The 228,910-nt window shown below is 68.8% G+C and carries 202 protein-coding genes, 5 tRNA genes and 3 pseudogenes (2 of these 210 only partly in view); 138 read left to right on the plus strand and 72 right to left on the minus strand.

All coding sequences use genetic code 11. The annotated features are described in order from the left end of the window. The 10 genes from HNR09_RS07845 to HNR09_RS07890 all read left to right on the plus strand — a co-directional run. Positions 1-1,682, plus strand: partial view of a dihydroxyacetone kinase family protein gene (locus HNR09_RS07845; protein ID WP_179541528.1) — the 3' portion only. 40 nt of this gene lie to the left of the window's left edge; 1,682 of the gene's 1,722 nt are visible here — the last part of the coding sequence; its start codon lies off the left edge, out of view; its stop codon occupies positions 1,680-1,682. A gap of 47 nt (positions 1,683-1,729) precedes the next feature. Beyond that, positions 1,730-2,506 carry a triose-phosphate isomerase gene (locus HNR09_RS07850; protein ID WP_378937883.1) on the plus strand — a complete coding sequence of 259 codons (777 nt, stop codon included), beginning with the start codon at positions 1,730-1,732 and terminating at the stop codon, positions 2,504-2,506. Continuing rightward, entirely contained in the window at positions 2,503-3,444 is a 942-nt protein-coding gene (locus HNR09_RS07855; RefSeq protein ID WP_179541530.1) for an SMP-30/gluconolactonase/LRE family protein, read from the plus strand. The genes HNR09_RS07850 and HNR09_RS07855 overlap by 4 nt, the downstream gene beginning before the upstream one ends. A gap of 4 nt (positions 3,445-3,448) precedes the next feature. Beyond that, positions 3,449-3,751 carry a hypothetical protein gene (locus HNR09_RS07860; protein ID WP_179541531.1) on the plus strand — a complete coding sequence of 101 codons (303 nt, stop codon included), beginning with the start codon at positions 3,449-3,451 and terminating at the stop codon, positions 3,749-3,751. Then, entirely contained in the window at positions 3,748-4,449 is a 702-nt protein-coding gene (locus HNR09_RS07865; protein ID WP_179541532.1) for a DUF6226 family protein, read from the plus strand. Before HNR09_RS07860 ends, HNR09_RS07865 begins: the two co-directional genes overlap by 4 nt. Positions 4,450-4,803: 354 nt before the next feature. Continuing rightward, complete coding sequence (locus HNR09_RS07870; protein ID WP_179541533.1) at positions 4,804-6,099, plus strand: extracellular solute-binding protein; 1,296 nt, start codon at positions 4,804-4,806, stop codon at positions 6,097-6,099. Positions 6,100-6,112: 13 nt separating this feature from the next. After that, positions 6,113-7,030 carry a carbohydrate ABC transporter permease gene (locus HNR09_RS07875; protein WP_179541534.1) on the plus strand — a complete coding sequence of 306 codons (918 nt, stop codon included), beginning with the start codon at positions 6,113-6,115 and terminating at the stop codon, positions 7,028-7,030. After that, positions 7,030-7,959: a carbohydrate ABC transporter permease gene (locus HNR09_RS07880; RefSeq protein ID WP_179541535.1), complete on the plus strand. Its 930-nt coding sequence runs from the start codon at positions 7,030-7,032 to the stop codon at positions 7,957-7,959. Before HNR09_RS07875 ends, HNR09_RS07880 begins: the two co-directional genes overlap by 1 nt. Positions 7,960-8,013: 54 nt before the next feature. Then, positions 8,014-10,407, plus strand: a complete 2,394-nt coding sequence (locus tag HNR09_RS07885) for a beta-glucosidase family protein (RefSeq protein ID WP_179541536.1) — start codon at positions 8,014-8,016, stop codon at positions 10,405-10,407. Positions 10,408-10,513: 106 nt separating this feature from the next. After that, positions 10,514-11,014: a Dps family protein gene (locus tag HNR09_RS07890; protein ID WP_179541537.1), complete on the plus strand. Its 501-nt coding sequence runs from the start codon at positions 10,514-10,516 to the stop codon at positions 11,012-11,014. Between the two features lie 10 nt (positions 11,015-11,024). On the opposite strand, the gene xylB is transcribed toward HNR09_RS07890, so the two are convergent. Beyond that, on the minus strand, positions 11,025-12,485 hold the full coding sequence (gene xylB, locus HNR09_RS07895; protein WP_179541538.1) for a xylulokinase: 1,461 nt from the start codon (positions 12,483-12,485) through the stop codon (positions 11,025-11,027). Between the two features lie 37 nt (positions 12,486-12,522). Then, positions 12,523-13,698: a xylose isomerase gene (gene xylA / locus HNR09_RS07900; RefSeq protein ID WP_179541539.1), complete on the minus strand. Its 1,176-nt coding sequence runs from the start codon at positions 13,696-13,698 to the stop codon at positions 12,523-12,525. Positions 13,699-13,810: 112 nt separating this feature from the next. Between xylA and HNR09_RS16475 the strand changes: the two genes are divergently transcribed. Continuing rightward, positions 13,811-15,277, plus strand: coding sequence for an ROK family protein (locus tag HNR09_RS16475; protein WP_179541540.1), 1,467 nt, complete (start codon positions 13,811-13,813; stop codon positions 15,275-15,277). Positions 15,278-15,305: 28 nt separating this feature from the next. On the opposite strand, the gene HNR09_RS07910 is transcribed toward HNR09_RS16475, so the two are convergent. Continuing rightward, positions 15,306-16,235: an aldose epimerase family protein gene (locus HNR09_RS07910; protein ID WP_179541541.1), complete on the minus strand. Its 930-nt coding sequence runs from the start codon at positions 16,233-16,235 to the stop codon at positions 15,306-15,308. Positions 16,236-16,424: 189 nt separating this feature from the next. Between HNR09_RS07910 and HNR09_RS07915 the strand changes: the two genes are divergently transcribed. Further along, complete coding sequence (locus tag HNR09_RS07915) at positions 16,425-17,303, plus strand: HAD-IIB family hydrolase (RefSeq protein ID WP_179541542.1); 879 nt, start codon at positions 16,425-16,427, stop codon at positions 17,301-17,303. Between the two features lie 16 nt (positions 17,304-17,319). On the opposite strand, the gene HNR09_RS07920 is transcribed toward HNR09_RS07915, so the two are convergent. The 3 genes from HNR09_RS07920 to HNR09_RS07930 are packed head-to-tail and all read right to left on the minus strand — an operon-like array spanning position 17,320 to position 20,381. Next, complete coding sequence (locus HNR09_RS07920) at positions 17,320-18,327, minus strand: ArsA family ATPase (protein WP_179541543.1); 1,008 nt, start codon at positions 18,325-18,327, stop codon at positions 17,320-17,322. Between the two features lie 46 nt (positions 18,328-18,373). After that, positions 18,374-18,652, minus strand: a complete 279-nt coding sequence (locus tag HNR09_RS07925) for a cory-CC-star protein (RefSeq protein WP_343047486.1) — start codon at positions 18,650-18,652, stop codon at positions 18,374-18,376. Between the two features lie 10 nt (positions 18,653-18,662). Next, positions 18,663-20,381: a carbon starvation CstA family protein gene (locus HNR09_RS07930; protein WP_179541544.1), complete on the minus strand. Its 1,719-nt coding sequence runs from the start codon at positions 20,379-20,381 to the stop codon at positions 18,663-18,665. A 309-nt stretch (positions 20,382-20,690) separates the two neighbouring features. Between HNR09_RS07930 and HNR09_RS07935 the strand changes: the two genes are divergently transcribed. From HNR09_RS07935 to HNR09_RS07945, 3 genes are all read left to right on the plus strand, one after another. Next, positions 20,691-22,184: a cytochrome P450 gene (locus HNR09_RS07935; RefSeq protein WP_218881903.1), complete on the plus strand. Its 1,494-nt coding sequence runs from the start codon at positions 20,691-20,693 to the stop codon at positions 22,182-22,184. A 114-nt stretch (positions 22,185-22,298) separates the two neighbouring features. After that, positions 22,299-23,075, plus strand: coding sequence for a GNAT family N-acetyltransferase (locus HNR09_RS07940; protein ID WP_179541545.1), 777 nt, complete (start codon positions 22,299-22,301; stop codon positions 23,073-23,075). Between the two features lie 93 nt (positions 23,076-23,168). Continuing rightward, positions 23,169-24,458, plus strand: a complete 1,290-nt coding sequence (locus HNR09_RS07945) for a DNA glycosylase AlkZ-like family protein (RefSeq protein WP_179541546.1) — start codon at positions 23,169-23,171, stop codon at positions 24,456-24,458. 30 nt (positions 24,459-24,488) lie between these two features. Here the strand turns inward: HNR09_RS07945 and HNR09_RS07950 are convergent, their stop codons facing one another. Next, positions 24,489-25,052 carry a GNAT family N-acetyltransferase gene (locus HNR09_RS07950; protein WP_218881904.1) on the minus strand — a complete coding sequence of 188 codons (564 nt, stop codon included), beginning with the start codon at positions 25,050-25,052 and terminating at the stop codon, positions 24,489-24,491. 78 nt (positions 25,053-25,130) lie between these two features. Between HNR09_RS07950 and HNR09_RS07955 the strand changes: the two genes are divergently transcribed. The 10 genes from HNR09_RS07955 to HNR09_RS08000 all read left to right on the plus strand — a co-directional run bounded on the left by HNR09_RS07955 (position 25,131) and on the right by HNR09_RS08000 (position 35,485). Next, positions 25,131-26,105, plus strand: coding sequence for a F510_1955 family glycosylhydrolase (locus HNR09_RS07955; RefSeq protein ID WP_179541547.1), 975 nt, complete (start codon positions 25,131-25,133; stop codon positions 26,103-26,105). 112 nt (positions 26,106-26,217) lie between these two features. After that, complete coding sequence (locus HNR09_RS07960; RefSeq protein WP_179543095.1) at positions 26,218-26,697, plus strand: inorganic diphosphatase; 480 nt, start codon at positions 26,218-26,220, stop codon at positions 26,695-26,697. Positions 26,698-26,789: 92 nt separating this feature from the next. Beyond that, on the plus strand, positions 26,790-28,097 hold the full coding sequence (locus HNR09_RS07965) for a zinc-dependent metalloprotease (protein ID WP_179541548.1): 1,308 nt from the start codon (positions 26,790-26,792) through the stop codon (positions 28,095-28,097). Between the two features lies 1 nt (position 28,098). Continuing rightward, positions 28,099-29,118, plus strand: coding sequence for a tRNA lysidine(34) synthetase TilS (gene tilS / locus HNR09_RS07970; protein WP_179541549.1), 1,020 nt, complete (start codon positions 28,099-28,101; stop codon positions 29,116-29,118). A 90-nt stretch (positions 29,119-29,208) separates the two neighbouring features. Then, positions 29,209-29,760 (plus strand): hypoxanthine phosphoribosyltransferase, encoded by a 552-nt coding sequence (gene hpt, locus HNR09_RS07975; protein WP_179541550.1) that lies wholly within the window; start codon positions 29,209-29,211, stop codon positions 29,758-29,760. A 126-nt stretch (positions 29,761-29,886) separates the two neighbouring features. Then, complete coding sequence (locus HNR09_RS07980) at positions 29,887-30,561, plus strand: FCD domain-containing protein (protein WP_179541551.1); 675 nt, start codon at positions 29,887-29,889, stop codon at positions 30,559-30,561. A 446-nt stretch (positions 30,562-31,007) separates the two neighbouring features. Beyond that, a complete protein-coding gene (locus HNR09_RS07985) occupies positions 31,008-32,285 on the plus strand; it encodes a 2-hydroxycarboxylate transporter family protein (RefSeq protein WP_179541552.1) in 1,278 nt (425 codons plus the stop codon). A 55-nt stretch (positions 32,286-32,340) separates the two neighbouring features. After that, entirely contained in the window at positions 32,341-33,600 is a 1,260-nt protein-coding gene (locus HNR09_RS07990) for a FecCD family ABC transporter permease (protein ID WP_343047487.1), read from the plus strand. Continuing rightward, positions 33,597-34,406 carry an ABC transporter ATP-binding protein gene (locus tag HNR09_RS07995; RefSeq protein WP_179541553.1) on the plus strand — a complete coding sequence of 270 codons (810 nt, stop codon included), beginning with the start codon at positions 33,597-33,599 and terminating at the stop codon, positions 34,404-34,406. Before HNR09_RS07990 ends, HNR09_RS07995 begins: the two co-directional genes overlap by 4 nt. Before the next feature lie 62 nt (positions 34,407-34,468). Further along, a complete protein-coding gene (locus HNR09_RS08000; protein ID WP_179541554.1) occupies positions 34,469-35,485 on the plus strand; it encodes an ABC transporter substrate-binding protein in 1,017 nt (338 codons plus the stop codon). A gap of 42 nt (positions 35,486-35,527) precedes the next feature. Here the strand turns inward: HNR09_RS08000 and HNR09_RS08005 are convergent, their stop codons facing one another. Continuing rightward, the gene (locus tag HNR09_RS08005) at positions 35,528-37,225 is read right to left on the minus strand and encodes an ATP-binding cassette domain-containing protein (protein WP_179541555.1); all 1,698 of its coding nucleotides are present in this window, start codon (positions 37,223-37,225) and stop codon (positions 35,528-35,530) included. Further along, positions 37,222-38,973, minus strand: a complete 1,752-nt coding sequence (locus HNR09_RS08010; RefSeq protein WP_179541556.1) for an ATP-binding cassette domain-containing protein — start codon at positions 38,971-38,973, stop codon at positions 37,222-37,224. Before HNR09_RS08010 ends, HNR09_RS08005 begins: the two co-directional genes overlap by 4 nt. Positions 38,974-39,269: 296 nt before the next feature. Here HNR09_RS08010 and ftsH point away from each other — a divergent pair, with 296 nt between their 5' ends. From ftsH to HNR09_RS08080, 14 genes are all read left to right on the plus strand, one after another. After that, positions 39,270-41,261, plus strand: coding sequence for an ATP-dependent zinc metalloprotease FtsH (ftsH, locus tag HNR09_RS08015; protein ID WP_179541557.1), 1,992 nt, complete (start codon positions 39,270-39,272; stop codon positions 41,259-41,261). Continuing rightward, positions 41,258-41,860: a GTP cyclohydrolase I FolE gene (gene folE, locus HNR09_RS08020; protein WP_179541558.1), complete on the plus strand. Its 603-nt coding sequence runs from the start codon at positions 41,258-41,260 to the stop codon at positions 41,858-41,860. Before ftsH ends, folE begins: the two co-directional genes overlap by 4 nt. A 96-nt stretch (positions 41,861-41,956) precedes the next feature. Further along, the gene (gene folP, locus HNR09_RS08025; protein ID WP_179541559.1) at positions 41,957-42,898 is read left to right on the plus strand and encodes a dihydropteroate synthase; all 942 of its coding nucleotides are present in this window, start codon (positions 41,957-41,959) and stop codon (positions 42,896-42,898) included. Positions 42,899-43,341: 443 nt separating this feature from the next. Continuing rightward, positions 43,342-44,928, plus strand: coding sequence for a hypothetical protein (locus tag HNR09_RS08030; protein WP_179541560.1), 1,587 nt, complete (start codon positions 43,342-43,344; stop codon positions 44,926-44,928). 158 nt (positions 44,929-45,086) lie between these two features. Further along, positions 45,087-46,154: a 2-amino-4-hydroxy-6-hydroxymethyldihydropteridine diphosphokinase gene (gene folK, locus HNR09_RS08035; protein WP_179541561.1), complete on the plus strand. Its 1,068-nt coding sequence runs from the start codon at positions 45,087-45,089 to the stop codon at positions 46,152-46,154. Next, positions 46,151-46,855 carry a DUF3180 family protein gene (locus tag HNR09_RS08040; protein WP_179541562.1) on the plus strand — a complete coding sequence of 235 codons (705 nt, stop codon included), beginning with the start codon at positions 46,151-46,153 and terminating at the stop codon, positions 46,853-46,855. Before folK ends, HNR09_RS08040 begins: the two co-directional genes overlap by 4 nt. Next, positions 46,845-47,354, plus strand: a complete 510-nt coding sequence (locus HNR09_RS08045) for a PH domain-containing protein (protein WP_179541563.1) — start codon at positions 46,845-46,847, stop codon at positions 47,352-47,354. Before HNR09_RS08040 ends, HNR09_RS08045 begins: the two co-directional genes overlap by 11 nt. A 10-nt stretch (positions 47,355-47,364) precedes the next feature. Beyond that, positions 47,365-49,107 (plus strand): PH domain-containing protein, encoded by a 1,743-nt coding sequence (locus tag HNR09_RS08050; RefSeq protein WP_179541564.1) that lies wholly within the window; start codon positions 47,365-47,367, stop codon positions 49,105-49,107. Continuing rightward, positions 49,091-50,011 carry a Rossmann-like and DUF2520 domain-containing protein gene (locus HNR09_RS08055; protein ID WP_179541565.1) on the plus strand — a complete coding sequence of 307 codons (921 nt, stop codon included), beginning with the start codon at positions 49,091-49,093 and terminating at the stop codon, positions 50,009-50,011. The genes HNR09_RS08050 and HNR09_RS08055 overlap by 17 nt, the downstream gene beginning before the upstream one ends. A 66-nt stretch (positions 50,012-50,077) precedes the next feature. Further along, positions 50,078-51,010 carry a pantoate--beta-alanine ligase gene (gene panC, locus HNR09_RS08060; RefSeq protein WP_179541566.1) on the plus strand — a complete coding sequence of 311 codons (933 nt, stop codon included), beginning with the start codon at positions 50,078-50,080 and terminating at the stop codon, positions 51,008-51,010. 98 nt (positions 51,011-51,108) lie between these two features. Further along, the gene (locus tag HNR09_RS08065; protein ID WP_378938672.1) at positions 51,109-53,109 is read left to right on the plus strand and encodes a M13 family metallopeptidase; all 2,001 of its coding nucleotides are present in this window, start codon (positions 51,109-51,111) and stop codon (positions 53,107-53,109) included. Between the two features lie 91 nt (positions 53,110-53,200). Then, positions 53,201-54,781: a lysine--tRNA ligase gene (lysS, locus tag HNR09_RS08070; RefSeq protein WP_179541567.1), complete on the plus strand. Its 1,581-nt coding sequence runs from the start codon at positions 53,201-53,203 to the stop codon at positions 54,779-54,781. Between the two features lie 65 nt (positions 54,782-54,846). Further along, complete coding sequence (locus HNR09_RS08075; RefSeq protein ID WP_179541568.1) at positions 54,847-55,071, plus strand: hypothetical protein; 225 nt, start codon at positions 54,847-54,849, stop codon at positions 55,069-55,071. 353 nt (positions 55,072-55,424) lie between these two features. Next, positions 55,425-55,727, plus strand: a complete 303-nt coding sequence (locus tag HNR09_RS08080) for a histone-like nucleoid-structuring protein Lsr2 (protein WP_179541569.1) — start codon at positions 55,425-55,427, stop codon at positions 55,725-55,727. A gap of 231 nt (positions 55,728-55,958) precedes the next feature. On the opposite strand, the gene HNR09_RS08085 is transcribed toward HNR09_RS08080, so the two are convergent. Next, complete coding sequence (locus HNR09_RS08085; protein WP_179541570.1) at positions 55,959-57,293, minus strand: aminotransferase class I/II-fold pyridoxal phosphate-dependent enzyme; 1,335 nt, start codon at positions 57,291-57,293, stop codon at positions 55,959-55,961. Positions 57,294-57,396: 103 nt separating this feature from the next. Between HNR09_RS08085 and argH the strand changes: the two genes are divergently transcribed. From argH to HNR09_RS08110, 5 genes are all read left to right on the plus strand, one after another. After that, positions 57,397-58,866: an argininosuccinate lyase gene (gene argH / locus HNR09_RS08090; RefSeq protein ID WP_218881905.1), complete on the plus strand. Its 1,470-nt coding sequence runs from the start codon at positions 57,397-57,399 to the stop codon at positions 58,864-58,866. Between the two features lie 140 nt (positions 58,867-59,006). Beyond that, positions 59,007-60,080, plus strand: a complete 1,074-nt coding sequence (locus HNR09_RS08095; protein ID WP_179541571.1) for an ABC transporter substrate-binding protein — start codon at positions 59,007-59,009, stop codon at positions 60,078-60,080. Between the two features lie 54 nt (positions 60,081-60,134). Next, complete coding sequence (locus HNR09_RS08100) at positions 60,135-60,956, plus strand: ABC transporter permease (protein ID WP_179541572.1); 822 nt, start codon at positions 60,135-60,137, stop codon at positions 60,954-60,956. A gap of 4 nt (positions 60,957-60,960) precedes the next feature. Further along, positions 60,961-61,770 (plus strand): ABC transporter permease, encoded by an 810-nt coding sequence (locus tag HNR09_RS08105; protein ID WP_179541573.1) that lies wholly within the window; start codon positions 60,961-60,963, stop codon positions 61,768-61,770. Further along, positions 61,767-62,879, plus strand: a complete 1,113-nt coding sequence (locus HNR09_RS08110) for an ABC transporter ATP-binding protein (RefSeq protein WP_179541574.1) — start codon at positions 61,767-61,769, stop codon at positions 62,877-62,879. The genes HNR09_RS08105 and HNR09_RS08110 overlap by 4 nt, the downstream gene beginning before the upstream one ends. 288 nt (positions 62,880-63,167) lie before the next feature. On the opposite strand, the gene HNR09_RS08115 is transcribed toward HNR09_RS08110, so the two are convergent. Continuing rightward, positions 63,168-66,761, minus strand: a complete 3,594-nt coding sequence (locus HNR09_RS08115) for a bifunctional proline dehydrogenase/L-glutamate gamma-semialdehyde dehydrogenase (RefSeq protein WP_179541575.1) — start codon at positions 66,759-66,761, stop codon at positions 63,168-63,170. 272 nt (positions 66,762-67,033) lie between these two features. Between HNR09_RS08115 and HNR09_RS08120 the strand changes: the two genes are divergently transcribed. The 8 genes from HNR09_RS08120 (at position 67,034) to HNR09_RS08155 (ending at position 77,554) form a co-directional block, all read left to right on the plus strand. Then, positions 67,034-68,473, plus strand: coding sequence for a GntR family transcriptional regulator (locus HNR09_RS08120; protein WP_179541576.1), 1,440 nt, complete (start codon positions 67,034-67,036; stop codon positions 68,471-68,473). 121 nt (positions 68,474-68,594) lie between these two features. Further along, positions 68,595-69,602, plus strand: a complete 1,008-nt coding sequence (locus HNR09_RS16480) for a LacI family DNA-binding transcriptional regulator (RefSeq protein WP_179541577.1) — start codon at positions 68,595-68,597, stop codon at positions 69,600-69,602. 115 nt (positions 69,603-69,717) lie between these two features. Beyond that, entirely contained in the window at positions 69,718-71,004 is a 1,287-nt protein-coding gene (locus HNR09_RS08130) for a sugar ABC transporter substrate-binding protein (protein ID WP_179541578.1), read from the plus strand. Continuing rightward, positions 71,001-71,999, plus strand: coding sequence for a carbohydrate ABC transporter permease (locus tag HNR09_RS08135; protein ID WP_179541579.1), 999 nt, complete (start codon positions 71,001-71,003; stop codon positions 71,997-71,999). The genes HNR09_RS08130 and HNR09_RS08135 overlap by 4 nt, the downstream gene beginning before the upstream one ends. Positions 72,000-72,006: 7 nt before the next feature. Further along, positions 72,007-72,819, plus strand: a complete 813-nt coding sequence (locus tag HNR09_RS08140; RefSeq protein WP_179541580.1) for a carbohydrate ABC transporter permease — start codon at positions 72,007-72,009, stop codon at positions 72,817-72,819. A 53-nt stretch (positions 72,820-72,872) separates the two neighbouring features. Beyond that, positions 72,873-73,730, plus strand: a complete 858-nt coding sequence (locus HNR09_RS08145) for a ThuA domain-containing protein (protein ID WP_179541581.1) — start codon at positions 72,873-72,875, stop codon at positions 73,728-73,730. Then, positions 73,727-74,893 (plus strand): Gfo/Idh/MocA family protein, encoded by a 1,167-nt coding sequence (locus tag HNR09_RS08150; protein ID WP_179541582.1) that lies wholly within the window; start codon positions 73,727-73,729, stop codon positions 74,891-74,893. Before HNR09_RS08145 ends, HNR09_RS08150 begins: the two co-directional genes overlap by 4 nt. A gap of 147 nt (positions 74,894-75,040) precedes the next feature. Further along, the gene (locus tag HNR09_RS08155; protein ID WP_179541583.1) at positions 75,041-77,554 is read left to right on the plus strand and encodes an ATP-dependent Clp protease ATP-binding subunit; all 2,514 of its coding nucleotides are present in this window, start codon (positions 75,041-75,043) and stop codon (positions 77,552-77,554) included. A 140-nt stretch (positions 77,555-77,694) separates the two neighbouring features. Here the strand turns inward: HNR09_RS08155 and HNR09_RS08160 are convergent, their stop codons facing one another. Then, positions 77,695-78,159, minus strand: a complete 465-nt coding sequence (locus HNR09_RS08160; RefSeq protein ID WP_179541584.1) for a DUF3817 domain-containing protein — start codon at positions 78,157-78,159, stop codon at positions 77,695-77,697. Positions 78,160-78,342: 183 nt separating this feature from the next. Here HNR09_RS08160 and radA point away from each other — a divergent pair, with 183 nt between their 5' ends. Further along, complete coding sequence (radA, locus tag HNR09_RS08165; protein WP_179541585.1) at positions 78,343-79,758, plus strand: DNA repair protein RadA; 1,416 nt, start codon at positions 78,343-78,345, stop codon at positions 79,756-79,758. 115 nt (positions 79,759-79,873) lie between these two features. Next, positions 79,874-80,059: a hypothetical protein gene (locus tag HNR09_RS08170; RefSeq protein WP_179541586.1), complete on the plus strand. Its 186-nt coding sequence runs from the start codon at positions 79,874-79,876 to the stop codon at positions 80,057-80,059. Positions 80,060-80,098: 39 nt separating this feature from the next. On the opposite strand, the gene HNR09_RS08175 is transcribed toward HNR09_RS08170, so the two are convergent. From HNR09_RS08175 to arsB, 3 genes are all read right to left on the minus strand, one after another. Continuing rightward, positions 80,099-81,046 carry an HhH-GPD family protein gene (locus HNR09_RS08175; RefSeq protein ID WP_179541587.1) on the minus strand — a complete coding sequence of 316 codons (948 nt, stop codon included), beginning with the start codon at positions 81,044-81,046 and terminating at the stop codon, positions 80,099-80,101. A gap of 80 nt (positions 81,047-81,126) precedes the next feature. Beyond that, positions 81,127-81,549 (minus strand): arsenate reductase ArsC, encoded by a 423-nt coding sequence (locus HNR09_RS08180; RefSeq protein WP_246348761.1) that lies wholly within the window; start codon positions 81,547-81,549, stop codon positions 81,127-81,129. Continuing rightward, on the minus strand, positions 81,546-82,664 hold the full coding sequence (gene arsB / locus HNR09_RS08185; RefSeq protein ID WP_246349195.1) for an ACR3 family arsenite efflux transporter: 1,119 nt from the start codon (positions 82,662-82,664) through the stop codon (positions 81,546-81,548). The genes HNR09_RS08180 and arsB overlap by 4 nt, the downstream gene beginning before the upstream one ends. A gap of 265 nt (positions 82,665-82,929) precedes the next feature. On the opposite strand from arsB, the gene HNR09_RS08190 reads away from it, so the two are divergent. From HNR09_RS08190 to HNR09_RS08215, 6 genes are all read left to right on the plus strand, one after another. Then, complete coding sequence (locus HNR09_RS08190) at positions 82,930-83,376, plus strand: ArsR/SmtB family transcription factor (RefSeq protein WP_179541589.1); 447 nt, start codon at positions 82,930-82,932, stop codon at positions 83,374-83,376. After that, positions 83,373-83,807, plus strand: coding sequence for an arsenate reductase/protein-tyrosine-phosphatase family protein (locus HNR09_RS08195; protein ID WP_179541590.1), 435 nt, complete (start codon positions 83,373-83,375; stop codon positions 83,805-83,807). The genes HNR09_RS08190 and HNR09_RS08195 overlap by 4 nt, the downstream gene beginning before the upstream one ends. A 102-nt stretch (positions 83,808-83,909) precedes the next feature. Then, positions 83,910-84,599 carry a DUF4232 domain-containing protein gene (locus tag HNR09_RS08200; RefSeq protein ID WP_179541591.1) on the plus strand — a complete coding sequence of 230 codons (690 nt, stop codon included), beginning with the start codon at positions 83,910-83,912 and terminating at the stop codon, positions 84,597-84,599. A gap of 586 nt (positions 84,600-85,185) precedes the next feature. Further along, positions 85,186-85,953: a hypothetical protein gene (locus tag HNR09_RS08205; RefSeq protein ID WP_179541592.1), complete on the plus strand. Its 768-nt coding sequence runs from the start codon at positions 85,186-85,188 to the stop codon at positions 85,951-85,953. A gap of 131 nt (positions 85,954-86,084) precedes the next feature. After that, positions 86,085-87,080, plus strand: coding sequence for a YdcF family protein (locus HNR09_RS08210; protein ID WP_179543100.1), 996 nt, complete (start codon positions 86,085-86,087; stop codon positions 87,078-87,080). 99 nt (positions 87,081-87,179) lie between these two features. After that, the gene (locus HNR09_RS08215; RefSeq protein WP_343047489.1) at positions 87,180-88,577 is read left to right on the plus strand and encodes an FUSC family protein; all 1,398 of its coding nucleotides are present in this window, start codon (positions 87,180-87,182) and stop codon (positions 88,575-88,577) included. A gap of 54 nt (positions 88,578-88,631) precedes the next feature. Here the strand turns inward: HNR09_RS08215 and HNR09_RS08220 are convergent, their stop codons facing one another. After that, positions 88,632-89,147 (minus strand): amino-acid N-acetyltransferase, encoded by a 516-nt coding sequence (locus HNR09_RS08220; protein ID WP_179541593.1) that lies wholly within the window; start codon positions 89,145-89,147, stop codon positions 88,632-88,634. 306 nt (positions 89,148-89,453) lie between these two features. Here HNR09_RS08220 and pstS point away from each other — a divergent pair, with 306 nt between their 5' ends. From pstS to pstB, 4 genes are all read left to right on the plus strand, one after another. Next, positions 89,454-90,584 carry a phosphate ABC transporter substrate-binding protein PstS gene (gene pstS, locus HNR09_RS08225; RefSeq protein WP_179541594.1) on the plus strand — a complete coding sequence of 377 codons (1,131 nt, stop codon included), beginning with the start codon at positions 89,454-89,456 and terminating at the stop codon, positions 90,582-90,584. A gap of 105 nt (positions 90,585-90,689) precedes the next feature. Next, complete coding sequence (pstC, locus tag HNR09_RS08230) at positions 90,690-91,649, plus strand: phosphate ABC transporter permease subunit PstC (protein ID WP_378938753.1); 960 nt, start codon at positions 90,690-90,692, stop codon at positions 91,647-91,649. 92 nt (positions 91,650-91,741) lie between these two features. Further along, positions 91,742-92,893: a phosphate ABC transporter permease PstA gene (gene pstA / locus HNR09_RS08235; RefSeq protein WP_179543102.1), complete on the plus strand. Its 1,152-nt coding sequence runs from the start codon at positions 91,742-91,744 to the stop codon at positions 92,891-92,893. 87 nt (positions 92,894-92,980) lie between these two features. Then, positions 92,981-93,760: a phosphate ABC transporter ATP-binding protein PstB gene (gene pstB / locus HNR09_RS08240; protein WP_179541596.1), complete on the plus strand. Its 780-nt coding sequence runs from the start codon at positions 92,981-92,983 to the stop codon at positions 93,758-93,760. 46 nt (positions 93,761-93,806) lie between these two features. Here the strand turns inward: pstB and HNR09_RS08245 are convergent, their stop codons facing one another. From HNR09_RS08245 to HNR09_RS08255, 3 genes are all read right to left on the minus strand, one after another. Continuing rightward, positions 93,807-94,826 (minus strand): inorganic phosphate transporter, encoded by a 1,020-nt coding sequence (locus tag HNR09_RS08245; RefSeq protein WP_179541597.1) that lies wholly within the window; start codon positions 94,824-94,826, stop codon positions 93,807-93,809. Positions 94,827-94,836: 10 nt separating this feature from the next. Further along, positions 94,837-95,454 carry a DUF47 domain-containing protein gene (locus HNR09_RS08250; RefSeq protein ID WP_179541598.1) on the minus strand — a complete coding sequence of 206 codons (618 nt, stop codon included), beginning with the start codon at positions 95,452-95,454 and terminating at the stop codon, positions 94,837-94,839. A 388-nt stretch (positions 95,455-95,842) separates the two neighbouring features. Next, on the minus strand, positions 95,843-96,409 hold the full coding sequence (locus tag HNR09_RS08255; protein WP_179541599.1) for a TetR/AcrR family transcriptional regulator: 567 nt from the start codon (positions 96,407-96,409) through the stop codon (positions 95,843-95,845). Between the two features lie 93 nt (positions 96,410-96,502). Here HNR09_RS08255 and HNR09_RS08260 point away from each other — a divergent pair, with 93 nt between their 5' ends. The 3 genes from HNR09_RS08260 to HNR09_RS08270 are packed head-to-tail and all read left to right on the plus strand — an operon-like array spanning position 96,503 to position 100,582. Next, on the plus strand, positions 96,503-96,706 hold the full coding sequence (locus HNR09_RS08260; protein ID WP_179541600.1) for a hypothetical protein: 204 nt from the start codon (positions 96,503-96,505) through the stop codon (positions 96,704-96,706). Continuing rightward, positions 96,703-98,046: an MFS transporter gene (locus tag HNR09_RS08265; RefSeq protein WP_179541601.1), complete on the plus strand. Its 1,344-nt coding sequence runs from the start codon at positions 96,703-96,705 to the stop codon at positions 98,044-98,046. The genes HNR09_RS08260 and HNR09_RS08265 overlap by 4 nt, the downstream gene beginning before the upstream one ends. Then, the gene (locus HNR09_RS08270; protein WP_179541602.1) at positions 98,030-100,582 is read left to right on the plus strand and encodes an FAD-dependent oxidoreductase; all 2,553 of its coding nucleotides are present in this window, start codon (positions 98,030-98,032) and stop codon (positions 100,580-100,582) included. The genes HNR09_RS08265 and HNR09_RS08270 overlap by 17 nt, the downstream gene beginning before the upstream one ends. A 129-nt stretch (positions 100,583-100,711) precedes the next feature. Here HNR09_RS08270 and HNR09_RS08275 read toward each other — a convergent pair whose 3' ends face one another. Continuing rightward, on the minus strand, positions 100,712-101,524 hold the full coding sequence (locus HNR09_RS08275; protein ID WP_179541603.1) for an IclR family transcriptional regulator: 813 nt from the start codon (positions 101,522-101,524) through the stop codon (positions 100,712-100,714). A 132-nt stretch (positions 101,525-101,656) separates the two neighbouring features. Between HNR09_RS08275 and HNR09_RS08280 the strand changes: the two genes are divergently transcribed. From HNR09_RS08280 to HNR09_RS08290, 3 genes are read left to right on the plus strand one after another with little or no spacing between them, the layout of a single operon-like run. Continuing rightward, positions 101,657-102,907 (plus strand): glycine cleavage T C-terminal barrel domain-containing protein, encoded by a 1,251-nt coding sequence (locus HNR09_RS08280; protein ID WP_179541604.1) that lies wholly within the window; start codon positions 101,657-101,659, stop codon positions 102,905-102,907. Positions 102,908-102,919: 12 nt separating this feature from the next. Further along, positions 102,920-103,831, plus strand: a complete 912-nt coding sequence (locus HNR09_RS08285) for a methylenetetrahydrofolate reductase (RefSeq protein ID WP_179541605.1) — start codon at positions 102,920-102,922, stop codon at positions 103,829-103,831. Then, the gene (locus HNR09_RS08290) at positions 103,828-105,600 is read left to right on the plus strand and encodes a formate--tetrahydrofolate ligase (protein ID WP_179541606.1); all 1,773 of its coding nucleotides are present in this window, start codon (positions 103,828-103,830) and stop codon (positions 105,598-105,600) included. The genes HNR09_RS08285 and HNR09_RS08290 overlap by 4 nt, the downstream gene beginning before the upstream one ends. Before the next feature lie 33 nt (positions 105,601-105,633). Here HNR09_RS08290 and HNR09_RS08295 read toward each other — a convergent pair whose 3' ends face one another. Further along, positions 105,634-106,101 (minus strand): MmcQ/YjbR family DNA-binding protein, encoded by a 468-nt coding sequence (locus tag HNR09_RS08295; RefSeq protein ID WP_343047490.1) that lies wholly within the window; start codon positions 106,099-106,101, stop codon positions 105,634-105,636. 145 nt (positions 106,102-106,246) lie between these two features. Between HNR09_RS08295 and HNR09_RS08300 the strand changes: the two genes are divergently transcribed. From HNR09_RS08300 to HNR09_RS08320, 5 genes and pseudogenes are all read left to right on the plus strand, one after another. Then, positions 106,247-106,633: a VOC family protein gene (locus HNR09_RS08300; protein WP_179541607.1), complete on the plus strand. Its 387-nt coding sequence runs from the start codon at positions 106,247-106,249 to the stop codon at positions 106,631-106,633. Positions 106,634-106,659: 26 nt separating this feature from the next. Beyond that, a complete protein-coding gene (locus tag HNR09_RS08305) occupies positions 106,660-107,112 on the plus strand; it encodes a helix-turn-helix transcriptional regulator (RefSeq protein ID WP_179543104.1) in 453 nt (150 codons plus the stop codon). Continuing rightward, positions 107,043-107,291: pseudogene (locus HNR09_RS08310) on the plus strand (VOC family protein); the annotation flags it as partial. The gene HNR09_RS08305 and the pseudogene HNR09_RS08310, both read left to right, overlap by 70 nt. A 60-nt stretch (positions 107,292-107,351) precedes the next feature. Beyond that, positions 107,352-107,747 (plus strand): VOC family protein, encoded by a 396-nt coding sequence (locus HNR09_RS08315; protein ID WP_179541608.1) that lies wholly within the window; start codon positions 107,352-107,354, stop codon positions 107,745-107,747. Positions 107,748-107,849: 102 nt separating this feature from the next. After that, complete coding sequence (locus HNR09_RS08320; protein ID WP_179541609.1) at positions 107,850-108,752, plus strand: ATP-grasp domain-containing protein; 903 nt, start codon at positions 107,850-107,852, stop codon at positions 108,750-108,752. A gap of 90 nt (positions 108,753-108,842) precedes the next feature. Here HNR09_RS08320 and HNR09_RS08325 read toward each other — a convergent pair whose 3' ends face one another. Genes HNR09_RS08325 through HNR09_RS08335 form a run of 3 tightly spaced genes read right to left on the minus strand, consistent with a single transcriptional unit; the run spans position 108,843 to position 112,435 of the window. Next, positions 108,843-110,126: an ABC transporter substrate-binding protein gene (locus tag HNR09_RS08325; RefSeq protein WP_179541610.1), complete on the minus strand. Its 1,284-nt coding sequence runs from the start codon at positions 110,124-110,126 to the stop codon at positions 108,843-108,845. A gap of 60 nt (positions 110,127-110,186) precedes the next feature. Next, complete coding sequence (locus tag HNR09_RS08330) at positions 110,187-111,281, minus strand: Gfo/Idh/MocA family protein (RefSeq protein ID WP_179541611.1); 1,095 nt, start codon at positions 111,279-111,281, stop codon at positions 110,187-110,189. Continuing rightward, complete coding sequence (locus tag HNR09_RS08335; RefSeq protein ID WP_179541612.1) at positions 111,278-112,435, minus strand: Gfo/Idh/MocA family oxidoreductase; 1,158 nt, start codon at positions 112,433-112,435, stop codon at positions 111,278-111,280. The genes HNR09_RS08330 and HNR09_RS08335 overlap by 4 nt, the downstream gene beginning before the upstream one ends. A gap of 466 nt (positions 112,436-112,901) precedes the next feature. On the opposite strand from HNR09_RS08335, the gene HNR09_RS08340 reads away from it, so the two are divergent. Continuing rightward, on the plus strand, positions 112,902-113,960 hold the full coding sequence (locus tag HNR09_RS08340) for a LacI family DNA-binding transcriptional regulator (protein ID WP_179541613.1): 1,059 nt from the start codon (positions 112,902-112,904) through the stop codon (positions 113,958-113,960). 49 nt (positions 113,961-114,009) lie between these two features. Here HNR09_RS08340 and HNR09_RS08345 read toward each other — a convergent pair whose 3' ends face one another. Continuing rightward, positions 114,010-116,673 (minus strand): aminotransferase class I/II-fold pyridoxal phosphate-dependent enzyme, encoded by a 2,664-nt coding sequence (locus tag HNR09_RS08345; RefSeq protein WP_246348763.1) that lies wholly within the window; start codon positions 116,671-116,673, stop codon positions 114,010-114,012. Positions 116,674-118,064: 1,391 nt separating this feature from the next. Next, positions 118,065-118,220, minus strand: a pseudogene (locus HNR09_RS16580) (DapH/DapD/GlmU-related protein); the annotation flags it as partial. Positions 118,221-119,203: 983 nt separating this feature from the next. On the opposite strand from HNR09_RS16580, the gene HNR09_RS08355 reads away from it, so the two are divergent. Both HNR09_RS08355 and HNR09_RS08360 read left to right on the plus strand, forming a co-directional pair. Then, positions 119,204-119,398: a hypothetical protein gene (locus HNR09_RS08355; protein ID WP_179541615.1), complete on the plus strand. Its 195-nt coding sequence runs from the start codon at positions 119,204-119,206 to the stop codon at positions 119,396-119,398. Then, positions 119,382-120,113, plus strand: a complete 732-nt coding sequence (locus HNR09_RS08360) for a hypothetical protein (protein ID WP_179541616.1) — start codon at positions 119,382-119,384, stop codon at positions 120,111-120,113. The genes HNR09_RS08355 and HNR09_RS08360 overlap by 17 nt, the downstream gene beginning before the upstream one ends. Positions 120,114-120,488: 375 nt before the next feature. Here HNR09_RS08360 and HNR09_RS08365 read toward each other — a convergent pair whose 3' ends face one another. The 9 genes from HNR09_RS08365 to HNR09_RS16135 form a co-directional block, all read right to left on the minus strand. Continuing rightward, positions 120,489-121,715, minus strand: a complete 1,227-nt coding sequence (locus HNR09_RS08365) for a phage major capsid protein (protein WP_179541617.1) — start codon at positions 121,713-121,715, stop codon at positions 120,489-120,491. A gap of 197 nt (positions 121,716-121,912) precedes the next feature. Continuing rightward, positions 121,913-122,173, minus strand: coding sequence for a hypothetical protein (locus HNR09_RS08370; RefSeq protein ID WP_179541618.1), 261 nt, complete (start codon positions 122,171-122,173; stop codon positions 121,913-121,915). A 16-nt stretch (positions 122,174-122,189) separates the two neighbouring features. Continuing rightward, positions 122,190-122,645: a BRO-N domain-containing protein gene (locus HNR09_RS08375; protein ID WP_179541619.1), complete on the minus strand. Its 456-nt coding sequence runs from the start codon at positions 122,643-122,645 to the stop codon at positions 122,190-122,192. Continuing rightward, positions 122,645-122,920: a hypothetical protein gene (locus tag HNR09_RS08380; RefSeq protein WP_179541620.1), complete on the minus strand. Its 276-nt coding sequence runs from the start codon at positions 122,918-122,920 to the stop codon at positions 122,645-122,647. The genes HNR09_RS08375 and HNR09_RS08380 overlap by 1 nt, the downstream gene beginning before the upstream one ends. Positions 122,921-123,075: 155 nt before the next feature. Continuing rightward, positions 123,076-124,176: an AAA family ATPase gene (locus tag HNR09_RS08385; protein ID WP_179541621.1), complete on the minus strand. Its 1,101-nt coding sequence runs from the start codon at positions 124,174-124,176 to the stop codon at positions 123,076-123,078. After that, positions 124,173-124,427: a hypothetical protein gene (locus HNR09_RS08390; protein ID WP_179541622.1), complete on the minus strand. Its 255-nt coding sequence runs from the start codon at positions 124,425-124,427 to the stop codon at positions 124,173-124,175. The genes HNR09_RS08385 and HNR09_RS08390 overlap by 4 nt, the downstream gene beginning before the upstream one ends. After that, the gene (locus HNR09_RS08395; protein ID WP_179541623.1) at positions 124,427-124,645 is read right to left on the minus strand and encodes a hypothetical protein; all 219 of its coding nucleotides are present in this window, start codon (positions 124,643-124,645) and stop codon (positions 124,427-124,429) included. The genes HNR09_RS08390 and HNR09_RS08395 overlap by 1 nt, the downstream gene beginning before the upstream one ends. Beyond that, positions 124,642-125,415 (minus strand): hypothetical protein, encoded by a 774-nt coding sequence (locus HNR09_RS08400; protein WP_179541624.1) that lies wholly within the window; start codon positions 125,413-125,415, stop codon positions 124,642-124,644. Before HNR09_RS08400 ends, HNR09_RS08395 begins: the two co-directional genes overlap by 4 nt. After that, complete coding sequence (locus HNR09_RS16135) at positions 125,412-125,666, minus strand: helix-turn-helix transcriptional regulator (protein WP_246348765.1); 255 nt, start codon at positions 125,664-125,666, stop codon at positions 125,412-125,414. The genes HNR09_RS08400 and HNR09_RS16135 overlap by 4 nt, the downstream gene beginning before the upstream one ends. A gap of 91 nt (positions 125,667-125,757) precedes the next feature. Here HNR09_RS16135 and HNR09_RS08410 point away from each other — a divergent pair, with 91 nt between their 5' ends. Together HNR09_RS08410 and HNR09_RS08415 are read left to right on the plus strand one after the other, a co-directional pair. Next, a complete protein-coding gene (locus HNR09_RS08410) occupies positions 125,758-126,420 on the plus strand; it encodes a helix-turn-helix transcriptional regulator (RefSeq protein WP_179541625.1) in 663 nt (220 codons plus the stop codon). Continuing rightward, complete coding sequence (locus tag HNR09_RS08415) at positions 126,420-127,604, plus strand: tyrosine-type recombinase/integrase (RefSeq protein ID WP_179541626.1); 1,185 nt, start codon at positions 126,420-126,422, stop codon at positions 127,602-127,604. Before HNR09_RS08410 ends, HNR09_RS08415 begins: the two co-directional genes overlap by 1 nt. A 13-nt stretch (positions 127,605-127,617) precedes the next feature. Here the strand turns inward: HNR09_RS08415 and HNR09_RS08420 are convergent. Beyond that, positions 127,618-127,693, minus strand: a tRNA-Lys gene (locus HNR09_RS08420). 234 nt (positions 127,694-127,927) lie between these two features. On the opposite strand from HNR09_RS08420, the gene HNR09_RS08425 reads away from it, so the two are divergent. The 3 genes from HNR09_RS08425 to HNR09_RS08435 all read left to right on the plus strand — a co-directional run bounded on the left by HNR09_RS08425 (position 127,928) and on the right by HNR09_RS08435 (position 131,632). Continuing rightward, positions 127,928-128,557: a hypothetical protein gene (locus HNR09_RS08425; protein WP_179541627.1), complete on the plus strand. Its 630-nt coding sequence runs from the start codon at positions 127,928-127,930 to the stop codon at positions 128,555-128,557. A gap of 242 nt (positions 128,558-128,799) precedes the next feature. After that, positions 128,800-130,122: a hypothetical protein gene (locus HNR09_RS08430; protein ID WP_179541628.1), complete on the plus strand. Its 1,323-nt coding sequence runs from the start codon at positions 128,800-128,802 to the stop codon at positions 130,120-130,122. A 139-nt stretch (positions 130,123-130,261) separates the two neighbouring features. Beyond that, on the plus strand, positions 130,262-131,632 hold the full coding sequence (locus HNR09_RS08435) for an MFS transporter (protein WP_343047493.1): 1,371 nt from the start codon (positions 130,262-130,264) through the stop codon (positions 131,630-131,632). 178 nt (positions 131,633-131,810) lie between these two features. Here HNR09_RS08435 and HNR09_RS08440 read toward each other — a convergent pair whose 3' ends face one another. Then, positions 131,811-133,487: a sodium:solute symporter family protein gene (locus HNR09_RS08440; RefSeq protein ID WP_179541629.1), complete on the minus strand. Its 1,677-nt coding sequence runs from the start codon at positions 133,485-133,487 to the stop codon at positions 131,811-131,813. Then, a complete protein-coding gene (locus HNR09_RS08445; protein WP_179541630.1) occupies positions 133,484-133,810 on the minus strand; it encodes a DUF4212 domain-containing protein in 327 nt (108 codons plus the stop codon). The genes HNR09_RS08440 and HNR09_RS08445 overlap by 4 nt, the downstream gene beginning before the upstream one ends. A gap of 311 nt (positions 133,811-134,121) precedes the next feature. Between HNR09_RS08445 and HNR09_RS08450 the strand changes: the two genes are divergently transcribed. The 4 genes from HNR09_RS08450 to HNR09_RS08465 are packed head-to-tail and all read left to right on the plus strand — an operon-like array spanning position 134,122 to position 138,319. Then, positions 134,122-134,625 carry a hypothetical protein gene (locus HNR09_RS08450; protein WP_179541631.1) on the plus strand — a complete coding sequence of 168 codons (504 nt, stop codon included), beginning with the start codon at positions 134,122-134,124 and terminating at the stop codon, positions 134,623-134,625. A gap of 46 nt (positions 134,626-134,671) precedes the next feature. Beyond that, positions 134,672-135,223, plus strand: coding sequence for a hypothetical protein (locus HNR09_RS08455; protein WP_179541632.1), 552 nt, complete (start codon positions 134,672-134,674; stop codon positions 135,221-135,223). Further along, positions 135,220-136,965: a sodium/solute symporter gene (locus HNR09_RS08460; RefSeq protein ID WP_179541633.1), complete on the plus strand. Its 1,746-nt coding sequence runs from the start codon at positions 135,220-135,222 to the stop codon at positions 136,963-136,965. Before HNR09_RS08455 ends, HNR09_RS08460 begins: the two co-directional genes overlap by 4 nt. Next, positions 136,955-138,319, plus strand: coding sequence for a sensor histidine kinase (locus HNR09_RS08465; RefSeq protein ID WP_179541634.1), 1,365 nt, complete (start codon positions 136,955-136,957; stop codon positions 138,317-138,319). Before HNR09_RS08460 ends, HNR09_RS08465 begins: the two co-directional genes overlap by 11 nt. Positions 138,320-138,341: 22 nt before the next feature. Here the strand turns inward: HNR09_RS08465 and HNR09_RS08470 are convergent, their stop codons facing one another. After that, positions 138,342-139,022 carry a TetR family transcriptional regulator gene (locus HNR09_RS08470; RefSeq protein ID WP_179541635.1) on the minus strand — a complete coding sequence of 227 codons (681 nt, stop codon included), beginning with the start codon at positions 139,020-139,022 and terminating at the stop codon, positions 138,342-138,344. A gap of 24 nt (positions 139,023-139,046) precedes the next feature. Here HNR09_RS08470 and HNR09_RS08475 point away from each other — a divergent pair, with 24 nt between their 5' ends. Both HNR09_RS08475 and HNR09_RS08480 read left to right on the plus strand, forming a co-directional pair. Further along, on the plus strand, positions 139,047-139,946 hold the full coding sequence (locus tag HNR09_RS08475) for a CPBP family intramembrane glutamic endopeptidase (RefSeq protein ID WP_179541636.1): 900 nt from the start codon (positions 139,047-139,049) through the stop codon (positions 139,944-139,946). Positions 139,947-140,018: 72 nt separating this feature from the next. Beyond that, positions 140,019-140,822: a LytR/AlgR family response regulator transcription factor gene (locus HNR09_RS08480; RefSeq protein WP_179541637.1), complete on the plus strand. Its 804-nt coding sequence runs from the start codon at positions 140,019-140,021 to the stop codon at positions 140,820-140,822. Positions 140,823-140,844: 22 nt separating this feature from the next. On the opposite strand, the gene HNR09_RS08485 is transcribed toward HNR09_RS08480, so the two are convergent. After that, positions 140,845-141,513 carry a winged helix-turn-helix domain-containing protein gene (locus HNR09_RS08485; RefSeq protein WP_179541638.1) on the minus strand — a complete coding sequence of 223 codons (669 nt, stop codon included), beginning with the start codon at positions 141,511-141,513 and terminating at the stop codon, positions 140,845-140,847. A 74-nt stretch (positions 141,514-141,587) separates the two neighbouring features. On the opposite strand from HNR09_RS08485, the gene HNR09_RS08490 reads away from it, so the two are divergent. Next, positions 141,588-143,270 (plus strand): MFS transporter, encoded by a 1,683-nt coding sequence (locus HNR09_RS08490; protein WP_179541639.1) that lies wholly within the window; start codon positions 141,588-141,590, stop codon positions 143,268-143,270. A gap of 133 nt (positions 143,271-143,403) precedes the next feature. Here the strand turns inward: HNR09_RS08490 and HNR09_RS08495 are convergent, their stop codons facing one another. The 6 genes from HNR09_RS08495 to HNR09_RS08520 form a co-directional block, all read right to left on the minus strand. Next, a complete protein-coding gene (locus HNR09_RS08495) occupies positions 143,404-144,030 on the minus strand; it encodes a methylated-DNA--[protein]-cysteine S-methyltransferase (RefSeq protein ID WP_179541640.1) in 627 nt (208 codons plus the stop codon). After that, complete coding sequence (locus HNR09_RS08500; protein WP_281366343.1) at positions 144,027-145,601, minus strand: AlkA N-terminal domain-containing protein; 1,575 nt, start codon at positions 145,599-145,601, stop codon at positions 144,027-144,029. Before HNR09_RS08500 ends, HNR09_RS08495 begins: the two co-directional genes overlap by 4 nt. 96 nt (positions 145,602-145,697) lie before the next feature. Further along, positions 145,698-146,366, minus strand: a complete 669-nt coding sequence (locus HNR09_RS08505) for a hypothetical protein (protein ID WP_179541641.1) — start codon at positions 146,364-146,366, stop codon at positions 145,698-145,700. Positions 146,367-146,502: 136 nt separating this feature from the next. Further along, positions 146,503-146,952 (minus strand): PTS sugar transporter subunit IIA, encoded by a 450-nt coding sequence (locus HNR09_RS08510; RefSeq protein ID WP_179541642.1) that lies wholly within the window; start codon positions 146,950-146,952, stop codon positions 146,503-146,505. Further along, positions 146,949-147,182: a PTS sugar transporter subunit IIB gene (locus HNR09_RS08515; protein ID WP_179541643.1), complete on the minus strand. Its 234-nt coding sequence runs from the start codon at positions 147,180-147,182 to the stop codon at positions 146,949-146,951. The genes HNR09_RS08510 and HNR09_RS08515 overlap by 4 nt, the downstream gene beginning before the upstream one ends. Before the next feature lie 66 nt (positions 147,183-147,248). Beyond that, positions 147,249-148,316, minus strand: a complete 1,068-nt coding sequence (locus HNR09_RS08520; protein WP_179541644.1) for an SIS domain-containing protein — start codon at positions 148,314-148,316, stop codon at positions 147,249-147,251. 134 nt (positions 148,317-148,450) lie between these two features. Between HNR09_RS08520 and HNR09_RS08525 the strand changes: the two genes are divergently transcribed. The 4 genes from HNR09_RS08525 (at position 148,451) to HNR09_RS08540 (ending at position 152,728) form a co-directional block, all read left to right on the plus strand. Then, complete coding sequence (locus tag HNR09_RS08525) at positions 148,451-149,230, plus strand: GntR family transcriptional regulator (protein WP_343047494.1); 780 nt, start codon at positions 148,451-148,453, stop codon at positions 149,228-149,230. 134 nt (positions 149,231-149,364) lie between these two features. Further along, positions 149,365-150,582, plus strand: a complete 1,218-nt coding sequence (locus HNR09_RS08530) for a PTS transporter subunit EIIC (RefSeq protein ID WP_179543109.1) — start codon at positions 149,365-149,367, stop codon at positions 150,580-150,582. Then, on the plus strand, positions 150,579-151,727 hold the full coding sequence (gene nagA / locus HNR09_RS08535) for an N-acetylglucosamine-6-phosphate deacetylase (protein WP_179541646.1): 1,149 nt from the start codon (positions 150,579-150,581) through the stop codon (positions 151,725-151,727). The genes HNR09_RS08530 and nagA overlap by 4 nt, the downstream gene beginning before the upstream one ends. Before the next feature lie 167 nt (positions 151,728-151,894). Next, positions 151,895-152,728 (plus strand): aldo/keto reductase, encoded by an 834-nt coding sequence (locus HNR09_RS08540; protein WP_179541647.1) that lies wholly within the window; start codon positions 151,895-151,897, stop codon positions 152,726-152,728. Positions 152,729-152,821: 93 nt separating this feature from the next. Here HNR09_RS08540 and HNR09_RS08545 read toward each other — a convergent pair whose 3' ends face one another. Continuing rightward, positions 152,822-154,924: a BCCT family transporter gene (locus HNR09_RS08545; RefSeq protein WP_179541648.1), complete on the minus strand. Its 2,103-nt coding sequence runs from the start codon at positions 154,922-154,924 to the stop codon at positions 152,822-152,824. A 341-nt stretch (positions 154,925-155,265) separates the two neighbouring features. Here HNR09_RS08545 and HNR09_RS08550 point away from each other — a divergent pair, with 341 nt between their 5' ends. The 7 genes from HNR09_RS08550 to HNR09_RS08580 all read left to right on the plus strand — a co-directional run bounded on the left by HNR09_RS08550 (position 155,266) and on the right by HNR09_RS08580 (position 162,277). Continuing rightward, positions 155,266-156,915, plus strand: coding sequence for a sodium-dependent transporter (locus HNR09_RS08550; protein ID WP_179541649.1), 1,650 nt, complete (start codon positions 155,266-155,268; stop codon positions 156,913-156,915). Then, positions 156,915-157,019: a methionine/alanine import family NSS transporter small subunit gene (locus HNR09_RS08555; protein ID WP_179541650.1), complete on the plus strand. Its 105-nt coding sequence runs from the start codon at positions 156,915-156,917 to the stop codon at positions 157,017-157,019. The genes HNR09_RS08550 and HNR09_RS08555 overlap by 1 nt, the downstream gene beginning before the upstream one ends. A 275-nt stretch (positions 157,020-157,294) precedes the next feature. After that, the gene (locus tag HNR09_RS08560; protein ID WP_179541651.1) at positions 157,295-158,635 is read left to right on the plus strand and encodes an endonuclease/exonuclease/phosphatase family protein; all 1,341 of its coding nucleotides are present in this window, start codon (positions 157,295-157,297) and stop codon (positions 158,633-158,635) included. Positions 158,636-158,749: 114 nt separating this feature from the next. After that, positions 158,750-159,859 (plus strand): hypothetical protein, encoded by a 1,110-nt coding sequence (locus HNR09_RS08565; RefSeq protein WP_179541652.1) that lies wholly within the window; start codon positions 158,750-158,752, stop codon positions 159,857-159,859. 104 nt (positions 159,860-159,963) lie between these two features. Further along, positions 159,964-161,082, plus strand: a complete 1,119-nt coding sequence (locus HNR09_RS08570) for a glycerophosphodiester phosphodiesterase (RefSeq protein WP_343047495.1) — start codon at positions 159,964-159,966, stop codon at positions 161,080-161,082. Further along, the gene (locus HNR09_RS08575) at positions 161,079-161,411 is read left to right on the plus strand and encodes a thiamine-binding protein (protein ID WP_179541653.1); all 333 of its coding nucleotides are present in this window, start codon (positions 161,079-161,081) and stop codon (positions 161,409-161,411) included. The genes HNR09_RS08570 and HNR09_RS08575 overlap by 4 nt, the downstream gene beginning before the upstream one ends. A 128-nt stretch (positions 161,412-161,539) precedes the next feature. Further along, positions 161,540-162,277 carry a metallophosphoesterase family protein gene (locus HNR09_RS08580; protein WP_179541654.1) on the plus strand — a complete coding sequence of 246 codons (738 nt, stop codon included), beginning with the start codon at positions 161,540-161,542 and terminating at the stop codon, positions 162,275-162,277. Positions 162,278-162,338: 61 nt separating this feature from the next. Here the strand turns inward: HNR09_RS08580 and HNR09_RS08585 are convergent, their stop codons facing one another. From HNR09_RS08585 to HNR09_RS08600, 4 genes are all read right to left on the minus strand, one after another. Then, positions 162,339-163,409, minus strand: coding sequence for a universal stress protein (locus tag HNR09_RS08585; protein ID WP_179541655.1), 1,071 nt, complete (start codon positions 163,407-163,409; stop codon positions 162,339-162,341). 184 nt (positions 163,410-163,593) lie between these two features. After that, positions 163,594-165,036, minus strand: a complete 1,443-nt coding sequence (locus HNR09_RS08590; RefSeq protein ID WP_343047496.1) for a NupC/NupG family nucleoside CNT transporter — start codon at positions 165,034-165,036, stop codon at positions 163,594-163,596. 297 nt (positions 165,037-165,333) lie between these two features. After that, positions 165,334-168,087 carry an NlpC/P60 family protein gene (locus tag HNR09_RS16485; protein WP_179541656.1) on the minus strand — a complete coding sequence of 918 codons (2,754 nt, stop codon included), beginning with the start codon at positions 168,085-168,087 and terminating at the stop codon, positions 165,334-165,336. 527 nt (positions 168,088-168,614) lie between these two features. Further along, complete coding sequence (locus tag HNR09_RS08600) at positions 168,615-168,980, minus strand: metallopeptidase family protein (protein ID WP_179541657.1); 366 nt, start codon at positions 168,978-168,980, stop codon at positions 168,615-168,617. 239 nt (positions 168,981-169,219) lie between these two features. On the opposite strand from HNR09_RS08600, the gene HNR09_RS08605 reads away from it, so the two are divergent. From HNR09_RS08605 to HNR09_RS08635, 7 genes are all read left to right on the plus strand, one after another. Continuing rightward, a complete protein-coding gene (locus HNR09_RS08605) occupies positions 169,220-170,242 on the plus strand; it encodes an ABC transporter permease (RefSeq protein WP_425488282.1) in 1,023 nt (340 codons plus the stop codon). Positions 170,243-170,358: 116 nt separating this feature from the next. Next, entirely contained in the window at positions 170,359-171,228 is an 870-nt protein-coding gene (locus HNR09_RS08610) for an ABC transporter permease subunit (protein WP_179542957.1), read from the plus strand. Positions 171,229-171,309: 81 nt separating this feature from the next. Next, the gene (locus tag HNR09_RS08615; protein ID WP_179541658.1) at positions 171,310-172,992 is read left to right on the plus strand and encodes an ABC transporter substrate-binding protein; all 1,683 of its coding nucleotides are present in this window, start codon (positions 171,310-171,312) and stop codon (positions 172,990-172,992) included. A gap of 88 nt (positions 172,993-173,080) precedes the next feature. After that, a complete protein-coding gene (locus tag HNR09_RS08620) occupies positions 173,081-173,746 on the plus strand; it encodes a hypothetical protein (RefSeq protein ID WP_179541659.1) in 666 nt (221 codons plus the stop codon). Positions 173,747-173,874: 128 nt separating this feature from the next. Then, positions 173,875-173,947, plus strand: a tRNA-Glu gene (locus HNR09_RS08625). An 84-nt stretch (positions 173,948-174,031) separates the two neighbouring features. Then, positions 174,032-174,105 (plus strand) — tRNA-Asp (locus HNR09_RS08630). 46 nt (positions 174,106-174,151) lie between these two features. Continuing rightward, positions 174,152-174,227: transfer RNA gene (locus tag HNR09_RS08635), tRNA-Phe, on the plus strand. A gap of 113 nt (positions 174,228-174,340) precedes the next feature. On the opposite strand, the gene HNR09_RS08640 is transcribed toward HNR09_RS08635, so the two are convergent. Continuing rightward, positions 174,341-175,042, minus strand: a complete 702-nt coding sequence (locus HNR09_RS08640; RefSeq protein WP_179541660.1) for a hypothetical protein — start codon at positions 175,040-175,042, stop codon at positions 174,341-174,343. Positions 175,043-175,302: 260 nt separating this feature from the next. Between HNR09_RS08640 and HNR09_RS08645 the strand changes: the two genes are divergently transcribed. Beyond that, positions 175,303-176,292 (plus strand): DUF4282 domain-containing protein, encoded by a 990-nt coding sequence (locus tag HNR09_RS08645; RefSeq protein WP_179541661.1) that lies wholly within the window; start codon positions 175,303-175,305, stop codon positions 176,290-176,292. 137 nt (positions 176,293-176,429) lie between these two features. On the opposite strand, the gene HNR09_RS08650 is transcribed toward HNR09_RS08645, so the two are convergent. Continuing rightward, positions 176,430-177,233: an exodeoxyribonuclease III gene (locus HNR09_RS08650; protein WP_179541662.1), complete on the minus strand. Its 804-nt coding sequence runs from the start codon at positions 177,231-177,233 to the stop codon at positions 176,430-176,432. A gap of 52 nt (positions 177,234-177,285) precedes the next feature. After that, positions 177,286-178,110 (minus strand): ammonia-dependent NAD(+) synthetase, encoded by an 825-nt coding sequence (gene nadE, locus HNR09_RS08655; RefSeq protein ID WP_179541663.1) that lies wholly within the window; start codon positions 178,108-178,110, stop codon positions 177,286-177,288. Between the two features lie 144 nt (positions 178,111-178,254). On the opposite strand from nadE, the gene HNR09_RS08660 reads away from it, so the two are divergent. Continuing rightward, entirely contained in the window at positions 178,255-179,208 is a 954-nt protein-coding gene (locus HNR09_RS08660; RefSeq protein ID WP_179541664.1) for an arsenic resistance protein, read from the plus strand. 3 nt (positions 179,209-179,211) lie between these two features. On the opposite strand, the gene HNR09_RS08665 is transcribed toward HNR09_RS08660, so the two are convergent. Next, positions 179,212-180,696, minus strand: coding sequence for a potassium/proton antiporter (locus HNR09_RS08665; RefSeq protein ID WP_179541665.1), 1,485 nt, complete (start codon positions 180,694-180,696; stop codon positions 179,212-179,214). 62 nt (positions 180,697-180,758) lie between these two features. Here HNR09_RS08665 and pyrE point away from each other — a divergent pair, with 62 nt between their 5' ends. Continuing rightward, positions 180,759-181,355 (plus strand): orotate phosphoribosyltransferase, encoded by a 597-nt coding sequence (gene pyrE, locus HNR09_RS08670; RefSeq protein ID WP_179541666.1) that lies wholly within the window; start codon positions 180,759-180,761, stop codon positions 181,353-181,355. Positions 181,356-181,460: 105 nt separating this feature from the next. Further along, complete coding sequence (locus HNR09_RS08675; protein WP_218881906.1) at positions 181,461-183,149, plus strand: dihydroxyacetone kinase subunit DhaK; 1,689 nt, start codon at positions 181,461-181,463, stop codon at positions 183,147-183,149. 98 nt (positions 183,150-183,247) lie between these two features. Here the strand turns inward: HNR09_RS08675 and HNR09_RS08680 are convergent, their stop codons facing one another. Next, positions 183,248-183,601 carry an ArsR/SmtB family transcription factor gene (locus tag HNR09_RS08680; protein WP_179541667.1) on the minus strand — a complete coding sequence of 118 codons (354 nt, stop codon included), beginning with the start codon at positions 183,599-183,601 and terminating at the stop codon, positions 183,248-183,250. A gap of 144 nt (positions 183,602-183,745) precedes the next feature. Here HNR09_RS08680 and HNR09_RS08685 point away from each other — a divergent pair, with 144 nt between their 5' ends. Continuing rightward, the gene (locus HNR09_RS08685; RefSeq protein WP_179541668.1) at positions 183,746-185,125 is read left to right on the plus strand and encodes an FAD-dependent oxidoreductase; all 1,380 of its coding nucleotides are present in this window, start codon (positions 183,746-183,748) and stop codon (positions 185,123-185,125) included. A 64-nt stretch (positions 185,126-185,189) separates the two neighbouring features. Here HNR09_RS08685 and HNR09_RS08690 read toward each other — a convergent pair whose 3' ends face one another. Then, on the minus strand, positions 185,190-185,948 hold the full coding sequence (locus tag HNR09_RS08690) for a response regulator (protein ID WP_179541669.1): 759 nt from the start codon (positions 185,946-185,948) through the stop codon (positions 185,190-185,192). Continuing rightward, positions 185,932-187,329 carry a sensor histidine kinase gene (locus HNR09_RS08695; protein ID WP_179541670.1) on the minus strand — a complete coding sequence of 466 codons (1,398 nt, stop codon included), beginning with the start codon at positions 187,327-187,329 and terminating at the stop codon, positions 185,932-185,934. The genes HNR09_RS08690 and HNR09_RS08695 overlap by 17 nt, the downstream gene beginning before the upstream one ends. 129 nt (positions 187,330-187,458) lie before the next feature. Here HNR09_RS08695 and HNR09_RS08700 point away from each other — a divergent pair, with 129 nt between their 5' ends. Continuing rightward, positions 187,459-188,394 (plus strand): GAP family protein, encoded by a 936-nt coding sequence (locus HNR09_RS08700; protein ID WP_246348768.1) that lies wholly within the window; start codon positions 187,459-187,461, stop codon positions 188,392-188,394. A 130-nt stretch (positions 188,395-188,524) separates the two neighbouring features. Here the strand turns inward: HNR09_RS08700 and HNR09_RS08705 are convergent, their stop codons facing one another. Beyond that, positions 188,525-188,875: a MerR family transcriptional regulator gene (locus HNR09_RS08705; protein WP_179541671.1), complete on the minus strand. Its 351-nt coding sequence runs from the start codon at positions 188,873-188,875 to the stop codon at positions 188,525-188,527. A 259-nt stretch (positions 188,876-189,134) separates the two neighbouring features. On the opposite strand from HNR09_RS08705, the gene HNR09_RS08710 reads away from it, so the two are divergent. Continuing rightward, a complete protein-coding gene (locus tag HNR09_RS08710) occupies positions 189,135-190,646 on the plus strand; it encodes a SulP family inorganic anion transporter (protein WP_179541672.1) in 1,512 nt (503 codons plus the stop codon). 135 nt (positions 190,647-190,781) lie between these two features. After that, positions 190,782-191,717 (plus strand): DUF559 domain-containing protein, encoded by a 936-nt coding sequence (locus HNR09_RS16490; protein ID WP_179541673.1) that lies wholly within the window; start codon positions 190,782-190,784, stop codon positions 191,715-191,717. A gap of 115 nt (positions 191,718-191,832) precedes the next feature. Here HNR09_RS16490 and HNR09_RS08720 read toward each other — a convergent pair whose 3' ends face one another. Beyond that, on the minus strand, positions 191,833-193,107 hold the full coding sequence (locus HNR09_RS08720; RefSeq protein ID WP_179541674.1) for a MalY/PatB family protein: 1,275 nt from the start codon (positions 193,105-193,107) through the stop codon (positions 191,833-191,835). Between the two features lie 59 nt (positions 193,108-193,166). On the opposite strand from HNR09_RS08720, the gene HNR09_RS08725 reads away from it, so the two are divergent. The 4 genes from HNR09_RS08725 (at position 193,167) to HNR09_RS08740 (ending at position 197,592) form a co-directional block, all read left to right on the plus strand. Continuing rightward, on the plus strand, positions 193,167-193,820 hold the full coding sequence (locus HNR09_RS08725) for a TrmH family RNA methyltransferase (RefSeq protein ID WP_179541675.1): 654 nt from the start codon (positions 193,167-193,169) through the stop codon (positions 193,818-193,820). Positions 193,821-193,948: 128 nt separating this feature from the next. Beyond that, positions 193,949-195,055, plus strand: coding sequence for a serine hydrolase domain-containing protein (locus HNR09_RS08730; protein ID WP_343047499.1), 1,107 nt, complete (start codon positions 193,949-193,951; stop codon positions 195,053-195,055). 133 nt (positions 195,056-195,188) lie between these two features. Then, entirely contained in the window at positions 195,189-195,881 is a 693-nt protein-coding gene (locus tag HNR09_RS08735) for a hypothetical protein (protein ID WP_179541676.1), read from the plus strand. A gap of 226 nt (positions 195,882-196,107) precedes the next feature. Beyond that, positions 196,108-197,592, plus strand: coding sequence for a PepSY-associated TM helix domain-containing protein (locus tag HNR09_RS08740; protein WP_179541677.1), 1,485 nt, complete (start codon positions 196,108-196,110; stop codon positions 197,590-197,592). A gap of 369 nt (positions 197,593-197,961) precedes the next feature. Here the strand turns inward: HNR09_RS08740 and HNR09_RS08745 are convergent, their stop codons facing one another. Continuing rightward, entirely contained in the window at positions 197,962-198,816 is an 855-nt protein-coding gene (locus tag HNR09_RS08745) for a Cof-type HAD-IIB family hydrolase (protein ID WP_179541678.1), read from the minus strand. A 244-nt stretch (positions 198,817-199,060) separates the two neighbouring features. Here HNR09_RS08745 and HNR09_RS08750 point away from each other — a divergent pair. Together HNR09_RS08750 and HNR09_RS08755 are read left to right on the plus strand one after the other, a co-directional pair. Continuing rightward, a tRNA-Ala gene (locus HNR09_RS08750) sits at positions 199,061-199,133 on the plus strand. Positions 199,134-199,937: 804 nt separating this feature from the next. After that, positions 199,938-200,312, plus strand: a complete 375-nt coding sequence (locus HNR09_RS08755) for a Rossmann-fold NAD(P)-binding domain-containing protein (RefSeq protein WP_179541679.1) — start codon at positions 199,938-199,940, stop codon at positions 200,310-200,312. Positions 200,313-200,372: 60 nt separating this feature from the next. Here HNR09_RS08755 and HNR09_RS08760 read toward each other — a convergent pair whose 3' ends face one another. The 3 genes and pseudogenes from HNR09_RS08760 to HNR09_RS08770 form a co-directional block, all read right to left on the minus strand. Next, positions 200,373-202,604: a heavy metal translocating P-type ATPase gene (locus HNR09_RS08760; protein ID WP_179541680.1), complete on the minus strand. Its 2,232-nt coding sequence runs from the start codon at positions 202,602-202,604 to the stop codon at positions 200,373-200,375. A gap of 65 nt (positions 202,605-202,669) precedes the next feature. Next, on the minus strand, positions 202,670-203,296 hold the full coding sequence (locus HNR09_RS08765; protein ID WP_179541681.1) for a YdhK family protein: 627 nt from the start codon (positions 203,294-203,296) through the stop codon (positions 202,670-202,672). 226 nt (positions 203,297-203,522) lie between these two features. After that, positions 203,523-203,849: pseudogene (locus HNR09_RS08770) on the minus strand (heavy metal translocating P-type ATPase); the annotation flags it as partial. Positions 203,850-204,169: 320 nt separating this feature from the next. Here HNR09_RS08770 and HNR09_RS08775 point away from each other — a divergent pair. Then, the gene (locus HNR09_RS08775) at positions 204,170-205,243 is read left to right on the plus strand and encodes a sugar-transfer associated ATP-grasp domain-containing protein (protein ID WP_179541682.1); all 1,074 of its coding nucleotides are present in this window, start codon (positions 204,170-204,172) and stop codon (positions 205,241-205,243) included. A gap of 42 nt (positions 205,244-205,285) precedes the next feature. On the opposite strand, the gene HNR09_RS08780 is transcribed toward HNR09_RS08775, so the two are convergent. Beyond that, positions 205,286-205,597: a hypothetical protein gene (locus HNR09_RS08780; RefSeq protein WP_179541683.1), complete on the minus strand. Its 312-nt coding sequence runs from the start codon at positions 205,595-205,597 to the stop codon at positions 205,286-205,288. Positions 205,598-205,976: 379 nt separating this feature from the next. Here HNR09_RS08780 and HNR09_RS08785 point away from each other — a divergent pair, with 379 nt between their 5' ends. Further along, positions 205,977-206,354, plus strand: coding sequence for a VOC family protein (locus HNR09_RS08785; RefSeq protein ID WP_179541684.1), 378 nt, complete (start codon positions 205,977-205,979; stop codon positions 206,352-206,354). 281 nt (positions 206,355-206,635) lie between these two features. Here the strand turns inward: HNR09_RS08785 and HNR09_RS08790 are convergent, their stop codons facing one another. After that, positions 206,636-207,562, minus strand: a complete 927-nt coding sequence (locus tag HNR09_RS08790) for a LysR family transcriptional regulator (RefSeq protein WP_179541685.1) — start codon at positions 207,560-207,562, stop codon at positions 206,636-206,638. A 265-nt stretch (positions 207,563-207,827) separates the two neighbouring features. Here HNR09_RS08790 and HNR09_RS08795 point away from each other — a divergent pair, with 265 nt between their 5' ends. From HNR09_RS08795 to HNR09_RS08805, 3 genes are all read left to right on the plus strand, one after another. Then, complete coding sequence (locus HNR09_RS08795) at positions 207,828-208,949, plus strand: PrpF domain-containing protein (RefSeq protein WP_246348769.1); 1,122 nt, start codon at positions 207,828-207,830, stop codon at positions 208,947-208,949. Further along, positions 208,946-210,046 carry a type 2 periplasmic-binding domain-containing protein gene (locus HNR09_RS08800; protein ID WP_179541686.1) on the plus strand — a complete coding sequence of 367 codons (1,101 nt, stop codon included), beginning with the start codon at positions 208,946-208,948 and terminating at the stop codon, positions 210,044-210,046. The genes HNR09_RS08795 and HNR09_RS08800 overlap by 4 nt, the downstream gene beginning before the upstream one ends. A gap of 63 nt (positions 210,047-210,109) precedes the next feature. Beyond that, positions 210,110-212,029 carry a tripartite tricarboxylate transporter permease gene (locus HNR09_RS08805; RefSeq protein ID WP_246349210.1) on the plus strand — a complete coding sequence of 640 codons (1,920 nt, stop codon included), beginning with the start codon at positions 210,110-210,112 and terminating at the stop codon, positions 212,027-212,029. A 137-nt stretch (positions 212,030-212,166) separates the two neighbouring features. Here HNR09_RS08805 and HNR09_RS08810 read toward each other — a convergent pair whose 3' ends face one another. The 5 genes from HNR09_RS08810 to HNR09_RS08830 all read right to left on the minus strand — a co-directional run bounded on the left by HNR09_RS08810 (position 212,167) and on the right by HNR09_RS08830 (position 214,870). Next, positions 212,167-212,919, minus strand: a complete 753-nt coding sequence (locus HNR09_RS08810) for a Pr6Pr family membrane protein (RefSeq protein ID WP_343047500.1) — start codon at positions 212,917-212,919, stop codon at positions 212,167-212,169. 181 nt (positions 212,920-213,100) lie between these two features. Next, complete coding sequence (locus tag HNR09_RS08815; RefSeq protein ID WP_179541688.1) at positions 213,101-213,676, minus strand: dihydrofolate reductase family protein; 576 nt, start codon at positions 213,674-213,676, stop codon at positions 213,101-213,103. Continuing rightward, positions 213,676-214,170 (minus strand): SRPBCC family protein, encoded by a 495-nt coding sequence (locus HNR09_RS08820; protein WP_179541689.1) that lies wholly within the window; start codon positions 214,168-214,170, stop codon positions 213,676-213,678. Before HNR09_RS08820 ends, HNR09_RS08815 begins: the two co-directional genes overlap by 1 nt. Continuing rightward, entirely contained in the window at positions 214,163-214,498 is a 336-nt protein-coding gene (locus HNR09_RS08825) for an ArsR/SmtB family transcription factor (RefSeq protein ID WP_179541690.1), read from the minus strand. The genes HNR09_RS08820 and HNR09_RS08825 overlap by 8 nt, the downstream gene beginning before the upstream one ends. 105 nt (positions 214,499-214,603) lie before the next feature. Next, on the minus strand, positions 214,604-214,870 hold the full coding sequence (locus HNR09_RS08830) for a glutaredoxin domain-containing protein (RefSeq protein ID WP_179541691.1): 267 nt from the start codon (positions 214,868-214,870) through the stop codon (positions 214,604-214,606). A gap of 210 nt (positions 214,871-215,080) precedes the next feature. Here HNR09_RS08830 and HNR09_RS08835 point away from each other — a divergent pair, with 210 nt between their 5' ends. The 6 genes from HNR09_RS08835 to HNR09_RS08860 all read left to right on the plus strand — a co-directional run bounded on the left by HNR09_RS08835 (position 215,081) and on the right by HNR09_RS08860 (position 221,147). Then, positions 215,081-215,428 (plus strand): YciI family protein, encoded by a 348-nt coding sequence (locus HNR09_RS08835; protein WP_179541692.1) that lies wholly within the window; start codon positions 215,081-215,083, stop codon positions 215,426-215,428. A gap of 15 nt (positions 215,429-215,443) precedes the next feature. Continuing rightward, complete coding sequence (locus HNR09_RS08840) at positions 215,444-216,754, plus strand: RNA polymerase sigma factor (protein WP_343047501.1); 1,311 nt, start codon at positions 215,444-215,446, stop codon at positions 216,752-216,754. A gap of 115 nt (positions 216,755-216,869) precedes the next feature. Next, a complete protein-coding gene (locus HNR09_RS08845) occupies positions 216,870-218,048 on the plus strand; it encodes a FecCD family ABC transporter permease (protein WP_179541693.1) in 1,179 nt (392 codons plus the stop codon). Then, entirely contained in the window at positions 218,048-218,842 is a 795-nt protein-coding gene (locus HNR09_RS08850; RefSeq protein WP_179541694.1) for an ABC transporter ATP-binding protein, read from the plus strand. The genes HNR09_RS08845 and HNR09_RS08850 overlap by 1 nt, the downstream gene beginning before the upstream one ends. 1 nt (position 218,843) lies before the next feature. Continuing rightward, entirely contained in the window at positions 218,844-219,872 is a 1,029-nt protein-coding gene (locus HNR09_RS08855) for an ABC transporter substrate-binding protein (protein ID WP_179541695.1), read from the plus strand. 6 nt (positions 219,873-219,878) lie between these two features. Next, positions 219,879-221,147: an MFS transporter gene (locus tag HNR09_RS08860; RefSeq protein ID WP_179541696.1), complete on the plus strand. Its 1,269-nt coding sequence runs from the start codon at positions 219,879-219,881 to the stop codon at positions 221,145-221,147. Between the two features lie 158 nt (positions 221,148-221,305). On the opposite strand, the gene HNR09_RS08865 is transcribed toward HNR09_RS08860, so the two are convergent. After that, positions 221,306-221,662, minus strand: a complete 357-nt coding sequence (locus tag HNR09_RS08865; protein WP_179541697.1) for an ArsR/SmtB family transcription factor — start codon at positions 221,660-221,662, stop codon at positions 221,306-221,308. A 16-nt stretch (positions 221,663-221,678) separates the two neighbouring features. Between HNR09_RS08865 and HNR09_RS08870 the strand changes: the two genes are divergently transcribed. From HNR09_RS08870 to HNR09_RS08890, 5 genes are all read left to right on the plus strand, one after another. Then, positions 221,679-222,155: an SRPBCC domain-containing protein gene (locus tag HNR09_RS08870; RefSeq protein WP_179541698.1), complete on the plus strand. Its 477-nt coding sequence runs from the start codon at positions 221,679-221,681 to the stop codon at positions 222,153-222,155. Positions 222,156-222,333: 178 nt separating this feature from the next. Further along, positions 222,334-223,908, plus strand: a complete 1,575-nt coding sequence (locus HNR09_RS08875; RefSeq protein ID WP_218881908.1) for an MFS transporter — start codon at positions 222,334-222,336, stop codon at positions 223,906-223,908. Between the two features lie 222 nt (positions 223,909-224,130). Beyond that, positions 224,131-225,945: a hypothetical protein gene (locus HNR09_RS08880; RefSeq protein WP_179541700.1), complete on the plus strand. Its 1,815-nt coding sequence runs from the start codon at positions 224,131-224,133 to the stop codon at positions 225,943-225,945. 83 nt (positions 225,946-226,028) lie between these two features. Further along, entirely contained in the window at positions 226,029-226,760 is a 732-nt protein-coding gene (locus tag HNR09_RS08885) for a midas domain-containing protein (protein WP_179541701.1), read from the plus strand. Between the two features lie 1,917 nt (positions 226,761-228,677). Beyond that, on the plus strand, positions 228,678-228,910 hold the 5' portion of the coding sequence (locus HNR09_RS08890; RefSeq protein ID WP_179541702.1) for a hypothetical protein. Its footprint extends 136 nt past the window's final position; only the first 233 of its 369 coding nucleotides appear in the window; the start codon lies at positions 228,678-228,680; the stop codon falls past the right edge of the window.

Raw genomic sequence — 228,910 nt, forward strand, 5'->3', positions numbered from 1 at the left:
AGGCCCTGGCGGGTTTCGTCGCCGCCCACCCCGACCATGTGATGCCGGTCCATGGAGGGGCGGTCCGTGCCCGGCAGACCCCGCAGGGCCAGCCCGCCCTGGTGATCGGGGGCGGATCCGGCCACTACCCGGCCTTCGCCGGATGGGTGGGCCCGGGCATGGGTCACGGGGCTCCCTGTGGGAACATCTTCGCCTCCCCCTCGGCCTCGCAGGTGCACGCGGTGGCCCGCAACGCGGACAACGGGGGAGGTGTGATCCTGGGCTTCGGGAACTACGCCGGGGACGTGCTCCACTTCGGCGCCGCGGCGGAGAAGCTCCGCGCCGAGGGCGTCGACGTGCGCATCGTCGCAGTCACCGACGACGTCGCCTCCGGGCCTGTCGACCAGCGGCTCACCCGGCGCGGCATCGCCGGGGACCTGCCGGTCTTCAAGATCACCGGCGCGGCCATCGAGGCCGGGGCTGATCTGGACGAGGCCGAGCGCATCGCCCGCAAGGCCAACGACGCCACCCGCTCCCTGGGCGTGGCCTTCGACGGCTGCACCCTCCCCGGGGCCGAGGAGGCGCTGTTCCACGTGGAGCCCGGAACCATGGGCGTGGGGCTGGGCATCCACGGCGAACCCGGGGTGGAGGACCGCCCGCTGGGCACCGCCGACGAGGTCGCCGACCTGCTGGTCGACGGGCTGCTCGCCGAGCTGCCCGAGCAGCACACCGGCCGCGTGGCGATGCTCCTCAACGGGCTGGGCACGGTGAAGTACGAAGAGCTTTTCGTGGTGCACGGCCGGGTCGCCGAGCGCCTGGACGACGCCGGACTCACCGTGGTCCGCCCCGAGGTGGGCGAGTTCGTCACCAGCTTGGACATGTCCGGGCTCTCGCTGACCCTGGTGCTGCTGGACGAGGAGCTCGAACGCCACTGGCTCGCCCCGGTGGACACCCCCGCGTACCGCCGCGGTGGCGCCGTCGTCGGCCCCAGTGCCGAGGCCCCCGCCCGCACGGACCTCTATGCACCCGGGGCGGAGGAGATCCCGGCCGCCGCCGCCGAGTCCCAGGCCTGTGCCGGGGAGGCGCTGCGGCTGCTGGAGAGCTTCGAGGCCACCTGCGCCGCCCATGAGGAGGAGCTGGGCCGCATGGACGCCGTCGCCGGTGACGGTGACCACGGGCAGGGCATGCGGCTGGGCACCGGCGGTGCAGTGACCGCCGCCCGCCGGGCGCACGAGGGCGGCGCCGGGGTGCGCACCCTGCTGGTGCATGCTGGATCCGCTTGGGCCGAGTCCGCCGGCGGCACCTCGGGGGCCCTGTGGGGTGCCGCGCTGACCGCCGCCGGAGGGGCGCTGCGTGACGACGCCGCCCCGAGCGACGCCGAGATCGTGGAGGCCCTCGGCGCCGCGGTCGCCGCCGTGGCCCGGTTGGGCGGAGCACAGCCCGGCGACAAGACCATGATGGACGCCGCCGCCCCCTACGCGCAGGCCCTCGCCGAGACGTTCGCGCGCGACGCCGACCTCGGGTCCGCCGCGCAGCAGGCCGCCTCGACCGCACACCAGGCCGCCGCCGCCACCGCCGATCTCACCGCGCGCCTGGGTCGTTCCCGAGTGTTGGGAGAGAAGTCCCGGGGCACTCCGGACCCGGGGGCGGTCTCCTTCGGGATGCTCGCTGCCGACGTCGCCGCCCGTCTGGGTGCGCGCTGATGGGGATCGGGACGACGTCGTCATGCTGGATCGGCACCAGCTGGAAGATGACCAAGACCCTCGCCGAGGCCCGCGACTACGCCGGAGGGCTGGCCGAGGCGATCCTCGACCGGCCGGAGCTGGCCGGGTCCGTGCAGGCCTTCATCATCCCACCGCACACTGCCCTCGCCGTCGTCGCCGAGGAGCTGCGCGGGGTGGGGGAGCGACGCGGTGTCGAGACGCAGGTGATCCTGGGCGCGCAGAACGCCCACTGGGAGGAGTCCGGCGCCTGGACCGGTGAGATCTCCGTGCCGCAGGCCGCCGACGCCGGAGCCCGGCTGGTCGAGATCGGTCACTCCGAGCGGCGCGAGCACTTCGGCGAAACTGTGGAGACCACCCGGCTGAAGGTCCGGACCGTGCTGGACCACGGGCTGCGGCCGCTGCTGTGCGTCGGCGAGCCCCGCGAGGTCCGTGAGGCCGGGGAGGCCGAGGAGTTCATCCTCGCCCAGGCCCGCGGTGCGCTCGCCGGCCTGGACTCCGCCCAGCTGGCTCGGGTGCTGCTGGCCTATGAGCCGATCTGGGCCATCGGCGAGCAGGGTCGGCCCGCCACAGTGGAGGAGCTCGCCGAACCCTTCGCCGCGCTGGAGCGGGTCTACGGCGCCCAGGTGGAGGCGGTGCTCTACGGCGGCTCGGTGAACCAGGACAATGCGGCTGAGCTGCTGGAGATCCCCGGGGTGGACGGACTGTTCGTCGGCCGCGCGGCCTGGGGGCTGGACGGGTATCTGGAGCTGCTGGAGACGGGGGCCTCCCATGTTCGCGGCGCCCATGGCAGGCTGAGGCAATGACCTCGACGCTGAGACTTGATGACCTGCTCGAGCCCGACTCCACGCTGCGCCAGGTCGGCGACGGCGCCACCTGGTCCGAAGGGCCCTGCTGGGTGCCCGACGCCGGCGTCGTGCGCTGGTCCGACATCCCTGGTGACCGCATCCTGCAGTATGACCCGGGCACCGGAGAGACCACCGTCCATCGCGACGGCGTGGAGTTCACCAACGGCCGCACCCTGCGGCCCGACGGCGCAGTGGTGCAGTGCTCCCACGGCCTCCGGCGGGTGGAGGTCGAAGTCGCCGGGGAGGAGGGTGCCGTGGTCACCCCGGTCGTGGAGCGCTGGGCGGAGGGCCGCTTCAACTCGCCCAACGACGTCGTCGTCGCCTCCGACGGGGCCGTCTGGTTCACGGACCCGCCGTACGGGATCGTCAACCCGGAGGAGGGCCACCCCGGCGAGATGGAGTACGGCGGCTGCCATGTGTTCCGGGTGGACCCGGACACCGGGGAGGCCGAGCCGATGATCACCGACATGGGTGACCCCAACGGGCTGGCGTTCTCCCCGGACGAGTCCGTGCTCTACGTCAGCGACACCCTGGCCGCCCGGAAGCCGGGGGAGGGGAACCCGCATCACGTGCGCGCCTACCCGGTGATCCGCGACGGCGGCGCGGCCCGGACCGGCCGCGCGGTGCGGTGCGGGCAGGGGCGGACGCTCTTCGAGATCGCCGACGGCGTCCCAGACGGGATCCGCGTGGACGAGGCCGGCCGGATCTGGAGCTCCGCCGGGGACGGAGTGCACCTGTACTCGCCCGACGGCGAGCATCTGGGGCATCTGCCGGTCCCCGAGGTGGTGGCGAACCTGTGCTTCGGCGGTCCTGACGGGATGGACCTGTACATCGCGGCCACGAGTGGGCTCTATCACCAGCGAGTGAGAGTCCGCGACGCCGCCTGGCGCGGCTGAACGCATGCTGTTCGGAATCCTGGCCGCGCTCTGCGGCGGCGCCCTGGTGATCCACCAGACCCTGCGCCTGGCGCGCGCCAATCCTGCCGAGCGACTGCCCTGGATCGGCTATCCCACACACAAGCCCACAGGCGTCGTCGTGCTGACCGGGGCAGGCGGGGCACTCATAGGAGGCGGAGCGACCCACGCCAGTTTCTCCTTCCATCCGATCATCATCCCGGCGCTGTTCCTGCTCCTGGCCGGACCAGCCTTTCTGATCTCCTGGCAGCACAACCGGCAGGTCGGCGTCGGAGGGGCGTCCGAGTGAGCGGTGAGGACATCATGCGCGACGACGTCCTCGCCACCGTCGAGGCCGAATACCGAGCCGACCCGCTGAGTGAGATCGCCTGGGACGACCCGTATCCGCAGCGGATGCTGCCCGGATCGGAAGCGCCCGAGGACGCCTATTCGAGGGTCAGCGAGCCCGCACGGTACCGCATCCTGGGGGCGAGGGCCCGTGCCTGGGAACGTGCCCTGGAGCGTCTCGGCCTAGGTCATACAGAGTCGGCCACCCTGCCGACGTCGTGGACCTTCCAGCCGGAGCATCCGCGGGCGCGCGCCGTCGTGCCTCGGCGGGCGGATGCCCAGCCGCTGGTCCTGGTGGACGGCGCCCTGGAGGGCGTGGCGGGGACCGTCGTCGCCGTCGGGATGGGTGATCCTCGCGGCGGCTCCGAGCCGGTGCTGCTGGACTGGGTGCCGGACTGCGGCTGCGACGCCTGCGACTCCGGTTCTGTGGATCTGCTCGAAGCGCTTGATCAGGAGATCCTCACCGTGGTCGGCGGGGCGCTGCACGTCAGCGGCGGGCGGGGTAGGCGCCGCTGGGTCGCCTGGACCACGCCCGAGGGGCACCGCGCCAGCGGGCTCGGGATTCCGCGAGACCTCAGCCGGGTCCTCGACGACGCCCGGGCCGGGCGCGCTCGGCGAGGGTGCGAGGTGCTGCGCGGCGAGCCCTGGTGGGGCGGCTGAATGACCCTCTCCTCTGAAGATCGTCTCTCTATTGCGGATCGTCGCTGAATCCAGAGACGATCCGCAATAGAGAGACGATCTGCGGTGGGTGCCGGTTCTGCCTCCGAGAGCATCGGATTCCGTGCCCCATTGTGAGAGCGCGATCCTTCGCGCCGACGGTCGCCGCCTGCTCCATCTCCTGCCCCGTCTCCTGCTGTGACCTGTGGCGCTTGACACCCTCTTGTGCGCTATTTAGTCTTGCGGAAAGACGAAATAGGGATCACTCCCGGGAGGCGCCCTCTGCGGCGTCCGTCGAGGCACCAGCGACACTCTCCCGGCCCTGCACCACCTCGCACCGTTGAGAAAGGACCACCCATGACCCACAGACCTCCGATCCGCATCGCCACCGCCGGCGTCGCGGTCACCTCCCTGCTGGCCCTGTCCGCCTGCGGAGGCGGCGACGACGCCGCCGATGCCGACGCCTGGATCCTCACCGGCGGCGGCTGGCCCACCATCGACGAGGACCTCGAGCGCTGGAACGAACAGGCCGAGGACGGCCAGCAGATCTCCGTCGAGGAGTTCGAGAACGACGCCTACAAGGAGCGCATCCGCACCGTGGTCGGCTCCGGTGAGGCACCCACCCTGATCATGTCGTGGACGGGCGGCGCGCTGAACGAGTACGTCGCCCAGGACCGCGTGGTGGACCTCACCGACGAGGTCGGCGAGCTCGAGTCCCGGATCCACGAGTCTGTCTGGCAGAACGGGGAGGTCGAGGGCGCCCAGTACGCGGTGCCGATGAACGATGTCCAGCCTGTGGTCATGTACTACAACCAGGAGCTCTTCGACCAGGTCGACCTCGAGGTACCGCAGGACTGGTCCGACGTCGAAGAGGCCATCGAGGTCTTCAACGAGAATGACATCACCCCGTTCTCCGTGGCAGGCGGCTCTGTCTGGCCGGCGCTGATGTGGCTGCAGTACCTCACCGACCGCCACGGCGGTGAGGAGGTCTTCCAGACCGTCGTCGACGGCGAGGCCGGAGCCTGGAGCGACGAGTCCATCCTGTTCGCCCTGGAGACCATCCAGGAGCTGGCCACTGAGGGCGGCTTCGATGCCGACACCTTCACCGGTGTGGACGCCGGCCAGAACGAGGACGCCCGCCTGCTCGCCGACGGCGAGGCCGCCATGCTGCTGCAGGGCTCCTGGGTCTACGCCACCGTGCACTCGGACTTCCCCGACTTCGCGGAGTCCGGCGACTTCGGCTTCGCCGAGTTCCCCGTCCTGGAGGACGGCGCCGGGGATCCCAGCAACATCGTGGGCAACCCGGCCAACTTCTGGTCGGTCTCCGCCGACTCCTCCGAGGAGGAGCAGCAGGTCGCCCTCGACTACATCACCGAGCACCTCTACAACGAGGAGACTGTGCAGACCATGGTCGAAGGCGGCGGCCTGCCCCCGCTGAACGACATCGACGACGTCATCGCCGAGACCGAGGACGCCGACTTCCTGCAGTTCGCCGATGAGCTCGTCGCCGGGGCGAACCACTTCCAGCTCTCCTGGGACCAGGCGGTGGCCCCTGAGGTCGCCCAGCCGCTGATGGAGAACCTGGAGAACATCCTCCTGGGGACCATCACCCCCGAGGAGTTCGCCGAGAACATGAACGCCTACCAGGACTGAGCCCGAGAGCACCATGACTCAGACCGTTTCCCCTGTCCGCCGAGGCGGGACAGCCGGGCGGCGCCAGAAGGGACCTTCGTTCCTGATGGCGCTGCCCGCGGTCCTGTTCTTCGGCATCTTCGCCCTCGTCCCGCTCGCCGGCGTGGTGATCCTGTCCTTCATGAGCTGGGACGGCCTCGGCGCCCCCAGCTTCGCCGGATTGGACAACTGGTTCCGGATCCTCGAGCGCGACCACACGCAGAACGCTCTGTGGCTGACCTTCGTCTTCGTGGTCGTCTCGTTCGTCTTCCAGGCGCCGGTCGCCCTGCTGCTCGGCGTCTTCATGGCCGGCGCGCAGAAGTACCGGGCCCTGCTGTCGGTGCTGTTCTTCCTGCCGCTGCTCTTCTCCTCGGTGGCGGTCGGCCTGACCTTCCAGGCGCTGTTCAGCCCGAACTATGGGATCAGCACGGCCCTCCCCTTCGACTGGCTGCCCGCCCAGTGGCTCGGCAACCCGGACATCGCGCTCTACGTGGTGATCTTCGTGGTCGGATGGTGCTTCGTGCCGTTCCACTCGCTGCTCTACCAGGCCGGTGTGCGGCAGATCCCAGCCTCCCTCTACGAGGCGGCCACCATCGACGGCGCCGGCCGGGTGCGGCAGTTCCTCTCCATCACGCTGCCGCAGCTGCGCTACACCGCCATCACTTCATCCACGCTGATGCTGGTCGGCTCGCTGACCTACTTCGACCTGGTCTTCGTGCTGACTCAGGGCGGACCCGGCAGCGCCACCCGCATCCTGCCGCTGGACATGTACATCACCGGATTCCGCAACTTCGACATGGGCGGCGCCTCGGTGATCGCTGTGATCCTGGTCGCCGTCGGACTGACCCTCTCCCTGGGGCTGAACAAGATCTCTGGATCCAGTCGCATGGAGAGCGACAAGGCAGGTATGTGATGAGCACCGACACTGTGAAGACAGACCCGGGGAAGACCCCCGAACGCTCCGCCGAGAAGGCCGTGACCCCGCGCGGGGAGAGCGCCCCGCGCCGTCGGAAGGCGCGCAAGCCCACCGAGCGGCCCAACGTCCTGGCAGGCATCTCCGGTTGGCTCTGGCTGGCCGTGATCATCCTGCCGATCTACTTCATCGTCATCACCGCGTTCCGTGACCGGACCGACCTGGCGCAGTCGAACCCGCTGGTGCCCTCGGCGGAGCCCACCCTGGGCAATTTCGTCCGGGTCATCGAGAACGACTTCTTCCACTTCTTCCTCAACTCGGTGATCGTCACCCTGTCCACCGTGGCCGTGGTGCTGGCGGTCTCGCTGATGGCCTCGTACTACATCGTGCGGTCGATCAGCGCCGGCGGGCAGCGGCTGTTCAGCGTGATCCTGCTGGGCATCGCCATCCCGGTGCAGGCCACGATCATCCCCGTCTACTACCTGATCCGGCAGCTGGGTCTCTATGACACCCTGTGGGCGCTGATCCTGCCGCAGATCGCCTTCGCGATCCCGTTGAGCGTGCTGATCATCGTCAACTTCGTCCGGGACATTCCCCAGGAGCTGTTCGAGTCGATGCGCGTGGACGGCGCCGGGGAGTGGAAGATCCTCTGGAACCTCGTGGTGCCGATGTCCATCCCCGCGCTGATGACGGTGGGGATCTATCAGGCCCTGCAGGTGTGGAACGGGTTCCTGTTCCCGCTGATCCTCACTCAGAGCCGGGACGTGCGCGTGCTGCCGCTGTCCCTGTGGGAGTACCAGGGCCAGTTCGCCATCGACGTGCCCGCCACACTGGCCGCCGTCGTGCTCTCCGCAGTGCCGCTGCTGGTGGCCTACATCCTGGGCCGCCGGTACATCGTGGCCGGTCTGACCGCCGGCTTCGGCAAGTGACCTGATCCTCCCGTCCCCCTCGATCTCGACGACGACCTTCGTGAAGGAGCTCCCATGAGCGACGTGACCACTCAGAACGCCCCCGCCGTGGACCGGGTCACCGGCCCCTGGAACGATGTCTCGCTGCCGGTCGCCGAGCGGGTCGAGGCGCTGCTGGCGCAGATGACCCTCGAGGAGAAGGTCTCCCAGCTGGGATCGCACTGGGAGATGCGCGAGGACACGGAAGCTCAGGGGGAGGTGGCGCCCATGGAGGACGCGATGTCCGCAGGGAAGCTGCCCTTCGCCCAGGAGATCGTCGACGGCGAGGGGCAGCTGACTCGCACCTATGGCACGGTGGCGGTCTCGGTGGCCGACGGTGCGAAGGATCTGCGGGAGCGGCAGGCCGCGATCATCTCCGCGAATCGGTTCGGCATCCCTGCGCTCGCCCACGAGGAGTGCCTGACCGGCTTCACCGCCTACCAGGCCACCGTCTACCCGACGTCTCTGGCCTGGGGTGCGACCTTCGACCCGGAGCTGATCGAGGAGATGGCCGCCGCCATCGGCCGGGACATGGCCGCCGTCGGCGTCCAGCAGGGGCTCTCCCCAGTGCTCGACGTCGTCCGCGACGCCCGCTGGGGACGTGTCGAGGAGACCATCGGTGAGGACCCCTATGTGGTCGGGACCCTGGGCACCGCCTACGTGAAGGGGCTGCAGTCCGGCGGGGTCATCGCCACGCTGAAGCACTTCGCCGGCTATGCCGCATCCCGGGCGGCACGCAACCATGCCCCGGTGCACATCGGGCGCCGCGAGCTCGAGGACCTGATCCTCGCCCCCTTCGAGATGGCTGTCCGCGAGGGCCGTGTCGGCTCCGTGATGAACTCCTACGCCGACATCGACGGGGAGGCGCCCGCCGCCTCCCCGTGGCTGCTCACCGAGGTGCTCCGCGATCGGTGGGGCTTCACCGGCACCGTGGTCGCCGACTACTGGTCGGTCGCCTTCTTGGAGCGGATGCACCGCGTGGCCGAGGACCAGGCCGAGGCCGCCCGGCTGGCCGTCACCGCCGGGCTGGACGTCGAGCTGCCGCACACCGGCGGCTACCGCACCCTGGCCCAGCAGGTCCGCGACGGGCACCTCGAGGAGGCCGTCATCGACCGCTCCGTGCGCCGGGTGCTGCGGCAGAAGGTGCAGCTCGGGATGCTCGACGCCGGCGAAGGGGAGAGCTGGGAGCCGCAGATCGACGAGGCCGTGGACCTGGACTCCGCGGCCAACCGCGCCCTGGCACGCAGGGTTGCCGCGCGCTCGCTGGTGCTGCTGAAGAACGACGGCGTGCTGCCCGCACCCGCCGAGGCGCTCGCCGGGAGGCGGGTCGCCGTCATCGGTGCCTCCGCCGACGAGCCGCGCACCATGATGGGCTGCTACTCCTTCCCCAACCATGTGCTGGCCAAGTACCCTGCCGGGACCTTTCCCCACCAGGGGATCGGCGTGCCGATGCCTAGCATCCTGACGGCCCTGCGCGAGACCTACGACGGCGCCGAGATCACCTACAGTCCGGGCGCCCCCATCGTGGAGCATGACATCAGCGGCATCGCCGATGCTGCGGAGCAGGCGGCCGCCGCGGACCTGGCCGTGGTCACCGTGGGCGACCTGGCCGGCATGTTCGGCGCCGGCACCTCGGGCGAGGGATGCGACGTCGAGGACCTGCGCCTGCCCGGAGCTCAGCAGGAGCTCGTGGAGGCCGTGCTGGAGGCTGGTGAGCGCTCCGGCACGCCGGTGGTGCTCGTGGTGGTCTCCGGCCGGCCCTACGCGCTGGGTGGGCTGGCCGAGCGCTGTGCCGCCGTCGTCCAGGCCTTCTTCCCCGGAGAGGAGGGCGGCCCTGCGCTGGCCTCGCTGATGAGCGGGGAGATCGAGCCGGTCGGCCGTCTGCCGATCGGGGTGCCGGTGCACCCGGGCGGCCAGCCGGCCGGCTACCTCGCGGCACCGCTCGGCCAGAACAGCCAGGGCGTCTCCAACCTGGACCCGACCCCGCTGTATCCCTTCGGCCACGGGCTGAGCTACAGCCGGGTGGAGTACCGGGGGCTGCGTCTCTCGGCCGAGGAGATCGCCGTGGACGGGACCGTGGAGGCCACCGTCACCGTGGCCAACACCGGTGACCGTCCGGTGGACGAGGTCGTCCAGCTCTACTTCGGCGACCCGGTGGCCCAGGTGGCCCGCCCGGTGCGGCAGCTGCTGGGCTACGCCCGAGCGGTCCTGCAGCCGGGGGAGACACGAGAGGTCAGCTTCCAGGTCCACGCGGACCGGTTCTCCTTCACCGGGGTGGAGCTGCGACGGATCGTCGAGCCCGGGCGCATCGATCTCTGGTCCGGCCCCTCCGCCGGGGACCTGCCCCTGGAGGCCACGGTGAGGCTCAGCGGTGAGACCAGGGACATCACCGGAGCCCGGGTGCTGACCACCCCCGCCCGTGTGAGCTGAGCCGGGGACGGATGTCTGAGCTTGTCCGACCTCGGGGCCCCGGGCATAGGATGCGGGTACGAGCAGTCGATGAGCGGGCCGCCGGCCCGCCGTGAAAGGAGCTCCCATGTCTGACGAGCAGTACTCCGACTACACCGTGCCGGGCCTGGCCCAGGAGAACGGGCATGAGATCGCTGGGCTCCTCCAGACCCGGCTCCACGCGTTGAACGACCTGCAGCTGGCTCTGAAGCACGTCCACTGGAACGTGACCGGGCCGCACTTCATCGCCGTCCACGAGATGCTCGATCCCCAGGTGGAGGTGGTGCGCGGGTTCGTGGACGAGGCCGCCGAACGTATCGCCACCCTCGGCGGATCTCCCAGCGGCCGCACCGGCGAGCTGGTCGCGCGGCGGCACTGGGAGGACTACCCGCTCGGCAAGGCGGACTCCCTGGTGCACCTGGCCGAGCTGGACAAGGTCTACACCGGTGTCATCGAGGACCACCGCGAAGTCCTGGCCAAGGCCGGACAGGTGGACCCCATCACCGAGGACATGCTGATCGGGCAGGTCAAGGAGCTCGAGCTGTTCCAGTGGTTCATCCGCTCCCACCTGGAGCGCACCGGGTCCTGACCCTGCGGCGTCAGCCGCGTTCGGCGATGAGACCGCGCCGGGCCGCGTAGGCCTCGCGCACCTGCGGGGTCGGCTCCGCGGTGAAGGTGCGGACCTCGGAGGTGGTCCACGACGGCGGATGCTCGCTTCCGGAGAGCACCCACGCCGCCTGCCGCGCGGCGCCGTCGGCCACATACTCGCCCGGTTCCGGGACCTGCACTTCGCGGCCCAGCACCGCAGGAGCGATCTGCTGTACGGCCGCCGAGCGCGCGGCCCCGCCGATCAGCTTGATCGATTCCACCGGAACGCCGCGGGCGGTCATCGCCTCCAGGCCGTCCGCGAGTCCGCACAGCAGGCCTTCGACGGCGGCGCGGGCGACGTCCTGCGGGTTCATGGAGGCCAGGGAGAGCCCGATGAACGAGCCGGTGGCCCGGGGCAGGTTCGGGGTGCGCTCGCCCTCCAGGTAGGGCACCAGGGTCAGCCCATCGGCGCCCGGGCCCGCGGCCAGCGCGAGGTCGGCCAGGCCGTCGTGGTCGACGCCGAGCATCTGCGCGGCCCCGTCCAGCACCCGCGAGCCGTTGAGCGTGACCGCCAGCGGCAGGAACTGGCCGGTGGCGTCGGCGAAGCCAGTCACCATACCGGTGGGATCCTGGATCGGCTGCCGGGAGACCGCCGAGACCACCCCGGATGTGCCGATGCTGATGGCCACGTCTCCGCGGCCCATGCCCAGACCGAGTGCGGCGGCGGCGTTGTCCCCGGCGCCGGGGCCGAGGACCAGCTGGCCCCATCCGCGGGAGGCGTCCCCGGTGCCGGCCTGCGCGTGGGGCGCCACCACTCGGGGAAGCACGATCCGTCGGGCCTGCTGCTCGGTGATCCGCAGCGCCCGGGCGAGCAGGTCGTATCTGTACTCGCCGGCGGACGGGTCGTAGTAGCCGGTGCCGGAGGCGTCGGAGCGGTCGGTGGTCAGCTCACTCAGCTCCGTGGATCCGGAGAGCCGCCAGGTCAGCCAGTCATGGGGCAGGGCGACGGCGGCCACCCGCCGGGCGTTCTCCGGCTCGGCGTCGGCGAGCCAGCGCAGCTTGGTCACTGTCAGTGACGCCACCGGCACCGAGCCGGTCAGCGAGGTCCAGGCGGCGGCGCCCTCGACGCCGCCGCCCAGCTCCTCGATCAGCGCCGCCGCGGCGTCGGCGCTGCGGGTGTCGTTCCACAGGAGGGCCTCACGGATGACCTCCCCGTCGGCGTCGAGGACCACCATGCCGTGCTGCTGGCCGCCCACCGCGGCGGCGGCGACGTCGTCGAGCCCGCCGGCCTGCTCCAGTGCCGTGAGCAGGGCGTCCCACCAGGCGGAGGGCGCCACCTCGGAGCCCTCAGGGTGCTTGGCCGAGCCGCTGCGCACCTGGGCGCCGGTCTCGGCGTCGCGGATGATGACCTTGCAGGACTGGGTCGAGGAATCGATTCCGGCCACGAGGGTGGGCACCGAGGTCTCCTTCATCAGGGGTGACGTGTCACGGCCAGTGTAGAGCGCAGCGTCAGCCGATCAGGTGCTTCAGCGCCAACTGGTTGAGTCGCACGAAGCCGAAGTTCCGCTCGGCGGCGGCCTCAGGGTCGAAGTCCTCGTAGGCGGACCGGTCGGCGAGCAGGTCGCTGATCGACTCTCCCTCGGCCAGGGTCGACTCGCCCAGCTCGAAGATGCCTGAGGTCCTGAAGGCCTCCTGCACCTCGGGGTCCTGGCGGTAGGCCGTGGCCTTCTCGGAGAGCATGGTGACCATCTCGATGTTGGCCCGCGCGGAGTCCCAGATGCCGTCCACGTGGTCGGTGCGCGAGGGCTTGTAGTCGAAGTGCAGCCAGCCGTCGTAGCGCGGGCCGCCGTTCGGGAAGCCGTTGGTCAGCAGATCGATCGTGAAGAAGGCGCTGATCAGATCCCCGTGGCCGAACACCAGGTCCTGGTCGTACTTGATGGAGCGCTGGCCGTTGAGGTCGATGTGGAACAGCTTCCCGGCCCACAGCGCCTGCGCGATGCCGTGGGTGAAGTTCAGCCCGGCCATCTGCTCGTGACCCGTCTCCGGGTTGAGGCCGACGATGTCGCCGTGCTCGAGCTCTGCGATGAATCCCAGCGCGTGGCCGATGGTGGGCAGGAAGATGTCGCCGCGGGGCTCGTTGGGCTTGGGCTCCAGGGCGATACGCAGGTCGTAGCCCTTCTCCTTGATGTAGGCGGCCACCGTGTCGACGCCCTCCGCATAGCGCTGGTGGGCGGCGTGGAGGTCCTTGGCGTTGTCGTACTCCGAGCCCTCGCGTCCGCCCCACATCACGAAGGTTTCGGCGCCGAACTCGGCGGCGCGGTCCACGTTGCGCAGCAGCTTGCGCAAGCCGAATCGGCGGATCGAGCGGTCGTTGGAGGTGAGGCCGCCGTCCTTGAACACCGGGTGGCCGAAGGTGTTGGTGGTGAGCATCTCCACCGTCAGGCCCACCTCGTCGGCGACCTCTTTGAAGCGGGTGAACCACTTCTCGCGCACGGCCTCGTCAGTGCCGAAGGGGGCGACGTCGTCGTCGTGGAACGTCACACCGTCGGCACCTGCCTCCTTGAGCTTGGGCAGGTACTCCCACGGTTCGAAGGCCGGGCGGGAGGCCGAGCCGAACTGGTCCTGGGCGGTCCATCCGACGGTCCAGAGGCCGAAGGAGAATCTGGTGTCGTGGGGCGTGGCCATAAGGTCCTCCTGAGGAAAAGGGGCGTGCGCGTAGGGTGGGTGGGACGATCCGCCCCGTGTCGATTTTGTATCTAGATGAAACATAAATGCTTTGGAGGCTAAGATCAAGTCCGTGACGGATCCGACTCGCAGCCCAGCACAGCCGGAAGGCACTGCCTACGGCCCCGGCATCGCGCTCGGCGGCCGACTCGGAGGCATCGGCCCCGGGCCCATCGCGCGGCTGGGGCGGCGCGGCATCAGCCGCGGCCTCAACGGCGGCCCCCAGCGGGGAACCTCCGACGGCGGCGGCCGCCGCGAACGCCCGCCCCACCACCAGGCTCAGCGTCCCGGCGCCCGCCAGGAGACCCTGCGCGAGTCCAATCTGCTGCTCATCACCGAGGAGATCTTCTCCGCAGCGGAGTCGCTCTCCCGTGCCGACCTCTCCATCCGCACCGGGATGACCCGCTCCACCGTCTCCCGCCTGGTGGACGACCTGCTCGCCGCCGGCATCGTGCGGGAGGGCTCACCGATCGTGGGCGGCACCCGCGGGCGCCCCGCCGTGCCGCTGCACCCCGCCCGCTGCACCCTGGCTGGCCTCGGGGTGGAGATCAATGTGGACTTCATGGCCGCCCGGGTCATCGACCTCACCGGCAGCGTGCTCGCCGAGGAGATCATCGAAGGAGACTTCAGCGCCTCCGACCCGGCGGAGGTGCTCCCGCAGATCGGCCTGCTGGCCCTGCGCGTGGCCCGCCAGGCCGCCGAGGCCGGCGCCCGCGTGGTCGGCACCGTCATGGCCCTGCCCGGCCTGGTCACCGCCGAGGAGGACCGCCTCATGCTGGCCCCCAACCTGGGCTGGCGTGACGTCGACGTCCCGCAGATGGTGTGCCGATCGCTCGGCGGTCCGGAGCAGCTGGCGGACCTGCCCGAGGGGAGCCCGAGGCTGGGCGAGTTCGGCGACTTCTTCGTGGTGGCCAATGAGGCCAAGCTCTCCGCACTGGCGGCTGCCCAGGAGTTCAGTGCCCACGAGGAAGGGGAGCAGACCTTCTTCTACGTCTCCGCACAGATGGGCATCGGTGCCGCCGTGGTGATCGACGGAATCGTCGACGCCGGCCCGCGCGGCTGGGCCGGAGAGATCGGCCATGTCGCGGTGGAGCCCGGCGGCCCGCAGTGCCGCTGCGGCGCCTCCGGCTGCTTGGAGGTCTTCGCCGGCAAGGGCGCCCTTCTCGAGGCGGCAGGCCTGGAGCCGGCCGCCTCCGCCGAGGAGCTCGTCTCGCTCACCGAATGGGAGGACGAGCCCGGTGAGCGGGCGCGTCAGGCCATCGACCGTGCCGGGTGGGCGCTCGGCGTCGCGCTTTCCAGCGCGGTGAACCTGCTCGACGTCGACGACATCGTCCTCGGTGGAGAGTTCGGACCGCTGGCGGACCTGCTGCGACCCCGCATCGAGCAGGAGCTGCGTCAACGCGTGCTGGCCGCCCGATGGAGCCGCTTCCGCGTGCGGGAGACCACCACCGGGGTGGCCCCGGCCACCACAGGTGGGGCGCTGCGCGCGCTGCGCGCAGTGGTGGACGACCCGCTGCGCTGGGTGCCCGAGGCCGGTTGAGCCTGGGGCCAGCCGAGGGTGTGGCGGCTCAGTCGCGGTGTCGGACCTCGATGCTGTACCCCACCCGGTGCCACCGGCCCGGGATGAGGTAGATGACGTCCTCTCCGGAGTTGAACGCGTCCGGAGGGCAGGTCATCGGTTCCACGGCGACCCCGGCGCGATCCAGCTGCTCGCCGGTGTAGACCTGGACCCAGGGGGTGTCGGCGATCATCCGCACCACGAAGCCCGAGGGTCCGTGGACCAGCTCCGCGGTCCACCCCTCCTCGGGGAGGTCCGTGTAGGCGTGGTCGATCGTGCGGCCCACCAGCAGCGGGCCGTTGCTGAGGTCCAGATCCCCGGAGACGTTCTTCCGTCCGGTGACCTTCCCGGTGGCCTCTGTGGTCGCCACAGTGCGTGCGGGCAGTCTCAGTCGGCACTCGTCCAGCGGGGCCGATCCGGCCCGCAGATACGGGTGGAAGCCCACGCCGTAGAGCGCCGGAGCGGCATTGGCCGCCTGGAAGGCGTCCACGCCCTCTTCCGTAGGGGTCTCCTCGGGCTGGCGCGTCATCAGGGTGGCGGCCAGGCCGATGTCGGCGGACACCCGGTAGAAGAGCACGAACTCGAGGGCGAACGGGTAGCCCTCGGAGGCCTCCAGGAGGGTGGTCAGCTCGACTCCGGACTCCTCCTGCCTGACGACCTCGAAGTCCGCATGGCGCAGGAGGCCGTGCAGCGCCGCGCCGGTCCCCTCCTCGGGGTCCGGAAGCTCGTAGAGGGTCTCGTCGTGGACATAGGTGGCCCCCGCGATGCGGTTGGGCCACGGGGCGAGCACCGCCCCGGCGTAGGAGCCCTCAGCCTGCGCAGCCGGCACCACCAGCTCGTCCTGCTCATGGCGCAGGCTCAGCAGCTGCCCGCCCCGCAGGCCGATCTCCGCGACATAGCCGCCGCCGGTGATCGTCACGCTGCTTCGTGACTCGTCCATATGTCCTCCCGTGGTCCTCGGCCGGTGCTGGACCGACCTTCCGCGGCGAGACGTCACCCGACGTCCCTCATGCGTTCATCCCTCATTCTGCCTGCACTGTCACGATCCGGCATAATGGACCATTCCCCCGTGAGCGGAAAGATGCCACATCAGGAGATGGACCACACTCGAGACATTACAGGCAGCGATATGAACTCAAGCATCCGGACTGACGACACCACCGACTTCTCCCTCCCGGCCGCGGGCCGGGGAGGAGCCTTCGCCCATCAGCAGGGCAAGGCGATGGTCTGCCTCGACGTCGACGGCACATTGGTCAACCATGATGGTCACATGTCCGAAGCCGTTCGTGTGGCCGGACGCGCCGTGGTCGCCGATGGTCACACCGTCGTGGTCTCCACCGGACGTTCCCTGCCGGCGACGCTGCCGATCATCGAGATGCTCGGCGTCACCCACGGTTACGCGGTGTGCAGCAACGGCGGGGTCACGGTCCGGATCGACCTCGAACTGGAGGAAGGGTACGAGGTCATCGATCGGCGCGTCTTCGACCCGGCCCCCGCCCTGGACGCGCTGCAGCGCCGGCTGCCCAACGCGAAGTACGCGATCGAGACCTCTGCCGGCACCTTCCTCTCCACCGAACGGTTCCAGGACATGTCCTTCGGCCTGTGGGCCGAGGGCACCAGTCTGCACAAGATGCGGCACGCTGAGGCGGTGCGCCTGGTGGTCAACTCCGACGACGCCACCTCCGAGGAGTTCACCGCCGCGGTGGCCAGCATCGGCCTGCAGGGCGTCACCTACTCCGTGGGCTGGTCCGCCTGGCTGGACATCGCCGCCGCCGGGGTCACCAAGGCCTCCTCCTTGGAGACGCTGCGCGAGAAGATCGCCGCGCCGATCGACGTGACCGTGGCCTGCGGAGACGGGCGCAACGACATCGAGATGCTCGCATGGGCCGGCCGCGGCGTGGCGATGGGCCAGGCGCCCGAGGAGGTCAAGGCCGTGGCCGACGAGGTCACCGGCCATGTGGACGAGGACGGTCTGGTGGACGTGCTCACCAGCATCCTCGCCGACTGAGTCACGCGCGGCGGCGTCAGCGCAGCTGGGCGCCGAGGCGCTGCAGCGCCTCGGCGCCCACCAGGTCCCCTCCCAGCATCGGCAGCGTGTCCAGGAGTGCGCCCGGCACCAGTCGTGACAGCTCCGCCAGATGCCCCTCCTCCTGGTCGCGACGCTGAGCCAGGAAGTCCCCGGCGTCGCGCGGCGAGAGCCGGTTGACCACGAACCCGCCGACGTCGACCCCGGTGTCGGCCAGCTGGGCGTGCAGCTCCACAGATTCCAGCACCGGCAGCCGCTCGGCGGTCAGCACGATCACGAAGCTGCACCGCTCGGCGTCGGTGAGCACCTCACGCATGGCCTCGAATCGCGCCTGACGGCGAGCGAGCACCTGCCGGATGCGCCGGTCGCGGGCCGCCTGCGAGGAGCCGTCGGGGGCGTCATCGGCATCCAGGGCGCGCACCGCCGCGCCGAACCGCTCCGCGCGGGTGCGCCGGTCCAGAAGCGCTGAGGTCCAGGCCGTCATGATCTCCGGCAGGGCCATCAGCCGGGCCGTGTGCCCGGACGGGGCGGTGTCGAAGACGATCAGGTCGAAGGCGTCGTCGTCTTCCCCGCCGTGCTCCTGCAGCAGGGTGGCGATCCGTTCCAGGACGGCCGCCTCGTGGGTGCCGGGGGAGCGGGCCGCGAGCTGCAGGTGTTTGTCCACCTCGCCCTGCAGATGGTCCGGCATCATGCTGCGCAGCGTCGCGCCCACCTCTTCCAGGTGGGCGGAGGTGGTGGCGTCGGGGTCGATCTCGACCCCGGACAGGCATGCTCGTCGGGGCGCAGCCGGGCCGGAGCCGTCCTGCCACAGCGTGAGGATCCGGTCGCCCACCGGGCGCGCCCACAGATGGCCTAGATTGTGCGCGGGGTCGGTGGAAACCACCAGGACCCGGGCGCCCCGCTGAGCCTGGTGCAGCCCGACCGCGGAGGCGACGGCGGTCTTGCCCACTCCGCCCTTGCCGCCGACGAAGAGCACACGGCGGTCCCGGGCGAGATCGAGCAGCATCGGGCGGTCCCTTCCTCGCAGTGTGAACGGCGCTGAGCGGCGCCGCTCAGCAGCAGCGCATGTGTTCCTCGAACGGGGACCGGTCCATCCCCATCCGCACATGCCACTCGTGCATGCGGTCCAGCATCTCAGGCAGCAGCTCCAGAGTGGCCCCGGCGGCGGGGTTCGGCACGCCGAGGGCCTCGGAGAGGACCAGCATCATGAACAGGTCCTCCTCGTCCCGCCGGGCGCGTGCGAACGTGCGCCGATAGGGGGCCACGTAGAACTCACGCAGGCCGGCGTCAACCTGCCGGATCCGCGCTCGCAGCTGTGCCAGGAGGCTCACCGGTCTGCGCTCAGCGGTCCAGGGGCAGCTTCTCGTCGTCGCTGAGGGCGACGTCGTCCTCCGGCTCCTTCGCCCCGCGATGAGCCTGACCCATGGCGATGACGGCCTCCACCAGCACCCAGACGGCGGCGACGATGATCACCACGTCGATGCTGAGCAGCAGCCATTCCGCGTCGCGGAAGAAGCTGACCAGCTGCACCAGTGCGGCGTAGATGCTCATGACCAGCACGAACACCATGGGGATCAGCACCGGCAGGAACGGCCGGCCCTTGCGGATGAGCATCACCACGATGATGGACATGGTCAGCGCGGCCAGCAGCTGGTTGGTGGTGCCGAACAGCGGCCAGATCAGCATGCCCCCGGATCCGTCCGCGCCCTGCGAGAAGGTCAGCGCGACACCGATGACCAGCACGACCGCCGTGGCGGCGATGATGTTGATCCGGACCTTCGCCAGCTCGCCGATCTCCTGGACCACGAAGCGCATCAGGCGCACCCCGGTGTCCATGGTGGTCGCGGCGAAGAGCACCGCCATGGTGGCCAGGATGGTGGCCGAGAGCCCTGCCGGGATGCCCAGGCCGGTGTTGACGATGTTCGCGCCGCCCTCGACGAAGGCCGGCACCCCGCCGGAGCCGAAGGACTCGTAGACCTCTTCCCACTGGGCCAGCGTCTGGAAGCCCGCGGTGGTCGCGATGATCGCGCCCAGGGCCAGCAGGCCCTCGCCGACGGCTCCGAAGTAGCCGACGAAGCGGGCGTCGGTCTCTCGGTCGAGCTGCTTGGAGGTGGTGCCGGTGGCCACGGTTCCGTGGAAGCCGGAGATCGCGCCGCAGGCGATGGTCACGAACAGCAGGGGGACCAGGGACGGTGTGCCCTCCGGGACGTTCTGGTTGAAGGCGGGGGCGACGACGGTCGGCGTCGCGATCAGCACCGCGCCGTAGACGATGATCAGGCCGATGAACAGCTGGATCCCGTTGATGAAGTCCCGCGGCTGCAGCAGCACCCACACCGGCAGCAGGGAGGCGATGCCCGCGTAGACGAACAGCGCCACGATCCAGAAGCCCTCCGGGGTCATGCCCAGCACCTGCTCCGGCAGCTCCACCGGGAACCTGTCGCCCAGGATGATCAGGGCGTAGAGCGCCGCCACCCCGGTCAGCGTCACCGCCAGCAGGTTCCAGCGGAGCCGATAGATCGCCTGGCCCACCAGCACCGCGACGATGAGCGCGCCCCAGGTGGGAATCACCGCGCCCGGCTGAGCCACCAGCAGCCCGGAGATGACGACGGCGAAGGCCGCCACCACCATCAGCAGCAGCAGGAAGACGACCACCAGGAAGAGGTTGCGCCCGCGTGGGCCGATGTAGCGGCCGGAGAGCGTGCCGATCGACTGGCCCTTGTTGCGGGTGGAGGACCACAGGGCGCCGAAGTCATGCATGCCGGCGATGAACACCGTGCCGATGGTCACCCACAGCACGGCCGGCAGCCAGCCCCAGATGACGGCGATCGCGGGTCCCACGATCGGGGCGGCCCCGGCCACCGAGGTGAAGTGGTGGCCCCAGAGGATGTACCGGTTCGTCGGGACGAAGTCCACGCCGTCGTCGAACTGGTGCGCCGGGGTCTTGAACTCGGCGTTGACCTTGTAGACCTTCTTGGCGAGGAACTTCGAGTACAGGAAGTACCCGGCCAGCATCAGTGTCACTCCGATGACGGCTAGGAGCAGTGAGTTGGGTCCGTCCATGATCTCCCTCTCTCTCGGGCGGACTCCACGTTGAGCCCCCGGGACGTGATGCCAGTGATGCCTGTCATGGTACTCGGGTGAGACGCGCATCACCCAGCCTCATCGGTCCTGATCAGCGGCGGGTCGTGAGCGGCGCCGCAGGGCCGGTCGCCGGGTGGCGGGCTGGTGGCCGCAGGAGCCCAGCAGCAGGAGGTTCTCGGGCCCGGGGCCTGGAGCGACGGCGTCCTCCTCTCTAGGCTGGACGGCGAGGAGGACGCCGGTTTTCGGAGACCGACCTGTGACACCGACCCCGCGAGAGAGGTGCCCGAGATGACCCAGCAGACCCCCGCACCCGGCCATCAGACCCGCGCCCGCACTCACCCAGCTCCGAGCATGCCCAACTCTGTGCAGAATCCGCTGCCGAGGGCGACGCGCGCCGAGACCGCACTGATCCTGCGTGACGTGCTCGCCCCGATGGCGGCCAAGGGCCCGATCGTCCGGCGGCCAGGCGTCGTGGCCGCCGTCGAACGCCTGGATCTGGAGGCCCGTGCCGTCCGTCGGGTGCAGGCGCTCTCTGAGAAGTACGGACGGGGACCGCTGCTGGTGCCGCTGCCCGGACGGCCGCTGGCGCTGGTGCTGGATCCGGACCATGTCCACCGGATCCTGGACCAGACGCCTGAGCCCTTTGCCGCTGCGGAGACGCTGAAACGGCGTGCTCTGCAGCACTTCCAGCCCGGTGTCTCACTGATCTCCCACGGTGGGGACCGTGCGGTGCGCCGTCATCTCAATGAGATGGTGCTGGATCCGGACCACCCCGTGCACCGGATGGCGGAGGTGTTCCTGCCGGTGGTCCACGAGGAGACCGATCAGATGCTCGCCGAGATCGACGGCGACGGGGGCGCCCTGGACTGGGAGCGGTTCAGCAGGACCTGGTTCCGGATCGTGCGCCGACTGGTGATGGGTGACTCCGCCCGTGAGGATGAGGACTTCACCGCGCTGCTGGACGACCTGCGGCAGCGCGGGAACCTGGCCTTCTTGCGGCCGGTGGACGAGGAGGCCCGCGAGGAGTTCCTCTCCCGCATCCAGGACGCCCTGGACCGCGCGGAGCCCGGGAGCCTGGCCGCCGTCATGTCCGAGGTCCACGCGCAGGGTGCGCCGGGAGAGTTCGACGCCGACGGCGGCAAGCCCGCTCATCAGGTGCCGCAGTGGCTCTTCGCCTTCGACCCCGCCGGCATGGCCACCTTCCGGGCCTTGGCGCTGCTGGCCTCCCATCCGGCCCGGCTGCGCACTGCGCGGATCCAGCTGGAGGATGAGTCCGGCGAGGACGCCCCGACGCTGGAGCTGCTGCGCGCCACCGTCCTGGAGGCGCTCCGACTGTGGCCCACCACCCCGCTGATTCTGCGTGAGACCACCATGGAGGTGGAGTTCGAGCACGGGATCATGCCCGCCGGAGTCTCGGTGCTGATCTTCGCCCCGTTCTTCCACCGCGATGAGCGCAGGCTGGACTTCGCACACCGCTTCGCCCCGGAGATCTGGGAGGAGCGGATGTCCCAGAGCGGTCAGCACGAGCCGCAGCATGAGGTGCGGCGCGACGGGCAGCGCGAGGACTCGCCCGCCCAGGGGGAGTGGCCGCTGATGCCGTTCAGCTTGGGCACGGGCATCTGCCCCGGACGGCAGCTGGTGCTGCTGATCACCAGCAGCATGCTGGCCCGGGTGCTGGAGGGCCATGAGGTGGATCTGCTCTCGCACAGCCTGGGGCGGGAGAAGGAGCTGCCCTCGCTGCTGGACCCGTATGCGCTGGAGTTCCGGCTCACTGAGCGCTGAGGCGTCCCGGTTCGGGCCCAGAGATCGTCTCTCTGTTGCAGATCGTCGCCGAATCCAGAGACGATCTGCAACAGAGAGACGATTTCTGCAGTGCGGGTGCGGCAGGATGGGGTGATGGCACGCTTCAGCATCCGCACCGACGACCCTGCGCAGTCGCTCGAGGAGATCTGGCCGCCCTTCGGGCTGCGCGTCGAGACTCCTCGGCTGGCCCTGCGCGTGCTCCGCGAGGACGACTTCCCCGCCTACGTGGCCGCGGCGACCTCCGGAGTGACTCACACCGAGCGGAATCCCTTCGCCCACGCCTGGAATGACAAGCCCCCTGAGGAGCTGCTTCGTGCCTCCCTGCCGTGGGTGTGGTCCCACCGGGCGAAGGTCGGTCCGGAAACCTGGTCGCTCATGCTCGGAGTGTTCCTCAAGCCCGACGACGACGGCGGGCTGGACAGTGCTGGGCGAGGCTGGTCCGGACGGGACGGGGCTGGGTCTGCGGGAGCCGGCGTCGTGCGCTCCGGAGAGCGGCTGATCGGCATGCAGGACTGTGGGGCCCAGCACTGGACGGTGCTGCGGACTGTGGCCTCCGGCAGCTGGCTGCGCGCCGATCAGCAGGGACACGGCTATGGCCGTGAGATGCGCGCCGGCATGCTGCTCTGGGCCGTGGACCACTTTGGCGCCGCGTATGCCACCTCAGGAGCCTACGAGTGGAACGAGCGCTCGCGGCGGGTCTCGCTCGGGCTGGGTTACCAGGTGGTCGGACGGAGGTTGGTGCCGGACGCGCACGGGGAACAGGCGGAATGGCAGGAGGAGTACCGGCTGGCCGCCGAGGATCTGGTGCGCCCTGACTGGTCCGTGCAGGTGGAAGGTTCGGAACGGCTGCGGGAGTTCCTCGCCGGCTGATCCCGCCCCGCGGACCCATCCCTTCCGGGGCGTCGGGTGCGACAGGATGGAGGTGTGCAGACCTCCTCGCGAACCTCTACCGGAACCCGTCCCGTGACAGTGCACCGCGACTGGGTGCGGCGCGCCGTGGTAGCGGCGCAGCGCATCCCGCCCGCCGCGGGTGCCCCCGACGGCGGTTCGAGGGCCGGCGGCGAACGCCTCGACAGCGCCTTCGCCTCCGACGCCGCCGACGTCCTGCGCGACATCGGCCTGATCCAACTGGATCCGCTCATGCGCGTCTCGACTGCTCAGCGGCTCACCAGCCTGACCCGACTGCCGCGCACGTCCCGCGCCGACGACGTCGACTCTTCCCTCTGGCCGGACGGGAAGGTGGCCTCCTTCGAGTCCTTCACGAAGGTCGCCTGCGTGTTCCCCCTCGAGGACTGGCCGCTGCTGCGGCTGCGGCGGGAACGCCACGCCAGCGGCCACCGGCCCCAGTTGCCGGCCGGGGTGGTCGAACAGATTCGCCAGGTGGTGGCCGCCGCACCCGGCGGGGTGCAGATCGGCACCATCGAGTCCCAGGTGGGCTCCGGGGAACGGACGACGGGATGGAACTGGACGCAGGTGAAGCAGACCGCCGAACTGATGGTGCGCACCGGGGACCTGGTGATCACCGCCCGCGACGGCACCACGCGGCTGTTCGACCTGCCCGAGCGGGCGTTGCCGGAGGCGGTGCGTCAGGCGCAGGACCTTCCGGACGAGCAGCTGCTCGCCGCGCTGGCCCGTCGGGCCGCCGCGAACCTGGCGGTGATGACCCGCGCCGACTTCGCCCACCACTACCACCTCTCCGCGGAGGATGCGGCCGTCGGGATCGAGCAGGCGGGGCTGGCGCCGGTGCAGGTGCCGGGCTGGCCGGACACCGCCGGGCGGGACCAGGCCTTCTGCCTTCCGGAGCTGCTCGACGGCGTGCTGCCGGACCCCTCCGCCCAGGGGGTGGTGACCGCGCCGTCCGCCCACCCCGCCGTCGACGTCTCCTCCTCCGGGTCAGCGTCGGACGTGGGGGCGCGCGAGACCTGGGGCGAGCCGCGGGAGGCCCGCCTGATCGGTCCCTTCGACCCGCTGCTGCGCGACCGGCGTCGGGCGCGCCGGGTCTTCGACTTCGACTATCTCTTCGAGGCCTATGTTCCGCGGGCGAAGCGCGTCTACGGGCACTACGTGATGGGGGTGCTCTCCGGCGGGCGGATGATCGGCCGGGTGGACATCCAACGGGTGGGTGATCAGCTGCGCATCAACGGGATCTTCCCGGAGGCCGGGGTGCCCCGGCGAGTGCTGGCGCCCCGTGTCCGTGGAGCGGGCAGGACCCTGGCGCGGCAGCTCGGCGTCACGCTGGAGATGCCGGGGTGACCTTCCACGCGGTCTGCCGGGTCCGTACGCTCACAGCTCGATGGTGAACAGCTCACACGTGGTGTCGTAGTACCGATCAGTGGTGCCGCGGTGGGTCATGCCGATCCGCGTGGCCACCCGCTGCGAGGCCAGGTTCTCCCGGTGTGTGACCGCCACCAGATGGTCGAGGCGGTGGCGCCGAGCATGGGCGAGCAGCGCGCGGGCGGACTCCGTGGCATAGCCCTGGCCCCAGGTGTCCGGGTGCAGGTGCCACCCGATCTCCAGATCCTGAGGCGGCTCGGGAGCCGTGCCGTCGTCCGGTGCCGTGAGGTGCCTCGACCAGGGGATGGGCTTGAGCAGCGCGAACCCGGCCGGCTGGTGCTCCTCCAGCGTCTCGATCAGCCAGATGCCGGTGGCCGTGCCGGCCGCGGCACGATACCGGGCGATGCGGCTCAGGGCCTGCTCGCGGGTGGTCTCCACCCAGTCGGCGGTGCCGATGAACTCGGTGACCTCGGGCCGGGAGTACAGGTCCCGCACGTGGGCGACGTCGTCCTCGGCCACAGTGCGCAGCCGGAGTCGGGAGGTGAGCAGGGTGGGCAGTTCCTGTGTGGTCACGGCCCCAGTGTAGGACTCCCTTCTACTACACTGCGTAGAAATCTGCTGTGCTGTCCAGAGATCAGAGTGAGGAAGTCCATGCCACGCAGCCCCCTGCAGGAGCGATCCGGCGAGGGTCGGAGCCGTCGGGTTCCGGGGAAGTCGGCTTGGCGGTGGGTCGCAGTGGCCGTGCTGCTGGGACTGATCCTCGCCGTCATCCTGCTCTCCGTGCTCGGCGACGGCGACGAGGGCACCCATGACGACGTTCACCAGCCCCCGGCCCAGGGCGACGAGTCCGCCGGTGAGGCCCATGCGGGGGCCCATATGGAGCACATCCATGGCCTCGGGGTGGATCCCTCCGACGGAGCGCTGCTGATCGCCAGCCATTACGGGCTCTTCCGGCTCGACGACGGCGCACCGGAGCGCCTCTCCGAGGTGCAGGATTTCATGGGGTTCACCGTGGTGGATGAGGGGCGGCTGCTCGCCAGCGGGCACCCGGGCCAGGCGCAGGACGCGCCGTCGAACCTCGGGCTCATCGAGTCCTCTGACGGCGGTGCCACCTGGCAGGAGGTCTCCCTGGGCGGGGAGGCGGACTTCCATGCGCTGGATGCTGCCGGGCAGCGGGTCTACGGCGTGGACGCCACCGGCGGGGACCAGCTGATGGTCAGTGACGACGGCGGCGAGACCTGGCAGTCTCCTGAGGCTCCGGCGATGGCCGGGGTCGCCGTCGACCTCCGCGACCCGGACTCGGTGCTCGGCACCACCCCGGACGGGCCCGTCCTCAGCACAGACGGCGGGCAGAGTTTCGCTGCCCTGCAGGACGCCCCGTTGCTGCTGGCGGTTGACTGGGCGGCCGACGGCACGCTCTACGGCCTGGACCCGGTCGGTGGTCTGCATCGCAGCGACGATGACGGCGCCACCTGGGAGGTGACACAGGGCTCCGCGACGCTGCCGGAGGGCTACCCTGAGGCGGTGCACGCTGTGAACGGGGATGAGCTGTGGGTGGCCGTCGAAGGGGCCGTGCTGCACAGCACCGACGCCGGGGAGACCTTCGAGACCGTCCACGAGGAGTGAGCAGGGCTCACGAGCTCCACCGACGGCGCGGCTGTGTGCACACGTCGCCGTCAGGTTCTGTGTACGCTGGCTTCGAGAATTCCACGCTCTTCCCAAGGAGGCCCCTGTGGCGCTGACCCGCGATGTGACCATCGAGATCCCCGCCGGATCCCGGGTGAAGTACGAGATCGATCACGAGACCCACCGTCTGCGTCTGGACCGTGTGCTGTTCACCTCCATGCAGTACCCGACCCATTACGGTTACTTCGACGACACCCTCGGCGAGGACGGCGACCCGCTGGACGCGCTGGTCTACATCCCGGAGATCGACCTGATCCCCGGCGTGGTCGTCGAGGCACGCCCGATCGGCGTGCTGAACATGACCGACGACGGCGGCGGTGACGCCAAGCTGGTCTGCGTCCCGGATGACAAGCGCTTCGACCACATCCAGGAGCTGGAGGACCTCGGCGAGTTCCTCAAGGGGGAGATCGAGCACTTCTTCACCCGGTACAAGGACCTCGAGCCAGGCAAGTGGGTCAAGATCGAGGGCTGGGAGGGCCGCGAGGCCGCCGAGGCCGAGCTGCAGCGCAGCATCGAGCGGTACGGCAGCTGACCCGGGCTCAGCTGAGCTGGAGCGGGGGGAGGGGCCGCACGCTCGGCTGTTCCGCCCTGCCCCGTGCCGCCCACCTGTGGTGTGATGGATCCATGGAGCACACCGTCGCAGAGCCGTCGACCGAAAACCCCGCCGACGGAACCCCCGCAGAGTCCCCCGCTGACCTGCTCATCGCCTGGGACGTCGCCGAGCAGTCCGCCGCCCGGCTCGTCCCTCCCGGGCCGCGGCTGTCCGCCCGCGAGGCGGCCGCGGAGGTCTCCGCGCTGCGCGACGCCGCCCACGCCAGCGTGGACCACGTCCACCGCATCACCGGCCTGGAGGCCGCCGCCGGGCTCGGCGCCGGCTCGGAGGCCGGGAACTCGGACACCTTCATCGTCGACCGTGCCACCTGGGCGAAGGCGAACGCCGCATCCTTCCGCCGTCTGCTCACCCCTGCGTTGGAGGAGGCTGTCGCCGCCAAGCCGGAGATGGTCAGGCCCGGCAGCAGCACCCAGGTGTTCGGCTCGGCCGTCGCCGGCACGGAGCTCGGCGCGGTCCTGGGCTTCCTCTCGGCGAACGTGCTCGGCCAGTTCGACCCCTTCGCCCCCGAGGGGGGCCGGCTCATGCTGGTGGCCCCCAATGTGGTGATGCTGCGCCAGGAGCTCAACCTCGAGCCCGCTGACTTCCGGCTCTGGGTGTGTCTCCACGAGCAGACCCACCGGGTCCAGTTCGCCGCGGCCCCCTGGCTGCCCGAGCATCTGCTGGGGCTGATCGGCACGCTCTCCAGCTCCACCCTCGGAGCGGCCGACTCGCTCGGGGATCGGCTCGCCGAGGCTCTGCGCCACCTGAAGGAGGAGCTGCAGCAGCGCGGCGAGGACCAGGACGGCGTGTCAGGAGCGGACGACGACGGCGAATCCTCTGACGGCGAATCCTCTGACGGCGAATCCTCTGACGGCGGCTCCCGTGACGCGCAGGCCCACGGCGGCGCGAGCGGGCCTCCGCGCAACCGCCTCATCGAGCTGATCGGCAGCGAGGAGGCTCGCGAGGCCTACTCGCAGATCACCGCAGTGATGAGCCTGCTGGAGGGCCACGCCAACCACGTGATGGACGCCGTCGACTCCTCGATCGTGCCCTCCGTGAAGACCATCCGCCGACGTTTCCAGGACCGGGGCAAGCACCGCAGCATCCTGGAGCGCTGGGTCAGGAGGCTGCTCCAGCTCGACGTCAAGGCCCGCCAGTACACCGACGGCCAGCGATTCGTCAGCCGTGTGGTCGAGACCGTCGGCATGGAGCGGTTCAACCAGGTCTGGGAGAGTGCAGAGCACCTGCCCACCGAGGAGGAGCTGCACGATCCTGACCGGTGGGTCGCCCGGATGGGCTTCGCCGAGATCTCCGCCGCCGAGACCCCCGCCGAGGACTGAGATGGCGGCCCTGCCCCCGGTGGTGGGCGCTGCCCGCCGGGCCGTGGCCGAGATGCTCGATCCGGACCGGCCGAACCTGGTGGCCTGCTCCGGCGGCGCTGATTCCCTGGCGCTCGCCGTTGCGGCCTCCCACCTTCACCGCCGGGGCGAGGCGGTGGTGGGCGCCGTCGTGGTGGACCACCGGCTGCACGCGAGGAGCGCGGAGGTCACAGCCGTCGCCCGGGAGCAGCTTGACGTCTTGGGCCTGGATCCGCTGCGCATCCTCACCGTCGAGGTCGATCAGGACTCCGCGGAAGGGCCGGAGGCCGCCGCCCGACGCGCCCGCTACGGGGCCTTCCACCGTGCCATGGCCGAGACGGGGGCATCCCGGGTGCTGCTCGCCCACACCCGGGATGACCAGGCCGAACAGGTGCTGCTGGGCCTGGCGCGCGGATCTGGGACCCGCTCGCTCGCGGGCATGCCGGCGGTGCGCGGCCCGTTCCGCCGTCCGCTGCTGGGGCTCAGCCGCCGGGACACCGACGCGATCTGCCTGTGGGCAGGGCTCACCCCCTGGCAGGATCCGGCCAACCAGGACCCGCGGCTGCTGCGTTCCCGGGTGCGGACCGAGGTGCTGCCCCACCTGGAGGAGCACCTCTCCTCATCAGTGCGCGAGGCGCTGGCCCGCACCGCCCAGATCGCCGCGGAGGACGCCGATCTCCTCGACGCTCAGGCCAAGGAGATCTTCGCTGTGCTGCTGGAGGACCCCGACGACGCCGGCCGCCTCCGGCTTCCGCTGGATCGGCTGAAGAGCGAGCCGGCGGCGCTGCGGCGTCGGATCATCGCCCTGGCGGTGGTGGCCGTGGGCGGGTCTGCGCCCTCCTTCGAGCGGCTGCGGGCGGTGGAGTCGCTGCTGGCACGGCAGGGTTCGGCGGGGCCGATCCAGCTGGAGGGTCACGTCACGGCACATCGGGGCACGCACGATTCGCCCGACTATGGAAAACTTGTGCTCGTTCCTCGGGGCGCCGCCGCGCCGGGGCCCTGAGGATCCGGCCCAGGAGGCCGGTCCACCGATCATCTGCCGCACGGGGCGCACCGCCCGACACCGCCCACACTGAGGAGCGCATCAGCACTCATGGACGCCCAGGACGTCACTGCAGACCTGACCGAGGTCCTCTGCACCAAGGAAGAGATCGACGCACGCATCAAGGAGCTCGCCGCGGAGATCGACCGTGACTATGCCGACAAGGATGTGCTCCTGGTGGGGGTGCTCAAGGGCGCGGTGATGGTCATGGCTGACCTCTCCCGTGCGTTGAGCAGTCACGTGACCATGGACTGGATGGCGGTGTCCTCCTACGGCTCCGGCACGAAGTCCTCCGGAGTGGTCCGCATCCTGAAGGACCTCGACGCCGATCTGATGAATCGTCACGTGCTCATCGTGGAGGACATCATCGATTCCGGCCTGACGTTGTCCTGGTTGAAGTCCAACCTGGAGTCTCGAGGCCCCGCCTCGGTGGAGATCTGCACCCTGTTGCGGAAGCCGGATGCGGTCAAGGTGGACATCGACGTCAAGTACGTCGGCATGGACATCCCGAACAAGTTCGTGGTCGGCTACGGCCTGGACTTCGCGGAGAAGTACCGAAACCTCGACTGCGTGGGGATCCTCGCCCCGCACGTCTACGAGTGACCCCCGGGTGGGCGGCTCGGACCGCCGACCCGTGATGTTATAAACTGTCATCTGCGTCACACCGCTCAGAGCTCGCCTCTGCTGCGCTGCGGCCTGCGTCGTGCTGTCGATCGGATGAGGTGAGCTGTGGCATCGTCGGGAGCACGGTCGGCCCTGGGGGGTTCCCTGCGGCCGGTCTCCAAGGCTGCGGCCGCCTATGCCACGCTTCGGAAGAGCATCCGCGTCGGTGATCTCGAGCCGGGGGAGCGGGTCACCCTCAAACGGCTCTCCGAGCACCTGGGCATGAGCCTGACCCCGGTGCGTGAGGCGTTGAACCGCCTGGAGTCCGAGGGCTTCGTGGTGCATGACCCCCATCGGGGCACCTTCATCGCCGAACTGACCGTCGAGCGCATCGAGCAGGTCTACCGTCTGCGCTGCGTGTTGGAGCCGATGGCTGTCCGGCTCGCCGGTGAGCGTGCCACTTCGAACGACCTGGCTCGCCTCCACGAGCTGGTGGTGGCCTGCGACGAGGCGGGGACTCCGCTGGAGACCGTGGAGAGCAACGAGGAGCTCCATCTGGCGATCTATCGGCTCAGCGGCGACGCCCTGCTGGCGGGCTTCATCGACCAGCTCTGGGCCGGCATGCCGTATCCCTCTCTGGGTCTCTATGGATCAGTCTCGCGGGTGGGACAGTCCTCCGAGGAGCACCACCGCATCGTCGATGCGATGGCCGAGGGGCGGCTCGACGACGCCGCCGAGGCCATGCGGGTGCACATCGAGCACGGTCGTGAGGCGGCACTGCGGAACCTTCGCGAGGACTGAGCGCCGAGGGTCGAGCCCTCAGGGCTGGACACCGTCGTCGTCGCAGCTGTCTGCCCAGCGTGTCGCGCTGACCGGCACCTCCTCGGAGCTGGAGCGCGTCAGTCCGGCATGGTGCGTCCCCATCGAGTTCCGGATTGCGGCAGCAGCCGGTGATCATGGCCTCCAGGTGCTTCACATCACCAGGGTTGATATTTTATAAACTCCCCGCTAATGTCATCCCCGTCACAATGATGTGACCCACATGACACCCGCCAAGCAGCGAGCGGACCATCCGAGGAGTTCGGCCGGTCGGCCCGCACGGACCGGAAGACGATGGGGAGACACTGATGGAACGGACATCGCGTACGACAACAGAAGGGCAGCATGTGCCCGAACACCAGGGAGGGGACCGGCCTGCCGTCGACGCCACGGCGGAGATATCGCGTCCGGAGAGCTGGACTCGCATCATGGGGCTGCCCATCGGCTGGTTCGCACTGCTATTCGCCATCGTGGCCGTCTGTGCCGCCCTCGGCGTGCTGCCCACATCGATGTTGGCAGGCTTCGCCGTGGTGATCCTGATCGGCGGGCTGCTGAACTGGATCGGCGGACGTGTCCCGGGGTTGCGCAACTACGGCCTCCCGACGGTGCTGTGCATCCTCACTCCAGCGGTCCTGCTGCACTTCGGCCTGTTCCCGACGTCGCTGGCGGAGACCATGGACGTCTTCACCGACGGCGGCCAGATCGGGTTCATCGACCTCTACATCGCCAGCCTGATCGCCGGCTCCATCCTGGGTATGCCGCGCGCCCTGCTGCTCAAGGCCGGCGCGCGCATCGCCGTGCCGCTGCTGGGCACCATCGTCTCCGTCTTCCTCGTGATCGGCCTGATCGGCACCGCCCTGGGCTTCGGGCTGCGCGAGTCGGTCCTCTTCATCGCGGCGCCGATCATCGGTGGTGGCGTGGGTGCAGGCATCGTGCCGATGTCCGGGATCTATGCGGACCAGATGGGCGGTGACGCCGGCGCCTACGTGGCCCAGCTGATCCCCGCGGTGATCATCGCCAACGTGCTGACCATCTTCTGCGCCGGCATCTTCAACGGCATCACCTATAAGGGCCAGCAGTTCTTCCTGGGCTTCAACGGCAACGGGCAGATCGTCCGGGTGGAGGGGGGCGCCGATCAGTTCAAGTCCAAGCCGAAGCCGACCTCCGGAGCGTTCTCCGTGCTGCTGGTCGGTCTGACCATGGCCTGCACGCTGTTCCTGCTGGGCACCCTCGTGGCCGAGTTCGTCCCGGGCATCCACGCCTACGCCTGGACGATCCTGCTGGCGGCGCTGATCAAGATCTTCGGTCTGGTGCCGGAGGCGTTCGAGGACGCCGTCTCGACGTGGTTCGCCTTCGTCTCGAGCACGCTGACGCCGGCCCTGCTGGTCGGCATCTCCATCACCTATTTCGAGTTCGACGAGCTCGGTGCCCTGCTCTCCGACTGGCGCTACCCCGTGCTGGTGGTGCTGGCCGTCATCGTCGCCATCCTGGTGTCCGGTGCGCTGGGCTGGCTGGTGAAGATGTACTTCGCCGAGACCTCTGTGGCCATCGGCATGGGCATGACGGACATGGGCGGCACGGGTGACGTCGCCGTGGTCTCCGCGGCGAACCGGCTCGAGCTGATGCCCTTCCTCCAGGTCAGCTCGCGCATCGGTGGGGCGTTGGTGCTGTTGAGCGTCTCCCTGCTGATCCCGATCCTGGGCTGAGCAGGGCGCGCCAGCGATCTATTGCGAGATGTTCGCAATAACGTAGTATGACAGGGTGCCCCAGTCTCCACCCGCCCTGTCCTCCACCACGCGGGCCCCGTCGTCTCGCCCGACTGCGGAGCAGGCGGCCGACGACGCGGGGCCCGTGGGAGACGGGATCCCCCCGTCAGGCCCTGCGTCTGCCCTGGGTGACACCGGCGTCGCCCGTCAGGTAGCCCTGACCCGACGGTGGGTGCTGCGCTTCCAGCGTGCCGTCGTGCTCCTCCTGGCGCTGGGGATCATCGGCATCGTGCTCCTCTCGGTCTCCACCGGGCCGATCAGTCTGACCATGATCGACGCGGGGCGGCTCATCCTCGGGCATCTGATCCCGGGGATGCCGTGGATGTCCGACGGCAGCTACACCGGCCTGGAGGACCAGGCGGTCTGGCAGTTCCGTCTGCCACGAGTGCTCCTGGCCCTGATCGGGGGCGCCGGGCTGGCATTGGCCGGAGGACTGATGCAGGCGGTGGTGCGGAACCCGCTGGCCGAGCCCTACCTGCTCGGGGTCTCCTCCGGGGCCGGGCTCGGCGCCGTCGCGGTGATCTCCTTCGGCTCGGCGGCCCTGGGCGGGGTCACGATCTCCGTGGCCGCCTTCGTCGGCGCGCTGGCCGCCACCGGGGCCGTGTTCCTCTGTGCTCAGCAGGACGGCGTCGTCGCCCCGACCCGGCTGATCCTCGCAGGTGTCGCGCTGGGCTCGCTGCTGAGCGCGGTCACCAGCTTCCTCACCCTCACCGGGGACGCCCACCAGGTGTTCTCGGTGATGTTCTTCCTGCTCGGCAGCCTTTCGGCGGCCACGTTCGGCCAGCTGGTGCTTCCTGCGGTCGTGCTGGGGCTGGTGCTCGTCTTCGCAGGAGTCAACGCCCGTGGGCTCAATGCCCTGATGGCCGGGGACGAGACCGCCACTGCACTGGGCGTGAACGTCAACGTCCTGCGCATCGGCTCCCTGGTGCTGGCCGCTCTGCTGACCGCCTCTGTGGTCGCGGTCTGCGGCGGCATCGGTTTCGTGGGGCTGATCATCCCGCACACGGCACGGCTGCTGGTGGGGTCGGACCACCGGCTGATGCTCCCGGTCGCCGTGCTGGGAGGCGCGCTGTTCCTCGCCGCCGCGGACCTCGCGGCACGGACCGCCGCCGCTCCGACCGAAGTGCCCATCGGGATCTTCACCGCCGCCGTCGGCGCGCCGTTCTTCCTGTGGCTGCTGCGCCCCCGGCGTGCGCGGAGCTTCTGGGGCGGACGTCTCCGGAGCCTGCGCGGCCGGATGGAGGCGGGCGCATGAGCGAGGCGGAGGAGCCCTCGGCCGGGCTGCGCTTCTGCGGAGTGACCGTGGAGCACGCCGGCCGGCGGCTGGTCGAGGAGGTCAGCTTCACCGCGCCGGCGGGTCAGGTCACCGCACTGGTGGGTCCCAACGGATCCGGCAAGTCCACGCTGCTGAAGACGGCCTATCGGCTCGTGAGGCCCGACGCCGGGACGGTGAGTCTGGCCGGGGAGGACCTGTGGCAGCTGCCGCGCCGTCAGGTGGCCCGCCGGATCGCCGTGATGGCCCAGGAGGCGCAGACGGTGGTGGACAGCGCCGGTATGGGCCAGTCAGTGCTGGACATCGTGCTGATGGCCCGCTCCATCCACCATCGCGGCTTCAGCCCCGACACCGACGCCGACCTCGCCGAGGTGGTCCGCAGCCTCGAGACGGCACGCGCCGGGCACCTGGCGGCCCGCTCCTTCTCCGAACTCTCCGGAGGGGAGAAGCAGCGGGTGCTGCTGGCTCGGGCGCTCGCGCAGGGCACCGGCACGCTGCTGCTGGACGAGCCCACGAATCACCTCGACATCGCCTTCCAGATGGAGCTGCTGCACATCGTGCGGGACCTCGGCCGCACCGCAGTGGTCGCCGTCCATGACCTCAACCTGGCGCTCACCTACTGCGACCACGCCGCGGTCCTGTCCGAGGGCCGACTGCTGGACCATGGGCCCGTGGCAGGGGTGCTCACCGAGACGCAGGTGCGGGGGGCCTTCGGGGTCCGCGCCACCACCCTGACCCTCCCCGGAGGGCAGCAGACCCGCCTGGCCTTCGACCGCCTCGAGGTCTGAGGCACATCCGCCGGGCAGACCGGCACCACCCACCTGTACACCGACACCACGAGGACCCACCCATGCTGAAGACCACTCGTCCGACCATCGCGGCCCTTGCGGGCGCGGGCCTGCTGCTGACCGCCTGCGGGTCCGGGGTCGAGGACCCTGCCGATGCCGACGCCGCGGAGGGCCGGACGGACGGCGCGGAGAGCGCCGACGTCTCCCTGGAGAACTGTGGCCAGGAGCTGCAGTTCGACGCCGCTCCCCAGCGCATCGTGGGGATGAGTCCGGCACAGACTGAGCTGCTGGTGCGGCTCGGCCTGGCGGACCGGATGGTCGGCCTCGCCCAGACCGCCTCGTCAGAGCTTCCCGAGGACGTCGGCGCACAGCTGGACGGCGTGGAGGAGCTCAGTGAGGACATGCCGCCCGCACGGGAGATACTGATGCAGGTGGAGCCCGACTTCGTGTACGCGCCGACCAGTTACGAGTTCAGCGCCGACCAGGGCTTCGCCAGCATCGAGCAGCTCGCCGAGGCGGGAGCGGCCCCCTACATCGCCACCGGCGGCTGCTTCGAGCGGCGCGCAGAGGGGACCGTCGAGGACCTGTTCGTCGATATCGAGAACCTGGGGGAGATCTTCGCCGCCGAGGAGTCCGCCGCCGAGCTGATCGCCGACGGCCGGGAGCGTCTCGACCAGGCAGCCCAGCTCAGTGAGGACGCCGAGCCGCTGACGGTCGCCCAGGTGTACGTGGAGGGCGACTCGATCTCGGTGGTCGGAGGTGGCGTGGAGTACGACATCATCGCCCAGGCCGGTGGGGACAACGTCTTCTCCCCGGATGAGGAGCAGTTCTCCTCCTTCGTGTTCGCGCAGATCAGTGCCGAGGAGCTGGCCGCCCGGGATCCCGAGGCGATCACCTTCGGCGTCGAGGACGCCGCCCACGAGGAGGCCACTCGGGAGTACTTCGAGCAGAACCACGCGGAGATCCAGGCGGTGCAGGAGGATCGGCTGATCCCGGTGCCGAACCATCACCTGTTCCCCGGCTCGCTGCAGAACGTGGATGCCGTCGAGCTGGTGGCCGAGGGTCTGTACGGGGACTGAGCCACGCCGACCCGTCAGCAGCGGCGACGGCGGATGGGGCTCTCACAGTGCGATGACCCGGTCCGCCGTCGCGGCGGTGCTGGCCCGGTGCGAGACCGTCAGCACGGTGCATTCCAGGGAGCGGATCAGGCCGGTGATGCCGGCCTCCGTCTCCGCGTCCAGACTGGCGGTGACCTCGTCGAGGATCAGCAGCGCAGGGCGCTGGACCAGCGCCCGCGCCAGGCAGAGTCGGGCGCGCTGACCTCCGGAGAGCCGCAGCCCGGTCTCGCCGAGCTCGTCCTCCAAGGAGATCCACCCATCGGCGCCCACGGCGCGGAGAGCGATCTCGAGCTCCTCGTCAGGAAGCAGTCCGTCCGGTGCTCTCATCCGCAGATTCTGCGCCACCGTGCCGCGGAACAGGCGTGACTCCTGGTCCACCACCGCCACCCGGGCGCGGAGTTCCGCCTCCGGTATCGCCTGCGGGCTCCGGCCCGGCAGAGCACTGTCAGGGACGATCAGCTCCACCTCGCCCGCGCTGGGCCGCCACAGCCCCGACACCAGGTTCACCAGCGTGGTCTTTCCGACGCCGGAGGGCCCGGTGATGGCCACATGCTCACCGGGGTGCACGGTGATCTCCGGGTAGCGCAGCTCCCCCCGGCCCGGGTGGCGGTGTCGCAGCCCCCGGAGCCGTATGCCCCAGGCGGCCGCCGGGGGACGACTGGGCTCGGCTCGGCCGGGCGCATCCGCGGGACCGTCGTCGGTGCGTTCTCGTGACGCCGGGGAGAGGGCGCCGTCCTCGAGCTGTGCGGCGACCCGCGCGGCGGAGGCCTGCAGGGGGTGCAGGCGCCCGAGGGTGTCGGCGGCCCCGATCAGCGGAGCCAGGCTCATCATCGCCAGGGTCACCGCCGCGGCCATCAGCTCCGGCGCCACCGCACCGCGGAGGCCCAGCAGTAGGACCGCGAGCAGCGCCCCCACCGTGAGAAGGTCACGGGCGCCCTCCGCGAGGTTCTGGAGAAGAGCCGCCCGGCGCTCGTGACGGCTGATGCGCCCGGTGCGCAGCTCCGCCTCGGCGACGATCCGGTCGGTGAGCGAGAAGCTCAGGATGTCGCGGGCGTTGCCGAAGACATCGGTCAGGAACGTGGAGAGGCGGCTCGTCTCCTCCTGCTGATCCTGTCCGGCTTGGGTCAGGCGTCCTCGCAGGAACAGGCCGCTGGCCATCAGCAGGGCCCCCAGCATCACCACGGCCGCCCCCATCGCCGGGTCCAGCAGGCTCAGCGCGACAGCGCCCACCGCGAACGTCAGCAGCGCCGAGGCGATCTGCGCGATCGTATGGGCATAGAAGAACTCGAGCTTCTCCAGGTCGGTCAGTGCGGTGGCGGCGGCCTCCCCGGAATGGGCCTGCCGCCCCTCGACTACCTGGGCCGCGTAGGAGTCGAACAGACGCATCCGCAGCAGATCGAGGACCCGGTACGCCAGGGCGTGGGAGATATCCATCTCGTGCCAGGTCAGCAGCACTCGTCCAGTCACAGCGAGGCCCAGAGCCCACCAGAATGCCGCTGGCGGCAGGGTGTTCAGCACCACGGCGTGCCCCACGCCCCAGGCTCCCATCACCGTGATCGCCATCAGTGAGGACCAGCCGGCCCAGGAGGCGAACCCCGTCCAGAGCATGGGGCCGGCCATGGGACGCAGCAGCCGCAGCAGCACGAGCATCGGGCGGGGGCCCGCACTGTCTGCCTGGACGTGTCCTCCGAGGGCGGTCACGCGTCCTCCTCCAGGTGGGTGGACGGCGGGCCCGCTGTGACGGACGAGGCGGCGTCGAGCGGCCGGAGCAGGCCGCTCTCGAGATGCCATCGCTGGTCGGCGACGGCGGTGACGTCGTCGCGGTGGCTGATGACGAGCACGATGCGGCCCTCGGCCCGCTCACGGAGCCGCGACAGCACATGCCTGGCGCTGTCCGTGTCCAGGGCGCTGGTCGGTTCGTCCATCAGTAGGACCGGCCGGTCGGCCAAATAGGCGCGCGCGATGGCCACGCGTTGGGCCTGCCCGCGGGAGAGTGAGGCTCCGCCCTCGGTGATCAGAGTGTCCAGGCCTTCGGGGAGCTCGGCCAGCAGCCCGTCGAGGCCGGCATCGGCGCAGGCGTCCAGGGTCATGGGGGTGTCGACGTCGTCGGGCGCCGCGAGGCAGAGGTTCTCGCGCAGGGTTCCGGAGAGCAGCGACGGCGTCTGAGAGGCCACGGCGATCTCCTGGGGATGAGGGCGGCGGTCGGCCAGGGTGACCTGCCCGGACTCAGGCTCCAGCAGCCCCAGGACGATGTCGAAGAGGGTGGACTTCCCTGCTCCCGAGGGCCCGGAGATCACCGAGATCCGGTCAGGGAGGAACTCGGCCTCGACGCCGCGCAGAACAGGTGAGACGGTGCGCGGATACTGATGGTGCACACCCTCGAGACGCAGCGAACCGGATGCTCGCCGCCGGCGCCTGTCGTCAGGGCCGGGGTTCTCCGGTGGCGCCGGGGAGGGCGGGTCGGCGTCGAAGGCTCCATGCTCGCGCAGCGTGCCCACCGCGGAGAGGCCGAGGAACCCGGCGTGCCACTGCTGCGAGACGTCCCGGATGGGGCGGAACGTCTCGGAGGTCAGCACAAGCACCGCGAAGATCCGAAAGGGGTCCTCTGCGACGGCGGCGAAGGGGGTGGCCAGCAGCCCGCCGTCGCTGACCCCGGCTGCGGTGAGGATCGCCAGTGCGGACGCCACCGCGGTGCCGGCCTGGATCATCAGATCCAGGATCCCGCTCTCCCACAGAGACGTCCGCATGGTCCGCACGGTCTCTCGGTGGAGCCGCGCCGAGCGCCGCCGCAGCGCCCGGCGCCGCGCCGGGACCGCGCCGAGCAGCTGCAGAGTCCGCATCCCCTGCAGGCTCTCCTGGACGTCGGCGCTGAGATCGTCATAGGACTCCCAGCGCTCTCGGGAGCGCGTGGTCATCCACCGGTTGAAGGCTCGCGGTGCGACCACGGCGAGGAGCACGAAGATCGCCAGGACTCCGGCCGCCGCAGGGGAGAATGCCGCCATGGCCAGCACCAGCAGAGGGCAGAGCGCGGCCACCTGCGCCACATGGGGCAGGTAGCGGGTGAGGTAGGCGTCGACGCCGTCGACCGCGTCCACCGCGGTCAGCCGGGCGGACCCGGCGCGACTGGCGACATCATGCAGACGTTCTGGCACCAGGAGGCGACGCAGCACCCGTACCCGCATCTGACGGCGGATCGCCGTGCCCAGGTCCGAGGCGAGACGCTGCTGATGCTGCCGCAGCAGCAGCCGCGTGACGGCGGCCATCGCCAGCACGCCGAGCCACAGGGCGCCGAGGCCCGGGCGCGCCTGCACCACTGCGGTCAGGGCTCCGGCGACGGCCAGCGCCTGGACGAGATGGGTGAGCGAGACGCCGACCAGCGCGCCCGTCACTCGTCGGAACCGGTGGCGGTGATCCCGGGAGAGGTGGACGAGCTCAGGGACGATCATCATGAGGATCACCTGCCGAGGCGGGGAGGACTGAGGTGGGAAGGGCCGGGACGGGGAGAGTCGGTCCGATGTGGCGCCGGTCGCGTCGACCCGGGCGGTCGGTGCTCACCGTATATCAAATGGGAATCGTTTTCATGAGGACGCCGTGGTTCGTCCGGGCTGCGCGGCCGCCTCCCGCAGAAGGCCGGGGCGGTTCCTCATTCCACCTGCCGCGAACGTGACACGGTGGCAGGTGCCGTTGTCAGGCACTGCCAGTACTCTGGTGCGCTAGGTGTGTCCCCTGTGTCTGACGGAGCTGCATGAACTTGAAGAAGATCTTCACCGGTCCGCTGTTCTGGATCCTGCTGGCGGTGGCGGCGCTGCTCATCGTGGTGCCCATGCTGTTCTCCTCGGGCCAGACCGGCTCGCGGGTGGACACCAACATCGGCATGGAGCTGATCCAGGACGGGCAGGTCTCCGAGGCGCGGATCGACGACGGCGACCACCGGGTGGACCTGCACCTCACCGAGCCTTATGAGCAGGACGGCGAGGACCTCGGCGACGTCGTGAACTTCCATTACTCGCAGGCTCGCGCGGAGACGGTGGTCGAGGCGATCGCCGACGCGGATCTGGACGGGTACACCGATGAGCCGGAGCAGTCGAACTGGCTGCTCTCGCTGCTCAGCTTCATGATCCCCTTCCTGCTGATCGCGCTGCTGTTCATCTGGCTGATCACCCGCATGTCCGGCGGGAACTCGCGAGTCATGCAGTTCGGCAAGTCCAAGGCGAAGATGTTCGACAAGGACATGCCGCAGGTGACGTTCCACGACGTCGCCGGCGCGGAGGAGGCTGTGGAGGAGCTCCACGAGATCAAGGAGTTCCTCTCCGAGCCGGAGAAGTTCCAGCGGCTGGGTGCGAAGATCCCCAAGGGTGTGCTGCTCTACGGACCGCCGGGCACAGGCAAGACGCTGCTGGCCAAGGCGGTCGCCGGTGAGGCCGGCGGCGCCTTCTACTCCATCTCAGGCTCCGACTTCGTGGAGATGTTCGTGGGCGTCGGCGCCTCCCGTGTGCGTGACCTGTTCAAGCAGGCCAAGGAGAACTCCCCGGCCATCATCTTCGTGGACGAGATCGACGCCGTCGGCCGCCAGCGCGGTGCCGGCGTCGGCGGCGGCAACGACGAGCGCGAGCAGACCCTGAACCAGCTTCTGGTGGAGATGGACGGCTTCGAGGCCAACGCGAACATCATCGTCATCGCCGCCACCAACCGCCCCGACGTGCTGGACCCCGCCCTGCTGCGTCCCGGCCGCTTCGACCGGCAGATCCCGGTGGAGGCCCCGGACTTCGCCGGCCGCCGCGCCATCCTGGAGGTCCACTCGAAGGGCAAGCCCCTGGTGGAGGACCTGGACCTGGGCTCCATCGCGCGCAAGACCCCCGGCTACACCGGTGCTGACCTGGCCAACGTGCTCAACGAGGCTGCGCTGCTGACCGCCCGCTCCAACGCCGATCTCATCGATGATCGTGCCGTGGACGAGGCGATCGACCGTGTCATGGCCGGCCCACAGAAGCGCACCCGGCTGATGAAGGACCACGAGCGGCGGGTCACCGCCTACCACGAGGGCGGCCACGCGCTGGTCGCCGCGGCGCTGAACTACTCCGCCCCGGTCACCAAGATCACCATCCTGCCGCGCGGCCGCGCCCTGGGGTACACCATGGTCGTCCCGGAGGATGACAAGTACTCGACCACACGCAACGAGCTGCTGGATCAGATCGCCTACGCCATGGGTGGCCGGGTCGCCGAGGAGATCGTCTTCCACGATCCCTCCACCGGCGCGGCCAACGACATCCAGAAGGCCACCGACATCGCCCGGAAGATGGTCACCGACTACGGCATGAGCGCCAAGGTCGGCTCCGTGAAGCTCGGCTCCGGGGACACCAGCCCCTTCCTGGGCAAGGAGATGACCACCGGCAAGGAGTATTCGGAGGAGCTCGCCGCGGTCGTCGACGCCGAGGTGCGCGTCATCATCGATGAGGCCCATGACGAGGCCTACTGGGCCCTCCATGAGAACCGCCATGTGCTGGACCGTCTGGCCGAGGAGCTGCTGCGCGTGGAGACGCTGAACGCCAAGGAGGTCGCAGACATCTTCCACGACGTCACCAAGCGGCCGCGCCGCGAGGTCTGGGAGTCCTCCCCGGAGCGTCCGATCATCGTCACCACCCGCACCGCCCCGGACTCCCCGGACTCGGCTGAGGGCGAGTTCATCGGCACCGAGCCCGGTGAAGCCGCCGGAGACTCCCGGGGGGAGAGTCGATGAGCAGCCCTACGAGCCCTGAGCACCCGCAGGACGGCCCGGTGGACCTGCCGCGCATCGAAGCCGCAGTCCGGGAGATCCTGGTGGCCGTGGGGGAGGACCCCGAGCGCGACGGGCTCAAGGACACCCCTGCCCGCGTGGCGCGTGCCTACCAGGAGGCGTTCCGAGGGCTCCATGAGGACCCCTCCGAGCTGCTGGAGACCACCTTCGACATCGGGCACGAGGAGCTCGTGCTGGTGCGTGACATCCCTTTCTACTCGATGTGCGAGCACCACCTGGTGCCGTTCTTCGGGCACGCGCACATCGGCTATATCCCGTCGGCGGATGGGAAGGTCACCGGGCTCAGCAAGCTGGCCCGCCTGGTGGACATCTTCGCCAAGCGCCCTCAGGTCCAGGAGAACCTCACCACGGAGGTGGTGGAGGCGCTCATGGCGAATCTGGAGCCGCAGGGCGCAATCGTCGTCATCGAATGCGAACATCTCTGCATGTCCATGCGGGGCGTCTCCAAGCCCGGTGCAAGAACCATCACCTCGGCAGTGCGCGGACAGCTCCGTGACGCCGCAACCCGTTCGGAGGCCATGAGTCTCATCCTGCATCGCTGAGCCGCGCCTGACGCCGTCGGCCAGAGCCGGCCTGACGGCGGTGCGGAGGGCCCTCGCCCGGGCCGCCCGGCGGTACGACCCTGAAGGAGGACCCTGATGGACACCATGGGCGCAGCGCCGGGCACAGGCCCCAACACCGGACCGATGAGCGTGGTCCGACGCATCCCTCGCAAGAAGACGGTGGGCGATCTGCCCACCGACCGCACCCTGGTCATGGGCGTCCTCAACGTCACCCCGGACTCCTTCTCCGACGGAGGTCGATTCCTGGCGCGTGCGGGCACCGCAGTGGACCACGAGTCGGCGGTCCATGCCGGGCTGTCCCTGCACTATGCGGGAGCTGACATCATCGACGTCGGTGGGGAGTCCACCCGACCCGGAGCTCAGCCGGTGGATGAGCAGGAGGAGCAGCGCCGCATCCTGCCGGTGCTGGAGGCGCTGTTCACCGGCGGGGCAGTGGTCTCCGTGGACACCCGTCACCCGGGCACCGCGGCGGCCGCGATCGAACGGGCCCCGGGGCCGGAGCACCTGCTCATCAACGACGTCTCCGGGCTGATGACTGCCGAACACATGCCGCAGGTCGTGGCCGAAGGCGGTGTCAGGGTGATCGTCACCCACAACCGCGGGGACGCGCAGACCATGCAGTCCCGCACCGACTACGTCGACGTCGTCGCCGAGGTCATCGGTGAGCTGGAGCAGATCCGCGACCGCTACCGGCAGGCCGGGGTGCCGGCGGAGCGGATCATCCTCGATCCCGGCATCGGCTTCGCCAAGACCGCCGAGCAGAACTGGGAGCTGCTGCGTCACCTGGACCGGGTCGTCTCCCTGGGGCATCCGGTGCTGCTGGGGGTCTCCCGCAAGGGATTCCTCGGGGAGCTGCTCGCCGCCTCTGAGGGGCCACGTGAGCCGGAGGGCCGCGACGCCGCCACGCTGGCGCTCAGCACCCTGGCGGCACAGGCCGGAGCGTGGGCCGTGCGGGTGCACGACGTCGGTCCGACCCTGGACGCCATGAAAGCGGTTGCAGAGATTCAGTCCCGCTGAGGCGGCGTCCGGCATCACGCGACGACGCGCCGCGGGCCTGTCGAGGGCAGGCCGTCCCATGTGATTGACGCTGTGAGCGCTGGGATCACCTGACGTTGTCGATCGCTGCCATGGAGTGCTCCGTCGATCCTCCGAGCATCTGCCTGTCAGGAGTGAACCCCGCCCACGTGTGGGCTGTGCAGGCGCTTCCATCGTCGGAGGCCCGCCGCCTGCTGAGCTTCGTCGTCAGCCCGTGACCTTACTGGTAGGTCATCTTCAAACCCCTTGACTGATCTGTCGATGGTTGCATACTGTCACTATTTGGAGGTCCCTGCTCGCAGGGGTTCTCTGCGGCTCATGCATCACGTGCTTTCGAGGAAGAGGCCTCCAGTGGTGTGTGCATGAGGGGTGACATGCCGAGAACGACTTGTCGTTCATTGAAAAGCAGAAGAAAGGGTCATGACATGACTAGCAGGTTCGCGGGGGAATCCCGCAGGTGGCTGAAGGCTGTCACGACGACAGCAGCCGCCTCAGCACTAGTCCTCGGGGGAGGGATCGCGACGGCGACCGTCGGCCACGCCTCCGGCGAGCACGACGGCCACGGCGGCGGTGACGCCTCCGGCCAGCACGACGGCGGCCACGATGGCGGCCACGGGGGAGGTCACGACGGGCACGAGGGTGGCGACGCCTGCGAGTTCTTCCTGGAGCACATGTGGGCCAACGAGGACGGCATCCCGCTGCTCGGAAGCTTCGCCCACGTGAACGAGTACCACACGGATCCGGACTACGAGAACCTCGTCCTCTCGCTGGCCAGCGGCGCCATCGGAAACTCCGAGATGCCGATCATCGACATCTACGGCGGCCCCCTGGGATGGATTCCGGTCTTCAACCCCTCACACGTGAAGGGCCACAACACGGACTACGTCACGCTGCTCACCTCCTGCGGAGGCATCGGCATTCCGCTGGACAGCAACGACCTGACGACCCTGGACGTCCCCTCGGCCGATGAGCTGGCGGACCTCTCGGACCTGATCGTGCCGGGTCTGCCGTCGCCGGAGATGATCACGGATCCTGACTACCTGTGGGAGACGACTGACGCCTCCGCCATCCTGGACCGCGTCACGCCTGAGACGCTGCTCAACCTGGAGGAGTACGTCGGCTTCGCCGGGGACCACTTCGACACCTGGCGCCTGCTCTGGGAGACCGCGCTCGATGACGTGACCAGCGGCAACCCCACCGGAACTCTTGAGCTCCTGCAGATCACCGAGAACATCAACACCCTGGAGTCGCTGGCCGACGTCGTCGGTGAGGATGCTCTGGGCGACCTGCTGGGTGAGGACGACCTGGGCGGCCTGCTCGACGCGGGCGACCTGGAGAGCGTCTTGGAGCTGGACGGCCTTCTGGACGAGAGCGGCCTGGGCGGCGTCCTCGACCAGGGCGGCCTGGACGGTCTCCTGGAGCTGGAGGGCGTCCTCGATGAGGGCGGCCTGGACGGCATCCTCGACGGCGGCGGCCTGGACGGCGTCCTGGACGAGGGTGGCCTGGACGGCATCCTCGACGAGGGCGGCCTGGACGGCCTGCTCGAGCTCGAGGGTCTCCTCGACGAGGGTGGCCTCGACGGCATCCTCGACGGTCTCCTCGGCGGAGGCGACTCTGGCGGCCTGCTCGGCGGAGGCGGCCTCGGCGGCCTCCTCGGCGGCGGCGGCGACAGCGGCGATGTGTCCACCGAGACCAAGTACACGGTGCTGCTCTCCGGAACCGAGTCCTCGGGCCTGGGCCAGTGCCAGGGCACGCTGACCGACAACACGCTGACGGTCAACTGCCTGTACGCCGACACCACCTCCGAGGTGACCTCGGTGACTCTGCAGACCGCGGGCAGCGACCTTGAGCTGACCGCCACCGGAGGCACCAGCGGTGCGGCCGGAGGCAGCTTCGAGCTGACCTCGGAGCAGGTCGCCGCGCTGCAGGCCGGCGAGTCCACGCTGACGGTGAGCACCACCGGCTACGCCGAGGGTGAGATCAGCGGCAGCGTCGAGCTGTGCTGCGACTGACCGCAGCGGCACCTCTGTCAGTGTCGAGCTGACCTGACAGTCGCAAGGGGGTGGAACCCGGGGGAATCCCGGATTCCACCCCCTTCTTCTGTGGGCGCGGAGAGTCTGGAGACGCGATGTGGGTTCAGGATCGGCGCGGAATGGGAGAAGGTAGAGGCATGCGCAGTGACACGATCCGCCTGACAGGCATCTCCGCCGTGGGCCACCATGGGGTCTTCGAGTTCGAGAGGCGGCAGGGCCAGCCGTTCCGGGTGGACGCCGAGCTCGACGTCGACCTGCGCGTCCCCGGCCGATCTGATGCTGTGGAGGACACGGTCTCCTACGTGGAGATCGCCGAGCGGATCGAGGCCGCGATCACCGGTGAGCCGTATGACCTCATCGAGGCGCTGGCCCAGCGGATCGCCGCCGACATCCTCGCCGCCGACGTCCGCGTCACCGCTGCCGCCGTCACGGTCCACAAGCCCCAGGCGCCGCTCGAGCAGAGCTTCGCCGACGTCTCCGTGACGGTGCACCGCACGCGCGCGGAGACCGTGGGGGAGCTGGAGCAGGAATCGAGGGAGCCCCGCGGCCGGGAGCAGGAGAGCCCCGCACACGAACACGACTCCGGCCGCATCCTTACTCCCACGGCCGCGATCGGCGGCTACGACACCGTGCCCTTGGGCGCAGAGCCCACCGACGGGTCCACAGGCAGGCCCCGCGCCGATCAGCTGCGCGATCCGGACCTCCCCGCAACGTTCCCGGTCCGTGCGGTGCTCGCCCTGGGCTCCAACCTGGGAGACTCTGCGCAGATCCTCGACGCCGCCGTCGTCGCTCTGGAGGAGGACGAGCAGGTGGCCGTCGTACGGACCTCCCCACGAGCGCTCACCGCTCCTGTGGGCGGCCCGCCAGACCAGCCGGACTTCCTCAACCAGGTGGTGGAGGTCGAGACCTCGCTCTCGCCGCATGGGCTGTTGGACCTGGTCCAGCGCATCGAGGCCGAGCACCACCGCACCCGCGAGATCCGCTGGGGTCCGCGCACCCTGGACGTGGACGTCATCACCTACGCCGGATCGCACATCGACTCCCCGCGGCTGACCGTTCCGCATCCACGTGCTGCGCAGCGCGCCTTCGTGCTGCTGCCCTGGTCCTGGATGGACCCCATCGCGCTGCTCGACGGCGTCCCTGTCCGCGAGCTCGCCGCCGGTGCCGCCGACGTCGACGGCGTCCGCCCCGAGGTGGCCCCATGACGCGCCTGCAGCCCATGTGGCTGCTGATCATCGCCGCCGGCTCTGCCCTCGTCGGATTCCTGGCCACGGTGCTGATGGTCTCGAACGGCTACGGCTCGCCGGTGCTGACCCCGGTCTCGCTGATCACTCTCGGAGGTGTGGGGCTGGTGGTCCTCGGCCTGGGCATCGTGGTGTGGGTGGACCAGCGACGCCTCGAGAGCGACGCCGACCAGGCCCGACGCGACGCCGACACCACGGAGCGCCCCGCGGCGGACAGGCAGCCCCGGCGTCGCGGACCGCGCCCAGGGCGACGCCTGCATCCGCTGGAGGCGGCCCGGGTGGTGGTCGCCGCTCAGGCCTGCGGCTACGCCGGGGCGGTGATCGCCGGCTGGCACGGCGGAGCGCTGATCGATCTTGCCCCCGCGGCCGGGCTGGCGGCCCCGAACGCGTCCGCCGCGCTGCTGATGATCATCGGCGGCCTGGCGTGGGTGATCATCGGCTTCGTGGTGGAGCATCTCTGCCGCCTCCCCCCGAACAGGGGCGGCGACGGCGGCAGGGAGACCCGGGGAGGAACCTATCGGGACTTCGGTCCGGAGCCCGGTGCCGCCAGCGGCACTGCCGCGCGTCAGGTCGTCCAGGCGCCGGGCGACGGCATCCACACACATCCACTGCGCGGCACGGTCCGCGCTCACAGACGAGAAGAGGAGGGACATGCCGGCTGAACCCATTGACCCGGCGGGAGTCACCTGGACCCGGGTCGACGAGCGCTACATCACCGTCAGGATGATCACCGGTGTGATCGGCTGGGTGGTGACGCTGACGATCATCGCCGTGCCGATCGTGCTGGACATCATCGGAATCATCAGCCTGCCGCTCTGGCTCGAGCTGGTGGTCGCCATCGGTGCGCTCCTCTGGGCCGCCGTCGACATCTTCCTCATTCCCCGCCGGATTCGAGCCATCGGCTACCACGAGCGCCCGGACGACCTGCTGATCCGTCGGGGCCTGCTCTTCCAGAAGGTCGTGGCCGTGCCCTACGGGCGCCTGCAGTACGTGGACATCGAGGCCGGTCCGCTGATGCGCCGCTTCCAGCTGTGCACGGTCCAGCTGAAGACTGCCTCCGCGGCGACCGACGCCGTCATCCCCGGTGCTCATCGGGATGAGGGCGCGCGGCTGCGTGAGGAGCTCTCTGCACGTGGCCAGGCCCGCCTGGCCGGACTGTGAGGGGGCGGCGATGACGCAGGCCGAGACGGACGAGCCCGGTCAGAAGTGGTTCGACGAGACCTGGACCAAAGTGCACCCGCTGAGCCCGTTCGTGCGCGGCTGGCTCACGGTGATCGCTGTGCCCGGCATCATCTTCGGCTACAACTGGGAGATCTGGGCGGACCTGTGGCACATGTACCGCTCCGGGGAGCTGTGGGACCAGGTGGACCGCCACCCGCTGATCTTCCTGGCCGGAGGCGGGGGGATGTTGCTGCTGCTGATCGTGGTCTTCGGCGGATTCGTGCTCTCCTGGTGGTTCACCCGGTACAAGATCACCGATGAGCACGTGATGGTGAAGTCCGGGATCTTCGTGCGCCAGCACCGGCAGGCCCGGATCGATCGGGTCCAGGCGGTGGACCTGCGGCAGCCGCTGCTGGCCCGGTTCACCGGGCTGGCAGAGCTGAAGTTCGAGGTGGCCGAGGGCGACGGCACCGCGGCGACCCTCGCGTTCCTGAAGAAGCCCCAGGCCGAGCAGCTGCGCGCCGACATCATGGACCGCGCGTCCGGCAAGGCGCAGTGGCGTCAGCAGCAGGCGGAGGCCGCAGGAACGCACGCCGCCGGGTCGGCGCACGACGGCGACCCGCGGCCCGTGCCTCCGCCCGGCGTCGAGGACGCTGGCGGGCGCGTCCCGGGCGCTGGCTACAGCGTCGATCCGGGAGGAGCCGCCCCCGAGCAGGGCCCTCACGCCCCGCTGTTCCAGGAGGTCCCCGACCGGGAGGTCACCCGCGTCCCCACCGGTCGGCTGGTCGGGTCGGTGCTGATGGGTTGGGGCACGATCCTGCTGGCGATCATCGCCGGCTTCGGCCTGATCGGGGCGGTCGTCGGCGGCATCGTCTCGCTGGTCATCGGTGTGGAGGATCCGCTCGGGCAGGTCGGCTCGGCAGTCAGCCTGATCGGTGCGGGGATCCTGCCCAGCCTCATCCCGGTGGGCCTGGTGGTCATCACCATGTACTACCAGCAGTTCAGCGGGGGCTTCCGGTTCACCGCCACCATGACCGGCGCCGGGCTGAAGATGCGCTACGGCCTGCTGGAGACCACCACCCAGACCGTCCCGCCGGGCAGGGTCCAGGCGCTGCAGATCCACCAGCCGCTGCTCTGGCGTCCCTTCGGCTGGTTCCGCGTGCTCGTCGTCGTCGCCGGCTACGGGGTCGGGGAGAAGCGATCCGTGCTGCTGCCGGTGGGTCGGATGCAGGAGGTCATGGCGGTGACTGCGGAGATGTTCCCCGACCTGAAGGTCCCCCATCCGGAGCAGGTCGTCACCGAGGGCCTGCTCGGTTCGGGGACGGAGTTCGGCTTCACCGAGGTGCCGCGCCGGGCGCGGATCTTCGACCCGATCGTGCGCCGTCGGCGCGGATTCTTCATCACGCCCAGCGCGCTGATGTTCCGTGACGGGCGGCTCTCCCGGAGGCTGACCCTGATGGCCCATGAGCGTATCCAGTCGCTGGCGCTGCAGCAGGGGCCCTGGCAGCGGGCCAAGCGGCTGGCCGACATCCAACTCCACACTCCGGCCGGCCCGTTCCAGATGCAGCTGTCCAACCAGGACCTGGACGCCGCCCAGTGGCTGTTCGAGCATGAGTCCCGGCACGCGGCCTTCGCCCGCCGGATGAGTGATCGCAACCACTGGATGCTGCCTGAGGAGCTCCATGAGTTCGAACGCATGGTCAGTCAGGTGGGAAGTGGCCCTGGAGGGGAGCCGGATGAACGTCGTGGCTGATCCGTACCCGAGCGGGAGCGACCCGTCCCAGCGGGACGGGAGGCTGGGCGTCGGAATCATCTCCGCCGGCAAGGTGGGAGTTGTGCTGGGCGCCGCCCTGCGTGGAGCGGGGCACCAGGTCGTGGGTGTCCACGCGGTGTCGGAGGACTCCCGCAGCCGGGCCGAGTCGCTGCTCGACGGTGTTCCGGTGCTGCAGATCCCGGAGATCCTGCGCCGCTCGGAGCTGGTGCTGCTGGCGGTGCCGGACGACGTGCTGGGCGAGGTCGTCGCCGGCGCCGCCGAGGCCGGGCACTTCCAGCCCGGGCAGCTGGTCATCCACACCTCGGGCCGGTACGGCACCGAGGTGCTCGCCGCTGCCCAGCGGGCCGGTGCGATCACTCTGGCGATCCATCCGGCCATGACGTTCACCGGGCTGAGCATGGACCTGCAGCGGCTCAGCACCTGCGCCTTCGCGGTCACCGCGCCGGCCCCGGTGCTGCCCATCGCCCAGGCGCTGGTGGTCGAGATGGGTGGGGAGCCGGTGACCGTCGCTGAGCGCGATCGGGGCATCTATCACGCCGCTCTCGCCCACGCCTCGAACCATCTGAACACCATCACCGGGCAGTCCTCGGAGATGCTGCGCCGCATCGGTGTGGAGGCTCCGGATCGGGTGCTGGGCCCGCTCATGCAGGCGTCCCTGGACAATGCGCTCTCCTCCGGGGAGGGGGCGCTCACCGGGCCCATCGCCCGCGGTGACGTCGGCACCGTGGCTCACCACGTGCAGCTGCTCAGCGAGTCGCAGCTGCCCGCCGACGTCCGCACCGCCTACGTGCACATGGCGCGGGCCACCGCCCAGCGCGCCCTGGACCGCGGGATCATCACCGAGGCCCAGGCCGCGGAGATCCTGGACGCGCTCGCCGAATGAGTCGGCCCCACCGGCTCGGCGTCACGCACCCCGGCGGGGCATCGAGGCCCGGACTACGATGGACCGGTGACAGAACCGCAGGTCCTCACCACCGTCCCGGGCTTCCGCGCCGCCCTGGCCGAGCTGCTCGCCGTGCGCCGGGATGCCGGGGTCGTCGCCGCCACCGTGGGCCTGGTGCCCACCATGGGTGCTCTGCATCCGGGTCACGCGGCGCTGGCCGACGCCGCCCGCGAGCACTCGGACATCGTGGTCGCCTCGGTCTTCGTGAACCCTCTGCAGTTCGACGACGCCGAGGACTACCGGCACTATCCGCGGGACCTCGACGCCGACATCGATATCCTCGCCTCCCATGGGGTGGACCTGATCTTCGCCCCCGCTCTGGAGGAGATGTACCCAGGCCATCCGGACGGGCCTCTGGTGCGGGTCAGCGCCGGGGAGCTCGGTCGCCGCTGGGAGGGAGCCTCCCGGCCGGGACACTTCGACGGGGTGGTCACGGTGGTCACCAAGCTCTTCCACATCATGGCCCCGCCGATCTGTGCAGATGTCAGCGCGAGCTTCGAGGCCTGGTTCGGGGAGAAGGACGCTGAACAGCTGGCGATCATCCGCCGGATGGTCACGGATCTGGACCACGAGGTCACCATCCGCTCGGTGCCGATCGTCCGCGACGACGACGGCCTCGCCCTCTCCAGCCGCAACCGGCGGCTCAGCGCGCAGGACCGCGAGCACGCCCTGCAGCTCTCGGTCGCGCTGACCGCCCTGGCCCGCCGGGCCGAGGCGGGGGAGAGGCTGGACCTCGAAGGCGTCGTCGCCGGACTGCAGGCGGCCGAGGGGGTGGGTCTGGACTATCTGGTCGTCGTCGAGCCGGCCACGCTGCGCCCGGTCGAGCTGCCCGCCGACGGCGTGCTCGTCGATGAGGCGCTGGCGCTGGTCGCCGCGCGGGTGGGCCCGGTCCGGCTTATCGATACCATGACGCTGCGCCCTCATGGCGACGCAATGTGACACTAGTCGCAGCAGATGTGAAACAGTTGCTTCATGCATGTAGATCGGGGTGAGTGTCATCCATCTCATCCCCACCCGAGACGAAGGAGCCGGCTGACGTGACCGACACTGCCCGTGAGACCGCCCCCGCCACCACGGCGACCCCGACCTTCCCCTACCTGGACGCCTCCGAGCGCCCCCAGGACGACCTCCAGAAGCATGTCAACGGCGAATGGCTCAAGACCGCGGAGATCCCCGCGGATCTCGATGCCTACGGCTCCTTCATCGAGCTGCGCGACAAGTCCGAGGCCGACGTCCGCGCGATCCTGGAGGACGCCGCCGCCGGTTCCCAGGACCTGGGGGACGCCACCGTGGCCGCGCGCATCGGCGGCTTCTACGCGGCCTTCATGGACGCCGAGCGTGCCGAAGAGCTCACGCTCGCCCCGATCGAGCCGATGCTCGCCGAGCTTGACGCCGTCTCCACTCCCGCAGAGCTGGTCCGGCTCTCCGCCTCCTGGCAGCGCTACGGCGTGGACGGGATACTCGCCGCCGGCGCCGGCCGCGACGCGGGGAACCCTGAGCGGGTCCTGTGGCACATCGTGCAGGACGGACTCGGGCTGCCGGATGAGTCCTACTACCGCGAGGAGAAGCTGGCCGAGACCCTCGGCCAGTACCAGGAGCACCTCGGCCGCTTCCTGGCCCTGGGCGGAGTCGAGGACGCCGAGCAGGCGGCCGCCGACGTCGTCGCCCTGGAGACCGTCATCGCTTCCCACCACTGGGACCGCGTCGCCACCCGCGACGCCCAGAGGCGCTACAACCTGCGCACCCGGGAACAGGTGGTCGCCGAGATGCCGCTGATCGCCGAAGCCATCGACGGATGGGCGCTGACCGATGACCAGGCCGCAGAGATCGTCCTCACCCAGCCCGATGTGCTGCCCGCCATGCAGGCGGCGCTCACCGAGCAGCCGCTTCAGCATTGGAAGCACTGGCTGCGTGCCCAGCTGCTCCGCTGGGCCGCGCCGCTGCTGCACTCGGCGCTGGTCGAGGAGCACTTCTCCTTCTACTCCCAGGTGCTCTCCGGCGCCCAGCAGATCAAGGACCGCTGGAAGCGCGGCGTCGCGCTGACCAACTCCTGCCTCGGTGAGGACGTGGCCCGCATCTACGTGCAGCGTCACTATCCGCCGCAGGCCAAGGCGACGATGGACGAGCTCATCGAGGCGCTGATCGAGGCGTATCGGCGTTCCATCTCCACGCTCGAGTGGATGGGTGAGGAGACGCGCGCCAAAGCCCTGGAGAAGCTCGAGGCCTTCCGTCCGATGGTCGGATACCCGGCGCGCTGGCTGGACTACAGCGACGTCGAGGTCGATCGCGGCGACGTCGTGGCCAACGTCATCAGCGCCGCCGTCGCCGAATGGAACCGGGATCTCAGGGAGATCGACGAGGGGCCGGATCCTGAGAAGTGGCACATGACTCCGCAGACGGTCAACGCCTACTACCACCCGCTGGAGAACGTGATCTGCTTCCCCGCCGCGATCCTGCAGCCCCCGTTCTTCTCCGCCGAGCGGGACATGGCCACCAACTTCGGTGCGATCGGTGCGGTGATCGGCCACGAGATCGGCCACGGCTTCGACGACCAAGGTTCCCGCTACGGCGCCGACGGCTCGCTGACCGACTGGTGGACCGAGGCGGACCGGACCGCCTTCGAGGAGCGCACCGCCGCGCTGGTGGAGCAGTACTCCGCGCTGGCACCATCGGTGGCACCGGAGCACCATGTCAACGGTGAGCTGACCCTGGGGGAGAACATCGGCGACCTCGGCGGGCTGGGCATCGCGCACCAGGCCTACCGGATCTGGCTGGACCAGCAGGGCATCACGGAGTCCGACGACGTCGTCGAGGGCCTCACCGGTGACCAGCGGTACTTCTACTCCTGGGCTCAGGCCTGGCGGCAGATCGTGCGCCCGGAGCGGGCGATCACGCTGATCAGCATCGACCCGCACTCCCCGGCGGAGATCCGCGCCAACCAGGTGGTGAAGAATCTGGACGCCTTCCACACAGCGTTCGGCACCACGGAGGGTGACGGGATGCACCTGCCTGCGGAGCAGCGCGTCACCATCTGGTGAGCGGGCCCCGGGCGGCACGCCTGTCCGCACCGGAGGCCCTCCTCCGCTGCGGACAGGCGTGCCGCTGCGGCGACGCGTAGAATGGCACACCGTGAGTGCTCAGAACCCCGCCGCATCCGGTACGAAGGACATCGACACCAACGATCAGCGCGCCGTGCGCATGGACAAGCGCGCCCGGCTGCTTGCCGACGGCGGTCAGCCCTACCCGGTGGCGGTGGAGCGGACCGCGTCCCTGGCGGAGGTCCGTGAGCGCTTCCCGGACCTGGAGCCCGGCGCCTCCACCGGGGAGACCGTCTCGGTCACCGGCCGCGTGATGTTCGTCCGCAACACCGGCAAGCTGTGCTTCGCCACCCTGCAGGAGGGCGGCCCAGAGGGGCGCGGCACCCGGCTGCAGGCCATGCTCTCCCTGGCCGAGGTCGGCGAGGACGCCCTGGCCCGCTGGAAGTCATTGGTGGACTTGGGGGATCACGTGCAGGTCACCGGGGAGGTGATCGCCTCCCGCCGCGGCGAACTCTCCGTGATGGCCAGCAGCTTCGAGGTGGCCTCCAAGGCCATCCGGCCGCTGCCGGTGCTGCACGCCGAGCTGAACGAGGAGACCCGGGTCCGTCAGCGCTACGCGGATCTGATCGTGCGTGACGAGGCGCGTGAGATGGTCTATCAGCGTGCGGCGATCACCCGGTCCATCCGTGAGACCCTGCACGGTCACGGGTACGTCGAGGCTGAGACCCCGATGCTGCAGCTCATCCACGGCGGGGCCCAGGCGCGGCCCTTCGCCACCCATCTGAACGCCTTCGACCAGGGCATGACCCTGCGGATCGCCACGGAGCTGTACCTCAAGCGCGCGGTGGTCGGCGGGATCGACCGGATCTTCGAGATCGGCCGGGTCTTCCGCAACGAGGGCGTGGACTCCACGCACTCCCCGGAGTTCACCACCTTGGAGTCCTACGAGGCCTGGGCGGACATGTACACCATGGCCGACCGGATGCAGGAGATGATCCTCAACGCCGCAGACGCCGTGGGGGCGGGACGCCAGATCGAGACGGAGCAAGGCGTCATCGACCTCGACGGTGAGTGGAGGTGGGTCGGAGTGTATCCGGGCCTTTCCGAGGCCGTGGGGGTCCAGGTCACCCCTGAGACCGACGTCGAGACTCTGCGGAGCATCGCGGAGCGTCACGAGGTGAAGGTCGACGCCGCCTGGGACGCGCAGAAGCTCGTCATCGAGCTCTTCGGCGAGATCGTCGAGCCGACGCTGATCCAGCCGACCTTCGTCTGCGACTACCCGCCCGCCGCCCAGCCGCTGGCCCGCGCACACCGGGAGAAGCCCGGCGTCATCGAGGCCTGGGACCTGATCATCGGAGGGATGGAGCGCGGCACCGCGTTCTCAGAGCTGATCGACCCGGTGATCCAGCGCGAGCGACTCATGGAGCAGTCCCGCATGGCCGCCGGAGGCGATGACGAGGCGATGCAGTTCGACGAGGACTTCCTGCGTGCGCTGGAATACGGGGCCCCGCCCATGGGCGGCATCGGCCTGGGTATCGATCGTCTGGTGATGCTGTTCACCGGGGCTGGAATTCGCGAGACGATCCTGTTCCCGCTGCTGAAGCCGGAGGCTTCCGAGGCTGGTTCTGACGCCGTGGAACCGGCCGCGGAGAACGTCGGCGCGGAGCGGTGATGAATTCTGGGATGACCCACAGTGTCATAATCGTGGACCGAACCTGAGCATAGGCAGGGAATGACATGGAGACTTTCTGGACCTACTTCGAGGTGCTGACCCCGTCCATCGGGGTCGGTCTCATCTTCTGGCTGGCGATCCGTGCCATCTTCCGGGCCGACCGGAAGGAGCGCGCGATGGAGGCCGACGTGCGTGAGGAGATCCTCGGCGACGCCGAGGAGCCGCGTCATGACGGGGATCGGGCCGGTTCGGCTGTCTCGCCCGGCACTGCTGGCTCACCACGCACCTGAACGTCTCGCGCACAGGGCCCGACAGTCGCCTCTGACTGTCGGGCCCTGTGCTGTCTCCAGCGGCGGGTTGGGCGATGCATTCTTTTCTCTGCTTTCCTGGGAGAACCCTGAATGATCCTCGGTTGACGATAATTGCTTTTTCTTGAAACACTTGAAGCGACATGGGTGTATGTCAGGGGAAGGATTCAGGGGAAAGTGCTTCACTCACACTGAGGCGTCCCTGAGAAGCACGCGCTTCATGAACTCTGAGCGTCGCGTGAAACCTGGACGTACGCCGAGAATCCCAGCAGTCGGTTCGCGAGGCCTTGCAGTGTGATCTCGCGTTCGACGGCGAGTTGATCAGTGAGGTGCTTATGGCTCAGAAAGTGGAAGTCGTCTTGGTGGATGACCTCGATGGCAGCGAGGCGAAAGAGACCGTGACTTTCGGTCTGGATTCGCGCTTCTATGAGATCGACTTGAGCGACGAACATGCCAAGGAACTGCGCGAGCTGCTGAAGAAGTACATCCGCAAGGGTCGGGCGATCGCGCCCCCGTCACCGCAGAACGAGGCACGGAAGATCCGTGAGTGGGCCGTGAAGAACGGCTACCAGGTCTCGAGCCGCGGACGTCTGCACCGTGACATCGTCGAGGCCTACCGCAACGCGAAGAAGCGCTGAGGCTCTCAACTGTTGCGAGCAGAGAAGGCGGGTGCGTGACGTGATCGTCACCACCCGCCTTTTCTCATCGCCCCAACGGGCGAGGACACCACCTTTCTGGCGAAGCACGGGACTTCTTGCTGGTGGCTTCCCATGATTCCGGTGTCTCACCATGCCGGTCCCTTTCGGTGCCGGTCCCTATCCGTGCAGGTGAAGCATCCCGGGTGAAGCTTGCCCGCTGGGGCTGGAGTCTCAGTTCCCGCCCTCCAGGGCAGCCTCGGCGCAGGCCTCGGCGATCCAGCGCGGATCCGCCCCGGCCAGGCCCAGCGAGAGGTAGATGTGGCTGACCGGCGACCCGCCGTGGGAATACTCGCGTCCGGCCGAGACCGAGATGCCCTTCTCCGCCAGCCGCGCCAGGACGGCCTCCTCGCTGCGCACCGGAAGCCACATGTTGACCCCCGCGTTGGACTCCACCTCCAACCCTCGACGGGCGAAGGCCTCGGTGAAGATCGTCCTTCGCCGCGCGTACTCCTTCCGGGCCCGGTCGATCGTGGCGTCGGCCTCAGGGTCGGTGAGCGCGGCCTCGAGGAGATTGCGGTTCAGCGCGCTCACCCAGGAACCCATCCGCGTGGTGCTGATCCGGTAGAGCAGGTCCTCGGGCCCCAGCAGCGGGGCCACTCGGATGTCCGGGTGCAGGACCTTGCCGTAGGAGATCATCAGCAGGGTGTTACTCGGCGCCAGCGCGGCCAGGCGCACGGATGCCTCCGGGGCCAGACCCAGGTGGTGGTCCACCTCCAGGGCCAGGCCATCGTGGCGCAGGAGCAGGTCCGCGATCCCCTGGACGTTCTCATTCGGGATCATCAGCCCGGTGGGGTTCTGCACCCGAGTCTGCAGCAGCATGGTGCTGGCCCCGGCCTGCAGCCCTTCCTCGAGTCGGGCAAGGTCGTAGCCGTGCGGGCCCAGCGGCACGGGTAACAGTTTCAGCCCCAGCTGCCTCAGGATCAGCGCGTAGAGCGGGAAGTCTGGCTCGCCCACGATGATGGGCCGTCCTTTGGGCACCAGGACCCGCAGGATGTCGTACATCGCCGCCATGACGTCGGTGTAGATCAGCGCGGACTCCGGCCTGTGGTCGGCGGTGTCCATGATCCGGTCGAACAGGGTGCTGCTGATCCTGTCCTTGGCCGCGTATCCGTCGTAATCGGTGCGATGGGCCACCTTCTGCAGCAGCGGGGGAAGTTCCACCAACAGCTCCGGGTCCGGGTAGCCCGCGGAGAGGTAGTGGGTGATGTTGGTCTGCTCCTGCCCCCGGTGCCGATATGCGGTGGGAGGGGAGGGGCGGACGACGACGGTCCCTCCCCGGCGCCTGGTGCGCACCACCCCCAGCTGCCCCAGACTCGACCAGGCCCGGCTCACCGTCGCCGTCGAGAGTGCCGTCTCCTCGGCGACCTCGACGATGGTCGGCATCCGCGATCCCTCGGGGATGTCACCGGTCCGCACGGCGCTCAGCACGGCGTCGGCCAGGGCCTGCCCGTCGTGGAGCGGACCCCGGGCGTTCAGGGCGGCGATGATCTGGTATTTATCATTCATGAGATAACTCCATCGTTTTGAAACATTACCCCCTCTAAGCTCGTCCTAAACATGATCGAGGCCGTGCATCCCACGGCCAAGGACGACGAGGGGGGACAGGTCCGTGGCATCAGTGGGCGGTAGGCCGGCGGCGGAGAATTCCACAGCCCGGGCGGCTGAGGAGCAGAAGACCCGTGAGGGCACACTGTGGGGAGGCCGGTTCAAGACTCCGCCGGCCCCCGCGCTGACCGCCATCTCCGCCGCTCCGGACCACTACTTCCGGCTGGTTCCCCAGGACCTGGCCGGGTCCCGCGCCCACTGCCGCGAGCTCGCCAGGGTGGGCCTGATCAGCGCGGCCGAGGAGAGCGAGATCCTCGCCGCACTGGATGGCATCGAGGAGGACTGGCGGGCCGGACGCCTCCAGCGGGACCCCTCCAGCGAGGACGTCCACGGTTTTCTGGAGAACGAGCTCATCGCCCGCTGCGGGCCCGCCGGGGGCAAGCTGCGCGCCGGCCGCTCCCGGAACGACCAGACGGCCAACGACCTCAAGCTCTTCCTGCGCGAGGAGGCCCGGCGCATCCACGCCGGGTGCCGCGGCCTCGTCGAGGCGCTGCTGGAGCAGTCCGAGCAGACCGCCCACGCCGTCTGCCCCGGGATGACCCACCTGCAGATCGCCCAGCCGATCGTCTTCGGTCACCAGCTGATGTCCCATGCTCAAGTGCTGGCCCGGGACCTGCACCGGCTGACCGACTGGGACGCCCGCCACGCCGTCTCCCCCCTGGGAGCGGCAGCTTTGGCCGGCTCCGGGGTGACCTCCCACCCCGAACTCATGGCCGAAGACCTTGGCTACTCCTCCAGCTACGAGAACTCCATCGACGCTGTGGCCAACCGCGACCACGTGGGGGAGTTCCTCTCCGTGCTCGCCCAGATGATGATCTCGGTCTCCCGCCTTGCCGAGGAACAGATCATGTGGGCCTCTGCCCAGTTCCGCTGGATCACCCTGCACGACAGCTACGCCACGGGCAGCTCGATCATGCCGCAGAAGAAGAACCCCGACATCGCCGAGCTCGCCCGCGGCAAGGCCGGCACGATGCTGGGAATCGCCACCGGGTTCACGGCCGTCCAGAAGAGCCTGCCCACCGCCTACAACCGGGACATGGCGGAGGACAAGGCCGCTGTGCTGCAGGCGGTGGACCTGGTCAACCTGGTGCTGCCGGCCATGGCCGGGGCGGTGCGCTCGATGATCGTCCACCCCGAGACCATGCGCGCCCAGGCCGCGGCCGGGTTCTCGCTGGCCACCGAGGTCGCCGACGCCCTGGCCGCCCGCGACGTGCCCTTCCGGGAGGCCCACGAGATCGTCGGGGACCTCGTCCAGCTCTGCGAGGAAACCGGCAGAGACCTCGGTGGGCTCAGCGCGGAGGAGCTGGCCGGCGTCGATCCCCGGCTGGACGATGAGATCCTCGCCGCGGCCGACCTGGACCGGGCGCTGGCCGCCCGGGACTCCCGGGGATCCACCAAGCCCGAACGGGTTCTGGAGCAGATCGCCCGACTGCGCGCCCGGCTGGCCGGGGACGGGGCGCTGCAGCTGGCCTGACCGCACAGCCCCGCACACGTGCGCAGCTGCACCGTGGGCTCCCGCCCGCCGCATGGCGCGGCCCGCGGCAGCTTCCGCACTGCGTAGGGCGTGACGCACCCCGCACCACTGAGATCACTCAACCGAGGAGAGGGAGAACGATGAACACCCGCACCGTGAACAGGAAGATCTACTCCATCCCGGCGCTCTCCGCCCTCCTGCTGCTGGCAGGCTGCGGCGGCGACGGCTCCGCCGAAGGCGGCGGGGACGGCCAGCTGGTCGTCGCCTCCTGGGGCGGCTCCGGCACCGAGGCCCAGCGCGAGCACTGGTACGAGCCCTTCACTGAGGAGACCGGGATCGAGATTGTCGAGGTCACCCCGCCGGCCTCCGCCCAGCTGAAGGCCCAGGTGGACAGCGGCAACGTCGAATGGGACCTCGCCCTGCTGGAGGGCGCGGCGATCGACGCGCTCAACGCCGACGGCGACTACCTCGACCCGCTCCCCTACGAGGACTTCGACCAGGAGCTGCTCGAGGGCATCCCCGAGGAGGCCCAGCGCGAGGAAGGCGTGGCCGCCTACTACTGGGGCTGGACCCAGGTCTACCGCACCGATGTCTTCGACGACGCTCCCCAGAACTGGGAGGACTTCTGGGACACCGAGAACTTCCCCGGCTCCCGGACCATGCCGGACTACCTGCGCGCCAGCTCCGAGGCCGCGCTGATGGCCCACGGCACCGCGCCCGAAGACCTCTACCCGATCGACATCGACTCCGCGCTGGACCACATCGGCGAGCTCGACGGCGAGATCGCGACCTACTGGGACTCCGGGGCCGAGGGCGTCCAGCTGCTGGCCGACAACGAGGCCGTCATCGGGCAGGTCTTCGCCACCCAGGCCGCCCCGCTGATCGCCGAGGGCGTGCCCCTGGACATCGCCTGGAACGGCGGCCTCTACGCCATGGACTACTTCACCGTGCCCTCCGGGCAGATGAGCGATGAGGTCGTCCAGTTCCTCGAGTTCATCTCCGCCCCGGAGCGTCAGGCGGCCTACGCCAACGTCACCGGGGCCGGCCCGGTGCACGAGGACTCCTTCGAGCACGTCGACGGCGAGATGGAGCAGTACATGATCACCTACCCGGAGAATTTCGAGCAGATGGTCCAGTACAACCACGGTGACTGGTGGGGCGAGCACCGCGACGAGATGGAAGAGGTCTGGGCCGAGTGGAAGCTCGAGCAGTAGACCGGTGACCTGTGATGACGACCAGTCGGGAAGGAGGTGATCAGGATGAGGCTGATGCGGAGATCCCCTGAGCTGTGGCTCATTCTCCCGGTGTTCCTCTTCATGATCGTCTTCTACTTCTACCCTCTCATCAGCCTGCTTTCGCTGAGCTTCGAGGGGCCGGAGGGCTTCACGCTGAGCCACTACGCCACGCTCTTCCAGACCGACCTGTACCTGCGGGTCTTCCTCCGGAGCATCGAAGTGTCCCTATGGGTGACGCTGTTTAGCCTGCTGATCGGCTACCCCTTCGCCTACTACGCGGTCTATTCGAAGGTGAAGCTGCTGCTCTTCGGCGTCGTGCTCATCTCGATGTGGCTGGGGATCATCATCCGCAGCTACGGCTGGATGGGCGTGCTCGGCGACGGCGGGCTGGTCAACTACATCTTGGGGCTGCTCGGGAGGCAGGAGACCTCCACCTGGCTGTACAACGAGCAGGCGGTGGTGATCGGCATGGTGCACATCCTCATGCCGTACATGATCCTGCCGGTGTATGCGGTGATGCGCTCCATCCCGGACAACGTCCTGAAGGCCTCTAGGAGCCTCGGCGCGAGCAACAGGTACACCTTCTTCAAGGTCTACGCGCCGCTGACGCTGCCGGGGGTACTGGCCGGCTCCCTGCTGGTCTTCATCCAGTCCATCGGTTTCTACATCACCCCGGCGCTGATCGGAGGCCGGAACGAGGTGATGATCGCCCAGCTCATGGAGGTCCAGGTCAACGACCTGCTGAACTGGCCCTTCGCCTCGGCGCTGGCCACCGCGCTGCTCATCGTGACGGTGGTGGCCCTGCTGGTGACCTCCCGGGTGGTCCCGCTGAAGCTGCTGTGGGGAGGACGGTGACGCCATGCTGATCGAGAACCGCCTGCTGAAGCTGCTGTTCCGGCTGTTTATCGCCGGGGTGCTGCTGTTCATCAGCGCCCCGATGCTGGTCATCATGGTGATGTCCTTCAACGAGGCGCGCTCGCTGACCCTGCCGGTGCAGGGGGTCACCACGGACTGGTACGCGAACTACTTCCAGTCCAGCCAGTGGATGACGGCGACGGTCACGAGCCTGCAGATCGGCTCGCTGACCGCGCTGCTCACCACCGCGCTGGCCACCCTGGCCGCCTACGCGCTGACCAGGGGGACCTTCAAGGGCAAGGACATCGCCTATGTACTGCTCATCACCCCGCTGGTGGTACCGACCATGGTGTTGGCGATCGCGTTCTACTTCTACTTCTCCGATCTGGGGGTGACCGGGAACCTGTTCACCGTGGTCCTCGGACACACGGTGATCACCTTCCCCATCGTGCTGGTGACCATCTCCAGCAGCCTGCAGGGGGTCAGCGCCAACCTGGAGCGGGCCTCGATGAGCCTGGGAGCCTCCCGGCTGACCACCTTCTTCCGCGTGGTCTTCCCGCTGATGGTGCCGGGCATGGTCAGCGGGGCGCTGTTCAGCTTCCTGCTCTCCTTCGACGAGCTGCTCGTCCCGCTCTTCCTGGGCGGGGTGGGCATCGTGACCCTGCCCACGCAGATCTGGGGAATGCTCAATTTCAACTTCGACCAGACCATCTCAGCGGTCTCGACCATCATCATCGTGGTCATGGCCTTCCTGCTGGTGCTCGTGCAGAGCCTGACCAGCCGGACTGAGAAGAAGAGAGGACAGCAGTCATGACGGTTCTCCAGCTCAAGGGCCTCACTAAGAAATACGGCGACTTCACCGCCGTGGAGGACGTGGACCTCTCCATCGAGGCCGGTGAGTTCATCACTCTGCTGGGTCCCAGCGGCTCGGGGAAGACGACGATCCTGCAAATGATCGCCGGTTTCCACCTGCCCACCGCGGGAAGCATCGAGCTGAACGGCCGGGACATCTCCTCGGTGCCACCGAGCAAGCGCAACATGGGTTTCGTCTTCCAGGACTATGCCCTGTTCCCGCATATGACGGTGTTCCAGAACATCGCCTATCCGCTGAAGATCCGTAAGCGGTCCCGGAAGGAGATCCGCAAGGCCGTGGAGGAGACCATGGCCCTGGTCCAGCTGCAGGACTTCGCCCAGCGCAAGCCCAGCGAGCTCAGCGGCGGGCAGCAGCAGCGGGTGGCCCTGGCCCGCGCGCTGGTCTTCCAGCCCGAGCTGATCCTGATGGACGAGCCGCTGGGCGCCCTTGACAAGAACTTGCGGGCCCACGTGCAGCTGGAGATCAAGCGCATCCAGGAGGTCACCGGGGTGACGATCATCTTCGTCACCCACGACCAGGAAGAGGCGCTGGTGATGTCGGACCGGATCGCGGTGCTCAACAACTCCCGCCTGGTCCAGTTCGACACCCCGGAGCGGCTCTATGAGTCGCCTAACAGTCACTTCGTGGCTAACTTCATCGGGGAGAACAACTTCATCCCGGCCACGGTCGCCGGCAGCACGGTCGAGGGCGTCGTCGTGCGTTCGGTCCAGGGCCGAACGATCACGGTGCTGGCCGCAGCGGACAGGCAGGCACCGGAGCTGGTGCCGGCGGAGGGGGACTCCGTACGGCTCTCCGTGCGGCCCGAGGCGCTGTTCATGGACCCCGGGCCCGCCGTGGATGGGCAGCTGCAGGGCACGGTGGCCACCAAGATCTACCTGGGTGATTCCCTGAAATACATCGTGCGGCTCTCTGGTCCCGCGGAGGCCGGCGAGGACGGGGAGCAGGTCGAGCTGAACGTGGTGGCCCCCAACGACACCGCGGTGGAGGAGGGCCAGGAGGTTGCCGTCTACTGGAAGGATGCAACGGCGCTGCGACTGATCACCTCGTGAGCCGGGGCCCGGGCCCGCGGAGGGGCCTGCCGCTCTCGCGGAGCGTCACCAGGGTTCCAGCCGAGCGATGTCTGACGGCCACCCGTGTCGGCTCTCCTCTGAAGGGTGGTCACTGCCCGTTGCTCCCAGGCCCCAGAGGACGCATAGAGCGACATCTCCTGCCCACCTGTGCGCGCCTCCCCCAACGGGTGGTCGCTCCCTGTCGCCCAGAACCGGCGCCGGGCGCCTCTCTATGATGGGGAGCGACCACCTAGCAGGGGAGGCGGCGCCGCGGCGCACGGCCCGGCCTCAGCCCTTCAGTTCGTCGGCCAGCTGGTGGAAGGCCGGGCTCGGGTTGCCGAAGCGGTGCAGCGTCATCGAGATCGCCTGCTCCTTGACCCAGCTGCGCAGCTCCACCCGTCCGGAGCCGGTGACGGCGTCGTCGAGCAGCGCCACCTCCGGCCGCGGCGCCAGGGCCTCCCGCACGGTCTGGTCCAAGGTGCCGAGCACACGGACCCGCACGCCGACCCCGGTGTCATGGGAGCCGTCGGCCAGGGCGGCGGTGAAGGCGTCCACGTCCTCCCTGTGGGTGGAGAGGCCCAGCTCGGAGGCCAGCGCCTTGACGGTCTTCTTCACGTCCTTGGCGACCTTCGGGTCATAGGAGACCGCCACCTCGGAGCCGGCGGCCGCGGCCGCGGCCAGAGTGCGGGCCACCTCGCGGGCCCGGGCGTCGGCGCCCACGCGCAGCAGCACCGCCTCGGGCACATAGCGGAAGACATTGGCCTCCGCCTCCAGGCCCGTGCGGTCCACACCGACTCCGAACTCACGCGCCCACCAGCGGGCGTCGTCGGCCACGGCGGTGCGAAGCCAGCCCAGATCGCCGTCATCGAGCAGCGTCTTGTCCTCCACCGCGCCCAGCACGGAGGCCACCCCACTGTTGGCGGCCGTCGGCGTCGCCGTCGTGGCGTCGGCCGCGTCGGCCCACTGTCCGAAGAGCATCACGTAGTTGGGGCCGCCGGCCTTCGAGCCCAGGCCCACGGAGGACTGCTTCCATCCGCCGAAGGACTGGCGCTGGACGATGGCGCCGGTGATGCCCCTGTTGACGTAGGCGTTCCCGGCCTCGACCCGCTCCAGCCAGGTGCGGACCTCCTTGGGCTCCAGAGAGTGGATGCCTCCGGTGAGTCCGAAGTCGACCGCGTTCTGCAGCTCGATGGCCTCGTCCAGGTCCTTGGCCTTCATCAGGCCCAGCACCGGTCCGAAGACCTCAGTCATGTGGAAGAACGAGCCGGGTTTCACACCCTCCTTGATGCCGGGGCACCACAGCTTGCCCGTGTCGTCCAGCGGCTGGGGCTCCACCAGCCAGGACTCGCCCTCCTCCAGCGTGGTCAGCGCCCGCTGCAGCTTGTCGCTGGGCAGCTCGGTCAGCGGACCCACCGTGGCGGAGAGGTTCGTGGGCCAGTCGATCACCAGGGAGGAGGCGGCGTCCACCAGCTGCCGGCGGAACCGCTCGGAGTCGTAGACGCTGCCGACCAGGATGCCCAGCGAGGCGGCCGAGCACTTCTGCCCGGCGTGCCCGAACGCGGAGTTCACGAGGTCCTCCACGGCCAGGTCGCGGTCGGCGGACGGGGTGATGACCAGCGCATTCTTCCCCGAGGTCTCGGCGTTGATCTGCATCTCCGGCCGCCACGAGCGGAACATCGCGGCCGTCTCGGAGGCGCCGGTGAGGATGACCCGGTCGACGTCGGGGTGGCTGACCAGCTTCTTCCCGGCCTGGCGCTCGTCGGGGTACACCCCGTGCAGCACCTCTCGGGGCACACCGGCCTCCCACAGGGCCTCCAGGATCGCCATGGAGCAGTGCGGGGTCGGCTTCGAGGGCTTGTGGACCACCGCGGCCCCGGCGGCCAGAGCCGCGAACGTGGAGCCGGCTGGGATCGCCAACGGGAAGTTCCACGGCGGGGTCACCAGCACCAGACGATCCGGGGTGAACTCGGCGTGCTCGACCTGCTCCAGCTCTAGGGCCCGGTGGGCGTAGTAACGGGCGAAGTCGATGGCTTCCGAGACCTCAGGGTCGGACTGGGCCACCGATTTGCCCACCTCTGCGGCGGCGATGGAGACCAGATGCCCACGGCGGGAGGCCAGGATGTCGGCGGTGCGGTACAGGACGGCAGCCCGCTCGGCGGCCGGCCGGGCGGCCCACTCGGCGGCCGCGGCGCGGGCACCGGCGATGAGCCCGTCCACGTCGTCGGCGGAGATCTGCTCCGGCACCGGCTGGGCCTCCAGCCACCCCGGCTGGGCGGCGCGCTCCATGGCCTCACGGGCCCAGGCCTGGTTGGCCGGCAGCGAGGGGTCGGTGTCCGGCTCGTTGGTGAACTCCGGGATGCCGTCCGCGTAGTCCGGGGCCGCCGCAGCGGCCTCAGCGATGTCCAGGTCCTCCTCGCGGCGGTCCTGGGTGTGCTGCGGCGCCGGCGGCAGGTGGCCGTGGGCCTCCAGGATGCTCCCGAGGGTTCCCAGCGAGGCGCGGAAGCGCTCCTCCTCGCGGCGGAAGATCTCACTGCCCGGCGCCAGGTCGAAGATCCCGGACATGAAGTTCTCGGAGGAGGCGTTCTCCTCCAGTCGGCGCACCAGGTAGGAGATGGCGACGTCGAACTCGGCCGGGCGGACGGCGGGCACATAGAGCAGCAGCTGACCGACGTCGGTGCTGACCGCCTCCGCCTGCTCGGCGGCCATGCCCTGCAGCATCTCGAACTCCAGACGCTCGCTGACGCCGCGCGTGACGCCCAGCAGGTGGGCGAAGGCGATGTCGAAGAGGTTGTGCCCGGCCACGCCGAGGCGCACCCCGGCCATGTTCTCCTGGGTGAGCAGCCAGTGCAGCACCAGCTTGTAGTTGGCGTCCGAGGCCTCCTTGGACTCGCAGACGACGCGCGGCCAGCCGGCGACCTCGGCGTGGACGGTCTCCAGGGCGAGGTTCGCCCCCTTGACCAGCCGCACCTTGATGCCGGCGCCGCCGTCGGCGACACGCTCGGCGGCGAAGCCGGCCAGATCCTGCATGGCGGCCAGTGCATCGGGCAGATAGGCCTGCAGCACGATGCCGGCCTCGAGGTTCTTGGTCTCCGGAAGGGAGAGGAGCCGCTTGAACACCGCGATGGTCAGGTGCAGATCGCGGTACTCCTCCATGTCCAGGTTGATGAACGTGGAGCCTGCCGGGGCCTTCGCGGCCTCCTGGTACATGGGCACCAGGCGATCGACGACGTAGTCCACCGTCTCGTCGAAGCCCCACATGGACAGCTGGGAGGCGATGGAGGAGACCTTGATGGAGACGTAGTCGACGTCGTCGCGACGCAGCAGTCGCAGGGTGTCGTCGAGGTGCTTGTCCGCCTCGGCCTCGCCGAGCACAGCCTCGCCCAGAAGGTTGATGTTCAGCCGGTGGCCGTCCTTGGTGATGGTGTGCACGGCCTTGCCGAACGGCTTGTCCCGCGCGTCGACCACCATGTGGCCCACCATCGAGCGCATCCGGGCGCGGGCGGCGGGGACGACGACGTCGGGCAGCAGACGGCCCAGCGCGGAGCCGGCCCTGATCTGGGCGCGGTCCAGGGCGGAGAGGGTGTCCGGGGCGATCTCGCCGAGCTCGGCCAGCGCCTGGGCGGCGGCTTTGGTGTCCTCGGTGCGGATCACGCGGTCCACGAAGCCGACGGTGAAGTCCAGGCCGCGAGGGTGCGAGAGCACCGCAGAGAGCCTCTCCGCGGAGGCGTGTGGCTTGGCGCCGGAGGTCTGGGTGGTCTCCAGCCACCGGGTGACCTTCTCGACAGCGGCGTCGGCGACGGCGGAGAGCTCCGCCGACGCCTCGGGGATCGGCTCGAAGCCGTCGGCGGCCGGGGTGGGGGTGTCCTGCAGGTCTGCCGTCATGATGCCTCGCTCTGGTCGTGGTGGGGGTGTCGAACGCCGGCGGCCGAGCCCGCGGCCTCCCGGTGGTCCGGAGATCCTCCGGAGGCCGACCATGGCCGGGCGGAAGTCCGCTGGAGGCCTGTCCTCAGGGGTGAGGTCACGCCCGGGTCGGGCCCGCAGGAGGTGCCGTCCGACAGGTGCTCGAAGGTCTCTCCCTGCCAGTGTGGGACGGAGGGTCCTGGGAGGGAAGAGTGATCGACCCCTCACGGCCCGGGATGAGTCAGAATAGTGTCATGGCTTCATCACGGGGCAGGCCCCGCATCCAGGAGACCGCCGATGAGATCGTGGCCAGCGTGCTGGCCACCGCCGGTCCGCGGGTCAGGACCTCGGAGTTCTCCACCCGGCGTGTGGCCGAGCTGACCGGGCTGAGCCAGGCGGTGGTCTCCCGGGCGTTCCGCAGGATCCGGGCGGGCGGCGTGGACGGCGGCTGGGACGGTGTTGCCGGGGGAGCGTCGGCGACGCCGCTCCAGGTGCAGCGGGTGCAGGTCAGCTTTCCCATGATCCGGGTGGAGTTCAGGCCCGTGGCGGAGGAGCTGCGCGGCGCCGTGCCTCGGCCCACGGCCTTCAGCCGCCGGGCCGCGGCGCTGATGGCGGCGCTGCAGGTCTCCGGGGCGCGGGACTGGCCGATCGCGGGGGATGGGTCTCTCGCGCAGAGGGAGGATGAGGCAGGTGCGCCGAAGGATGCTGGCTCGGCGGCCGACGTCGTGGGTGAGCATGTGGGTGGCCCTGCGGGGCTGGACGCGGTGTGGAGGCCGGGGCGCGGTACCTGGGAGGACTTCACCGGGCAGGTGGCATCTCTGCTGGACCAGTGTCTGTCTGGCGACGATGCCGTGCCCGGGGACCTGCTGCAGCAGCTGGCCGCCCGGGCCGGCCGTGGTCTGCACGGGGTGGATTGGCGGCGAGGAGGTCCCTCAGCAAGTCGCCACCATTCTGACTCAGAATCACTGGCCGTGCCGGAATACCCGGCCCCGGGGCGAGCGAGCCGGTGGCTGCCCCATGCCCAGCTCTCGGTGACCGAGCAGATCGCGATCGCGCTGCGCAAGGAGATCATGAACGCCGGATATCGTCCGGGAGACCGGATCACCGCCGCGCCGCTGGCCTCGCGCCTGGGGCTCGGCGCCGGCACCGTCCGTGCCGCGATGCGCCGGCTGGCGGATGACGGACTGCTCGCCTCCGGGGCGGGGGGCTTCAGCGTCCCGCAGGTCACCGGGGCCGATGTTATCGACCTGTACGCGGCCCGCCTGCACGTGGGGATGGTCCTGCTGCGCGGATGCGCGGTGCAGCCCCGGCATCGGCTGCTGTCGGCCCGCTTGGCGCTGGGCGCGGTGGAGGCCGCTGCGCGGGAGGGAATCGGCGCGGACGTCGACCAGGCTGACCTGCAGTTTCAGCAGGAGCTGGCCGACGCGGCAGGATTGGACCAGTCCGCGCGCAGCTTCCACGCGCTCACCCTTCGGGTGCGGATGTTCATCTCGGTGCTGCAGCTGGACTACACGCCCGCGGTGGACAGGATCGTCCACGACGACCGACGACTCATGGCCGAGCTCCTCGCCGGCCGGGCGGAAGATGCAGTGCGGATCTGGCGCGGCAAGCTCGACAATGCGGTGCGCCACATGTCGGCTCTCGCACCCGAGGCCTTCGACGCCGAGCTGTGGGCCCGGTTGAGCCGGGTGTGACGGCCCGGGCATGCCTTCCGGGGTTGCCAGCGTCGAATCATGTGACTAGAGTCACTGCTGTCGTCACGGGAGTCGATACGCATCGACCCTCCGTCAGCCGCCAGGAAGGGAGAGTGGAGCCGTGGGCCGTGGTCCGACCAGCAAGGACGTCGCGCGGCTCGCGGGCGTCTCGCAGAGCACGGTCTCCTATGTGATGTCGGGGAAGCGGTCCATCTCCGCCGAGACGCTGCGGCGTGTCGAGGAGGCGATGGCCACGCTGAACTACCAGCCTCACGCCGGCGCCCGGGCACTGGCCGGCAGCCGGACGAACACCATCGCGATCGTGATGCCCTTCGCTTCGGCCTACGACGCGGGCCAGCTCATGGCCTTCGTCGAGGAGTTCGTGCTCGCGGCGCGCCGCCACGACTGCGACGTCCTCCTGGTCACGGCCGAGGAAGGCATCGAAGGTCTTCGGCGGATCACCGGTCGGTCCCTGTGCGATGCGGCGGTCGTGATGCAGGTGACGGCCCATGATGAACGGGCAGAGGCCGCACGCCACCTGGACTTCCCGGTCATGTTCATCGGCGTCCCGGAGGATCCCAGCGGCCTGGCGTGCGCAGACTTCGACTTCGAGTCCGCCGGCTCGCTGCTCGTGGAGGAGCTGGCCGGGCTGGGCAGCGCGCGGGTCAGCGTGCTCGGCTGGAGCGCCGAATCCGTCGCGCGCGACTACAACTACATCGTCCGGTTTTCCCGAGGCGTGCGGAACGCCGCGCAGGCCCGCGGCCTCCCGGTCGAGTGGCATCCCACTCCCGCGGAGGGCAGCTTCGCCTCCTCGATCGACGCCGGGCTGCACGCCGATGGTGGCCGCACCGGCGTGATCATGACCAGCGGTCTGCCGGCAGGCATGCGCGCGTTGGCGGCCCGCGGGCTGGTCCCGGGCCGGGACGTGGACGTCGTCGCGCTCTGCACCGAGGCCGAGGCGGAAGAGCAGTCCGTGCCGCTGACCGCGGTCTCCACGCAGCCGCGTGATGTGTCCCGAAGGGTGGCGGGTCGCCTCTTCTCGCTGATCGAGCAGGGGCGGCGAGCGGAGGAGGGGGTCGACGTCGTCCCCGCGGAACTGGTCCGCCGCGCGTCCACCAGAGCGGGCTGAGAGCCGCTGGGGCGTCCAGCCGCCCCACACCAGAACATCTCGTCGCAGAAGGAGCCGAATGATCCGTCAGATCGCCGTCCGCCCATTGTCGATACGTATCGATAGGTGATGTCCCATGCCACGACACCTTCCCGCCGCACCGCGCGGCATCCACCGCGGAGCGCCCTCGCCGGGGAACTCTCGCACGAGCGGCCTGAGCCGGCGGAGTGTGCTCGCCGCCGGGCTGCTGGCCCCTGCGGCCGCCCTGCTGACCTCCTGCGGCGACTCCGGCCGTGTCCCGGCGAACACTCTCCGCGTCATGGACTCCTACTCCAACGACCCGGACTACGGCATCATCGGAGGGGCTCTGGAGGACGCGGCGGACCGGGTGGGGGTCAAGCTCCAGCGGGTCGCCGTCTCGGGCCAGTCGCTGATCCAGCGGGTTCTGCAGCAGGGGTCCTCGGGCACGCTTCCGGACATTCTGATGCTGGACAACCCTGACCTCCAGCAGATCGCGGCGACCACCGCGCTGCGCTCCTTCGACGAGCTGGGCATCCCCACCGAGGGATACCACGACGGCGTCCTCCAGGCCGGGACGTATGAGGGAGACGTCTACGGCGTCGTCCCCACCGTCAACACCATCGCCCTGTTCTGCAACACCGCGATGTTCCAAGAGGTCGGGCTGGACTACCCCCGCACCTGGGACGAGCTTCGGGGCTGCGCGGCCGAGCTCACAGCGGACGGCAGGTTCGGCATCGCCTTCTGCGGCAACGCCACCTATGAGGGCACCTGGCAGTTCCTGCCCTTCTTCTGGTCCAACGGGGCCGACGAGCGGAGTATCGCCACGGAAGAGGCCGCCGAGGCGCTGGGGCTGGTGTCCGGCTTCGTCCAGGACGGATCGGCGTCGTCCTCGGTGCTGAACTGGGGCCAGGCCGATGTCAAGGACCAATTCGTCGCCGAACGCGCCGCCATGATGGTCAACGGCCCCTGGCAGCTTCCTGAACTCTCCGGCATCGAGGATCTCGAGTACGAGATCGTCATGCTCCCCGTCCGTGACTCCGCGCAGGCGCCGGTCGCACCCCTGGGTGGCGAGGCCTGGACCGTGCCTGCCACCGGCGACAGCGCCAAGGAGGAGCTCGCGGCCGCCGTGCTCACCGAGTTCCTCTCGGACGAGAGCATCCTCTCCATGGCCGAGCAGCGATTCACAGTCCCCGGCCGACCAGCTCTCACGGAGGCCTACCTCCAGCGCCGTCCGGACATGGACACCTTCGTCGACCTCATCCCCGAGGCGCGGGCGCGCACCGCGCAGCTGGGCGAGAACTGGCCCACCACGGCCACCGCCCTGTACACCGCGCTTCAGCTGGCCCTCTCCGGCCAGGCCGATCCGGCCGAGGCCCTCGACCAGGCGGAGGAGTACGTATGAGCACCACAGACGTCCACGCGCACAGGACGACGACGCCGCCGGCAGACCGTGCCACGGGTGGCGGAGCGCAGGTCACGGCGGTCCGCCCGCCAAGGATCTCCGCACGGGGCAGGGCATGGCGGCAGCGTCTGGTCGCCACGCTGTTCCTCGGTCCGGCGGTGATCTACATGGTCCTGTTCTTCGGCTACCCAGTCATCCAGAACCTCATCATGGGGTTCCAGCACTACACCATCACCACCTTCTTCACGGATGAGGCGCCGTGGGCCGGATGGGCCAACTACACCGAGGTGCTCGGCAGCCCGCTGTTCCGCACGGCGCTGGCGAACACCGTGATCTTCACCGTCGGCTCGATCCTGGGACAGTTCGTCTTGGGCCTCGGCCTGGCGCTGTTCTTCCGCCGCCGGTTCCCGCTCTCCGGGGCGCTGAGGTCGTTGATCCTGCTGCCCTGGCTCATTCCGCTCATCGTGGCCAGTGCCGTGTGGAAGTGGTTGCTCGACACGGACTCCGGTGCGCTGAACCGGGTGCTGATGGGATCCGGGCTGATCGACTCAGGGATCCCCTGGCTCTCCAGCACCGATCTGGCCCTGTTCACCGTGATCGTGGTGAACATCTGGATCGGCATCCCGTTCAACGCTGTCATCCTGCACGGCGGCCTCCAGACCATCCCGCAGGAGCTCTATGAGGCGGGGTCCATCGACGGCACCAGCAGGTGGCAGGCCTTCCGCCACATCACCTGGCCCATGCTGCGCCCGGTCGTCTCGGTGGTGCTGGTCCTGGGGGTCGTCTACACGCTGAAGGTCCTCGACATCATCCTCGGGCTGACCGGGGGAGGCCCCGCCAACGCCACCCAGACCCTGGCCACCCAGGCGTATCAGCTGTCCTTCGCCACGTTCGACTTCGGGCAGGGGGCTGCGGTCAGCAACATCCTGATCCTCATCTCCCTGCTGTTCGCGGTCATCTACCTGCGCCTGAACCGGCGTCCCGTCGACGAGTGAGGTGCTCATGAACACGGTCAGACACCCCAAGCTCAATACCGCCATGGGACTGGTGATCATCATCGTCCTGCTGTTCCCCATCTACTGGATGGTCAATGCCTCCCTGCAGCCGGGAGGGGCCACCGTGGACACCGCCTGGCTGCCGTTGAACCCCGACCTCTCCGGCTACCGGACCGCCCTGGACGAACAGGGCGGCAACTTGATGACGAGCCTCATGGTCGCGCTGGGGAGCGTGGTGCTCTCCCTGGTCATCGCGGTGCCGGCGGCCTATGCCCTGGTCCAGTTCCGCCTGCGCTGGGCCGACTACCTGCTCTTCGCCGTGCTGATCAGTCAGATGATCCCCGGGATCGTGATCGCCAACGCCCTGTACAACGTGTATGCGGAGATCGGCCTGCTCAACTCCATCCCAGGACTCATCCTGGCCGACTCCACCTCAGGGATCCCCTTCGCGATCCTCATCTGTCGGGCGCTGATGGGCTCCTTGCCGCCGGCGCTGGTGGAGGCCGCCCATGTGGACGGTGCCGGGCCGGTGCGCGCCTTTCTCTCCGTGGTGGTTCCGGTGAGCCGCAACGCGATCATCACCTCCGGACTCTTCACCTTCCTGTTCACCTGGAGCGACTTCCTCTTCGCCCTGACACTGACCACCACGGAGGAGGTCCGGCCCGTCACCCTCGGTATCTACAACTACCTGGGCGCCTATGTGAACGACTGGAGCTCCGTGATGGCGACGGCGGTGCTGGCCTCGCTCCCCGCGCTGGTCCTGCTGGTCGTGGCGCAGAAGTACGTCGCCGCCGGGGCCACGGGAGGAGCCGTGAAGTGAGTCGTCTGGCCACGAGACCTGAGAAGAATCCCCACATCATGAAGGATAGACCCATGACATCTGTTGATCAGCCCGCCCCCGCCCTGACCTTCGCCCGGCCCGTCCAGGTGACGGTCTGGGGCGAGAACCGTCACGAACAGGCCGAGCCGGAGGTCGCGGCCCGGTACCCGGAGGGCATGCACGGTGCGATCGCCGAGGGCATCCGGAACAACCTCGGCGAGGCCTCCGCGGTCCGCACCGTCACTCTCGACGATCCCGAGCACGGCCTCACAGAGGAGGTGCTGGCCTCCACGGACGTGCTGGTCTGGTGGGGCCACGCCGCCCACGGGGAGGTGGCCGACGACGTCGTCGAGCGGGTCCACCGGCACGTGCTGGAGGGCATGGGGCTGATCGTGCTGCACTCCGGGCACTGGTCGAAGATCTTCATGAAGCTCATGGGCACCACCTGCACGCTGCGCTGGCGCACCGAGCACGACCGTGAGCTGATCTGGACGGTGGACCCCACCCACCCGATCGCCCAGGGCATCCCGCACCCGATGATCATCGACGAGGACGAGATGTACGGCGAGCACTTCGACGTCCCCGCCCCCGACGAGCTGATCTTCCTCTCCACCTTCTCCGGCGGGGAGGTGTTCCGCTCCGGGATGACCTACCGCCGCGGCTACGGGAAGATCTTCTACTTCCGCCCCGGCGACCAGGACTTCCCCACCTACTTCCACGAAGGGGTGCGCCGGGTGATCTCCAACGGGGTGCAGTGGGCCGTCACCCACCGGCCGGAGCGCACCACGCCGACCCTGCTGCGCTACGAGACCGAGGACTTCTACACCGGCCACGGGTACCAGGGGCCGATGGAGTCCGACGCCGAATCCCCGGCGCAATCCCCGGCGCCGTCCGAGGAGGCGCACGCATGAGCATCCCGCTGATCCTCGTCGGCGCCGGCGGCATGGGCCGCGCCTGGCTGCAGACCATCGAGGCTGAGCCGCGTGCCGAGCTGGCCGGCGTCGTCGACCTCGATCTCGACGCCGCGCGCGCCGCTCTGGTCGAGGCGGGGCGGACGGACGTGCGGGTCGGTTCCGACGCCGTGGCACTGGCACAGGAGACCGGGGCGCAGGCGGTGGTCAACGTGACCATCCCGCGGGCGCACCACCCGGTGACCACCGCGGCGCTCTTCGCCGGGCTGCCGGTGCTCAGCGAGAAGCCCGTGGCGGACACCCTCCCGCGGGCGCTGTCACTGGCCGCCGCGGCGGAGGTGACCGGGCAGCTGTTCATGGTCAGCCAGTCGCGCCGCTATAACCCCCAGCTGTTCAGCCTGCGGGCGCAGGCCGAAGGGTTGGGCGTCGCGGGCGCACTGGTGACCGAGTTCTTCAAGGCCCCGCGATTCGGCGGGTTCCGGGAGCGGATGCTGCATCCGCTGCTGCTGGACATGGCCATCCATCCCTTTGACACCGCACGATTCCTGCTCGGCGCAGAGCCGGTGTCCGTGTACTGCGAGGAGTTCAACCCGCCCTGGTCCTGGTATGACGGCGACGCCGCGGCCACAGCGATCTTCGAGATGGACGGCGGCGCACGGTTCGTCTACACCGGCAGCTGGTGCAGTCCCGGGCAGGAGACCTCCTGGAACGGGAGCTGGCGCCTCTCCGCAGAGCGCGGCACCGCCACCTGGGACGGCGACCACGAGCCGGTGGTCGAAGCCCTGGAGCAAGGGGCCGCGGAGCAAGGGGCTCTGGATGAGGCGGTCCTCGATGAGGTCGGCACCGTGCCCGGCGAGGGCATTGCCGGGGCGCTGGCCGAGTTCCTCGACGCACTGGCCGCGGGAGCCGGCGCCGCCCCGGGGCGGAGCGAGGGTGCCGGCGTCGTCACGCCCATGGGGGAGGTGCACGAGAACATCATGAGCCTGGCCATGGTCGAGGCCGCCGTGGAGTCCGCGTCCCGCGGCGGGCGTGTGAGGGTCGACGAGATCCTCGAGAACGCCTGGCGGCAGGCGCTCGCCGGAGAATCCCGCGACGAGGTGCGCGAGCGTCTGGCCGCCTGGCCCTCGGTGCGCGGAGCGCTCACCGCCGGGGCGAGGGTGTGAGGCAGGGGCGGGGCGTGGCGTCGTCGTCGGGCGTCCCGAATCCGGCCCGTCGGCCCCGGACTTTCCCCGGTGGCGAACAGGCGCCCCAAAGCGGGCTCACCCCCGTAGCATCGAAGGTGAGCATCAACGCGAGGAGTGTCATTGGCCATGTTCGAGAGATTCACCGACCGCGCACGGCGAGTGGTTGTGCTGGCCCAGGAAGAGGCCCGCATGCTCAACCACAACTACATCGGAACCGAGCACATCCTGCTCGGCCTCATCCATGAGGGTGAGGGCGTCGCCGCCAAAGCCCTGGAGTCTCTGGACATCTCGCTGGGCGGAGTCCGCGAGAAGGTCCAGGAGAAGATCGGCCCGGGGCAGAACGCGCCCAGCGGCCACATCCCCTTCACTCCGCGCGCCAAGAAGGTCCTGGAGCTCTCGCTGCGCGAAGCCCTGCAGCTGGGCCACAACTACATCGGCACCGAGCACATCCTGCTCGGGCTGATCCGCGAGGGTGAGGGCGTCGCCGCCCAGGTGCTCGTGGAGCTCAACGCCGACCTCAACAAGGTGCGCCAGCAGGTCATCCAGCTGCTCTCCGGCTACCAGGGCGGCGGCCAGGAGAAGGCCGGTGCCGGTGTCGGGCAGGGGGCCACGGAAGGTCAGCCCTCCGGCTCGGTGGTGCTGGACCAGTTCGGTCGCAACCTCACGGCCGCTGCCCGCGAAGCCGCGCTGGACCCGGTGGTCGGCCGCGACTACGAGCGGCAGCGCGTGATGCAGGTGCTCTCCCGCCGTACCAAGAACAACCCGGTGCTCATCGGTGAGCCCGGCGTCGGCAAGACCGCCGTCGTCGAGGGTCTGGCCCAGGCGATCGTCAACAACGACGTGCCGGAGCTCCTCCGCGACAAGCAGCTCTACACCCTGGACCTCGGCTCCCTGGTGGCCGGCTCCCGCTACCGCGGTGACTTCGAGGAGCGCCTGAAGAAGGTGCTCAAGGAGATCCGCACCCGCGGGGACATCATCCTGTTCATCGACGAGATCCACACGCTCGTCGGCGCCGGCGCCGCTGAGGGTGCGATCGATGCCGCCAACATCCTCAAGCCGCTGCTGGCCCGCGGTGAGCTGCAGACCATCGGCGCCACCACTCTGGACGAGTACCGTAAGCACATCGAGAAGGACGCCGCCCTGGAGCGCCGCTTCCAGCCGATCCAGGTGGACGAGCCCTCGGTGGAGACCACCGTGCAGATCCTGCGTGGCCTGCGGGACCGCTACGAGGCCCACCACAAGGTCTCCATCACCGAGGAGGCCCTCGAGGCGGCGGCGTCACTGGCTCACCGGTACGTCAACGACCGTTTCCTGCCTGACAAGGCGATCGACCTGATCGACGAGGCCGGCGCCCGACTGCGCATCCAGAAGATGACCGCGCCGCCAGAGCTCAAGGAGTTCGACGCCAGGATCGAGGACGTCCGGCGGGAGAAGGAGGCCGCCATCGACGCCCAGGACTTCGAGGGCGCCGCCTCCCTGCGCGACACCGAGCAGAAGCTCGTGGAGGAGCGTCAGGAGAAGGAGAGCGCCTGGAAGTCCGGGTCCATGGATGAGATCGCCGAGGTCGACGCCGACCTGATCGCCGAGGTCCTCGCGTTCTCCACCGGCATCCCCGTCTTCAAGCTCACCGAGCAGGAGTCCGACCGCCTCCGCCGCATGGAGGAGGAGCTGCACAAGCGGGTCATCGGCCAGGACGAGGCCGTCAGGTCCCTCTCCCGGGCGATCCGCCGCACCCGCGCCGGCCTGAAGGACCCGAACCGTCCCTCCGGCTCGTTCATCTTCGCCGGCCCCACCGGCGTCGGCAAGACCGAGCTGGCCAAGACGCTGGCCGAGTTCCTCTTCGGCGACGAGGACGCGCTCATCACTCTGGACATGTCCGAGTTCTCGGAGAAGCACACCGTCTCCCGGCTCTTCGGCGCCCCTCCCGGGTACGTGGGCTACGAGGAGGGCGGCCAGCTGACCGAGAAGGTCCGGCGTCGTCCGTTCTCCGTGGTGCTGTTCGACGAGGTGGAGAAGGCCCACGCGGACCTGTTCAACTCGCTGCTGCAGATCCTCGAGGACGGCCGTCTGACCGACTCGCAGGGCCGCGTGGTGGACTTCAAGAACACCGTGATCATCATGACCACGAACCTCGGCACCAGCGAGATCTCCAAGAGCGTGATGACCGGCTTCCAGTCCTCGACGGACACCGCCACGAACTATGAGCGCATGAAGGGCAAGGTCAACCAGGAGCTGCGTCAGCACTTCCGGCCGGAGTTCCTCAACCGCGTGGACGACACCATCGTGTTCCCGCAGCTGGAGCAGTCCGAGATCGTGCGCATCGTGGACCTGTTCGTCGACCGTCTGCGGGAGCGCCTGGCGGAGCAGGCCATGACCCTCGAGGTCTCCCAGCCTGCCCGCGAGTTCCTCGCCGACAAGGGCTACGACCCGTCCATGGGCGCCCGGCCGCTGCGCCGTGCGATCCAGTCCATGATCGAGGACCAGCTCTCCGAGCAGATCCTCTACGGGGAGATCCCGCACGGAGCGGCGATCACCATCGGCCTGAAGGGCGAGGGCGAGGACCGCGAGCTCACCTTCGACTGGACCGCCCCGGCGCCGCAGATCGAAGGCACCGAGGAGCCGGCGGCGATCGAGAGCTGAGCCGGCTGGTCTGATGCCGTCCTGCTGAACGACAGTGGGGGCCGAGTTCCTGGGATGGAACTCGGCCCCCGCTTCTCGTCTGTGCGCCGGAAGTGCCGGACTCTCTGCGTCGTGTCCGGCCGGGTCGCCGGCGTCGGGCGTCAGCCCTTCGGCACGGGCGGCCCTGCCACCAGCAGTCCCACGAACACCACGACGACGCCGACCGCCAGCGCGCCGCCGACCAGGGCCGGCCGGTTCAGCAGCACCCGCAGCAGCCGGTCATGCCAGCTGTGGTCGCGCGGGTCCTCGCCTGCGCGGGTGCGCCACGGGCCGTCCAGACGGCCGCTGCGCTTGAGCCAGATGTCCACCGGGACGGTGGCATAGGGGATGATCGCGCTGATGATGGCGGTGGCGGCAGGGCCGGCACTCCAGCGCTGGTTCTTCGCCACGATCACCGCGGTGGCGGCGTAGGCGAGGAACACGAAGCCGTGGATGCCGCCGCCGATGGTCACGGCGACGTCGAGGCCATGGGTGGCGCGCAGGATCATGCCGCCGATGAGCAGGGTCCAGGAGATCGCCTCGGCGATCGCCAGGACGCGGAAGAAGATCTTGGGGGAGCGGAACACGCCTCTCCTGGGGGTCTGGGATGAACGGGGCAGGATGACGGCGGCCCCGGTGCTGGGTCGCGGTCACCCGCCGGTATGGTACGGGGTCCACCTGGGAATCGTGAGAGGTCGTCGGCGCGGGCGGCGTGACCTTCTCCACAGCCTGCCACGGAAGTGTCAGCGGCCCGCGATACCGTGGTCCTCATGGCCACCCGCACCACCAGTCGCAGCAAGGGGAAGAACACCCCCACCTTCGAGTGCTCCGAATGCGGGTGGCAGACCGTGAAATGGGTGGGTCGCTGTCCGGAGTGCCAGTCCTGGGGCACGGTGCAGGAGAAGGGTCAGGTCACCGCCCGAACCACGGCCGCATCCAACCTGGCCGCCCCAGCCCAGGCCATCGGCGACGTCGACGCCTCGGTCGCGGAGTTCCGCGCCACCGGCATCGGGGAGCTGGATCGCGTGCTCGGCGGCGGGCTGGTGCCGGGTGCGGTGATCCTCTTGGCGGGGGAGCCCGGTGTCGGGAAGTCCACCCTGCTGCTGCAGGTGGCCTCGGCGGTGGCGAAGGCGCACACGGACCATCCGGTGCTGTACCTGACCGGGGAGGAGTCGGCCGCGCAGGTCAAGAAGCGCGCCGAACGTATCGAGGCGATGTCCGACAGCCTCTACCTGGCTGCGGAGTCCGATCTCGGCCAGGCCCTCGGGCAGATCGAGCAGATTTCCCCGCAGCTGACGATCATGGACTCAGTGCAGACGCTCTCCTCCGCCGAAGTGGACGGCGCCGCGGGCGGCGTCACCCAGATCCGGGAAGTCACCGCCTCGATGATCGAAGCGGCGAAGCGTCGGAACATGGCCACCATCCTGGTCGGTCACGTCACCAAGGACGGCAACATCGCCGGGCCGCGCATGCTCGAGCATCTGGTGGACGTGGTCTGCCAGTTCGAGGGAGACCGCCACTCTCGCCTGCGGCTGCTCCGCGCGGTGAAGAACCGCTACGGTCCCACGGACGACGTCGGCTGCTTCGACCTGAACGAGGGGGGCCTGACGTCCTTGGCTGACCCGTCCGGGCTCTTCGTCTCCGCGCTGACGGATCGGGTTCCCGGCACCTGCATCACCATCACCCTGGAGGGACGGCGCCCGCTGACCGCCGAGGTGCAGGCCCTGGTGGCCGAGTCCCCGGCCTCGCAGCCGCGCCGGGCGGTCTCCGGGTTGGATTCGCCGCGGGTGTCCATGCTGCTGGCGGTGCTGCAGCGGCGCGCCCGGCTGGCCACGCTGTTCAAGTCGGAGACCTATGTGGCCACGGTGGGCGGAGTGAAGATCACCGAACCGGCGGCGGATCTCTCCATCGCGTTGGCAGTGGCCTCGGCGGCGCTCGAGAAGCCGCTGCCTAACCGGTTCGTCGCCTTCGGCGAAGTCGGCCTCGCTGGTGAGGTGCGTCCGGTGCCGGGGCTGCAGCGCCGGCTCCAGGAGGCCCAGCGACTCGGGTTCACCCACGCGATCGTTCCCCGCGGCGCGGAGAAGAGCGACATCCCCGAAGGGATGAGGGTCCGCGAGATCGGCTCCCTGCCCGAGGCGATGGGGCTGCTGCTCGACGGCGGCCCGGCGCAGGCGTCACAGAACTAGCTGGCGCGGGGCGTCGTGCCGGAGCAGCCGCCGCAGCGTGATCAGCTCCAGGAGGGGGTTGACTGTGTGTCTTCGGCCGATATGGTATAGGACCGCAGGTCAGTGAGGAGGAGCGATGAACATACAAAGCAGGTTTCACCGTTACGTGGCCACCGTCGCGCTGACGGTTCCTGGGCTGAGCGCTGCAGTTCTCCTCAAGGACCCCTACGTTCTGCTGGTGCCCGCATTCACGATGATCATCGCCTCGGTGCTGCTCCAGCTCTTCATGGTGTCAGCAGTGCGCGAGGAAGTGGACTACTAGCCACAGAAGGGCCTCCTTCACGAGGTGCATCCGTTCATGTCACAGCACCCCGGGCAGTGTGACGACGTCGCCGCGGCGCTGTGCGAGCCCGTCGGCCACCAGGGTCTCCAGACACCGGCGGCGCTGCTCGTCATCGGCCTCGGGAAGCGGCAGGCCGGCCAGCAGGGCCTCAGCGTCCACCGGCTCCCCACCGCGCAGCACCGCCATGATCGCCCCGCGCACCTGCCGGTCCGTCCCGGCCCAGGCCTGGCCGCGGGTCTTCTGCTCCTCCGTCGGGGGAGGCGAACCCGCCGCCCGCCAGGCGCACAGATCGGCCACCGGGCAGATGGCGCACTGCGGGGAGCGGGCGGTGCAGATCAGCGCCCCGAGTTCCATGGAGGAGGCGTTCCAGGCGCAGGCGCGGCGTCCGCCGTCGTCGTCCGTGGCGGGCATCAGATCCCGAGCGAGCCGCCGCTGGGCGGCCGTGTAGGTCTGCCCCGGCAGGGCAGCGCCGGTGAAGATGCGGGCATGCGCCCGACGGATGTTGGTGTCCACCACCACCTCCGGGATTCCGAAGGCGAAGCAGGCCACCGCGGCCGCCGTGTACTCCCCGATGCCGGGCAGGGCGCGCAGCGCCTGCGGGTCCGCCGGGACCGCACCGTCGTGGCGCTCCACGATCGCCTCCGCCGCGGCCTGCAGCCGCAGCGCCCGCCGCGGGTAGCCCAGCCGGTCCCAGACGATGAGGATCTCCGACTGCGGGGCCGCCGCGCAGGCGCCCGGGGTCGGCCAGCGGTGCATCCAGTCCTCCCAGCGGGGCAGCACGCGGACCACCGGAGTCTGCTGGAGCATGATCTCGCTGACCAGCACGCCCCAGGGGGTGCACTCCGGGCGACGCCACGGCAGATCCCGGGCGGCCTCGGAGAACCAGTCGATCACCCGGCTGTGGACGTCCTCGGGTGCTGGAGGGATGGGCGGGGCGAGGGCGTCATCGGTAAAGGGCTGAGGCATCCCTGCGATTCTACGGAAGCTGCGGAGGGGATGCGGGGCCGGGCTGGGCCGGCCCGCCCCGCGTCAGCCGGGGGTCGGTCTCAGGCCTGCGCGGGGCGCAATGATCCCACCAGCTCCTCCACCCGGGAGCGGATGTCGTCGCGGATCGCCCGCACCGTCTCGATGCCCTGGCCGGACGGGTCGTCCAGCTGCCAGTCCTCATACCGCTTGCCCGGATAGAACGGGCAGTCGTCGCCGCAGCCCATCGTGACCACCACGTCTGACTCCTGGACGGTGTACGGGGAGAGCTGGTCGGGCACCTGCGCGGAGATGTCGATGCCCACCTCGGCCATGGCCTCCACGGCCACCGGATTCACCTGGTCCGCCGGCTGCGTGCCGCCGGAGTGCACGACGACGTCGCCTCCAGCGATCTCCCGGAGGAATCCGGCGGCCATCTGGGAGCGGCCGGCGTTGTGGACGCAGACGAACAAGACGGTGGGCTTGTGGTTCTCGCGGGTCATCATCGGGTCCTCTCGGATGCTTCTGCAGTGGCGGGGGTGATGGTGGCAGTGGTGGTGGCGGTGGTCGTGGCAGTGGCGTCTGCGGCGACGAGGGCGCTCGGCGTCGACGTGGTGAACCAGCGACGGGCCCAGAGCGCCACGTAGACCAGCGCCACCAGGATCGGAACCTCGATCAGCGGGCCGACGATGCCGGCCAGCGCCTGGCCGCTGGTGGCCCCGAAGGTGGCGATCGACACCGCGATGGCCAGCTCGAAGTTGTTGCCCGCCGCTGTGAAGGACAGTGTGGTGGAACGCTCGTAGCCCAGCCGCAGGATCCAGCCGATCAGCATCGAGGCGGCGAAGACCACCAGGAAGTAGACGGTCAGCGGCAGCGCGATCCGCACGACGTCCATCGGCTGGGCCAGCACCTGCTCGCCCTGCAGGGCGAAGAGCACCACGATGGTGAACAGCAGACCGTAGAGCGCCCACGGTCCGAGTCGCGGGAGGACCGTCCCCTCGTACCAGTTGCGGCCGCGGGTCCGTTCACCGAGTGTGCGAGTGAGGTAGCCGGCGACCAACGGGATGCCGAGGAACACCAGCACCGAGACGGTGATGGCCGCGATCGAGAACTCCGCGCTGGTGGTGGGCAGGCCCAGCCAGCTGGGCAGCAGCTGCAGATAGAACCAGCCGAGCACCCCGAACATGACCACCTGGAACACCGAATTGATGGCCACCAGCACGGCGGCGGCCTCACGGTCGCCGCAGGCGAGGTCGTTCCAGATCAGCACCATGGCGATGCAGCGCGCCAGGCCGACGATGATCAGCCCGGTGCGGTATTCGGGCAGGTCCGGGAGGAACACCCAGGCCAGCACGAACATGAACGCCGGGGCGAGCAGCCAATTGATGAGCAGCGAGGTGATGATCAGCTTCCGGTCCCCGATGACCTTCGCCGTCTCGTCATAGCGGACCTTCGCCAGCACGGGGTACATCATGATCAGCAGACCCAGGGCGATCGGCAGTGAGACTCCGGCGACCTTGAAGGACTCCAGCGCCTCCCCGAAGCCGGGGGCGACGGCGCCCAGCGCCAGGCCGACGGCCATCGCGGCGATGATCCACACCGGCAGGAATCGGTCCAGCATCGAGAGCTTCGCGACGACGCCGGACGCGTCCGGCGGGGCGGGTGCGGGGTTTCCTGGGGAGGAGCTGCCGGGGGCGGTGGTCTGGGACACGATGCTCCTGTGATCGGATGGAGGCGGGTGCGGAAAGGTATCGACAAACATCGATGCCCCGAGTATCGTCAGAGGCATCGACAGATGTCAATGTCAGAGATCGCTGATGGCGTGGCGCCGTCGTCGTCCCCGACCTGAACGCTCAGCCAAGCCCTGAGCAGCCTCCGGAGCAGTTATGACCCTCTCACCCACCACGCACCGTGATCCTGCCGTCTCGACCGAAGTCGCCGCGGAGGACGGACCGGCCTGCTGTGCGCCGCAGCCCGGCGTCCCTGGGTTGGCGCCCGAGGACGCCGTCGAGCTGGCCATCCAGCTGAAGGCCCTCGCCGATCCGAACCGACTGACCCTGCTCTCCCTCATCGCCGCCGACGCTCGCGGCGAGGCCTGCGTCTGTGACCTCACAGATCCGCTGGGCCTCGGTCAGCCCACTGTCTCGCACCACCTGAAGATCCTCGTCGACGCGGGTCTGCTCACCCGGGAGAAGCGCGGTGTGTGGTCCTACTACGCCGTGGTGGCCGAGCGGCTGCAGGAGATCACCCATGCCGTCGGCCACCGGATCGTGCCCCCTGCAGCGCCCGCCGCGACCGCTCCCGTCCCCGCTCGTGAAAAGGAGACCCCGTGAACCAGCCTGAGACCTCGTCCGCGGTGCTTTTCGTCTGTGTGAAGAACGGCGGCAAGTCCCAGATGGCCGCCGGACTCATGCGTCGCGAGCTCGAAACGGTCGGTGCGGCGTCGGCGGTGCGGGTGGACTCCGCCGGCACGCAGCCCGGCTCGGCCGTCAACGCCCTGTCCGCCGAGGTGCTGCAGGACGTCGGCGTCGACATCACCGCGGAGACGCCGCAGCTGCTCACCGAGGGCATGATGCGCGAAGCCGGACACGTGGTGATCCTCGGTGCCGAGACCCAGGTGCCGCACCCTGAAGGCGTACTGGTGGAGCGCTGGGAGACCGACGAGCCCAGCCTGCGAGGCATCGAGGGCCGAGAGCGCATGGAGCTGGTCCGCGAGGACATCCACCACCGCGTGAAGGAGCTGGCCGAGCGGCTCGTCGGCTGAGAACCGGCGGTCTCCCCGCTGGTCACTGCCGGGTGAAGATCACATCGGTGAGTGGGCGACGTCGGCGACTGATGTCCAGTCTCCGGCGATACCCTGGTGCGCATGGCTTCTCCCCGTCCCCGACGCACGCCCCGGCGCCAATCCGCCGCGGTGTACCGGAGGCGGCGACTCGTCGTGGGCACCTTCGCGGTGATCGTCCTGGTGGGGCTCTGGTGGGCCGGCGCGGCGATCTTCGCGCTGTTCGTCGACGAGGACCCCAACGATCCCACGGCGCAGGAGACCGACCCCGCGGGGGAGTCGGCCCAGGGCGAGGCCTCCGAGACCGATGACCCTGACGGTGACGGCTCAGAGGACGCGGAGGACGAGGAGGATACGGGGGACGAGGAGCCGGAGGGCGAGGACTCGGACGGGTCCTGCGCGCCCGGGGACGTCCGCGTCACCGCCGCCACCGACGAGGACACCTATGGTGCCACGGTGGCGCCGGTGCTGATCCTTGCCGTGGAGAACACCGGTGCACAGGAGTGCACCCTCGACGTCGGCACTGCCGAGCAGGAGTTCGAGATCTCCCATGCGGGCCGGCAGGTCTTCACCACGGAGCAGTGCGGCGACGACGGCGACTCCTATGAGCTGACGATGGAACCTGGTCAGCAGGAGCGGGCGCAGCTGACCTGGCCCCGTTCGGATTCGTCGGAGACCTGCACGGAGCCTGCGGAGCTCGAGTCGGGCACCTATGAGCTGACGGTGAGCATCGGCGGCATCACCTCGGACCCCCACCGGTTCACGCTGGACTGAGGGCGGCGGTCGGCCCTGTGCCACTGCGCCACGCCTCGTTGACCCGGCCTCCCTGTCCGTTCTGCACCCCGGTATCACGTCTGCCCCACGAGATCTGGCTGTGCAGACATGATGTCGGTGTGCAGAACGGCGTTTTCCACAGGGTCCCCGGACTCGGCCGCACCGACACCCAGAATCGGTCAGAGTGGAAGGCATGGTCACGCACGCTGTCAGATCCGAGCCACGCGATTCCGTGCGCTTGCACTGCGTCGGGGATCAGCCCGATCAGGAGCGGGCCCATCGGAGCAACAGGTGGTCGACGGCTGTGCGTCGTGGCGAAATGCTGCGCCTGGCCCATGGCGTATACATCGAGCCTGGGCCGTGGCTCAGGGCCCCGCCGTGGGAGCGGCATCTCATGGCTCTCGGCGCGATGGCAGCCGCAGCCTCACCACTTTTCTGTCGCAGCTCGGCGCTCGCACTGTGGGGTGTCCCTCTGCTCCGCACTCCGGGAGAGATCACGATCCGGGAAGCTCGTCGTGGACGTGTGGGGCGCCGCAGGACGGGTCCCCTCACGGGGACGGCCGACGCCGCGGTCGTCGCTCGCCTGTTGGCGGACCACCAGGCTCCGGCCGCTGCCCGGGGCAGACCTCTCAGCGGCCGTGACCTGCAGCCCATCCCCCTCCGTCGCCTCGGAGCCGCGCTGCCCGAAGGAGCCGGTCGCGAGGATCTGCAGCTCAGGATCCGGGCAGGGGAGTATGCGGTGCCGCAGGACTCCCTGGGCCTCGTGGTGCATCCGTGGTTGCGGGGAGTTCCCGAACGGGTCGATGTCGAACCGCTTGCCTTCTCCGTCCTGGACACCGTAGCGGAGTCCTCCCTGGCCGAGGCGGCGGTGATCCTGGACGCCGTGCTGGCGGGTCGGATCACCTCCGAGCGGACCCTCGCGCTGGACGACTTCGTCGAGTGGGAGCCGTATCTGCGCACGCACCGCCGACGGGCACGGTGGGCTCGGGCAGTGGAGTTCGCCGACCCTGCCGCCGAGTCCCCGGGGGAGTCCGGGGTACGAGCCCTGATCCGGGAACTGGGCTTCCACGCCCCGGAGCTGCAGCGTGAGTTCGTTCTGCCCGACGGGCGGCGCGTGCGTGCGGACTTCGCCTGGGAGGGCGTCGTCGCGGAGTTCGACGGGATGGTCAAGTACCGGAGGTCCCAGGAGCTCAGCGGGGTGAGCCCGGTGGATGCCCTCGAGGCGGAGAAACACCGCGAGGACGGGCTTCGAGCGTTGGGCCTGGTCGTCGTCCGGATCATCTGGGATGACATCCTGCGGCCTGAGCGGCTCCGTCGGAAGCTGCTGCAGGCCGGAGTGCCTCGTGCCCGGTGATCGCTGGTCGGTGCGTCCTGCCTCCCAAGATCACGTCTGCACCACGAGATCTGGCTGTGCAGACGTGATTCTGTGGTGCAGTTGTCCCCCAGGCCCGCTCCGCTCCTCCCGCTAGGCTGATCCCCGTGTTCATGCTGATCCTGGCGGCTGGCTTCGGCGCCCTCTACCTGTTCTTCCGCAGACGCGACCGGCGCATGCTGCGCAACGGGGTGTTCCTCGTCGGGGCGCTCGGCTGCGGGCTGCTCGGCATCCTGGAGATCTTCTCCCGCGTGGTGCCGGGATTCGGCCTGGTGTCGCTGGCACTGGTGCTGCTGCTTCCGGCCAGTGTGGTGGTGCTGTGCTGGTTCCTCATCGCCAACGGCATCACCATGCTGCGCCGTGAAGGCCGCCGCCTGGGCAACATGCTCTCCCTGCTGGCCGGCCTGGCGATCCCGATCCTGCCGGTGGTGGCGGTGCTGCTGGTCGGCACCGCGAATCCGTATCTGGTGACCCTGGCAGTGCTGCTCTTCCTGCTCACCGGCTACGTGAGCGTGGCCTTCGTGATCTTCCTCAGCTATGCGCTGGCCTATGGCCGCATGACCCACCGGGAGCATCCGGCGGCGCTCGTCGTGCTCGGCTCCCGGCTGATCGGTGGCCAGGTGCCGCCCCTGCTGCGCGCCCGCCTGGACCGCGCCTTGGAGGTCTACCAGGACACCGAGCCGAAGCCGCTGCTCATCCCCTCCGGCGGACAGGGTCCGGACGAGTCCCGCGCCGAGGGAGCCGCCATGGCGGAATATCTGCGTGAGCAGGGTGTGCCCGCTCAGGATGTCATCGCCGAGACCGAGGCGGTCAGCACGGCCCAGAACCTGCGGTTCGCCCAACAGATCCAGGACGACGCCGGTCGCTCCGGTGCGCTGCTGGCGGTCACCAACAACTACCATGTGCTCCGCGCGGCGCTGCTGGCCAGGAAGGCCGGGCTGCGTGCTGAGGTCACCGGTTCCAAGACAGCCCGCTACTACGTGCCCAGTGCCTTCCTGCGCGAGTTCATCGCGGTGATGCGCGGGCACCTGTTCCTCCATGCGGTGCTGTTCCTGCCGTTCCTCGCGTTCGCCGGGTTGGTGCTGATGGCGGCGCTGGCGCAGGGATGAGCGGCTCAGCCCGCGTTCGCCTCCTCGTCTCCCGCCGCCCGGCATGGCACGGGCCACATACCCCCTGATCGCCTGCCCTCGACCCCCTAGACTCGGAGGGTGAGCACAGCTTCGGACGCCCCGGACCCCGCCGAACCTCGCCGGTCGGGCCTGCTCGCCTACCTGCGGCACGGCGTGCGCACCGCCCGTCGCGTCACCACGGCGCGTGTCCGCGCCGGTGGGGTGCGGGCTGGCCGTTCGGTGGTCCCGGCCCTGCAGATGACGGTCGCCGGGGTCGGCGCCTTCGCGCTCGCCGAGACGCTCCTGGGTCATGACGGCCCGCTCTTCGCCGCCGTCGCCGCGCTGATCGCCCTCGGCTTCACCAAGGAGCCGCGGCTGCGCAAGGTCGTGGAGGTCGCGCTGGGCTGCACGCTGGGCATCTTCATCGGAGACCTGGTGCTGCATTTCTTCGGGGCGGGTCTGCTGACGGCGTCCTTCGTGCTCTTCGTCTCGATCATGCTGGCCCGGCTGCTGGACAACTCGTCCCTGCTGGCCATGCAGATGGGCCTGCAGGCGTTGCTGGTGGTGCTGATCCCGGCCCCTGAAGGGGGCCTGCTGGGCCCCTTCTCGCGCAGCGCGGATGCGGTCCTCGGAGGAACGGTGGCCATGCTGATCGCTCTGCTGACCCCGAAGGACCCGCGCCGGGAGCCGATCCGTGAGCTGCGCCGAGTGGTCGATGACCTCACGCGGGCGCTGCGTGAGACGGCGAAGGCGATCCGCACCTCAGAGTCCCGGGAGGCGTGGCACGCGCTGATCCGCTGCCGGGGCATCCAGTCCCAGCTCGACGACGCCGTGGCGGCGGTCGCCTCGGCGGAGGAGCTGACCCGATACTCGCCGGCCTACCGGCGGCACCGGCACTACGTGCGGCGGATGGGCCGGCTGACCGAGAAGATGGACCTCGCGGTCCGCTCCATGCGGGTGATCACCCGGCGGGCCGTCTCCATGGTGGACAACGCCTCGCTCACCGATGAGGCCACGGAGAGTCTCTCCTCCCTGCTGGAGGAGTTCGCGGACGCCGTCCAGCTGCTCTCCCGGGCGGTGTCGGAGTCGGGACCGGCCTCGGCGCAGCGGATGGAGGTGGCCCAGCACGGGCTCTCGGCCGTGGCCACACGGCTGCATCCCACGCGCCTGGAGATCCACACCCTCGAGGGTGAGTCGGTGGTGCTGATGCTGCGCACCATGATCGTCGACGTCATGGAGGCGGCGGGTCTGACCCATGAGGAGGCCGAGGAGCTGCTGCCCGCGCTGGGCCACCGGGACACGCTGACCGGGCGCATCCGGATCGTGAAGGCCGAGCGTCGAGCTGGGCGGGCGGAGCGGAGGGCCGAACGGCAGGGGGAGTGGTCTCGCGAGCACTTCGAGGAGGACGACGACGGCGCCCCCGCACCTCAGCAGGAGGCTACGGAGACGACGCGGTCCGCAGAGGGTGAGGACACCGACACCAAGCCTCCTCGCTGAGCAGTGCCGGCCTGCGCCGGCCTGCGTCGGCGTGCTCTGCGCGGCCCGAGCCGCTCAGAGCTGGAGGATCATCCGGGAGTTGCCCAGGGTGTTGGGTTTCACCCGCGCGAGGTCGAGGAACTCGGCCACGCCTTCGTCCTGGGAGCGCAGCAGCTCGGAGTAGACCTCCGGGTCCACGGCGTCCTGGTTCTCCATGACGGAGAAGCCGTGCCGGACGAAGAACTCTTCCTCGAAGGTCAGGCAGAACACGCGGCTGACGCCGAGCTGGCGGGCGTCGTCGAGCAGCCGGTGCAGCAGCGCCGAGCCGACGCCGTGGCCGCGCCACTCGTCCCGGGTGGCCAGGGTGCGCACCTCGGCAAGGTCTTCCCACATCACGTGCAGGGCACCGAAGCCGATGAGGTCGCCGTCGTCGGACTCGGCGATCTGGAACTCCTGGAGGGACTCGAAGTAGGACACCCTCTCCTTCGGGACCAGGACGCGTCGTTCCACCAGCGGATGGGTGAGTTCGATGATGCGCTTCACGTCCGCGGTGCGGGCGGGGCGGATGCAGAACGAGTCGCTGGAGCTCATCGGTCCAGTCTAAGTCCGGCCGGCCCCGGAACCTCCCTCGATGCCGGTGCTCGCCGCGGGCGGGTTCACCGAGCGTTCATCGAATCCGCGCGTCCTCGTCACCTGCTGCGGCGGTTCTCGTCATCTGGGCTCCCTAGCCTGACACTCGGTCCGCGGCTGCACTGTGCCGTTCACCTGTGCCGGTGCGACGTCGTGGACCTGAGCTGACACCCCTGACACCTTCCGGGCCTCCCTGGCACCGCGAGGGGTCCGGTGCTGGAGCGGAGAGACGCTCCACGCCGGAGTCGACATCTGAGAGAGGACACTGTGAAGCTTCATCGTTTCGGTCGCGCGGCGGCCATCCTGTCCGTGGCTTCGCTGGCGCTGGTCGCCTGTGGTGAGTCGAACAACCCCGGCGGGGACGACGCAGACGCCGGCACTGGTGGTGAGAACGGCGCTGAGACCTCGGAGGTCCAGGGCACGCTCTCCGGCGGAGGCTCGTCCGCCCAGGAGGCGGCGATGACCGCCTGGGCCAACGGCTTCACCTCTGTGGCCCCGGACGCTCAGGTCAACTACGCCTCGGTGGGGTCCGGCTCCGGAAGGGAAGGCTTCCTCGGCGGGGAGTATGACTTCGCCGGATCCGATGCCGCGATGGACGAGGGCGAATGGGAGCAGTCTCAGGAGATCTGCGGCCCCGACGGTGCCTTCCACATCCCCTCCTACATCTCGCCGATCGCCGCCGCGTACAACGTGGAGGGCATCGACGGGTCCCTCAACCTCGATGCCGAGACTCTCGCGGGCATCTTCGCCGGGGAGATCACGAGCTGGGACGACGAGGCCGTCGCGGAGCACAACCCGGACCTGGATCTGCCGGACACGCCGATCACCGTGGTGCACCGCGCCGACGACTCCGGCACCACGGAGAACTTCACCGAGTACCTCGAGGCCGCAGCGCCGGAGGTCTGGGAGTGGGAGGCCGACGGTTCCTGGCCTGCAGACGTCTCCTCCGAGTCTGCCCAGCAGACGTCCGGCGTGGTGGACCTGACCACCCAGACCGACGGAGCGATCACCTACGCCGACGCCTCGCAGATCGGGGATCTGGATTCCGTGGCCGTCGAGGTGGGGGAGGAGTACGTCGAGTACTCGCCCGAGGCCGCCGCGCAGGCCGTGGCGTCGTCCACCCCGGTGGAGGGCCAGGCCCCGAACAACATGTCCTACGAGTTGGACCGCGACACCGAGGAGTCGGGTGCATACCCGATCGTCCTGGTGGCCTACAACATCTTCTGCAACGAGTATCAGGACCAGGAGACCGTCGATCTGGTGCAGGCCTTCGGCGAGTACGTCGTCTCGGAGGACGGTCAGAGCACCGCGGAGTCGGCGGCCGGCAACGCCCCGATGTCTGAGGAGCTGCGCGACGAGGCCCTCGAGGCGATCGACCAGATCCGCGTCGCCGAGTGACATCGCCGGAACGTTCCCGACACCCTGATGGGAGATCCTGTGGCCGGCTCTGATGAGTCACGCACCTCCACCTCGCCGCCGAGCACGACGACGCCCGGCGGCGCTGTGGCAGCGGCCCCGCGCGGGGAGAACGCCCACAACTCGCTGACCACCTCTGACTCCGGCGGGGTCTTCGGCGATCGGCTGTTCTCCGGGCTGGCGCTGACCGCCGGGATCGCGATCCTGGTGGTGCTGGCCTTCGTGGCGCTGTTCCTGACGGTCAACTCCACGGGGGCGGTCTATCAGGAGGAGCAGGGGTTCATCGTCCGGGCGTTCGTCGAGTACGCCTACCCGCTGGTGATCGGCACCGTGGTGGCCTCGGCGATCGCGCTGGTCCTGGCCACCCCGGTGGCGGTCGGCGTCGCGCTCTACATCTCGCACTTCGCCCCGCCGCGGCTGTCCAAGTCGATCGGCTATGTGATCGATCTGCTGGCGGCGATCCCCTCGGTGGTCTACGGGGCATGGGGCATGAGCTTCCTCGGTCCGGCGCTGGTGCCGATCTACAGGTGGCTGCATGAGCACCTGGGCTTCATCCCGCTCTTCGGGGAGGCGCCGTCGCAGACCGGTCGCACGATCTTCACCGCCGGTGTGGTGCTGGGGGTGATGATCCTCCCGATCATCACCTCGGTCTCCCGGGAGATCTTCGTGCAGACTCCGAAGCTGCACGAGGAGGCCGCCCTGGCCCTGGGCGCGACGCGCTGGGAGATGATCAGGATGTCGGTGTTCCCCTTCGCCCGGGCGGGCATCATCTCCGGAGTCATGCTGGGGCTGGGACGAGCCTTGGGCGAGACCATGGCCGTGGCCCTGGTGCTCTCGGCCGGGCCGTTGTCGGCCTCGCTGATCTCAGCGGGCAACAGCACCATCCCCGCGGAGATCGCCCTGGGCTTCCCCGAGGCGCCTCCGGGTTCGGAGCGACAGGCGCAGCTGATCGCGATCGGGCTGGTGCTGTTCGTGATCACCCTGATCGTGAACATGGTCGCCCGGTGGATCGTCAGCCGGCACAAGGAATTCTCAGGAGCCAACTGATGGCCGAGACCAGAAACCCCACTCAACAGAAGGCGCGCCCGGAGGACGCCTCGACGCCGACGCCGGCGACCGCGGAGACCCCTGGCGCCCCGATGCTGCCCGAGGGGCCAGCCGGGATCGCGGGACGTCGCAGCCGGCTGACCCAGAACACGCTGCCCCGATGGGTGCCGCTCGCGGTGCTGGGCGGCTCCGCGGTCGCCGGGGCCGCGGTCACCGCGCTGACGGGATTCTCGCTGGCCGTGTGGCTCATCGTCACCGCGGTGCTTTATGTAGTGGTCAGCTACGTGGTCACCCGGGCCCGCGTGAATCGCCGCAAGGCCACAGACGGGCTGTGGACCAACCTGGTCCACCTGGCCTTCCTCATCGCGCTGCTGCCGTTGGTCTCGGTGCTCTGGTCGGTGACCTCGGTGGGCCTGCCCGGGCTGATCGAGCCCGGTTTCTTCGCCTCGGACATGCGGGGCATCGACGGGACCATCGACCAGGCGTCCCAGGAGCAGGGAGCCGCCGTGCTGGGCGGCATCAGCCATGCGATCGTCGGCTCGCTGCTGATCACGGTGGCCGCCACGGTGATCTCGGTGCCCATCGGTCTGCTGACCTCCATCTATCTGGTGGAGTATTCCCGAGGGGGCCCGTTGGCGCGGGCCATCACGTTCTTCGTGGACGTCATGACGGGCATCCCCTCCATCGTGGCGGGACTGTTCGCGGGTGCCGCGATGGCGTGGTTTCTCTCTACGGCCGGCGCGCTCACGGGTGCTTTCGGCGGGATGCGCTCCACGATGGGCATCACGGCGGCCATCGCGCTGTCGGTGCTGATGATCCCGGTGGTGGTGCGCACCACCGAGGAGATGCTGCGCGTGGTGCCCAATGAGCTGCGGGAGGCCTCCTACGCACTGGGCGTGCGCAAGTGGCGGACCATCCTCAAGGTGGTCATCCCGACGGCGATTTCCGGGATCGCCTCGGGCGTCACGCTGGCCATCGCCCGGGTGATCGGCGAGACTGCGCCGATCCTGGTGACCGCAGGCTTCGTGGTCAACGTGAACTGGAACCTGTTCTCGGGGTGGATGACGGCGCTGCCGGTCTATATCTATCGCCAGTTCCAGAACCCCACCTCGCCGAACTTCTCCGATCCGTCCCATCAGCGGGCCTGGGCGGCCGCGCTGGTGCTGATCATCATCGTGATGCTGCTGAACCTCATCGCGCGCCTCATCGCCAAGATCTTCGCCCCGAAGACGTCCGGCCGCTGACCCGCCGCCCTCGCGGAGGCGGGGGCAGAACAGACCTTCATCAGGCCGGGCGGAGCTCCGGCGTCGCAGAGAGTGAGAGAGCCAGACATGTCCAAGAGCATCGAAGCGCGGGACCTCAACGTCTACTACGGGGACTTCCTCGCTGTGGAGGGCGTGAGCATCAGCATCGCGTCTCGGTCGGTGACCGCGTTCATCGGCCCCTCGGGCTGTGGGAAGACCACGTTCCTCCGAAGCCTCAACCGCATGCATGAAGTGCTGCCGGGTGCGAGGGTCAAGGGCAAGCTGCTGCTCGACGGCGACGACATCTACGGTCCCGGAGTGGACCCGGTGACGGTGCGGACCATGGTGGGGATGGTCTTCCAGCGGCCCAACCCGTTCCCCACCATGAGTATCCGTGACAACGTGCTGGCCGGCTACAAGCTCAACGGAGCACGGATGAGCCGTTCGGAGGCCGACGACGTCGTCGAGCGTTCTCTGCGCGGAGCGAACCTGTTCAACGAGGTCAAGGACCGTCTGGACAAGCCCGGATCCGGGCTCTCAGGGGGGCAGCAGCAGCGGCTGTGCATCGCCAGGACGATCGCGGTGAAGCCGGATGTGATCCTCATGGACGAGCCCTGCTCGGCGCTGGACCCGATCTCCACCTTGGCGGTGGAGGATCTGATCTCGGAGCTGAAGGCCGAGTACACGGTCGTGATCGTCACGCACAACATGCAGCAGGCGGCCCGTGTCTCGGAGCGGACGGCGTTCTTCAACATCGCGGGCACGGGCAAGCCCGGGAAGCTCATCGAGTACGACGACACCTCCACGATCTTCAACAACCCGAAGGAGAAGTCCACCGAGGACTACGTCTCGGGCCGTTTCGGCTGACCGAGAGCCGGCCGGACCCCGGGCTCGCGGGCCGCGTGCCCGAAGCTCAGAACTCCAGCAGCGGGGAGATCGCCAGCACCAGCACCGCTGAGGCCCCGCCCACCACGAGCGGGGTCACCGCCCAGTAGGCGAAGAGCCGCACCGCCTGCGGCCAGTTGACCGTGGCGAAGCGCTGGTTGGATCCGGCGCCGATCACTGAGGAGGCCGCCGTCAGCGACGTCGACAGCGGCAGCGCCATGGCCAGCGAGCCTGCGAACAGCAGGGCCGAGGTCGTCGTGGTGGACACCATGCCGCGCATGGGGTCCATGGTGACCAGACGATGGCCCAGCATGTGGCCGATTCGCCAGCCGCCGGTCAGGCAGCCGAGCCCGATGAGCAGTGCGAAGACCACATACGCGGCCGGCATCCAGGAGGCGGCGTCGGAGACCCCGGCGGCCGGCAGCGAGAGCAGCAGGACGAAGGAGAACCGCTGCCCCTGCTGCAGGCCGGTGCCTAGGCTGGTCAGGCCTGCGCACACCGCCTGGACGGTGCGGCTGGTCTCATTGACCGTGTCCGGGTCGGCCCCGCGGGCGACCCTCACCGCGAGGAACACCAGCAGGTAGGCCAGGCCGAAGGCCACCAGCGGGGAGAGCAGCAGCGTGGCGAGCGGGGCGGCCCACGGAAGGTGCAGTACGGCGGTGGAGTCGGTCCCGTCGAGCATCATCGAGGCCAGCGCCCCGCCGATCAGCGCGGCCAGCAGGGCGTGCGTGGTCGACGTCGGCATGCCGCGGAAGTAGGTGTAGAGGTTCCATCCCAGCAGGGAGACCAGCGCGGACAGCACCACTCCGAGGATCATCTGGGGGTCCATCTGCGGGAACTCGAACCAGGAGAACAGATGCACCCCCAGCGGGATGGTCATCAGCACCCCGAGCGCGTTCGCCCCGGCGGCCAGGCGGGTCGCGATGCGCGGGGTCAGCGCCCGGGTGCGCGTGGGGATGGCGATGGAGTTGGGGACGTCGTGCATGCCGGCGACGAAGAGGTTCGGCAGCAGGACGAGGGCGATGAGGGTGAGCAGCAGGATCTCCACGTGGACGGCCTCAGGACTCCCGCACGATGATCGATCCGGCCGTGGTGCTGACCTTCCGCAGCGATTCGACGGCCTGCAGCATCGCGGTGGCGATCTGTGCCTGCTGGAGGGCGATGTTCGGCTGGAAGGCGCTGTCGCTGGAGGTCAGCCATTCCCTGTGGGTCCGGTTGGCCTGCTTGGTCAGCCGCTGGATCTGGATCCAGTACTCCTCGAGGTGGTCGAAGTCGTCGAGCCGGGCGAGGGCGTCCACAGTCAGGTCCACCTGACGGCCGAGGGTCTCCAGCTGGTCGGAGCTCTGCCGCGGGAGGGTGAGGCTCTCCCGGGCGATGATGAGGTCTCCTGCGGCGACGACGTGCTCCAGGGTGCGGTTGAGCAGCCGGGAGAGCGCGTAGATGTCCTCGCGCGGAAGGGGAGTGAGGAAGACGCTGCGGATATGCGTCATCAGGTTGAAGTGGAGGTCCATGGCGGTGCCCTCCAGGCCGATCAGCTCATCACGCAGCGGCCGACGGTCCGCGGCGGGCATGCCCAGCAGCTGGGAGAGCAGGTTCACGCCGGTGCGCACCTCTCGCCCGATGTCGGTGAGCAGCTCCACCGCCTGCGAGTGGCGCTGGCCTCGTCGTGCGATCATGCCGTGTTCCCCATCTGATCTCCCCTGCAGCGGTGTCCGTGGAGAGTGTATAGCGGGAAGATGAACCGATCGTCGCGGACGCCGGGTCGCGGACCGGTCCGGACACAGGAGAACCCGCCGTATGACGGAGCATGCGGCGGGTTCAGACCCGACGACGTCGCCCGCTCGGGGCGCGTCAGATATGAGGTTTGGAGTGCCGGGCTGGGAACGCCTCACGGCGCGTGGCCACTCGAAGTGGCTACAAGTTGGAGCCCGGGGGTTACCTGCAGCCCGGCACATTCCCAGTGTGCCCCTGGATGCTCCTGAGGTCAACCGGAACCTCAGGTGTCGGGTCCGTGAGGAGCTGCACCTCGGGTGAGCCGATCCTGGCGTGGCCGGCCCCGGCGGTTCACGGCTCGAGCAGGTCGCGGGCGATCTCCCGAGCCTCGGAGAGCAGGTCAGGCCCATGGATGCCCTGGTGGGCGAAGGCTCCCTCGAGGAGCAGGAACATGTGGCGCGCCAGTCGGTCGGCGGAGGCGGTGGGGTCGTCCGCTGAGATCACCCGGCGCAGGAGGTCCTCGATCGCCTGCTTGTGGTGCCGGATGATCGCGTAGCCGGGGTGGTCGACGGGCAGCTCGGCGGCGGCGTTGAGGAAGGCGCAGCCTCGGGTGGCGGTGAGGGTGTCCTCGGCGTAGACGTCGAACAGCGTCAGGGCCCGGGGAGGTTCGGCGGCCTCGATCCGGCGCTCCAGCCGTGCCCACCAGGTGTGATGCCGGGCCTCGAGATAGGTGGCCACCAGGGTGTCCTTGGAGCCGAAGTTGTTGTAGAGCGTCCGCTTCGTGACCCCCGACTCCTCCGCGATGGTGTCGACGCCGACGGAGTGGATCCCGCGGTCGTAGAACAGGGCGGCAGCGGTGGTGAGGATGAGGCGAGCGCCGGGGGTGAGCTGATCGATGTCGGGCGCGGCAGAGGTCATGGCGAGGGTCCTTGATTTCACAGATCTGTATACATAGTCTGGTGCAGAAATTTCACAGATCAGTGTACCCCTTACCGTATCGGAGGTGCTTGCATGAACCGGCTCACCAGACTTCTCAGATTCTGCGAGGAGGTGGCGCTCGCCGTGGACTCGGCGAACGCCGTCCGTCACGGCCTGCCCCTCTCCGACCGCGCGGTGCGGCTGCAGCATCGCCGCGGCCGCACACGGCCCGGGGTCCTCCCCGAGTCTCGCGAAGGGGGCCGGGGGCCGGACTCCGCCACCGGCGGCGCCCGGTGAGTACGAGGCTCGCGCCGCCGACCCCTCTGGCGCCTCTCCGCACGGTACGGCTGGCGGCCGCCGGCCTCGCGCTGATCGCCGTGTGCTACGGGCTGGCCCGCTTCGCCTACGGTCTCTTCGTGCCGGTGTTCCGCACGGAGTTCGACCTCGACGGGTCCCAGGTGGGCCTCATCGGTTCGGCGAGCTATGCGGCCTACTGTGTGGCCATCTGCGCGGCCATGATGCTCGCCCCCCGATGGGGCGGGAGGGCCGTCGCCGTGATGGCCGGGGTCGCGGCGACCCTCGGCATCGGTCTGGTCGGGGCGTCCCAGGGGCCCGCGATGCTCAGCATCGGGGTGATCCTCGCCGGTGCCAGCACCGGAATGGTCTCCCCGCCGCTCGCCTTCGCGGTGGCGAAACGTGTCGAGGCTCGACGCCAGGACAGGGTCCAGGCGATCATCAACGCCGGCACAGGGCTCGGCGTCGCGCTCTCCGGGCCGGTGGCGCTGCTGACGCTGGATCACTGGCGCGGGGCGTGGCTGGTCTTCACGGTCATCGCTGCGGCGACCACTGTCTGGGCGGCCTGCGTGGTGCCTGACTCGCGGACTGAGCCGGAGGAGAGAACTCCGGGCTCGCCTGCCGCTGCGCGCGGGTCCACGGGCCGGCTGGTGCCTGCGCCGCTGCTGCCGCCCGGGGCGATGAGACTGCTGCTCAGCGCGGGCCTGGCCGGCATGAGCACCACGGCGGTGTGGGTCTTCGGCCGGGACGTGCTGACCCAGGTGGGCGGAATCAGCGACGTCGCCGCCACGCTGACCTGGAGTCTCCTGGGTGCGGCAGGGCTGCTGGGCGCCGGTGTCGGCGACCTCGTGAGGCGGGTGGGCCCACGGGGAGCCTGGGTCCTCATCACAGGGCTCCTGGCGGCCTCCACCGCTGTGTTCGGGGTCGTGCCGGGAGAGCTTCTGCCCGTAGTGGTGGCGGCCTCCGCCTTCGGCGCCGCCTACATCGCCATGACCGGTCTGCTGCTCATCAACGGGGTCGCCGTCTACTCGGGGCACCCGTCCGCCGGCGTCGGGCTGGCGTTCCTCGTGCTCGCTCTGGGGCAGTCCGTCGGCGGGGCGGTGCTGGGACGGCTCATGGAGGCTGCCGACGCGGAGACGGCTTTCCTCGCCGCGGCAGGCCTCGCGCTGCTGTGCGCACTGATGCCGCCGGTGCCCACATCGGTGCTCGTCTCGATGCCCGCCGCCGCCTCGCATGAGCGCGTCCGTGGGCCGGGCCATGGTCAGTGGCCCGAACGCGGCGGTACGATCGGGTCACAGGCATCGCGCAGCAATGGTGGTGAGAGCGATGGAGAACGTCCCTGACCGTGCCCACGTCGTCGTCATCGGAGCCGGGATCGTCGGCAGCTCGATCGTCCGGCATCTCGCCGAACTCGGCTGGCGGGACATCCTGCTGCTCGACAAGGGCCCTCTGCCGGAGCCCGGCGGCTCCACCGACCACGCCTCGAACTTCGTGTTCCCGGTGGACCACTCCCGGGAGATCACCGAGCTCACTCTCGATTCGCTGCGCCAGTACGCCGCTCTGGGGGTGCTCACCGGGTGCGGGGGCATCGAGGTCGCGCGCACTCCCGAGCGTCTCCAGGAGCTCCGCCGCCGGATGACCTCGGCGACAGCCTGGGGCGTGGATGCCGAGCTGATCAGCCCGGCACGGATCCGTGAGCTCATGCCGTTCATCCGGGAAGACCTGCTGCTGGCGGGCTTCCACACCCCCACCGGAGCCATCGTAGACGCCGTCCGTGCCGGTCAGCTGATGCGCGGCCGTGCTCTCGAGCGGGGTGCCCTGCAGATCGCCGACCGCGCCGAGGTCATCGGTCTCGAGCTCGACGCCGGTCCGCTCGCCGACGCTCCCGGGCGCATCCGAGCCGTGGAGACCAGCAGGGGCCGGGTGGAGGCTGAGCACGTCGTCGTCGCTTGTGGGGTGTGGAGCCCACAGATCGCCGCACTGGCGGGAGCGAGCATCCCGTTGGTGCCCGCCGTGCATCAGATGATGGACCTCGGCCCCATCCCGGAGTTGGCCGCCACCGAGGAGTGGATCTCGGTGCCGCTGGTCCGGGACATGGACGCCCGGATGTACGCCAGGCAGCGCGGCCCGGACCTGGAGCTCGGCTCCTACGCTCACGGGCCCATTCTGCATGAGCCCGGCGAGATCCCGCCGCTGGGTGCGCCGGGGCAGGCCTCACCCACCCAGATGCCCTTCACGGAGCGGGACTTCGCGCCGCAGCTGGCCCACGCCCGGCAGCTCTACCCCGAGCTGCTCGGCGAGCACGGGCGCGAAGGCGTGGAGGTCACCCATTCGATCAACGGGCTGCTCTCGCTCACTGCGGACGGCTCTCCGCTGCTGGGTGAGACCGCCGAGGTCCGTGGGCTGTGGTCCGCCGCGGCCGTGTGGATCAAGGAGGGACCCGGCGTCGGGCGGGCGGTGGCCGAGTGGATGACCGAGGGCGCTTCCGAGGTGGACGTCCACGGGGCGGACATCACGCGCATCCCGCCGCACGGCCGGACCCGGCGCCATGCACGCGCCCGGGCGGCGGAGGGCTTCCCGAAGGTCTACGGGATCGCGCATCCTCGGGAGCAGTGGGCCAGCAGCCGGCCGATGCGCACCAGCCCCTTCCATCCGCGCACTCGGGCCCTCGGCGGGGAGCACTTCGAGGCCTCCGGCTGGGAGCGTCCGCAGTGGTACGCGGCCAATGCGCCCCTGCTGGAGGAGTACGCGGACCGGATCGATCACCGCGTGCATGAGTGGGACGCTCGCTGGTGGTCGCCGATCATCGAGGCTGAGCATCTTGCCATGCGGGAGCGGGTCGCGATGTTCGATCTCACGGCCTTCAGCATCATCGACATCTCCGGCCCCGGTGCCTTGGACGGGGTGCAGCGGGTGGCGGTGGCGAACGTGGACCGTGCGGTGGGGCGGGTCATCTACACCCCGCTGCTGGACTCCCGCGGCGGATTCCGCGCCGACCTGACCATCGTCCGGCTGGGCGCGCAGCACTTCCGGGTCATCACCGGAGCCGCCGACGGCGCCCGAGATCTCGCCTGGTTCCGCCGGCACCTGGCCGCTGAGCTCGACGCCGGCCGCGTGGTGATCCAGGACCTGACCTCGGCGACCTGTGCCGTCGGGCTCTGGGGTCCGCGCGCGAGGGGCGTCGTCTCTGAGCTGACCGATGACGACCTCTCCCACGAGGGATTCGGCTTCGGCACGGCCCGCCAGGTGGCGCTCGCCGGGGTTCCGACGCTGATGGTGCGGATCTCGTATGTGGGCGATCTCGGCTGGGAGATCCACCTGCCGGTGGAGCACGGCCTGCGGCTATGGGACGCACTGTGGGAGATCGGCCGACCGCAGGGGCTGATCGCCGCAGGAGGCGGGGTCTATGGCACCACCGGCCGGTTGGAGAAGGCGCACCGGCTCTTCGGGGCCGAGCTCACCCCGGACCGTGATCCCGTGGAGGCCGGACTCGCGTTGCCGAAGGTCAAGGAGGTGGACTTCCTCGGTAAGGACGCCTACCTGGCGGCGCGGGTGCAGGAGCCCGCCGCTGTGCTGTGCACTCTCGCACTTGTCGGGCACGGAGCCGCCGAGCCACGGTTCCCCTCCGGCAGCGAGCCGGTGCTCGACGATGACGGCTCGCCCCTGGTGGATGCCCGCGGCCGGCGCAGCTATGTCACCAGTGCGGGCCCGGCGCCGTCGTTGGGCCGCTACGTGATGCTGGCCTATCTGCCGCCGGAACGCGCCGTGGAGGGCGTCCGGCTGCAAGTGGAGTATCTGGGGACGCGGCTGCCGGCCGAGGTGCTGGCGGTGGGGCGGACCGCGCCCTTCGATCCGGAGCACCGCCGGGTGAAGGGGTGAGGGTGAAGGGGTGCTGGGGACTTCTCGTCGGTCCCGGGCCGCCGGATCTGCACACGCTTTGTGAGATCGCACCGGCAACGTTGCGGGTGCGATCTCACAAAGCGTGTGCAGATCGGGCAGCGGCGCCCCTCAGCTCTGTGCGCGGCCCACGTGCCCCAGCCGGCGGGAGAGTGCGTCGGCGGCCCGGATGACCGGTTCGCGGACATCTGGGAGACGGTCGGTCGGGAGCCGGTAGGAGGGCCCGGCCACGCTGATCCCAGCGACGACGGCGCCGCTGTGGTCGAAGACGGGCGCCGCCACGGCGTTGAGGCCCTCCTCGAACTCCTCCACCGCGTAGGCCCAGCCGCGGCTGCGGATCCGTTGCAGCTCCTCGGTCAGCTCGGCCGGACGGGTAAGGGTATGCGCGGTGAAGGGCTCCAGGCCGGCGTCCAGCACCGCCGTGAGGCTCTTCTCCGGCAGGTGGGCCAGCAGCACCTTCCCGTTGGAGGTGGCGTGAAGGGCGGTGTGCTGGCCGATCCAGTTGCGCATCGCCACGGCGGTGTCGGCCTCGGACTGGCACACATTGATCGCCACACCTTCGCGGGTGATGGCCACGTTGGTGGTCTCGCCGATCTCGGCGGAGAGCTCGTCGCACACCGGCTGGGCCTCAACGGTCAGGTCCAGGCGTGCGGTGGTGGCCCCGGCCAGCCGGAGGCAGCCGACGCCCAGTCGGTAGCCGCCGGCACCTTCGGGCGGCTCGACCAGGTCGTGGCGGACCAGGACCTCTGTCAGGCGTCCCACGGTGGACTTGTGCACTCTGAGCTCCCGTGCCATCTGGCTCAGGCTCGCTTCGCCCTCCCTGGCGAGGATGGTCAGCACGGTGAGGGCGCGGTCGACCGACCTGACCGGCGCTCCGGACTCGGCCTTTCCGTTCGTGCTGGTTGCTGCAGATTCAGTGTCCATCACTGTCGAGGATGCCCTCCGCGCAGCACCCAGCACAAGACTAGGCGTCGCGCATGACGCAACCTATTGTGTGGTGCGCGACACAGTGTCATGCTGGAAGTGTCCCAATGATGTGGCAGCAGGGAGGCCCCCATGACTCTCAACGAAGGCACTTTCGCCGTCCCGGACGACGTCGACGCCGTCGTCCCGGACCCCCGAATCCTGCTGTATCCGAGGCTCCGCAAATCCCCCTTCTTCTGGGCGTCGCGCCGCCATGGGGTCGCGATGTACAGCGTCTACAACCACACGTACCATCCGCGTCACTATGGCGACCCGGTCGCTGAGTACTGGGCCCTGCTCCACGGGGTGACGCTGTGGGACGTGGGCGTCGAGAAGCAGATCGAGATCACCGGTCCCGACGCCTTCGCCTTCACCAACATGCTCGTGCCCCGTGACCTGACCAAGTGCGAGGTGGGGCAGTGCAAGTACGTGTTCATCACCGCCGAGGACGGCGGCATCCTCAATGACCCCGTCCTGCTGCGCCTGGGGGAGAACCACTTCTGGCTCTCTCTGGCGGACAGCGACATCCTGCTCTGGGCCCGCGGGCTCGCCTACCGGTCCGGCATGGACGTCACCATCGAGGAGGCCGACGTCGGCCCCGTGCAGGTCCAGGGGCCGCTCGCCGGGCAGGTCATGGCGGCCCTCTTCGGCGAGGACATCTTCGACATCGGCTACTACCGGCTCAGGGAGTACATGCTCGACGGCATGGAGGTCATCGTCTCGCGCACTGGATACACCGCGGAGCTGGGCTTCGAGATCTACGTGAAGAACGCCTCGCGCGACGGCGTCCGGCTCTGGGAGACGGTCTGGGCCGCCGGTGAGCCCTTCGGGATGAAGGTCATCGGCCCCTGCCACATGCGCAGGATCGAGGCAGGGATCCTTGCCCACGGCTGTGACATCACCTACCGGACCAACCCCTTCGAGGTCGGAATGGGATATGACTGGATGGTGGACCTGGAGCAGGAGTCAGACTTCATCGGCAAAGAGGCGCTGACTCGTATCAAGCAGGAGGGCGTGAGCCGCAGGCTCGCCGGAGTGGAGATCGGCGGGCCCCCGTTGGGGACCTACAACGACGGGTCGATGATCGAGGCGTTCCCGGTGTGGCACGGTGGGGAACGGGTCGGCGAGGTCACCTCGGCCTGTTTCTCCCCGCGGCTGGAGCGCAACATCGGCTTCGCGATGGTGCCGACCGGGCTCAGCGAGATCGGCACCGAGCTGGACATCGAGACCCCGGCCGGCGTCGTGTCCGCCGTGGTGGTGCCCAAGCCGTTCGTCGACCCCGCCAAGGACACTCCCAAGCAGGCCTTCCTCGGAGGCAACGGCCACACTCACACGGAGAACTGAGGGCACCCGCCGGTGGTCCGACAGGTTCGCGCCGACCCCCTGGGGGGTCCTGCGCAGCGGGAGGTCCTGAGCCAGCTGCTGGCTCGGCCCCGATATGAGGTGCTCCCCCTGGCAGGGATCGTCGACGACGCCGTGGCCCACCTGCCGGCCGGTGCCACCGTCACCGTCACCGCCTCGCCCGCCCGCGGCCCTGAGCCCACGATGCAGACCGCCGAGGCGCTGGCGGCGGAGGGCTTCCATGCGGTGCCGCACCTGGCGGCGACGCAGCACGGGGAGCATTCCCTGCCCGTGACGCTGGAGCGGCTGCAGACGGCCGGGATCCAGGAGGTCTTCGCCGTCGGCGGGGACGCCGCGCCCGGCGACGATCGCCGCGGGGCCAGCACGGCCCAGCGCGGGGAGACCTTCGACGACGGCGAACAGCTTCTGCAGGCGGTGCGTCGGCTGGGCCCGGAGCTGCGCGTCGGGGTGCCCGGCTATCCGGAGGGGCATCTGACGATCCCGGCGGAGGCGCTCGAGGGCTCCCTCGGACGCAAGGTCGAGCAGGCCTCCTGTGTGGTCGGTCAACTCTGCTTCGACCCGCTGACCGTGCTCAGCTGGGCCGGTGGGCTCCAGGCCGCCGGAATGACGCTCCCCGTGTTCGCAGGTCTCCCCGGGGCTGCGAGCTCGGCGCAGCTGATGCGCATCGCCGGGCGGATCGGCGTCGGAGACTCGCTGCGCTTCCTGGCCTCCGGCGGGGCCGGAGTGGCGCGACGGCTCGCCTCCCTGGGGCGCTATGACCCCACGCCGCTGGCGGCAGGCCTGGCCGCCGCTCAGGACGGCGGCGTAGTGTCAGGCCTCCATCTCTACACCTTCAACGCGCTCGAAGAGACTGAGCAATGGCGCCGGCGGCTGCTGGCCCGGCTCCAGGAGGGAGATCACGCATGACGACCACTCACCACACCGGAGGCGAGCAGATCGCCGAGGAGCGGCCCGCCGCACCATTGACCGCCCAGGACAGCCTGGGCATCTCCGCGCGGACCCAGCTGCGCCCGATCAGTGAGATCGGCACGGAGCTGGGGCTCGACGAGGACCTGATCGAGCCCTACGGGCGCGGCGTGGGGAAGGTGGATCTGGCCGCGATCGAGCGCCTGGCGGACCGGCCCCGAGCGAAATACATCCTGGTCACCGCGATCACCCCGACCCCGCTGGGGGAGGGCAAGACGACGACGGCGGTGGGGCTGGGTCAGGGACTGCAGCAGACCGGCCGACGGGCCGCCGTCGCGGTGCGCCAGCCCTCTCTGGGGCCCACCCTAGGCATCAAGGGCGGAGGCACCGGCGGCGGATGGAGCCAGGTTGTCCCCATGGACCGGCTGAACCTGCACCTGACCGGAGATCTGCACGCCGTCACCGCCGCGCACAACCAGCTGGCCGCCATGGTGGACAATCACCTCCACCGCGGAAACCTTTCCGGACTGCACCCCGAGCGGGTGACCTGGCGGCGCGTCATGGATGTCAACGACCGTTCCCTGCGGCAGATCGTCACCGGGATGGGGCCTGCTGGGGGAGGGGCGACGTCGAACGGTCCGGTCCGCCAGTCCGGCTTCGACATCACCGCCGCCTCGGAAGTGATGGCCACCCTCTCGCTGGCGCGCTCGCTGGAGGACCTGCGTGCCCGGCTGGGAAGGATCGTGGTGGGCACCACGGCGGAGGGTGAGCCGGTCACCGCAGAGGACATCAAGGCCGCCGGCGCCATGACGGTGCTGCTCAGGGAGGCGTTGCAGCCGAATCTGCTGCAGACCGTGGAGCACACCCCGGCGCTGGTGCACTGCGGGCCCTTCGGCAACATCGCCACCGGCAACTCCTCAGTGGTGGCTGACCTCATCGGGGTGCGAGCCACCGACTATCTGATCACCGAGGCCGGCTTCGCCGCGGACATGGGAGCCGAGCGGTTCTTCAACATCAAGTGCCGGATCTCCGGCCTGGTGCCCGACGCCGCCGTCGTGGTGGCCACGGTCCGGGCGCTGAAGGTCCATTCGGGGCGACACCGGGTGGTGGCGGGCCGGCCGCTGCCGGAGGCGATGCTCCAGGAGAACCCCGAGGAGGTCCGCACCGGGGCGGAGAACCTGCGCGCCCAGCTGCGGATCATCCGCCGGCACGGGGTCACCCCGGTGGTGGCGATCAATGCGTTCCCCACCGACTTTGCCTCCGAGCATGAGGCCATCGCGCGGGTGGCCGCAGAGGAGGGCGCCCGGTGTGCGGTCTCCACGCATTTCGCCGACGGCGGCGCAGGCGCCGCCGAGTTGGCGGAGGCGGTGGTGGAGGCGGCCGAGGAGCCGGGCCAGTTCCGATTCCTCTATCCGGACGAGGCGCCGCTGACCGAGAAGATCGAAGCCATCGCCACCGAGGTGTACGGGGCGGACGGAGTGGACCTCTCCCCGACGGCGGCGAAGGACCTCGCGGCCTACACCGAGGCGGGTTACGGTCACCTGCCGGTCTGCGTGGCGAAGACCCATCTCTCCCTCTCCGCGGACCCGAAGCTGATGGGAGCGCCGTCGGGCTGGCGGCTGCCGGTGCGGGAGGTGCGGCTCTCCGCGGGTGCGGGGTTCGTCTACCCGATCTGCGGTGCGATGCAGACCATGCCGGGACTGGGGTCGGCACCGGCCGCGGAGAACATCGACATCGACGCCGAGGGACGGACGATCGGGCTGTTCTGATCTCCCGCCGGACCAACTCGCCGTCGGCCATGGTCAGCCGGGATCGCGACGCCGGGTCTGGAACTCCTCGGCGAGGTCCGCGGGCGCGCAGGCGAACCAGGCATCCTCGAGCGCCACACGCAGGTCGTCAGGATCGATCGTCTCCAGCTGGATCAGCACGGAGGGGTGGCCGTCGAAATGCGGGGTGCTGAACAGGCCCGGAACCCCCGAGGCGAGGACGGCGTCCTTCTCGTCGAGGTCCTCCACGCGGACGGCCAGAATGGGGCCCGAGGGCGGCGTCTCGTCGCCGAACCGCCGGATGTCGGCCTGGGTGAACGGCCGCTCCCAGGCGAAGGCCGCGTTCAGCACGGACCACTTGGGGTGGCCGCGGTAGGTGCCCTCGACGACGTCGGGGAGCGTCGAGGCCAGGCTGCGGACGTCGTCGACGGTGGGCGCCACCGGGATCACCTTCTGCGGGTGCCGTGAGGGGTCAGGGGCGGGCGGCACCGTGGTCTGCAGCACCGTGGCCCGCAGCGTCAGAATACCGGGGTTCGGGCGCGGATCAGCAGGGGAGGCGGCCTGTTCCCTGGGGACGTTCTGCGTGGCAGGATGCTGGGAGATCGGCCCGGCAGCTCCGGGCCCTGACAGGAGAAGGCAGGTGCGGCCCGTGGCATGTCGTATCGGAGAGCTGGTGCTTCAGTCCCGCGACCCGGAGGCGCTCGCGCAGTTCTGGTGCGAGGTGCTGGATTTCGTGGTCCTGGACCGCGAGGGTGACGGCAGCATCGAGATCGGTGCTCGCGACGGATTCGGCGGCGCCCAGCCCACTCTCATCCTGAGCCCCTATGCGGCGCCGGAGCAGGCCCGGCCGCGGCTGCACATCGACCTCAACGCCACCGACCGGGACCAGGCCGCCGAACTGGAGCGGCTGCTGGCGATAGGAGCCCGCCCGGCCGACGTCGGCCAGTCCGGTGAGGAACCCTGGCACGTCCTGCAGGACCCGGAGGGCAACGAGTTCTGCCTGCTGCGCGCCCGGATCTCCCCGGTCCCCTCGTGACCGGCCGCCGCGCCACCTTGGTGCTGATGCGCCAGGTCCGGGACAGGACCGATCGCGAGTACGCCCAGCCCCTCGACGTCGAGAGCCTGGCCCGTGGGGTGCACCTCTCGGCTGGGCACCTGAGCCGGCAGTTCCGCCTCGCCTACGGGGAATCCCCGTACTCGTACCTGATGACCCGCCGGGTGGAGCGAGCCATGACGCTGCTGCGCCGTGGGGATCGCAGCGTCACTGACGCCTGCTTCGAGGTGGGGTTCTCCTCCCTGGGAACGTTCTCCACGCGCTTCACCGAGCTGGTGGGAATGCCGCCCAGCGAGTACCGACGGCGGGCCGCCGAGTCTCTGCGCGGAGTGCCTGCCTGTGTGGCGAAGCAGATCAGCCGGCCACGTCGCCGACCCGTCAGGAACCGAGAAGCCTGCTGCACCCGCCCGCTGTGGACCCCGGCATCACCGATGAGGAGCGGGAGGCCATCCTCTCGCTGATGAGCAAAGGCAGCTTCACCGCGCTGACCGTGGCCACCGATGACCTCGACGGGCCCTTCGAGTCCATGTCCACCGCCGGAGCCGACGTCGTCCAAGAGCCCATCGACCAGGACGATGGGGTGCGCGACTGCGCGTTCCGGGACCCGGCCGGCAACCTGCTGCGCATCAATCAGCGCTGAGCACCACGCTCCGGCCGGGAGCCCACGGCTCGGTGCGTGCGGACGTGGCATCATGCCCCCATGAGTTTCATACAGCAGATCGTGGTGCTGGATGCGGCCGACGTCGAGGCGGTCGCCTCCTTCTGGGCAGGCGTCCACGGCGGGACCGTGCGGCGCCCTGACCCCGACTGGTACGAGGTGGAGGTCGACGGTACGTTCCCGCTCGCGGTCCAGCATGCGCCGGACCATGTGCGCCCACAATGGCCCGACGGGCGGCCGCAGCAGATCCACCTGGACCTCTACGTAGAGGACATCCGGGCCGAGCATGAGCGGGTCATGGCCCTGGGAGCGGAGCTGCTGCAGTCCGCCGAGGATCTCGACGCGGAGACCGGGTTCCAGGTCTACGCCGATCCGGCCGGGCATCCCTTCTGCCTGTGCTGGGGCTGGAACGCCTGGCGGGCGGAGATGGACGGCTGAGCGACCCCGGGGTCCGGGGAACCGACGTGCTGCCGTTGTATCGTCGAGGGGCCCGGCAGGCGCACGCCGCCGTGGCTTCCCGAGGATCAGCGGAGGTGGAGCGTGACCGCACATGTCGGCGTCGTCGTGACCGACGAATACCTGCCCGGGGCTGAGGATCCGGACACCCCGGTGCTGCTGCCGGCCATGCGCGCGGCAGGGCTGAAGGCCACCCCGGTCGTGTGGCATGCCCACACCCCCGGCGACGGCGACTACGACCTGCTGGTGCTGCGCAGCCCTTGGGACTACCCGTGGCGCGAGGCGGAGTTTCGGGCCTGGCTCACCGAGGCTCACCGGCATGTGCCGGTGCTGAACACCCCGGCGCTGGTGGACTGGAACCTCGACAAGGTCTACCTGCGGGACCTGGAGGCGCACGGCGTGAGCACCGTGCCGACCCGGTGGGCGACCACCGAGGAACAGCTGCGAGCCGCGTTGGACACCCACGGGGACGACTGGGTGGTCCTCAAGCCCACCGTCTCCGCCGGCGCCCTGCACACCGGGCTGCTGCGGGCGTCCAGCGAGGAAGCGACGGATCTGGGGCGGCGGATCCTCGCCGAGGGCCGGATGATCATGGTCCAGCCCGAGGTGCCGGAACTCTCCGCCGGTGCGGAGAAGGCGCTGTACTTCATCGACGGCCAGCACACCCACACCATCTCCAAGGGCGCGATCCTCGCCCGCGGCGGCGGACTGGCCGGCGGCGAATACTCCGAGGACCCGCAGCCGGTGACCGCCACCGCCGCGGAGGCCGCCTTTGCGGAGTCCGTCATGGCCGCCATCGACGCCGCCTCCGGGGCCGAGCCCCCGCTCTACGCCCGGATCGATCTGGTCACCAGCGCCGAATGGGGGATCGTGCTGCTGGAGGCCGAGCTGTTCGAACCGGCGCTGAACCTGCACAGGGTGCCCGAGGCGGCGACGGCGCTCGCCGCTGCGATCGTGCAGCGGGTGGGGGCGCGTACAGGAGGCTGAGACGCAGGGCGGCCGGGGCGGAGACAGCCCGGAGTGTGTGGGCAGTCCACAACACTGTGTGCTCGCACCAGGTAGAGAGTCGGCACAAGGTCAGGAGAGTGCGGCCTCCAGCTCGGATCGGAACTTCGCAGCCCCCTCTTCAGGGGTGATCTGTTCGAAGAGCACCTCTGAATTGACACGTTGCATGATCTCCGCCGCTGCGCTGGCCCCCTGAGGCATGACCGCTGCGGCATCGACGATCTCATCAGAAAGGTCCGTCACAAAGTCGGCTGCCACCTGGTCAACGGTGTCCAGCTCAGCGACGACCGCCTCTCGCACGTTCGCGTTCCCGGGCAGCCCGAGTTCTGAGAGGAAGATCTCGCCGACGCGAGTGTCATTGATCATGAAGTCGATGAACTGTGCGGCTTCGGCCTGGTGGTCGCTCGTCTCAGCTGCCGCCAGATACATGCCGGGTTTGAAGTACATACCTGCTTGGTCGAACTCGGATTCGCCCGGAATGCGCAACAAGGTCAGGTGGGTTCCGGTCGCTTCGGAGAGCACCTCCAGCTGCGCGGACCAGGTCAGCGACATCGCGGCCTCCCCCGTGGCGATCGGAGAGTCGAGCAGGTCCAATGCCAAGCCTTGATCTGCCGATGGCTGGCCACCGGACTCTTGCAGGTCAAGAGAGCGTTGGAACCATTCCTCGAGGAGCTCGTCCTCGTACCCTAGGGTCCCGTCTTCTGTGAACAGCGCCTGGCCGTGCTGGCGGGCATAGACGCGGAATCCGACCTCGGCGAACGAATAGTCGCTGGTGCCGAAGGCCTGGCCGTCCAAGCCGTCTGAGAGCGCGTTGGAGACGTCTACGTACTCCTCCCAGGTCCACGTCGAATCATCCGGCATCGGGACGCCCGCGTCTTCGAACATGTCTGGGTTCGCGACCACGGAGAAGACATTGGACCCGGTGGGGTAGCCGTACTGTGCGCCGTCGATCTCGCCGCTGCTCAGTAGGTGGGCGTCGACGTCGTCTGTGGGGACGCTCCCGGACAGGTCTGCGAGGACGCCGCGACTGGCATATTCGCCGATGTATCGGTCTTCCTGCATCATGATGTCTGGTATGTCGCCACCGGCCACCACCGTCGCCAGGCGGTCCCAATAACCGTCCCAGTCGTTGACCTCAGGTCTCACGTCGATGCCTGGGTTCTCGTCCTCGAAGATATCGATCGCCTCTTGGAAGCGGTCTGCGCGATCGGCGGTTCCCCAGAAGGCGAACCGGAGCTCGACGTCCCCACCTTCCTCAGGTGAGGCGTCGCCGCCACATGCGGTGAGGGTCAGGGCCAGCACTGTGGCGGCGGCGAGTGCTGCTGGTGGTTGTGAGGAGCTGCGTGTGTTGCTCATGATGGGTGTTCCTCCTGCGACGTGATGGCGGTTCCGAAGTCTGTGTGGTCAAGGCGAGTGTCAGGCTGGGGCACCTCCTTCACGGGGTGTGAGATCCACGGCGGTGCCCTGCGCGGTGATGGCGAGCTCGATGGATCTGAAGGCGTGATGCTGCGTCATGGCGTTCTCGGTGCGCTGGAGGCAGTCGAGGATGAGACGCGCGAAGTAGGGGAAGCCGACCTGCCCTGTGACCTGGAAATGTCGTTCGCCTCCTGCATTGGCCAGGTAGAGGTGCCCGGGGCCCTCGTCCGTGCCGAGATTCATGTACTTGCGCAGCTCGATGAAGCCCTCGGTGCCGAGGATGAACGTGCGCCCGTCTCCCCAGGACTGGAGTCCGCCGGGGGTGAACCAGTCACAGCGGATGTAGCCGGTGGCTCCGGTGTTCGTGACGAGGTTCGCTTCTCCGAAGTCGTCCAGCCCCGGGTGCTCCGGGTTGGCGTAGTTGGCGATGCTGCTGTGTGCCACGTCGGCGTCCGTGGACCTCGTGTAGTGGAGGACCTGGTCCACGTTGTGGCTTCCGATGTCGGTCAGAATTCCGCCGTACTTCTCCTTGTCCCAGAACCAGTCGGGCCGGTTGGCGGGGTTGAGGCGGTGTGGGCCGAAGCACGTGACCTGCAGGACCCGGCCGATGGCCCCTCGTTCGACGAGCTGCTCCGCAAAGACGGCAGCCTCCACGTGAATGCGTTCCGAGTAGTAGACCGCGTACTTGCGTCCTGTCCGTTCGACGGCGGCACGTGCCTGGCCGAGCTGGTCCAGCGTGGTCAGGGGCGCCTTGTCGGCAAAGTAGTCTTTGCCGGCCTCCATGGCGCGCAGGCCGATCGCGCAACGTTCCGAGGTGACTGCGGCGCTCGCCACCAGGTGCACCGCCGGGTCGTTCAGCACTTCGTCTTCGGAGCGCGCCACCTGGGCCTGCGGGAACGTCCGGCGGAAGTCGTCGGCGCGGCCCTCGTCGGTGTCATAGACCCATTTGAGGGTTGCGCCGGCGTCGATCAGGCCCGAGCACATGCCGTAGATGTGCGCGTGGTCGAGCCCGACGGCGGCGATGATGAATTCGTCCTCGGCGACTACGGGTTGCGGTTTGTCCTCCGGGGTGTGCTCGACGGTCGTATGGCTCATGACGCGGCCACAGCCTGGGGAGTGGTGTTGAAGGCACGGATGGAGGCGCTCTTCGTGTAGAAGCGAGGTGCTCGTTCAAGGAGCGCGCCGTCCTTCGCGAAGGGGTCCTCCGCAGCGAGAGGGAGGTCAATGGCGCGGCGTTCGATGCCTGCGGCATAGATCGCGGTGATCACCTCGATCGTGAGGCGGCCGTCATGACCGTCGACGGCTGGGCGAGTGCCGGTCTCGACAGCCGTGAGGAAGTCGTCGATCTGCCCTCGGTGGAGGGTGTGGGCAAGCGGAGGCACCGCATCGCGGACGGCGTCGACCTCCGCGACACGGTGGGGATCACCGCCGTCTTCGCCGAATCCATGGGGCTGGGTGACTTCGGCGATGGCTTCGCCGGAGAGGCTGTAGCTGGCATCTCGACCCTGGACGGTGATGCCAGCACGTTCACCATGGTCGACGACGGAGCTCGTCACCGTCGCAAGGGCCCGCCGGTACTGGAAGACCGCGACGGAGAGGTCCTCAATCTCCGCGTTCTCGTGAGCGACGTTGGCCAGGACTGCGGTGACGGATTCGGGCCGTCCGAGCAGCCACAGGAGCAGGTCGATGTGGTGCACGGCGTGGTTGAGGGTGCAACCTCCGCCCTCCGTCTCCCATGTCCCGCGCCACCACAGGTCGTAGTAGGGCAGGCCGCGCCACCAGGAGGAGTCCACGACGACGCGGGTCACGTCGCCGAGGAGTCCGGAGTCCAGGACGGAGCGCAGTTGTGCGACGTCGTCCCGATAGCGGTTCTGTGCCACTGAGGCGAAGACTGCGTCGCTGGACTGCTCCGCGGCGAGGATCCGATCGCAGGCATCCAGAGAAGGGGCCATGGGCTTCTCGCACAGGACATTCACCCCGGCCTGCAGGCAGGCCACTGAGAGCGGCTCATGCGTCGAGGGCGGCGTGCAGATGCTGGCGACGTCCACCGACTCGCCGGCCCCGAGCATCTCCTCGACCGTCGTGTAGACCCTCGCATCGAACAGTCCGAACTCATCTCGACGAGTTCGGGCGTTGTCCGTCGAGACATCGACGAAGGCGATGATCTCGCAGCGCTCCGGGAAGTCCTGATACGCCTGAATGTGCAGTGCAGAGATGCTTCCGGAGCCGATGATCGCGACTTTGAGCACGTGTTTCTCCTCTGTGGATGAGTGGTTGTCGGGTGCCGCTGCCGCCAGCGAGGTCCATGGGGCCGTGGTTTTTCTGGTGAATCATGAGGGTCGGAGGACAGAGGCAGTGGTGTCCGAGCTGTGCGCCACGGTGTATCGGAGGCGCTCACCACGGCAGACTGTGCGTTGCGCATGAGCTCCGCTGGCCAGCGATGAAGGCCGTCGTCGCTCCGTCCGTCGGCGGCCTGTGGGGACCACGCCGTCGTTGTCCGCTCGAACCTGTCACGGCGATTCGTGAACGTTCACTTTTTGTGGCTTAGACTTCCTAAAGTGGAGATCCAAGAGAAAGTGAACGTTCACGAAATGTGATGACACGCACACTACGAGCGTGGATGGAGCTGTGTCAATAGTTTGGTCGGATTCCTATCGGTGTCCCACACAGGTCTCCTATCCGCTACGGTCAGCAAGAGAGCAGTCAGGAGGCGCCATGGCCCGGCAGGATCCCCACCCACAGACGTACCGTGCGACCAGTGCGCAGCGCCGCCCCACGCTCCACCAGGTCGCCAAGCGCGCTGGTGTCTCGCACCAGACGGTGTCGCGATTTCTGCATGGCGACCCCGGAATGAAGCCCGCAACAATCGAGCGCCTTCGTGAGGCCGTCGATGCCCTCGGGTATCGCCCGGACTTCGCCGCCCAGACTCTGCGTACGGGCCGGTCCAGTGTCGTCACGGCGATCCTTCCGGGCTCCGTCACCGGATTTCCCACGTCCACCCTTGCAGCCGCGGCCGAAGTCGCAGGGGAGGCTGGATATCACATGGAGGTGGCCGTGGTCGCCGGTCCATCCACGGTGCGTGCCCAGCGCGCTGCCGAGCTGCTTGCGTCCGGTCGCAGCGAGGGTGTGTTGTTCCTCGGCGATTCTCCGGACGGAGGTGTCCCTGCCGGGTACGGCAGCGGCGCCTTCGTGGTGTTCGACCAGTTCGACGACAAGCTCCGTGGGGTCGGACAGCTGGCTGACGCGACCCCAGTCGCGGATGCGATCTCGGGCCTCGCCGAGATGGGCCATCGACGCTTTCTCCATGTCGCAGGGCCGCAGGACTTCGTCTCGGCTCGCGCCCGCCGCGAGACCTTTCTCGCCACCATCGCTGAACACGCGGCCGACATCGAGGGACTTGAGAGTGCGGGCGTGATCGTCGGCGACTGGAGCGCTCAGTCAGGATACGACGCTGTCGCTCAGCGTCAGGAGATTGATTTCACCGCGATCATCGCGGCCAATGATGTAGTGGCCACCGGTGCGGTCCGAGCGCTTGCTGAGCGCGGTCTCCGTGTGCCGGGTGACGTCAGCATCGTCGGGTGGGAGGACCGCGAGATGGGACGGTTCATGAGCCCCAGCCTGTCCACTGTGGCCGTGGACCGTCGGGCTCAGGGCAGAGCGGCGATGCTTCGTCTGATCGCGTTGTTGCGCGGTGAGGAAGCTGAGCAGGCCGACGTGCCGGTGACTCGGCTGATCTGGCGTGAGAGCACCGGCCGTGCACCGAAGTTTCCGTGATTGGGCTTCCGACTCGCTGCGCCGGAACGCACCGCTTCTGCCAGCCTCGTCAAGATCTGGTCTCGGTGAAGATCCTGTACCCCCGGCGAGGGTCGTAGCCGTGGATCTCGCGGGTGCTGAGCACGGCCATGAAGTCGAGCACCCCTGAGGTGATGACCTGCCCGGGCACCAGCACGGGGAAGCCGGGCGGGTAGGGGGTGACGAAGCCGGCGGAGACGGGCTGCTCACCGGCGGCGACGCGCGCGCGGAGCTCCTCAGGGAGGACATGTTCGATGTTCTTCCGCTGCTGACCGTGGAAGAACGCGGTGCGCATGTCGCCGTCGGGGAGCACGTCATCGGTGGCATAGCCGGGCGAGAAGGCGCTGAAATCGGGCAGCGGAGGCATGGGCGCCTCGAGGGGGAGGCGGTCCTCGGGATGGCGCTGCGACTGCTCGTCCTCGAAGCGTTCGGCCAGCTTGACCAGCACCTCGATGAGGTAGGCGATGGCGCTGCGGGAGGTGCCGATGTTGGTCATGAAGAGCACCGTGTTGCCGCTGGTCTTGTTCACCTGGATGCCATAGCGGTCCATGAGGTGTTCATGCTTGAAGGTGTCGCCGTCCACGCCGGTGCGGCTGATCTCGATGGTGATCCGGCTGGGGTCCACGACGAACTCGTCCTGCGCCCAGGCCTTCCACATGGTGGCCAGGCCGTGGCGCAGCGGCATCGGCCGCCCCACGCCACGGTGATCAGCAGGGATGAGGTCGTGTGCGGTGAGCACGCGGAAGGTGCGGCGCAGCAGCGGGTGGCGGGCGATGGCCTGGGCGAGGCTGGCCGCCAGGTCGAGCTGGCGCTGCACGAGTTCGAAGCCTTCGAGCTCGACCTGGCGGCGTCCGATGTCGAGGGAGGACAGGATCTGGTAGTTGGGCGAGGTGGAGGTGTGCGTCATGTACGCCTCGTGGAAGGGCTCCTCGGCCTCTCTCCTCCACTCCTGATCGTAGACGTGGATCATCGATCCCTGCCGCAGCGCGGTGAGCGTCTTGTGGGTGGAGTGGGTGGCGTAGACGCGGATGCGGGCGTCGGGGCTCGGGATCAGCCGCTCCTCGAGCCACACCGCGTCGGGGGCAGGGTTTCCATCGGCGTCGCGCAGCCGCTCCTGCTGGGCGTGGTGTGCGGCGGCATGCGCGGGAGTCTTCAATCGCTGCTCGAGGTTCTTCGCGGCCGCCATCGCGGTGCGGCGCCGCGTCACGGGGTGGAAGGCGGCGAAGGCGAACCACGCCTCGTCCCAGAGGAACACGAGGTCGGGCTTGATCGCGAGGCACTCGGCCATGACCCGCTCCGGGTCGTAGACGATGCCGTCGAAGGTGCAGTTGGTGAGGGTCACCATGCGCACCTCGTCGAGCCGGCCGGCGGCTCGGTAGTCGAGCAGCATCTGTTTGATGCGGTCCAGCGGTACGGCCCCGTAGAACGCGAAGTCATTGAGCGGATACGCCTCGAGGTAGGCCGGCCGCGCGCCGGTGAGCATGACGGCGTGGTGGTGCGACTTGTGGCAGTTGCGGTCGACCATCACGACGTCGTCGGGTGCGACGAGAGCCTGGTGCACGATCTTGTTCGCCGTGGAGGTGCCGTTCGTCACGAAGAACGTGTGCTTGGCGCCGAATGCGCGGGCCGCGAGGTCCTGGGCCTTCTTGATGGTCCCGGTGGGTGCGAGCAGCGAGTCGAGGCCACCCGAGGTGGCGCTCGTCTCGGCGAGCAGGAGGTTGAGGCCGTAGAAGTCGACGAGGTCCCTGATCCACTTCGAGGACACTACTGATCCGCCGCGAGCTACCGGCAGTGCGTGGAACACGCCCACCGGGCGCCGCGCGTGACCCTGGATGGCCGTGAAGAACGGTGTGTCATAGAGGTGGGAGACCCGGCGCAGCAGGGAGAGGTGCAGCTCGAGCTGATCCTCACGCCAGAAGACGCGACGGAATCGACGGGTGAGGGCGCCGGCGAGGTCCTCGATGTGGGCACCGGCCATGAGGTAGAGGTCCAGCTCGGGGCGGATCGCGGCCAGCGTGTCGGCCAGCCCCAGCACCCGCTGCACTGAGGCGAGCGAGCTGCGCGCCGACGCCGACGCCTCCGCCACCTGGGCGCGCGCGAGGTGGATGGACTCGCGCAGGTCCCGGCTGAGCGGCTGGTGTGTGTGGTCACTGAAGCCCGGGCGCACCACACAGGCGAGGATGTTCGGGTTCGTGAGCACTGCGGCGACCGCGTCGTCTGCCGAGGGGACGACCACGAACTCGTAGATGAACGCGTCGGCCGGTGCGCGCAGGCGCAGACCGTCGGCCCGCATCGTGTCCCGGTCGGCCGCGGTGGTCTCGTCGATCACCAGCACCTCGAACCGCGGACGTGGGTCAGAGTCGGCCGAGAGCTCCGTGCGCTCCTGCTCCTCGAGGTGCTCGTCGCGCGGCTCATCGGGGACGGTGTCGCCGCGCAGCCGGTGGACCACCCGGCCGATGCGGTCCAGGGCGGTCCGGTAGTCGCCGGCCTCGAGCAGATCTCCGATGTCTCGCACGTAGCGCTGCCCGAAGCCGGCCCAGTACATCTCGATGGTCTCCAGCGCACGCAGCGAGCGGTGGATCTCACTGTCGGACGCCAGGACCTCCACGGCGTCGCTGCCCAGCGCCAGGCGTTTGACCGCGAACCGGAGGTACTCCCACGCGTCGCTGCGCAGCCGCCAGGTGCTCGCAGGCATCCCTGGATCGCGTTCCAGTGCAGCCGACCAGGGTGCCGGGGCGAGGGCCTCAGTGCCGGAGGTGGCGTGAGGACCGGAGTCCTGAGAGTTCTGGGGTGCGGGGTGGTCAGCGCCATTGCTGATCATGATCAGGGGAGTGTCCTTCCAAGCGTCGGTCATCCGCCAACGGGTGTGTGCCTCGATGATAGAGGCCAGGACGTCACAGGCATGTTGCAGGGACCCATGAACGTGACGGTTCAGCCGACCTGCTGGGATGGCTGCGGCTGCGACGCCGGCTCGGGACGGTGGACCCCGCGAGGTCGGTAGTCGAGGCTCGCTGAGACTCCAGCCAGGTCAGCCAAGAACCAGACGATGGCGAGCCACATCTCTGTGCCCTGGAGACTGACTGACGTGTCTTGTGTGCCGACCGTTCGGGGGTGGGGCGCACGAAAACTGAACCCTGAAGCGCCCGAGGCCTGGGATGAGCCGTCTCCTTCGATCCACTGCCCGAGAGTGTCGGGCAACCAGGCCTGCGCCAGCTCGGTGATGTCTGACTCACGATGGCCCGTGTACTGGGAGGCCAGCCACAGGGGGTGGGCGACGTCGAGCACGTTGCATGCTGTTCGCCGGTCCGGTCTGAACCACCGGGGATCCTCGGCATGGCGCAGGACGGTGTCGATGACTCGCTCAGGGTGGGGGACAGGGACACCGAACTGCGCGAAAGTTCCTCGGGTCGTGCGGTAGTAGCCGTTGACGATCTGGAGAAGTCCGTCGCCAGCCCGCGGAGACCCCCACATGCCTGTCACAGGATCGACGTGACGCATCAGCCAGCCGATCACTGTCTCGATCTGTCCTTCTGACGTGTGAGGGCTGCGTGCGCTGTTCCAATGGATCGCAGTGGCCAGGATGTCTGTCCTGTCGCCAGCGCCCCATACCTCCGACGTCCATGGCAGGCGTTCCAAGGAGTTCACCACGTCTGCGGGACCTTGCCTGGACACCATGGTGATCGGGTGAGCGAATGCACTGCCGAGGAGGTCCAGCGCGTAGCCGGTGGAGAGTACGTGATAAGCCGTCTGAGCGTCGGCGTCCTCATGAGGTGGTGCGACGGGGGCGCCATCTGCAGACAAGGCACAGATCATGCCTGTGGAGGAGTCCTGCAATGATCGGAGCTGCTCGACGAGTTCCTCGCGTGGCAGCTGTGGGGGCGAGTCCCCGAGGAGTAGATCCGCGATCTCGATCGCATCTCCCTGAGCCCGTGTAGTCGGAGCTCCAGAGGGGTGGCTGGTGAAGAGACCGAGCTCAGGCGACCAATGAGACTCCAGGAGGGGCCGGGCGCTGCGTCGCGCGTCGTCCGCGAAGCGCTCCAGCCGGGAAGCCAGGCTTGTGCCATGGGCAAGGGGGCCGGGCCGGGTTCGATACCTGATCACTCTGGCGGGATTGCCTCCGACCACGGCGCCGGAGGGGACGTCCTTCGTCACGACAGATCCTGCGCCGATGACAGACTTGGAACCTACCGTGATGCCGTCGAGCAGGACGGCGTTGGAACCGATCCATACGTCATCGCCGATGGTGATGCCCTGGCTCGTCAGCGGCTGACGGAAGATCTCGATGTCCGGGTCGCTCATCGAGTGGTTGAAACCCAAGATTGAGGTGTGTGCGCCGATCCTGACGCCGTCGCCGGCGCGGACGTCTCCTCTGACGACGGTGTACACGTTCACCGAGCAGTGCCGCCCGAACGTCACGTCACCGGTCACGTAGGCTCCGGCCGCAATGTAGCTGTGGTCCCCCATGTCCAGGCTGTCCACGTCGACGCAGGCCATCTCGGAGACGAAACATGAGTCTCCGAACCGCGCTCCGGTCTCTTCGAGAAGGCGCAGGTGCTCCTCCTGAGCGGCCCGCTGCCCGGAGCTCAGCTCGGCTCCGGCTTTCCACGGGGAGTAGTCGACATCCTGTGAGGGCCTTCGTCCCGACTGGCTCATGGCCTGATCCTCTCGTGTATCGCCCACCAGCTGAAGGCCTGCTCATACTCTGAGACCATCGTGTCTGCTGAACGGAAAGGTGAGATCAGGTCTGGCCCGCCCGGGGGGGCTGGCCCGTGCGACCTGCGGCTCTGGCGAACGAGGAAAACCCCCGGCCAGAATCGATCTGACCAGGGGTTTCAATGGTGGGCCCTGCGGGGCTCGAACCCGCGACCAGCGGATTAAAAGTCCGATGAGCCTGTGCGGCTGATGTGCCCGTTCGAGTATCATCCCAGGTCAGGCCTGTTGAGGGTGTTGGCTGGATCCGGCTGAATCGAGCGTCGGCCGAGTTTCCTGCGTACTGACTGCGTACTGAGAGGCCGTCTCGGACTTGTCACCCCTCGCCGCTACGATGACCACCGAGGCCCCTGGATAGTGACTGCATCCAGAGGCGTCAGCTCGTCGGATTCATATCGTGAGGTCATGGCGCGCACTCGTGACGAAAAAAATGAAGTCACAGAGTGTCGGCTCTGGGGGAGAGGCTCAGGCGCATGGGATACTCTCTCAACGGGTTCAGGAGAGGAGCCGGAGTTATGTCTGCAGGTCTCATTGACCGCGTGACCGACGAGCAGCTTCACGCGGAACGCACTGAGCTACTGGCGCGAATCGGCATGTCGGAGGAAGAGTTGATTCGTCGAGGTGACGCCTGGACGCTTGCGACAGAGGAGCAGTGGCAAGCCCTCAGCCGTCTTGAGAACATTCGCTTCCTTCTTGAGCTGGATGACTGAAGGTGGCGAGCCCGCCTCTCTCTGGGAGGAGGCGCACTCTTTCGCAGAGCGTCTGAACTACCTTGTCGCAGGAGTCCTTGTTGGAGATCTCCCACAGTTTCGCGCCGAGGAACACCACGAGCGGCTGGTCGTCGTGTCGACTGGGACCGAGGCGTTTCGGCTGCGCAGGAGTCTCAGCGATGCTCAGTTTGCGCTCTTGGATGTGAGCTTTCATTGCGTCTGGAACAGCTCCAAGTCATTTCTTGGGATCCACAAGTCAACATTCAAGCTACGTGGCCCCGACGGCGGGCATCCGGTCTTTCACATGGACTATCTTCGTCGTCCCCACAGCCGGAGCGTTCCAGTCGCTCACTACAATGTCTCGTCACAGCACCCCGTCGTTCGTGAAATGGTCGATCCGGCCGGGGCGGCTGATGATCCGGAGTCCACGCGAAAGATTCACATCCCAGTGGGCGGCCATCGATTCAGGCCAACTCTGGAGGATGTTCTTCAGATGCTCATCACGGACTTCAACGTTGAGTGTAAGCCAGGTTGGAGAGGCAGCATCGAAGAGGGGCGAGGGATCTTCAGGGAAACACAAACGGCTGCGGCAGTTCTTGATCATCCCCAGAAAGCTGCCGAGGAACTTCGTCGTCAGGGTTTCTCGGTGGAGTGGACCGGCCCTCCGAAGGAACAGCCCGTCGATATTAGGGCGGAGAGTTTCTACCGGTACTAAAGTGCCTATGGCCCGGGGCGGATGAGGCTCTGCTTTCTGGAGTCGCCTCAGCGCCTTCACTTCGTTCTCAATAAGTCTTGACGCCGGGGGAGAGAATCGGCTATCACGCGCACGCATGCGCGACCCCCCTTAGGGTCGCTCAGGGGAGAGGCCGCTAAACCCCCGCTGTTGCCGCCCCCTTGGTCCTCAGAGTTATGACCCGCCCCTGTCTCCGTGGTCGCCGAGTGATGCTGTCAGCGCATCGGATGCCCCGTGATTCCAGGGATCGGGCCAGATTTCTGGGCAGATTAATGCGAACGGCGGAGGTTCCAGAGACACTGCGGGCCGGACCCCAGCTTGATGCTGGAGCCCGGCCCGTGTGCGCGCTCAGGGTGATCAGGCCTCGCTGCGTGCGCCGGGCCGGATGGTGACGGCCTTAGGCTCCAGGGGCTCGATGCCGTACCGGGCGATCACTCGGGCGGCGACCTGGTCAGAGTCGAAGAGGTAGTCCTCAGAGAACTTCACTTCGAGCTTCTTCCGCTCGCCGACTGCGATGCGGGACATGTCGGAGAGGATCACCGGAGAGGTGTCACTGCTGCCGCCAGTGGTCTCGTCGGTTGCTAGCCGGGAGGAGGTGCGGACCCGGATTCCGAAGAGCTGCTTGCGGGCATCCATCCCCGGCGATGGCGAGAGCTGGTAGCGCTGGTCCCCATCCTTCAGCGTCCGGATCTGGTTCCAGATGCTGGGGTGCATGAACCACACCAGGGAGCCGATTTCCTCGCTGTTGCCGGTGTCGAGCTCCAGGGCGGTTTCTGCTTCGCCGAGCATGTCAGCCAGCTCGTCGAGGGTGGGCGCGCCACCGTCTGTGCCGCCGAAGGGGTCGAGCTCGTTGACGTCGGCGAAGTTGCGGATGCCGGTCATGTTGGAGCCGCTGCCGTCTCCGACGAGCAACTGGCGGTCGAGTTCCCCGACGAAGGTGCGTTCCATGTCGGTCTGCACCACACTGCGGACCTCGGGAGCGGAGTCGTCCAGGGCCTCAGCGTTGACGTAGGCCAGGGCTGCGAGCTTGGAGGGCTCAAGCCGGATGCTCTCGGTGCTGGGGTCCGAGGTCGGGATGGATTCGCCCTCGGCCACGGTGGCGACCGAGACGGAGCCGGTCAGCTTCGGGATGTCGAGGGTGGCGCCCTCCATCGGGAAGATGGTGGGGCCGGACTGCAGCACCACGGAGCGGGCTCGAATCCGGTCGTACCAGGTATCTGCCTGGTGGTCGGGGATCAGGGCCTCAGCGGAGGCGGTGGAGGTGGCCCGCATGTGTCGGTATTCCCGCAGCGTCGGCAGCCACATGTCGGTGTCGCGCTGCCCGCTGCCGGGGCCGCCGAAGGTGATCCCGTCGGGGCTTTCGGGGTGGGGGATTGGCTTGGCGGTCGCCAGGTCTCGGGCTTCGAGGATTTCGGCGCGCTCGATCTGCTCAGTGAGCTTGTCGAAGCGCTTGGCGTCCTCCTGGTACTGCGCGGCCTCGGAGGGGGTGAGGTCACGGCTGGCGCGCTCGGCGGTCTTCATGGTGCCCTTCAGTCCTTCGAGGATGGCGGCGCGCTGCTGGCGGAGTTCAATTGCAGTAGGCATGATGATGCGTCTCCTTCAGACGGTTGATGAGCGCACGGATTCAGTGCGCTGGATCGACGTGACGGAGGTCGACAACCCCGGCGAGGGGTCGGACTCTCGGTCATGGCCCCGGCGAGGGGCCTTCATCTGAGGGACGCTGCGAACGTCGCCAGAGCTTGCGGGGCACTGTCCTCTATCTGCAATGATACTACGATTCATCAGGTATTTGCATCCTTCGCGTTGCTGAGATTGACGCGTGCTTCGCACATCAGTGTCCCGCCGGCGTCGAGTTCGGCCTCGATGGTGTCGCGGGCGTAGACCTCGATGAGGTCGCCCTGTCGGGCATAGGCGATGGAGGCCACCGGTTCCCCGTTGTCGAGTCGTTCGTTGATCGACTCGAGGACGAGCTCGCCGAGGCGCAGCGTCTGCATTGTGGTCAGCCCGTCGATGGCCTGGTCTCCGAGAACGTCGTCTGTCATGGTCTGGTCCTCCTTGTCAGGATGGTTCGTGTTCTGTGATCACGTCGGCAATGCCGCGAAGGTGGGCGATGGTTGCTCGGGCTTGCTGCAGCTCGTCCTGGGCGGCGCGTGCCTTGAGTCGGTAGCGGCGGGCCTCGCGTCGTAGCCCGTAGATGGTGGTCTGGGCCTTGTGGAGTCGGTGGGTGAGCTCGCGGCCGTAGTCCTTGGCGGCGGCGTTCTGCTCGGCGTCGAGCACGAGGCCGGACTCGCTGATGATGTAGGTCGACTGCTCTCGTCCAAGCGAGTCGGTGACGTGAGTAGTACTCACCTCATCCTCGTCCAGCGAGTCGGTGACCGGAACAGTATTCCGCCCGTCTCGTCGTCGTCCGCCGTGCTGGGCGGCCTCCAAGTCGTCCCTGGGGGTCTCGGAGGGCAGGGGCTCCTCGGGGTCACCGCTGGCGCTGCTGGTGGTGTAGACGGTCGTGGCGGTCATCAGGGGGCCTCCTGTGTGGCGTCGGTGCGGCTGCGCTGCTGAATCTCGCGGTACAGGCGATTGGCGGTCGCGCCGGGGTCGAGGTGCTGCCATATGGCGATGAGGTTCGCGGTGCGCTGCTCATAGGCGAGGGCCATCGCGGCCTCGGCTTGCATCAGGGCGGGGAGCTCTACCGGGTCCAGGTCGAGGTCGATCAGGCCGACGTTCTTGCGGAGGGCCTTCACGTTGTCGTCGAAGGGGTTGCCGGGTAGGTGCTCGGGGGTGCTCGGGTTCACTCGGGGCCTCCTGTGATCGGTGCGGGGGTGCTGTGTGCTGGTGTTCCCTGTTCCCCGGACATAGGGGTGGGGAACGGGAACAGTGCCGTCATGCGACGCCCTGCGAGGTGTTCCCTGTTCCCCGGACATAGGGGTGGGGAACGGGAACAGTGCCGTCATGCGACGCCCTGCGAGGTGTTCCCTGTTCCCCGGACATAGGGGTGGGGAACGGGAACAGTGCCGTGTTCCTGTTCCCCGGGAACGCTGGGGGAACGGGAACGGGCGTCTGCTCCGGTGTCGATCTGGGATCGGTAGACCCGGAGCACATCGGCGGCCCGGTCTGTGCGCCAGTGCATCCGCTCCTTCACATCGCGGACGCTCGACGGCGGCGGGTCCAGTCGCGCCAGGGCGTCCAGATCCTCGGCGGGGACTGCTGCGGGTTTACGCTCCCCGGCCTCGGCCGCGTAGACGATACATGTGCCGTCCTGGTGCATCACGAAGGTTCCTGCCAGCGGTTCACGCTCCCCGGTCGGCGAGTTGGCCCGCAGACCGCCGTGCCGGTCCTTATAGATCGACACGTACGCGGAGCCGCCAGAACCGGGAGTGAATGGCTCCTTGACGGTGACCTGCAGCATCACGCCTCCGGCGGCGCGGCGCTTGGCGGCGGTGCCGGTCGGTCCCTTGTCGCCTCCGTGCTTGGAGACGTGATCGACGGCGATCACACACGCCCCCGACATCGCTAGGGGTTTCAGTACGGCCGCGTTGGCGAGCGTGAAGTCATCCGGGCTGTTCGAGTTCAGGGCCATCGCTGGCAACAGCTCGCCGATGCTGTCGAGCACCACCACATCCGCGCCCCACTGCGATAGGTCCATCACCACGGACTGCAGCTCGGCCCGGTCGTCAGGTTCGGCGTACCTGAATCGGTCCAGGCTGGTCAGCTCGTCGGGCTCGGCTCCGATAGCCAGCAGCTTGGAGACGATGCCTGCCATGGAGTTGTGGTCCAGGTCGATCACTGCGGCCCGTCCGCCGCCCCTGATCGTCCTCAGGGCCGCGTGCAGCGCGATGGTGGTCTTGCCGGACTCGGGCTCACCGAAGACGACGTTGACCTGCCCTCGGTAGAACAGTCCCGTGCCGTCGGTGCGAGGCAGAATCTCCGGGGCCGGAGGGTCGGGCATTCCTGCGGCCAGGAACGCCCCCACGTCGCCGTAGAGGCTCCTGTTCCCGTTCCCGCCCCCTGTGTCTGGGGAACGGGGAACGCTGGTGTTGTCCTCGCTCATGCGGCCTCCTGTCGTCCGGCCTGCCGTGCCCTCAGGGCTCGGCGACGCTTGATCATCTCGTCAGCGGGGAAGGGGTTCAGGTGGGCCTGCTCGGCCTGGTACGCCAGTTGCTCGTCGGTGAGCTGTGCGCGGCCGAGGCGCACACCCTCGGCGACTCCGAAGTGATAGCCGGTCTGATAGATCGAGACCTCGCGCTCACTGCTCGGGGCCGGGAGCATGTAGGCGTCGGGGCTGGTGTCCTCGGGCCGCATCAGGTGTCCTCACCGGCCAGGGGCCGCAACTCGCACAGAGTGATCGTCGCCTCGCAGCCTCTGGCCTGTGCGCGCTCCACGGCGCGCTGTGCGGCCTTCAAGCTGAGGTGAATCTGCCGCCGGTACCTGGTGGTGTCGTCGTGACTGCGCACCGTGGAGACCACGGCGAAGCCGTCGACCTTCTCGCGGGCTACCAGGTCAATGTGTGCTTCGCTCATGCCGCTGCCCCCTCGGCGTTGGCGATGACCTCGGCGAGCTCGGCCGTCTCGACGCCGAGCACCTGCGCGGCCTTGAACACGTCGTCGACGGTCAGCAGCCGGTCACCCTCGGGCCGGTCATCCCACGGGCAGGAGGGCCGGGGCGCGATGATCGCTTCGAGCAGGAATGTCGGGGTGACCTCCAGGGCCTCGGCGAGCTCGACGACCTGCACGGTGCCCAGGTCGTCGTAGTGGGCGGCCAGCAGACCGCCGAGGGTCCACAGGGTCGAGCCGCCCTCGGCCAGCAGTCGGGCGTGGTCGGCTTCGATGGCCGCGTCATCGTCGGCGGCGAATCTGTCGACGGCGATGAACAGCACGTCGGCGAGGTCTTGGGCCTGCTCATGGCGCAGTTGCATCGTCACCGCGTCACCGGCGCTGGTGATTACGTCGAGCTGCACGACTCCGGGCTGTTCCGGCGAGAGGCTGCGGAGGATGAATCGGGCTTGACTGCCGGGCAGTTCGTGTGTGGTGGTGTGCTGGTCGGGGTGCTCGGTGGTGGCGATAGACTGGGACATGACAGATGCCTCCTGGTAGGTGTCTGATTCGGGGAACGGGCCGGTGACTTCTTGGCGGGAGTCCGGCCCGTTCTTTTCGTTCATGCGGGCTGTCAGCGCGTCGTGTGCGTCCTGGCCCTGCTCGCAGCGCACCGTCTCGCAGTAGAAGGGGCCGCGCTCGGAGGGGTACGCATAGAGCGCGTATCCGCAGCTCTCGCAGTGCTCGACGCGCCTCATGCCGCGCCCTCCGTCTCGACGCCGCCGACGCCCTGAGCGCGCTGGGCCTCCACATAGGCGATGACGTCGCGGGGGTCGTACTTCACTGCGCGCCCGATCTTGAAGCTGCGCGGACCTTCCCCGACGCTGCGCATATACCGGAGCGTTCCCAGAGGGATGCCGGTGTATCGAGACGTCTGCTCATACCCCCAGAGCGGTGGCGGGGCGTGGTCTTCCGGGTTGGCGATGGTGTCCTGCGCGGTAGCGTTCATGACGCCTCCTATCCGTTATGTTGTTAGCCAACAATGAAGACGATACACAACGCGTCGGGGTCACGCAACACTGTTTTGGTACCCTTCCTGTATGACCAACACAGAGGGCTCTCACGGCAACCTCGGGCCGGATGACTACTTCCGCCTGAACATGAAGTCGGAGCGGGAGCGTAAGGGCTGGAGTCAGGCGCAGTTCGCAAAGGAACTGGAAGCGTCCGGAGGGCCGACGCTCCATCAGCAGACGGTCCAGAAGATTGAATCTGGGACGCGTTCCGTAAAGCTGACCGAGGCTAGCGCGATAGCTAAATGCCTAGGTGTGAACGTCGACGACATGCTGGCGGACGTCACGGATAACGCCCTCATGGACGCCGAAGACGAGCTCGAAGAGCGCCGGAATGCCGTATATAGCGCGGTCCGACGCTACTGGGAGGCAGGGTTGGCTCATGCCATCATCCTCGACGCTTATAAGGCGGCAGGACTTGATCCCATCCACATCCACATCGGGGAGGTGCTGCCCGAGAATCTTGAGGAGGTGGCAGTACGCCAGTGGGAGTACTGGGGCAGTCTCCATGAGGTGACGAAGCAGTTGCATCGACTCAGAGCCAGGGCGGACCCCGAGATCGCCCCGTTCATTCCAGGTGCAGCGCCGCTGCAGGAGCCTGCGGGTGAGTACGTCGGTTACTTCTTCAAGACACATCCTCGGCTAACAGGCTCCAACGGGATGGTGCCGGTAGACGGCGAGTCTGGCGAATAATGCCGCAGCGTCGTAACCGCCGGGCCGGGGTCGAAGACCTCTGGCGGCTGTCTGACGGGTCACCGTCGAAGCGTGACGGCCAGGGGCTCCGGTGGCGCGCCCGATGGGTAGACCCCTCCGGGCGGGAGCGGACCAAGGCGTTCGGGCGGAAGGTGGACGCTCAACGCCACGTGGACAGTGTGACGACGGCGCTCACCACCTCTACCTACGTAGACCCGTCGGCGGGCCGGTCCACAGTCGGCGCGGCCGTCCGGCGCTACCTCGACGGCTTCACCGGCAAGCCGAAGACGGTCAGTAGCTATGAGTCCGTGGCCCGGTCCCGCATCATGCCCCGATGGGCCGATGTCCCCCTGGATGCGGTGATCCCCTCCGATATCTCCGCGTGGCTCGCAGACATGCAGCGCGGCCCCGAAGCCGTCTCAGCGGCCCGCGCCCGTCACGCTGGCCTCCTGCTCCGTCAGGCGCTCGATAGGGCGGTGGATGACCGGCTGATCCCTCTGAACCCTGCCGCCCGGGTGAAGCTGCCCAGGGCAGGGAAGAAACGCACCGGCCCCCGGCTCGGCGTTGACGAGCTTCACAAGGTTGCCGACCAGATGCCCACGGCCACGGATCGAGCTCTGTTCCTCACTCTGGCGACGGCTGGCCTCCGGTGGGGTGAAGCTGTGGCGCTGCGGGTCGGAGCTGTTGAGTTCGACCGTCAGCGGATCACGGTCAGCCGGACCTACGTGGATATCGGCGGGCGCATCACGGAGGACGTGCCGAAGTCGCACGCAGCCCGATGGGTGCCTCTGGCCCCGGCGCTGGCCGACGAGCTGCGGCCCCTCCTCGACGGCAAGCCGGACGATGCTGACGTGTTCACTGCCCCCGGTGGTGGGGTGCTGCGCTCCGGCAACTGGACCACCAGGGCACTCCGTCCAGCTCTCCGCGCCGCCGGGTGCGACGACGCCATGAGGGTCCATGATCTGCGGGGAACGTTCGCGTCCATCGCCGTCCAGGCCGGAGCCAACATCAAAGCCTTGCAGCGGGCTCTCGGCCACGAGTCAGCGACGCTGACTCTCGACACGTACGCGGACCTCTACGAGGACGACCTCACCGGGCTGGGGGAGAGGATCAACTCTGCTGCGTACTCACTGCGTACTGGCGGTCAGGAGAAAGACGAGAACCCCCGGCCAGAATCGCTCTGACCAGGGGTTTCAATGGTGGGCCCTGCGGGGCTCGAACCCGCGACCAGCGGATTAAAAGTCCGATGCTCTACCAACTGAGCTAAAGGCCCGCGATGCGACTCTCGGGGCGCCCGTCAGGCGTCCCGAGGCGCCTTCTATGGTAGACCATCACGCTGCCTCGGCGGTCGACGTCGTGACCTCGCCACCGAACGGCCCGGCATCCGTCGGATGATCTCCGGGACCCGCCGGGCTCCCGGGAATCACCCCTCCGTGCTGCGTGTTGGTGCCACCCTGGTGACCAGCGACGTTTAGCGGCATAATTGCCCCCACCGGAAGGAGACGTGATGAGCAGCACAGCACGCCATCGCCGACCGAAGATGACCGATCCTGCAGTGTTCGACGAGCGGGAGGGCGGAGCCGACCCGGCGACGATCTCCCAGGCCGCGCAGGACACCGCCCACGCCCTGGTCTACCACGGCCGCGACTCCGACGATCCGGAGGTCACCGAACGTTTCATCAGGCTCGCCGAGACCGAAGGCATCGAAGCCATCGCCGAGCTCTGGGCCGACTCGCCGGCCCACTCCCTGGCCGGCAGCCTCTGGCGGATCTACGCCATCCGGGCCGCCGTGCAGGAGAATCCTCGTCGCCTCTCCGAGTACTACAGCGCGGGCCGTGGTGACACGACCACTGCTGCGATCGCTGGTGTTCCCGAACCGCCTACCTCGGACGAGATGACCAAGCTGGCGGACATGGTCCTGGCAGGCATGTACACCGGTGACATCGACGTCGCCTTCGACCGCGCCGCAGCCTTCTGCCGGGTGATCTCCCGGGGTGAGGCGCACTGGGCGGACAGCCATGAGGGCACATCGGACGACGTCGCCCGCCGCATGACCACCCGTGCTGACCAGCTGGTGCGCACCGCGGAGGAGCTCGAGGCCTCGGCACGGGCCTTCCGGGCAGGGGTCCTGGACTGAGCCCGGGGCCTCCCCCCAAGTCACGACTTCACAACGTTGCCTCGCGATCCCTGTCATCATGCGGATCGAGTAGGAAGATGAGGGTAAGGTTGCGCCCGAGGAAGCTCGGGCGTGTACGGCCCGAGTTCGTTCGCGCCTGTACGGCGGGAGGGGCCGCATGGTTCGGACCCGCGCGCGTGGACGTCCACCGCACTTTGATCATGACGAGGGTCAGCAGCAGCTGACTGACAGAGGGGCGACTCATGTCGGAGAACAACCCATACGGCCAGCAGGGCGGATGGCAGCAGGGCCAGAATCCCCAGCAGGGCCAGCCCGGCTACGGGCAGCAGGGTCAGCCGGGCTACGGGCAGGGCCAGCCGGGCTACGGGGGCCACCAGTACGGCCAGGGCGGCTATGGAGCAGGGGGCCCCGCGGGGCCAGCTGGCCCGGGAGGCCCCGGCCAGCCGAGTGGGCCTGGAGGCCCCGGAATGCCGGGCGGCCCCGGCGGTCCCGGTGGCGGCGCCGGTGGCAAGGGTCCCGGCAAGGGGCTGATCTTCGGCATCATCGGCGGCGTCGTGTTTCTGCTCGTCATCATCGCGGTGGTCCTGTTCTTGGTGCTCGGACGCGGGGGCGGGGACGACGGCGAGAACGGCGGTGGCGAAAACGGCGGGGAGGAGAACGGCGGAGCGGCTGTCGAGCCGGGCGCGGACTCGACTCCGGACGGTGCCGTGGAGGCGTATCTGACGGCGCTGGCCGAGGGCGACGCCGAGGGAGCGCTGTCACTGATCGACGCGCCTTCTGACACCACCCATATGACCCAGGAGGTCCTCGACGCCTCCCTGGAGCTCGCGGACATCACCGAGATCTCCGTCAACGAGGTCGAGGTCGGCGAGTACGCGTTCAGCGAGGAGGTGACCGCCACCTTCACCGTCGGTGATGAGGACGTCACCCATCGCTTCTGGACCTCCACCGATGACGAGGGCGACTCCTGGTATCTGGACGCCTCCATCACGCTCAGCGAGCCCTCCGCGGGCGCGCTCGACGTGACCGTCAACGGCGTAGAGTTCACCACCTCGGACACCTACGTCTTCTTCGGGGCGGCCTATGAGCTGGACATCGCGCACGAAAACTTCACCTTCGAGGGTGACGACAGCGTCGTCTACGCGACCGACACCTACATCTCCACCAGTGATCTCACTCCGATCCTCACCGAGGAGGCCGAGGACACCTGGCGTCAGCTGATCATCTCGGAGGTCGAGGAATGCGTGGCCTCCAATGAGAAGGACGCCGGCTGCGGCCTCGACATGCCGGATGAGATCTCCGGCGCCGAGGTCATCGACGGTTCGATCGAACGCAGTCTCCCGTCCTCCGACCAGCAGGCGCTCGAAGGGCTCGAACCGCGACTGGATTGGTCGAACCCGAACCTGGTGAGCACGGACTACGCCAGCATCTCCGTCGAGGTCGAGTATGAGGCTCGCGCCGGCGGCAGCACCGACCTGTACGAACTCTGGTCCGGTGACCCGCGCTGGCTCGGTGACCCCGTGGTCGACATGACGGCCGAGGAGCTGGAGATCACCTGGGAGTGATCCCTGATCCCTGATCGCTGGGAGCCTGCAGGCTCCCCGCACGACCGCGGCCCCGGATGGCCCACGCGACGATGACGCCCCGCGAAGGGGATCGTCGCGCGGGCCCCGGGGCCGCCGTCGTCTGCTCTACACTCTCCTCGTGCAGCACAACACCTCCACCACAGCTCGCGATGCCGGCCCCACCGGTGAGGCCGTCGTCCAATCCCTCCCGTGGCGCTGGAACGCCCAGGGGCGGATCTTCCTCATCGGCGGCCTGGGCTTCATGTTCGACGCCTGGGACGTCTCGCTCAACGGCATCCTCATCCCCCTGCTCAGCGAGGAATGGGGCCTCACCGCCTCCCAGGCGGCCTGGATCGGCACCGCGAACCTCATCGGCATGGCCGTCGGCGCGGTCATGTGGGGGACCATCGCGGACCGCATCGGCCGTAAGCAGGCCTTCGCCTGGACGTTGCTGATCTTCTCGCTCTTCACCATCGCCGGCGCGATGACCAACGACCTCAGCTGGTTCGTGCTGTTCCGCTTCCTCGCCGGCATCGGACTCGGCGGCTGCGTGCCGGTGGACTATGCGCTGGTCGGAGAGTTCACCCCCGCCAAGCACCGCGGTCGTGTGCTGACCGCCATGGACGGATGGTGGCCCATCGGGGCCGCCCTGGCCGGGTTCGTCTCCGCCTGGCTGGTGGGCACATGGGGTGACTGGCGGCTTCCCCTGCTGGCCATGATCCTGCCCGCTCTGCTGGTCTTCGCGGTGCGCCTGTTCGTGCCCGAATCACCCATGTATCTCATCAAACAAGGCAGAGTGGACGAGGCTCGGCGGATCATCGACGGCCTGGTGATCCGCACCGGTGCCACACCGCGCGAGTACGTGCTCACTCCGGGGGAGGAGTCGTCCCGGCTGACACTGAGTTCCCTGGGAGTGCAGCTGCGCCGGGTCTGGGCCCACGGCTGGCGCATCACCACGGTCGCCTGGGTGATGTTCCTGGGGGTGATGACGGTCTACTACATCGCCCTGCAGTGGATGCCTCACTTCCTCATCGAGGCCGGCTATGAGCAGTCCCGGGCGTTCATCACCTCGGCGGGGATGGCTGGCGTCGGGCTCGTGGGCGTGCTGATCTCCACGGCTCTGGTGGAGCTGACAGGCCGTCGGGTGCTCCTGGCGATCAGCGCCCCGACGGCGACCGCCCTGCTGGTGGGCCTCGCCCTGGTCATGGAGGTCCCGGCGCTGGTGCTGGTCATGGTGCTCGGCTTCGGCCTGATCATCCAGATCGCCATCCCGGTGCTCTACACCTATGTCTCCGAGCTGTACCCCACCGAGCTGCGCGGCTCCGGCTTCGGTTGGGCGTCGACGGTCTCACGCATCGGTGCAGGGGTGGGACCGTTGCTGTTCATCGGCTGGCTGCAGCCGGCACTGGGGCTGGCCGGCGCTTTCACTGTCTGCCTGGTCGGTGTGGTGGCCGCCGTCGTCGTGATGATGCGACTGGCCCCGGACACCACCGCCAAGCACCTGGACTGAGGCCCCCTCCTTGCGTTGAGAGGGTGAGTTTCCGCCCGAATGGCCCGGGTTTCCAGCCAGTTCGGGCGGAAACTCACCCTCTCAACCGGGAGGGGCGGGGAAGCAGCGCGCGACGACGGCCCCGCTCGGGAGTCTGAGGACTCACTTGAGCGGGGCCGTCGCCGGCCGGGTGCGAGGTTCAGACGTCGGCGCCCACCTTCCGCTGCTGCGGGTAGCGGATGGACTCCACCATCTCCTGCACCTCGTGCGAGGGCGGGGCGGTCAGCTTCGACACCACGATGGTGACGGTGAAGTTGACCAGCGCGCCGATCGCGCCGATGCCCTCCGGGCTCACGCCCAGGATGTGGTCGTTGGAGCCGGTGCCGAATACCTCCAGGGTGTAGATCATGTAGGTGGAGGTGAAGATCAGACCGGTCAGCATGCCCGCGGTGGCACCCACGCCGTTGGCGCGCTTCCAGAAGATCCCCAGGAGGAGGATCGGGAAGAACGTGGAGGCCGCGAGTCCGAAGGCGAACGCGACCACCTGGGCCACGAACGCCGGCGGGTTGATGCCGGCGAAGATCGCGATGACGATCGCCGCCGCCATGGCCACGCGCCCCACCAGCATCTGCTGCCCCTCGGAAGCACCTTCCTTCTTGATGACCCGGAAGTACAGGTCATGGGAGGCCGCCGAGGAGATGACCAGCAGCAGGCCTGCCGCAGTGGACATCGCCGCGGCCATACCGCCGGCCGCCATGAGGCCGATGATCGGTGCGGGCAGCCCGCCGATCTCCGGGGAGGCGAGCACCAGGATGTCGTTGTTGACGATCAGGTCGGCACCGGAGGCGGCATCGTTGGAGACCGACTGGATGGTGTTGACGCCGTCGGCGACGGTCACGAGGCCCGTGGCCCCCCAGGTCTCGATCCACGCGGGCAGCTGGTCCACGGTGGCGCCCCGCACGCCCTGCAGCAGGTTCAGCTTGGTGAACGCGCCCACGGCGGGAGCCGTCAGGTACAGCAGAGAGATGAAGAACAGCGCCCAGAACGCCGAGTAGCGGGCGCCGCGGACGGTCTTGGTCGTGTAGAACCGGATGATCACGTGCGGCAGGCCGGCGGTGCCGAGCATCAGCGAAGCGGTCACCAGGAACACGTCGATCTGTCCGCCGTCGCGGCCGGCGAAGGCCTCCGTGAACTCATGCAGTCCGAACTCCACGCTGAGCGCGTCCAGCTCGGCGAGGATCCGTCCGTAGGAGATCTGCGGGACAGGGATGCCCGTGGTCTGCTGGGCCACGGCCACCGCAGGGATCAGATAGGCGGTGATCAGCACCGAGTACTGGGCCACCTGGGTGTAGGTGATGCCCTTCATGCCGCCGAGCACCGCGTAGAAGAAGATGATCGCGGCGGCGACGACGACGCCCCAGGTGAGGTTCAGGCCGAGGAAGCGGCTGAAGACGATGCCGCCACCGTTCATCTGGCCGACCACGTAGGTGAAGGACACCACGATGGCGGCGACGGCGGCCACGATGCGCACCGACTCCGAGTAACGGTCTCCCACGAACTCCGGGACGGTGAACTTGCCCCATTTGCGCAGGTAGGGGGCCAGCAGCAGAGCAAGCAGCACGTAGCCGCCGGTCCAGCCCATCAGGTAGACGGAGCCGTCGGAGCCGAGGAAGGCGATGAGCCCGGCCATCCCGATGAACGACGCCGCGGACATCCAGTCCGCCGCGACGGCGGCACCGTTGGCGATGGTGGGCACGCCCTGAGAGGCGACGTAGAACTCTTTGGTGTCCTTCACCCGGGAGCGCCAGGCGATGAAGATGTAGATCCCGAAGGTCAGGATGATGAAGAAGAAGGTCCAGAACTGGATGTCGCTCATGCGCGCTCACCGTCCCCGTTGCGTTCCGAGACACCGAACTCGTCGTCGATCCGGTCCATCCACAGGGCGTAGACCAGGATGATGAGCACGAAGGTGTAGATGGATCCCTGCTGGGCGAACCAGAGCCCGAGCGGGAATCCGAGGATCTCGATGGAGTTCATCGGTTCGATCAGCAGCACACCGAAGCCGAAGGAGACGGTGAACCAGATCGCCAGCAGGACGATCATCAGGCGCAGATTCTTCTTCCAGTAGCGCTGCCGCCAGGAGCTGTCCTGGTCTGGCGGGGCGCCGCCGGGGGTGCTCTCATATGCCGCGTCGGCCATGGGAGTCTCCCTTCCCTTCTGAGGCGAGTCGATCCTGGGCGGTGCTGCCCAGGACGGGGTGCGCGGTGACTTCCGCCGCACACGTCTTGACACCAAAGAAACCTCACTGTGAGGCGGGTCACAAGAAAACTCATGCAGACGGTGCCCCTGTGTTCGCCAGCGGCGGGTATGGGTCTGCGAGCGGTCAGCACCCCCGCAGAGCCGCCGCTCGCCGGGTGAAAGCAGCCGCTCGCGGGGTCCAGGGTGCCGCTCGACGATCTTTCGCGGAGGAGGGTGGCCAGTGTGACCCCCGCCACTCGTAGAATCAGAGCATGACGACCACGGCGAACGGCACAGCGACGGGCAGCAGCGGCAGCTCCGACCGCGGGATCTTCGGCGGTCTGACCGCCCGCATCCGTGCGGGCCGCTCCACCGGATGGGGAGTGTTCCACGCCGGCAGCAGGGCCATGATCCTCGGTGGGCTGATGCTCATCATCTCCGCGTTCCTGCCCTGGGTCGTCATCCCCATCGCGGGGGAGACCTTCTCGCTGCGCGGCACCGACGGCCCGGGCGTCGCCACCCTGGCGGTCGGGTTCCTCGCCTTCGCCGGCGCCTTCGTGCCGAAACGGGGGCTGGCCCTCGCCCACGCGCTGATCCCCGGCGTCCTGGTGGCCCTGATCGTCGCCGCCCAGGCGTTCCGGCTGATCCAGCTCTCCGCCCAGACCGGCTCCTGGGGCGGCCTGCTGCCCGGGATGGGGCTCATCCTCGCCGCCGGCGGTGCGGTGATCCTGATCCGCGTGGCCGTCCGGATGTGGAGGATGCGGCCCGCCGCATGATCCCCCGCCCCGTCCCGTGTCCGGCGGGCCTGCCTAGACTGGCCGCATGAGACGCGATGGCCTGGGGCCGACCGGCCGTGGGGGGACTCGGGGAGACTCCTGGGAAGGATCCTGGGAGGACCCCTGGGACGATTCCCCGGAGGTTCGGGACACCCCGGCCGAGGTCGACGCCGTCTTTCGCACCCTGCGGCGCATCGCCGGCACCTACTTCGTGGTCTTCCTGCTGCTGGTGGCTGCCTTCCCGGTGCTGACCAGGGCTCTGGACTGGTGGTCCGAGGCTCGCCTGGTCGGGCATCTCAGCCCCGGGTTCCTGACCGCGGGGATCGGACTCTACGTGGTCTTCGCGGTGATCGGCATCGCCGCGGCCACGCTGAGCTCGGCGGTGGAGTCCCGCATGCTCGGCCATGCCGGAGTGGGGTCCGGGCACGTCGTGGAGGACTCTCCGGGCCACGGGAAGGCCCGGGAGAAACACGACGACGGCGCCGGGCGCATCCTGCTCGACGCCGATGTGCCGCCCGACTCGCCCTTCCTCGACCCCGCCGTGGACCCCGACGTCCACCCTGACGAGGGCCCGGGCGCCGAGGAGCTGCAGCGATGACCGCGGCCTCCATCATCACCCTGATCGCCGTGCTGGTGATCGTCCTCGGGGTCTCCTTCATCACCCGCCCCCGGCACTCTTCCACTGTGGACTTCTACCTGGCCGGCCAGCGGGTCGGGGTGGTCACCAACTCCTGGGCCATCTGCGGGGACTACCTCTCGGCGGCCTCCTTCCTGGGCGTCGCCGCCGCGGTCTACGTCTCCGGGCTCGACGGCGCCTGGTATGCGGTGGGATTCGCCGCCGGGTTCGTGCCGGTGCTGCTGCTGGTCGCCGCTCCGCTGCGCCGCTTCGGCGAGTTCTCCCTGGCCGACTTCCTGGGCCGGCGGCTCCGCTCGGACACGGTCCGGCTCTCCGCGGTCGGCGTGGTGCAGCTGGTCATCCTCTTCTACCTGATCCCGCAGTCGGTGGGCGGGGGCATCACCTGGGAGCTGCTGGTCGGCCACGGCGTGCTGGGTCTGAGCCCCTACGCCACCGGGGTGCTGCTCTCCACCGCGGTGATCGCCGTCGTCGTGGCCTTCGGCGGGATGCGCGGCACCACCTGGAATCAGGCGGTGCAGTTCCTGCTGCTCTTCGCCGCGCTGATCTGGCTGGCCCTGGTGGTCACCGGGGACGGCTTCCGCTATGGGCAAGCTGTGGAGCAGCTCAGCCAGGAGCCGCTGAGCAATCCCGCCCACGGCCCGGCAGGCTGGGGGCTGGAGCAGGAGGTCAACCACATCGACGACGGCGAGGCCGCCGTGTTCGGTGAGCCCGGCGCCCGCTACGGACAGCTCGGCCAGGTGGCCCTGGTGGTCACTCTCGGGCTCGGCACGGCCGGGCTGCCCCACGTGATGAACCGCTACTTCACCTCGCCCACCGGCAAGGCGGCCCGCACCACCACCGTCTGGGTGCTGATGCTCATCGGCGCCTTCTACGCGCTGGCCGTCATGCTCGGCACCGCGGCCCGAGACATCATCCCCTCCGCGGCCCGCGATCGCCCCTGGCTGCAGGAGCTCACCGTCGAGGGCGTGCTGCGCATCCCCGAACACGCCCTGCCGGTGCTGGGCAGGATCTACGGTGGGGACTCCGGACTGGGGCTGGTGGCCGCCGCCGCGCTGATCGCCGCGATGTCCACGGTGGCCGGTCTGCTGCTGGCGTCGGCGGCCACGTGGGGCCATGACGTCTACGAGCGGCACATCAATCCGCGCGCCACCCAGCGTCAGGCGGTCTGGGCGGGGCGACTGACCACTCTGGTGGCCGCCGCCACGGCCGCCGCGCTGGCCATCGCGCTGCGCCCCGAGGCGTTCACCCCGGCGATGCCCTCCCTGGTAGCGACCATGGTCACCTGGGCCTTCGCCGTCGCCGGCTCCGCGCTGACTCCGGTGATCGTGTTGGCCATCTGGTGGCGGCGGCTGACCGCCCGCGGCGCGGTGGCGGGGATGCTCACCGGAGGGGCGCTCGCCGTGGCGATGTTCACTGCCGGCAGCTTCCTGGAGCCGGTGTGGTGGCGGGAGCTGCTGGTCACTCCCACCCTGGTGGCCGCTCCGGTGGCCGGGCTGGTCGCCGTCGTGGTGTCCGTGAACAGCTCCCCGCCCGAGGACGTGGAGCAGTCGTGGGTGATCATGCACGGCACCGCGGCGGACCGCCGGGCTGAGCGGCTGGCGCGGCTGACCATCGCCTCCCGCCGGCAGGAACGTCGCGAGGAGGGCGGCCGGAGTCGGATGCTGCACCGCAGGCTGATCTCAAGGAGGGACGATGCGCGGTAGCGTGATCTTGGCGGGGGCCGTGCTGGCCATCTGGACGCTGGTGTACCTGGTCACTCAGGTGCTGGTGGACCCGCCGCTGGCCATCCTGCCGACCATCGGCGCGGGCACGGTGCTGACCGTCGCCGTCGTGCTGGGATACCCGTCGGCGCTGCGCGGTCCGCGCGGACGCGGCGGGGCACGCGTCGGTGGCCGGGCGGTGCGCCGGGAGGAGCGGGACCGCCTGGAGGCCGCACGCGGAGTCCGGGATCTGGCCGCCGCCGGACGTTCGGTGCCGCTGCGCTCCGGGCTCACCCCTGAGGCCGCACGCCGGACGGCTGAACTGCTGCAGCCGATGCTCTCCGGGGACGCGATCGCCATCACCGACCGCCAGGACATCCTCGCCTTCGTGGGGCCCGGGGCGGACCATCACCGGGTGGGAGGTGAGATGCAGACCCGGGCGGCGGTGCGCGCCATCGAGAAGGGCCGCACCGTGGTGGTGCAGGATCGCGCCGGGCTGGGCTGCAAGGTTCCCGACTGTGCGCTGCAGTCCGCGGTCATCGCTCCGCTGGCCATCGGCTCCCGAGTGGTGGGCTCCCTGGGGGTCTTCCAGGCACGCATGGAGATCCCGCCCAAGCAGCTGGTGGAGGACATGGCCACCATGCTGTCCCTGCATCTGGAGCTGGCCGAGATGGACCGTGAGCGGCGGCTGGCCACCCACGCTCGGCTGGATGCGCTGCGCGCCCAGATCAACCCGCACTTCCTGTTCAACATCCTCAACACCATCGCCTCCAAGGCCCGCACCCGGCCAGACGAGGCGCGCGAACTGCTCCTGCGGCTCTCCGAGTTCTTCCGGTATGCGGTCCGGCAGGAGGGGCACTTCGCGGAGTTCGCCCAGGAGTACTACTTCGTGCGGACCTACCTCTCCCTGGAGCAGGCGCGGTTCGGGGAGCGGCTGCAGGTCCGCTATGACATCGATCCGCAGGTGCTGACCTCCCGGGTGCCGGTGCTGACCATCCAGCCGCTGGTGGAGAATGCGGTCAAGCACGGCATCGCGGACAAGAAGGAGGGCGGCACAGTGCGGTTGCGCGCCCGGGTGGATCCGCTGACCCGGACCACCTCCATCCGGGTCTCCGACGACGGCGTCGGCATGGACCCGGCGGTGCTCGCCCGGCTGATGCGCGGGCAGGACGAGGGCGCGGGCGGCGACGATGAGGACGGGGCGCTGTCCGGACTGGGCTCCTCCGGGCACGCCGGGGTGGGGCTGCGCAACATCACCGAGCGGCTGGAGACCCTCTTCGGGGACCGCTACGACCTCTCCATCTCGACCCCTCGCGGCGGCGGCACCGTGGTGGACCTGCGCGTGCCGATGACGTGACCGAAGCGCGACGACCGGCGACTCAACAGCCGGATCCGACGAGCAGATTCTCCACGGACCAGCGGAATACGTCCTCGATCTCCGGGACGGGCACGGCCCCGGCGACTGTCAGCGGACTCGTCTCCGGGTCCGGCGGGGGCGGCCATTCGGTGCGGGCATCGTCGGTCACCTCGATGATCGCGTGGCCGAAGACCAATGCCGTCAGGGCGTAGGAGATGCGCGCCGCCACAGGAACGCTCGGTCCGCACGCGTGGATCGCGCCGATCAGTGACTCGTTGAGCCGGTACGCCCCTGGACCGCCGATCGGACGGTCGAACAGGACGCGCGCGATCGCCGGATGCGCACGGAACTCAGCCAGCACATGGGCCGCGAAGTCGACCACCCGCCGTCGTGCTGACTCCTGGTCCTCGTCTGGATCGGCCTGTGGTGGGCCCGGGCTCGGGCTGGCACCGTCGGGGGACAGGAGCGTGAGATCAAGATGCTCCAGGGCCGCATCCGCGACCTCTTCGAGGAGTGCATCGCGTGACCGTGCGTAGGTGTAGAGGGCGTTCGGCGCCACACCCAGCTCGCGGGCGACGCCCCGGAGGCTGAACGTGTCCATCCCGTCTCGCTCGAGCACCGTGGTCGCGGCGGCGAGCACCCGCGGGACCGACAGGTCACCACGCGGGCCAGGTTTCCGGGCCCTCCCACTTGTTCGCGTCACCACGGCACCTCTATCGTGACCATCATGGAGTCTGTACAGCGTACAAAATTGTCGGCCGGGCGTCCGAGCGCCACGCCGTTCGTCCTCGCATTCGCCGTCATCGTCATGGCCGCAGTGGCGCTGGCGACCATGCCTGTCTACGCCGGTGCGGATCCGGCCTATCTGACAGTGCTCACTCCGGTGTTCCAATGGGTGCCGTTCCTGGCGATCGTGGTCCTTCATGCCGTTCATCGCTCCCGAGTCACGCAGGCCCCGGGCGATGCGGCGCGGGAGGCCCCGTGGAGGCTCTGGGTCGCCTCCGGGGTGACGCTGCGCGGCAGGAGCAGCTCGATCATCGTGATGTCGCTCGTCGCTCTCATCGCCCTGGTGATCACCGCTGTCGTCCCGCTCGTCGCCTCGGGGGCGGCGGGGATGATCGATCTGCGCTGGGCCGAGGGCGCCGCGATGGCTGCGTTCCTGACGCTGCCGGTGGCCGTCGTGTTCATGGTCCCCGTCGCCGGAGAGGAGCTGGCATGGCGGGGCTACCTCACCTCGTTGCTGAGCCGGCACGGATTCGCTGCGACCACCGCGCTCATCGGTGGGCTGTGGGCGCTGTGGCATCTGCCGCTCCTCGCGGCTCTCGCGCATGTCGGGGAGCTCGACGGGCGCGACGTCGTCTCTAAGACCATCGACCTGCTGCTGGCGGCGGTCCTCGTCAGCGCTCTGCGCTATCTCTCCGGCAGTGTCTGGCCCGCAGTCTTCGCCCATGCCCTGTTCAACAATCTGTTCCAGATGGTGCAGTACAACTTCATGGAGCCGCTCTCGGCGGCGACGACCAGTGGCTACTGGGGGTACATGGCGGTCTCGTGGGTGACGTGGCTGATCGTGGATGCCGTGCTCGTGGTCTGGGTGTATCGCGCGACGGGCGGTCGGCTGGATCGGTGAGTGCGGGTCGGGGCGCGATCCGCGCTGTGACGCCCGTCATGGAACCCTGGATGCCAGCTCTATACTGATCGGATGATGCCGCGCGCGCTGATCGTGGATGACGAGGCTCCAGCCCGCGAGGAGCTGCGGTATCTGCTCGAGGAGGTCGGGCGCGTGCAGGTGGTCGGTGAGGCCACCAACGGGGAAGAGGCGTTGGTGCTGCTGAACTCTTTGGACTACGACCTCGTCTTCCTGGACATCCGCATGCCGGGGCTCTCTGGGCTGGAGGTCGCCGAGCAGCTGCGCGAGATGCCGCATCGGCCGCAGGTCATCTTCACCACCGCCTACCCGGACCACGCGGTGGAGGCCTTCGACCTGGCCGCCGCCGACTACCTGGTCAAACCCTTCGACGCCGAGAGGCTCCGGCGTGCCGTGGACCGTGCGCTCTCCTCGGTCGCGGGGCGTGGGGAGCGTGCCGAGCCGGGAGTGCGGCACGACGACGGCGCCCCTGCCTCTGTCGACGCTGCCCGACAGGCGGTCCGGGCGCGGGCGGCCGAGCCGGAGCCGCTGGTGCGCATACCGGTGCAGAAGGATGGGCGGACGATGCTGGTGGACGGGGATTCGATCGTCTACGCGTCCGCCGCCCGGGGGTACTCCTCGCTGAAGCTCGGCGATGAGCGGGTGCTGGTCTCCTTCTCGCTGAATGAGCTCGAGCGTCGCCTGCAGGGCCACTTCTTCCGTGTCCACCGCTCGTATTTGGTGAACCTGCGCTATGTGCGCGAGCTCGTCCCGGACTTCCGCGGCGCGCTGGTGCTGGTCATGAACGACCGCCAGCGCAGTCGGGTGGAGGTCTCCCGGCGGCATGCGGCAGAGCTGCGGCGTCGCCTCGGGGTGTGAGGCGGCCGGGGTGTGAAGCTGCTCAGTCTCCCTCGGCGTCCTCCCGTGAATCGACGGGCGAGGGCAGCGGCAGCACGCTGAGGTAGACGCGGGCGCGGCGGTCGTCGTCGCCGGGTCCTGAGGCTTTGACGCGTGCCTCGGAGGCGTCGGTGTGCCGCTCGATGACCTCCATCAGCTCGTCGCGCATGGCGCGCATCTCCTCGGCGGACATGGTCGAGGTGGAGTTGGAGTCCACGGAGGACTCGATCCAGTGCTGCGGCTCCTCGGTGACATTGGTCATCCATCGGCGCAGCGTCTGGAAGCGCTCCTGCATCTGATGTTGCCACAGGGCCTGCGCCACCGGCATCTGGGAGGGATCGCCCTTGAGCAGCTCCGCCCGCAGGCTGAACCCGGCCGGCTTCCACCAGCGTTCCCGGCCGGTGCCGCGGTCCGGGTCCTCCTCCACGAGGCCGTGCTTCTCCAGCTGGCGCAGGTGGTAGCTGGTCTGCCCGGTGCTCTCGTCGAGGTGTTTGGCCAGTTGGGTCGCCGTGGCTGATCCCTTGTCGCTCAGATACGAATACATGGCCATCCGCAGGGGGTGGGCGAAGGCCTTCATGGTCTTCGAATCCATCTGCAGATCTGCCTCGCCGGGCAGCTTCTCGAGATCGTCGGGCGCAGAACTTCTCGGCCGGGGGGTCTTGTGCTCATCCATATGCAGAGATACCTTTGCATAGACATCGTTGCAGAGAAATCTCTGCAAACCTTTCTCGGCACCAGTCTACGGAGATGGTCACCATGGCGCACACCACCACACCGGAGCAGCACGACGACGGCGGCGTCGTCGCCGTCGCGACCGAGGTCGGCAGTGCCGGCGACACCGAGGCAGCCACTCCTCTCCGGCGCGAGCCGCTCGGCCGCCCGTTCAACGCCCATCTGGCCACCGTGGCGCTGGCGAACCTCTCCGACGGGATCCTGATGACCGGGATCCCACTGATCGCCGTCTCGCTGACCCGCTCTCCGCAGGAGATCGCGCTGCTCTCGGCCCTGTTCTGGCTCTCGTGGCTGTTCTTCGGGCTGCTGGCCGGGGCCGTCATCGACCGTGCCGACCGCCGCAGGGTCCGGATCCTGGCTCTCTCCGTGAGGGTGGTCATCATGGTGGGCCTGGTCGCGGTCGCCCTGGCCGGGGCGCTGAGCATCGCCGTGCTGATCGGCTTCATGGGTCTCTACGGACTCACCCAGGTCTTCGCAGACCTGGCCGGGCGCACCATGGTCCCGCAGGTGGCGCCGCGTTCGCGGCTGGCCGCGGCCAACGGGCGCACCATGGCCGCCGAGAAGATCTTCAACGACTTCATCGGACGCCCGGTGGCGGGACTGTTGGTGATCCTCGGCGCCGGCTGGGTGATCGGAGTGCCGGCGGCGATCTGTGTGGCGGCCGTGCTGCTGCTGATGTTCGGCCTGCGGGGTGACTTCCGGGCCGGCCGGACCGGCGACGCTGGGCCGGGTGACGGTGATGTCTCCCGGGCCGAGGGTGCCCAGCCTGCGCCCGATCGGCCTGCACCCGACCAGCCTGCCGGGCTGGGGCCGGTCCTCGAGGGCCTGCGGCTGGTCATGGGACACCGGGTGCTGCGTCCCATCGTGGTGATGTCCTGCGCCGCCAATCTGGCGACCACAGCCTACTTCGCCGTCTACATCCTCTGGGTGGTGGGGGAGGGGTCTGCCGTGGGCCTCACGGAGGCCCAGTACCCGCTGCTGGCCGTGGCGGGCGCGGTGGGCGCCGTCGTCGGCTCCCTGCTGGTGGAGCGCATACGCATCGTGATCCCTGAGGTGCCGATGATGCTTGGGGCGTTCATGCTCCAGGTCCCGCTGCTGGTGCTGCCGGTGCTGCTGCCGCGGTTCGATGCCCTGCTCATCGGTGCGGCGGTGATGGGCTTCTTCAACATGACCGGCAACGTGGTGGCGATGACGCTGCTGCAGCGGCTGGTCCCCGGTGCCACGCTGGGGCGAGTGATCGGCGCGGTCACCACGGTCGGCTTCGGGCTCATGCCGCTGGGGGCGCTCTTGGGTGGTCTGGTCGGCGAGCACCTGGGGCTGCCGGCGGTGTTCATCTCCGCGGCGGCGCTCCTGGGCCTCTCGCTGCTCTACCCGATGCTGCGGGTCAGCCAGCGGATGGTCGACGAGGACGAGCATGGGGACGGATCCGGGGGAGGGCCCGAAGGGGGACCCGAGGATAGGCCCCAGGGTGGAGGCGAGGATGTCCCCACCCCGAGAAACACGTCGGGTGGGGAGCCCGCCACCGCTGAGCCGCTGAATCTGGCTCGTAGCGTTCACGAATCCCCCAGTCGACGCCGCCGCCCACGGCCGCGCGCGGCGGCGGAGCGGCCCATGCGTCTCGCACGCCAGCGAGCCGAGGCCGAGCGAAGTGCCAGGCAGAGCGCGCTCGGGGGCGGCGTCGAGTTCCGCTGGGCCTGATCTCCTCCCCTGAGCCCCTCCACCTGAGCCCCGCCCCTCACTCCCCGCCCCTCACTCCCCGCCCCTCACTCCCCGCCCCTCACTCCCCGCCCCTCACTCCCCGCCCCTCATCGAGTGGGGGAATCTCCTACCGCTAAGTCGCCGATTCCGGCTGTGAGTGGTCGTGAATCCCCCACTCGATGGGGAGTTGGTCGTCTGTCTGGCTCTGCCCGCCCGGATCGAGGGGGAGCTGGCCACCGCGCTCCAGGGCCAGCAGCTGCTCCTTGCGGGGGACCCCGCCGCCGTAGCCGGTCATGGATCCGTCGGCGCCGATCACCCGGTGGCAGGGCACGATGATCGAGATCGGGTTGCGGCCGTTGGCCAGCCCCACGGCCCGGGAGGCCCCCGCTCGTCCCAGATGCGCGGCGAGCTGCCCGTAGGTCCACGTCTCTCCGTAGGGAATCTCACGCAGCCCGGCCCATACGGCCCGCTGGAACTCGGTGCCGACGGCGGCCAGCGGCAGGTCGAAGTCTTGTCGTTCGCCGGTGAAGTACTCGTCCAGCTGCTTCCCGGCGCACTGCACGACGTCGGCGGCCTCCCGACGGCCTACGCGTTCGCCCCAGCTCTTCACGGTGGTGTGGCGGTGCTCCTGCATGTACACCCCGGTCAGCGCCTGGCCGTCGGTCACCAGGGCCAGCTGACCCACGGGTGAGTCGATCAGCGAGTGGGACAGTGAGTGGGACAGCGTGGTGATCGGAGTGGTCGTGTGGCTGGAGCTCATCGGAGGGTCTCCTTCTGTAGGGACGGGTTCTGTGGCAGGCGGGCGACGGCGTGGTCGCTGCTCGCCCACAGCAGCGCGGTGGTGTAGGAGCGCCAGGGGCGCCACGCGTCGGCTGCCCCGGCCAGTCGGCGCGGATCCCCGGGGAGCCCCAGGGCCTCGGCGGCCAGGCGCGTACCCAGGTCGGTGGCGGGGAAGGCGTCGGGGTCCCCGAGCCCGCGCAGCGCGATCATCTCCACGCTCCAGGGGCCGATGCCGCGCAGCGCCGTCAGCTCGCGGCGCACCTCCGCCCAGGGGGCACCGACGTCGAGCCGGAGCCTTCCGGTGGTGAGCGCCTCGGCCAGCCCACGCAGGGTGGCTCGGCGGGAGGCTGGCATCCCGGGCCAGCGCGCATCGTCCTCGGCCGTGGTCAGTGATGCAGCGGTGGGGAACAGGTGAGTGGGGCCTCCGGGCAGGAGCAGTGCCTCGGGCAGCGGCTCGCCGAACGCGCGGGTCAGTCGGGCGCCCATGGTGCCGGCGGCCTGGGTGGAGATCTGCTGACCCAGCACCACGCGGAAGGCTTGCTCCTCCGGGTCCGGGCTCCCGGGGAGCCGGCAGCCCGGGAGGCGCGCCACCAGCGGCGCAAAGTCCTCATCGGTGCGCAGGGCGTCGTCGATCCCCACCGGATCGGCGTCCAGGTCCAGCATCCGCCGGCAGCGCTGCACCGCCGAGGTCAGGTCCCGCAGGTCGGTGAGCCGCAGCTGCGCCTCGATCCACCCGCGGTGCCCGTCGTCGGGACGCAGGGAGACGACGCCGGCACCGTGGGGCAGGCGCATCGCCCGGTGCAGAACACCGCCGGAGGGATGTCCGGGTGCCTCCTGAGGGTGCCAGGTGTCCACACTGGGCACGGCGGTGGCGATGAGGTGGCCGAACAGGCTGGGCACATGCAGCGGGGGCCGGTAGGCCAGGCGCAGGGTGAGCAGATGCGGGGCCGCGGGGGTCGGGCGGATCGCGGAGGCGCGGCCGTTGCGGCGCGCGCCGCGCAGCTCGGTGGGGGAGGCGGCGAACACTGCGCGCACCGTCTCGTTGAAGGACCTCACCGAGGCGAACCCGGCGGCGAACGCGATCTCGGAGAAGCTCAGCCCGGTGCCCTCGATCAGGGTCCGCGCGGTGGAGGCGCGCTGGGCACGGGCCAGGGCGAGCGGGCCGGCGCCGAGTTCCTCGCGCAACACCCTCTCCACCTGCCGGGAGCTGTAGCCCAGGGCGGCGGACAGTCCCTCCACCCCCGAGCGATCCACCTCGCCGTCGGCGATCAGCCGCATCGCTCGGGCGGCGGTGTCCTCCCGGATGTTCCAGTCCGGGGAGCCGGGGGAGGCCTCGGGGCGGCAGCGGCGGCAGGCGCGGAAGCCTGCTCGCTGAGCCGCGGCGGCGGTCGGATGGAAGGTCAGGTGCTCACGTTTCGGGGGCGGCGCAGGGCAGCTGGGTCGGCAGTAGATTCCGGTGCTCGTCACGCCCACGTAGAGCCGCCCGTCGAAGCGGGCGTCACGGGCGCGCACGGCCTTCACGCAGGCGTCGGGGTCGAGCATCAGGGTCATCGGCACAGCACCAGCATGCGCCAGTCGGGTCCCTGGTGCCAGCAGGAATCCGACATCGTTGTGGCGACGCCGTGACGACCCCGACGGGGCCGCTGCTCAGCGGGAGGAGCGTGGCGGGCGGGGGATGCCGCCCGGGCCCGCGCCGCCTGGTCCCTGCGGGTGAGTGTCGCCGCCGTCCCCTTCACCGGTGCCTTCACCGGTGGGGCGACCGGCCCCACGGGCAGGGTCCGCCGTATCGGCGGGCAGCGGCTTGGTGGCCTCGAGGGACTCCCGCGGGCCGGAGTCCCTGCTCTTCCTGCCCGTGATCTTCCGGTCAGACCCCGTGGCCCCCGACCCCTTGGTCGCGGGGACGTCGGCCGCCGCGTCAGCGGGCCGGGCACGCCGCCAGGCCCGATGCGAGCCGAGCAGGACATACGCCACCAGCAGAGCCAGGGCGAGCAGGCCGTCGATGATGAGGGTGGCCCAGGCGCCGTCGGCGGTGTCCAGCTGGCTCCAGGCCAACAGTGCCAGGCCGAGTTTGTGCAGGAACGCCAGCTCGAGCACCCCTGGGTAGCCGGTGGGGCGCCAGGCGACCAGGGCGAAGAGTCCGGCGAAGACCACCAGCCCGAAGCCGCGCCAGGCCTCGTTCAGGAGATGCTCGGAGCCTGCATCGCCCAGCTGGGCGATGCTCGCCCCCGCGGCGGCGGCCGCGGCCAGGGCGGCCAGGATCAGCAGGGCTCGTCCCGCGACGGCCCGCTTCGCCGCCGCATCCGGGGTGGTGGTCATCGCAGCTCCTCTGCTCAGTGCCTGGCATGTGCCCCGCGCCCGACATCTCGCGGACGCGGTCCCTGAGTGTCAGGGTAAGGCAGTCGCGGCCCGCTGACCAGGGGTGCTGATGTGGAACCGCGGAGGTGCGGGACGCTCAACCGGCGACGTCGAAGAGGGCGTCCCCTGGGGAGACCTCTGATGCGTCCGTCGGGGTGACGGAGTCGGCGGGCTGGTCCAGCGCCACCACCGGGATGATCGTCGAGATGCCTTCTCCGCTGATGTTCCCGGGGGTCCATCGCACCATGGGGTCGCCCTGGGTCACCTGGTCGCCCTGCTGGGCGAGGACTTCGAAGCCCTCTCCCTCGAGCCGGACGGTGTTGATCCCCAGGTGGACCAGGATGCCCACCCCGTCCTCGCCCTGGATGACGAAGGCGTGCGGGTGGACTTTGATGACCTTCCCCGTAACGGGTGCGCCCACGGTGGTCTCCTCCGGCGCCGGGTCCAGGGCGATGCCGGGGCCCACCATCGCGGAGGAGAACACCGGGTCCGGGACCTCCGTCAGCGGAAGGACCCGGCCGGGGCAGGGTGCGGCGACCCGGGTCAACGCAGGTCCTCGATGTCCTCGGCGATGGTGTCCGCCTCGGGTCCGACGACGACCTGCACGACGTTGCCGCTGATCATCACGCCGTGGGCGCCCGCGGCCTTCAGCGCGGCCTCGTTCACCTGGGAGGCGTCCTCGACCTCGGTGCGCAGTCGGGTGATGCAGGGTTCGATCTCGATGATGTTGTCCGATCCTCCGAGTCCGGCGAGGATCTGCTCTGCACGGTCAGCCATGATGGGCTCCTTCTCTCAATGATTCTACGGGTGTGCGGTGATGGAACACGGTGAGGGCAGGTGGAGTCAGGCGTCGGTGCGGGTCACCTTCGCCAGGCCCTGGGGTGCATCGGGGGAGAGTCCCAGGGAGCGGGAGAGCTGCTCGACGACGAGCTGCATCGGGATGATGTTCACCAGGGGTGCCAGTGTCTCAGGCAGCTCCGCTCCAGGGACATGGACGCCGACGGCTCGCTGGAACTCCGCGGAGCCGCCGACGCCGATGACGGTCGCCCCGCGGTCGGCGAGGTCCTGGGCCAGCTGCACCATGGGTGTGCTCAGCGGGCCGTCGGCGGCGGCGTGGACGACGGCGGCGACCCCTTCCCCGACGGCGGCGATGGGGCCGTGGCGCAGGTCGGCGTAGGAGTAGCCTCGCACCGGACGCAGGCAGGTCTCCTCGATCTTCAGCGCGGTCTCCAGGGCGGTGCCCATGAGCAGACCGCGGCCGGTGACCACGGTGGTGGCGTGCGAGCCGAGCGTCTCCACGGCGGGGTCCACACCGGCGCGGGCCTGCAGGATCCGTGCGGCCTGTGCGGGGGCTCGTCGCAGCTGATCCTCCAGGGCCGCGGCGGCGGCGACGTCGCCGTCCTGACGGAGGGCGGCGACGCTGAGCAGGACCATTCCGACCAGCTGTGCGGTGTAGGACTTCGTGGCGGGCACGGCGAGCTCATCGCCCGCCTGGGTGACCAGGGCGACGTCGGCCTCCTGGGCCAGCGGGGAGTCGGCGCCGTTGGTGATCGCCACAGTGGCGGCGCCGCGGCCGCGTCCCCAGCGCTGGGTCTCCACGATCTCCTCGGTGCGGCCGGACTGGGAGACGCTCACCAGCACGGTGTCTCGGAGGTCCAGATCGGCCCGGTAGTGCGTGGCGACGCTGGGGGAGGCGAGTCCGCCGAGCACCCCGGCCTGGGTCTCCAGGAGGTAGCGGCCGTAGACGGCGGCGTTGTCACTGGTTCCTCTGGCGGCGAAGAGCACGCGACGTCGGCCGGTGAAGAGGGCACCCAGGGCGTCCAGGGTCTCCGGGGTGTCCAGGAGGGCCTCGATCGTGTGCTGGAGGGATTCTGGCTGCTCGGCGGTCTCCCGCGCCATCTGTGTGGTCATCTCCACCTGCTTTCGGGAACGGTCCGACGTGGAGAGCCGGAGCGGTGGTGGCGGTCTTGACAACATGTGTGATGACCGCCATAGTCAACTGGTACGTACCAGACCGTATCAATCCGGCGAGGAGTTGTCGAGAGGTGGATCACGTGGCCGACGCAGGGGCTCACTCGGACCAGGCCGTCATCACAGGCGGCCCTGAACCCAAGCACATCCAGCTCAGCGCCGTGCTCGCCCGGATGGCCTCCGAGGAGCTGGGCCCCGGGGTGATGGTCCCCTCGGAGCGCGCCCTGATGGTCACCTATGGGGTCTCGCGGGCGACGGTCCGCAAGGCGGTCGACACGCTCATCGTCGACGGGCTGTTGCGCCGGGTTCAGGGGAAGGGGACCTTCGTCGTGGAGCCTCGGCTGGAGAGCCGGCTCCACCTGGCCTCCTTCACTCAGGACATGCGTCGCCGCGGACTGCGTCCCACCACCCGGCTGATCAGCTGCGAGGCGGTCGAGCCCCCTCCCGAGGCAGCTGCCTCGCTGGGCATGACGGGCGGCGGCTCAGGAGGGAAGGTGTGGGCCCTGACCCGGGTGCGCTGCGCCGATGACCGGCCCATCGCGCTGGAGAACGGCTGGTACCCGGTCTCGCTCTTCCCCGAGCTGGACCGGCGGAACCTGACCGGGTCCCTCTATGAGATCTTCGCCTCCGACTACGGGGTGTCCATCGACTCCGCCGAACAGACCCTCTGGGGCGAGTCCGCGGACCGTTCCCTGGCTCAGCTGCTGGAGAGTGAGATCGCCACGCCGCTGCTGGTCTTCCGGCGCGTCTCCCACTCCGGAGGCCAGCCCGTGGAGCACGTGGTCTCCCGGTATCGGGGGGACCGGTACCAGGTCCACATGAGCCTCAGCCGGGACGAGACGTCCCCCTCCTGAACTGCACGACTCCGCACAGAACCTTCACACAGAACCGCCCAGACACCACCGATGCACTCGCCCCTGGAAGGAGCACTCCCGTGAGCTCAACTGAACCCGCCGACGGCGGCACAGAGACCACCAAGAGATCGAAGATGCCGAAGGTCAATCTCGCCCCCGTGCAGAAGTTCGGCCGCAGCCTGCTGCTGCCGATCGCCTCGCTGCCGGCCGCGGCGCTGCTGCTGCGCCTCGGTCAGCCGGACCTCCTCGGGGCCGACGGCCTGGGCTGGGACCAGGTCGCCTCCGTCGTCGGCAGCGCCGGTGACGCCCTCTTCGCCCACCTGCCGCTGCTCTTCGCCCTCGGCGTGGCCATCGGCATGGCGAAGAAGGCCGACGGCTCCACCGCGCTCGCCGCGCTGATCGGCTACCTGGTCTACGACGCCGTCACCGAGGCCATGTCTCCGCTGATCCTCGGTGCGCCCGCAGAGGGTGAGGAGCAGGCGATGATCAACTTCCATGTGCTCGGCGGCATCATCATCGGTCTGGTCGCGGCGTTCCTGTGGCAGCGCTACTACCGGATCAAACTGCCCCCGTACCTGGCCTTCTTCGGCGGACGGCGCTTCGTGCCGATCGTCACCGCCCTGGCGGCGATCATCATCGGGGTGCTGATGAGCTTCATCTACCCGCTGTTCGACTCCGGCATCACCGCGCTGGGCGAGTGGGTCGCGGCCAATGCGGTGCTCGGCGGGTTCGTCTACGGCATGATGAACCGCCTGCTCATCCCCCTGGGTCTGCACCACATCCTGAACAACCCGCCGTGGTTCATCCTCGGCTCCTATGAGACAGCCGACGGCTCCGTCGTCCACGGCGACATCGCCCGGTTCCTCAGCGGGGACCCGACGGCCGGAGCCTTCATGACCGGCTTCTTCCCGATCATGATGTTCGCCCTGCCGGCAGCTGCCCTGGCGATCTACCACGCGGCTCGTCCGTCGCAGAAGAAGATTGTCGGCGGTCTGATGGGCGCCGGCGCCCTCACTGCCTTCTTGACCGGTGTGACCGAGCCGCTGGAGTTCAGCTTCATGTTCGTCGCGTTCCCGCTCTATGTGCTGCATGCCTTCCTCACCGGCACGGCCATGGCGCTGGTGAACTTCCTGGAGATCAAGATGGGCTTCGGCTTCTCCGCCGGCCTGTTCGACTTCGTGCTGAACTGGAACATCGGTACTGACCCCTGGCTGCTGATTCCGATCGGCCTGGCCTATGGTGCGCTCTACTACGTCCTGTTCCGTGTGGTCATCCGAGTGTGGAACCTGAAGACCCCCGGCCGTGAGGACGACGACGCCGAGTCCACCCCGGCCTCGGAAGAGCGCGCATGACCCTTGTCCACGCGTCGGCCGCTCTCACGCCCGACGGCGACATCTCCCCCTGGTGGGTTCGCCTCCGGGGGGAGGTGATCGTCGAAGCGGGGCCGGGTGAGCCGCCTGAGCCTGCGGAGGTGACCATCGCCGAAGGCGTGCTGTCCCCGGGCTTCGTGGACGTCCACGTCCACGGCGGGGGTGGAGCCTCCTTCCTCGACGGTCCGGACGCCGCCCGGACGGCGCGCGCCGCCCACCTGCGTCACGGGACCACCACCATGCTGGCCTCCCTGGTCACCGACCCGTACCCGGCCATGCGTACTTCGCTGGCCGGGCTGCGCCCGCTGGTGGACTCGGGTGAGATCGCCGGAGTCCACCTGGAAGGGCCGTGGCTGAACTCTCGGCGCCGGGGCGCTCACCACGAGGAGCACCTGCGGGATCCTGACGCCGAGGTGCTCGACGAGTTCCTCGCCACCGGTCTGATCCGCATGGTCACCCTCGCTCCGGAGCTGGCCGGCGGCATGGAGGCGGTGAGCAGGATCGTCGAGTCTGGCGTCGTCGCCGCCGTCGGCCACACCGAGGCCAGCTATGAGCAGACCCGGCAGGCGCTGGCGCGCGGAGCCAGCGTGGGCACGCACCTGTTCAACGCGATGCCGTCGCTGCACCACCGGAGGCCCGGGCCGATCGCCGCCCTGCTGGAGGACCCGGAGGCCTGGGTGGAGCTCATCGCTGACGGGATCCACGTCCATCCTTCGGTGCAGCGGCTCGCCTTCACCACGAAGGCGCAGCGCTGCGTGCTGGTCTCGGACGCCATGTCCGCCGCTGCCGCCGCCGACGGCCGGTATCGGCTGGGCAGCCTCGAGGTCCGGGTCGACGGCGGCGAGGCGCGGGTGGTCGAGGCCTCCGGGGAGCTGGGCTCGATCGCGGGCTCCACCCTGACCGTCTCGGCGGCGGTGCGGCACAGCGTGCTGACGGCCGACATCCCGCTGGCGCAGGCGCTGATCGCGGCCACGGCCAATCCCGCCCGGATGGTCGGGCTCGAGGATGTCGGGGCGCTCGCGCCGGGGAATCGTGCTGATCTGGTGCTGCTCGACGATGACCTTCAGGTCACCGGTGTGATGTCGCGGGGAGTCTGGCAGCCGGGGACTGCCGGGTCAACCGACTGATCCTCGCCGGGATCGACGTCGCCGGCTCTGCCGTCGTCGGGCGGACACTCTTTGTTGCATCGATGGAATCAATTCGGTGGTTGCTGGAATGAACCGGGGCCCGGTGTGGTTCGCACCTGCCGTGAGCGTTCTCGCTCGCCAGTGAACCCGTGAGAGAGAAGGAATCGATGACTGCAGTACCCACTGTCACACTCCACGACGGCACGGAGATCCCGCAGTTCGGCTTCGGCGTCTGGCAGGTCCCGGCAGATGATGCCGAGCGTGTGGTCGCCAAGGCCCTCGAGGTCGGCTACCGGCACATCGACACCGCCGCCATCTACGGCAATGAAGAGGGCGTCGGGCGCGCCATCGCCGCCTCCGGGATCCCGCGCGAGGAGCTCTATGTGACCACCAAGCTGTGGGTCTCGGACTTCGGCCGCGCCGAGGCCAAGGCCGCGATGGAGACCTCCCTGCAGAAGCTGGGCCTGGACCACGTGGACCTGTACCTGACCCACTGGCCGGCCCCGGCCACCGACAAGTACTTGGAGGCCTGGCAGGGCCTGCAGGACATCGCCGAGCAGGGGCTCTCGACCTCCATCGGCGTGTCCAACCACCTGGGCGAGCACCTGGACCGGATCGCTGAGCTGGGCGGTCGCCAGCCGGTGATCAACCAGATCGAGGTCCACCCGTTCCTCCAGCAGCGTGAGGTCATTGCCGCCAACGAGAAGCACGGCATTGCCACCCAGGCCTGGAGCCCGTTGGCCCAGGGGCAGGTCTTCGACGAGGCCCCGGTGGTCGCCGCCGCTGAGGCCCATGGGGTCTCCCCGGCTCAGGTCGTCATCCGCTGGCACCTGCAGCAGGGACGCATCCTGTTCCCGAAGTCGGTCACCGACGAGCGGATCGCCTCCAACTTCGACGTCTTCGGCTTCGAGCTCACCGCGGAGGAGCTCGCCGCCATCGACGGACTGGAGAAGGACGGCCGCTTGGGTCCGAACCCGGCAGAGTTCAGCCCCGGCTCCTGAGGCGACGCGGCCTGACAGGCCCAGACGCAGCAGTGCCCCCGCCCGGATCACTGGGCGGGGGCACTGCTGCGTCACCAGGAGGTGCTCAGTGCATCACGTCTTCGTCGAGTCGTCCTCACCGGCCGGGGCGTCGTCGCTCGTGGCGCCTCCGTTGCCGTTGCCGACCAGCTCGTCGTAGATGTGCTCGGACTCCTGCTCCCACCCTTCAGCAGACTCCGCGAACTCGGGAGTGCTGAACTGCTCATGGCCGATCGGATCGTGGTAGTACGCCTCTTCGTCCAGGTTGAGCGTGCCGGTCTCGGGGTTCACCGACGTGGCGTGGGCCGGGACATCGTGGAGGGCGAAGACCATCTCGTCGGTCGTCGTCGGGACAGAGTCCACGGTGCCGCGGCCGGTCCCCGAGGGAAGCCCGGACAAGGTGGATGAGGTGCCGCCGAAGAATCCGGAGACGGCGCGACCCTGACCCGCGAGCATCCTCCGCAGGTTCCGTTCGACCGCGGGCCCTTCCTCGGCTCCTGCCACCTCGCGTGCGGCGTCCACCAGCGAGGCGGTGGAGGCCTGCGGACGGATCCGCACGTAGCGGGGCGCCGTCGCACCCTCGTAGTACAGCATCCGAATCATGCCGATCACCGCCAGCACCAGCACGATGGACAGCGGGGCGGCTGCCGCGATGGAGCTGACCTGCAGCACACGCAGGGCGGCACCGGCCGCTTCCCCGGCTGCAGCGATCAGGATGATCGCTGCCGCACCTTCCACCAGTGCCCAGAACACTCGCGTCAGGCGCGGGGTGTCGGGACGACCGCCGTGGGAGAGGATGTCCACCACGAGCGAGCCGGAGTCGGAGGAGGTGATGAAGAAGAACGCGATCACCAGGATCGCCACCACCGCGGTGATGGAGGAGAGCGGCAGCTGTTCCAGGAGGGTGAACAGCGCGGCCTCGGTGCCGATGTTTCCTTCCGCATCCACCATGATGCCCTCGGTCAGCTGGTAGTAGATGCCCGAGGAGCCGAAGATCGAGAACCAGATGATGCCGATCATCGTGGGGGCGAGCAGCACGCCGAAGACGAACTGACGGATGGTGCGTCCCCGCGAGATGCGGGCGATGAACATGCCCACGAAGGGTGCCCAGCTCATCCACCAGCCCCAGTAGTAGATGGTCCAGTCGGCTGACCAGCCGCCGCCGCCGTCGCCTCCGGCGTAGGAGGCTCCGGTCTCGAACATCAGCTGCGGGAACGCCCAGGCGTACTCGCCGGCATTGCCCACCAGCTGCTGGAGCAGGAACAGGGTCGGGCCTGCGAACAGCACGAAGAGCGCCAGTGCGGCGGCCATGGACATGTTGATGTTCGACAGCCACTTCAGCCCCTTGTGGACGCCGCTGATCACCGAGATGGTGGCGATGGCGGTGATGCCCACGATGAGCCAGGTCAGGAGCCCGACGTTGGACTCCGCCCAGCCCATGAATTCCAGGCCCGCGGCGATCTGCTGGACGCCGAGGCCCAGCGAGGTCACCACGCCGAAGACGGTGCCGACGATGGCGACGATGTCGATGAGGTGGCCGACCCAGGACTCGATGAGCTTGCGGCCGAACACCGGCTCCAGCAGCCAGCGGATGGCCAGGGGGCGCCCCCGGCGGAATGTCATGTAGGCCAGGCCGAGTCCGACGACGACGTAGATCGCCCAGGCGTGCAGGCCCCAGTGGAAGAGGGACTGGCCGATGGCGGTGCCGGAGAGCTCCGCCTGGGTGGCCATGAGGGTCTCCCCGGCAGCGTCGACGCCGACCTCACCACTGATGTCCGGCGGTGCCACGAGGTGCCAGAGCGGCTCGGCCACACCCCAGAAGACGAGGCCGATGCCCATGCCGGCGGAGAACAGCATCGTGAACCAGGAGACCAGTGAGAACTCCGGCTTCTCGTCGTCCCGGCCCAGGCGGATGTTGCCGGCTTTGGAGAGCCCTGCCCAGATGGCGAAGACCACGAATCCGGTCACGATGGCGATGTACCACCAGCCGACTCCGTTGACGATGTTGCTGTTCAGCGTCTCGAACGCTTCGGCGCCATGCTCCCGGCCGTACCAGGTGGCGAAGATCAGCGCGACGGCGATGATGAGTACAGCCGGGATGAACACTGGCTTGTTGAGGCTTCGCCAGGTGCTCGTCACCGACCAATGGTTCACTTCTGCTTCGGTAGGCGAAGCCATGAACTCCTCCTTGGTTGTGGATACCTAGAAATCTGTATCTCGTCCGGTCTTGTGGCCGGTCTCTTCGGTCATGGCGCACACATGAAAACGACGGCGCTGCCCTGCGTGCCGCCGGGCCCATCCGTGTCGATTCGGGCCAGGTGAGCATGTCGCAGAGACGTCGACGCCGTCGGAGTCATGACGCAGCTCATTCTCAAATGACTGACTTCCATCCTCCATTAGGCCTTAAGCCGTCCGCCCAGGGCAAGCCGTGCGGCCCTGACTGGTGACTATGGCACAGAACTTCTGTCAATATTAGGGATTATCCAATCATTTCTTCTTCTTCCGTCAGGAGAGAGACCATGAGCACCTCTGTCGGCTCCTCGAGTGCGGCCGGCGGCGTGAGGGTCCGAGAATCCTTTGCCGGCCGCAAGGCCTTCATCCTCACTGCCATCGGTTCGGCAGTCGGGCTGGGCAACATCTGGCGCTTTCCGTACATCACGTATGAGAACGGCGGCGGCGCCTTCCTGATCCCCTACCTCATCGCCCTGCTGACCGCGGGCATTCCGATCCTGCTCTTCGACTACGCCGTGGGGCACAAGTTTCGTGGCTCTCCGCCCATGGCCTTCAAGCGCCTGCACCCGGGTGCCGAGGTCATCGGCTGGTTCCAGGTGGGGATCTGCTTCCTGATCTCCATCTACTACGCGGCGATCATCGCCTGGGCGGCCAGCTACACATGGTTCTCGCTCTCCCAGGCCTGGGGCGATGACGCTGAGGGCTTCTTCTTCGCCGAGTACCTCGAGTACGACGGCGGCGGAGCCGAGGGCGCGGGCCTGTCGGTGGACTTCGTGGCCCAGGTGGGGTGGCCGCTGATCGCCGTCTGGGTGCTGCTGCTCGTCTGCCTGGCCATCGGGGTGCGGCGCGGGATCGCGACCGTCTCGCTGATCGGGATGCCGGTGCTGTTCGTGATGTTCGCGATCCTGGTGGGCTACTCACTGACCCTCGAGGGCGCCGCAGACGGTCTGAACGCCCTGTTCACCCCGGACTGGGGCGCGCTGACCGACGCCACGGTGTGGATCCAGGCCTACGGGCAGATCTTCTTCAGCCTCTCGGTCGGCTTCGGCATCATGGTCACCTATGCCTCGTATCTGAAGCGCCGGTCGAACTCCACGGGATCCGGCCTGGTCGTCGGATTCGCGAACTCCTCGTTCGAGATGCTGGCAGCGATCGGCGTCTTCGCCGCGCTGGGCTTCCTGGCGATGGCGGCCAACACCGCCGTGGACGAGGTCGTCTCCTCGGGCCTGGGCCTCGCCTTCGTGGCCTTCCCGACGATCATCTCCGAGGCTCCTGCCTCCGCCCTGGTGGGCGTGCTGTTCTTCGGCTCGCTGACCATCGCCGGCTTCACCTCGCAGATCTCGATCCTGGAGGTCGTGATCTCCTCGGTGAAGGACAAGACCGGCTGGTCGCGGGGGCTGACCGTCGCCGTCGTCGGCGGCTCCAGCGCGATCGTCTCGATCGTGCTGGTCGGCGGAGTCTCGGGTGTGACCATCCTGGACACGGTGGACGCCTTCTCCAACAACATCGGCATCGTCGGCGGCGCCTTCGTCGCAGTGCTGCTCGTGGCCTGGGTGTTCAGGCGGCTGGACGTGCTGGCCGCCGGCCTGAACGCCTACGGCTCCTTCAAGGTGGGCCCGGTCTGGAAGACGCTGATCGGCATCGTGATGCCGGTCGTCCTGGGCGTGCTCCTCTACATGGACATCAGTGACAAGGTCGCCGAGGGCTACGGCGGCTTCGACACTTGGGTGGTCGCCACCTTCGGTTGGGGATCCCTGGCGCTGGTGATCGTGCTCTCGGTGGTGCTGACGCTGGCTCCGTGGAGCAGCCGTTCGGCGATGAGCATGGAGGACCCGGACATCGATGAGGACAACTACGACGAGCTGGTGGGCTCCGGTGGCGTACGCCGCACGGGCCCGGCCGCCGCGTCGTCCGACGTGGAAGGAGATGGTCGGTGATGGACACCGCAGCGATCCTGATGATGCTCGTCGCGCTGATCACCGTCTGGGGTGGTCTGGTGGCGGCGATCGTGCACCTGTCCAAGAACCCGGACCCCGAGTGAGCTGAGCGGCGGGTGCAGCCCGCCCTATGAGGCCTCGTGATCCGGGGCGTCGAAAAGGCCCGTCCCAGCGTGTGGCACGCCGGGGCGGGCTTTCGGCGTCCTGAGGCCTCCGACCTGGAGTGATGCAGGCCACTCCCACGGCAGGATGCATTCACATCACGCTGAGGTCACAGAAATGAATCGATACACCCCTCCTGGGTCACACCTCAGTAACTGTTCAAGATTTGACCTGATCCGGGTTGGATCGCGCATTCCCTGCGACTACGGTGTTCAGCATGCCCACAGGACCACGCTCGTGTGTGCCCGGGATCCGGCACACCCTGTCACTCGGCGTCACCGTCGGTCTGGCCGGAGGACTCCTCCTCGGAGGGGCCGTTCCAGCACAGGCGACGCACACGCCGGACGGGGAGGATCCCTCCACGCCGACGATGCCGTCCTACCCGGCACCAGGTCAGCCGATCTCCGTCCCGGAGCCTGACGAGGCGGATGACGACGGTGGCGACACCACCGTGGAGAAGGCTGACGGTGACCTGCGTGTGGCCACCCTGAATGCCGGGCTGACCGGAGGCTCCCCGGAGTCCGTTCTGGAGGCGCTGCGGGGTGGGATGAACTCGGCGGCGCGCGTCGTGGCCCGCACCGCGCATCTGAACGCTCCTGATGTCATGGTCCTCACCGGTGTCACGCATGATGCCGACGGCATGATCGCCGAGACTCTCAACGCCCGATACCTGGCACCGGCCGGCCTGGACTTCCCCTACGTCTACACCGCGCCGACGAACTCCGGCATCGACTCGGGCACTGACCTGGACGGGGACGGTCGCATCGGCGGTCCCGGCGACGCCCTCGGCTACGGGGAGTTTCCCGGCCAGCACGGCATCGTGATCTTCTCCGCGCACCCGATCGTCGAGGACGAGGTGCGCACCTTCCAGGACCTCCTCTGGAGCGACATCCCGGACAACTCCCTCCCGGACGCCGACTACAGCGACCTCGACAAATCAGTCCTCCGCCTGGCCTCGACCTCCTTGTGGGACGTCCCCGTGGAGGTCGGCGAGGAGGGTGAGACGCTGCACGTCATCGCCAACGGGCAGGCCCCCGAAGAGAACGCGCGGGGCTTCGACGCCGAGCGGGCCCTCGATGAACGACGCATGATCGCTGACTACGTCTCCGCCGATCCGGCGGACTCCTGGTACATCCAGGATGATGCGGGAGAGTCCGGCGGCCTGACCCCCGGCTCCTCCTTCGTGATCGCCGGCGAGCCCGGCTCCGTCCCGGGGGAGGGCGACCCCACCGCGCTGGATGCGGAGCGGGGCGAGGACCGCGAGCTCCCGCTGCTGGACTCTCCTGCCGTTCAGGATCCCCTTCCGGAGGCCGTCACCGAGCGGGAACTGAGCGCGCGCCCCGGCAGCGAGGACGGCACCGACCCGCACGCCACCCGCGCCGTGGAGGGCGAGGAGGACCGTCGTGTCTCCCTGGTGCTTCCTGACGCCGAGGCTGAGGTGACTGACAGCGGGGTCTTCTGGCCCGGCGAGGGCGAGTTCGGCTTCGACCTGGTGGACCCGCAGGCCGGGGCTTCGTTGCGGGATCGCCTGGTGTGGGTGGACCTGGGCATCTCCTGAACGCCTCACGTTCATCCGGGTCCATGCGTTAGTCTCCCTGACAGGACGTCTTTCCCGCTCCTGCGCCGTCGGACCCCCGGCGGTCTGGAGCTGCCGAACCCCCGGAGCTGCAGCATGATTCCTGATTCCCTGATTCCCCGTGGCGGCGAGGTCGACCGCTCGCAGCCGTCCCCCAGCGCGCCCGCACCCGCCCGCAGCTCGCGGCCTGGCCGCGCTCCGGCACAGCATCGGAGCCGCCGCACCTCTGTGATGCGCGGCGCCGCGGCCGCGTTCTTCGGCCAGCAGGCGCTCTCACTCGCCTCCAAGCAGACCTTCGATGACGACGGTCGCCTCACTCCGGGCGCGGAGAGCTTCCTGACCCGTGCCGTCACCGTGCAGCGGCCCCTGGTGATGGCGAATCTGCGTCATCTTCGGAAGAACCACCCGACACTGACCAACCGCCAGCTGGCTCATCAGCTGGACAAGGAATTTTCCCGGGTGATGACCGGCACCGGGGCCGCCATCGGCGCGACCGCGGCGATCCCCACGGTGGGCACCGTGGCCTCGTTGGGCCTCTCCGCAGTCGCGACAGGCGGGTTCCTGGAGACCTGCGCACTCTACGCACAGTCGGTGGCGGAGCTCTCCGGTGTCTCCACTGAGGATCCACAGCGCGCCCAGCTGCTGGTCATGGGCATCATGCTGGGTGAGGAGGGGCGCCAGCTGCTCGGCGAGCTCTCCGAGCAGGTGGGCGGGCGTGGTCTAGGGCCAGTCTCCACACTGGTGCCGATGCGGACGCTGGCCAGTTCCTCCAGCATGGGTGGGCTGGTCGTGAACCAGATCAAGCGGCAGTTCGTGAGGCGCTTCTTCCTGCGGCAGGGCACCACGATGGTGGCCCGCGCGATCCCCTTCGGCATCGGCGCCGTGGTGGGTGGGGCGGCGAACCAGATGCTGGCCAGGCAGATCATCCGTACCGCGCACCGCACCTTCGGCGAGCTGCCGGAGGAGACTCCGCAGTCGCTGGTGGAGGACATGCGCCACGCACTGGAGCGGGAGAAGCACCGCGCCGACCGCAGAGAGCGCCGGAGGAAGAAGAAGAGCCTGCGCGCCGAGCGCCGGACGGTCCAGAAGGAGCGCCGAGGAGATCGTTCCGAGCGCCGCCGCGAGCTGAGGCTGGAGCGCGCCCGCCGACGCATCGAACGCGCCGAGACGACTCTGCAGAAGGCCCAGGCCGAGGAGTCTGGGTGAGCACCTCCGGCGCAAGCAGGCTTCGCCAGCTGTTCACCCGACCAGCCCCAGGGGCGTCGTCCGGGGGTCGCCTCCTGTTGTCCTGCCGAGACTAGCCTGACACCGTGCGTGGTGAGAACACTGACGAGAACCTGTCCCGCGAAGGCCCCGGAGCCCAGGGGCCGGCCCCTCGGCTGGCGCGGGCTCAGCCGGTGGGGCGCATCCCGGACCCCGCGCTGCACCATCTTCCTGCAGATCTGGATCTGATGTCTGGGGCGCGTCGGCCGCGCCGGGCGAAGGTCTATGCCCATCGGGGCTCCTCGGGGCTGTTCCCGGAGCACACGCGGGCGGCCTATATGCGTGCCCTGGACGAGGGCGCCGACGGGATAGAGATCGACGTGCATCTCACCCGCGACGGCGAGGTCATCTGCTTCCACGACCCTCTGGTGGGTCGCACCACCGACGGCCACGGCGCCGTCGCCGACCTCACCCTGGCGCAGATGCGCCGGCTGGACGTCCACTCCTGGAAGACCCCCCGGCTGCCCGGTGAGTACGGCCGGCCCGCCGAGCAGCTGATGACCTTCCAGGAGCTGCTGGAGCTGCTGGCCGACGCCGGCCGGGACGTCGGGCTCGCCGTCGAGCTCAAGCACCCCTCACCCTATGGGCACCAGCTGGAGGAGAAGGTCCTGCAGGCCCTGCTGCGCTCCGGCTGGGACCCCGAGACCTCGCTGATGCCGGGCCGCGCGACGCCTCCGGGGAACTCCGAGGGGCGTCCCGGCCGCGTCCCCCAGGTGGACGTCTCGTTCATGAGCTTCTACCCGGGTTCGTTGCAGCATCTGGCCGACATGGTGCCGGCAGAGAAGCTGTGCGCCCTGTTCGACCTGGTCACCGCCCAGCAGGTGACTCGCCGTCTGCAGCATCTGAAGCTCTCCTTCGCCGTGAGGCCGGTGGTCTCCGCGGTCATGCGCGGAGCTGCCCGGGACGCCGAGGCCCTGGTGTGGAACTCCCAGGTCGGCCTGGCCGGTCCAGGGATGCACTATGTGCGCGAGCGTCGTGCCGATGTGAAGGCCTGGCTGGCCCGCGGCCTGGGGCTGCGCGTATGGACGGTGGACGAACTCGACGACGTCGAGCTGCTGCTGGCGCTGGGGGTCCAGGAGATGACCACGAACTTCCCCGCGCGTGTCATCGCCGCGGTGAGCGCCCCTGGCCAGGAGGCGGGGTCCGTCCCTAGTCTGGTGTCATGATCGTTGCATTCTCCGTGGCACCCTCCGGCACTCCGCAGCCCGGCCATGCGGGCGAGACCGAAGACGGCTCCGTCCATGATGCGGTGGCGGCTGCCGTCCGAGTGGTCCGCGAGTCAGGCCTGCCGAATCGCACCAGCTCGATGTTCACCGAGGTCGAGGGCGAATGGGATGAGGTCTTCGCGGTCGTCAAGCGCGCTACCGAGGCGGTGGCGCCCTTCGGCAGCCGCATCTCCCTGGTCATCAAGGCCGACATCCGCCCCGGACACAGCGGCGAGCTCGACGGGAAGGTCGCCCGTCTCGAGTCCGCGCTCGACGCCTCGGGGGAGTAGACGACCCACGGGTCCCGGCGAACCACATTCCGTGCGCGATTCCGTGCGCGTCAGCCTGAGCAGGAGCCGGGCCTCCGGAGCGGACAGAGCCCGGATCTCCTGAGCGGCGCCATGTCTATCATGGGTGGATGCGAATTGCCGTGATCTCGGACGTCCATGGAAACCTGCTGGCCTTGGACGCGGTCCTTGCCGATGCAGCCGAGCAGTCCGTGGATCAGCATGTGAACCTGGGGGACCTGCTCTCGGGAGGAGTGGCACCCCGGTTGACAGCAGATCGGCTGATGGACGCAGGGATGAAGACGATAGCCGGCAACCACGAACGCCAGCTGCTCACCCTGAGACCGGAAGAGATGGGTGCCTCAGACCGGTTTGCCATGTTGGACGTCACCGCGCGACAGCGCGACTGGCTGGCGAGTCTGCCCTCGACACTGGTCGTGACCGACGGTGTGCTCGCATGCCACGGGTCGCCCGACGACGACCTCACCTACCTGTTGGAGACCGTGGAAAGAACTGGGGTGCGTCCGGCCACCGACGATGAGGTGCGGGCGCGGCTCGGTGCTCATACGGAGTGGTCTCTGGTGCTGTGCGGACACACCCACATCCCTCGATCCCTGCGCCTGGCGCAGGGCCCTCTGATCGTCAACCCGGGGAGCGTGGGGTGGCCGGCCTATGCGGGCGACGAACCGCATCCGCACGTGATGGAGGCCGGGACGCCCCACGCGCGTTACGCAGTCCTGGATGACGCGAGTGGGCGATGGGAGGTCGAGTTCCGCTTGGTCGCCTATGACTGGGAGTCCGCCGCCCTGATCGCGGAGTCGCATGACCGCCAGGATGTCGCCCGTGCCCTCCGTACCGGGCGAGTCTGACTCCTCGAGACCTGGGGCTCCTGCCCCGGTGCGCGGCTGAACACGGGGCCCAGCTGCCCCACTACTCGCCGAGGATGGGCCCGAACTCCGGCCGGTCCGCCAGACGCCGGTCCTTCTTCTCCGGGACCACCATCAGAGGCCCTTCGGCGTGGTGCAGCACTCCCTGGGAGGTGGAGCCGAGCAGCATCCCGGCGAATCCACCACGGCCGCGGGTGCCCAGCACCGTGAGCTGCGCATGGCGGGTCTCCTCCACGAGCACGTCCACCGCGGTGCCGTCGATGACCTCCGCGTCGATCTGCAGGTCGGGATAGTGGCTGTGCAGCCAGCGGCGCCCGGCCTCGAGCTTCTCCTTCAGCTCCTCCACGGCCTGGCCGTCCTCCACATGGGTGGGGATCCACACCAGGGTGGCGCCCAGCGGGGGCAGCGCACAGACGATCCGCAGCGGGACGCCCCGCTCGCTGGCCTCCCGGGCGGCCACCAGGGCCGCCACACGGCCGTAGTCGGAGCCGTCGACGCCGGCCACCACGGAGCGCCGGTCTTCGCTGCGGGTCCCCGAGGAGGAAGTCTCCGCCGTCGTGCCGGGGGTGATGATCGGGATGGCTCCGGTGGCCGTGGTGACGGCGTTGGACTCCTGGGAGGAGAACTTCAACGGCACCACCACCGTGGGGCATTTGGCGTGTGCGGGCAGGGCCGCGGACACCGATCCGAGCAGTCGGCCGAGGAACCCTCCGCGGCCGCGGCTGCCGACCACCAGCACCTCGGCGTGCTGCGAGTAGTCCAGCAGCACCCCGGCGGGGTCGCCGGACTCGATGGCGTAGCCGACCTCCCCGGGGTAGTCGCGCAGGAACTCCTTGGCCTGATCGATGACCTTCTCCGACCCCTGGCGCAGCGCTGACTCGTCCATCAGTGCATAGCCGCCGTCCATGGAGGAGGCGGCGAAGGCAGGTAGGGAATAGGCGGTGACCACCGTCAGCGGCAGCTTCCGTCGGTTGGCCTCCGCGGCGGCCCAGTGCGCCGCGCGCAGGGACTGTTCCGAGCCGTCGACGCCGACGACGACTCCGTGCGGACGTGAGCCGCCGGGCCGCTGGCCTGAGGCGCCCGGTCCGGGGTTCTGAGCTGGTGAAACGTTCATCCTGGCCTCCAAGCCACGTCGGGTGCCGCGTGGGGTGAACCCATGGTACAGCCAAGGTATCGCAGGGTACGAGAGATGGAACACCCCAGCTCACCGGCCGATCAGGCGGTGGGCTGGGGCGTTCCTCATCGAGACGGCGCGTCCCTCGGGGGAGGGCCCGCTCCGCGCCGACCGTGTGGGCGGCTCAGAAGAGCAGCATGCCCACGATGGAGGCGCTCATGAGGTTGGCCAGCGTGCCGGCGAGCACGGCGCGCAGACCCAGCTGGGCGATGTCGGAGCGGCGGTTCTTCGCGATGCCGCCCAGCCCGCCGAGCAGGATGGCCATCGAGCTGAAGTTGGCGAAGCCGGTCAGCGCGAAGGTGATGACCGCCTGGGACTTCACGGAGAAGCCCTCGGCCTGCGGGGCGAAGTCGGCGAAGGCGACGAACTCGTTGAGCACGAGCTTCTGGCCCAGGAACGAGCCCGCGGCCACGGCCTCCTCCCACGGCACGCCCACGGCCCACATCAGCGGGGCGAACACGTAGCCCATGATCTGCTCGAACGTCAGGTCCGGGGCGCCGAAGAGCCCGCCGACCTGCCCGATGCCCAGGTTGATCAATGCGATCAGCGCGATGAACGCGAGCAGCATGGCTCCGACGTTCGCCGCCAGCCGCAGGCCGTCGCCGGCGCCGCGGGCGGCGGCGTCGATGACGTTGCGAGGGCGCTCCTCCTCCTCGACGGCGGCGGCCGCCTCGGCCACCGACTGTCCGGGGCGGAGTTCGGAGCCCTGGTCTGCGGGAGCCGCGCCGTCGTCGGCACCGGTGGTGGCGCCGTCGTCGGTACGGCGCTCTTCGGTGAGTGTGGCGGTGGCGGTACTGGTGGTGCCTGTGGCGCCGGCCTCGGCGGTCCGGTGGTCCTTGGTATAGCGGCCGCCGCCCAGCGCCGCCTCGTCGCCGGCCTGACGTTCGGCCTTGGCGGCGTCGATCTCGTCGAAGGAGCCGGCCGGGATGATGATCTTGGCCATCAACAGCGCGCCGGGGGCCGCCATGAAGCTGGCGGCGATCAGATACTCGAGATTCGCGCCCATGCCGGCGTAGCCCACCAGCACTGACCCGGCGACCGTGGAGAGGCCGCCGACCATGACGGCGAAGAGCTCAGACTTGGTCATGCCGGCGATGTAGGGGCGGATGACCAGCGGGGCCTCCGTCTGGCCGACGAAGATGTTCGCGGCGGCGTTCATGGATTCTGCGCGGGAGGTTCCCAGCAGCTTCTGCAGCGCCCCGCCGAGCACGCGGACCACGAACTGCAGGACCTTGAGGTGGTAGAGCACCGCAGTCAGTGAGGCGAAGAAGATGATGACCGGCAGGACGGAGAGGGCGAAGGGGACGGCGTCGCCCTCCACCAGGCCGCCGAAGAGGAAGCTGATGCCCTCGTCGGAGACGTTGATGACGCTCTGGACGACCTGGGTGACCCACCCGAGGGCCGTCTGTCCCCAGGGGAGGTAGAGCACGAAGACGGCGAAGAACACCTGGATGGCCAGGGCGATCGCGACAGTGCGGATCTTGATCTTGCGCCTGTCCACGGAGAACAGGATGGCGAGGGCCAGGACCACGGTCATGCCCATGATGCCCCAGAGAATGTTGATCACGAGAGCCCTTCCTCTCAGATGCGGAGTGATGACCTGCGCTGAGCCGGCGGGGTGTCCGCGGGGCACAGGATCAGCGGGGGAGTCCCCGAATATCAGGGCAAGTATGCCCAATGCGTGAGCTGTACGCCACACACCTCCGGGTTCACCCGCGTACTTAGACGATCCTCCCAGGTCAGCGCGTGATACCGGGAGGGATCAGCGGTCCGGGGAGTCAGGGAAGCGCGACGACGGCGGGCCCGGTCGGAGAGGAATCCGACCGGGCCCGCCGTCGTCACTCGGTGAGACGCCGGGGCGCGATCACCAGTAGCGCTTCGCCACCGGGTGCGGGTCCTGGAAGGCGTAGTAGACCGAGGTGATGCTCAACCCGGCCTGCGGGTTGCGCGCGTGGGCCACCTGCCCGTTGCCGATGTAGATCGCGTTGTGGGTGGCGCGGCCGCCGTTGACCCAGAAGACGATGTCACCGGGCTGCAGGTTGTCCAACGAGACCGACTGCCCACCCTGGAACTGCTGGTCTGCGGTGCGCGGCAGGGAGACCCCCGCCTGGGCGAAGGCGGCCTGCATCAGCGAGGAGCAGTCCCAGGCCTTCGGGCCTGTGGCGCCCAGTACATAGTGGGTCCCCGACTCGTTGACCTTGCCGACCGCGAAGTCCACGGCGATCTGCGCCGCCGAGGAGCTGCCGGCGGCCACCGATTGGGAGCCGGAGCCGGAGCTCGAGGACCCGGAATCGGAGGATCCGCTGCCGGACGAGCCGCTGCCGGAGGACCCGCTGCTCTGTGAGGGCTCCGGCTCCGGCTCCGGTTCAGGAGCCGGAGTGAGACGGTTGACCTCGCGCTGCAGGGCGGCGTGGTCCAAGACGCCGTTGCCGCCCACCAGCGAGGAGTCGTTCAGGGCTGAGCGGAAGGTCTCCTGCACGCCGTCGCCACGCAGGTCGGCCAGCTTCTCGACCAGGGCGCGGGTGCCCGGCAGGTACTGATCCAGGCTGGGGCCCGTCGGCTGCGAGGAGCTCGAGCTGGAGGACCCGCTGCCGGACGAACTGCTGCCGGATGAACTGCTGTCCGAGGCCCCGCTGCTCTGAGAGGGCTCAGGCTCCGGCTCAGGCTCCGGCTCGGGGGTCAGCTCGCTGATCCGGGCGCGGATGGCGCTGTGGTCCAGCAGACCCGAGGAGTCGGTGAAGTCGGAGTCCTCGATGAGCTTCTTGAACATCGCCGTGGCGGTCTTGTCCTCAAGCTCCGCGAGCTCCTCGACCAGGGAGCGGGTGCCCGGCAGGTACTGGTCCAGGCTCGGGCCCGCAGGCTGCGAGGAGTTCGAGCCGGAGGAGCTGGAGCTGGAGGAGCCGCTGCTCTGCGAGGGTTCCGGCTCCGGCTCAGGCTCCGGCTCGGGGGTCAGTTCGTTGATCCGGGCGCGGATGGCGCTGTGGTCCAGCAGCCCGTCGGAGTCGGTGAAGTCAGAGTCCGCGATGAGCTTCTTGAACGTGGACTCGGTGGACTCGCCCTCCAGTTCGGCGAGCTCCTCCACTACGGTGCGGGTGCCGGGGAGGTAGTCATCGAGGCTGTGGGCCGACTGCGCCGGCTCCTCGGCCTCGGCAGGCTCCTCGGCAGGCTCCTCGTCCGACTCCTCCTCGGGCTCCGGCTCGGGCTCGGGCTCAAGCTCGTAGACGCGGGCCTGGACGGCGGCGTGGTCGAGCAGGTCGTCGGAGTCGGTGAACTCGGGGTCCTTGATGAGCTGGGCGAAGATCGACTCGACGTCGGTGTCCTCGAGCTCGGCGAGGCGCTCCACCAGGCTCTGGGTGCCCGGCAGGTAGTCCTCGAGGCTGTGGATGTCAGCCGCGGGGGCCTCGTCCTCAGCGTCGTCCTCGGACTCCGCCGGGGTGGACTCGTCGTCCCCCTCATCCTCAGCGGCGGCCTCGTCCTCCTCGGGCTCCTCCTCCGGCTCCAGCTCGTAGACACGGGCCATGAGGGCGGAGTGCTTGAGCAGGCCGTCCTCGTCCAGGAAGGCTTCGTCCTCGATGAGCTTCGCGAACAGCGACTCGACGTCGGTGTCCTCGAGCTCGGCGAGGCGCTCCACGAGATCACGGGTGCCCTCGAGGTACTGGTCCAGACTCTGCGCGGGCCCGTTCGTGCTGGCGGCGTCAGTGGCCTCGGACTCGTCGGACGATGAAGCTTCCCCTTCTCCATCGTCCGACGAGTCCTCGGCGGTCTCGTCGTCGGCGGGCTCCTCAGAGTCGGCCGACATCATCTCGCGCAGCTGGTCGATGCGGTAGGCGATCTGCTGCGGATCCACGTTGCCGTCGGCGTCGTGGAAGTCAGAGTTGGCCTCGATCTGCCCACGCAGGATCGACACCCCCACACCCTTGAGTTCCGCGAGCTCCTCGATGAGCTCGAGGGCGCGTTCGCCGACCTCGCCGACCTCGTCGCCGGTGTCCTCGGTGGACCGCTCGGCGGTCTCCAGGGCCTCCGCGGCGGCGGTCGACTGCTGGGCCGCCTGGTCGGCCAGCGCGATGGACTCGGCGGCCTCCTGCTCGGCCTCGGCGGCGTCGGATTCGGCCTGCTCCTCGAGCTGCTGCTCGGTGGCGGCATCGGCGAGGGCGTTGTCGTCCTCGGCGAGGAGCACGTCCTCAGCGGTGGTCTCGCCGGCCCGGTGCTGCTCGGCCGCACCGGAGTCGGCCGTCTCGGCCGCCTCGCGGGCAGCCTCTGCCGCTTCGGCGGCCTCGGCGGCCTCCTGCTGGGCGTCCAGGGCGTTCTGATGCTCAAGCTGCATCGCGGCCTCGAGTTCGAGGGCGCGCTGGTTGGCCTGGGAGAGCCGGTCGTTGATCTCCCCGATCATCTGATCGGTGGCCTGGGAGGACTCCTTGGCGCTGGAGATCTCCTTGGCCGAGGGAACGTCCGGAAGCTCAGTCACGACGACGGAGGCTGCGGATCCCTCAGCATTCTGGTTCTGCACGGAGCTGGCGGCGCGGTCAGCCAACAGGTCGGGAAGCGTGGTCCCGACGAGCGCAGTCGTCACGACGGCGGCGGTCACTGCTGCCACGCCGAGATTGCGGCGGTTCTTCACGGTAGTTCCTCACTTGTTCCTCACTGGGCGCAGCACCACGCGCTGGGGCCGGCCGCCGTCTGCGGACGCCTCTGCCTTCCGGGCGGCTGACTCGACCGAGGAGCTGGGCGAACCGCGACGATCCGCAGAGCTCCCGCGATGGGGTGCCGAGTCAGTGCCCATGGGCTTCAGCGGCGTCACCGGCGGTCCTCGGCTCCAGCTCATCCGTTCGCCCTGTCAGGGGCTCCCGGTCCGTTCGGGCGTGTCACCGCCGTCATGGTCTGAGTGGGGCCGACGACCGTCAGAGATGGGAATCGCATGACGGCCATGTGGCGCTACAGGCCTCACGATAGTTGCGGTTTCGTCACCTTGGCAACAGGTCGTGTCGTTCCTGTGATGAAACTGTGAGGCTTGGATCCGCGTCATTCCGGGGATGCAGGGTCACAAAATGGCTTCGTCCAACCTTCAAGTAGGTTGAAGGTTCAGCCTCCGTGACTTCTTCTCGGCGCTGTGCTAACAGCCTTCATCGGGAGGTGCGACGTCTCGGTTCAGCTCCATCCGAGCCGGTGCAGGGTCTCGTCGTCGATGCCGAAGAAATGGGCTACCTCATGGATGACCGTGATGGTGACCTGCTGGACGACCTCCTCGCGGGAGGCGCACATCTGCAGGATCGGCTCCTTGTAGAGAGTGATGCGGTCCGGCATCGCCCAGGGTTCAGCACCGCGTTCGGTGAGCGGAATGCCTTCGTAGAGGCCGAGCAGCACGGTGTCCGGGTGCTCGCCCGGCTGGGGCTCGTAGGCGTCCTCCACGAACACGGTGACATTGTCCAGCTGGCTCCGCAGGGCCTCCGGGATCATGTCCAGCGCGCGGCTGGCGGCCTCGTCGAAGTCCTCGTCACTCATCTGCACCGGCATGGCCACCAGTCTAGGCGCGTCGCCGTCGCCCGCGTCGAGGGCAGGGCTCGAGCGTCGGGAAGTTGTGATCGATCACAAAAAGTGTGCGCAAGGTCTTGACAGGCCATATGTGACGTGGCTTACCTTTACGTGAGATCGCAGGACAAAATCACAGGTCGCGACCCGTGCACAGCACGACGACGCCGGGACGCTCGCACCGCACCGGCTCATAGGTCGGGAATCGACGGGGGAGAGGCGCAGTGACAGTCATAGGTCAGACCGAGGGGGACACGTCCGCCTCCACCCGCGGGTCGGGAGCAGCGCCGCCTCCGAAGCGCTCCGCTCCATCAGCGCCAGGCGGCCGCACCGGGACCCGCGCCACGCACACCTGGCGGTATGCGTTGAAGAAGGATTGGCGGCTTTATAGCTTGCTGGTCCTGCCTCTGGTGTTTCTGCTGATCTTTCGTTATCTGCCGATGGCGGGCAATGTCATCGCTTTCCGGCGGTTCCGTCCTGGGTCCAGCATCTTTGGTGATGAGTGGGTCGGGTTCCATTACATCGAGATGTTCATCAATGACCCCACCTTCTGGCGGGTCTTCTGGAACACCGTGATCCTGGGTGGACTGACTCTGGCGATCTGTTTCCCGCTGCCGATCATTCTGGCGCTGATGTTCAATGAGCTGCGCTCGAACGCTTTCAAGCGGGTGGCTCAGTCGATCTCGTATCTGCCGCACTTCATGTCGATCGTGATCGTGGCCGGGATCGTGCTGCAGCTGACCTCGCTCAATGGGACCTTCAATCAGATCCTGGGGCTCTTCGGGGCGGAGAGCATCGCGTTCATGCAGCAGCCGCAATGGTTCCGCACCATCTATGTCTCCTCGGAGGTATGGCAGACGGTGGGGTGGGGCACGATCCTGTATCTGGCCGCGCTGACCACTATCGATCCTCAGCTCTATGAAGCAGCACGTATCGATGGGGCTAATCGGTGGAAGCAGATGTGGCATGTGACCCTGCCCGGGATCGCTCCGACGATGGTGGTGCTGCTGATCCTTAATGTGGGTACCTTCATGGCGGTGGGCTTCGAGAAGGTGTTGCTGTTGTATAACCCGTTGATCTATTCCACCGCGGACATCATCGCCACCTATGTCTATCGGGTGGGTATCACCAGTTCGAACTTCTCTTATGCGACAGCCATCGGCCTGTTTGAGGCCATCATCGGACTCATCCTGATCCTGAGTGCTAATGGGATCGCCCGGAAGATGGGAGGCAACAGCCTGTGGTAGCCATCAATACCGAGGTCCCCGGGGCCCGGCCTCCGGCTGGTCCGCTCCCGGATCCCGGCCAGCAGAACCCTGAGGAGCAGGTCCTCGTCTCGAAGCGGGGCACCCGTTCTACCGCGATCCAGGACACGAGGTCCTATACCGCCTTCCGGGTGGTCAATGGGTTGGCGATCATCCTGATCTGCGCGGCGACGCTGTATCCGTTCCTGAACATCATCGCTCAGGCCTTCTCCTCCGAGGGGTACATCAACTCTGGGCAGGTCAGCATCATCCCGCGCGGGTTCAACATCACTACTTTCGATGTGGTGATGTCGGATTCGATGTTCTGGCGCAATTATGCGAACACGGTGATCTATACGGTGGTGGCTACGGCGATCGCGATGGTGCTGACCACCAGCTTTGCCTATGCGCTCTCGAAGCGGCATCTGAAGGGCCGGGGGTTCTTCATCGGGGTCGCGGTGTTCACCATGTTCTTCAATGGTGGGCTGATCCCGAACTACGTGCTGATCAATGCGTTGGGGATGACGAACACGATGTGGGCGATCGTGTTGCCCAATGCGATCAGCATCTTCAACCTGTTGGTGATGAAGGCCTTCTTCGAGAACTTCTCCACGGAGCTGGAGGAGGCTGCGCAGATCGATGGGCTGAGTACTTATGGGGTGTTGTGGCGGATCGTGATCCCGTTGTCGAAGGCGGTGATCGCCACGATGGTGCTCTTCTATGCGGTCAGTTTCTGGAATGCGTGGTTTCAGGCGTTTTTGTATCTGGATCGGCGGGAGCTGTATCCGGTGACGGTGTATCTGCGGAATCTGTTGGCTGGGGCTACTGGTACTGAGCAGATGGGTGGTGAGGCTGCGGAGGCCACTCAGATCGCTTCCAATGTGCGGGCGGTGACGATGTTGTTGACCACGTTGCCGATTATCTGTCTGTATCCGTTTCTGCAGAAGTATTTCGTGCGCGGGATCATGCTCGGCTCCGTCAAGCAGTAGCCGCGGCTCCATGACGTGCATCTGTCCGACGACGGCCTCGGCTCGACGCCTCGGCCGCCACCAGAAAGGAACACTCGCATCATGATCACCACACCTTCAGCAGGACAGCGACGTCGGCTGTGCTCGGTGACGGCCGCGCTGGCGACGGGGACCCTGGTCCTCTCCGCCTGCGGCGGCACAGCCGAGGGCGACGACGGAGCTGAGGTCGACCTCGAGGAGGTCGGCGTGGGCGCCATGGAGGACTACGGCGTCGGCGACACCTTCGTGGCCTCCGAGCCGGTGGACTTCTCGCTGCTGTATCGCGATCACCCCAACTATCCGCTGCAGGCGGACTGGCGGTTCTTCACCTACCTGGAGGAGGAGCACAACGTCACGCTGAACCCGGAGAACGCCCCGCTCTCCGACTGGGAGGAACGCCGCTCGCTGGTGATCGGCGCCGGCGACGCCCCGGACTTCATCCCGATCGTCTATCCCGGCGACGAGACCCCCTTCATCGCCGGCGGGGCGCTGCTGCCGGTGAGTGACTATCTGGATCAGATGCCGCACCTCACCGAGAAGATCGAGGCCTGGGATCTGGAGGAGGACTTCAACGCGCTCTATCAGGAGGACGGAAGGTTCTACATCCTGCCGGGCATCCACGAGCAGCCGCAGCACCAGTACTCGCTGGCCGTGCGCGGGGATATCTGGGATGAGCTCGGCTACGAGGACCCGGAGACCTGGGAGGAGTTCGCCGAGCAGCTGCGGGGCGTCCAAGAGGCATATCCGGAGATGGTTCCGTACTCAGACCGGTGGGAACTGCAGGCCACGTTGAACCTGGCCTCCCCGAACTTCGGCACCTCTGCCGGCTGGGGATTCGGTGACGGGATGTACTTCGACGACGACGCTGATGAGTTCATCTACGCCGGCGTCACCGACGAGTATCGGGACCTCCTCGAGTACTTCCACGGGCTGGTCGACGAGGGTCTGATGGACTCCGAATCCATGGTCCAGGATGACGACCAGGCGATCCAGAAGTTCGCCTCCGGGCAGTCAGCCGTCATCGGCGCCAACGATCAGGAGCTGCTGACCTACCGCACCTCTATCGAGGAGGTCGGCGATGAGGACATGGACATCCGCATGATTCGTGTCCCGGCGGGTCCGTCAGGGGACAGCGTAGCCGGCGGCCAGCTGGAGTCCGGCCTGGTGATCTCCTCCTCGGCGGCCGAGCAGGACCACTTCGTGGCGCTGCTGCAGTTCATCGATTGGCTCTACTACTCCGATGAGGGGCTGGAGCTCGCCAAATGGGGAGTCGAGGGGGAGACCTTCGAACGCGATGGTGAGGAACGTGTCCTGGCTGATGACATCGACATCAACGGCCTGAACTCGGATGCCGACGACGAGCTGAACGTCGACCACGGCTTCCACAACGGCGTCTTCATGCCGGCCCATGGCTCCACCACGGACCTGGTGCAGTCGATGTTGCGGGACGAGGTCGTCGATTTCCGCGAGTCCATGGAGGACAAGGAGATCCTGCCGGTGCCTCCTGCCCGGCCGCTGGACGAGCTGGAGCGTGAGCAAGCCTCACTGACAGAGAACGCGCTGAGTGACTCGGTGGACACCGCGACTGCCCAGTTCATCCTGGGCCAGCGGGACCTCGACGACTGGGACGCCTACGTGGCCGAGTTGGAGGCGCAGGGTCTGGCCGACTTCGTGGAGCTTCAGAACGAGGCCTATCAGCGGGCACAGGAAGCGATCGACGGCGTCGAAGAGGAGATCGACGAGTGACATCGTCCCTGGATCTGCGTTCCGCAGGTTGCCTCGTCCGCGTCCCGGAGCTGACCAACACGGCCGCTCTCGGACGCGGAGGTGCGTCATGAGCGCGTCGGCCGAGGAGCGGGAGGGCCCGCTGACGCGGGTCACGAACTTCGTCTACCGGTTGATCGTCATCGAGGTGGCGTTCGTGCTGGCCACGCTGCCGGCCCTGCTGGGGATCCTGCTGCTGGACCAGGAGCCGAGCAACATCCCGCTCTACGGGCTGTTCGCGCTGTTCTTCGGCCCGGCGATCACTGCGGGGGTCTATGCCTGGCGAGGGGATCATGACCTCATCCCCTGGCTGAGGTACTGGAAGGGCTGGGTCGAGAGTCTCCGTCAGACCCTGGCTGTCTGGACACCGGTGGTGGCGTTCGCGACCCTGGCCTCCTTCAATGCCGCCTTCGCGCAGGTGCCGGCGGCCCTCCTGCTCGGCGGGGCAGTGCTGGCCGGGGCCGTCGTCCTCGCTGGAGTGGCGACGCTGGTGGTCATCGCGACCTTCGACTTCCGGACGCGGGACCTGTTCCGCGTGGTGATGTACGGGCTGGCCTCCGCGCCGCTCTCTGCGCTCGGTGTGCTGAGCCTGTTCCTGGTGGTCGGGGCGATCGTGGTGCTCTGGTCGGACTGGGTGGCGGTGCTGCTGGCCTCGGTGATGCTGTGGCTGCTGACCCGCACGGTGGGCCCGATGCTGGCGCAGGTCCGGCAGGACCTCGTGGTCTCCCGTGAGTGAGGGCCGGCCACAGGGCTGGCCCGGACAGTTCGCTCAGATTCTGCGCACGCCGTGGCGGGGAAGCGGGAGGTATGATTTGCTGGAGGTCAGCATGAGCGCCTAGAATCCCAGTGTCCTCACGGGATCGCGCCCCCATCGTCTAGCGGCCTAGGACACCGCCCTTTCACGGCGGCGGCACGGGTTCGAATCCCGTTGGGGGTACTGCTCAGCTTCGATTTGGAGCCGAGTGAGAAGCTCTGCTAGAGTTTCTAACCGTGCCAAGCGGCACAAACAGCTGAAAAGCAAGGCCCAGTGGCGCAGTTGGTTAGCGCGCCACCCTGTCACGGTGGAGGTCGCGGGTTCAAGTCCCGTCTGGGTCGCTCCAAGCTCTCGGAAGAGGGCTCTAGTCATCATGTGATGGCGCCCGGCTCTGTAGCTCAGTTGGTAGAGCGTTCGACTGAAAATCGAAAGGTCACCGGATCGACGCCGGTCGGAGCCACCACTGGAAACCCCCGCTTCTGGCGGGGGTTTCTTCGTGTGGTCCGAGAGCAGCCGCCGGAGCCTGCTAGGTGTGGCCCAACGTGTAGCCGTTGGTCGTGGGATGCGAAGCTCGGCCTAGGGGATGCGCTCGGCGTTCCCGAAGTCGTCCCGCTCAATCTCCCAATCCACATAGTGCGACCCGCCCGCGTAGACCAACGTCCCGTCCACATCCGGCACGTCAAACACGTAGATGCGCTCGCGGGACTCGCCCACGCGGACCGAATCAGTGGCCCCGTTGAGGTAGTCCATACACTCCCACGTGTCAGAGGTGGCGATCTGCACATCAGAGCCACCCCAGCGGAAGTCGCCATCATTGAAGTCCAGTTCCTCCTCCCCATCTGCCTCTAGTAGGAAGGTGGCGTAGACGATGAACCCGTTTTGGGAGTCTGCCGACTCGTCATCGTAGGTGTAGCATCTGTCGCCGGGCACCAGCTCCGTCATGGTCACTGTGCCCACGTAATCGCCCAAGCCTTCGAAGACGCCTTGGTCAATCTCAACCGGGTCACCCAGGTGGGCTGTCACGTCGCCTGTCATGCGGCCCGTGAAATCGTGGTCCTCCAGGATCGGGTCATCGGAGAAGTCGCGATCCTTCGGCGCGACATCCTCGTCGGCCTCACTCTCTACTTCCTCCGCGTCCTCCTCGACTGCGGGCTCAGCTTCAGATGCGGTCTCCTCCTGTTCCGGCTCGGCCTCAGTGACCGGGTCCGTATTGTCCCCACATCCGGCGAGCGCGAGCAGTCCTACCAGGCCCAGCCCAGTGATGGTGGTTCCCCTCATGGCGTCTCTCCCTCGATAGCGTCCACAGGGTGCGCAGAGATGCCCCGATGCTCCCAGTATGCGTGACCCAGCTCACGGGGACGGTGGTGTGCCATCGAGGTTGACCATGCCCAGTCCTCAGGAAGGGCTCCCATTGCCTTGGTCGGGGTGCCACTCACCACCGATGCGCGTCAGCACGGTGTGTCCAGATGATCGACTGGCGCCGATGGCCTCGTATAGGTTGAGAGGTGACGGACGGAACGCAGACCTCAGGAGGCGTCATGACGCAGCAGCCCGGCCACCCTGGCCCCGGCCCCGACGACGAGTACACCGAGCAGAATGCGGAGGAGACCCCCGAGGGTGGAGCAGGGCAGGAGGGCGCCCAGCCGACTCAGCCTTATCCCGAGAGCGGGTTCCCCGGCGCTCAGGAACCGATCCCGGACCCCCTGGCGGAGCCGGTCTCCGGCGCCTCTGCGGCGTCGGCGCCCGAGGCTGGCCTGCCGTACGACCAGCAGCAGCCGGAGGTGCAGCAGGGCTGGGATGCGGGGCAGCAGAGTCACTCCGGTGCCCCGGGCCAGGAGCCCGTCTCTGGGCAGGGTTACGACCCCGCCCAGGGCTCCTACGAGGCACAGCAGCCCGGCAGCCAGCCCGGATACGCGCAGGGCTACGGTCAGCCCGGTCCCGAGAGCCAGGGAGCTTATGAGCAGCCGCACCAGGGCTACTACGGCCAGCAGGTGCCTCCGGAGCAGGCCGCTCAGTCGGCCGGATCGGCCCAGCCGGCCTACGGGTACGGTCAGCAGCAGGATCCCTATGCCGCCCAGCAGCCGCACTACGGGCAGCAGTACGGCGGCCAGCCCTATGGTCAGCCGTATGAGCAGCAGTATCAGCAGCACTACCCCCAGCCGCCCCAGGCCGGCGCCCCCGGGCATGCGCCTGCCGGCAACTCGGTGGAGGGCAAGGGCTTCATCAGCGCGCTGTTCGACTTCACCTTCCAGAGCTTCGTGACGGTGAAGTTCGCCAAGTTCATCTACATCATCCTGATGGCGTTCCTGGTGCTGGGATGGGTCATCGCCATCATCTCCGGATTCGTGACAGACCCGGTCGTCGGACTGCTCGCGCTGCTGCTCGGCTGGATCCCCGCAGCGATCTACCTGATCCTCATCCGGATCACCCTGGAATTCTTCATCGCGATGATCCGCACCTCGCAGAGCACCGCGGGAGTCAGGGTGGAGATCGAGGAGCTCCGCGGCGAGCTGAGGGACCGCGCCTGACGCCCCTTCGATGACACCTGCCCCGTGCTGAGTCAGCCAACAGGGCACGCGCGACGACGGCGCCCGCCCCCCCCGTGAGGAGGAGCGGGCGCCGTCGTCGTCTGCAGGAGTCTCCGGGACCGGTGCGGGTTCCCGGCTCAGGCCAGGTCGACCACCACGGGGGCGTGGTCCGAGGCGCCCTTGCCCTTGCGTTCTTCACGGTCGATGAAGGCGTGGCCCACACGCTCGGCCAGCGCCGGGCTGGCCAGCACGAAGTCGATGCGCATGCCCTCCTTCTTCGGGAAGCGCAGCTTGGTGTAGTCCCAGTAGGTGTAGACGCCGGGGCCCGGGGTGTGCGGGCGGACGACGTCTGCGTAGCCGGCCTCGAGGAAGCCGCGGAATGCCTCACGCTCAGGCTCGGAGACGTGGGTCAGGCCTTCGTTCCTGAAATAGTCGATGTCCCAGACGTCGTCGTCCTGCGGGGCGATGTTCCAGTCACCCATCAGCGCCACCTGCGCCTGCGGGTCATCGGTGAGCCAGGCGGAGGCGTGCTCGCGCAGCTGCTTCAGCCAGGCCAGCTTATAGGCCATGTGCTCGTCCTCCAGGGCACGCCCGTTGGGCACGTAGAGGCTCCAGATGCGGACGCCGTCGCAGGTGGCGGCGATCGCCCGTGCCTCCTGGATGGGGTCCTTGCCACCCTTGCCGAACACGGGCTGGTCCGGGAAGGTCCGCTCCACGTCGGCCATCCCCACGCGGGAGGCGATGGCTACGCCGTTCCACTGGTTGAGGCCGAAGTGGGCGACGTCGTAGCCGTTGTGCTCGAAGACCTCCCAGGGGAAGTTCTCGTCCTTGCACTTGGTCTCCTGGATGGCGAGGACGTCTGCGTCCGTGCGCTCCAGCCAGGATTCGACCCGGTCAGCCCGGGCCCGCATCGAGTTCACATTCCAGGTCGCGATTCTCACGGGGCAACGCTATCAGCCGACGCTGACGCAAGGCGGGTGCGGCCGGCGACCCTCAGCCCTTCCACCAGGAGTCCTGGATGGTCACCGGCACTGTGCGCTTGTGGCGAGTCGCCAGGTAGCGACGCTCGATCTGCTCGGCGGCGTCCGCGGGGACCTCGCGGCCCTCCAGGTAGTCGTCGATGTCTGCGTAGCTCATGCCCAGTTCGGCCTCGTCCAACTGCCCCGGGCTGTCGTCGAGCAGGTCGGCGGTGGGCGCCTTGGACCACAGGAGCTCATCGGCGCCCAGATGCCGCAGCAGCTGCCGGACCTGGCGCTTGTTCAGTGTGAACAGCGGCAGGACGTCCGCACCGCCGTCCCCGTGCTTGGTGAAGAAGCCGGTGATGGACTCCGCGGCGTGATCGGTGCCGACCACCAGCCCGGCGTGCTCCCCAGCGATCGCGTACTGGGCGGTCATCCGGATGCGGGCCTTGACGTTGCCGCGGTGGTAGTCGGCCATGGGCTGACCCAGCGCCTCCGAGTAGGCGGCATCCAACCCGGCGACCGCCTGGGCGATGTTCACGGTGTGCACGTGGTCCGGGCCGATGAAGTCCACCGCCAGGGCGGCGTCGTCCTCGTCATGCTGCACCCCGTGAGGGAGCCGGACGGCGTGGAACCGCGCCTCATGCCCCTGGGACCGCAGCCTCTCCGCCGCCAGCTGGGCCAGCTTGCCGGCCAGGGTGGAGTCCACCCCGCCGGAGATGCCCAGCACCAGGGAGCGCGCACCGGTGGTGCGAAGATACTCTGCGAGGAACGCCACCCGGCGTTCGACCTCCTCCACGGGGTCGATCTCCGGGCTGACGCCCATCTCTTCGATGATCGAACTCTGCAGCTCACGCATACTGGCGAGTCTACCGATCCCGGTGTCACGCGCATATGACGTGCTCAGGACGCGGCCTCGGCGGTGTCATGGGCGCAGATTAGGGTTGTGCCCCGGGACAAGGGCCAGGCCGCCGGGGCCGCCGAGGGTGTTGAGAGGGGGCATATGACCAGGGCTGAACGCTTCCAGGGCCTGCTGGTGGCCGGCGCGGCACTGCTGGGCCTTGCGCTGGGCACCGTCACGGAGTTCGGGCACCTGGGTGAGCAGGTCGTGCTGCCCGCACTGCTGGTGATGCTGACCGCGGTCTTCTCCCAGATCGACCTCGGACATGTCGGTGAGGTTCGCCGGGCACGGTCGACGGTCGCCGCGAGCCTCGTGCTGAACTACCTCTTCACGCCGGCGCTGGCCTGGGGGCTCGGTGCAGGGCTGCTCGGGGATCAGCCGGACCTGCGCATCGGGCTGCTGCTCCTTCTGGTGACCCCCTGCACCGACTGGTATCTGGTCTTCACCGCGATGGCCCGAGGTCATACCGGCATCGCCGTCGCGCTGCTGCCCGTCAACCTCATCCTGCAGGTGCTTCTGCTCCCGGTCTACGTGCTCCTGCTGGGCGGGGACGCGGCCGCCGTCGAGCCTGCGGCCCTCGTGGGAGCCGTGCTGATCGTCCTGGTCATTCCCCTGACACTGGGATGCGGTCTGCGCTGGGGCGCAGAGCGGAGCAGGGGGCGCCGGTGGCGCGAAGAGCATCTCGACGTCTGGGCCTCCCGGCTGCAGATCCCGCTGCTGTGCCTGGCGGTGCTCGCCATGTTCGCCTGGCAGGCTGACACGATCACCCACAGCGGCGCAGAGCTGCTGCTGCTCCTGCCACCACTGGCGATCTGGTTCGTGCTGCTGCCCCTGCTCGCCACCGGAGTCGGCCTGGCGCTGCGCCTGCCGGGGGGCCAGCGCGTCACCCTGACCATGGTCACCGTGGCCAGGAACTCGCCGCTGGCCCTGGGGATCGCCGTGGGCGCTTTCCCGGACCGGCCGCTGATCGCGCTCGCCCTGGTCATCGGGGCGCTGATCGAGCTGCCGCTCCTCGCCGTGCTGGCACAGATCGTGCGGCAGCGCAGCGATCGATGACTGTCAGCGACCGTCGCCGTGCTCGGGTCCGCCCAGGTGCCGGTGGAAGCAGGACTCCACGGCCTCCCTGTGGTCCGCCGGGGCGACGACGAGAAGCTCGTCGTGGGCTTGCAGCACCGTCGCACCGTCGGGGACGAAGACGGTGTCCTCCCGGATCACCAGAGAGATGTCGGCGTTGTCCGGCAGATCCAGCAGCTCCAGCGTGGTCCCGGCGAGGTGGGACGCTCCGGTCAGCTTGACCTTGAACAGGTCGGCGCGCTGCTCGTCCATCGGGGCCGGTTCGAAGATCACTGCCGTGGTCTCCCCGTCGTCCACCAGCCCGAGCTTCCTCGCCACCCAGGGCAGGGACGGTGCCTGGATGGCGGTGTAGGCGATCACGAACACCAGCACGACGTCGAAAAGCCTGTCCGCATCGTCCAGATGCGCGGCCATGGGCACGGTGGCGAGGATGATGGGGACCGCGCCGCGCAGCCCCGCCCAGGAGAGGAACGCCTGCTCCCGCCAGGGGATGCGGAACCACACGGCGCAGAGCACCACGGCCACCGGACGTACCACGAAGGTCAGGAACAGCCCCGCCACCAGCCCCAGCAGGATGATGTCCCAGGTGATCCTGCTGGGACTGGCGAGCATGCCGAGCATGACGAACAGCCCGATCTGTGCCAGCCAGCCGGTGCCCTCGGCGAAGGCCTGGGTCGCGTGCCGGTGAGGCAGCCGCCCGTTGCCCAGGAACATCGCACAGATGTAGACGGCGGCGAATCCGGAGACGCTGATCTGGGTGGCCACGCCGTAGGCCAGCACGGCCCAGGCCAAGGCGGCGATCGGGTAGAGGCCGGCGGCCGGGAGCGCGAACCGACGGAGCACGAAGACTCCCAGCGCACCCAGTGCGATGCCCAGCATGATGCCGCCGACCAGCTGGGCCATGATCAGCACCGCCACCCCAGGGATGCCGCCGGGCTGCGGTTCGCCGACGGCGGCGGCGGTGGCGGCTGCGACGATCAGCACGGTCGGAGCGTCGTTGAGTCCGGACTCGCCCTCCAGAGTGGAACGGACCCTGGCGGGCAGCGGGATCCCGCGGAGTACGGAGAACACCGCAGCGGCGTCCGTGCCGGCGTTGACCGCGCCGAAGAGCAGCGCCAGGATCAGCGGCAGCCCCAACGCATAGTGCCCGATGACCGTCATCAGCCCGATGGTGACGAGCACGCCGACCGTGGCCAGCACGGCGGCCAGGCCGATGGTGGGGCGGATGTCCTCCCATTTCGTGCTGAGCCCGCCCTCGGCGAGGATCAGTGTCAGCGCCGCGTAGCCGAGCCCCTGGGCGATGACGGCGTCGTCGAATTCGAAGCCGAAGCCCGATTCGCCCAGGATGATCCCGACCAGCAGGAACAGCAGCAGCGCAGGCAGTCCCAACCTCGTTCCCACTCGCACCCCGCCGATGGCTACCAGCATCACCAAGGGGGCCGCGAGCATGAAGAGGTTGATGAGGTCCATGGACTCCATTCTTTCAGCCGAGACGCGGGGCTGGGCGGGCGCGTCACCAGTAGGATGGCCCCATGATCTCGACCACCACCGGCAGCAGCATGGATGTCTCCACTCCCAGCGCCGAGCGCCGGCGGCTGAAGCAGCTCATCAGCGAGCTCGCCGTCGTCCGCGGAAAAGTGACCCTGTCCTCCGGCACAGAGGCCGACTACTACATCGATCTTCGCCGCGTCACCCTCCACCACGAGGCCTCCCGCCTGGTGGGCCGGGTCATGATGCGCCTGCTCGACGACGCCGGCATCGACTATGTGGCCGCTGGCGGCCTCACCATGGGTGCCGACCCGGTGGGCTCGGCCATCATGCACGCCGCCCACGATCAGGGCCGCGCCGTGGACTCCTACGTGGTCCGCAAGCAGCAGAAGTCCTACGGCATGGGCCGCCAGGTGGAGGGGCCCGGGGTGGAGGGTCGCAAGGTCGTGGTGCTCGAGGACACCTCCACCACCGGAGGCTCCGCGCTCACCGCGGTGGAGGCGGTGCGCAACGCCGGGGGCCTGGTGCAGGCTGTGGCGGTCATCGTGGACCGGGACACCGGTGCCCGCGAGCACATCGAGGACACCGCCGGGGTGCCCTACCTCTACGCCTTTTCCAAGTCCGACCTCGGACTCGACTGACCTTCTCCCGACGGCGACCGGGCCACAGTCCGCCGGTGGCGGCCCCGGGTCCCGGACCCGCGGGTGGGTGAAGCACTGACGGACCACTCTGGATGGAGGAAGACCGTGGCCTTCTATAACTCTCGCGCGCAGCTGGTGCCGGACATGCTCTCCGGCCTGCTGTCCACTGCCGCCGTGGATCGGCTCGACACCTCGGACGGCACCGCCGTGCTCGTCCGCCGCGGGCATGACCCGCAGGCCGGGGTCGCGGTGATCAGCGGCGGCGGCTCCGGGCATGAGCCCGCCCACGCCGGGTTCCTCGGCGAGGGGATGCTCACCGCCGCGGTGCCCGGCTCGCTCTTCGCCTCCCCGCCGGTCAGTGCGGTGCTGGAGGCGATCCGCGCGGTCACCGGGACAGCCGGCTGCCTGCTGATCATCAAGAACTACACCGGCGACCGGCTGAACTTCGGGCTGGCCGCCGAGCGCGCCCGCGAAGAGGGCCTGGATGTGCGCACCGTGCTGGTGGCCGACGACGTCGCCCTGCCGGACCTCGATCAGCCCCGCGGACTGGCCGGCACCGTGCTGGTGCACAAGGTGGCCGGGCATCTGGCGGCCTCCGGGGCGCCGTTGTCGGAAGTCGCCGACGCCGCCCAGCGCACGGCGGAGAGTCTGCGCACCATCGGCCTGGCGAAGACTCCCGCGAACCTTCCTGGCGAGGACGTGCCGTCCAGCCGGGGTGCTGAGCTGGGCCTGGGGATCCACAACGAGCCGGGAGCGCGGGAGGTCGTCGTCGACGGCGCCGCCGGGGCCGTGCAGCAGGTCCTCGACGCCCTGGACGCCGACGAGGTCATCCGTGGTGCCGGCCAGGCCGGTGTGGTCGCCATGCTCAACGACCTCGGCGGCTGCTCCCCGCAGGAGGGCCTGGTGCTGACCCACGAGCTGCTGGACCGGCTCGGCCGGGACACCGTCACGCGGTTCATCGGCCCCGCCCGGCTGATGACCTCCCTGGACATGCACGGTTTCTCCGTGACGCTGGCGCCGGCCAGCGAGGAGCTCATCGCCGCGCTGGACGCGCCGACGTCGGCACCGGGCTGGGTGCCGCCGAGCCGACCGCAGGCCCCGCAGTCGGTGGAGGGAGCAGGTACCGCGACCGGTGCCCTGCCGGTGGTCCCCGACAGCGCCGAGGCGCTGGAGCGCACCGCGGACGGCGGGCTGGAGGACGCGGTGGTCGCCGCCTGCCGTGCCCTGGAGTCCGCGCAGACGGAGCTCGACGACCTGGACCGCGCCGCAGGGGACGCCGACGCCGGCACCACCTTCGCCGCCGGAGCACGGGCGGTGCGGGAGCTGGTGGAGTCCGGACAGCTGGGCTTCGCAGACCCCGCGGCCGCGATGCGCAGGATCGCCCGCACCCTGGAGACCGCGATGGGCGGGTCCTCCGGGGTGCTGCTGGCCATCCTCTCCACGGCGGCAGGGCGGGCACTCGACGGTGCAGAGGGTGAGGCCCGCTCCGACTGGTCCTCTGCCCTGCAGTCCGGCATCGAGGCGGTGCAGCACCACGGCGGCGCCGCCGAGGGCGACCGCACCATGCTCGATGCGCTGATCCCCGCGCAGCGGGCGCTCGCCGAGGGTGACGGCGCCGTCGTCCCTGCCCGGGTGGCCGAAGCCGCCGAGTCCGGGGCCGAGGCGACGGCGGCCCTCATCGCCCGGGCCGGTCGCGCCGCCTATGTGCCGGACTCTGCGACGCAGGGCTCCCCGGATGCCGGGGCCGCCGCCGTCGCGAAGCTGGTGCGAGCGCTGGCTGACTCGCTGAGCTGAGTTCCGGGAGGCGTCGAAGCGTCAGAGCTGGCGCTGCCTGAGGGTCGCTCCGCACGCCGGAAGATCCCGCGCTGCGGCAGGACGCACCTGCACCGGGCTCACGCGGCTGCCGCCCGCTGGCGGCGAAGAAGGGCGCCGAACTCGTCGAGGGCGGGACGCTGGACCGCGTAGTAGGCCCAGCGGCCACGCTTGGTGCGGGTGAGCAGCCCCGCGTCCACGAGGATCTTCAGGTGGTGGGAGACGGTGGGCTGGGAGAGGTCGAGCGGTTCTGTGAGGTCGCAGACGCAGGCCTCGCCGTTCTCGGTGTGTTCGATGATCGAGAGCAGCCGCAGCCGCACCGGATCCGCGACGGCTTTGAAGACGGCGGCCAGCGGCTCCGCCTCCTCGGAGGTCAGCGGGCCCTGGAAGGTGGGAAGGCAGCACGCGGCATCGGCCGGTGTGGTGGTGCTCATGGACTCATCGTAGCTCACGTATTGACGGATTTCGATGGATGGATCTAGAGTCTCACGTATCGAAGTTCGTCTATGCGTCCAGGGTTTCGGCTCTCCCGACGACGAGCACCTCAGAGAAGAGCACCTGCCGACAGGGGAGTTCACATGTCAGCCAGCACCTCAGTCCACTCCGACCCCGCCCTTCCGATCGTGGTCATCGGCGCCGGCCCCGTGGGGCTCGCCGCCGCAGCCCATCTGCTGGAGCACGGCCTCGAGCCGCTGATCCTGGAGGCCGGTGACGACGTCGGTGCCGCGATCCGGCAATGGGGCCACACCCGGCTGTTCTCCCCCTGGCGCTATGACCTCGACGCCGCCTGCACCCGACTGCTCGAGGCCGCCGACTGGGCGCCGCCCCGACCCACCGCCCTGCCCTGGGGCCGAGAGCTCGTTCAGGACTATCTGCAGCCGTTGGCCCAGGTTCCGGGGATCCGCGATCGTCTGCGCACCCGAGCTCGGGTGCTGGCGGTAACCCGCGGCACCCGCGACAAGACCCACGCCCGCGGCAGGGAGGGCTCGCCGTTCCTCCTCAGGGCGCAGGAGCAGACCGACGAGGGGCCGCGGCTCGTGGAGATCCGGGCCCGCGCCGTGATCGACGCCTCGGGCACCTGGGGCGCCCCGAACCCCGCTGGAGCCGCCGGGCTGCCGGCCCTCGGCGAGCAGGACCCCGCGGTGATCCCGCATCTGACCGGGTCGCTGCCCGATGTGCTCGGCACGGAGCGAGAGCGCTTCGCCGGGCAACGCACTCTGGTCGTCGGGGCCGGTCACAGTGCGACCAACACGCTGCTCGACCTCGCCCAGCTCGCCCGGGAGACGCCCGGCACCGAGGTCCACTGGGCCATCCGGGGGCAGGACCCGAGCCGCACCTACGGCGGGCGCGACGCCGACGGGCTGCCCGCCCGCGGGATGCTCGGCACCCGGCTCCAGCGCGCCGTGGAGAGCGGCGTGATCCAGCTGCACGTGGGTTCGCCCATGCATGCGCTGCGGGCAACCGCTCAGGGAGCTGCAGCGGCGGAGAGGGCCGGCGTCGTCGTCGAACTGGGGGAGGAGGGCTCGCGGCGGAGGCTCCTCGTGGACTCCCTGGTCACCGCCACCGGCTTTCGTCCTGAGCTGGAGATGCTGCGCGAACTGCGCCTGGAGCTCGACCCCGCCGTGGAGGCTCCGGTCCGGCTCGCGCCGCTGATCGATCCCGAGATCCACTCTTGCGGCACAGTCCCGGCGCACGGGGCTGACGTGCTCGCTCAGCCCGAGGACGGGTTCTTCCTGGTGGGCATGAAGTCCTATGGGCGGGCGCCCACATTCCTGCTCGCCACCGGCTATGAGCAGGTGCGTTCCATCGCCGCCCACCTGGCCGGTGCGGACGCCGCCGCACGGGACCTCGTGCTGCCGGAGACCGGAGTCTGCTCGGCCTCGGCCCCCGTGGAGGAGCTGGAGCCGGTGATGATCGGCGTCCCCACCGGGGTGCAGCACGGCCGCGCCGGGGTGTGAACGGGTGCGGTGTGAACGGGTGTGGCGGGGCCTGAACGGGAGCGGCCCGATGAGCCGAGGGCGCTCACTGGGCCAGGCCGGCCTCCCGGGCGAGGATCGCCGCCTGCATCCGGGAGTTCAGATGCAGCTTCGCGAGCACGCTGGAGACGTGCGTCTTCACGGTCGCCAGGCTGATCACCAGCTCTTCGGCGATCTGCGCGTTCGACAGTCCCCGGCCCAGCGCCCCCAGGACGTCGATCTCACGCGGGGTGAGCACCTCCGCCAGGGGCCGTGAACCAGGGGCCGGCAGTGTCGCGCGCCCGGGGCCGGCGCTCGGTCCTGTCAGGCCGTGTCCGCCAGCGCCGCCGTCACCTCGTGGGTCACCTCTGGAGTCATCTCCTGTGTCGGCGAAGGCGCGCAGCAGCTTGCGTGTCACCTCAGGGGCGACGACGCCGTCCCCGGCGCCCACCCGGCGGATCGCCTCCAGCAGCTCGCGTGGCTCGGCGGACTTCAGCAGGAACCCCGCCGCCCCGGCACGCAGCGCTCCGAAGACGACCTCGTCCAGGTCGAAGGTGGTCAGCATCAGCACCTCGCAGGCTCCGGCGCCCACGATCTGCCGGGTGGCGCTGATCCCATCGGTGCCCGGCATGCGGGCGTCCATGATCACCACATCCGGCCGCAGCGCCTGCACCTGCCGCACCGCTGCGGCACCGTCGGCGGCCTCGCCGATCACCTCGATGTCGTCTGCGGTGTCCAGCAGCAGGCGCAGGCCTGCACGGATGCTGGCATGGTCATCGGCGAGGACCACCCGGAGCGGCCGAGTCGGCTCAACGCTGCCCATCATCTCCTCCTTCCACATGCGGCAGCTCCGCGGTCAGCACCCACTGATCCCCGTCGCGGGCGGAGTGCAGCGTGCCGCCGGCCTGGACGACCCGCTCCTGCATGGAGATCAGTCCGGTGCCGGTGGCCAGCGCACACAGCGTGGTCGACGAGGGCGGTCTCCTGCCGCCGAGGCCCTGGGTCGGCCCCTGGCCGGGGCCCCGGTCGGGGTCCTGGTCGGCCCTCCGCAGCCCGTTGATCACCTGCAGGCGCAGATGTGTGGCCGAACGGGAGAAGTCCACCCGGGCGGTGCCATCCCCATGGGTGGCGGCGTTGGTCAGCGCCTCCTGCAGGACTCGGGCCACCACGCCGCACACGGAGCGGCCCGTCGCCTCCCCGGATTCAGCGCCCGCCCGCGGGGCGTGACCGCTCACCTCCAGACTCAGGCCGTGGCGTGCCGCCGAGGCCAGCACCTCCTCCACCGAGGGCGGCACCAGCAGCTCCTCGGCCGGGCCACCTGCTCCGCCGCGCTCGCCCCACGGGGCGGCGCCGTCGTCGGCGGCTCCTTCCTGTCCGCGCAGCAGGCTCACCATGGCGCGCAGGTCCTCCAGTGCGGTGACGCTGGTGCGGCGCACCTCCTCCAGGGTCCGGCGGTCGCGGGGCGAATCCGGGGCGGCCGTCAGCGCTGCTCCGGAATGCAGGGCGATCGCCGAGACGTGGGAGGAGATCACGTCATGGAGCTCCCGGGCCATCCGTTGGCGTTCGGCCGTCACCGCGCGACGCCGGTCCAGCTCGTGGAGGCGCACCAGGACCGCGTGCCGCTCAGCGTCCAGGCGGTCACGCTCCACGTCCATCGGGCCCAGCGGGTAGCCGCGGCGGACCTCCACGGACCACCAGAGCGGCAGCAGCAGGACGCTGCCGAGCAGCAGCACCACGGAGATCACGTTCCGGAGGTCCGCCTCGAGGAGCAGCAGCGCGGCCGCGGCGGTGACCACCACGGCGGTGAAGACACCGGTCAGCCAGGCCAGGATGTGCCGGTCTCCGCGCAGCCCCAAGTAGTAGATCAGATCCATCAGGCAGAACCAGATGCCGGCGCTGCCGCCGATGGCCAGATCCGCCGTCACGCAGGCTCCACCGATGAGCAGAGCGGTCAGCGGGCGGGTGCGCTTGACCAGCATCGCGACGGCGATCACCGCCAGGGGGATCAGATGCCACCAGCCGGGCGGGGTCAGGCCCAGCGCGCCGAGCCAGGGGGTGGGCAGCAGGTCGGTCCACTGCGCGACCAGCAGCACCAGCGCGATCAGCAGCGTCATCCAGGTCTGCAGGTGCTCTCGCCCCACCAGCAGGTTCTGCAGCGTCTCCCGCCGCGGGCGACGCGGCGGCACGGTGCCAGAAGCGTGGTCCATGATGACATCCCACCACAGCCCGACGCGGCCTGCCTCCCCCCGACGAGGGAGACGGCGGGGCCGCACTGCGGGCCAAGATCAGACTTTCGCCCGATGCGGGGAGCCCGGCCGGAGGGCAGGATGCGGAGCATGACGATCACGATGACCCTGGCCACGGGGGTGCAGTCCGTGGATCAGCTCACCGCAGGGTTGGAGGCCGGTGGGCCCGGGGCGCTGTGGGGGATCCTGGCGGTGCTCGCGCTGATCGACTCCACCACGTTCGGGACCCTGCTGATCCCAGTCTGGCTGCTCATGGCCCCCGGGCGGCTGCGTGGTGGCCGGGTGCTGGCCTATCTGGGCACGGTCGCCGCCGGCTACGCGGCCATCGGGCTGGTGCTGCTGGCCAGTCTGACGTTCTTCGGCGAAGGGCTCGTGGACTGGTTCGCCGAGGTGCGGGACACCCGGGCGTTCCTCCTCGGGCAGGCGCTGCTCGGCGCAGGACTGCTGGCCTACAGCTTCCATCTCGACCCGATGACGAAGGCCGGGAAGGAGCGGAAGGCGCGTCGTGAGGCGCAGCGCGGCTCCACGGGGCGTGTGACTCGGTGGAGGGCTCGGGTGCTCGGCACCGAGACTGCAGGGCCCGGCGACAGGGGGTCGGGGGACAGGGTGGAGGCGAGTGTGCAGACCCGGGCCGCAGACGGCGGACCGGGCGCGTCCTCGGCCGGCGCGGTTCCTGGGGCGAGGACCGCGGCGCGACCGGCCGGGGTCGCGGCACTCATGGGCCTGGCGCTGCTGGCGGTGCTGCTGGAGATCGGGACCGTGCTGCCCTATCTCGCCGGCATTGGTCTGGTCGCCGCGGCCGGGCCTGAATGGCCGGCGTCGACGGCGATGATCGGCTTCTACTGCCTGGTGATGATCCTCCCCGCCCTGGTGCTGCTGGCCGGGCGGGTCCTGGCGCGCCGGGCTGTGCAGCGGCCGCTGGAGCGGCTGGATGCGTGGCTGAGCCGTCACGCCGCCGGGATGGTCTCCTGGGTCGTGGGGATCGCCGGAGTGCTGCTGCTCCTCAACGCGCTCAACGCCCTCTGATTCCTGTGATGTTCCTCACCTCGGCAGGTAAGCGCTCGCCGCGAGCTCTCCGCTCGCGAGGGCTGGACAGGCTGTCGACGCCGGTTCGAGGAGCAGGCCGATATGCGAGGGAAAGGCTGGCAGGAATCCCTCAGATGTCGCGCAGGGACTCCAGGAGCTCATCGGCCTGGCGGAGATTCCGCGCCAGCTTCTCCCGGCGGGCGGTCAGCTCCTCCTGGAGCGCGGCGAGACCCTCGCGTGCCGCGGCGTCCTCGGGTGAGGCGGTGACGGCGTCGATCGCCTCCAGCACGTGGGTGATCTCTTCGAGGGAGTAACCCATGGGCTTGAGGGAGCGGATCGCCAGCAGGCGCTCGCAGTCGGTGACCGTGTAGACCCGGAAGCCGCCTTCGGTGCGGGTCGCCGGCAGGAGGCCGACGTCGTCGTAATGGCGGATGGTGCGATGCGAGAGCCCGGTTCTCTCGGCCAATTCTCCGATGTGCATGGTGGTCTTTTCTGTAGGGCTGGAAGCTTTTTCGTGCGGGGTGCTGTGATCATTCATCGGATGTCGTCTCCGTCCGTCTTCCGGCCCAACCCTCACGTGGCGTCAGGGTAGTGTCGTGTGTGGCCCCCGCGGTGGTGGGCCATGATTCGGTGCGCCCGCGCGTCAGCGGTGCGCCCTCATCGTGCTCCGGCAGGCGGATCACTCCGCTGCGGACTCACTCGCAGATCACCACGTGAAGGGACTTTCGGTGACTCAGTCTATGTCTCACACCGCCGGCTCGCTCTCCCCGGAGGAGCGCCAGTCGGTCTGGCGGACGCTGCGCTCGCCGCGGCTGCTCAAGACCGAGGTGCTCGCCGGGCTCGTCGTCGCCCTGGCGCTCATCCCGGAGGCCATCGCCTTCTCCATCATCGCCGGGGTGGACCCGCGCGTCGGACTCTTCGCCTCCTTCACCATGGCAGTGACCATCGCCTTCCTGGGCGGACGCCCGGCCATGATCTCCGCGGCCACGGGGGCCGTCGCGCTGGTGATCGCCCCGGTGGTGGCCGAGCACGGCATGGAGTACTTCATCGCCACCGTCATCCTCGCCGGCGTCCTGCAGGTGGGACTCTCGCTGGTCGGCGTCGCCAAGCTCATGCGGTTCATCCCCCGGTCGGTGATGATCGGCTTCGTGAATGCGCTGGCGATCCTCATCTTCAGCTCCCAGGTCCCCGAGCTGCTGGGGGTGCCCTGGCTGGTCTACCCGCTGACGATCCTCGGCCTGCTCATCGTCTTCGGGCTGCCGAAGGTCACCACCGTGGTGCCGGCCCCGCTGGTGGCCATCGTCGTGCTGACCGTCCTGGCGGTCGCGTTCTCCTGGAACGTGCCGACCGTCGGAGACAAGGGAGACCTCCCGGACAGCCTGCCGCAGCTGTTCATCCCGGATGTGCCCCTCACCGTCGAGACCCTGCAGATCATCTTCCCCTTCGCGCTGGCGATGGCCTTCGTGGGGCTGCTGGAGTCGCTGATGACCGCCAAGCTGGTGGATGACATCACGGACACCCACTCGGACAAGACCCGCGAGGGCTGGGGTCAGGGTGTGGCCAACTTGGTGAGCGGGTTCTTCGGCGGCATGGGCGGCTGCGCGATGATCGGCCAGACCATGATCAACGTGAAGGCCTCCCAGGCGCGCACCCGGATCTCCACGTTCCTGGCCGGCGTCTTCCTGCTGATCCTGGTCGTGGCCCTGGGCGACGTCGTCGCGACCATCCCGATGGCCGCGCTGGTGGCAGTGATGATCTTCGTGTCCTGGGCGACCTTCGACTGGCACAGCATCCGCCCCTCCACGCTGAAGGCCATGCCGAAGTCCGAGACCACCGTGATGCTGGTGACCGTGGTGATCACCGTGTGGACCCACAACCTCGCCCTGGGCGTGGGTGCCGGCGTGCTGATGGCCATGGTGCTCTTCGCCCGCCGGGTGGCGCACTTCGTCACGGTGCACCGCCATGTGGACGGCGAGGGCGAGGACGCGGTGGCCACCTACGTGGTGGACGGCGAGCTCTTCTTCGCCTCCTCCAACGACCTCTACTACCAGTTCTCCTATGTGGAGGACCCCGTGCGGGTACGGATCGACATGAGCCAGTCCCACCTGTGGGACGCCTCCACGATCGCCGCCCTGGACTCGGTGACCGCGAAGTACGAGCAGTACGGCAAGACGGTGGAGGTCTTCGGGCTCAACGACGCGTCCGCCGCGATGCGTGAGCGCCTGGCAGGGAAGCTGGAGTCGGAGGGATAGGACCTGCTGCGTCGAAAGGTCGATTCGAAGGGATCTCGGGGCGTAGAGAGCGCCAAAATCGCTCCGAATTGACCGATGGATGCAAACCTGTGGAGAACGACAGCGGAGCGACGCTGATCTGGGCACACTGACGGGGTGGCATCCATCCCTCGTGAACTCCGCAGCCGGGCCTTCACCACCGCGACGGCGGCCTCCTTCGGCCTGCCGCGCAGTCGTCTGCAGCATCGCGACGTCGCCCCCCTCGGCGCCGGCGTGTATGCGCACCGAGAGCTGGCGGAGCGGCTCAGCCCCGAGGCGCGGCTGCGGCTGACCGGGCAGGCGCTGCTGCAGGACGCGTCTCAGGCATGGCTCTCCCATACGACTGCGGCGACGCTGCAGGACCTCTGGCTCCCGGGGCATCTCGAGGGCGACCCGCAGCTGCACCTCTCCGCCCCCGGGCCGGTGCGGATGCGGCGCCGGGGCGTGCTGGGTCATCGCGTCCGCGCCCGGCCGCGGGACATCCTGCAGGGGCCGGGCATTCGGATGAGCTCCCCGGCCCGAACGTGGCTGGACCTGGCGCCGCAGTGCACCGACCGGCAGCTCGTCATGCTCGGCGATCACCTGGTCCGCCGGCCGTATCGTCGCTATGAGACGCGCGACGAGCCGCACGCCAACGTGCAGGAGCTGCGTGACCTGCTCGATGATGCGCGTGGTGTCCCGGGCCGCCGTCGAAGTCTGCGCGCCCTGGAGCAGGTCCGTGTGGGCGCTGACTCCGTCCAGGAGACGCGGCTGCGGCTGGCCATCCTGGAAGCAGGGCTTCCGGAGCCGGCCCTGCAGGTGCCGGCCGACCCCACAGACCGGTGGTCTCCGTGCGCGGACCTCGGATACCCCGAGCTGATGATCGCCATCCAGTACGACGGCGGGGTGCACTACACGCCAGAACGGCACCGGGCCGACCAGCACCGGGACAACGCCTTCCTCTCCCGAGGCTGGGACGTCCTGCGGTTCCACGTGGAGGACCATCGTGACGACTTCCACCGCGCGGTGGAGCAGATCCGGATGGTGGTGAACCGGCGGCTGACCGGTCGGTGAGCGGGGATGCGGCCATCTGGAGGTCGATTCGAAGCGATGTCGGGGGCTGTCGAGCGCCGAAATCGCTTCGAATCGACCAATGGATGAGTGCGGGGCAGGGCGAGCTGCGCGCAGGTCAGCCGCGGGCAGCCCGTCCCATCCGCTCCACTGCCTCTGTCAGGATCGCCTGCGAGGTGGCCATGTTCAGGCGCGCGTGACCCTCGCCACCGTCGCCGAACGCGGCCCCGCCGGTCAGCGCGACGCCGGCGTGGGTGAGCATGAACTGCGCGGGTCCGGAGAGCGGCGTCTCCTCCCCGGGGCGGGGGACGTCCTCGGCAAGGCCAGGCAGCCCGGTCCCCCGGAAGTTCAGCCATGCCAGGTAGGTGCCCTGTGGGGCGGTCCAGCGCACCTGGGGCAGGTGCTCGTCCAGCAGTCTGCCGAGCAGCTCGCGATTCGCCCGCAGACCTTCCAGCAGTGCATCCAGCCATGGTTCGCCTGCCTCGAACGCGGCGGTGTGCGCGAGCACGCCCACGTGGCTGGGCCCGTGCGCGACGATCCTGGGAAGTCTGCGGAGATCCTCGACGGCGTCCTCCCCGGCGATCATCACCGCAGCCTTCAGACCGGCCAGGTTCCAGCCCTTCGAGGCGGACATCAGGCTGATCCCGCGTGGATCCACGGTCAGGTACGGGGTGAAGGTGGCGCTCCCGGTATGGGAGCCGCCGTCGTGCGTCGGATCGGCGGGGCCCAGCACCAGCGGGGCGTGGATCTCATCGGCGATCACCCGCACTCCGTGCCGGTCTGAGAGCACGGCGAGCTGCTCCAGCTCGGTGCGGGTGTGCACCGCCCCGGTCGGGTTGTGCGGATTCGCCAGCAGGAACGCCGGGGTGCGTGAGCTCCGCGAGACCGAGGCGAAGGTCTCCTCCAGTGCTGCGAGGTCCAACCGTCCGGACGGCGCCAAAGGCACCTGCACCACGCGGCGTCCCGCGTTGCTCGGGTACTGGAAGAACGGGGGATAGACCGGGGAGGCGACGACGACGGGGTCGTCGGGCTCGGTGACCAGTTTCAGCGCTTCGGTGGCTCCGCGCATCACATCCGGGGCCGTGCTGGTGTGCGCGACGTCGACCGTCCAGCCCCAGCGTTGTTCCGCGAAGCCGGCCAGCGCCTCCGCGTAGGCGCGCCCGGAGGGGTATCCCGTGTCTCCACGGGCGATGGCTCCGTGCAGGGCCTCTGCGATCGGCTCGGCGAGCGGGACGTCCATCTCGGCGACCCAGAGGGGGAGGACCTCGTCGCCGAAAGCTCGCCATTTGGCGCTGCGCCGGCCGCGCAGGGCTTCCAGGCTGAGCTGCTCCAGGGGGTTGGAGGTGGAGGGGGCGGGGTCCGTCGAGGGCGGGGTGTCCGTGCTGTCGACCATGGCTCCGAGCCTACGCCTCAGCTCGGGGGCGAGGGAGGTGCTCCGGTAGCCTCGAGCGCATGGAGTCAGCGCGTGGTGCCCAGCAGGACGAGACCTTTTCCCCCTCGGAGCGGGAGGTCGGCGTCGGACCCTGGACGGGACCCTGGCCCGAGGGCGACCTCTGGGACCCGGAGCTGCTGCGCGAAGGCGACCGACGCAATGTGGTGGACCGGTACCGCTACTGGCGCCATGAGGCGATCGTCGCCGATCTGGACACTCGCCGCCACGGTTTCCACGTGGCCATCGAGAACTGGCAGCACGATTTCAACATCGGCACCGTGGTGCGCACCGCCAACGCCTTCCTGGCGGCTGAGGTACACATCATCGGGCGGCGCCGCTGGAACCGGCGGGGCGCGATGGTCACCGACCGGTACCAGCACGTCCGCCACCACCCATCCGTGGAGGAGTTCACCGCCTGGGCCCATGAGGAAAGGCTGCCGGTGCTGGGAGTGGACCTCTTTCCGGAGTCAGTGCCGCTGGAGACCTACACCCTGCCGCGGGAGTGCGTGATGGTCTTCGGCCAGGAGGGGCCGGGGCTGAGTGAGGAGATGCGACAGGCCGCCGAGGCGACGCTGTCGATCGCGCAGTTCGGCTCCACCCGGTCCATCAACGCCGGCACTGCCGCTGGAATAGCGATGCACGCCTGGATCCTCCAGCACGCGCAGGTGGGGTAGCGCGACGGCGGCGCGGCGAGGCTCGACGCCGTCACGTCCGCGGGCGGGCAGCCACGCGCGTGCCGACGTCAGCGCGGTGGCCCCCGCTAGCATGGGCAGAGCCGACGCCTTCTGACGAAAGGGTCCCTGTGTCCAACGCACTGCACGAGCTCCTCGCCCGTCACGTCGAGGCCGGGACGATGCCCGGAGCCGTCGGCACCTTCGGAGCACAGTATGAGCCGTTCAGCGTCGGTCTCGACGCGCCTGATGGGGCTCCTCTGGAAGTGGACGCGATCTTTCGCATCCAATCGATGACGAAGCCCATCACCGCTGTGGCGACCCTGAGGCTCGTGCAGGAGGGTGTGATCGCGCTCGATGATGCGGTCGCGACCTGGTTGCCGGAGCTGGCCGAGCCGCGCGTGCTTCCCCATCCCGATGCCCCGCTGGAGGATGCACAGCCTGCCCGGGGGCCCATCACCGTGCGCCACCTGCTGACGAACCAGTCCGGTTACGGCATGATGACCACCGATTCGCCCCTGAAGCAGGCGATGATCGAGGCGGGGGTCGAAGCGGGCTCCGAGCCGGTCGCTCTCAGTGCTCAGGAGTGGCTCGACGCACTGGCATCTCTGCCGCTGGCCTTCGACCCCGGCGACGGGTGGCGCTACCATCACTCCTTCGGTCTGCTGGGCATCCTGCTGGGCCGCCTCGGGCACGGCAGCACCTATGACGTGCTCGCTGAGACGGTGTTCACGCCGGCAGGTATGACGGACACCGAATTCACGGTGCCGCGCGATCAGGCGCATCGTCTGCCGGCCGTGTTCCAGCGCGGTGCTGAGGGCTTCGAGCAGTGCGAGCCAGCCGGTGCGGGCTTCTACGTCGCCCCGACGCCGTTCGACGTCAGCCACTCCGAGCTGGTCTCGACGCTTGCGGACTATCACGCGTTCCTCAGCGCACTGCGGGATGGTCGATTGATCAGCCCTGACTTCAGAGATGAGCTCTGTCGCGACCAGGTCCATCCGGCGGCGAAAGCCCCGGACAGCTTCTTCCCCGGATTCTGGGACAGTGCGGGGTGGGGCTATGGCGTATCCGTGGTGACACACGGTCCACATCGTGGCCGGTTCGGCTGGTCCGGCGGACTCGGCACCGATTCCTTCGTGGAGCCCGATGGCAGGATCTGTGTGGTGATGACGCAGGTGGCGATGGACGAACGGGTGTTCGCGCTGCTCGCTGAGCTGCGGGAGCTCGGCGGGGCGTAGCACCTGATCCGGTGCAGGTCTGTCATGACGAGAGTCCTGACGACGCAACCAGCAGTCATACTTCCCAGGAACCTGACCTATGTGATGTCATGGCATTGATCACGTCGACGGGGAGGCGCTGGTGGTGCATGCGGTGAGAGGTACGGGAGCCCATCGGCTCTCTGCGCGCCCACTGCCGCCGCTGACCCGCCTCGCCCGCGGCTCAGGGGCCTCCCTGATCTCAGTGGGCGGAGCCGGCCTGGCCCATGTGGCCGCCGGGCATCATGCCCCGCATTGGGTGGTGGTCCTCCTCGCGCTGGCGGTGAGCACTCCGCTCGGCGTCGCTCTGACGTCAGTGCGGCACAGCCGGGTGCGCCTGGCGACGGCCGTGCTGCTGAGCCAAGCAGTGCTGCATGGCCTGTACGCACTGTTCCCCGCCCACTCCGGTCCCGGGACCAGCCTCAGCACCGGCGCCGCTTCCGGGGGAGGCCTCGCCGGTGCCCACCCTGGAGACCGCGGAGACCTCACTCTCCTGGCCGCCGGGGAGCTGCAGGCCAGCCCTCACGGCACGCACGTCTCGGTGATGCCGGATGCGTCGATGGCTGCCGCTCATCTGCTGGCGGCCGTGATCACCTATGCGCTCCTGCGCCGAGGCGAGATCCTGATGACCTCGCTGCGAGAGCTGCTGGACGTCGCGCGGGTGCTCCTGCTGGTCGTCGTCGCACCTCTCGTCCCGGTCAGAACGGTGCGGCGCATGCCGCTCACCTTCGATCGTCCGCGGCTGGCGGATCAGTGGTCGGGCCGCAGCTCACGGACCCTGCGCGGTCCGCCGGCTCTGACTGCCTGACACGTTCATGGTGCGCCTCCAGATGGCAGCACCTGCCTGTGAGCCCGCCTGGCCAGGGCGCATGCGCGTGATGAACCGGACGTCCAGCCGGTGGCCCAGCTCGGGCACCGGCTGATCGAGCGGTCCCCGCTCACCGTCGCGTTCATTCGCCGTGCCCTGAGAAGCCCCTGTCACGAGGCGGCCACAGCTCTGACTGACCCGATCGACGTTCTTCCTGGAGACAGACATGACATTGACGACTGAGAACCCGGAGACGGCGCGTCCTCCGGTCGGTGCGACGCGCGGCTGGCTGCCAGCCATGCTGCGCCGCCTCCATTTCTACGCCGGAGTGCTGGTCGGCCCTTTCATCCTGGTCGCCGCGGCGACCGGAGCGCTGTACGCCTTCTCCCCTCAGCTGGAACGGGCCCTCTATGCGGACCTGCTGGAGGCGCCGTCGTCCGAGACCGCCCTGCCGCTGGCGGATCAGGTGGAGGCCGCTGTGCAGTCGGTGGGCGGCGATGTGGTCCCGACGGTGGTGCGGCCAGCCCCGGAGCCCGGCGACACCACTCGCGTGATGTTCACCCTGGATGAGGAGGCCCAGATCCACGGATCAGAGCTGCTGGCGGTGTTCGTGGACCCGGGCACCGCCGAGGTTCTGGGGCAGGACCAGGTCTATGGCACCAGCGGCTCGTTGCCACTGCGCACGGACATCGCTCAGGCGCATCGGCACATGTTCCTGGGTGACTGGGGTCGGCTGTACAGCGAGCTCGCGGCCTCCTGGCTCGGCGTCGTCGTGCTCGCCGGGGTGAGCCTCTGGGCGGTGCGGTGGAGTCGGCTGCGAGCCTCACGCCGTTCGGCCCGGGGACTGCTGGTTCCCCAGGGTGGGGAGCGCGGGTACCGTCGGACGCGCTCCTGGCACGCAGCGCTGGGGATCTGGATCGCGGCGGGTGGGCTCTTCCTGGCCGCGACCGGTATCACCTGGTCCACCTATGGGGGGTCGAACGTGACGGACCTGCGTCAGGCACTGAGCTGGGAGACCCCCTCGGTGCAGACGGACCTCGGCGACGCGGCCCACGCCGAGGACGAACATGCGGGGCATGAGCACCATGGCGGCGATCACGGTGCATCGGATGAGACCGACGTCGACCCTGCCGCGATCGACGAGGTGCTGCAGGCAGGACGGGATGCCGGGTTCACCTCGACCCGGCTGGAGATCATCCTGCCCAGCGAGGCGGACCAGGCCTGGACCATCCAGGACGTGAGCATGCGTGCCCCGGCTCCGGAGGTGTTCTCCGTGGCGGTGGACCCCGATTCGGTGAGCGCCACCGATGTGCTGCGATTCGAGGACTATCCGTTCATGGCGCAGCTGGCCCAGTGGGGCATCTGGCTGCACATGGGCACGCTGTTCGGACTGGCGAATCAGGCCCTGCTGTTCGGGCTCTCCACGGGGCTGGCGCTGATGGTGATCTGGGGCTACGTGATGTGGTGGCAGCGACGACCCCGGCATGGCGGGCGGGCCATGGGCCCGGCGCCTGCTCCCGGGGCGCTGAGGCGGGCTCCCTGGTGGGGTGTGCTCCTCACCGTGGGGTCGGCGGCGCTGGTCGCCTGGTTCCTGCCGGTGCTGGGGGTGAGCCTGGTGGCGTTTGTGATCGGGGACGTGCTCTGGCAGGCGCATCTGCGCCGACGGTCCCGCCAGGAAGTGGACAGGCGGGAACCATCGGTGAGGGAGTGAGCGGGGACGAGTGATCTGCGGCGCCGTCGGCAAAGATCTGCGCAGCGCGCATCGGAGGGATTGTGACTATCGTTGGATCTGCCACCGAACTTACGGTCAGGGGGTACTTCAATTGACACGAGCAGACCGGACATTCGTGGCCTGGCTGGTCGGCCTGGTCGTGTCGACGGTAGTTCTGATGTTTCTCGTCGTCACGCTGTTCACTTCGTATGACCCTTGGGTGCTGCTCGCCTCCCTGGTCACGGGTGCCCTATACGTGACCTGCATGGCGGGGATGTGGATGACTAGGCCTTCGCTGAGGTCGAGTTAGTGCAGCTCCGAGCCAGGCCGCGTACGAACGTCCTGGATTGAACCCGCGGCTCTCTGACCTCAGCCCAGCGAACGGGCCCAGCGGCTGAGGAACTCGGCGCCGGCGTCGTCATGGATGGCGCCGGTGTCCGAGGTCAGCACCGGGTGGGCGGTCTCGGGGACACCGTCTGCCGGGCGGACGTCCACGTGGCTGACTTGGTGGCCGCGCTCATGCAGCCAGGATGCCATCGCGTAGTCGGTGCGGGAATCGCCCATGGTGAACCAGGACTGCGGGGTGATGCCGCGAGCGCTGAGCAGTTCGAGGGCGCGGGCCGCACCCAGGTCCTTGCCGAGGCGTTCGTGCTCCACATCTGTGGAGATGATGGTCGGATCGATGCGCACCTGGTCGACGTCGTGCTTGTCCAGCAGGAGCGGGATGGCGGCGTCGAAGTCCGGCTGGACCGCCAGGTAGTCGTCATTGTCGACGTCGGTCCGCTGTTCCACGGAGATCATCGCTCGCTTGGTCTCGTCGAAGAACATGTGCCCGCTGAACCGCTCGACCACCATGTCGCGGACCTCATCGCCCAGGGCGGTGGGCAGCCGCAGCTCCTCGTCGATGTGGATCTCGCCCAGGCCCTCCGGGGTGACCTCGGCCCACACCGCGCCCTTCTCGCTGATGGTGAAGACGGGCGTGCCGTGCCGGAGCCCGGCCTCGCGCAGGGGTGGGACCACCTGCTGGGCGATGAAGTCGTCGGACCGGCCGGTGTTGAAGATGACCGGGATGCCCTGGTTCGCCATGTCGGCCAGATCCTGGGCGATGGAGGCGATCGCCACGGTGCGGGAGACCGGGGAGGCGATGGGACCATCCACATCCAGCAGCAGCCCGAAGGCGGGCTCGGCGACGACGGCAGGGGAGGGTGCGGTGGAGGTGGTCATGACTCCAGTATCGGGGATCACGGCGCGCTCAGCAGTGGTGGCGCTCACGCTGTGCGGGTTCGGTGGAGCGGGGCTGCGGTGTGACAGATCCATGGTGTGGAGCTGACCAGCGACGACGGCGGCGGCAGTGTCCGTGGTGGTGTCACCTGAGCGGCCGGGATTTCTGTGAGTGGGTCTACGGTTATATCCTGGTGTGGTCGTCTGCGGCGCCTACCGGGTGTTGCGGAGCGGCAGAACTGCATACGGGGCTATAGCTCAGCTGGTAGAGCGCGTCGTTCGCATCGACGAGGTCAGGGGTTCGACTCCCCTTAGCTCCACAACTGAAGACGTCCGAACCCTGCCCCGCGGCGACGCCGGGCAGGGTTCGTCCGTTGCGGGTGCGTCCTCCTCGAGCTCTTCGGCCTCGATCCCCGAACCTCGGGCTGCCCTTCTTCGGGGGTTGCCTACCCTTCCGCTCTGAGGCCGCGGAACGTACGCTGTCGCCTGCGACCAACCGCGATCCGACGGACGGTGGCCAGACAATCGAGATGGCAGCAGGTACAGGTCCGGTGCCCCACTCCGCCGAACCTTTCTCCGGAGCGATCGAGAACATGTGGCTCCAGGTCGGCACGGCGTGGTCCCATTCCAGCCCCTACCGATTCGCGCCCGGTTCGGAGACTGTTCGAGGGCCCGCAACGGGCCGGGACACCCGTTCGAGCGGACCGATGGCTGCCCGTGCGACGCCTTAGTCGATCTGACGCGGAACGATCTTCGATCGTGTTCTCGCCGAGTATGGCCGCAGGCCTGTGAACCCAGCGGCGTGTCTATGTCAGGGTGGGTGAACTGGCGGTGCGGTCGTTCAGAAGTGTCCCCACGCACTGCATACTGTCGGAGTCGTCTGACTGACCCTGACAAGAACTGGAACGGGAGGCGGAGAGCAAGTGGAGGTTGATCACTCTTCGAAGGGTCAGTGTGTTGTCATCATCGGGGGCACCGGGATGCTCAGGCCAGCCGTACGGACTCTCATGGAGCGGGGAATCTCCGTCGTAGTGGTGGCCCGCCGTCCCCTCCGCGGCGTCGCACCGCAGGTCAACGGAGGGGCATACATACCCGTCGAGGGAGAGTGGAGCGCACCTCAGTCGTTGGCTGAAGCGGTTCGTGATGCGCTTGACGACCGAGGAATCTCGCGCTCGAAAGTCTGCGGCGCGATCATCTGGGTGCACTCGCCGCACCGCCAGAGCGTCCTGGACGAGCTCAATCGCGTATTGAATCCCGACGCCCGGGTCTTGCAGCTTTGGGGAAGCGCAGCTCAAGACCCCCGTGAGGTCATGGACAATGAAGACCGTTCAGGCAGGCGCTGGAGAATGCGCCATCTGTTCCTCGGCTACCACCGTGACAGCGGTGGATCGCGATGGCTTACAGATGGTGAGATCTCGCGCGCGACCGTGCTCGCCTGGGACAGCGGGAGCGAGTACGCCAGCGCCGGTCAACTCGACCCCTGGGAGCTCCGTCCCTGAGTGAACCGCATGTAGGTCTTGTGGTGGCCGGCCTGGGGCTGGCTGGCAGGGTTGGTGTTGTCACCTGATCCCAGGCGTGACCCTTGAATCGCCTGACCTCCCCGGAGTGTCTTTCCCAGGATCTGTCCGTCTGGCTTCGGGAGTCAGATCGAGGCGCCGCAATAGCTGAGCGTTGAGGGCGACGACGACGGTGGAGACCGACATCAGGATTGCGCCGATGCTCATGGGTAGGACGAAACCGATCGGTGCCAGGACCCCGGCGGCCAAGGGGACAGCGGCAAGGTTGTAGCCGGCGGCCCACCACAGGTTCTGCTTCATCTTGCGGTAGCTCGCGCTGGAGAGTTCGAAGACTGAAAGGACCGAGCGTGGGTCAGAGGAGGCCAGGATGACTCCGGCGGAGCCGATGGCGACGTCGGTACCGGCACCGATCGCAATGCCGACGTCGGCCTGGGCCAGGGCGGGGGCGTCGTTGACACCGTCGCCGACCATGGCTACCTTGCGACCCTCGTCCTGAAGCTCGGCGACCTTGGCCGCTTTGTCTTCGGGTCGCACACCGGCGAAGACCCGGTCGATCCCGAGGTCCTTGGCGACGGTGTCGGCCACGGCTTGGGCGTCGCCGGTGATCATCACCACCTGCACGCCGCGGGCGTGAAGAGCGTCGACGGCGTCGCGGGATTCGGGGCGGATCTCATCGGCCAGCCGCAGGGCACCGATGACGTCCCCGTCGGCCAGGACGTGCAGGATGATCGCGCCCTCCTCGCGCCAGGCCTCGGCGACGCCCAGCTCGTCACGGTCGTGCTGTTCGAGCAGGTAGGGGCCTCCCACTGCGACCACCGTGCCGGATCCGTCGGAGGTGACAGTGGCCTTGACCCCGACTGCGGGAGAGGACGAGAAGTCCCCGGCCTTGGGCACGGAGAGGTCCTTATCGCGCGCGGCTCTGACGATCGCCCGGGCGAGCGGGTGCTCGCTGTCGGATTCGGCGGCAGCCGCCAATGCGAGGATCTCGTCGGCGTCACGGCTGCCCGCAGGGTCGACAGCGGTGACGGTGGGCTCGCCCTTGGTCAAAGTGCCGGTCTTGTCGAACAGCACCGAATCGACTGTCCGCATGGATTCAAGCGCGAGCCGGTCTTTGACGAGGACGCCGCCGCGGGCGGCGCGTTCGGTGGCGATAGACACCACGAGTGGGATCGCCAGGCCCAGGGCGTGCGGGCAGGCGATGACCAGGACGGTGATCGTGCGCACCACCGCGGCATCAGGCACGCCCAGCAAGGCCCAGACGATCGCGGTGATCGCCGCCGCGCCCAGGGCGAACCAGAACAGCCAGGCGGCCGCGGTATCGGCGATCCGCTGCGCCCGGGAGGAGGATGCTTGGGCGTCTGTGACGAGCTTCTGGATGCCGGCCAGGGCTGTGTCCTGACCGATCGCGGTGACCTCGACCCGCACCCCGGAGTCGGTCGCGACGGTCCCGGCGACGACGTGATCGCCGCTCTCGCGGCGGACGGGCTTGGACTCGCCGGTGACCATGGATTCATCCATGCTGGCGGAGCCGTCGACGATCTTCCCGTCGGCGGGGACCGAGGATCCAGGACGGACGATCACAACATCTCCGACCGCCAGGTCGGCCGGGGCGACCTTAATCACGCCATCACCCTCGACCTTCTCGGCCTCATCCGGCAGGAGAGCGGCCAGGGAGTCCAGCGCGGAAGTGGTCTGGGCCAGGGAGCGCATCTCGATCCAGTGGCCCAGTAGCATGATGACGACCAGCAGCGCCAGCTCCCACCAGAAGTTCAGCTCATGGTCCAGGATGTGCAGGGACGCGCCCCAGGAGGCGATGAAAGCCACTGTGATGGCCAGCCCGATCAGCAGCATCATGCCGGGCTTGCGGGAGCGGATCTCGTCAATCGCTCCGGTCAGGAACGGCCAGCCGCCCCAGAAGTAGATGACAGTGCCCAGGATCGGAGAGACCCACCACACCCACTCGGCCTTGGGTAGCTGGTATCCGACCAGGTGGGCGAACATCTCGTTGAACCCAACCACCGGGATGGCCAAGATGAGCATGATCCAGAACAGCCGGCGGAACTGGCCCACGTGATCACCATGCCCGCTGTGGCCTCCATGACCGGCATGGGCATCGTGCCCACTGTGCCCGTGATGATCGTCATGCCCGGGCGCGTGCTCGTTGTGAGCGCTGTGCTCGCCGCCTGGCCCGTGGCGGGTGTGGTCAGAGTCAGCGGCGAATTCTCTCGTGCTGTGGCCTGAACGGCCGGAATGGTCTCGGTGGTGGTTGGTCATGCTCTACTCGGCTTCCTGGTGTGCTTCGCTCCGGAGGCGGGGCGCTGCGTTGGGATGAGGGTCGATCAGAGCGAAGGATCGATCTCGCTCTCGGTGACCCACTTGTGATTGGTCATCGCCATCCCGTCGGATTCGAAATCGACGACGTACACGGTCTCCTGAGTCGAGGAGGCGATGGTGGCGGTGGCACCGTCCATCCCGCTCATGTGCTCCGCACCCAAGGTCACCTCGGTCCCATCGGCCAGGCGCTCCTGACCGACGTTCTGAAGCTCTTCGTGGACGACCCACCGATGGTCGAGGACCGGGTCACCGCCGGTGGTGGGGGTGTAGTTCACGGCGTAGGTGTAGGTGTCATAGGCACCGACTATGGTGGCGGTGGCGCCGTCCATGCCGGACATGTGGTCCGCGGTGAGCACCGCCTCGCTGCCGACAGGGTAGAGCGGGTCTGTTGCCTCGCTCATGCCCTGAGGCACCGGTCCACCATCGACGGGGTGGTCATGGCCATCATGGTCCTGACCAGCCTCGCCCTCAGTCGCAGTGTCGTCCGTGGTGTCGCCGTTGTCGCCGTTGTCGTGGTTGCCGTGATCCTGGGCGCCGGTGCTCTCATTGGTGTTGTCGCTGGCGCAGCCTGCCAGGACCAGCGTCGCGGTCAGCGCGCCGGCGGCCAAGGTTGTGGTGAGTGTTCGGGTCATGAGTGGTGTCCTTTCTGGGGTGTCGCGGGTGACGTCAGAATGGGAGCGAAACCGCGCTCGCGCAGGCGGCGGGTCAGGAAGCATCCGCGTACCGGTCGGGGTCGGCGTCGACCCACCAGTCGAGGTGTTCAGGTCCGGACCGACTCCTTCGTCTGGTTCTGAATGTCGGTGGGGTTGGTCGAGTCCGTGACAGAAGGGGCGGCGTGGGCAGCGCGGCCGGAGTGGGCATCTGCGCCAGCTGAGTGTCCGAACCGATGCGGGTGGCCCTCACGACTATCCGGTCGCCAGCGTGCACGGGGGCACCGGTGACGGCATCGCCGTCGGTGGCGATCTTCTCACCGGGCCGGACCACGAACTCATCCCCGACCGTCAGCTCCTCGATTGACATGCGCTCCTCGGCACTCTTGCCGCCCGGGCCATCGCGCAGAACGGGAAACTCTTTCGGCCCGAGTTCCAGCAGTGCACGCAGCGCGGCGCCGGTCTCACGCGTGGAGCGCCTCACGAAGTAGCGGCCCAGCAGAATGAAGGGGATGAACCCGGCTGCGATTGCCATGACCCACAACTCCTTCATCTATGTGCGACTCCTACGACATTATACCCCAAGGGGGTATATCTCAACCTGAAGCGGTGTCCTCGACTTCAACGAGTTCGCGGTCCGCTCCGGTGGACCTCACGTGACGTAGCCGGGTGGCCGCGATGAGCGCTGCCAGGGCAGCAATGACGGCCGAGGCGATCGCTGCCGGGTTCAATCCGGCGCTGAACGCCGTCTGGGTCGCGGCGAAGCCTTACTCGCAGAGCGGTCAGGGCATCAGCTGAACCTCCACCAGACCAGCCCCTGGTAGCTTGGCCTCACATCCCCTCAGAGGAGTCGCCGTGAATCTGGACACGATAGAGCGAGCCGAGAGTGACCTGCGGATGCGAGTCCGCGCCCGCCTGAACAGCCGGACCGCTGCGAAGGTGCTCAAGTCGATCGAAGCCGCGAAAGGTCCGCTTCCGAAGCATCTCAGGGCGCAGGCCGATGAATACGCCGCCGACGTGCTGGGCTCCCCAAGGTATGCACCGTGGCTGTACGTCTATGGTGCGATAGCCGGTGAGTTCCGAGAGGGGTGGATCCCCGACAACTACTACATGTCTGTGGTCCTTCCGGCGGTCGAAGGTCGGTATGGCGGCCTCTCTGACATGCGGTCGATGACAGCGTGCATCTTCGGGCAGGAGAAAGAGATTCCCGACCGCGGCTACGTGGTCAAAGGGAGGATGCTCAACGCGTCGCTCGAACCGGTCACATCGCTGGAGGAGTTCGCCGACCTCGTCTTTGCCGGGGGTGAACGAGTGGCTTTCAAAGCTGACGCGAGTGCTCGCGGCCGAGGGGTGCAGATCCTCGATCGAGACACGTTCACGCAGAGTGCTGAGGGCCTGCCCGACGGCGTCATCCAGCCCTTCATCGACCAGCACGAGACCTTCGCTCAGGTCGCGTCACGCTCCGTCGGGACGCTGCGGATGACGACTGTCGTGGAGCCGGACGGGCGGACCACCGTCAGGGATGCCTACCTGCGCTTCGGTCGGGATGCGGAAGACCACGTCGCGTCAGATTCGAACATCCGCGTTCTTCTCGATACGGCCACAGGCGCCTTCAGCCCGATCGGATACTCGGTGGACTGGCTTGAGATCGACCGGCATCCCGACTCCGGGGTCGTGTTCGCCGGGAACGAGGTGCCGAACTATGCCGCATGTCGCGAGGCCGTGGAACGGCTGCATCAGCGCATCCCGATGGCTCCGGTGATCGGCTGGGATCTGACGGTCGCTCGTGACGGCTCAGTTCACGTGCTGGAGTGGAACAACGGCCACAACGACATCAAGTTCTCGGAGGCGACGTCTGGGCCGTGCTTCTCCGGCCTGGGTTGGGACCATCTTGGCCGGAACCGCGGAGCCACCCGCTTCACCGGGTGACCTTCGACGGCGGCCATACCCACCCATGGTCCAGCCGCTCGATCAGCGGCTCTCCTGCCGGTGCATCATCACTGTCACGACACCATCGGCGACGAACAGTCCGAGCATGGCGAGCGCCCCCGGCGTCCGGCCGTGACGCGCATACTCTGAGGCGATGACCAGGTGAAGACCCTCACGCGCCAGCAGGGCGGGCCAACGCCGTCGTGGCCAGATCCGCGAGGATGTCAGGATCGCAGTACCGAGGCCGACGTCGGCGGCACCGATGAGGCGGGTCCGCACCGGTGACGTCCCGTCGAGGCCCAGAAGGCTCCCGACCTGCCGCGGGGCCAGGGTGAGCCCAAGGCCGAGAGCCACAGAGGTGCCCCCGATCAGATCGGCCAGCACACCGACGGCCCGCTGATCAGGGGACGGCCCGCCTCGATCATCGTCGGCGGCGGACGAATCTGGGGGCGGGAGCGAGCCTGGCCGGGGGAAGGCAGCCGCGTGCGCATCAGCGTCGGGGAGGATCACCTTCGCAGGTTCTGACGGCAGCACGGGAGAGTCAAGAGCGCCCGCCCGAACAGCTGGCCCGGGCGTCGACACCATCGCCGCTGAGGAGCACCGCCCGCGCCGCCGCGAAGTTCGGGCCGGGTGCGCTGCACCATGACCCGGCATAGACTCGAATCCCAGCCCTGACGCTGTGACCACCGAGTGAGGTCACCGGCGGGGCCCTGGCCACATGAGGGAGCAGACCATGCCACGCGTGATCGGAATCGGAGGATTCTTCTTTCGGGCACGGGATCCGGAACGGCTCACTGCCTGGTACGCCGAGCACCTCGACGTGCTCCGGCCACCGGCATCCTATGAGGCGCCGGTCTGGACCCAGGCGGCCGGACCGACGGTGTTCGCCCCGTTCGGCGACGACGGCCCGAATGAGCACCTCGGTCCCTCCGGCTGGGGGCTGAACCTCCGCGTCGACGACCTTGACGGGATGGTCGCGCGCCTCCTCGACGCCGGGCTCGACGTCACCATCGACTCCCAGGTCTATCCCAACGGACGGTTCGCCTCGCTGCACGATCCCGAGGGCAACCCCATCCAGCTCTGGGAGGTCGCCGAACATCCCGTCCGGTGACGATCCGCTGCGCAGGGGCTCGTGGTCCACGGGACATTCTCGCCTGATCGTTGAGCAGACCCGAGCGCGTCCTGAAGATCGACGTGCTCGACACCCCCCCCTGAGCCTGCCACCGATCATCGACAGAACTGCGCCACCAATCGTCGAAGGTCGCGCCTCAGAGACTCAGCGGCAGTCCGGATCGAGGCAGTCCTTGTGCCGCCGTCTGCGACTTGACCCTCCAGGACCATACCGGCCGCTTCAATGACGTGGGGAAGTCCCGGTCATCGGAGACCAGCTCATCAACCCCGGAGCATATGGGGCCAGAGTTCACGGACGGTATCGAAGAGTGAAGCCTTGAATGCGACCTCAGCGGGTGAATAGACACGTTCCTCGCGCTGGCCCACCATGATGCGGCGTTCAGGAGCCTGGGCTCCCAGACTCAGTACCCGGACGCCGGGGTGCTTGACCGTGACGGCACTTTGGGGAGCCAGCGCGACTCCGATGCCGGCGCTCACCATCGCCTGGGCCTCTTGGTAGTCGTTGGCGTACATGGCGATCACGGGACGGAATCCTGCAGCCGTGGCGGCACGGTCGAGGACTTCGACCACAGGGTGCTGGGAGGCGCGCACCACCCACGACTCCTGCGCCAGCTCAGACATGCTGACGTCCTGAGCCTGGCTCAGATGGTGGTGGCTGGATACCAGGACGACGAAGGGCTCACGGAAGAGCTCCTCGATCTTGATGCCATCCGTGTTGAACGGCCTCCAAGGGTGGTCCCAGAGCAGGCTGAGATGCATCTGCCCTCGTTCCAGACCAGTGACCAGCTGGTCGATTCGCGTGCTGCGGATTGAGAGAGAGACGGAAGGGTACTGGCTGGAGAAGCGCTCGATGACCAGTGGCAGAAACGACGACGCCACGGTGGGGAACGCACCGATCACCAGGGAACCGCGCTTGCCGGCCGTCAGGTCGTCCAGGTCCGCCTGAGCCGCATCCATCTGGCGCAGGATCTTGCGGGCGTGGGCGGCCAAGACCATGCCCGCTTCAGTGGGGACCACGCCGCGGGACCGTCGGCGGAGCAAGGGTTGTCCCACCTCCTGCTCCAGACGACGCAACTGCTGTGAAACAGCCGATGCCGTGTAGGCCAGTTCATCGGCGGCCGCCGTGATGGAACCAGCTTCGACCGTGCGAACGAAGACCTCTAGCCGCCTGGTGTCAAAGAGCGTCATGACGATCAGTCTAGCCTTCGCCGCAACGAATGAAGTCTTGCTACATCAAGAGGAATTGCGCGTAACGACTCGATTGGTTCCTGGTGACCAGGGGATCGCACGTCGACGATCTAGGGATCACCAGACTCTCGGCAGGAGTCATCTCGCTCCGGAACGACATCGGCATAAGTGCTGCTACAGCTAACGCCACTTTTCGTACATTGTGCTTAAGTGATGCCGCACACGACACTGGACCTAGAAGTCGGCCGTGTGACAGGAGTAACAATTGAAGCTGATCAATGCCCGCTGGATGCGCGGCGGAACAAGCAAGTGCTGGGTCTTCGAAGCCACCGAGCTGGGAGCTGCGGGGTTCACGGCGGACACCGTCCTTCCGCGTATCTTTGGCAGTCCAGACATCCGCCAGCTTGATGGGGTGGGTGGGGCTACCTCGACCACCAGCAAGGCACTCATTCTGACCCGCGAGAACGGTGCGGTTTCGGACGTGAGCTTCACATTTGCTCAAGTCGGGATCGAGGAGGCGACGGTGGACTGGGGCAGCAACTGCGGAAACTGCTCCGCCGCCGTCGGGCTGTACGCGATCGAAGAAGGCTGGGTGCCGCGAGGAGACGCCGTTACCGAAGTTCGCACCTTCAACACGAATACAGGGCAGATGATCATTCAGACCATTCCCACGCCCGGGGGCCAGCTGCCCGACGACCCCCAGGCAACGATCCCCGGAGCTCGCTTCCCCGGCCATAGGGTGGCGCTGGGATTCTTGGAGCCGGAAGGACGCACCACCGGGTCGTTGCTGCCGTCCGGACAGACCCGGACGCGGCTCGCATACGGCGCAGGCAAGACCGCACTGGTGAGCATGGTGGATGCTGGTGCACCCATTGTGATGATCGATGCGCAGAGTTTCGGCCTCGACGCCCAGGACTTCCTGTCATGGACTGCTGCTGCCAACACGCGGCTGCCTGAACTGGAGGAGATCCGCCGCGCGGCTTCGGTGGCGATGGGGCTCGCCGACTCCCCTGAGGCGGCCGAACGAGCGATACCCAAAGTGGGCCTGGTGAGTGAATCCCCTGATGAGGAAGCCGATCTGCAGGTCCTGATGATGTCGATGGGCAAACCTCATCCGGCCATGCCCATCACCGGCAGCGTGGGAGTGACTGTCGCGGCGCGTACTGCTGGCACTGTCGTCGCTGAGAAGATCAGTTACGCGCTCCCCAGGGAGCTGAGACTCCGGATACCAGTAGGGGTGCTGGTCACTCTCACCGATGACAGCTCGTTGGGCCAGACCGTCGGGGTTCATCGGACCGCTCGGACGTTGGCCGATGCTCGTCTGCCCATCTCGAACGGCGAGCTGGAGCGAGCGTCACGCGCGATGCGGCAGGAGGTCGTCCTGTGAACCCTACGATCTCGCGCAGAGCTCTTCTCGGAACTGGCGCCGCCGCGGCCCTGCTGAGTGCCGTCGGGTGCGCACCTCCGCAGACCAAGTACCAGCCATCCGGGGCAGGCATCGTGGACGTGGTGGTGCCCTACGGCACCGGTGGCGGCACGGATACCTGGGCGCGTTTCATCACCCCCTACTTCGCGGACAGGCAACCTGATGTCGACCGGTATCAGGTGGAGAACGTCCCTGGCGGAGAGTCGATCACCGGAACCAACGCCTTCGTGCGATCCAACGTGACCGATGGACGGCAGACACTCGTCGCCTCGGCTACGACTTACTTCCAGAGCATGTTGGGTCAGAGCACGGTCGAGTTCGACTTCGGCCGGATGGAGCCTTTGGCGCTGAACGGCACGGGCGCGGTGCTGTGGACCAGCGCTGAGAGTGGCATCACCTCCGTCGAAGATCTGGTCGGCAACACCGAGCAGTATCGCTACGGAGGAATGTCAGCCTCTGGATTGGACCTCGTCCCCTTGCTTGCCTTGGAGGCCCTGGGGGCCAACATTCGTGGTGTCTTCGGGATGGAAGGGCGAGGGCCCAGCCGGCTGGCCGTCCAGCGAGGAGAATCCGACCTGGACTTCCAAACCACCTCCGCATACCTCTCGCAGGTCCAACCGATGGTCGATTCCGGCGAGGCGTTCCCTTTGTTCGCTGTCGGCAGCCTGGTGGACGGACAGGTCGTCCGGGACACCAACCTTCCGAACGTTCCGACCTTTGCCGAGATCTACGAGGGGTTGGACAACCGCACACCCCAGCAGGAACTGGCGTACAACGCGTTCCAAGCGTTCGTGGTCCCCGGGTTCTTCTACCAGAAGGGGCTATGGGCCAACGAAGGTACGGATGCCGCGGTCATAGAGACCTACGGTCGGATGGTCGCGGACCTGAACGCCGACGAGGACTTCATCACGGAGGCCAAGGACGCCCTGGGCGGATACGAACTCGTCTCCGGGGCCGACGCACGGGCCGATTTCCGCCGGGCCCTGCAGCTGGATGAGGACGTCTTGGCCTTCACCAAGAACCTCCTCGAGGACAAGTACGACGCCGTACTGGACTGACCTGAGGGGACTGACATGTTAGACGCAGCAACAGAGGCCCTCGTGGCCTTCACAGATCCAACCATGCTCCTCTTCCTCGGGGTCGGCGTGCTCGTGGGCATCATCATCGGTGTCATACCCGGTCTGGGCGGCACAGGAGCAGTGGCCGTTCTGATGCCGTTCGTGTTCGTACTCGAACCGAACCAAGCGATCGCCATGATCATCGGGGCGGTCGCGGTAGTCCATACCTCCGATGTGATCACGTCGGTGGTACTCGGAATCCCGGGCTCCGCATCGGCCTCCGTGTTCCTTCTGGACGGTCACGAGATGGCGAAGAAGGGCCAAGGCGGACGCGCGTTGTCCACCAGCTTCATCTCATCCATGATCGGGGGCCTCATCGGCATTGTGGTCCTGACGCTGATAGTCCCGATCGCCGCGCCCATCGTCACGGCTTTCGGTTCGCCAGAGATCTTCGCACTGATCGTCATGGGCATCTTCCTCACGGCCCTGCTGTCCAAAGGCAACGTCGCCAAGGGCCTACTGATCTCCGCCTTCGGCCTGGCGCTGGGGCTCATCGGCGTGTCACCGGTGTCTGCGGAATACCGCTACACCTTCAATTCGGAGTTCCTGACCGACGGCATCGGTCTCGTCGCCGCCGCCTTGGGAATCTTCGGCCTGGCAGAGATCATCGACCTTGTGGCCAAGCGGGGCGCCGTCTCCAAGGAACGCGTCGCCCTGGGCGGCGGATGGAGACAAGGAATGAAGGACGTGGGCACCTATAAGTCGGACGTACTTCGGGGATCGGCGGTCGGCGTCGGCGTCGGAATGCTTCCTGGCGTGGGGACCACGGCCGGCGCGTGGTTGGCCTATGGACAGGCCCAGGCCTTTGCCGGTCGACGGAGAGATTCGACGTTCGGAAAAGGCGATCCCCGGGGCGTCATCGCCCCGTCAGCAGCAAGCAACGGGATTGAATCCGGTGCACTGATCCCCACGCTGCTGTTCGGAGTTCCGGGTGCAGCCCCTTTCGCGCTGCTCCTGGGCGTGCTGCTCATCTTCGGTGTTCAGCCTGGTCCGTCACTGATCACGAATGACCTCGACTTGGTCTACCTCATCGTGTGGGCCTTCGCCATCGCCAGCGTCATCGGAGCCGCCCTGGCTTTCTTCCTGGCCCGTCCGCTGGCACGCCTGAGCTTCGTGTCCTTTCCTGTCCTGGCCGCGGCGCTCATCCCGATCCTTTTCATGAGTGGTTTCCAAGAGCCACTGCACTTGAACGTCTTCTACCTCATGTTGGCCTTGGGGATCGTGGGCTGGATCTGCAAGGTCACCCACATCCCCCGGGCCCCATTTCTGATCGCCTTCGTGCTCGCTGAGCCCTTGGAGCGCTACTACTTCCTGACCGTCAATGCCTTTTCACCAGACGAGTGGATGACCCGTCCCTTCGTCATCGTCATCGCGATCATCCTGACCGGCGCGATCATCGTGCCGCTGGTCCGCCGGCAGAGGAAGCGGACGAGCAAGGTCGAGGAGACGATGCAGTTCTCTGAGAAGTCGGACATGACCGTCCCTCCGTTCGTCGAGTTGGCCGTCTCGATAGCAGCGCTGCTGTTCTTCACCGCCGCCATCGTGATGTCCCGGGATTTCTCAGAGAACGGACAGCTGTTCCCGCTGGCAGTGGGAGGGGCGGGTATCCTTCTGGCCCTGATCAGCCTGGGATGGGATATCTCCCGGGTGAGAGGCGAGGGCAGACTGGGCCGATTCGACGATGTCTGGCTGCAGCGACTGAAGATCGTCGGGATGTCCATCGCGTGGATCCTGGCATACATCTGGCTGGTCTTCCTCGTCGGCATGCTGGTGGGGTCCGCCGCGTTCGCTCTCGTCTTCTTGCTTGTGGTGGCGAGAATGAAGGTGGTGCCCACGATCGTCTACGCCGCCTGCATCGTGGGTGCGTTGTACCTGCTCGCCGAGTTCGCTCAGCTGGTTCCGCCCGCCGGGTATCTGCTCTAGCGCGTCGTCAACCGGCGCATCGCAGTCGAGGGTGCAGTCGGGGCTGGTGGTTCGTCGGAGGCCTCCTCCTCGGCTGCACGGTCTGGAGATTACCTGAGGCACGGAAGGCCCCAGGGGCGAGCCCCGCGCCGGTGGTGCTACAGCCCCGGAGCCCGTCGCCCCCACCAGATGACCAGTGCGCTGACCGCGATCATCGCGACGGCGATGCCGACCACGTGGATCATCACGCCGGGGTACCCCGCGATCGGGGCCAGGCCCGGGTCGTGGGGGTCCAGGAACGGATAGGGGTACCAGTACGGGGCGCCGGACTCCGGGTTCGTGACCAGCGGGCCGCGGACCATCGTGTAGATCGCCCAGACCAGGGGGAAACCCACGACGACCCACAGGGAGCGCCACGGAAGCGCCCGGCGCCGTGGCCCCAGCAGCAGGTCGGCGAAGAGGAACAGCGGGACCACCAGGTGCAGGACTTCGTTGGACCAGTCCGGCGGCTCGGTGCCCTGCGGCAGCGGCAGGTGGCGCAGCAGGGTGTTGTAGACCGCGCCGGTGATCAGCGTGCAGCTGGTCACACAGGCCAGCCCGATGGCCAGGGCCGGCGGGTCCTCCCGGATCCTCCGGCCCTGCAGCAGGTGCCGCAGTCCGGCCCAGATCAGGAACACGGCAGCGGCCGAATTGGACAGGATCGTGAAGTAGCTGAAGAAATTGCCGATCGTGGTGCCGATGTCGCGCTTCAGCTCGACGGCGGCACTCACGGAGGAATCGAAGTGGGCGATCACCGCCGCTGCGCCCAGCACAGCCACTCCGACGCGCAGCGCGGCCCAGATCGTCGCGCTGGGAGGCGCGGCCTGATCCCGCGTCGCTGCGCGGGATGGGATCGCTTCAGCCTCGGCCACGTGGTCGCTTCTTCCTTCTCTTCGGCTCCCGCCGGTGCCGCCGCCGGGCAAGGGGGCTCGAGGCGGGCACGCGAGTGATCACTTCAGCATTTGTACCGCAAGCATAGGGGAAACGCCATGGTCGGGATGCTGCACGGCGCGGTCCGCGGCCCCGTGTGGGACGCGGCGTCTCCGCCGTCGCTCAGGTGGGGTCGGAGAGGCGGTACTCGAGGATCTGCTGGCCTGCGGAGTAGCTGCGCGAATGGACGAGCTCGAGGTCCCGCACTCCGAGGCCGTGGGGTGTGAAGCTGCGTCGACCTCCGGCCAAGGTCGGCACGATCCGCAGCCTCAGCCCGTCGACCTCACCCGCCTCGAACAGGTTCGAGACCAGGCTCAGGCTGCCCCACACCACCACCTCGCCGGAGCTGCGCTCCTTGATCCGGCGCACGCTCGCGACGCCGTCGCCGCTCTCGATCCTCGCCGGGGCCAGTGAGCCCCATGGTGCTTCCTCCAGACGGGTGGACACCACGTGCTTGGGGCGAGAGTTGATGATCCCGGCCAGGAGATCCTGCTCCGGGGTGACCTTCGGCCAGTGCCCAGCGAACAGTCGGTAGGTGTTCGCCCCGAGGATGATGGCGTCCACGTCCGTCCATCGGGTGACGGTGTCGACGTCGCAGCCTCCGGCGTCCACGGTGGGCGGCACGTGGTCCATGCCCCCGTCGGCGTCCTGGGCGCAGCCGTCGGCCGACACGATGAGGTCCACGATAAGCCGCCCCATCAGAGACCCTCTCGAGGCAGGGCCGGTCCGGACGTCTCCTCGAGTGCTCCCAGGTGGACGGCGAGGATCTCCACGGCCTGCTGCCATCCGTCGTGGACGCCGTCGTCCCCGGGCCGGCCGGCTGTGCCACGCAGGGTGAAGACCATCCTGGTCCTCTCTCCGTCACCGTCCAGCGTCACGGTCGCCACCGGTGAGGCCCCGGGTGCGGTCTCGGACGAGGCCCAGGTGAACACCAGGCGGGACGGCGGTGCGACCTCCAGGAATTCACCTCCGGTGGGATGGGCGGCGCCGGTCGCGTCCTCGATCATCGTGTAGCGATACCGTCCACCGACCCGGAGGTCCACGTGGATCGAGTCCAACGGCGTGGAGAACCCGGCCGGATGGAACCAGTGGGTGAGATGCTGCGGATCGGTCCAGGCCTGCCAGACCGTGGTCACGGAGGCCTCGAAGGTGCGGGTCAGGGTGAATTCGGGTGCTTCGGTCTCGTCAGTCATCGTTCTCCTCCAGGGTGGTCAGGTGGTGCTCGAGCAGGTCGAAGCGCTCACTCCACTCGCGGCGGTGCTGCTCGACCCATGCGGCAGCGGTGTCCAGCGGCTCTGTGCGCAACGACAGGGTTCGCCATTGCCCGTGGGCCGCGCGTTCGATCAACCCGGCGGTCTCCAGCACCTTCAGATGCTGGGAGATCGCCGGGGCGCTCATCTCGAAGGCGCCGGCCACCTCGCCGACGGTCGCGGGCCGCGTGGAGAGGCGGGTGAGGATCTGGCGCCGGGTGGGATCTGCCAGCGCCGAGAAGGTTCTGCTCAGGGGGTCCTTGCCAGCCAATGTAGTATCTCCTTAATTAAGGAATATCTTAACTATAGCCCGGGATTCGGTGCCGTCAAGGGTGAGGATCCCGTCAAGCCTCCGAGAGGCCTGCTCCCGCCGGAATCAGATCAGCGTCAGCTCGCGCAGCTTGGCGGCGACGTCGTCGTTGCTCGGCTCCACATGGTGGGAGCCGTCCGGGTAGACCACCACCGGGATGTTGGTGCGTCCGGAGATGTCCCGGGCGACGTCGGCGGCGTCCACGTCCTGCTCCAGATCGATGTACTCGTAGTCGAGGCCCAGGCCGTCCAGCTGGGCCTTGGTGCGTCGACAGTCGCCGCACCACTGGGCGCCGAACATGCGGATCTTCGGGGTCGGTTCAGCAGTCGTCATCGTGTCCTCTCGACGTGTCCGGAGCGGAGCGCACCACGCTCTCGCTGGAAGCAACCATCGCGATCGTCGAAGAATTTCCTCCGCAGCTGTCGATCTGGCACACCCCTGTGCGTCATGATGTTGTCGGGCCATACGGTGCGACATCCGTCGACCCCGCAGAAGGCTGACCGCCCGTGTGCGGCGCCCGGGGCCAGAGACTGAGGAGTCACCATGAAATACGCACTGCTGCTGATGGGCCGCACCGACGACGCCGGCTGCGGCGATCACGGAGGAGCCGACCCGGAGGAGTTCTTCGCCTTCGACAAGGAGATCACCGAGGCCGGCGTCGTCGTCACCTCCTTCGCCCTGGAGGACCCGGAGCACGGGGTGCGGGTGAGCAGCGACGACGACGGCGCCCGCGTGGTCACCTCAGGTCCCTTCGCCGAGGTCCAGGAGTTCGTCGGCGGAACCTACATCATCGAGGTCGCCGACATCGACGAGGCCCTCTCCTGGGCACGCCGCAGCCCCGGCTCGGCACCCGGCGGGCACGTCGAAGTCCGCCCGGTGGCCCCCTACTGAGCCCTGTGAATCCAGGTGAGCATCGCACGGGACGCCCCTGGGGGCGCCGCTGAGGATGCCGCGCACCGGGTGATCACCGGCCTCGGCCGGGACGCCCGGGCGCGGATCCTCTCCGCGCTCGCCCGCCGCTTCGGCGACCTGGACCTGGCCGAGGACATGATGCAGGAGGCGCTCCTCCAGGCCCTCCAGGTGTGGCCCCAGGCAGGAATCCCGGACTCGCCCGAGGCGTGGCTGATGACCACCGCTCGGCATCGGGGCATCGATGCGCTGCGGCGCCGCAGCGTGCTGAGGCAGAAGCTGCCGCGGCTGCGCGTGGAGCAGGAGCGCGCCTTGGTGCCGCAGGCCCTGGACGACCCCGCCGCCGTCGTCGGCGACGAGCATGATCTCATCCACGACGACCGGCTGGGACTGTTCTTCGCCTGCGCGCACCCGCTGCTCAGCCCGGAGGACCGGATCGCGCTGACCCTGCGGTTCCTGGGCGGACTGAGCACCACCGAGGTGGCCCACGCGCTGCTGCGGCCGGTGCCCACCATGCAGCAGCGCATCGTGCGGGCCAAGCGGCGCATCCGCACGTTGGGCATCGCCTTCGGGGTGCCCCGCCGAGACGATCTGCCCGAACGCCTGGCCGGGGTCCAGCGCGTCATCTACCTCCTCTACGCGGAGGGCTTCACACGCTCGGAGGGAACCACTCACACCCGCGAGGACCTCACTGCCGAGGCGGTCCGGCTCGCCCGGGTGCTCCGCGAGCTGATGCCCGGCTCTGCGGAGACCGCCGGACTGCTCGGGCTGCTGCTCCTCACCCAGGCGCGCCGCCCGGCGCGCACCGACGACGACGGCAGGCCGGTCCCGCTCGCCGAGCAGGACCGGACCCGCTGGGACCGGCAGCTCATCGATGAGGGCATCACTCTGACCGAGTCCGCCGTGGCGGCTCCGGGTGCGGGCCCGTACGCCATCCAGGCGGCGATCGCCGCTGTCCACGCTGAGGCCGCCGGCTGGGACACCACCGACTGGGCTCAGATCGCCGTGCTCTATCAGCTGCTCCAGACCCACGACGACGGCCCTGTGGTGCGTCTGGCCGGTGCGGTCGCCCATGGGCGGGCCCACGGGATGGATGCGGGCCTCCGACGGCTCGACGCGCTCGCCGCGGAGCCCGCTCTGGACCGGTTCCGACCCTTCCACATCGCCCGTGCCCTCACCCTGCAGGAGCTCGGCGAGCCGCACGATGCCGCCGCCGCGTACCGCCGTGCCCTGGAGCTTCCCGGCAACGAAGCCGAGGGGGAGTATCTCGCGGCCGCGCTCGCCGGGCTGGAGGATCAGCGCGACTGAGGGTCCGACCTCAGGGGCTGCAGCACCTGCGACGTCTGCTGACGCGCATTCGCGCAGGGGAGTGGAATCCATTACGCTCGTGCGAGTTGAGAATTATTCGCATTAGAGGGGTGCCATGCGATCTGGAGCCGATGCCGCCGTCCACAGGCCACCGCCCCGCACAGATGCCAGTACCAGGCCGGGGAGCCTGACCGTCCCGATCCCCGCACCGGGTGCGACCCCAGAGCACACGGACCCCCGTGGCTCGACGCCGTCACCCAGGTCCTGGAGGATCGGGCTGCTCGCCACCGGGCTGCTGCTGATCCTCGCCTTCTCCGTCCTGGTCGCCATCGGGCTGGGTTCGGCCGTCGTGCCCCCGCAGGACACCGCGCGCTACCTGTGGACCGCCGTCGTCGGCGGCACCATCACCCCGGAGGAGCTCACGCGGTACCAGATCGTCTGGAACATCCGCGCGCCACGGGTCCTGCTCGCCGCCGTGGTCGGCGCCGGCCTGGCCACCGTGGGCGCCGCCATCCAGGCACTGGTCCGCAACCCGCTGGCGGACCCCTACATCCTCGGGGTCTCCTCCGGCGCGTCCGTGGGAGCGGTGACGGTCTCACTGTTCGGAGCGCTGTCCCTCCTGGGCATCTACGCGGTATCCGTCGGAGCCTTCCTCGGGGCGCTGGGTGCGACCCTGCTGGTCTACGCCATCGCACACAGCCGGTCCGGCATCACTCCGCTGAAGCTGGTGCTCACCGGAGTGGCGCTCTCCTTCGGCTTCCAGGCGATCATGAGCGTGCTGATCTACTTCGCGCCCAGCGCCGAGGCCACCTCCATGGTCCTGTTCTGGACGATGGGCTCCTTCGGCGCGGCCACCTGGGGCGGGCTTCCCCTCGTGGTGGTCGTGGTCGGACTCGGAATCCTGGTGCTGCGTCGGTCCAGCCGCGCCCTCGACGTCATGTCCCTCGGAGACGAGTCCGCGGCCTCCCTCGGGGTGGACACCGCGCGGACACGCCGGCTGCTCTTCGCCGTCACCGCGGTGATGACCGGAGCGATGGTGGCCCTCAGCGGGGCCATCGGATTCGTCGGCCTGGTGATCCCGCACATCACCCGGATGATCATCGGCGCCTCCCACACCCGGCTGCTGCTGATCTCCCCGCTGATCGGCAGCATCTTGATGGTCTGGGTGGACCTGCTCGCCCGCACCGTCGTCGCCCCGCGGGAGCTGCCTCTGGGCGCCCTGACCGCGCTGATCGGGGTCCCGGTGTTCATCCTCCTGATGCGCCGGCGCGGCTACGTCTTCGGAGGCCGCTGATGGAGATCACCTTCGACGACGTCACCGTGGACATCGGCGGCGCCCGGCTGCTGGACGCCCTGCAGCTGAGCGCCGGCTCCGGAGAGGTCCTGGGCCTGATCGGGCCGAACGGCTCCGGAAAGTCCACCGCGCTGCGCTGCGTCTACCGCGCGTTGAAGCCCAGCTCAGGAGCAGTCCTGGCGGGGGAGCGGGATGTGCGAGCCGTCTCCATCCGGGAGACCGCCCAGCAGATCGCGGCCCTCACCCAGGAGGGTTCCGCGGACTTCGACTTCACCGTCGAGGAGGTCATCGCCTTCGGCCGGGCCCCGCACAAACGCGGCAACGAGCCGCTGACCACCCGCGAGCAGGCGATGTGTGCGGAGGCCATGAGGCGGGTCGACGTCGCCCATCTGGCCGGGCGCGGAATCCTCGCCCTCTCCGGTGGGGAGCGTCAACGGGTGCTCATCGCCCGCGCCCTGGTGCAGCAGCCGCGGGTGCTCATCCTCGATGAGCCCACCAACCACCTCGACATCCGCCATCAGGTGGAGCTGCTCTCCATGGTGCGGGCCGCCGGGCTCACGGTCCTGGTGGTCCTCCACGATCTCAATCTCGCCGCGGCGGTCTGCCACCGGCTCGGAGTGCTGCACGAGGGGCGTCTGGTCACCTCCGGAACACCCGAGGAGGTGCTGACCCCGGAGCTGCTGGCACGGGTGTTCGGCGTCGAGGCGACCGTGGTGGCCCATCCGCTGACCGGAGCCCCGCAGGTGCTCTTCTCGCTGACCACTCCTCACCCCGCCAAGGAAAGGACCACCTGAGATGAACCCCCACCCACACCATGCCGCTCCGCCCACCCTGCGGCGCAGCGGCACCGCGGCGGCCTGTGCCGGGATGCTGCTGCTGACCGCCTGCGGCGCCACCGTGGAGGCGGAGGACGGCGATGCCGACGTGCAGACGACCACCGTGGACAGATGCGGGGAGGCCGTGGAGTACACCACTCCGCAGCGCGCCGTGGTCTACGAAGGCGGCAGTGCCGACAAGCTCTTCGCCCTGGGCCTGGTCGACCACGTCCACGGCTACGTGATGCCCCCGGCCAATCCGCCGGTGGAGGAGTCCCCCTGGGCCGAGGACTACGCCGCCGTCGAGTTCCTCTCCGACGACCTTCTCAACCGTGAGCTGGTGGTGGACGAGAACGCCGACCTCGTCGTCGCCGGATGGAACTCCGGCTTCTCCGATGACCGGGGGATCACCCCGGAGATCCTCGACGGCCTGGGGATCCAGAGCTTCATGCACGCAGAATCCTGCTTCAACTACCCCGGCCACGCCGAGCAGCACGCCCCCTTCGAAGGGCTCTACACGGACCTGGAGAGGCTGGGGCAGATCTTCGCCGTGGAGGACCGGGCCACCGAGCTGGTCGCTGAGTACCGAGACCGTGAGGAGGCCGTCCGGGACGCTGCGCCGGAGGGAGACCCCGTGCCGGTCTTCCTCTACGACTTCGGCACCGACCAGCCCTTCACCGCAGCCAACCAGGTGCCTCCCCATGAGATCATCGACATCGCCGGTGGGGAGAACATCTTCGGCGAGGTCGACGCTCGGTGGACCGAGGCCAGCTGGGAGGCCGTCGTCGAAGGCGAGCCGGAGGTGATCATCATCCTGGAGTACGGGGATCAGCCCGCCGAGGACAAGATCGAGTTCCTGAAACAGAACCCGACGACGGCCAACCTGCCGGCCGTCCAGGCCGACGAGTTCTACATCATGGACTACAACGAGGCGATCTCCGGACCACGGAACATCGATGGCCTGGAGAGTTTCGCGGAGTACCTGAAGGACTACGTGGAGCGACGCTGAGCGCCGATGCGAGAACAAGCCTCCCCGATCCGCGCGCCGGACGTCGCCGACCATGCCTCCGACCGGGTGATCATCGCCAGGATCTGGCCCCTGCTGATCGCCGCCGTCGTCGGGCTCCTGCCCTTCACCGCGTTCTCCACGTTTCTGGTGCCGATCTCCGCCACGGCCGGAGCCCAGGAGTCGGTGGTGGGTGGGCTGCGCGGCCTCGGAGGTGTCACCGCACTGCTGACCGGCGTGATCATCGCCCCTCTGCTGGAGCGCTGGTCACCTCGGGTGGCGGCACCCGCGGCCCTGGTGCTGCTGGCGGTCGCGAGTCTGCTGGCCGCCACCGGCAGCCTGGTGCCCCTGGTGCTGTTCTGTCTGCTGGTCGGAACGGCGACGGCTCTGCTGACCCCGGTGCTGCTCGCGGGGGCGACCCGCAGCTTCACCCGGGCGGGCGACGGCGGCCGAGCAGCCACCCTGGTCACCGCGACCCAGACGCTGGCCGCCGTGCTGGCGGCCCCGCTGCTGGGGGCACTCGCGCTGGCCGGCGGGTGGCGCCTCCCCTTCGGCGCGGTGGCGCTGCTCGCGCTGGTGACGGCGTGCGCGCTCGCCGTCTCGTCCCGAGCCTCCTCAGTCGCCCGCGGGGGCCCGTCGGGGCAGCAGCACGCGCCTCCTCGATACCTCGAGGCTTTCCCCCTGGTGAAGGGGCGGAGGGATCTGCTGGCCGCCATCGGTGTCTCGACCATGCGCACCACCGCTTTCATGGGGCAGCTCGCCTTCCTGGCTGCCGTCTATGATCAGCGATTCGGCCTGCAGGCGGAGCTGTTCACCGTGGTGTGGACGCTTTCCGGAGCGGCCTTCTTCCTGGGCAACTACCTGGCTGGCCGGTGGGCCCGCCAGGTCGCAGGCTCGCGACGCAGGACCCTGATGCTGCTGGCCTCCGGCACTGTCGGGGGGCTGGCTGCGCTGCCTGTGGTGGTCCTCGTCCCGGGGCTTGGGGCGGCCCTGGCCGGCACGGCTGTGCTCAGCTTCAGCCACGCGGTGCTGGCCGCGGGGGTGACCACGCTGATCGCACAGCACGGGGGTGAGCTCACCTCCGTGGCGTTCAGCCTCAACGCCGCAGGTCAGAGCCTCGGGGTCTTCCTCGGTGCCGCGGTGGGCGGGCTCGGGCTGGCGCTGGCGGGACTGCCCGGGCTTGTGATCGCCCTTTCCGCTCCGATGCTCCTGGCCCTGGGGATGCTGACGTGGATGGGGCCGGTCGGAGCATCAGCGGAGCCCGCCGAGACCCGGTGAGGGAGTGGCCACCCCGCGCCACCCCCGCACCTTCTCCATCGAGTGGTCGATTCGAAGGGATTCTCCCGGCCTCGTGCCCAGAAAATCCAGTCGAATTGACCACTCGATGGAAGCGGGGCAGTTCTGCCCGCCTCGGAGTCGACGCCTGGGGCGGCGGCTCACTCGGAGTCGAGTTCCTCGAGCAGCTCGACGGCGGCTCGGGCGTACTCACCGATCCAGCGGTCGTGGATCCGTTTGATGGGCAGCGGCGCCAGCGTGAGGTGACGTTCCCGGCCGATTCGCGTGCCGATCACCAGCCCTGCCCGCTCGAGCACCCGGAGGTGCTGGAGGACGGTGGTGCGATCCAGCTCCGGGAAATGCTCACAGAGCTGCCCGGTGCTGCAGGAGCCGGACTTCAGGGCATCCAGCATCCTCCGGCGCGTGGAGTTGGCGAGAGCCTTGAAGACCCGATCGTCGTCGGATCCCTCGGCAGAGGAATCCGCATCCGTGGAACCATTGACCTGCTGCGACGACATGTTGTAAAAATATCACATGAATACCACTGAGGAACTCACCGAACTGAGCTTCACCGTCTCCGCGTACATCGCGCGGCCCAGTGCGGAGGTGTACGACGCTGTCGCGGACCCCGCCCAGCTGTCGAGATACTTCACCACCGGCGGCGCCCGCGGGCGGCTCGAGCCTGGGGCGGAGGTGTCCTGGGACTTCGAAGACTTCCCCGGCCGCTTCCCCGTCACCGTGCTGGAGGCGGACCCACCCCGGCGCATCGTCATCGAATGGGAGAGCGAAGCCACCACGGACAGTCGCTCGGTCACCACGACGACCTTCACCTTTGAAGCGGTCGACGGCGACACTCGCACCCTGGTGACCATCAGCGAGTCCGGCTGGAGGGTCACCCCTGAGGGGGCGACCCAGGCCTTCGGCAACTGCGGAGGCTGGACCGGGATGCTGGCCGCTCTGAAGGCATGGACTGAGCATGGGATCAATCTGCGCGAGGGCTTCTACCAGTAGGAGGGCCTCAGCTGGGAGCCGGGGCGGTTCTGAAGGTGCTGGCGCGTTTCGGAAGGTGCTGGGCGGCCGCTCCTGCTGGGGCCGCCGAGCCAGGCATGGGACGGAACCGGAGCATTCCCGGAGCGGGGTCGGCCGATCATCGAGTCCCAACACACCTCGATGAAAGGCCGCAATGGCGATGACCGACGACTCCCTCCACTCCTCCGTCAGAGCCACCGCCCGCGAATGGGCCGGGCTCGTGCTGCTGGCGCTGCCCATGATGGCCCTGGCCACCGATCTGACGGTGCTCTTCTTCGCGTTGCCGACCATCAGCGCCGACCTGGAGCCCAGTGCCACGCAGAGCCTGTGGATCACCCACGTCTATGGGTTCCTCATCGCGGGGTTCCTGGTCACCGCCGGCCGTGTCGCGGACCGGGTCGGGCCGCGCCGGGTGCTGCTGCTGGGCTCGGCGGCGTTCGCGGGGCTGTCGGTGGTGGCCGCCTTCTCCACGAGCGCAGAGATGCTCATCGCTGCCCGCGCTGCACTCGGCATCGCGGGAGCGAGCCTGATGCCCTCGCTGTTCGCCCTGCTGCGCACCATGTTTCAGGAAGAGACCCAGCGGCGGACCGCCATCGCGATCATGTTCAGCACCTTCACCATCGGAGGGGCGGTCGGACCCCTGCTCGGCGGAGTTCTGCTGGAGTCCTTTCCGTGGGGCTCGGTGTTCCTGATCAACGTTCCTCCGATCGTCCTGCTTCTGCTGGGCGGGCTGAAGCTGCTGCCGGAGCGGACCGAGCGCAATCGCAGCCGCATCGACATGCTCAGTGTGGCCCTCTCCGTGGCGGGCATGCTGGCGATCATCTTCGGCTTCCAGGAGCTCGCCGCCCTGCAGGAGACCGGCGACGGCGTCGCCTGGCCCTACCTGCTCAGCATCGGCCTGGGTGCGGGGGTGATGACCCTGTTCGTGCTCCGGCAGCGCAGGCTCGCCGAGCCGCTCTTCGACCTGGCTCTGCTGCGCAGCCGCGGTGTCGCCGTCGCGCTGGGTGTGCTGCTGATGATGGGTGTCAGTGTCACCGGGATGTTCTACCTCTTCACCCAGCACCTGCAGTGGGTCGGAGGGCTGTCCCCGCTGCACGGCGCGTTCTGGACCTTGCCCTACATCGGACTCAACATCGTCGGGGCGATGCTGGCTCCTCGCGCCGCGCAGCGGTTCTCCGCAGGGGCGGTCACGCTCTTCGGGCTGCTGATCGCCGCCGGCGGTGCCTGCGGGCTGGCGCTGACCACCGGGCTCGGGTCGTCGGTGGCCGCCATGGCGGTCGGCATCGCCGTCGTCGGGATGGGGCAGGGGGCCGCGGGTGCGCTGATCGTGGATCTGATCATCTCCAGCGCCCCGGAGGAGAAGACCGGGTCGGCGGCGTCCGCCCAGGAGATCGGCGGAGAGCTGGGCAGTGCGCTGGGCATCGCGGCAGGCGGGGTGGTGGCTCTGCTCGCTTATCAGGTCGGCATGGCGGATGTGGACGTCCCGGGGGCTCCGAGATCGGTGGTGGAGACCGCGCGCCACAGCGTCCATGAGGGGGTCAGTGCGGCTCAGCACCTCACCGTGGGCGGGGGTCAGCTCCTGGAGCAGGTCCGTGACGCCTTCAGCCTGGGGCAGGTGGTCTATGCAGGTCTCGGAGCCGCCGTACTGATGACATCGGCTATCCTGCTGCTGGTGTCGCGGCGCGCGAGGCGGGGGTCCGTGACGGAGGCGGCCGCTCCGAGCGACTCGCGGTGACTTCCGGCGACGCACTGTGACTCACCGTGATCTCCGAGGCGGTCTCACACGCGAGGATGGGGTCAGGCATGGGGACGTGGGCCGAACACCGGCTCGCGAGAAGAAGATTGCCCCGTTCGAAGAGAACCGGGCCTAGGATGTGGTCGGGAGCGACGATCATTCTTCAGGGTCATCGGACCAGGGAGAGGACCACCGCTGCGAAGCGGTGAGGAAGAGACTGACGTGGCAGGTGATCAGGGAACCCCGGGGCGGGCCGCCGCCGACGACGGGTCCGAGGGTGCTCTGCACCTCGTCGTGCACGTCAGGGCCGCCGTGATCCTGACGGACCAGCAGGGCGAGAGGTCCCGGCACCCGGACATGGCCGCCGCGCTGGACGCCGTCCGCAGATCCCATCAGGGTCACCTCTCGCCCATGCTCAGCGTGCAGGTGGACCCCTCGGTCCGGGACATCGTCGACGAGGGCTGCTGGACCCTGGACTACATCGAACCCGAACGGTGCGAGGGCCGCCCTCGGCAGGCGATGGACTTCCAGATCACCTATGACTCCTGGAGCATCCAGGCCCCCGGTGCGACCCCGCGGGACATCCCCGTGGAGCGCCTGCGAGACGAGATCGCCACAATCATCGTCTCCAGCGGGAAACCTGTGGAGGTGCTCGGTGACCTGCTGGGCATGACACCGGTCATGTTCGGTCTGGACCCCTCCGGGCACGTCGTCGCCATGCCCGAGGAGCTGGCCGTGCGGATACGTACGGCCGAACCCGTGGAACCTGAGCCGGCACCGATGCCGGCGGGGGACTCCGGAGAAACACCCGAGGGGTCCGCCGTCCCCGAGGGCCTCTCCGCCGCGGAGGTCGAGGGTGAGGGCGGCGAGGCGACCTCCAGTGAGGTCCGCACGCGCAGCGAGCGTCGGGCTCGTGAGGAACAGCAGGCCAAGAGACGGCGTCGACGGCGCGTGGCCGCCGCCGTCGTGCTGACCGGGGTGGTCGCCGTCGCCGGCTGGTTCTTCCTGATGAGGCCGGATGACGGTCAGGCAGATTCTGTGGCCACGCCCTGGCCGGAGCTGGTGGACACCGACGCCGATCTGCAGGCTGAGCATCCGATGCGGCTGTGGAGTCTCGATCCCTCAGAGGCTGACCAGCTCTCGGTCTTCTCCGCCGGGGTGCTCAGCTTCGACTCCGACGAACAGACGCTGCTCCTGCGGAACGCGTTGACCGGTGAGATCGACGTCGAGTATGCGCTGGACTCCGAGCTTCTGTGGACCACTGAACTGCGGATCGACGGCGACGCCGCAGTCGGCGTGCGCACCCAGGAGGAGTTCGTGATCCTGGCCATCGACGGGATCCAGCAGCGCTGGCCGATCCCGGAGGGCGCCGAGGTCACCGTCATGGGGGAGCTGCCGCTGCTCCATGATGGAGATGAGGTTCATGTCCTCGTGGCGGATTCTGAGGATCCGGTGCGTCAGGAGGTGAATCCTGAGCTGATCACCGGCGCCGCGGACGGGGAAGGGGTCATCCAGGCCCGCCCGGGAGAGCCGGAGATCGTGTTCATCCCCTTCGATGAGGACGAATCCTCTCAGCGCACGGAGCTGGCGGCTCCTGCGGAGGAGGCGGACTTCAGCAAGCATCTCGCGGTGGGCCACGGCCATGCTCTCTCCCACTGGATGATCGAGGAGGACAGCTATTACGTGGTCCACACGGTGTCCGCTGGGGAGGTGACTGCCGTTCTCGAGACCAGGACCCAACCAGCCGAGTCTCCTGCGTGGGAGATTGGTCGGGGGATGGACCTGGCGATCATCGAGAATTATGCTGTGTCATTGACGACCGGTGAGCTGGTGGCTGCTTGGGAGAACGGGGAGTTCGCCGCCGCGCTGGGGCCTGCGGCAATCATGGAGACCGACGGCCACCGTCAGATCGTGCTTGATCAGCACGTCTATTCGGAATCAGACAGAGTGATAGGGGTGTCCCCGCGGGGGACGTTGTGGGTGCGCCAGCCGGACGGATCGGTGGTTGCTCTCTCCCGGGATCGAGGGGATGCATGATGGTGCCAGTGAATCGTCCTTCAGGCATGCGTGCTGGCCTGGCCGCGGCAGTCGTGGTCGGCCTGGGGGCACCGTTGTCGACGATGCCTGCCCACGCGGACGTGGAGGAGCAGGTCTCGGAGATCCCCGCCGAGGTTGGGGTGGCGGAGGCCGGCGACGACGCGGAGCAGCAGGACCTGAGTACTCTCGACGAGCCGGGTGACGACGAGCCGGGTGACGACGAGCCGGGTGACGACGAGCCGGGTGACGACGAGCCGGGTGACGACGAGCCGGGTGACGACGAGCCGGGTGACGACGAGCCGGGTGACGACGAGCCGGGTGACGACGAGCCGGGTGACGACGAGCCGGGTGACGACGAGCCGGGTGACGACGAGCCGGGTGACGACGAGCCGGGTGACGACGAGCCGGGTGACGACGAGCCGGGTGACGACGAGCCGGGTGACGACGAGCCGGGTGACGACGAGCCGGGTGACGACGAGCCGGGTGACGACGAGCCGGGTGACGACGAGCCGGGTGACGACGAGCCGGGTGACGACGAGCCGGGTGACGACGAGCCGGGTGACGACGAGCCGGGTGACGACGAGCCGGGTGACGACGAGCCGGGTGACGACGAGCCGGGTGACGACGAGCCGGGTGACGACGAGCCGGGTGACGACGAGCCGGGTGACGACGAGCCGGGTGACGACGAGCCGGGTGACGACGAGCCGGGTGACGACGAGCCGGGTGACGACGAGCCGGGTGACGACGAGCCGGGTGACGACGAGCCGGTGACGACGAGCCGGGTGACGACGAGCCGGGTGACGACGAGGCTCTGACGACGAGGGCTCTGACGACGAGGGCTCTGACGACGAGGGCTCTGACGACGAGGGCTCTGACGACGAGGGCTCTGACGACGAGGGCTCTGACGACGAGGGCTCTGACGACGAGGGCTCTGACGACGAGGGCTCTGACGACGAGGGCTCTGACGACGAGGGCTCTGACGACGAGGGCTCTGACGACGAGGGCTCTGACGACGAGGGCTCTGACGACGAGGGCTCTGACGACGAGGGCTCTGACGACGAGGGCTCTGACGACGAGGGCTCTGACGACGAGGGCTCTGACGACGAGGGCTCGACGACGGGGACTCTGGCGACGACGGGGACTCTGGCGACGACGGGGACTCTGGCGACGACGGGGACTCTGGCGACGACGGGGACTCTGGCGACGACGGGGACTCTGGCGACGACGAGGACTCTGGCGACGACGAGGACTCTGGCGACGACGAGGACTCTGGCGACGACGAGGACTCTGGCGACGACGAGGACTCTGGCGACGACGAGGACTCTGACGACGACGAGGACTCTGACGACGACGAGGACTCTGACGACGACGAGGACTCTGACGACGACGAGGACTCTGACGACGACGAGGACTCTGACGACGACGAGGGCTCTGACGACGAGGGCTCTGACGACGACGAGGGCTCTGACGACGAGGACTCTGACGACGACGAGGGCTCTGACGACGAGGACTCTGACGACGACGAGGGCTCTGACGACGAGGGCTCTGACGACGAGGGCTCTGACGACGAGGGCTCTGACGACGAGGGCTCTGACGACGAGGGCTCTGACGACGAGGGCTCTGACGACGACGAGGACTCTGACGACGACGAGGACTCTGACGACGACGAGGACTCTGACGACGACGAGGACTCTGACGACGACGAGGACTCTGACGACGACGAGGACTCTGACGACGACGAGGACTCTGACGACGACGAGGACTCTGACGACGACGAGGACTCTGACGACGACGAGGACTCTGACGACGACGAGGACTCTGACGACGACGAGGACTCTGACGACGACGAGGACTCTGACGACGACGAGGACTCTGACGACGACGAGGACTCTGACGACGACGAGGACTCTGACGACGACGAGGACTCTGACGACGACGAGGACTCTGACGACGACGAGGACTCTGACGACGACGAGGACTCTGACGACGACGAGGACTCTGACGACGACGAGGACTCTGACGACGACGAGGACTCCGACGACGACGAGGACTCCGAGTCCGCTGACCGACCTGAACGGCCGCAGCGTCCGGCTCAGCCAACCCAGCCTTCACCGCCTGAACAGCGTCCTGCTCAGCCTGCTCAGCCGGAGCAGCGTCCTACTCAGCCCTCCCAGCCGGAGCAGCGTCCGGACCAATCCCGCCAGGGTGAGCGCACTCAATCCACAGGTCAGTCCTCCCAGCGTGACCGGTCGAGCCAGTCTGAACAGCGTGACCGGTCGAGCCAGTCTGAACAGCGTGACCGGTCGAGCCAGTCTGAGCAGCGTGAGCGCTCCTCGCGGCCCGCTGAGCAGGAGCAGCGTTCGGACCAGGACCGATCGGAGCAGCGTGACCGGTCAGAGCAGCGGGAAGCCTCAGACCGCCCTGAGCGGGGAGAGAGTTCCGCTCCGGACGTCCGGTCTGAGGAACGGCTCCGTCCCGATCCCGACGACCGGCAGGAGCAGCCGCGCGATCAGGAATCGTCGTCTCAGCCCACTGATTCGTCCGAGGAGCGCACCGAGACTCGGGAGAGCAGCCCTGAGCCGACCCCGTCGGACCGACCGGTGGAGAGTGGCCGCAGCGAGAGCGCCCCGCGCGCTGATGCTCCGCGCGGCGCCGGAGGCGGCGAGAGTCAGGAGTCGACGTCGCCCTCCGGACAGGACGGCGAACTGCCGGTTGCACGCGGAGACGAGCCGGTGACGTTCGACCCCGGTCCCGAGCCCCGCCACAGTGGAACGGACAGTCCTCTGGACCGTCGTTCGCCCAATGTGGCCCTTGAGGATCGATTCGACAGGCCTGCCTCTGAAGGCTCCGAGCTCCCCCGTGCCCTGTCGGATGCCCTGGAGCCTGGTGATGGTGGTGAGGCCACCCCTGGAGCCGGTGTCGAGACCGCCGCCGACTCCGCGCATGACGCTTCGGGGAGCCCTGC

This window comes from Nesterenkonia xinjiangensis, assembly GCF_013410745.1.
GTDB lineage: Bacteria > Actinomycetota > Actinomycetes > Actinomycetales > Micrococcaceae > Nesterenkonia > Nesterenkonia xinjiangensis.

Bases quoted from the DNA above. Each gene is read 5' to 3' on its own strand.
- HNR09_RS07850 (WP_378937883.1), top strand. From the start codon at position 1,730: ATGACCAAGACCCTCGCCGAGGCCCGCGACTACGCCGGAGGGCTGGCC.
- HNR09_RS07855 (WP_179541530.1), top strand. From the start codon at position 2,503: ATGACCTCGACGCTGAGACTTGATGACCTGCTCGAGCCCGACTCCACG.
- HNR09_RS07860 (WP_179541531.1), top strand. From the start codon at position 3,449: ATGCTGTTCGGAATCCTGGCCGCGCTCTGCGGCGGCGCCCTGGTGATC.
- HNR09_RS07870 (WP_179541533.1), top strand. From the start codon at position 4,804: ATGACCCACAGACCTCCGATCCGCATCGCCACCGCCGGCGTCGCGGTC.
- HNR09_RS07875 (WP_179541534.1), top strand. From the start codon at position 6,113: ATGACTCAGACCGTTTCCCCTGTCCGCCGAGGCGGGACAGCCGGGCGG.
- HNR09_RS07880 (WP_179541535.1), top strand. From the start codon at position 7,030: ATGAGCACCGACACTGTGAAGACAGACCCGGGGAAGACCCCCGAACGC.
- HNR09_RS07885 (WP_179541536.1), top strand. From the start codon at position 8,014: ATGAGCGACGTGACCACTCAGAACGCCCCCGCCGTGGACCGGGTCACC.
- HNR09_RS07890 (WP_179541537.1), top strand. From the start codon at position 10,514: ATGTCTGACGAGCAGTACTCCGACTACACCGTGCCGGGCCTGGCCCAG.
- xylB (WP_179541538.1), bottom strand. From the start codon at position 12,485: ATGAAGGAGACCTCGGTGCCCACCCTCGTGGCCGGAATCGATTCCTCG.
- xylA (WP_179541539.1), bottom strand. From the start codon at position 13,698: ATGGCCACGCCCCACGACACCAGATTCTCCTTCGGCCTCTGGACCGTC.
- HNR09_RS07910 (WP_179541541.1), bottom strand. From the start codon at position 16,235: ATGGACGAGTCACGAAGCAGCGTGACGATCACCGGCGGCGGCTATGTC.
- HNR09_RS07915 (WP_179541542.1), top strand. From the start codon at position 16,425: ATGAACTCAAGCATCCGGACTGACGACACCACCGACTTCTCCCTCCCG.
- HNR09_RS07920 (WP_179541543.1), bottom strand. From the start codon at position 18,327: ATGCTGCTCGATCTCGCCCGGGACCGCCGTGTGCTCTTCGTCGGCGGC.
- HNR09_RS07930 (WP_179541544.1), bottom strand. From the start codon at position 20,381: ATGGACGGACCCAACTCACTGCTCCTAGCCGTCATCGGAGTGACACTG.
- HNR09_RS07935 (WP_218881903.1), top strand. From the start codon at position 20,691: ATGACCCAGCAGACCCCCGCACCCGGCCATCAGACCCGCGCCCGCACT.
- HNR09_RS07940 (WP_179541545.1), top strand. From the start codon at position 22,299: ATGGCACGCTTCAGCATCCGCACCGACGACCCTGCGCAGTCGCTCGAG.
- HNR09_RS07955 (WP_179541547.1), top strand. From the start codon at position 25,131: ATGCCACGCAGCCCCCTGCAGGAGCGATCCGGCGAGGGTCGGAGCCGT.
- HNR09_RS07965 (WP_179541548.1), top strand. From the start codon at position 26,790: ATGGAGCACACCGTCGCAGAGCCGTCGACCGAAAACCCCGCCGACGGA.
- tilS (WP_179541549.1), top strand. From the start codon at position 28,099: ATGGCGGCCCTGCCCCCGGTGGTGGGCGCTGCCCGCCGGGCCGTGGCC.
- hpt (WP_179541550.1), top strand. From the start codon at position 29,209: ATGGACGCCCAGGACGTCACTGCAGACCTGACCGAGGTCCTCTGCACC.
- HNR09_RS07985 (WP_179541552.1), top strand. From the start codon at position 31,008: ATGGGGCTGCCCATCGGCTGGTTCGCACTGCTATTCGCCATCGTGGCC.
- HNR09_RS07995 (WP_179541553.1), top strand. From the start codon at position 33,597: ATGAGCGAGGCGGAGGAGCCCTCGGCCGGGCTGCGCTTCTGCGGAGTG.
- HNR09_RS08000 (WP_179541554.1), top strand. From the start codon at position 34,469: ATGCTGAAGACCACTCGTCCGACCATCGCGGCCCTTGCGGGCGCGGGC.
- HNR09_RS08010 (WP_179541556.1), bottom strand. From the start codon at position 38,973: ATGATGATCGTCCCTGAGCTCGTCCACCTCTCCCGGGATCACCGCCAC.
- ftsH (WP_179541557.1), top strand. From the start codon at position 39,270: ATGAACTTGAAGAAGATCTTCACCGGTCCGCTGTTCTGGATCCTGCTG.
- folE (WP_179541558.1), top strand. From the start codon at position 41,258: ATGAGCAGCCCTACGAGCCCTGAGCACCCGCAGGACGGCCCGGTGGAC.
- folP (WP_179541559.1), top strand. From the start codon at position 41,957: ATGGACACCATGGGCGCAGCGCCGGGCACAGGCCCCAACACCGGACCG.
- HNR09_RS08030 (WP_179541560.1), top strand. From the start codon at position 43,342: ATGACTAGCAGGTTCGCGGGGGAATCCCGCAGGTGGCTGAAGGCTGTC.
- folK (WP_179541561.1), top strand. From the start codon at position 45,087: ATGCGCAGTGACACGATCCGCCTGACAGGCATCTCCGCCGTGGGCCAC.
- HNR09_RS08040 (WP_179541562.1), top strand. From the start codon at position 46,151: ATGACGCGCCTGCAGCCCATGTGGCTGCTGATCATCGCCGCCGGCTCT.
- HNR09_RS08045 (WP_179541563.1), top strand. From the start codon at position 46,845: ATGCCGGCTGAACCCATTGACCCGGCGGGAGTCACCTGGACCCGGGTC.
- HNR09_RS08050 (WP_179541564.1), top strand. From the start codon at position 47,365: ATGACGCAGGCCGAGACGGACGAGCCCGGTCAGAAGTGGTTCGACGAG.
- HNR09_RS08055 (WP_179541565.1), top strand. From the start codon at position 49,091: ATGAACGTCGTGGCTGATCCGTACCCGAGCGGGAGCGACCCGTCCCAG.
- HNR09_RS08075 (WP_179541568.1), top strand. From the start codon at position 54,847: ATGGAGACTTTCTGGACCTACTTCGAGGTGCTGACCCCGTCCATCGGG.
- HNR09_RS08080 (WP_179541569.1), top strand. From the start codon at position 55,425: ATGGCTCAGAAAGTGGAAGTCGTCTTGGTGGATGACCTCGATGGCAGC.
- HNR09_RS08085 (WP_179541570.1), bottom strand. From the start codon at position 57,293: ATGAATGATAAATACCAGATCATCGCCGCCCTGAACGCCCGGGGTCCG.
- HNR09_RS08095 (WP_179541571.1), top strand. From the start codon at position 59,007: ATGAACACCCGCACCGTGAACAGGAAGATCTACTCCATCCCGGCGCTC.
- HNR09_RS08100 (WP_179541572.1), top strand. From the start codon at position 60,135: ATGCGGAGATCCCCTGAGCTGTGGCTCATTCTCCCGGTGTTCCTCTTC.
- HNR09_RS08105 (WP_179541573.1), top strand. From the start codon at position 60,961: ATGCTGATCGAGAACCGCCTGCTGAAGCTGCTGTTCCGGCTGTTTATC.
- HNR09_RS08110 (WP_179541574.1), top strand. From the start codon at position 61,767: ATGACGGTTCTCCAGCTCAAGGGCCTCACTAAGAAATACGGCGACTTC.
- HNR09_RS08115 (WP_179541575.1), bottom strand. From the start codon at position 66,761: ATGACGGCAGACCTGCAGGACACCCCCACCCCGGCCGCCGACGGCTTC.
- HNR09_RS08120 (WP_179541576.1), top strand. From the start codon at position 67,034: ATGGCTTCATCACGGGGCAGGCCCCGCATCCAGGAGACCGCCGATGAG.
- HNR09_RS08130 (WP_179541578.1), top strand. From the start codon at position 69,718: ATGCCACGACACCTTCCCGCCGCACCGCGCGGCATCCACCGCGGAGCG.
- HNR09_RS08135 (WP_179541579.1), top strand. From the start codon at position 71,001: ATGAGCACCACAGACGTCCACGCGCACAGGACGACGACGCCGCCGGCA.
- HNR09_RS08140 (WP_179541580.1), top strand. From the start codon at position 72,007: ATGAACACGGTCAGACACCCCAAGCTCAATACCGCCATGGGACTGGTG.
- HNR09_RS08145 (WP_179541581.1), top strand. From the start codon at position 72,873: ATGACATCTGTTGATCAGCCCGCCCCCGCCCTGACCTTCGCCCGGCCC.
- HNR09_RS08150 (WP_179541582.1), top strand. From the start codon at position 73,727: ATGAGCATCCCGCTGATCCTCGTCGGCGCCGGCGGCATGGGCCGCGCC.
- HNR09_RS08155 (WP_179541583.1), top strand. From the start codon at position 75,041: ATGTTCGAGAGATTCACCGACCGCGCACGGCGAGTGGTTGTGCTGGCC.
- radA (WP_179541585.1), top strand. From the start codon at position 78,343: ATGGCCACCCGCACCACCAGTCGCAGCAAGGGGAAGAACACCCCCACC.
- HNR09_RS08170 (WP_179541586.1), top strand. From the start codon at position 79,874: ATGAACATACAAAGCAGGTTTCACCGTTACGTGGCCACCGTCGCGCTG.
- HNR09_RS08175 (WP_179541587.1), bottom strand. From the start codon at position 81,046: ATGCCTCAGCCCTTTACCGATGACGCCCTCGCCCCGCCCATCCCTCCA.
- HNR09_RS08180 (WP_246348761.1), bottom strand. From the start codon at position 81,549: ATGATGACCCGCGAGAACCACAAGCCCACCGTCTTGTTCGTCTGCGTC.
- arsB (WP_246349195.1), bottom strand. From the start codon at position 82,664: ATGCTGGACCGATTCCTGCCGGTGTGGATCATCGCCGCGATGGCCGTC.
- HNR09_RS08190 (WP_179541589.1), top strand. From the start codon at position 82,930: ATGACCCTCTCACCCACCACGCACCGTGATCCTGCCGTCTCGACCGAA.
- HNR09_RS08200 (WP_179541591.1), top strand. From the start codon at position 83,910: ATGGCTTCTCCCCGTCCCCGACGCACGCCCCGGCGCCAATCCGCCGCG.
- HNR09_RS08210 (WP_179543100.1), top strand. From the start codon at position 86,085: ATGCTGATCCTGGCGGCTGGCTTCGGCGCCCTCTACCTGTTCTTCCGC.
- HNR09_RS08220 (WP_179541593.1), bottom strand. From the start codon at position 89,147: ATGAGCTCCAGCGACTCGTTCTGCATCCGCCCCGCCCGCACCGCGGAC.
- pstA (WP_179543102.1), top strand. From the start codon at position 91,742: ATGCTGCCCGAGGGGCCAGCCGGGATCGCGGGACGTCGCAGCCGGCTG.
- pstB (WP_179541596.1), top strand. From the start codon at position 92,981: ATGTCCAAGAGCATCGAAGCGCGGGACCTCAACGTCTACTACGGGGAC.
- HNR09_RS08250 (WP_179541598.1), bottom strand. From the start codon at position 95,454: ATGATCGCACGACGAGGCCAGCGCCACTCGCAGGCGGTGGAGCTGCTC.
- HNR09_RS08255 (WP_179541599.1), bottom strand. From the start codon at position 96,409: ATGACCTCTGCCGCGCCCGACATCGATCAGCTCACCCCCGGCGCTCGC.
- HNR09_RS08260 (WP_179541600.1), top strand. From the start codon at position 96,503: ATGAACCGGCTCACCAGACTTCTCAGATTCTGCGAGGAGGTGGCGCTC.
- HNR09_RS08270 (WP_179541602.1), top strand. From the start codon at position 98,030: ATGGAGAACGTCCCTGACCGTGCCCACGTCGTCGTCATCGGAGCCGGG.
- HNR09_RS08275 (WP_179541603.1), bottom strand. From the start codon at position 101,524: ATGGACACTGAATCTGCAGCAACCAGCACGAACGGAAAGGCCGAGTCC.
- HNR09_RS08280 (WP_179541604.1), top strand. From the start codon at position 101,657: ATGACTCTCAACGAAGGCACTTTCGCCGTCCCGGACGACGTCGACGCC.
- HNR09_RS08290 (WP_179541606.1), top strand. From the start codon at position 103,828: ATGACGACCACTCACCACACCGGAGGCGAGCAGATCGCCGAGGAGCGG.
- HNR09_RS08305 (WP_179543104.1), top strand. From the start codon at position 106,660: ATGCGCCAGGTCCGGGACAGGACCGATCGCGAGTACGCCCAGCCCCTC.
- HNR09_RS08315 (WP_179541608.1), top strand. From the start codon at position 107,352: ATGAGTTTCATACAGCAGATCGTGGTGCTGGATGCGGCCGACGTCGAG.
- HNR09_RS08325 (WP_179541610.1), bottom strand. From the start codon at position 110,126: ATGAGCAACACACGCAGCTCCTCACAACCACCAGCAGCACTCGCCGCC.
- HNR09_RS08330 (WP_179541611.1), bottom strand. From the start codon at position 111,281: ATGAGCCATACGACCGTCGAGCACACCCCGGAGGACAAACCGCAACCC.
- HNR09_RS08340 (WP_179541613.1), top strand. From the start codon at position 112,902: ATGGCCCGGCAGGATCCCCACCCACAGACGTACCGTGCGACCAGTGCG.
- HNR09_RS08345 (WP_246348763.1), bottom strand. From the start codon at position 116,673: ATGCCTGCGAGCACCTGGCGGCTGCGCAGCGACGCGTGGGAGTACCTC.
- HNR09_RS08355 (WP_179541615.1), top strand. From the start codon at position 119,204: ATGTCTGCAGGTCTCATTGACCGCGTGACCGACGAGCAGCTTCACGCG.
- HNR09_RS08365 (WP_179541617.1), bottom strand. From the start codon at position 121,715: ATGCCTACTGCAATTGAACTCCGCCAGCAGCGCGCCGCCATCCTCGAA.
- HNR09_RS08370 (WP_179541618.1), bottom strand. From the start codon at position 122,173: ATGACAGACGACGTTCTCGGAGACCAGGCCATCGACGGGCTGACCACA.
- HNR09_RS08375 (WP_179541619.1), bottom strand. From the start codon at position 122,645: ATGACCGCCACGACCGTCTACACCACCAGCAGCGCCAGCGGTGACCCC.
- HNR09_RS08385 (WP_179541621.1), bottom strand. From the start codon at position 124,176: ATGAGCGAGGACAACACCAGCGTTCCCCGTTCCCCAGACACAGGGGGC.
- HNR09_RS08390 (WP_179541622.1), bottom strand. From the start codon at position 124,427: ATGCGGCCCGAGGACACCAGCCCCGACGCCTACATGCTCCCGGCCCCG.
- HNR09_RS08395 (WP_179541623.1), bottom strand. From the start codon at position 124,645: ATGAGCGAAGCACACATTGACCTGGTAGCCCGCGAGAAGGTCGACGGC.
- HNR09_RS08400 (WP_179541624.1), bottom strand. From the start codon at position 125,415: ATGAGGCGCGTCGAGCACTGCGAGAGCTGCGGATACGCGCTCTATGCG.
- HNR09_RS16135 (WP_246348765.1), bottom strand. From the start codon at position 125,666: ATGAACGCTACCGCGCAGGACACCATCGCCAACCCGGAAGACCACGCC.
- HNR09_RS08410 (WP_179541625.1), top strand. From the start codon at position 125,758: ATGACCAACACAGAGGGCTCTCACGGCAACCTCGGGCCGGATGACTAC.
- HNR09_RS08415 (WP_179541626.1), top strand. From the start codon at position 126,420: ATGCCGCAGCGTCGTAACCGCCGGGCCGGGGTCGAAGACCTCTGGCGG.
- HNR09_RS08425 (WP_179541627.1), top strand. From the start codon at position 127,928: ATGAGCAGCACAGCACGCCATCGCCGACCGAAGATGACCGATCCTGCA.
- HNR09_RS08430 (WP_179541628.1), top strand. From the start codon at position 128,800: ATGTCGGAGAACAACCCATACGGCCAGCAGGGCGGATGGCAGCAGGGC.
- HNR09_RS08440 (WP_179541629.1), bottom strand. From the start codon at position 133,487: ATGAGCGACATCCAGTTCTGGACCTTCTTCTTCATCATCCTGACCTTC.
- HNR09_RS08445 (WP_179541630.1), bottom strand. From the start codon at position 133,810: ATGGCCGACGCGGCATATGAGAGCACCCCCGGCGGCGCCCCGCCAGAC.
- HNR09_RS08450 (WP_179541631.1), top strand. From the start codon at position 134,122: ATGACGACCACGGCGAACGGCACAGCGACGGGCAGCAGCGGCAGCTCC.
- HNR09_RS08455 (WP_179541632.1), top strand. From the start codon at position 134,672: ATGAGACGCGATGGCCTGGGGCCGACCGGCCGTGGGGGGACTCGGGGA.
- HNR09_RS08460 (WP_179541633.1), top strand. From the start codon at position 135,220: ATGACCGCGGCCTCCATCATCACCCTGATCGCCGTGCTGGTGATCGTC.
- HNR09_RS08465 (WP_179541634.1), top strand. From the start codon at position 136,955: ATGCGCGGTAGCGTGATCTTGGCGGGGGCCGTGCTGGCCATCTGGACG.
- HNR09_RS08475 (WP_179541636.1), top strand. From the start codon at position 139,047: ATGGAGTCTGTACAGCGTACAAAATTGTCGGCCGGGCGTCCGAGCGCC.
- HNR09_RS08480 (WP_179541637.1), top strand. From the start codon at position 140,019: ATGATGCCGCGCGCGCTGATCGTGGATGACGAGGCTCCAGCCCGCGAG.
- HNR09_RS08485 (WP_179541638.1), bottom strand. From the start codon at position 141,513: ATGGATGAGCACAAGACCCCCCGGCCGAGAAGTTCTGCGCCCGACGAT.
- HNR09_RS08490 (WP_179541639.1), top strand. From the start codon at position 141,588: ATGGTCACCATGGCGCACACCACCACACCGGAGCAGCACGACGACGGC.
- HNR09_RS08495 (WP_179541640.1), bottom strand. From the start codon at position 144,030: ATGAGCTCCAGCCACACGACCACTCCGATCACCACGCTGTCCCACTCA.
- HNR09_RS08500 (WP_281366343.1), bottom strand. From the start codon at position 145,601: ATGACCCTGATGCTCGACCCCGACGCCTGCGTGAAGGCCGTGCGCGCC.
- HNR09_RS08505 (WP_179541641.1), bottom strand. From the start codon at position 146,366: ATGACCACCACCCCGGATGCGGCGGCGAAGCGGGCCGTCGCGGGACGA.
- HNR09_RS08515 (WP_179541643.1), bottom strand. From the start codon at position 147,182: ATGGCTGACCGTGCAGAGCAGATCCTCGCCGGACTCGGAGGATCGGAC.
- HNR09_RS08520 (WP_179541644.1), bottom strand. From the start codon at position 148,316: ATGACCACACAGATGGCGCGGGAGACCGCCGAGCAGCCAGAATCCCTC.
- HNR09_RS08530 (WP_179543109.1), top strand. From the start codon at position 149,365: ATGCCGAAGGTCAATCTCGCCCCCGTGCAGAAGTTCGGCCGCAGCCTG.
- nagA (WP_179541646.1), top strand. From the start codon at position 150,579: ATGACCCTTGTCCACGCGTCGGCCGCTCTCACGCCCGACGGCGACATC.
- HNR09_RS08540 (WP_179541647.1), top strand. From the start codon at position 151,895: ATGACTGCAGTACCCACTGTCACACTCCACGACGGCACGGAGATCCCG.
- HNR09_RS08545 (WP_179541648.1), bottom strand. From the start codon at position 154,924: ATGGCTTCGCCTACCGAAGCAGAAGTGAACCATTGGTCGGTGACGAGC.
- HNR09_RS08550 (WP_179541649.1), top strand. From the start codon at position 155,266: ATGAGCACCTCTGTCGGCTCCTCGAGTGCGGCCGGCGGCGTGAGGGTC.
- HNR09_RS08555 (WP_179541650.1), top strand. From the start codon at position 156,915: ATGGACACCGCAGCGATCCTGATGATGCTCGTCGCGCTGATCACCGTC.
- HNR09_RS08560 (WP_179541651.1), top strand. From the start codon at position 157,295: ATGCCCACAGGACCACGCTCGTGTGTGCCCGGGATCCGGCACACCCTG.
- HNR09_RS08565 (WP_179541652.1), top strand. From the start codon at position 158,750: ATGATTCCTGATTCCCTGATTCCCCGTGGCGGCGAGGTCGACCGCTCG.
- HNR09_RS08575 (WP_179541653.1), top strand. From the start codon at position 161,079: ATGATCGTTGCATTCTCCGTGGCACCCTCCGGCACTCCGCAGCCCGGC.
- HNR09_RS08580 (WP_179541654.1), top strand. From the start codon at position 161,540: ATGCGAATTGCCGTGATCTCGGACGTCCATGGAAACCTGCTGGCCTTG.
- HNR09_RS08585 (WP_179541655.1), bottom strand. From the start codon at position 163,409: ATGAACGTTTCACCAGCTCAGAACCCCGGACCGGGCGCCTCAGGCCAG.
- HNR09_RS08600 (WP_179541657.1), bottom strand. From the start codon at position 168,980: ATGCCGGTGCAGATGAGTGACGAGGACTTCGACGAGGCCGCCAGCCGC.
- HNR09_RS08615 (WP_179541658.1), top strand. From the start codon at position 171,310: ATGATCACCACACCTTCAGCAGGACAGCGACGTCGGCTGTGCTCGGTG.
- HNR09_RS08620 (WP_179541659.1), top strand. From the start codon at position 173,081: ATGAGCGCGTCGGCCGAGGAGCGGGAGGGCCCGCTGACGCGGGTCACG.
- HNR09_RS08640 (WP_179541660.1), bottom strand. From the start codon at position 175,042: ATGAGGGGAACCACCATCACTGGGCTGGGCCTGGTAGGACTGCTCGCG.
- HNR09_RS08645 (WP_179541661.1), top strand. From the start codon at position 175,303: ATGACGCAGCAGCCCGGCCACCCTGGCCCCGGCCCCGACGACGAGTAC.
- nadE (WP_179541663.1), bottom strand. From the start codon at position 178,110: ATGCGTGAGCTGCAGAGTTCGATCATCGAAGAGATGGGCGTCAGCCCG.
- HNR09_RS08660 (WP_179541664.1), top strand. From the start codon at position 178,255: ATGACCAGGGCTGAACGCTTCCAGGGCCTGCTGGTGGCCGGCGCGGCA.
- HNR09_RS08665 (WP_179541665.1), bottom strand. From the start codon at position 180,696: ATGGACCTCATCAACCTCTTCATGCTCGCGGCCCCCTTGGTGATGCTG.
- pyrE (WP_179541666.1), top strand. From the start codon at position 180,759: ATGATCTCGACCACCACCGGCAGCAGCATGGATGTCTCCACTCCCAGC.
- HNR09_RS08680 (WP_179541667.1), bottom strand. From the start codon at position 183,601: ATGAGCACCACCACACCGGCCGATGCCGCGTGCTGCCTTCCCACCTTC.
- HNR09_RS08685 (WP_179541668.1), top strand. From the start codon at position 183,746: ATGTCAGCCAGCACCTCAGTCCACTCCGACCCCGCCCTTCCGATCGTG.
- HNR09_RS08690 (WP_179541669.1), bottom strand. From the start codon at position 185,948: ATGATGGGCAGCGTTGAGCCGACTCGGCCGCTCCGGGTGGTCCTCGCC.
- HNR09_RS08695 (WP_179541670.1), bottom strand. From the start codon at position 187,329: ATGGACCACGCTTCTGGCACCGTGCCGCCGCGTCGCCCGCGGCGGGAG.
- HNR09_RS08700 (WP_246348768.1), top strand. From the start codon at position 187,459: ATGACGATCACGATGACCCTGGCCACGGGGGTGCAGTCCGTGGATCAG.
- HNR09_RS08705 (WP_179541671.1), bottom strand. From the start codon at position 188,875: ATGCACATCGGAGAATTGGCCGAGAGAACCGGGCTCTCGCATCGCACC.
- HNR09_RS08710 (WP_179541672.1), top strand. From the start codon at position 189,135: ATGTCTCACACCGCCGGCTCGCTCTCCCCGGAGGAGCGCCAGTCGGTC.
- HNR09_RS08720 (WP_179541674.1), bottom strand. From the start codon at position 193,107: ATGGTCGACAGCACGGACACCCCGCCCTCGACGGACCCCGCCCCCTCC.
- HNR09_RS08725 (WP_179541675.1), top strand. From the start codon at position 193,167: ATGGAGTCAGCGCGTGGTGCCCAGCAGGACGAGACCTTTTCCCCCTCG.
- HNR09_RS08740 (WP_179541677.1), top strand. From the start codon at position 196,108: ATGACATTGACGACTGAGAACCCGGAGACGGCGCGTCCTCCGGTCGGT.
- HNR09_RS08745 (WP_179541678.1), bottom strand. From the start codon at position 198,816: ATGACCACCTCCACCGCACCCTCCCCTGCCGTCGTCGCCGAGCCCGCC.
- HNR09_RS08760 (WP_179541680.1), bottom strand. From the start codon at position 202,604: ATGACCAACCACCACCGAGACCATTCCGGCCGTTCAGGCCACAGCACG.
- HNR09_RS08765 (WP_179541681.1), bottom strand. From the start codon at position 203,296: ATGACCCGAACACTCACCACAACCTTGGCCGCCGGCGCGCTGACCGCG.
- HNR09_RS08785 (WP_179541684.1), top strand. From the start codon at position 205,977: ATGCCACGCGTGATCGGAATCGGAGGATTCTTCTTTCGGGCACGGGAT.
- HNR09_RS08790 (WP_179541685.1), bottom strand. From the start codon at position 207,562: ATGACGCTCTTTGACACCAGGCGGCTAGAGGTCTTCGTTCGCACGGTC.
- HNR09_RS08805 (WP_246349210.1), top strand. From the start codon at position 210,110: ATGCTCCTCTTCCTCGGGGTCGGCGTGCTCGTGGGCATCATCATCGGT.
- HNR09_RS08815 (WP_179541688.1), bottom strand. From the start codon at position 213,676: ATGGGGCGGCTTATCGTGGACCTCATCGTGTCGGCCGACGGCTGCGCC.
- HNR09_RS08820 (WP_179541689.1), bottom strand. From the start codon at position 214,170: ATGACTGACGAGACCGAAGCACCCGAATTCACCCTGACCCGCACCTTC.
- HNR09_RS08830 (WP_179541691.1), bottom strand. From the start codon at position 214,870: ATGACGACTGCTGAACCGACCCCGAAGATCCGCATGTTCGGCGCCCAG.
- HNR09_RS08835 (WP_179541692.1), top strand. From the start codon at position 215,081: ATGAAATACGCACTGCTGCTGATGGGCCGCACCGACGACGCCGGCTGC.
- HNR09_RS08845 (WP_179541693.1), top strand. From the start codon at position 216,870: ATGCGATCTGGAGCCGATGCCGCCGTCCACAGGCCACCGCCCCGCACA.
- HNR09_RS08850 (WP_179541694.1), top strand. From the start codon at position 218,048: ATGGAGATCACCTTCGACGACGTCACCGTGGACATCGGCGGCGCCCGG.
- HNR09_RS08855 (WP_179541695.1), top strand. From the start codon at position 218,844: ATGAACCCCCACCCACACCATGCCGCTCCGCCCACCCTGCGGCGCAGC.
- HNR09_RS08860 (WP_179541696.1), top strand. From the start codon at position 219,879: ATGCGAGAACAAGCCTCCCCGATCCGCGCGCCGGACGTCGCCGACCAT.
- HNR09_RS08865 (WP_179541697.1), bottom strand. From the start codon at position 221,662: ATGTCGTCGCAGCAGGTCAATGGTTCCACGGATGCGGATTCCTCTGCC.
- HNR09_RS08870 (WP_179541698.1), top strand. From the start codon at position 221,679: ATGAATACCACTGAGGAACTCACCGAACTGAGCTTCACCGTCTCCGCG.
- HNR09_RS08875 (WP_218881908.1), top strand. From the start codon at position 222,334: ATGACCGACGACTCCCTCCACTCCTCCGTCAGAGCCACCGCCCGCGAA.
- HNR09_RS08885 (WP_179541701.1), top strand. From the start codon at position 226,029: ATGCCTGCCCACGCGGACGTGGAGGAGCAGGTCTCGGAGATCCCCGCC.